This is a genomic window from Geomonas edaphica, from assembly GCF_004917075.1.
Lineage (GTDB): Bacteria > Desulfobacterota > Desulfuromonadia > Geobacterales > Geobacteraceae > Geomonas > Geomonas edaphica.
In genome coordinates this window covers 345,650-576,335 of record NZ_SSYB01000005.1, presented here as the reverse complement: position 1 = coordinate 576,335, position 230,686 = coordinate 345,650, and the positions used below count along the sequence as shown (strand labels likewise).

Annotated in this window: 203 protein-coding genes, 1 tRNA gene and 2 pseudogenes (2 of these 206 cut by a window edge); 99 read left to right on the top strand and 107 right to left on the bottom strand. The window is 59.3% G+C overall.

Features of this window, described 5'->3' with window-relative positions:
* On the top strand, positions 1 to 2,258 hold the 3' portion of the coding sequence (locus tag E8K79_RS18325) for a protease pro-enzyme activation domain-containing protein (RefSeq protein WP_136515971.1). Its footprint begins 7 nt before the window's first position; only the last 2,258 of its 2,265 coding nucleotides appear in the window; its start codon lies beyond the left edge, outside the window; the stop codon is at positions 2,256 to 2,258.
* 597 nt (positions 2,259 to 2,855) lie between these two features.
* Here the strand turns inward: E8K79_RS18325 and E8K79_RS18320 are convergent.
* The gene (locus E8K79_RS18320) at positions 2,856 to 3,527 is read right to left on the bottom strand and encodes a fibronectin type III domain-containing protein (protein WP_136515970.1); all 672 of its coding nucleotides are present in this window, start codon (positions 3,525 to 3,527) and stop codon (positions 2,856 to 2,858) included.
* A 247-nt stretch (positions 3,528 to 3,774) separates the two neighbouring features.
* Here E8K79_RS18320 and E8K79_RS18315 point away from each other — a divergent pair, with 247 nt between their 5' ends.
* The 3 genes from E8K79_RS18315 (at position 3,775) to E8K79_RS18300 (ending at position 6,656) form a co-directional block, all read left to right on the top strand.
* Entirely contained in the window at positions 3,775 to 4,152 is a 378-nt protein-coding gene (locus tag E8K79_RS18315; RefSeq protein WP_162604713.1) for a MarR family winged helix-turn-helix transcriptional regulator, read from the top strand.
* Positions 4,153 to 4,249: 97 nt separating this feature from the next.
* A complete protein-coding gene (locus E8K79_RS18310; protein ID WP_136515968.1) occupies positions 4,250 to 5,083 on the top strand; it encodes a (Fe-S)-binding protein in 834 nt (277 codons plus the stop codon).
* A 598-nt stretch (positions 5,084 to 5,681) separates the two neighbouring features.
* Entirely contained in the window at positions 5,682 to 6,656 is a 975-nt protein-coding gene (locus E8K79_RS18300; RefSeq protein ID WP_136515967.1) for an HNH endonuclease, read from the top strand.
* A 13-nt stretch (positions 6,657 to 6,669) separates the two neighbouring features.
* Here E8K79_RS18300 and E8K79_RS18295 read toward each other — a convergent pair whose 3' ends face one another.
* Both E8K79_RS18295 and E8K79_RS18290 read right to left on the bottom strand, forming a co-directional pair.
* Positions 6,670 to 9,072 carry a DNA/RNA helicase domain-containing protein gene (locus E8K79_RS18295; RefSeq protein WP_136515966.1) on the bottom strand — a complete coding sequence of 801 codons (2,403 nt, stop codon included), beginning with the start codon at positions 9,070 to 9,072 and terminating at the stop codon, positions 6,670 to 6,672.
* A 25-nt stretch (positions 9,073 to 9,097) separates the two neighbouring features.
* Entirely contained in the window at positions 9,098 to 9,454 is a 357-nt protein-coding gene (locus tag E8K79_RS18290) for a nucleotide pyrophosphohydrolase (protein WP_136515965.1), read from the bottom strand.
* A 345-nt stretch (positions 9,455 to 9,799) separates the two neighbouring features.
* Here E8K79_RS18290 and E8K79_RS18285 point away from each other — a divergent pair, with 345 nt between their 5' ends.
* Positions 9,800 to 10,207 carry a transposase gene (locus E8K79_RS18285; RefSeq protein WP_342782562.1) on the top strand — a complete coding sequence of 136 codons (408 nt, stop codon included), beginning with the start codon at positions 9,800 to 9,802 and terminating at the stop codon, positions 10,205 to 10,207.
* Between the two features lie 196 nt (positions 10,208 to 10,403).
* On the opposite strand, the gene E8K79_RS18280 is transcribed toward E8K79_RS18285, so the two are convergent.
* Positions 10,404 to 11,420, bottom strand: a complete 1,017-nt coding sequence (locus E8K79_RS18280; RefSeq protein ID WP_136515964.1) for an alpha/beta fold hydrolase — start codon at positions 11,418 to 11,420, stop codon at positions 10,404 to 10,406.
* A gap of 259 nt (positions 11,421 to 11,679) precedes the next feature.
* Here E8K79_RS18280 and E8K79_RS18275 point away from each other — a divergent pair, with 259 nt between their 5' ends.
* The 3 genes from E8K79_RS18275 (at position 11,680) to E8K79_RS18265 (ending at position 13,759) form a co-directional block, all read left to right on the top strand.
* Complete coding sequence (locus E8K79_RS18275; RefSeq protein ID WP_136515963.1) at positions 11,680 to 12,369, top strand: hypothetical protein; 690 nt, start codon at positions 11,680 to 11,682, stop codon at positions 12,367 to 12,369.
* Positions 12,370 to 12,692: 323 nt separating this feature from the next.
* On the top strand, positions 12,693 to 13,316 hold the full coding sequence (locus tag E8K79_RS21765; RefSeq protein ID WP_407925485.1) for an NlpC/P60 family protein: 624 nt from the start codon (positions 12,693 to 12,695) through the stop codon (positions 13,314 to 13,316).
* Between the two features lie 8 nt (positions 13,317 to 13,324).
* Positions 13,325 to 13,759 carry a hypothetical protein gene (locus tag E8K79_RS18265; RefSeq protein WP_136515962.1) on the top strand — a complete coding sequence of 145 codons (435 nt, stop codon included), beginning with the start codon at positions 13,325 to 13,327 and terminating at the stop codon, positions 13,757 to 13,759.
* Between the two features lie 53 nt (positions 13,760 to 13,812).
* Here E8K79_RS18265 and E8K79_RS18260 read toward each other — a convergent pair whose 3' ends face one another.
* Positions 13,813 to 15,093 carry an Hsp70 family protein gene (locus E8K79_RS18260; RefSeq protein WP_136515961.1) on the bottom strand — a complete coding sequence of 427 codons (1,281 nt, stop codon included), beginning with the start codon at positions 15,091 to 15,093 and terminating at the stop codon, positions 13,813 to 13,815.
* A gap of 692 nt (positions 15,094 to 15,785) precedes the next feature.
* On the opposite strand from E8K79_RS18260, the gene E8K79_RS18255 reads away from it, so the two are divergent.
* Entirely contained in the window at positions 15,786 to 17,099 is a 1,314-nt protein-coding gene (locus tag E8K79_RS18255; protein ID WP_136515960.1) for a tyrosine-type recombinase/integrase, read from the top strand.
* 33 nt (positions 17,100 to 17,132) lie between these two features.
* A complete protein-coding gene (locus E8K79_RS18250) occupies positions 17,133 to 17,444 on the top strand; it encodes a helix-turn-helix domain-containing transcriptional regulator (protein WP_136515959.1) in 312 nt (103 codons plus the stop codon).
* Positions 17,445 to 17,580: 136 nt separating this feature from the next.
* On the opposite strand, the gene E8K79_RS18245 is transcribed toward E8K79_RS18250, so the two are convergent.
* Positions 17,581 to 18,039, bottom strand: a complete 459-nt coding sequence (locus E8K79_RS18245; RefSeq protein ID WP_162604711.1) for a DUF3631 domain-containing protein — start codon at positions 18,037 to 18,039, stop codon at positions 17,581 to 17,583.
* A 664-nt stretch (positions 18,040 to 18,703) separates the two neighbouring features.
* On the opposite strand from E8K79_RS18245, the gene E8K79_RS18240 reads away from it, so the two are divergent.
* Complete coding sequence (locus tag E8K79_RS18240) at positions 18,704 to 19,375, top strand: hypothetical protein (protein ID WP_136515957.1); 672 nt, start codon at positions 18,704 to 18,706, stop codon at positions 19,373 to 19,375.
* 146 nt (positions 19,376 to 19,521) lie between these two features.
* Here E8K79_RS18240 and E8K79_RS18235 read toward each other — a convergent pair whose 3' ends face one another.
* From E8K79_RS18235 to E8K79_RS18215, 5 genes are all read right to left on the bottom strand, one after another.
* Entirely contained in the window at positions 19,522 to 21,021 is a 1,500-nt protein-coding gene (locus tag E8K79_RS18235) for a hypothetical protein (protein ID WP_136515956.1), read from the bottom strand.
* Complete coding sequence (locus E8K79_RS21730; protein WP_136515955.1) at positions 21,011 to 21,250, bottom strand: AlpA family phage regulatory protein; 240 nt, start codon at positions 21,248 to 21,250, stop codon at positions 21,011 to 21,013. Before E8K79_RS21730 ends, E8K79_RS18235 begins: the two co-directional genes overlap by 11 nt.
* Positions 21,251 to 21,578: 328 nt before the next feature.
* Positions 21,579 to 22,379 carry a hypothetical protein gene (locus E8K79_RS18225; RefSeq protein WP_136515954.1) on the bottom strand — a complete coding sequence of 267 codons (801 nt, stop codon included), beginning with the start codon at positions 22,377 to 22,379 and terminating at the stop codon, positions 21,579 to 21,581.
* Positions 22,380 to 22,640: a FitA-like ribbon-helix-helix domain-containing protein gene (locus E8K79_RS21725; protein ID WP_136515953.1), complete on the bottom strand. Its 261-nt coding sequence runs from the start codon at positions 22,638 to 22,640 to the stop codon at positions 22,380 to 22,382.
* Positions 22,641 to 22,703: 63 nt separating this feature from the next.
* Positions 22,704 to 23,129, bottom strand: coding sequence for a ParB N-terminal domain-containing protein (locus E8K79_RS18215; RefSeq protein WP_136515952.1), 426 nt, complete (start codon positions 23,127 to 23,129; stop codon positions 22,704 to 22,706).
* 120 nt (positions 23,130 to 23,249) lie between these two features.
* Here E8K79_RS18215 and E8K79_RS18210 point away from each other — a divergent pair, with 120 nt between their 5' ends.
* A complete protein-coding gene (locus E8K79_RS18210) occupies positions 23,250 to 24,002 on the top strand; it encodes a chromosomal replication initiator protein DnaA (protein ID WP_136515951.1) in 753 nt (250 codons plus the stop codon).
* On the opposite strand, the gene E8K79_RS18205 is transcribed toward E8K79_RS18210, so the two are convergent.
* The 17 genes from E8K79_RS18205 to E8K79_RS18130 form a co-directional block, all read right to left on the bottom strand.
* Entirely contained in the window at positions 23,997 to 24,500 is a 504-nt protein-coding gene (locus tag E8K79_RS18205) for a DUF6933 domain-containing protein (protein WP_136515950.1), read from the bottom strand. The two genes, E8K79_RS18210 and E8K79_RS18205, sit on opposite strands and share 6 nt — an antisense overlap.
* 57 nt (positions 24,501 to 24,557) lie before the next feature.
* Positions 24,558 to 25,109, bottom strand: a complete 552-nt coding sequence (locus E8K79_RS18200) for a hypothetical protein (protein WP_136515949.1) — start codon at positions 25,107 to 25,109, stop codon at positions 24,558 to 24,560.
* The gene (locus E8K79_RS18195) at positions 25,096 to 25,953 is read right to left on the bottom strand and encodes a DUF5677 domain-containing protein (protein ID WP_136515948.1); all 858 of its coding nucleotides are present in this window, start codon (positions 25,951 to 25,953) and stop codon (positions 25,096 to 25,098) included. The genes E8K79_RS18200 and E8K79_RS18195 overlap by 14 nt, the downstream gene beginning before the upstream one ends.
* A gap of 7 nt (positions 25,954 to 25,960) precedes the next feature.
* Positions 25,961 to 26,731 carry a DUF5677 domain-containing protein gene (locus tag E8K79_RS18190; RefSeq protein WP_136515947.1) on the bottom strand — a complete coding sequence of 257 codons (771 nt, stop codon included), beginning with the start codon at positions 26,729 to 26,731 and terminating at the stop codon, positions 25,961 to 25,963.
* Positions 26,721 to 27,242 carry a hypothetical protein gene (locus E8K79_RS18185; protein WP_136515946.1) on the bottom strand — a complete coding sequence of 174 codons (522 nt, stop codon included), beginning with the start codon at positions 27,240 to 27,242 and terminating at the stop codon, positions 26,721 to 26,723. Before E8K79_RS18185 ends, E8K79_RS18190 begins: the two co-directional genes overlap by 11 nt.
* Positions 27,232 to 28,044 (bottom strand): GIY-YIG nuclease family protein, encoded by an 813-nt coding sequence (locus tag E8K79_RS18180; RefSeq protein WP_136515945.1) that lies wholly within the window; start codon positions 28,042 to 28,044, stop codon positions 27,232 to 27,234. The genes E8K79_RS18185 and E8K79_RS18180 overlap by 11 nt, the downstream gene beginning before the upstream one ends.
* Entirely contained in the window at positions 28,041 to 28,826 is a 786-nt protein-coding gene (locus tag E8K79_RS18175) for a hypothetical protein (RefSeq protein WP_136515944.1), read from the bottom strand. Before E8K79_RS18175 ends, E8K79_RS18180 begins: the two co-directional genes overlap by 4 nt.
* A 41-nt stretch (positions 28,827 to 28,867) precedes the next feature.
* The gene (gene gapS1, locus E8K79_RS18170) at positions 28,868 to 30,355 is read right to left on the bottom strand and encodes a GapS1 family protein (protein WP_136515943.1); all 1,488 of its coding nucleotides are present in this window, start codon (positions 30,353 to 30,355) and stop codon (positions 28,868 to 28,870) included.
* Positions 30,356 to 30,385: 30 nt separating this feature from the next.
* Positions 30,386 to 30,541, bottom strand: a complete 156-nt coding sequence (locus E8K79_RS21165) for a hypothetical protein (RefSeq protein ID WP_162604710.1) — start codon at positions 30,539 to 30,541, stop codon at positions 30,386 to 30,388.
* Complete coding sequence (locus E8K79_RS18165; RefSeq protein ID WP_136515942.1) at positions 30,538 to 31,170, bottom strand: hypothetical protein; 633 nt, start codon at positions 31,168 to 31,170, stop codon at positions 30,538 to 30,540. Before E8K79_RS18165 ends, E8K79_RS21165 begins: the two co-directional genes overlap by 4 nt.
* A 10-nt stretch (positions 31,171 to 31,180) precedes the next feature.
* Positions 31,181 to 32,200 (bottom strand): competence protein CoiA family protein, encoded by a 1,020-nt coding sequence (locus tag E8K79_RS18160; RefSeq protein WP_162604709.1) that lies wholly within the window; start codon positions 32,198 to 32,200, stop codon positions 31,181 to 31,183.
* Between the two features lie 2 nt (positions 32,201 to 32,202).
* Positions 32,203 to 32,886 carry a hypothetical protein gene (locus tag E8K79_RS18155; RefSeq protein WP_136515940.1) on the bottom strand — a complete coding sequence of 228 codons (684 nt, stop codon included), beginning with the start codon at positions 32,884 to 32,886 and terminating at the stop codon, positions 32,203 to 32,205.
* Between the two features lie 20 nt (positions 32,887 to 32,906).
* On the bottom strand, positions 32,907 to 37,109 hold the full coding sequence (locus E8K79_RS18150; RefSeq protein ID WP_136515939.1) for an ATP-binding protein: 4,203 nt from the start codon (positions 37,107 to 37,109) through the stop codon (positions 32,907 to 32,909).
* Positions 37,110 to 37,328: 219 nt separating this feature from the next.
* Positions 37,329 to 39,158, bottom strand: coding sequence for an ATP-dependent nuclease (locus E8K79_RS18145; RefSeq protein ID WP_198419846.1), 1,830 nt, complete (start codon positions 39,156 to 39,158; stop codon positions 37,329 to 37,331).
* On the bottom strand, positions 39,122 to 41,725 hold the full coding sequence (locus tag E8K79_RS18140) for a DEAD/DEAH box helicase (protein ID WP_136515938.1): 2,604 nt from the start codon (positions 41,723 to 41,725) through the stop codon (positions 39,122 to 39,124). Before E8K79_RS18140 ends, E8K79_RS18145 begins: the two co-directional genes overlap by 37 nt.
* The gene (locus E8K79_RS18135) at positions 41,722 to 44,202 is read right to left on the bottom strand and encodes a site-specific DNA-methyltransferase (protein ID WP_136515937.1); all 2,481 of its coding nucleotides are present in this window, start codon (positions 44,200 to 44,202) and stop codon (positions 41,722 to 41,724) included. Before E8K79_RS18135 ends, E8K79_RS18140 begins: the two co-directional genes overlap by 4 nt.
* Positions 44,203 to 44,247: 45 nt before the next feature.
* Complete coding sequence (locus E8K79_RS18130; protein ID WP_136515936.1) at positions 44,248 to 45,642, bottom strand: restriction endonuclease FokI C-terminal domain-containing protein; 1,395 nt, start codon at positions 45,640 to 45,642, stop codon at positions 44,248 to 44,250.
* A 520-nt stretch (positions 45,643 to 46,162) separates the two neighbouring features.
* Here E8K79_RS18130 and E8K79_RS18125 point away from each other — a divergent pair.
* The 5 genes and pseudogenes from E8K79_RS18125 to E8K79_RS18105 all read left to right on the top strand — a co-directional run bounded on the left by E8K79_RS18125 (position 46,163) and on the right by E8K79_RS18105 (position 51,070).
* A complete protein-coding gene (locus tag E8K79_RS18125) occupies positions 46,163 to 48,004 on the top strand; it encodes an ATP-binding protein (RefSeq protein WP_136515935.1) in 1,842 nt (613 codons plus the stop codon).
* A 205-nt stretch (positions 48,005 to 48,209) separates the two neighbouring features.
* A complete protein-coding gene (gene bet / locus E8K79_RS18120; RefSeq protein WP_136515934.1) occupies positions 48,210 to 49,205 on the top strand; it encodes a phage recombination protein Bet in 996 nt (331 codons plus the stop codon).
* A 26-nt stretch (positions 49,206 to 49,231) separates the two neighbouring features.
* Positions 49,232 to 50,200 (top strand): PD-(D/E)XK nuclease family protein, encoded by a 969-nt coding sequence (locus E8K79_RS18115; RefSeq protein ID WP_136515933.1) that lies wholly within the window; start codon positions 49,232 to 49,234, stop codon positions 50,198 to 50,200.
* Between the two features lie 214 nt (positions 50,201 to 50,414).
* Positions 50,415 to 50,795 (top strand): annotated as a pseudogene (locus E8K79_RS18110) (JAB domain-containing protein); the annotation flags it as partial.
* Positions 50,792 to 51,070: a hypothetical protein gene (locus tag E8K79_RS18105; RefSeq protein ID WP_136515931.1), complete on the top strand. Its 279-nt coding sequence runs from the start codon at positions 50,792 to 50,794 to the stop codon at positions 51,068 to 51,070. The pseudogene E8K79_RS18110 and the gene E8K79_RS18105, both read left to right, overlap by 4 nt.
* Positions 51,071 to 51,272: 202 nt before the next feature.
* On the opposite strand, the gene E8K79_RS18100 is transcribed toward E8K79_RS18105, so the two are convergent.
* Positions 51,273 to 52,187, bottom strand: coding sequence for a LysR family transcriptional regulator (locus E8K79_RS18100; protein ID WP_136515930.1), 915 nt, complete (start codon positions 52,185 to 52,187; stop codon positions 51,273 to 51,275).
* Positions 52,188 to 52,307: 120 nt separating this feature from the next.
* Here E8K79_RS18100 and dndA point away from each other — a divergent pair, with 120 nt between their 5' ends.
* The 3 genes from dndA to E8K79_RS18085 are packed head-to-tail and all read left to right on the top strand — an operon-like array spanning position 52,308 to position 53,997.
* Positions 52,308 to 53,441, top strand: a complete 1,134-nt coding sequence (gene dndA, locus E8K79_RS18095; protein ID WP_136515929.1) for a cysteine desulfurase DndA — start codon at positions 52,308 to 52,310, stop codon at positions 53,439 to 53,441.
* Positions 53,442 to 53,455: 14 nt separating this feature from the next.
* Complete coding sequence (locus E8K79_RS18090; RefSeq protein WP_136515928.1) at positions 53,456 to 53,707, top strand: GSU3529 family protein; 252 nt, start codon at positions 53,456 to 53,458, stop codon at positions 53,705 to 53,707.
* Between the two features lie 2 nt (positions 53,708 to 53,709).
* Positions 53,710 to 53,997, top strand: coding sequence for a GSU3529 family protein (locus tag E8K79_RS18085; RefSeq protein ID WP_136515927.1), 288 nt, complete (start codon positions 53,710 to 53,712; stop codon positions 53,995 to 53,997).
* A 327-nt stretch (positions 53,998 to 54,324) separates the two neighbouring features.
* Here the strand turns inward: E8K79_RS18085 and E8K79_RS18080 are convergent.
* The 9 genes from E8K79_RS18080 to miaB form a co-directional block, all read right to left on the bottom strand.
* Positions 54,325 to 54,399, bottom strand: a tRNA-Gly gene (locus E8K79_RS18080).
* Between the two features lie 200 nt (positions 54,400 to 54,599).
* On the bottom strand, positions 54,600 to 54,893 hold the full coding sequence (flgM, locus tag E8K79_RS18075) for a flagellar biosynthesis anti-sigma factor FlgM (protein WP_136515926.1): 294 nt from the start codon (positions 54,891 to 54,893) through the stop codon (positions 54,600 to 54,602).
* 85 nt (positions 54,894 to 54,978) lie between these two features.
* Positions 54,979 to 55,638 (bottom strand): HAD family hydrolase, encoded by a 660-nt coding sequence (locus E8K79_RS18070; RefSeq protein WP_136515925.1) that lies wholly within the window; start codon positions 55,636 to 55,638, stop codon positions 54,979 to 54,981.
* 50 nt (positions 55,639 to 55,688) lie between these two features.
* Complete coding sequence (locus tag E8K79_RS18065) at positions 55,689 to 55,841, bottom strand: HAD hydrolase-like protein (protein ID WP_407925484.1); 153 nt, start codon at positions 55,839 to 55,841, stop codon at positions 55,689 to 55,691.
* A gap of 105 nt (positions 55,842 to 55,946) precedes the next feature.
* Positions 55,947 to 57,497 carry a glutamine-hydrolyzing GMP synthase gene (gene guaA / locus E8K79_RS18060; protein ID WP_135868250.1) on the bottom strand — a complete coding sequence of 517 codons (1,551 nt, stop codon included), beginning with the start codon at positions 57,495 to 57,497 and terminating at the stop codon, positions 55,947 to 55,949.
* A 144-nt stretch (positions 57,498 to 57,641) separates the two neighbouring features.
* Entirely contained in the window at positions 57,642 to 59,111 is a 1,470-nt protein-coding gene (gene guaB / locus E8K79_RS18055; RefSeq protein WP_136515924.1) for an IMP dehydrogenase, read from the bottom strand.
* A 270-nt stretch (positions 59,112 to 59,381) separates the two neighbouring features.
* Entirely contained in the window at positions 59,382 to 60,452 is a 1,071-nt protein-coding gene (locus E8K79_RS18050; protein ID WP_136515923.1) for a M42 family metallopeptidase, read from the bottom strand.
* Between the two features lie 248 nt (positions 60,453 to 60,700).
* Positions 60,701 to 61,231, bottom strand: a complete 531-nt coding sequence (locus E8K79_RS18045; protein ID WP_136515922.1) for a bifunctional nuclease domain-containing protein — start codon at positions 61,229 to 61,231, stop codon at positions 60,701 to 60,703.
* On the bottom strand, positions 61,224 to 62,549 hold the full coding sequence (gene miaB / locus E8K79_RS18040; RefSeq protein ID WP_136515921.1) for a tRNA (N6-isopentenyl adenosine(37)-C2)-methylthiotransferase MiaB: 1,326 nt from the start codon (positions 62,547 to 62,549) through the stop codon (positions 61,224 to 61,226). Before miaB ends, E8K79_RS18045 begins: the two co-directional genes overlap by 8 nt.
* Positions 62,550 to 63,003: 454 nt before the next feature.
* Between miaB and E8K79_RS18035 the strand changes: the two genes are divergently transcribed.
* The 4 genes from E8K79_RS18035 to E8K79_RS18020 all read left to right on the top strand — a co-directional run bounded on the left by E8K79_RS18035 (position 63,004) and on the right by E8K79_RS18020 (position 68,366).
* The gene (locus tag E8K79_RS18035) at positions 63,004 to 64,725 is read left to right on the top strand and encodes a DUF3373 domain-containing protein (RefSeq protein ID WP_136515920.1); all 1,722 of its coding nucleotides are present in this window, start codon (positions 63,004 to 63,006) and stop codon (positions 64,723 to 64,725) included.
* A gap of 76 nt (positions 64,726 to 64,801) precedes the next feature.
* On the top strand, positions 64,802 to 65,131 hold the full coding sequence (locus E8K79_RS18030; RefSeq protein ID WP_136515919.1) for a hypothetical protein: 330 nt from the start codon (positions 64,802 to 64,804) through the stop codon (positions 65,129 to 65,131).
* Between the two features lie 142 nt (positions 65,132 to 65,273).
* Entirely contained in the window at positions 65,274 to 66,731 is a 1,458-nt protein-coding gene (locus E8K79_RS18025) for a tetrathionate reductase family octaheme c-type cytochrome (RefSeq protein ID WP_136515918.1), read from the top strand.
* Positions 66,732 to 66,974: 243 nt separating this feature from the next.
* A complete protein-coding gene (locus E8K79_RS18020; protein WP_136515917.1) occupies positions 66,975 to 68,366 on the top strand; it encodes a cytochrome C in 1,392 nt (463 codons plus the stop codon).
* Between the two features lie 103 nt (positions 68,367 to 68,469).
* On the opposite strand, the gene E8K79_RS18015 is transcribed toward E8K79_RS18020, so the two are convergent.
* Positions 68,470 to 69,099, bottom strand: a complete 630-nt coding sequence (locus E8K79_RS18015) for a class I SAM-dependent DNA methyltransferase (RefSeq protein WP_136515916.1) — start codon at positions 69,097 to 69,099, stop codon at positions 68,470 to 68,472.
* 338 nt (positions 69,100 to 69,437) lie between these two features.
* Here E8K79_RS18015 and rpsT point away from each other — a divergent pair, with 338 nt between their 5' ends.
* Positions 69,438 to 69,701, top strand: a complete 264-nt coding sequence (gene rpsT, locus E8K79_RS18010; RefSeq protein WP_135868260.1) for a 30S ribosomal protein S20 — start codon at positions 69,438 to 69,440, stop codon at positions 69,699 to 69,701.
* Positions 69,702 to 69,918: 217 nt separating this feature from the next.
* Here the strand turns inward: rpsT and holA are convergent, their stop codons facing one another.
* From holA to der, 17 genes are all read right to left on the bottom strand, one after another.
* Complete coding sequence (gene holA / locus E8K79_RS18005) at positions 69,919 to 70,923, bottom strand: DNA polymerase III subunit delta (RefSeq protein WP_136515915.1); 1,005 nt, start codon at positions 70,921 to 70,923, stop codon at positions 69,919 to 69,921.
* Positions 70,924 to 71,004: 81 nt separating this feature from the next.
* The gene (lptE, locus tag E8K79_RS18000) at positions 71,005 to 71,526 is read right to left on the bottom strand and encodes an LptE family protein (RefSeq protein WP_136515914.1); all 522 of its coding nucleotides are present in this window, start codon (positions 71,524 to 71,526) and stop codon (positions 71,005 to 71,007) included.
* 18 nt (positions 71,527 to 71,544) lie between these two features.
* A complete protein-coding gene (gene leuS, locus E8K79_RS17995; RefSeq protein ID WP_136515913.1) occupies positions 71,545 to 74,019 on the bottom strand; it encodes a leucine--tRNA ligase in 2,475 nt (824 codons plus the stop codon).
* Positions 74,020 to 74,270: 251 nt separating this feature from the next.
* Positions 74,271 to 74,648: a response regulator gene (locus E8K79_RS17990; RefSeq protein ID WP_129127110.1), complete on the bottom strand. Its 378-nt coding sequence runs from the start codon at positions 74,646 to 74,648 to the stop codon at positions 74,271 to 74,273.
* Positions 74,649 to 74,677: 29 nt separating this feature from the next.
* A complete protein-coding gene (locus tag E8K79_RS17985; RefSeq protein ID WP_136515912.1) occupies positions 74,678 to 75,496 on the bottom strand; it encodes a GAF domain-containing protein in 819 nt (272 codons plus the stop codon).
* A 28-nt stretch (positions 75,497 to 75,524) separates the two neighbouring features.
* Positions 75,525 to 76,592, bottom strand: a complete 1,068-nt coding sequence (locus E8K79_RS17980; RefSeq protein ID WP_136515911.1) for a protein-glutamate methylesterase/protein-glutamine glutaminase — start codon at positions 76,590 to 76,592, stop codon at positions 75,525 to 75,527.
* Complete coding sequence (locus E8K79_RS17975; RefSeq protein WP_136515910.1) at positions 76,589 to 77,455, bottom strand: CheR family methyltransferase; 867 nt, start codon at positions 77,453 to 77,455, stop codon at positions 76,589 to 76,591. The genes E8K79_RS17980 and E8K79_RS17975 overlap by 4 nt, the downstream gene beginning before the upstream one ends.
* Positions 77,455 to 79,443: a HEAT repeat domain-containing protein gene (locus tag E8K79_RS17970; RefSeq protein WP_281276109.1), complete on the bottom strand. Its 1,989-nt coding sequence runs from the start codon at positions 79,441 to 79,443 to the stop codon at positions 77,455 to 77,457. The genes E8K79_RS17975 and E8K79_RS17970 overlap by 1 nt, the downstream gene beginning before the upstream one ends.
* Before the next feature lie 30 nt (positions 79,444 to 79,473).
* On the bottom strand, positions 79,474 to 80,592 hold the full coding sequence (locus E8K79_RS17965; protein WP_136515908.1) for a response regulator: 1,119 nt from the start codon (positions 80,590 to 80,592) through the stop codon (positions 79,474 to 79,476).
* Positions 80,586 to 81,095: a chemotaxis protein CheW gene (locus E8K79_RS17960; RefSeq protein WP_136515907.1), complete on the bottom strand. Its 510-nt coding sequence runs from the start codon at positions 81,093 to 81,095 to the stop codon at positions 80,586 to 80,588. The genes E8K79_RS17965 and E8K79_RS17960 overlap by 7 nt, the downstream gene beginning before the upstream one ends.
* Positions 81,092 to 81,484, bottom strand: a complete 393-nt coding sequence (locus tag E8K79_RS17955; protein WP_136515906.1) for a response regulator transcription factor — start codon at positions 81,482 to 81,484, stop codon at positions 81,092 to 81,094. Before E8K79_RS17955 ends, E8K79_RS17960 begins: the two co-directional genes overlap by 4 nt.
* A 26-nt stretch (positions 81,485 to 81,510) precedes the next feature.
* The gene (locus E8K79_RS17950) at positions 81,511 to 82,275 is read right to left on the bottom strand and encodes a chemotaxis protein CheW (RefSeq protein ID WP_136515905.1); all 765 of its coding nucleotides are present in this window, start codon (positions 82,273 to 82,275) and stop codon (positions 81,511 to 81,513) included.
* Between the two features lie 145 nt (positions 82,276 to 82,420).
* Complete coding sequence (locus E8K79_RS17945) at positions 82,421 to 83,221, bottom strand: ExeA family protein (protein ID WP_136515904.1); 801 nt, start codon at positions 83,219 to 83,221, stop codon at positions 82,421 to 82,423.
* On the bottom strand, positions 83,221 to 85,296 hold the full coding sequence (locus tag E8K79_RS17940) for a chemotaxis protein CheA (RefSeq protein WP_136515903.1): 2,076 nt from the start codon (positions 85,294 to 85,296) through the stop codon (positions 83,221 to 83,223). Before E8K79_RS17940 ends, E8K79_RS17945 begins: the two co-directional genes overlap by 1 nt.
* A 166-nt stretch (positions 85,297 to 85,462) precedes the next feature.
* On the bottom strand, positions 85,463 to 85,828 hold the full coding sequence (locus E8K79_RS17935; RefSeq protein ID WP_129127121.1) for a response regulator: 366 nt from the start codon (positions 85,826 to 85,828) through the stop codon (positions 85,463 to 85,465).
* 1 nt (position 85,829) lies between these two features.
* The gene (locus E8K79_RS17930) at positions 85,830 to 87,578 is read right to left on the bottom strand and encodes a response regulator (RefSeq protein WP_136515902.1); all 1,749 of its coding nucleotides are present in this window, start codon (positions 87,576 to 87,578) and stop codon (positions 85,830 to 85,832) included.
* 78 nt (positions 87,579 to 87,656) lie between these two features.
* Positions 87,657 to 88,979: a ribosome biogenesis GTPase Der gene (gene der / locus E8K79_RS17925; RefSeq protein ID WP_136515901.1), complete on the bottom strand. Its 1,323-nt coding sequence runs from the start codon at positions 88,977 to 88,979 to the stop codon at positions 87,657 to 87,659.
* 444 nt (positions 88,980 to 89,423) lie between these two features.
* Here der and E8K79_RS17920 point away from each other — a divergent pair, with 444 nt between their 5' ends.
* From E8K79_RS17920 to E8K79_RS17910, 3 genes are all read left to right on the top strand, one after another.
* Complete coding sequence (locus E8K79_RS17920) at positions 89,424 to 89,696, top strand: type II toxin-antitoxin system Phd/YefM family antitoxin (protein WP_136515900.1); 273 nt, start codon at positions 89,424 to 89,426, stop codon at positions 89,694 to 89,696.
* A gap of 2 nt (positions 89,697 to 89,698) precedes the next feature.
* Positions 89,699 to 90,001, top strand: coding sequence for a type II toxin-antitoxin system RelE/ParE family toxin (locus E8K79_RS17915; protein ID WP_136515899.1), 303 nt, complete (start codon positions 89,699 to 89,701; stop codon positions 89,999 to 90,001).
* Between the two features lie 182 nt (positions 90,002 to 90,183).
* A complete protein-coding gene (locus E8K79_RS17910; protein ID WP_136515898.1) occupies positions 90,184 to 91,254 on the top strand; it encodes a pyridoxal-phosphate-dependent aminotransferase family protein in 1,071 nt (356 codons plus the stop codon).
* A 46-nt stretch (positions 91,255 to 91,300) separates the two neighbouring features.
* Here the strand turns inward: E8K79_RS17910 and rd are convergent, their stop codons facing one another.
* Positions 91,301 to 91,459: a rubredoxin gene (gene rd, locus E8K79_RS17905; protein ID WP_129127127.1), complete on the bottom strand. Its 159-nt coding sequence runs from the start codon at positions 91,457 to 91,459 to the stop codon at positions 91,301 to 91,303.
* A gap of 444 nt (positions 91,460 to 91,903) precedes the next feature.
* On the opposite strand from rd, the gene E8K79_RS17900 reads away from it, so the two are divergent.
* From E8K79_RS17900 to E8K79_RS17840, 13 genes and pseudogenes are all read left to right on the top strand, one after another.
* The gene (locus tag E8K79_RS17900; protein WP_281276106.1) at positions 91,904 to 93,844 is read left to right on the top strand and encodes a phosphoenolpyruvate carboxykinase (GTP); all 1,941 of its coding nucleotides are present in this window, start codon (positions 91,904 to 91,906) and stop codon (positions 93,842 to 93,844) included.
* Between the two features lie 138 nt (positions 93,845 to 93,982).
* On the top strand, positions 93,983 to 95,572 hold the full coding sequence (pckA, locus tag E8K79_RS17895) for a phosphoenolpyruvate carboxykinase (ATP) (RefSeq protein WP_136515897.1): 1,590 nt from the start codon (positions 93,983 to 93,985) through the stop codon (positions 95,570 to 95,572).
* Positions 95,573 to 95,625: 53 nt separating this feature from the next.
* Entirely contained in the window at positions 95,626 to 95,817 is a 192-nt protein-coding gene (locus E8K79_RS17890) for a hypothetical protein (RefSeq protein WP_135868281.1), read from the top strand.
* 207 nt (positions 95,818 to 96,024) lie between these two features.
* On the top strand, positions 96,025 to 96,999 hold the full coding sequence (locus E8K79_RS17885; protein ID WP_136515896.1) for a quinone oxidoreductase family protein: 975 nt from the start codon (positions 96,025 to 96,027) through the stop codon (positions 96,997 to 96,999).
* A gap of 221 nt (positions 97,000 to 97,220) precedes the next feature.
* Positions 97,221 to 98,882, top strand: a complete 1,662-nt coding sequence (locus E8K79_RS17880; protein WP_136515895.1) for a glycosyltransferase family 39 protein — start codon at positions 97,221 to 97,223, stop codon at positions 98,880 to 98,882.
* A gap of 56 nt (positions 98,883 to 98,938) precedes the next feature.
* Positions 98,939 to 99,979, top strand: coding sequence for a bifunctional UDP-4-keto-pentose/UDP-xylose synthase (locus E8K79_RS17875; protein ID WP_136515894.1), 1,041 nt, complete (start codon positions 98,939 to 98,941; stop codon positions 99,977 to 99,979).
* 13 nt (positions 99,980 to 99,992) lie between these two features.
* Positions 99,993 to 101,156, top strand: a complete 1,164-nt coding sequence (locus E8K79_RS17870) for a DegT/DnrJ/EryC1/StrS family aminotransferase (protein WP_136515893.1) — start codon at positions 99,993 to 99,995, stop codon at positions 101,154 to 101,156.
* Positions 101,153 to 102,091 (top strand): glycosyltransferase, encoded by a 939-nt coding sequence (locus E8K79_RS17865; RefSeq protein WP_136515892.1) that lies wholly within the window; start codon positions 101,153 to 101,155, stop codon positions 102,089 to 102,091. The genes E8K79_RS17870 and E8K79_RS17865 overlap by 4 nt, the downstream gene beginning before the upstream one ends.
* The gene (locus tag E8K79_RS17860; RefSeq protein WP_136515891.1) at positions 102,081 to 102,992 is read left to right on the top strand and encodes a formyltransferase; all 912 of its coding nucleotides are present in this window, start codon (positions 102,081 to 102,083) and stop codon (positions 102,990 to 102,992) included. Before E8K79_RS17865 ends, E8K79_RS17860 begins: the two co-directional genes overlap by 11 nt.
* 19 nt (positions 102,993 to 103,011) lie before the next feature.
* A complete protein-coding gene (locus E8K79_RS17855) occupies positions 103,012 to 103,926 on the top strand; it encodes a polysaccharide deacetylase family protein (RefSeq protein WP_136515890.1) in 915 nt (304 codons plus the stop codon).
* Between the two features lie 82 nt (positions 103,927 to 104,008).
* A complete protein-coding gene (locus E8K79_RS17850; protein ID WP_136515889.1) occupies positions 104,009 to 104,212 on the top strand; it encodes a hypothetical protein in 204 nt (67 codons plus the stop codon).
* Between the two features lie 203 nt (positions 104,213 to 104,415).
* Positions 104,416 to 104,838, top strand: a complete 423-nt coding sequence (locus E8K79_RS17845; RefSeq protein WP_136515888.1) for a hypothetical protein — start codon at positions 104,416 to 104,418, stop codon at positions 104,836 to 104,838.
* 754 nt (positions 104,839 to 105,592) lie between these two features.
* A pseudogene (locus E8K79_RS17840) lies at positions 105,593 to 106,036 on the top strand (helix-turn-helix domain-containing protein); the annotation flags it as partial.
* A gap of 144 nt (positions 106,037 to 106,180) precedes the next feature.
* On the opposite strand, the gene hisG reads toward E8K79_RS17840, so the two are convergent.
* From hisG to E8K79_RS17810, 5 genes are all read right to left on the bottom strand, one after another.
* Positions 106,181 to 107,056, bottom strand: a complete 876-nt coding sequence (gene hisG / locus E8K79_RS17835) for an ATP phosphoribosyltransferase (protein WP_136515887.1) — start codon at positions 107,054 to 107,056, stop codon at positions 106,181 to 106,183.
* Between the two features lie 185 nt (positions 107,057 to 107,241).
* Entirely contained in the window at positions 107,242 to 107,619 is a 378-nt protein-coding gene (hisI, locus tag E8K79_RS17830) for a phosphoribosyl-AMP cyclohydrolase (RefSeq protein ID WP_135868296.1), read from the bottom strand.
* A gap of 408 nt (positions 107,620 to 108,027) precedes the next feature.
* The gene (locus E8K79_RS17820) at positions 108,028 to 108,825 is read right to left on the bottom strand and encodes an ABC transporter ATP-binding protein (protein WP_135868297.1); all 798 of its coding nucleotides are present in this window, start codon (positions 108,823 to 108,825) and stop codon (positions 108,028 to 108,030) included.
* On the bottom strand, positions 108,822 to 109,721 hold the full coding sequence (locus E8K79_RS17815; protein WP_135868298.1) for an ABC transporter permease: 900 nt from the start codon (positions 109,719 to 109,721) through the stop codon (positions 108,822 to 108,824). The genes E8K79_RS17820 and E8K79_RS17815 overlap by 4 nt, the downstream gene beginning before the upstream one ends.
* Before the next feature lie 75 nt (positions 109,722 to 109,796).
* Positions 109,797 to 110,792 carry an ABC transporter substrate-binding protein gene (locus E8K79_RS17810; RefSeq protein ID WP_162604707.1) on the bottom strand — a complete coding sequence of 332 codons (996 nt, stop codon included), beginning with the start codon at positions 110,790 to 110,792 and terminating at the stop codon, positions 109,797 to 109,799.
* Between the two features lie 477 nt (positions 110,793 to 111,269).
* Between E8K79_RS17810 and E8K79_RS17805 the strand changes: the two genes are divergently transcribed.
* On the top strand, positions 111,270 to 112,415 hold the full coding sequence (locus E8K79_RS17805) for a hypothetical protein (protein ID WP_136516026.1): 1,146 nt from the start codon (positions 111,270 to 111,272) through the stop codon (positions 112,413 to 112,415).
* A 134-nt stretch (positions 112,416 to 112,549) separates the two neighbouring features.
* On the opposite strand, the gene E8K79_RS17800 is transcribed toward E8K79_RS17805, so the two are convergent.
* Together E8K79_RS17800 and E8K79_RS17795 are read right to left on the bottom strand one after the other, a co-directional pair.
* On the bottom strand, positions 112,550 to 113,305 hold the full coding sequence (locus tag E8K79_RS17800) for an NRDE family protein (RefSeq protein ID WP_136515885.1): 756 nt from the start codon (positions 113,303 to 113,305) through the stop codon (positions 112,550 to 112,552).
* 12 nt (positions 113,306 to 113,317) lie between these two features.
* Positions 113,318 to 114,001, bottom strand: coding sequence for a PilZ domain-containing protein (locus tag E8K79_RS17795; protein ID WP_136515884.1), 684 nt, complete (start codon positions 113,999 to 114,001; stop codon positions 113,318 to 113,320).
* A gap of 210 nt (positions 114,002 to 114,211) precedes the next feature.
* Here E8K79_RS17795 and E8K79_RS17790 point away from each other — a divergent pair, with 210 nt between their 5' ends.
* Positions 114,212 to 119,047, top strand: a complete 4,836-nt coding sequence (locus E8K79_RS17790; protein ID WP_162604706.1) for an Ig-like domain-containing protein — start codon at positions 114,212 to 114,214, stop codon at positions 119,045 to 119,047.
* Between the two features lie 27 nt (positions 119,048 to 119,074).
* Positions 119,075 to 120,250 (top strand): hypothetical protein, encoded by a 1,176-nt coding sequence (locus E8K79_RS17785; protein ID WP_136515882.1) that lies wholly within the window; start codon positions 119,075 to 119,077, stop codon positions 120,248 to 120,250.
* Between the two features lie 91 nt (positions 120,251 to 120,341).
* Here the strand turns inward: E8K79_RS17785 and E8K79_RS17780 are convergent, their stop codons facing one another.
* The 5 genes from E8K79_RS17780 to E8K79_RS17760 all read right to left on the bottom strand — a co-directional run bounded on the left by E8K79_RS17780 (position 120,342) and on the right by E8K79_RS17760 (position 124,149).
* Positions 120,342 to 120,980 carry an outer membrane beta-barrel protein gene (locus tag E8K79_RS17780; RefSeq protein WP_136515881.1) on the bottom strand — a complete coding sequence of 213 codons (639 nt, stop codon included), beginning with the start codon at positions 120,978 to 120,980 and terminating at the stop codon, positions 120,342 to 120,344.
* A 31-nt stretch (positions 120,981 to 121,011) separates the two neighbouring features.
* Positions 121,012 to 121,548 (bottom strand): FlgO family outer membrane protein, encoded by a 537-nt coding sequence (locus E8K79_RS17775; protein ID WP_136515880.1) that lies wholly within the window; start codon positions 121,546 to 121,548, stop codon positions 121,012 to 121,014.
* Positions 121,545 to 122,207, bottom strand: coding sequence for a hypothetical protein (locus E8K79_RS17770; protein WP_135868305.1), 663 nt, complete (start codon positions 122,205 to 122,207; stop codon positions 121,545 to 121,547). Before E8K79_RS17770 ends, E8K79_RS17775 begins: the two co-directional genes overlap by 4 nt.
* Before the next feature lie 373 nt (positions 122,208 to 122,580).
* Positions 122,581 to 123,054, bottom strand: coding sequence for a GreA/GreB family elongation factor (locus E8K79_RS17765; protein ID WP_136515878.1), 474 nt, complete (start codon positions 123,052 to 123,054; stop codon positions 122,581 to 122,583).
* Between the two features lie 84 nt (positions 123,055 to 123,138).
* Positions 123,139 to 124,149: a PilZ-like domain-containing protein gene (locus E8K79_RS17760; RefSeq protein WP_135868307.1), complete on the bottom strand. Its 1,011-nt coding sequence runs from the start codon at positions 124,147 to 124,149 to the stop codon at positions 123,139 to 123,141.
* Between the two features lie 184 nt (positions 124,150 to 124,333).
* Between E8K79_RS17760 and E8K79_RS17755 the strand changes: the two genes are divergently transcribed.
* From E8K79_RS17755 to E8K79_RS17740, 4 genes are all read left to right on the top strand, one after another.
* Positions 124,334 to 124,642, top strand: a complete 309-nt coding sequence (locus E8K79_RS17755; protein ID WP_129127160.1) for a cytochrome c3 family protein — start codon at positions 124,334 to 124,336, stop codon at positions 124,640 to 124,642.
* A gap of 291 nt (positions 124,643 to 124,933) precedes the next feature.
* A complete protein-coding gene (locus tag E8K79_RS17750) occupies positions 124,934 to 126,940 on the top strand; it encodes a molybdopterin oxidoreductase family protein (RefSeq protein WP_136515877.1) in 2,007 nt (668 codons plus the stop codon).
* Positions 126,941 to 127,063: 123 nt separating this feature from the next.
* A complete protein-coding gene (locus E8K79_RS17745; protein ID WP_136515876.1) occupies positions 127,064 to 128,005 on the top strand; it encodes a chemotaxis protein CheV in 942 nt (313 codons plus the stop codon).
* Positions 127,995 to 129,035, top strand: a complete 1,041-nt coding sequence (locus E8K79_RS17740) for a TIGR04283 family arsenosugar biosynthesis glycosyltransferase (RefSeq protein ID WP_136515875.1) — start codon at positions 127,995 to 127,997, stop codon at positions 129,033 to 129,035. The genes E8K79_RS17745 and E8K79_RS17740 overlap by 11 nt, the downstream gene beginning before the upstream one ends.
* Here the strand turns inward: E8K79_RS17740 and E8K79_RS17735 are convergent.
* The 11 genes from E8K79_RS17735 to E8K79_RS17685 form a co-directional block, all read right to left on the bottom strand.
* Complete coding sequence (locus E8K79_RS17735; RefSeq protein WP_246043868.1) at positions 129,032 to 129,736, bottom strand: response regulator; 705 nt, start codon at positions 129,734 to 129,736, stop codon at positions 129,032 to 129,034. The two genes, E8K79_RS17740 and E8K79_RS17735, sit on opposite strands and share 4 nt — an antisense overlap.
* 103 nt (positions 129,737 to 129,839) lie before the next feature.
* On the bottom strand, positions 129,840 to 130,709 hold the full coding sequence (locus E8K79_RS17730) for a diacylglycerol/lipid kinase family protein (protein ID WP_136515874.1): 870 nt from the start codon (positions 130,707 to 130,709) through the stop codon (positions 129,840 to 129,842).
* 93 nt (positions 130,710 to 130,802) lie between these two features.
* Positions 130,803 to 133,259: a Lon protease family protein gene (locus E8K79_RS17725; protein ID WP_136515873.1), complete on the bottom strand. Its 2,457-nt coding sequence runs from the start codon at positions 133,257 to 133,259 to the stop codon at positions 130,803 to 130,805.
* 30 nt (positions 133,260 to 133,289) lie between these two features.
* Entirely contained in the window at positions 133,290 to 133,907 is a 618-nt protein-coding gene (gene lipB, locus E8K79_RS17720; protein ID WP_136515872.1) for a lipoyl(octanoyl) transferase LipB, read from the bottom strand.
* 1 nt (position 133,908) lies between these two features.
* Entirely contained in the window at positions 133,909 to 135,315 is a 1,407-nt protein-coding gene (lpdA, locus tag E8K79_RS17715) for a dihydrolipoyl dehydrogenase (protein WP_136515871.1), read from the bottom strand.
* A gap of 51 nt (positions 135,316 to 135,366) precedes the next feature.
* Positions 135,367 to 136,635, bottom strand: a complete 1,269-nt coding sequence (gene odhB / locus E8K79_RS17710; RefSeq protein ID WP_136515870.1) for a 2-oxoglutarate dehydrogenase complex dihydrolipoyllysine-residue succinyltransferase — start codon at positions 136,633 to 136,635, stop codon at positions 135,367 to 135,369.
* Between the two features lie 162 nt (positions 136,636 to 136,797).
* On the bottom strand, positions 136,798 to 139,491 hold the full coding sequence (locus E8K79_RS17705; protein ID WP_136515869.1) for a 2-oxoglutarate dehydrogenase E1 component: 2,694 nt from the start codon (positions 139,489 to 139,491) through the stop codon (positions 136,798 to 136,800).
* A 52-nt stretch (positions 139,492 to 139,543) separates the two neighbouring features.
* Positions 139,544 to 139,921 (bottom strand): DUF190 domain-containing protein, encoded by a 378-nt coding sequence (locus tag E8K79_RS17700; protein ID WP_136516024.1) that lies wholly within the window; start codon positions 139,919 to 139,921, stop codon positions 139,544 to 139,546.
* A 69-nt stretch (positions 139,922 to 139,990) separates the two neighbouring features.
* Positions 139,991 to 140,365 (bottom strand): fluoride efflux transporter CrcB, encoded by a 375-nt coding sequence (gene crcB / locus E8K79_RS17695; protein WP_136515868.1) that lies wholly within the window; start codon positions 140,363 to 140,365, stop codon positions 139,991 to 139,993.
* Between the two features lie 16 nt (positions 140,366 to 140,381).
* Positions 140,382 to 141,173 (bottom strand): hypothetical protein, encoded by a 792-nt coding sequence (locus tag E8K79_RS17690; protein ID WP_246043867.1) that lies wholly within the window; start codon positions 141,171 to 141,173, stop codon positions 140,382 to 140,384.
* 16 nt (positions 141,174 to 141,189) lie between these two features.
* Complete coding sequence (locus E8K79_RS17685) at positions 141,190 to 143,997, bottom strand: Rne/Rng family ribonuclease (protein ID WP_136515867.1); 2,808 nt, start codon at positions 143,995 to 143,997, stop codon at positions 141,190 to 141,192.
* 437 nt (positions 143,998 to 144,434) lie between these two features.
* Here E8K79_RS17685 and E8K79_RS17680 point away from each other — a divergent pair, with 437 nt between their 5' ends.
* The 5 genes from E8K79_RS17680 (at position 144,435) to E8K79_RS17660 (ending at position 149,332) form a co-directional block, all read left to right on the top strand.
* Positions 144,435 to 144,923, top strand: coding sequence for a hypothetical protein (locus E8K79_RS17680; protein ID WP_136515866.1), 489 nt, complete (start codon positions 144,435 to 144,437; stop codon positions 144,921 to 144,923).
* A gap of 24 nt (positions 144,924 to 144,947) precedes the next feature.
* Positions 144,948 to 145,403: a DUF2721 domain-containing protein gene (locus E8K79_RS17675; RefSeq protein ID WP_135868321.1), complete on the top strand. Its 456-nt coding sequence runs from the start codon at positions 144,948 to 144,950 to the stop codon at positions 145,401 to 145,403.
* Between the two features lie 36 nt (positions 145,404 to 145,439).
* Entirely contained in the window at positions 145,440 to 146,213 is a 774-nt protein-coding gene (locus E8K79_RS17670; RefSeq protein ID WP_136515865.1) for an amidohydrolase family protein, read from the top strand.
* A gap of 267 nt (positions 146,214 to 146,480) precedes the next feature.
* The gene (locus E8K79_RS17665) at positions 146,481 to 147,719 is read left to right on the top strand and encodes a hypothetical protein (protein WP_162604705.1); all 1,239 of its coding nucleotides are present in this window, start codon (positions 146,481 to 146,483) and stop codon (positions 147,717 to 147,719) included.
* Between the two features lie 80 nt (positions 147,720 to 147,799).
* Positions 147,800 to 149,332: a LysM peptidoglycan-binding domain-containing protein gene (locus E8K79_RS17660; protein ID WP_136515863.1), complete on the top strand. Its 1,533-nt coding sequence runs from the start codon at positions 147,800 to 147,802 to the stop codon at positions 149,330 to 149,332.
* Positions 149,333 to 149,355: 23 nt separating this feature from the next.
* On the opposite strand, the gene E8K79_RS17655 is transcribed toward E8K79_RS17660, so the two are convergent.
* The 3 genes from E8K79_RS17655 to E8K79_RS17645 form a co-directional block, all read right to left on the bottom strand.
* Complete coding sequence (locus E8K79_RS17655) at positions 149,356 to 149,823, bottom strand: rubrerythrin (RefSeq protein WP_136515862.1); 468 nt, start codon at positions 149,821 to 149,823, stop codon at positions 149,356 to 149,358.
* 229 nt (positions 149,824 to 150,052) lie between these two features.
* Positions 150,053 to 150,622, bottom strand: coding sequence for a LysM peptidoglycan-binding domain-containing protein (locus tag E8K79_RS17650; protein WP_136515861.1), 570 nt, complete (start codon positions 150,620 to 150,622; stop codon positions 150,053 to 150,055).
* Between the two features lies 1 nt (position 150,623).
* Positions 150,624 to 152,954, bottom strand: a complete 2,331-nt coding sequence (locus E8K79_RS17645; protein ID WP_136515860.1) for a tetratricopeptide repeat protein — start codon at positions 152,952 to 152,954, stop codon at positions 150,624 to 150,626.
* Between the two features lie 286 nt (positions 152,955 to 153,240).
* Between E8K79_RS17645 and E8K79_RS17640 the strand changes: the two genes are divergently transcribed.
* The 9 genes from E8K79_RS17640 to E8K79_RS17600 all read left to right on the top strand — a co-directional run bounded on the left by E8K79_RS17640 (position 153,241) and on the right by E8K79_RS17600 (position 163,837).
* A complete protein-coding gene (locus E8K79_RS17640; protein WP_136515859.1) occupies positions 153,241 to 154,182 on the top strand; it encodes a DMT family transporter in 942 nt (313 codons plus the stop codon).
* A 52-nt stretch (positions 154,183 to 154,234) separates the two neighbouring features.
* Entirely contained in the window at positions 154,235 to 154,735 is a 501-nt protein-coding gene (locus tag E8K79_RS17635) for a MaoC family dehydratase (RefSeq protein WP_135868329.1), read from the top strand.
* Positions 154,736 to 154,803: 68 nt separating this feature from the next.
* The gene (locus E8K79_RS17630) at positions 154,804 to 155,379 is read left to right on the top strand and encodes an HDIG domain-containing metalloprotein (RefSeq protein ID WP_136515858.1); all 576 of its coding nucleotides are present in this window, start codon (positions 154,804 to 154,806) and stop codon (positions 155,377 to 155,379) included.
* Positions 155,380 to 155,533: 154 nt separating this feature from the next.
* The gene (locus E8K79_RS17625) at positions 155,534 to 155,869 is read left to right on the top strand and encodes a YajD family HNH nuclease (RefSeq protein ID WP_135868331.1); all 336 of its coding nucleotides are present in this window, start codon (positions 155,534 to 155,536) and stop codon (positions 155,867 to 155,869) included.
* 215 nt (positions 155,870 to 156,084) lie between these two features.
* Entirely contained in the window at positions 156,085 to 158,028 is a 1,944-nt protein-coding gene (locus E8K79_RS17620) for an ABC-F family ATP-binding cassette domain-containing protein (protein ID WP_136516022.1), read from the top strand.
* Positions 158,029 to 158,112: 84 nt separating this feature from the next.
* Positions 158,113 to 160,431: an endopeptidase La gene (lon, locus tag E8K79_RS17615; RefSeq protein ID WP_136515857.1), complete on the top strand. Its 2,319-nt coding sequence runs from the start codon at positions 158,113 to 158,115 to the stop codon at positions 160,429 to 160,431.
* Between the two features lie 151 nt (positions 160,432 to 160,582).
* Entirely contained in the window at positions 160,583 to 162,073 is a 1,491-nt protein-coding gene (locus tag E8K79_RS17610) for a M16 family metallopeptidase (protein WP_136515856.1), read from the top strand.
* Positions 162,074 to 162,214: 141 nt separating this feature from the next.
* Entirely contained in the window at positions 162,215 to 163,714 is a 1,500-nt protein-coding gene (locus tag E8K79_RS17605) for a M16 family metallopeptidase (RefSeq protein ID WP_407925483.1), read from the top strand.
* 12 nt (positions 163,715 to 163,726) lie between these two features.
* Positions 163,727 to 163,837 carry an RCKP-type rubredoxin-like domain-containing protein gene (locus E8K79_RS17600; RefSeq protein ID WP_129127189.1) on the top strand — a complete coding sequence of 37 codons (111 nt, stop codon included), beginning with the start codon at positions 163,727 to 163,729 and terminating at the stop codon, positions 163,835 to 163,837.
* 229 nt (positions 163,838 to 164,066) lie between these two features.
* Here E8K79_RS17600 and scpB read toward each other — a convergent pair whose 3' ends face one another.
* Complete coding sequence (gene scpB / locus E8K79_RS17595) at positions 164,067 to 164,846, bottom strand: methylmalonyl-CoA decarboxylase (protein WP_136515855.1); 780 nt, start codon at positions 164,844 to 164,846, stop codon at positions 164,067 to 164,069.
* A 92-nt stretch (positions 164,847 to 164,938) separates the two neighbouring features.
* A complete protein-coding gene (locus E8K79_RS17590; RefSeq protein WP_136515854.1) occupies positions 164,939 to 168,382 on the bottom strand; it encodes an alpha-amylase family glycosyl hydrolase in 3,444 nt (1,147 codons plus the stop codon).
* A gap of 254 nt (positions 168,383 to 168,636) precedes the next feature.
* Between E8K79_RS17590 and mltG the strand changes: the two genes are divergently transcribed.
* The 6 genes from mltG to E8K79_RS17560 all read left to right on the top strand — a co-directional run bounded on the left by mltG (position 168,637) and on the right by E8K79_RS17560 (position 178,536).
* Entirely contained in the window at positions 168,637 to 169,662 is a 1,026-nt protein-coding gene (gene mltG / locus E8K79_RS17585; RefSeq protein ID WP_136515853.1) for an endolytic transglycosylase MltG, read from the top strand.
* Complete coding sequence (locus E8K79_RS17580) at positions 169,659 to 171,575, top strand: response regulator (RefSeq protein WP_136515852.1); 1,917 nt, start codon at positions 169,659 to 169,661, stop codon at positions 171,573 to 171,575. The genes mltG and E8K79_RS17580 overlap by 4 nt, the downstream gene beginning before the upstream one ends.
* Positions 171,576 to 171,864: 289 nt before the next feature.
* Positions 171,865 to 172,998: an ABC transporter substrate-binding protein gene (locus E8K79_RS17575; RefSeq protein WP_136515851.1), complete on the top strand. Its 1,134-nt coding sequence runs from the start codon at positions 171,865 to 171,867 to the stop codon at positions 172,996 to 172,998.
* Positions 172,999 to 173,090: 92 nt separating this feature from the next.
* Positions 173,091 to 175,571: a methyl-accepting chemotaxis protein gene (locus E8K79_RS21720; RefSeq protein WP_136515850.1), complete on the top strand. Its 2,481-nt coding sequence runs from the start codon at positions 173,091 to 173,093 to the stop codon at positions 175,569 to 175,571.
* A gap of 52 nt (positions 175,572 to 175,623) precedes the next feature.
* Positions 175,624 to 177,270, top strand: coding sequence for an aspartate:alanine exchanger family transporter (locus E8K79_RS17565; protein ID WP_136515849.1), 1,647 nt, complete (start codon positions 175,624 to 175,626; stop codon positions 177,268 to 177,270).
* A 270-nt stretch (positions 177,271 to 177,540) separates the two neighbouring features.
* Positions 177,541 to 178,536, top strand: a complete 996-nt coding sequence (locus E8K79_RS17560; RefSeq protein ID WP_136515848.1) for a cytochrome c3 family protein — start codon at positions 177,541 to 177,543, stop codon at positions 178,534 to 178,536.
* Between the two features lie 85 nt (positions 178,537 to 178,621).
* Here the strand turns inward: E8K79_RS17560 and E8K79_RS17555 are convergent, their stop codons facing one another.
* Positions 178,622 to 180,049 carry a sigma-54-dependent transcriptional regulator gene (locus tag E8K79_RS17555; protein WP_136515847.1) on the bottom strand — a complete coding sequence of 476 codons (1,428 nt, stop codon included), beginning with the start codon at positions 180,047 to 180,049 and terminating at the stop codon, positions 178,622 to 178,624.
* 494 nt (positions 180,050 to 180,543) lie between these two features.
* On the opposite strand from E8K79_RS17555, the gene E8K79_RS17550 reads away from it, so the two are divergent.
* The 7 genes from E8K79_RS17550 to E8K79_RS17520 all read left to right on the top strand — a co-directional run bounded on the left by E8K79_RS17550 (position 180,544) and on the right by E8K79_RS17520 (position 185,117).
* Positions 180,544 to 180,789, top strand: a complete 246-nt coding sequence (locus E8K79_RS17550; protein WP_136515846.1) for a hypothetical protein — start codon at positions 180,544 to 180,546, stop codon at positions 180,787 to 180,789.
* A gap of 50 nt (positions 180,790 to 180,839) precedes the next feature.
* Positions 180,840 to 181,103, top strand: coding sequence for a hypothetical protein (locus tag E8K79_RS17545; protein ID WP_135868345.1), 264 nt, complete (start codon positions 180,840 to 180,842; stop codon positions 181,101 to 181,103).
* Positions 181,104 to 181,135: 32 nt separating this feature from the next.
* Positions 181,136 to 181,789 carry a DNA-binding transcriptional response regulator gene (locus E8K79_RS17540; RefSeq protein WP_136515845.1) on the top strand — a complete coding sequence of 218 codons (654 nt, stop codon included), beginning with the start codon at positions 181,136 to 181,138 and terminating at the stop codon, positions 181,787 to 181,789.
* A 22-nt stretch (positions 181,790 to 181,811) separates the two neighbouring features.
* Positions 181,812 to 182,897 carry a cytochrome c3 family protein gene (locus tag E8K79_RS17535; RefSeq protein WP_246043866.1) on the top strand — a complete coding sequence of 362 codons (1,086 nt, stop codon included), beginning with the start codon at positions 181,812 to 181,814 and terminating at the stop codon, positions 182,895 to 182,897.
* Positions 182,894 to 183,628 (top strand): cytochrome b/b6 domain-containing protein, encoded by a 735-nt coding sequence (locus E8K79_RS17530; RefSeq protein ID WP_136515844.1) that lies wholly within the window; start codon positions 182,894 to 182,896, stop codon positions 183,626 to 183,628. The genes E8K79_RS17535 and E8K79_RS17530 overlap by 4 nt, the downstream gene beginning before the upstream one ends.
* Positions 183,629 to 183,694: 66 nt before the next feature.
* The gene (locus tag E8K79_RS17525) at positions 183,695 to 184,531 is read left to right on the top strand and encodes a cytochrome C (RefSeq protein WP_136515843.1); all 837 of its coding nucleotides are present in this window, start codon (positions 183,695 to 183,697) and stop codon (positions 184,529 to 184,531) included.
* Between the two features lie 10 nt (positions 184,532 to 184,541).
* Entirely contained in the window at positions 184,542 to 185,117 is a 576-nt protein-coding gene (locus tag E8K79_RS17520) for a menaquinol oxidoreductase (RefSeq protein ID WP_246043865.1), read from the top strand.
* A gap of 7 nt (positions 185,118 to 185,124) precedes the next feature.
* Here the strand turns inward: E8K79_RS17520 and E8K79_RS17515 are convergent, their stop codons facing one another.
* The 3 genes from E8K79_RS17515 to E8K79_RS17505 form a co-directional block, all read right to left on the bottom strand.
* Positions 185,125 to 185,361: a hypothetical protein gene (locus E8K79_RS17515; RefSeq protein WP_129127204.1), complete on the bottom strand. Its 237-nt coding sequence runs from the start codon at positions 185,359 to 185,361 to the stop codon at positions 185,125 to 185,127.
* A 139-nt stretch (positions 185,362 to 185,500) separates the two neighbouring features.
* On the bottom strand, positions 185,501 to 187,972 hold the full coding sequence (locus tag E8K79_RS17510; protein ID WP_136515842.1) for a molybdopterin-dependent oxidoreductase: 2,472 nt from the start codon (positions 187,970 to 187,972) through the stop codon (positions 185,501 to 185,503).
* A 57-nt stretch (positions 187,973 to 188,029) separates the two neighbouring features.
* Complete coding sequence (locus tag E8K79_RS17505; RefSeq protein ID WP_135868350.1) at positions 188,030 to 190,042, bottom strand: FAD-dependent oxidoreductase; 2,013 nt, start codon at positions 190,040 to 190,042, stop codon at positions 188,030 to 188,032.
* A 379-nt stretch (positions 190,043 to 190,421) separates the two neighbouring features.
* On the opposite strand from E8K79_RS17505, the gene E8K79_RS17500 reads away from it, so the two are divergent.
* The gene (locus E8K79_RS17500) at positions 190,422 to 192,059 is read left to right on the top strand and encodes a FapA family protein (RefSeq protein ID WP_136515841.1); all 1,638 of its coding nucleotides are present in this window, start codon (positions 190,422 to 190,424) and stop codon (positions 192,057 to 192,059) included.
* A gap of 11 nt (positions 192,060 to 192,070) precedes the next feature.
* Positions 192,071 to 192,685: a dephospho-CoA kinase gene (gene coaE, locus E8K79_RS17495; protein ID WP_136515840.1), complete on the top strand. Its 615-nt coding sequence runs from the start codon at positions 192,071 to 192,073 to the stop codon at positions 192,683 to 192,685.
* 71 nt (positions 192,686 to 192,756) lie between these two features.
* Here coaE and E8K79_RS17490 read toward each other — a convergent pair whose 3' ends face one another.
* The gene (locus tag E8K79_RS17490; RefSeq protein ID WP_135868353.1) at positions 192,757 to 193,539 is read right to left on the bottom strand and encodes an IclR family transcriptional regulator; all 783 of its coding nucleotides are present in this window, start codon (positions 193,537 to 193,539) and stop codon (positions 192,757 to 192,759) included.
* 327 nt (positions 193,540 to 193,866) lie between these two features.
* Between E8K79_RS17490 and E8K79_RS17485 the strand changes: the two genes are divergently transcribed.
* The 6 genes from E8K79_RS17485 to E8K79_RS17460 all read left to right on the top strand — a co-directional run bounded on the left by E8K79_RS17485 (position 193,867) and on the right by E8K79_RS17460 (position 199,024).
* Positions 193,867 to 195,483 (top strand): sensor histidine kinase, encoded by a 1,617-nt coding sequence (locus tag E8K79_RS17485; RefSeq protein ID WP_136515839.1) that lies wholly within the window; start codon positions 193,867 to 193,869, stop codon positions 195,481 to 195,483.
* Positions 195,484 to 195,664: 181 nt separating this feature from the next.
* The gene (gene thiS / locus E8K79_RS17480; RefSeq protein WP_136515838.1) at positions 195,665 to 195,874 is read left to right on the top strand and encodes a sulfur carrier protein ThiS; all 210 of its coding nucleotides are present in this window, start codon (positions 195,665 to 195,667) and stop codon (positions 195,872 to 195,874) included.
* Between the two features lie 88 nt (positions 195,875 to 195,962).
* The gene (locus tag E8K79_RS17475; protein WP_135868356.1) at positions 195,963 to 196,745 is read left to right on the top strand and encodes a thiazole synthase; all 783 of its coding nucleotides are present in this window, start codon (positions 195,963 to 195,965) and stop codon (positions 196,743 to 196,745) included.
* A complete protein-coding gene (gene thiE, locus E8K79_RS17470) occupies positions 196,742 to 197,398 on the top strand; it encodes a thiamine phosphate synthase (RefSeq protein WP_135868357.1) in 657 nt (218 codons plus the stop codon). Before E8K79_RS17475 ends, thiE begins: the two co-directional genes overlap by 4 nt.
* Positions 197,399 to 198,352 (top strand): TIGR01212 family radical SAM protein, encoded by a 954-nt coding sequence (locus E8K79_RS17465; RefSeq protein WP_136515837.1) that lies wholly within the window; start codon positions 197,399 to 197,401, stop codon positions 198,350 to 198,352.
* 15 nt (positions 198,353 to 198,367) lie between these two features.
* Positions 198,368 to 199,024, top strand: coding sequence for a fumarylacetoacetate hydrolase family protein (locus E8K79_RS17460; protein ID WP_136515836.1), 657 nt, complete (start codon positions 198,368 to 198,370; stop codon positions 199,022 to 199,024).
* Between the two features lie 228 nt (positions 199,025 to 199,252).
* On the opposite strand, the gene E8K79_RS17455 is transcribed toward E8K79_RS17460, so the two are convergent.
* From E8K79_RS17455 to glyQ, 5 genes are all read right to left on the bottom strand, one after another.
* The gene (locus tag E8K79_RS17455) at positions 199,253 to 199,702 is read right to left on the bottom strand and encodes a YaaR family protein (protein ID WP_135868360.1); all 450 of its coding nucleotides are present in this window, start codon (positions 199,700 to 199,702) and stop codon (positions 199,253 to 199,255) included.
* A 73-nt stretch (positions 199,703 to 199,775) separates the two neighbouring features.
* Positions 199,776 to 199,976, bottom strand: coding sequence for a cold-shock protein (locus E8K79_RS17450; protein ID WP_129127217.1), 201 nt, complete (start codon positions 199,974 to 199,976; stop codon positions 199,776 to 199,778).
* A gap of 156 nt (positions 199,977 to 200,132) precedes the next feature.
* On the bottom strand, positions 200,133 to 202,871 hold the full coding sequence (gene ppdK, locus E8K79_RS17445; RefSeq protein WP_136515835.1) for a pyruvate, phosphate dikinase: 2,739 nt from the start codon (positions 202,869 to 202,871) through the stop codon (positions 200,133 to 200,135).
* 181 nt (positions 202,872 to 203,052) lie between these two features.
* Positions 203,053 to 205,116 carry a glycine--tRNA ligase subunit beta gene (gene glyS / locus E8K79_RS17440; protein WP_136515834.1) on the bottom strand — a complete coding sequence of 688 codons (2,064 nt, stop codon included), beginning with the start codon at positions 205,114 to 205,116 and terminating at the stop codon, positions 203,053 to 203,055.
* A complete protein-coding gene (gene glyQ, locus E8K79_RS17435; RefSeq protein ID WP_135869547.1) occupies positions 205,116 to 205,991 on the bottom strand; it encodes a glycine--tRNA ligase subunit alpha in 876 nt (291 codons plus the stop codon). Before glyQ ends, glyS begins: the two co-directional genes overlap by 1 nt.
* Before the next feature lie 262 nt (positions 205,992 to 206,253).
* On the opposite strand from glyQ, the gene merA reads away from it, so the two are divergent.
* Complete coding sequence (gene merA, locus E8K79_RS17430; RefSeq protein WP_136515833.1) at positions 206,254 to 207,660, top strand: mercury(II) reductase; 1,407 nt, start codon at positions 206,254 to 206,256, stop codon at positions 207,658 to 207,660.
* Positions 207,661 to 207,799: 139 nt separating this feature from the next.
* On the top strand, positions 207,800 to 208,831 hold the full coding sequence (locus E8K79_RS17425) for an HD-GYP domain-containing protein (RefSeq protein ID WP_136515832.1): 1,032 nt from the start codon (positions 207,800 to 207,802) through the stop codon (positions 208,829 to 208,831).
* Here E8K79_RS17425 and E8K79_RS17420 read toward each other — a convergent pair.
* The 5 genes from E8K79_RS17420 to def all read right to left on the bottom strand — a co-directional run bounded on the left by E8K79_RS17420 (position 208,828) and on the right by def (position 212,989).
* Positions 208,828 to 209,697, bottom strand: a complete 870-nt coding sequence (locus E8K79_RS17420) for an NlpC/P60 family protein (RefSeq protein ID WP_136515831.1) — start codon at positions 209,695 to 209,697, stop codon at positions 208,828 to 208,830. The genes E8K79_RS17425 and E8K79_RS17420 overlap by 4 nt on opposite strands.
* 92 nt (positions 209,698 to 209,789) lie before the next feature.
* Entirely contained in the window at positions 209,790 to 210,752 is a 963-nt protein-coding gene (locus E8K79_RS17415) for a polysaccharide deacetylase family protein (protein ID WP_136515830.1), read from the bottom strand.
* 5 nt (positions 210,753 to 210,757) lie between these two features.
* Positions 210,758 to 211,528, bottom strand: a complete 771-nt coding sequence (locus E8K79_RS17410; protein WP_162604703.1) for a DUF116 domain-containing protein — start codon at positions 211,526 to 211,528, stop codon at positions 210,758 to 210,760.
* Positions 211,518 to 212,474 carry a methionyl-tRNA formyltransferase gene (fmt, locus tag E8K79_RS17405; RefSeq protein ID WP_136515828.1) on the bottom strand — a complete coding sequence of 319 codons (957 nt, stop codon included), beginning with the start codon at positions 212,472 to 212,474 and terminating at the stop codon, positions 211,518 to 211,520. The genes E8K79_RS17410 and fmt overlap by 11 nt, the downstream gene beginning before the upstream one ends.
* Entirely contained in the window at positions 212,474 to 212,989 is a 516-nt protein-coding gene (gene def / locus E8K79_RS17400; protein ID WP_135868369.1) for a peptide deformylase, read from the bottom strand. Before def ends, fmt begins: the two co-directional genes overlap by 1 nt.
* A gap of 254 nt (positions 212,990 to 213,243) precedes the next feature.
* Here def and E8K79_RS17395 point away from each other — a divergent pair, with 254 nt between their 5' ends.
* A complete protein-coding gene (locus E8K79_RS17395; protein WP_135868370.1) occupies positions 213,244 to 213,450 on the top strand; it encodes a hypothetical protein in 207 nt (68 codons plus the stop codon).
* 5 nt (positions 213,451 to 213,455) lie between these two features.
* Here the strand turns inward: E8K79_RS17395 and E8K79_RS17390 are convergent, their stop codons facing one another.
* From E8K79_RS17390 to E8K79_RS17385, 3 genes are all read right to left on the bottom strand, one after another.
* Complete coding sequence (locus tag E8K79_RS17390; protein ID WP_136515827.1) at positions 213,456 to 214,067, bottom strand: flavodoxin family protein; 612 nt, start codon at positions 214,065 to 214,067, stop codon at positions 213,456 to 213,458.
* Between the two features lie 30 nt (positions 214,068 to 214,097).
* Complete coding sequence (locus tag E8K79_RS21160) at positions 214,098 to 214,259, bottom strand: hypothetical protein (protein WP_162604692.1); 162 nt, start codon at positions 214,257 to 214,259, stop codon at positions 214,098 to 214,100.
* 89 nt (positions 214,260 to 214,348) lie between these two features.
* On the bottom strand, positions 214,349 to 215,950 hold the full coding sequence (locus E8K79_RS17385) for a thiolase family protein (RefSeq protein WP_136515826.1): 1,602 nt from the start codon (positions 215,948 to 215,950) through the stop codon (positions 214,349 to 214,351).
* A 109-nt stretch (positions 215,951 to 216,059) separates the two neighbouring features.
* Between E8K79_RS17385 and E8K79_RS17380 the strand changes: the two genes are divergently transcribed.
* The 13 genes from E8K79_RS17380 to E8K79_RS17320 all read left to right on the top strand — a co-directional run bounded on the left by E8K79_RS17380 (position 216,060) and on the right by E8K79_RS17320 (position 227,230).
* Positions 216,060 to 216,413, top strand: a complete 354-nt coding sequence (locus E8K79_RS17380; RefSeq protein ID WP_136515825.1) for a VOC family protein — start codon at positions 216,060 to 216,062, stop codon at positions 216,411 to 216,413.
* Complete coding sequence (locus E8K79_RS17375) at positions 216,410 to 216,982, top strand: SH3 domain-containing protein (RefSeq protein ID WP_246043864.1); 573 nt, start codon at positions 216,410 to 216,412, stop codon at positions 216,980 to 216,982. Before E8K79_RS17380 ends, E8K79_RS17375 begins: the two co-directional genes overlap by 4 nt.
* A 238-nt stretch (positions 216,983 to 217,220) precedes the next feature.
* Positions 217,221 to 218,525 (top strand): pyridoxal phosphate-dependent aminotransferase, encoded by a 1,305-nt coding sequence (locus E8K79_RS17370; protein WP_136515824.1) that lies wholly within the window; start codon positions 217,221 to 217,223, stop codon positions 218,523 to 218,525.
* Between the two features lie 213 nt (positions 218,526 to 218,738).
* Positions 218,739 to 219,560, top strand: a complete 822-nt coding sequence (locus tag E8K79_RS17365) for a CheR family methyltransferase (protein WP_136515823.1) — start codon at positions 218,739 to 218,741, stop codon at positions 219,558 to 219,560.
* 35 nt (positions 219,561 to 219,595) lie between these two features.
* Positions 219,596 to 220,882: a methyl-accepting chemotaxis protein gene (locus tag E8K79_RS17360; RefSeq protein WP_135868377.1), complete on the top strand. Its 1,287-nt coding sequence runs from the start codon at positions 219,596 to 219,598 to the stop codon at positions 220,880 to 220,882.
* Complete coding sequence (locus tag E8K79_RS17355) at positions 220,879 to 221,328, top strand: chemotaxis protein CheW (RefSeq protein WP_136515822.1); 450 nt, start codon at positions 220,879 to 220,881, stop codon at positions 221,326 to 221,328. Before E8K79_RS17360 ends, E8K79_RS17355 begins: the two co-directional genes overlap by 4 nt.
* Positions 221,328 to 221,693, top strand: a complete 366-nt coding sequence (locus E8K79_RS17350; RefSeq protein WP_136515821.1) for a response regulator — start codon at positions 221,328 to 221,330, stop codon at positions 221,691 to 221,693. Before E8K79_RS17355 ends, E8K79_RS17350 begins: the two co-directional genes overlap by 1 nt.
* A 9-nt stretch (positions 221,694 to 221,702) precedes the next feature.
* Complete coding sequence (locus E8K79_RS17345) at positions 221,703 to 223,370, top strand: chemotaxis protein CheA (RefSeq protein ID WP_342782560.1); 1,668 nt, start codon at positions 221,703 to 221,705, stop codon at positions 223,368 to 223,370.
* A gap of 48 nt (positions 223,371 to 223,418) precedes the next feature.
* A complete protein-coding gene (locus E8K79_RS17340) occupies positions 223,419 to 224,018 on the top strand; it encodes a chemotaxis protein CheC (protein WP_136515819.1) in 600 nt (199 codons plus the stop codon).
* Positions 224,019 to 224,135: 117 nt separating this feature from the next.
* A complete protein-coding gene (locus E8K79_RS17335) occupies positions 224,136 to 224,846 on the top strand; it encodes a LolA family protein (RefSeq protein ID WP_136515818.1) in 711 nt (236 codons plus the stop codon).
* Between the two features lie 28 nt (positions 224,847 to 224,874).
* On the top strand, positions 224,875 to 225,360 hold the full coding sequence (locus E8K79_RS17330; protein WP_135868383.1) for a YajQ family cyclic di-GMP-binding protein: 486 nt from the start codon (positions 224,875 to 224,877) through the stop codon (positions 225,358 to 225,360).
* Positions 225,361 to 225,379: 19 nt separating this feature from the next.
* On the top strand, positions 225,380 to 226,726 hold the full coding sequence (rimO, locus tag E8K79_RS17325) for a 30S ribosomal protein S12 methylthiotransferase RimO (protein ID WP_135868384.1): 1,347 nt from the start codon (positions 225,380 to 225,382) through the stop codon (positions 226,724 to 226,726).
* 84 nt (positions 226,727 to 226,810) lie between these two features.
* Positions 226,811 to 227,230 (top strand): TraR/DksA family transcriptional regulator, encoded by a 420-nt coding sequence (locus E8K79_RS17320; RefSeq protein WP_135868385.1) that lies wholly within the window; start codon positions 226,811 to 226,813, stop codon positions 227,228 to 227,230.
* A 154-nt stretch (positions 227,231 to 227,384) separates the two neighbouring features.
* On the opposite strand, the gene E8K79_RS17315 is transcribed toward E8K79_RS17320, so the two are convergent.
* The 4 genes from E8K79_RS17315 to E8K79_RS17300 all read right to left on the bottom strand — a co-directional run.
* Positions 227,385 to 228,377 (bottom strand): 4Fe-4S binding protein, encoded by a 993-nt coding sequence (locus tag E8K79_RS17315; RefSeq protein ID WP_136515817.1) that lies wholly within the window; start codon positions 228,375 to 228,377, stop codon positions 227,385 to 227,387.
* Between the two features lie 179 nt (positions 228,378 to 228,556).
* Positions 228,557 to 229,324, bottom strand: coding sequence for a tRNA 2-thiocytidine(32) synthetase TtcA (gene ttcA, locus E8K79_RS17310; protein WP_136515816.1), 768 nt, complete (start codon positions 229,322 to 229,324; stop codon positions 228,557 to 228,559).
* Positions 229,325 to 229,379: 55 nt separating this feature from the next.
* A complete protein-coding gene (locus tag E8K79_RS17305; RefSeq protein ID WP_136516017.1) occupies positions 229,380 to 230,048 on the bottom strand; it encodes a nitrite/sulfite reductase domain-containing protein in 669 nt (222 codons plus the stop codon).
* 45 nt (positions 230,049 to 230,093) lie between these two features.
* A protein-coding gene (locus tag E8K79_RS17300; RefSeq protein ID WP_136515815.1) for a bifunctional homocysteine S-methyltransferase/methylenetetrahydrofolate reductase crosses the window boundary here: on the bottom strand, positions 230,094 to 230,686 show its end. 1,336 nt of this gene lie beyond the right edge of the window; 593 of the gene's 1,929 nt are visible here — the last part of the coding sequence; its start codon lies off the right edge, out of view; it ends in the stop codon at positions 230,094 to 230,096.

Below are 230,686 nucleotides of genomic sequence, written 5' to 3'. Positions count from 1 at the left end.
TCGCGTTGAAGCTGTTTCCCACTTCCGTCATGCTCCTGCTCGTCATGGCAGCAGGGGCCCCGTCCTCTTCCTGGGCCGGCGCCACGGCCAAGGTCAGACTCGCCGGTCACATGCCGGCACGCAGCATCGCCAATGCCAAGATGCTTAACCGATTACCGGCAGCAACTCAGATGAGATTCTCTTTCACCCTTCCCCTGCGCAACCAGGCGGAGCTGAACGATCTGCTGAAACGCATGTACGACCCCGGCGACCCGCAGTACGGTCATTATCTCACCGGACGCCAGTTCACCGACCGTTTTGCACCGAGCACCGCGGACTACGAGACGGTAAAGAAATACGCGAGGGAGATGGGACTCACCATAACCGGCACCCACGCCAACCGCACGGTCCTCGACGTCGCAGGTCCTGCCACGGCAGTTGAGGCGGCCTTCGACCTGCAGATGCACCAGTACCAGGCGCAAAGCGGCCGCAACTTCATCGCCCCGGACCACGACCCGGGCGTTCCGGGCGCCATCGCCGCATGCATAAACGGCGTCATCGGCCTTGACAGCGCCGCCAAGTGGCACACACACAGCCACTCCACCCGTGCCGCCGGCCTCCCCATGGCCTCCCCTTACCAGATCGGGACCGGACCCGGAGGCGGCATGACTCCCAAGGATATCGCGGCCGCCTACAACCTCGCACCAGTAACCGCGACCGGCAACGGGCAGACCCTCGCGCTCTTTCAACTGGACGGCTACACCCCTTCCGACATTACCGCCTACGCCAAATACTTCGGACTTCCCGCGGTACCTCTGCAAAACGTACTGGTGGACGGCTTCTCCGGAACGCCGGGTTCCGGTGCGGGAGAAGTCACCCTAGACATCGAGCTGCAGATGGCGATGGCGCCCGGTGCGAGCCGGATCATCGTCTACCAGGGACCCAACACCACCAAAGGGGTACTCGACACCTACAACCGGATCGCCACCGACAACCTCGCAAAACAGGTGAGTACCTCATGGGGGCTCAGCGAGGGTGATAGTGGCTCCACCTTTCTTAACAGTGAAAACGCCATCTTCCAACAGATGGCGGCCCAGGGGCAGACCATCTATGCCGCAGCCGGTGACAGCGGGGCCTACGACAACGGCTCCACCCTTAGTGTCGACGATCCGGCCTCACAGCCGTACGTCGTCGGCGTAGGAGGGACCAAGCTCTACCTCGACGGCAGCGGCGCGTACAGCCGCGAGTCGACCTGGAACGGCGGCACGGTGGCCGACGGTGCGGGCGGCGGCGGAGTCAGCTACTTCTGGCCGATCCCATCTTGGCAGCAGAAACTTTCCAACGTCGCCTCCTCCGTCATGAGAAACGTCCCCGACGTAGCGCTGAACTCCGATCCTGACACCGGCTACTCGATCTACTTCCAGGGACAGTGGTGGATCTACGGAGGCACAAGCTGCGCAGCACCTCTTTGGGCGGCCTTCACCGCCAGGGTGAACCAGCAGCGCACAACCGGCGGCCTTTCTCCCTTGGGTTTCGCAAACCCGACCCTGTACCAGCTCGGGACCGGATCCGGCTACGACACGAGCTTCCACGACGTCGCCGACAGCACAACGAACCTCTACTACCCGGCCATCACCGGCTACGACAACGCCACCGGCTGGGGCTCCTTCAACGGCGCGAACCTGTTCGCCGCCCTCGCCCCGGCTGGCACCTCCACCACGACCACCACTACGGTCAGCGTCCCGGCCGCCCCGACAGCGCTCAAGGCGACAGCCGGCAACGGCTACGTCGCCCTCAGTTGGAGTGCTAGCAGCGGCGCAACAAGTTACAGCGTGTACCGCGGCACCGCCCCCGGCCAGGAAGGAAGCACCCCGGTGAAGACCGGTCTCACCACGACCTCCTACACCGACAGCGTGTCCAACGGTATCACCTACTATTACAAAGTGTCCGCCGTGAACAGCGCCGGAAGCTCGCCCCTTTCCAACGAGGCGTACGCGACCCCGACCGCGCCGCTAGCCTTCACCAGCGGGCTGTCCGGTTCGATCGGCACGACCACCGCCCAGATCCAGTGGTACACCAACCTGCCGTCCACCTCCGTCATCCGTTACGGCACCTCTTCCGGCAGCCTGAACAAGTCGGTCTCGAGCAGCGCGCTCGTCACCTCGCACGTGATGAAACTCTCCTCCCTCTCCCGGAGAACCACATATTATTTCAACGTATCCTCCAGCGCCGGCGGCAGCACCGTCACCTCGGGGCTGTACTATTTCCGGACGCAGTAGGAGAAGGCTCCCATAAGTGCCGGTTTCCCAGCTCGGGAACCGGCACTCCCACCCCTGCCCCGCCCGGTTTGAAATGGTTGTCATGTCGGACGCCCCCGAAGTTAAAAAGGCCGGACTTGACCTTAAAAACTGGAGGACAAAGTTCACTACTTTAGACTGGATCGTGAAATCCGGAGAGACGAGGTTAACAACTTTGAACCCGATCTTATAATCCGGAGGCCCAAGTTCACCACTGCGGACAAGATCTTAAAATCCGGTGGACAAAGTTAAAAACCTCGGACCCGATCCTGAAATATGGAGGTCGATGTTAACAACTTTGGATTCGATCTTAAAAATGAGCGGGATTGTGTAACAAGATCGGGCTCGGTCTTGAAATCCGGAGGCCGAAGTTAAAAACTTGGGGCTGATCCTAAAAACGGGAGGCCGAAGTTAACAAGATCATGTTTGGCCCTAAAATCTCGAAACCGGCCTTGGTTAAGTTGGCTCCCGTCGTGATATTTGCAGGGTGTGGAGCAGGAAAGATGGGCTAAGGAGAGATAGGTTGCTAAGAAGGCCCTGATCCAGAGGATGAGGGCCTTCAATTTTGGTGGACCAGGATCAAAGGATCCGGAGGCTGATGATTGAGGACCACTCGCTCTGGCCGCTCGGCCCTGAGCAGTAGATCTTGAAATAATACAACTGCCCGGGCTCCAGACCGGTTATTTCCATGTTCTGCGACTTGTGGAACGGCCCGACGGTCGACCAGGACTCTGGCAGAGAAGGATCGCCCTTGCAGATCCCGACGTAGTAGGCCATTGCCCCTGGCACCCTGTTAACGCTGATAAGGGCGACCCCCGACTTGCCGTGCTTCGCCTTCGGGTTTTGCGGGGCAGTCACCTCGATATGGAGCGCCCCCTTGGGTGCCTTCACCTTCGGAGGCAGATTCAATTCGCTGATGAGCGTTGGCTTGTTTTCCGTCACGGACCTATACGCCGCCCAGTTGATCAGCATCACCGTGTGCATTTCGACTATCGGGCGTGAGGCGTCCCGCTCCACCTTTTTGAAACGATTGCCGCTCTCGGCCTCCTTAGTGACGGCGAGATGGCCTACCCCGAGTCCCCTGAGTACGTCGAGTTGGCACAACGACTTCGGAATCGCGTCCTCACCTTGAAAGTCCTTGTGGCGGGCAAAGGCGTCCGCGAGGTTGATGGCGAAGTTGCCCAGTTCGACGTGCGACATGTCCCGGACGTTGACATCGACGATATCGAGTAGCGGGTGAAGTATCGACATGTGTTACCTCCATAGTTTGAGTGGGAGCCATGTTGCGAGTGGATTACCATCCGAATACGGCACAAATTAGGCCACGCCAATCAGGTTGAGTCAAGTGACTTTTTTAACGGGCCAGGGGATCAGCGTCCACCCAACAAAACCGTTGACAATTTCAAAGCGATAATGTTGTATATGCAACATGAGTATTCCAGGTAAGTCAGCAAACGAGATAGCCGAGCTTGTGGCGGCGCAGTGCATAGCAGGGAGGATGCGGCGCTTGAACCGCGTCATCACCGGCCTGTACGACAGGGCACTGCAGCCGCACGGCATCAAGATCAACCAAGCCAGCATCCTCGTGTTCCTGTTGGTCAATGGGGACGCCAGTCCCGGTGAGATCGGCGCACGCCTGCAGATGGAAAAGTCCACCGTGAGTCGCACCGTCGACCGAATGGCGAAAAGCGGCTGGATCCAGGTGTCAGGAAAAGGGCCGGGGCAGACCGTTCGGGTAACCGAGAGCGGCAGGCAGCTCATGGTGGATTGCCATGAACAATGGACGGAAGCCCAGCAGCGCGCATCGGCCCTTTTAGGCGAGGAAGGCGCTTCTTCCCTCAAAGCGATGGCAGATAGGCTCAGAATCAGCAGCTGATTTTTTTGTTCGCAAAGTTGCATATACAACACGGCAAGCCTTTGAGCTTTACCGATTGCGCCGGCGTCTTTTGTTAAGCTAGGAAATGGAGGTGAATATGAAGGAGCTGATACGGGAGGTAATCACGCGGTTGATCATGGGCCACAAGGAAAACTGGTCCGACTCACTGGCGGAGCGCTACTTCGACGCCCCGCTGGTGAACTTCGCCTCCGGCGACGATCCGATCTTCGAGGAGTTCAAGCAGATCATAGGTCCCTGGCACAGGACGCCCCGGGAGGCCTACGAAAGCCTGCACGGCGAAGGTAGCTGGCGCGGCGGCACCGTCGTCAGTTGGGTGATGCCCTGGAGCAAGGCCTTGCGGGACAGCAACCGGCGCTGTACCGATCAGCCGTCCATCGAATGGACCAAGGCCTACGACGTATGCGCCAAGGCCCTTCAAAAGCAAGTACGGTCAGAGCTCTTGCAGGAGATGGAACGGCAGGGCGTACGGGGCGTCGCCCCGACGGATGCGGAGTGGTTCCGCACTATGGACGCCCCCGACGGCAAGACATCCCCCTGGTCCGACCGTCACGTGGCATACGCCGCCGGTCTCGGCACGTTCGGTCTGAACGACGCCTTTCTCAGCGCCAAGGGGACGGCCATCGTGCTTAGTTCCGTCGTGATCGAAGCCGTGCTCGAGCCGGACCCGCGCGCCGCCGAGCATCATCAAGCCGGTTGTCTCCACTTCAAAACCGGCGCCTGCGGTGCCTGCATACGTCGCTGTCCCGCAAAAGCCATCTCCACCGCAGGACACGACAAAATTCGTTGCATGATCTTCGGCTACGGCCCCGACTCCGTCCGTCTTGCCAAAGCACGTGGTGTAGAAGGTCCCGCCGGTTGCGCCCTCTGCCAAGTAGGCGTCCCGTGCGAAGCCCTCAACCCTACAGGTTGAACTCAGCAAGCTTGGCCCCAGATCCCCCAGATCCCCCAGATCCCCCAGATCCCCCAGATCCCCCTGAGCGACAGAAAAAGGTTATCAACCGGCTTCTGGACGCTGGTTCCGAAGGATTCGAGGGAGGATTAACTACGCAGAAATTTGCTTCCATAACGCACAGTAGCCGTGTAACCGCATACAGGGGATTGGATCAACTTTTTGAGATGGGAATATCGCAGCGGAAAGGGCAAGGGAGATCAGTCAGACACCACCTCAAGGCTGTATAGCCGATATTATCGGCTATACAGCTTGCCCCCAAGTCCGGGACTTTGCAACTTTGCAAGCCTGGCACCAGATCCCCCACGGTACGTACGCCGTGATCCGAAGGACGAAGAATGAATACCGGAGGGGTCACATGAACCGAGACAGTTCGAATAGGGACATGGCAGCCAATGTTCTGTCGTCCCTATTCCACGGGAACTTTGCAACTTAGCAAGCCTGGCACCAGATTACCTCACCCCTTTTTCTGCATATCATTAAGCTTGATTCTTTTGCCCCCTTAATTTAAATTGCGTCTAACCTGCATCAAACCAAGATCCCAAAGGCGAGCAGAGCTATGCCAGCCGACTACATAAAGCAGTTCACCACCCTCAACCGCGCTCCAGGTTCCGTCTGGACCGACTCCACCAAGCACCGGGCGCCCCACAAGCCACTACTGCTTTTGGCGGTGATGGACCTCATCCAGCGCGGCGTGATCACCACCCCCTTCATAGACGCCTCCGGGGACCTGGTCGAACTGAATGAACTCTTCAGCCTCTACTGGCGCCGCATCATCCCCCTAGGGCAGACCAGCAGCATCGCCTTCCCCTTCTCACGACTTGACCGTGAACCGTTCTGGCACCTCGTCCCGCAGCCTGGCAAGCAGCTCACTTCCGCCATCATCAACAATACCGCCACGGTGACGTACCTGCGCAAGTACGTACTGGGTGCGGCCCTGGATGACGAACTTTTCCTGCTCATGCAGGCAGAAGCGGGGAGAGAAGGCTTGAGAGAAGCACTGTTGCAATCATGCTTTTCCGAAATGGCCCAGCTTCTGCTGCGCGAGCAGTCGATCATCAACCGTGAAGCCTCCGAGTACAGCCGTGTCCTTGAGGAAAAGTCACACCTGCCACTGGTGAAGCAAATCGTTGAGTCAGAAAGGTACCGCCCTGCCGCGCGAGCCCAAGCCTTCCGAAGACTGGTCGTTAAAGCCTATGACCATCGATGCGCACTGTGTGGCGTTCGCATCATCACCCCCGAGCAGCACACTGCAGTCGACGCCGCCCACATCGTACCCTGGAGCAAGACGCAAAACGACGATATCCGTAACGGCATGGCATTATGCAAGCTTTGCCACTGGGCCTTCGACAAAGGGATGATGGGCGTATCCAAAGAGTACAACGTCCTTACCTCCCGCCAGATCATCGCAGACCCCAACGTCCCTGGTTTCCTTCTTACCCTAAACGGCCGCGCCATGATCCCGCCGCAGGATCAGGACCTTTGGCCAGCACAGGAATACCTTTCAGAGCATCGGAAGGAATGGCGGCTTTAATGACAAGAGGCAATTACCCCAACACCACAACCAACTCCCCGACCACCTGCAAATCATCAGCCTGCTCCTCATTCAGGACAATCGGCTCATACCCAGGCAGGTAGCTGTCCGGCTTCAGAATGATTGAGGAGTGCCGCCACGTTCCATCAGCCAGAGTCTCTTTTGTGCTCTCGTAGATCTTGATGGTGTAGTGACCGCCGGTTTCAGTGTCGGCAATCTCCCGGTGCGATGCAAGAACCACCTTGCCATTTCGCGAGCCGCCCGAAGCGATGCGGAACAGACACCAGGCTCCATTCCTAATACGGAGATTCATTGACTCACCCACTACCTGGGCTACGAACAGCCCCTTCTGCGGCCGGAAGGCTTCCGGTAATTCCACCCACTCGCAACCGTCCATCTGTTGCTCGTCGCTGAAGCCGCCAGCAGCAATCTTGAGGTCGTAAAGCGGCACACAGTTCTCGTACGGCCGTGCTTCCTGTCGCCCCAAACGGCGGAATGGCAGGATTTCTGCGTTTTCCTCTACAGGGATCGTCGCCATGTCTGGGACCACATCTAGGGCCACTCTGGACTGCAGTCGGTCGGCGAAGTAACGGCGGGTTTCGTCGTCAGTAAAGTAAACATAGCACCCCTTTTGACCGCGGGTCATGAGGGTCCGGTAGGTGTTTTTGATAATGGCATCAAGCCGCGTCGAGCCCCTCTCTGGATCGACTTTCAGCTGTTTTTTCCACCCCTGAATCGACTTGTCCATTTTCGACCGCTCCGCCGGCTGAGTCAGCACGCTGCCGTTGCGGACGACGAGATCTGGCCCGACGATGACGCCGATGTAGTCGACCTCTAAGCCCTGACAGGTGTGGATGCAACCCACCTCACTGACGGAGTCTGGCTTGATGATCCAGGCCTGTCCGTCCGCCTCCAAATTCCAGGTCGCCCGATATTCGCCTATTACGATGTCCTTCAGCAGCGGATTCTTCTTGCTGATCCAGTCCCAGCAGTAGCCAGCCACCATCCGCGCTTTGTTACTCTGCTTGTTCCTTTTACGGATAAGGTCATGCAGCTCTGCCGGGGTGTCGAGAATGCGGAAGTCATACTCGCTGGGATCCAAAGAATCGTTCGCCGTCTCTCGGATCTGCATGGTGTTGTCGAGCCAAGCCAGGTATCCGTTGGAGCCATTGCAGCGGAACTGGGACTCCAGATTGGCCTCGACTACCTCGGCACCAAGTTTCTCCGCCCAGATGCGAATCGACTCTTTGTCGCCGATGTCCTTGAGTGTCACCTTCTGGTCTTCGTCGATGAAGAAGACGCTCAACTTGCTCGCGTTGATAATCTCCTTGATCTGGTTCTCCCCCAGATGGCTGAACAAACCGGATTTTTCATTCAGGCGGTGCGCCTCGTCCACGATGAGGCCACCAAACGAGTTTGGCGCGACTGCATGGTATGAGCCGGAACCTGAGAACATGTTGGAAATATGGGTCTTCCTGAAATGGCCGGTGAGCTTGGCCTCGTACACAAGACGTGGTGCTGAGTTGCGGGTGACGTACTGAACGAGGTGATCTTGGCCGGTGAGCGCCACTAGGAGATTGATCGCCAGGACCGACTTGCCGGTGCCCGGCCCGCCTTCAACAATTAGCACCTTCTTGCATTGTTCCGAAGCCTGCTCCGCCAGACGTTTCGCCTTCTCAAAGACCACCTTCTGGTCGTCGATCAGTACGAATTCGCGATTGCCTTTGAGCATCGACGCTAACTCGTCGGCCAGGTTCTTGGAAGGCTTGATCTTGCCGTGTTCGATCCGATACATGATCCGGGTCGTGTCGCCGTACCTGACGTGGGCTTTGATGAACTGCTGCAGCTTAAGGGCATCGGGCTTAAGGAACATCGGAGCCCGTTTTATGTGGTCAGCGTAGAATGGATGGGTGATTACCCCGTCGTCTTCATAGTTGTGCAAGTAGGCACAGGGGTACAGCCCAATGTGTTCTTCCTGAACTGTCTGATTGAAATCTTCGAGGAGGCGCTTATAAGACCAGGCTTGGTAAGATGGGTGGAGGGTTTCAGTAGGGCCTTTTTTGAAGTGTGTTATGACGACGGCGTCACTTTGGGTAAGTTCGGCCTTCTGCCACTGCTTCAGTTCGACAAGAATGGCCGCTTCGCGCCGGTCCTTATCCCTCCCGGTCAGGATAAAGTCGATGCGCTTTGAGGTTTGCGGCAAGTGGTATTCGATGGCAACGCCGGCATCATGGGGGATTTCCAAGTCATTGAGCACCCGGTCCATGTACTGCAACGAGTTCATCCAAGACTGCATCTCTGCTTTGCCAGTAGTTCTTCCCGTGGCAGATTGGAAGGAGTTGAGGATGATGCCGTCAATGTCGTTCGTCATCACATCATCGTGGAATCTTGCTTTGGTGGCAGAATAGACGATCAATGCTGGCCCCTGAGGTTGGGTTAGTCTACAGCTTCGTATACTTCGTGTTTTTCCCTTTTGCCTTCTCTACCGGATATTTCCGTTCGCTTTTCTCAATTTTCCGCATAAGTGCCGTATTGAGGTCGACATTGAACCGTTGCGAAAACCGCAGCACGAAGAACAGTACATCAGCAAGTTCATCCTCGATCTCCTCCCTGGAGTGTGGGTCGCTTAGCAAGGCCAACGCCTGTTCATCCGATTGAAAGCGGAAATGCTCTAAAAGTTCTGCTGCCTCGGTGCTGACCCCAATGGCCAAATCCTTTGGCCCATGGAATTGGTCCCAATCTCGAGCTTCGCAAAACTCTCTAACTTTATCTTTTAAATCATCGATAGTTACTGCCATGAGCTTCCTTTTAGCTAATCCTTCTTTTCTTACAGCTACTCATCGCCGACTCTCAACAACCCTCGACAACATGTGAGTTAAAAGTCGGTGACTGAGCCGAAGTCCGCTCCAGCTTATATCACAAACTCCGCGCCAAGGAAAACAATTCATTAATTTGTAAGGTTTATTTCAATTCATTCGGAAAACAAGAAGCCGTGGATGCGGCAGTGGAAGCGTTCCACGCACTCCTGCAGGAAGAGATAAAGCCTGAACCTGTCTTGTTTGGTGAAAAAGACTTGGGCCACTGCGTTACCACGGATGACATGATATCCAGTGCCTGGGAAATGAAGGTGAGGTTCGCGTGGCATGGATGAGTATTTTGCATTCATTGTCCAAATGCCGAACCCTACTCCCATGAAAAACCATATACATCTCATAGTCCAGGTTGAGGATGTTCCCCTTTCCCTGACCATGCAGAACTTATCCCTTCGTTACACAAAGTGGATCAATTTCTCTCAGAACCGAACCGGGCACGTCTTCCAAGGGCGATACAAGGCCCTTCTGGTCGACGCAGACAGTTATTTGCTAGAGTTGGTCCGCTACGTTCACCTCAATCCGGTCAGGGCCGGCATTGTAAAGAGCCCCGAACTATATCCCTGGAGTGGGCACCACTGTTACCTGGGTGATGAGGCTCTTCCCTGGCTGACTACCAACTTCGTTCTCTCACAGTTTGGGTCAACGACCTTGCGCGGAACGCCTATCGCGAGTTTGTGAGCGCAGGAGTCGAAGAGAAAAGAAGGAGGGGGGACCGAGATGTTTCGGCACTCAGCAAGGCAGCACAAAGGGCGCTTTGTGACGGGAACCTGACGGACGAACTGGCAAGGGCTTAACCCGGTAGTGGCTAAGCCCTTGTTTTCTTGTACAGTGGCAGAAGCGGGGGCTCGGACTATGTCCTGTCGACAAAACCTTGCTATCTGTGAGCGGCCAATTCTGTAAGCAGAGCCTTGTGGAAGACCGCTGGCTCTTCCATCTGCGGCGCATGCCCGAGACCGGGGAACTCTATCAGGCGGCCGTTCGGTATCGTCTTGATGACCTGCTTGCCCAGTTGGTTGTAGCGGCCAATCTTCGTCTTCACCTCCATTGGCGCGATGTCGCTACCGATGGCAGTGGTGTCGGCATCACCGAGCATCAGGGTGGTGGGGACTTTCAAACGGGGGAACTCGTAGACAACCGGCTGGGTGTAGATCATGTCGTAAATGAGGGCCGAATTCCAGGCGACCAGCTTGTGCCCAGCCCCCCGGTTGAGCCCGGCCAGCATGTCCACCCAACGATCATATTCGGGCTTCCAGCGCCCCCCGTAGTAGACGGACTTCTCGTACTGTCTCACCACCTCGGCGGAAAGCTTCAATTCTCTCTCGTACCATTGGTCGACAGTTCGGCTCGGTACACCCAAAGCCTTCCAGTCTTCCAGACCGATAGGGTTGACCATGACCAACTTCTCGACGGCATCCGGATACATCAGGGCAAAGCGGGTCGCCAGCATGCCACCGGTCGAATGCCCGATAAGGGTGACGCGGGAAACGCCCAGTTTCTTCAGCAACGCCATGGTGTTGGAAGCAAGCTGCTGGAAGCTGTACTGGTAAGATGCCGGTTTGGTTGAGGTGCAGAAACCGATCTGGTCAGGGACGACGACGCGATATCCCGCGCCGGCCAGCACCTCGATCGTGGCTTCCCAGGTAGCACCGCAGAAGTTTTTCCCGTGCATCAGCACGACGGTCCGTCCGTTCGGCTGCTTTTTCGGTTTCACGTCCATGTACCCCATCTGGACGTCCTGCCCTTGCGAGGCGAACGCGAACCGCTCGACCGGGTGAGGATAAGGAAAACCTTCCAGTTCCTGCCCGTAACCGGTGTCCTTTCCTTCCGCATAGGCGGTGCCGGAAACTGCGAGGAGCAGAACCGTCAAAAGCATTTGCATTAAGTGTCGCATGTTACCTCCTTTGTATGAACTGCCGAAACAAGTCGCAGCTCTTTTGATTTTTGTACAGCAGGCCGACCGTCATGAAAAGTCAGTCTATCCGATGATCACTACACGGCAAAGGTGCAGCGAATGTGGAAGAATGATTAAAATGACTGAAGGGCGGAGGTGCCGTCTGTGCCATATTCTGTCACAAAGATGCATGTGCGGTCTTGCGGTATAATCAAGAAGCTTACAATAGGACTACAATCTGCGCGAGAGGAGGGACGATATGCCGCACTACTGTCAGAAGGGCTTTCTATCTGCGAAGCGTATGCTGTTATTCATTATGCTTGTGGTGCTACTGCCAGGATGCGTAGCGTCCAGAAGCGAGGTACAGGGCAAGTTCACCAGTCCTGTCACCCAAAACACCGCGGCTGACAAAGTCAGCGTGCTCTTCCAGTTCAAGAACCTGCGACAGCAGCATGGCATGGATACGGTGCCGAAACTTCAGGTTCACAACGTGAGGGACTTCGACAACCTGTTCAGGGATAGTCTCCAGGAACTTGGCAATGTCTCGCAGTACACCACCTACCTTGAATCTCCTAATGACGTGAACAATCCGAAACGGCGCAAAGAGTTGGAAGAGTACCGGGCAAGCCACGACTACACCGTAGAGGTTTCCCTGCTGGAGGAATCCTCCTTCAAGAAGGATTTCTTAAGCGCTACGGTCTCGCTCCTTTCCCTTACCCTTATCCCGATGCGTTACTCGTGGGACTACACGATGACGGCAAATGTCATGAAAAAAGGGGGAGCCCAGGTCGCTTCCTACCAGCGCAAGGCAACGCTCAGCAACTGGGTTCAGGCGGCCCTTATCTTCGCCTACCCCTTCTATCCCCTGGAAGGGAAGCGCGAGGAGATCTACTCTGAATGTCTGCACGACATCTTCAAACAGATCGAGGCGGAAAGGGTCCTGAAATAACCGCTTAAGACTTACACGGCTAGAAAATCTGTTTCCCCCACACGGCAAAAAAGCCGGGCAGTGTATCTGCCCGGCTTTACGCACAGTTATCCTCCTATTGCCCCCTCACGAATAAAGCGGCCCCTCGTTCACGGCACCCTCGATGCCACCCCCACCAGGCAGTCGCTTCATCCCTCGCCGCAACATCCAGTTGCCGAAGTCGACGTTTATGGTTGAATTGACATCTTCTGACGCCCAAACATTAAGCCCCGCATAAAAACGGAGAATACTAATGATCCCACTTCGGCTCGGAAGCACCGGCCCAGAGGTAATGCAGCTGCAGAATCTCCTCAACAAACATCCCCCCCACTTTCTCGCTCAAAGTTGACGGTATATTGGGGCCACGCACAGAAGCAGCAATAAGAAAACTCCAAGAATCAACCGGAATTTCCATAGACGGGACTGTCGGGGCGGAAACCTGGAAAGCGCTCAAACAAGATGTAACCAACACATCGGAGACAACTCTACCTTCTACCAATGCCCATAATGCTCCTTGGCTGAAAATCGCTGCCGCAGAGATCGGACAAAGGGAGATTCCTCGAGCCCCAGCTAACACGAGGATTTTGATGTACCATGCCACCACCTCGCTACGTGCAACGAGCGATGAAGTCCCTTGGTGTTCCGCATTTGTTAATTGGTGCCTAAAACAAGTTGAGATTACCGGGACCAATTCAGCTGCAGCCACGAGTTGGCTGCACTGGGGGCAAGTAACAGGCCCACGCCCCGGTGCAATTGCGGTGATCAGACGGGTTACTGGTGAAAATCATGTCGCCTTCTACATCGCTGAGACCAAAGACTACTATAAGTTATTAGGTGGGAATCAAGGTGATCAAGTGAGGCCATCAAGGTACTATAAATCGCGCTGGGTTGTGCAAAGTTATCGTTGGCCAAACATACGACAGCAATAGGAGGAGAGATGCTACGACGACTCGCAGCCATCGGACTACTATTCTTGCTCGCCATAGCAGGTATTGCCGAAGCAAATAGTGACGTGCAGTCATTTTGGAACACGTTTAGGGAAGCAGCATTAAGCGGTGATAGCGCCAGAGTGGCAGTAATGACAAAGTTGCCTTTATGGGTCCGCGGCCCTGATGATGGCGATCAGGTTGTGTACTATGGTCGGAAAGACTTCGGCAAAATCCTAAAAAAGCTACTGAATCAGGAGGTCTTGTTGGTGAAGGATGAAAAGGTCCTTACGACAAATATGCGGCAAATAATCAATGATAAACGCCGTATAACTACGCGTGATTTGAAAACACCGGAACTATTTTCCGTGGAGCTGTTTACCTTCGAGAAAAAGAATGGGAATTGGCTCTTCACGCGGGGCTATCTGGAAGATGCTCCACCATAGAGAGATCAAAACAGGTCCTAGCAGTGCGCGTGCTCCTGACCGGTATGGTCTCCTTAACGGCCGTCGCTAAAGAGCGGTACACTCGCACCCAGGCCGTGAACGACGCTGGTGAAGGCGTTGCGGTTCTCGAGCTTCTCACTGCCGAAACGATCTTCGAAGAGACGCCGGATCATCGGTATGCGCGAGGTGCCCCCGGTGAGGAACACGGTGTCTATCTGGTCGTTTCGGACTCCCGACCTGCTGATAACTTCGTCGATGGTGCCGGAGATCCGGCTTAGGTTCTCCCGGTTAATCGCTTCGAACTCTTCCCTGGTTATCCCTTCTTCTATGGTCAGGCCGCGCTCCTTGAAGCTGACCTGCGCGAACTCTTGTTGCGACAGCTCGCATTTCGCCTTCTCGATGCACTGGAACAGGAAAAAACCATAGTTGTCACTGATGAGGTGCTCCAGATTCTCGATGGCTTGCCGGTCCGTCGCGGCGTTTTTGATGAGCCGGATCTGCTCCCTGGTCTTTCTCCCCCTCAGAAGCGGAATCCTGTGCCACTGGCACAGCGTGTAGATGATGCTGTGCGGGATATCGAAGAGTTCGTCCTTCCCCATCCCCTTGTATCGGACGCCGCGACCGAAATACTTGGCGATCTTTTCCCACATGATCTGCGAGTCGAATTTGTCGCCCGCCGTATAGACCCCGCCGATGGAGAGGACGTCGGAGCGCCGGTCGGCCCGGTCGAAGGCGCCCCCTTTCACCTTGATCACGGTGAAGTCGGAGGTTCCGCCGCCGAAGTCACCGATGAAGACCAGCTTTTCCGCCCCTGTGGGGAGTGTCTCTTCGAAGGAGAGGGCGGCGGCTACCGGCTCGAACTGGAAATGGATATGGCGAAACCCCGCTTTGCGCGCCGCCTTCTCGAGCCTGAGCTGCGCCAAAGCGTCCTTTTCCGCATCTTCCGAGAAAACGACGGGGCGGCCGAGGACGACGCTGTCCACGGGATGGCCTACGTACGCTTCCCCCTTCGCCTTGATGTTCCGCAAGATAATGGCGACCAGATCGTCGATGCCGTACTTCTTGCCGAACACCTCGGTCCCCTCGAAACTCCTGTTGGGGAGAAAGGTCTTTATGGACTGCATGAAACGCCCCGCCGCTCCGTCGCTGACGTACTGGCCGATGGCCTCCTGGCCGGTGAAGATCTCGTTGTCCTCGTTGAAGTAAAGGACCGAGCGCATGAGGGAGCGGTTGCTGCTTGCCTCGTCGATGTTGACTACTTCGACCTTGCCGTCCCGGTAGACGGAAAGAGCGGAATTGGTGGTCCCGAAATCCAGACCGAATACTGCCTTCATGCAGACTCCCGAAAAAACCAGGGCGGGTTCCAAGGAACCCGCCCTGTGAAATGTGAACGTTCGCGCCGATATCAACTGACGGCAAGGTTGGATGTTTTAGCAGAAACCTGGGGGCTGTGGCAAGCTGTAAACATCAAGGCCGCCACGTTTGCGACGAAGCCGCTTATCGGTTAGACAAGGCCACGGAAGTTGTAAGCAAAGGCCGTCACGGAACGGTGCTCTTGATTTTTCGATCGAGCAGCAATACCGTGTTGTCGTACCACCGCATGGCAATCCTGTTTCTTGACAGTTTGGCTATACGTATACTTCCCCCAGAGGTACAACTGTGTCTCATGTTTCCGTTTGTACCGAGTGGCCCCGGGGTGTCTCGTGGATGAATAATCGGAGCATGAGAATGGATCAAGGGAATTGAAAGCTAGAGGCAGATAAAAGAAAAGCCCCTGCAGCTTACGATGCAGGGGCTTGTTATTTCTTTGGAGCGGGAAACGGGATTCGAACCCGCGACCTTCAGCTTGGGAATATGTAACTACTGTGTTTCAACCTGTTTCATTCGCAACCATACCCACCTTTTTTATCGTTGACTTTCAGACGGTTAGCGATTATTCTTGTTTCAATCAAAATTTTCCGGTTCACCTTATCCCCGATTTTATTACAACATTATTACAACACGGAACCGGAAGGCAGGTTGCGCCATGAGCAGGGCCAAGATAGTTTTTACAGACACGATGATCCGCAAACTTAAACCCGAAGACAGGGAGTACAAGAAAAGCGAGGGGAACGGTTTCACGATCCGCGTCTTGCGTTCTGGGGTCAAATCCTGGCTTTACCTGTATGCCATCGACGGGCAACGGCGCTGCCTCAACCTGGGTCACTACCCGGATGTAACCCTCGAGACGGCAAGGAAAAAGTTCGATGACGCCAGGAAGCACGTTAAGAACGGAATTGATCCGCAGGAAGTTGCCGAGCAAGCTAAAGAAGAGCGTCGCAAGGCTCCAACCGTAAAGGACCTTTTTGACGACTACATGGCCCGTCATGCAAAGCTCAACAAGCGTATGTCGTCATGGCTCGAAGACGAGCGGCTATTCAAGGTTAATGTCGAACCAAGTTGGGGCAAGCGTAAGGCTGCAGATATAAAGAAGCGGGACTGCATTGCTTTACTAGATACTTATGCTAACCGTCCTGCCCTCTGCCACAACGTAATGAAGCTAACGCGCAAACTATTCAACTTTGCCGTCGAAAAAGATATTCTGGAACACACTCCGTTCACCGGCGTGAAAGTTCCGGTAGGGTTGCAATCACGGGAACGCGTATTGGAGGAGGCAGAAATCACCAAGCTGTGGACCACTGAACTGCCTAAGGCTGCCATGAGTGACGAGGTAAAACGAATCATTAAACTGTTACTACTCACGGGTCAACGGGTTGGGGAGGTATGCGGTATCACCCCCAGTGAAGTAGACGGCCACTGGTGGACATTACCGCCAGAGCGGACAAAGAACGGACAGACACACAGGGTTTATCTCACCCATACGGCAATAGCACTCCTCGGTACGCCACGTAACGGATACTACTTCCTATCTCCTGTCGTAAAATTCGATGAAAAAGACGAAAAAAAAGAGAAACCAATCTACAATCATATTGACGAAAATGCCGTGGCCTATGCTATCCGGCGTAACCTCAAGGACTACAAACCACGCCGTCCAATCAAAGGTGAAACAGTCTGCATGGTGAAAGTTGATGACAACAAAAAAATGGAACTACAACATTTCACTCCTCATGACCTTAGGCGCACAGTCGCCACCGGCCTTTCAAGGCTTGGTTACAACAATGAAATCATAGATGCAGTGATCGGACACAAGACGCAAGGCATCATTAAGGTTTACAACCTCCACAAATTCGACGCTGAAAAGCAGCAAGCACTCGAATCCTGGGAACGGAAGTTAAAAAGCATAACCAGTGGAAAAGAAAGCAACGTCATTCCCATAGCTGCCCGGAAACGATCAGCATGATTCAACCCTTCCCCATGAAGAAAGACACGAAGCGTGAGACAACAGACTGACTATCAAACAAATCTGATAGAGGCACTGAAAGACGTACAGGAAGCAGCAGCATATCTTAATGCTGCTATTGGAGGGGGCGACGCAGAAACATTCTTGCTTGGATTACGAAATGTTGTCGAAGCACACGGTGGAAGGAAAGCAGTCGCAGACAAAGCCAACATCAACGAGGAAAGCCTGCATCGCACCCTGTCACACGGTTGTTTTTCTGAGCTCCACACATGGATCACTCTATTACATGGTATGGGTTTACGCCTGAGCGTAGAACCGGACATACCCGAACAGGGTACTGCGTAAATGCGATTATATCCTGTGTCTATTAGTGACTAACTATCAGCTTGGTACCCAACACACCTTACGGATAAAAGGTGCGCCCCCAGATCCTTTATGGCAGGAAAATATCGGTTTTCACCAAAATTTCATATCAGGTAAGTTACTGCTTGTAGCGGGTAACAGCCTCAGTGAACGATTCTTTCCTAAATCCTTTTGCCACACCTTTCACGAACCTGATGTCGCGACTGTGGATGCCAAATTCTTTCAATAAGAATGCAAGCCGTCGTGCGCCTATTTCCTTCCCGTTGCAGAATGATGATTCTGTTAGCTCACTCAATATTGTTCTTGTTCTGAGCTTAGACGCTTTCCTTTCTTTGAAGATACTGAGAATACTCGTGAGCAGTTGGATGTTTGGATGTTGTGTATTCCCGTTATTCCTATTTCTGGACATAGCTGGGTTTTCAGAGTTAGGTATTTCAACAACTGAAAAAACTTTTGTGGGGCTGCCGTGTGCCTGCGATACGACTGATGGTATATTTTTATAGCGCGGAGCGGTGGATGATTTCTTGCTGACTTTGATGACTTTCACTCTTCGACTCAACAGCGGCCTGATTTGCATAGTTTGTCCTCCCATAATGGTAGTGTTGATCTGCGAGGTATGCCCCTCCACTTCTAAATTATTAATCTCCTAAAATCCCTCCGGTAAATTGCCAGTTATTGATCATTGAGGCGTGGTTACGAATTAACGAATTAAACGAAGTAATGCGGATTTATTTCGTTAGATTCGTTTTTTCGTAAGACTACTGTAGATACTCCTCGTTCAGAATTGATTAACGCCAATATCGTATTTCTCCTCTCAAATGTCATAAAGTACCTGTTTTCTCATAACTTGTTTGGGTAGTCTCCCAACCATGTTGCGGAAAAAATTAATCAGCCATGTAAGTTGCTGAAATTTATAGGCTATTTACCTCAGATTTGGGCGTAAAATGTTGCGGATTATCCGTTTTTTATAATTTGTATGTGAATGGATAAAAATATAGGAAAGGAAATATAATAAAAGGAGATATAAAAACATCGTGCAGATTCTTAGGTCATAACCTGTGAGTAGACCTCGCAAGAACTGCTCGATCATAAAAGTAACAAAAAAAGAGGCTATATTTGACGTCTCTCGATGGAGAAGAAGTATCTAAATCAAGAAAATAATCAAGTCCTAAGAGCAGTAGAGGGTAGGTTTAATCATTAATTCGGAAACTGTACACAATTGATATACTAAAGGAGGAGTTATGAGTAAAGTAGGTGTAACTAAACTTAAGTCGGTTGAAATAGTAAAGCTTGAATCTGCTCCCAGTAACCCAATAATAAAACTAGAATCAGTTAGGAGCGGTAGACGTAAATACTTGTCATTGTCTGAGCACAAACCACTAAAAGAACAATCTGATGACGCTAATAAAATAGTACCATTCAACATGAGGAGGTCAGAGGAATATAGAAAATGGGTATGTGATTCTGGTCCATATCGGTTGTCAATCACATTAACATTGGCTGTAAGAACAGGTTTTGAAACACTCTGCAAACATGTGAATAGTTTTCTTCGTAAAGCTAATATCAAGATATTCAAGCCTGGGTACTGGAAAAGAGATTGGTTGCAGGGGTTTGCATTTTTTGAAGATCATCCTATGGAAAACAGTATCAATGAAATGCATGTACACATGCTTATAAAGCCAAACGCCAGGCTAAATGTTTTTAAGTTGGCAGAGCTTGTTGATATTTTTGTAAAAGCAGCCGCAGCAGTTGTCAATGCTGATCGCAGGCGTGTTTTCTTTGAAGAACACATGAAAGTCAAATATGCATATCATAATCGCCATACGTATCTGTTCAAACAGATAGATGATACCCGTCTGAACCGAGTGAAACCCATTGGCGTGAAAGGGTTGTCTGATTCCAGTCTGTATTGAAGCTACTATTCCCTGCTCTGAAGAAACTGAATGACCAGTTGCTGAGCAATTCGGGTCGGACGCAGGAATAAGAAAGACCGTATAGCGGGATCGGATCAGAAACTCGCTATGCGGTCTATTGTAACCTTCCTCAATGGTAATGGGTGCTAGGTCTGATAAGGGCCTGGAAGCGTCAACCTTACCATGGTAGTCAGTCGTCCTCCAGGAACTTCTTTTTTGGGGTTGTACAACGAAACAAGCTTTGACAACTCCAACTCGGTGATTATTTCTCTGATGTCACGAGAGTCAAGGTTGCGATTGAAGACAGCACCGTTGATCTCGGTTAAAGACATTTCCTGATTTGGGGTTGAACGGAGGGCTTGAAGCAATTTCTCCTTTCGCTTATCATGATGCGATCCGTTGAAGAGTTGAAGTACTGTTTCGCTAGAGTAGTTTACAACTGCAATTGCTGCTTTCAAATCCTGAGTCAATATCTTACTACGGCCTTCAGCTAGCGCATAAATCTGTGCCAACCGAAGGGCATGAACCTCGTTACGGTCCAATATGGAACCGGCAAACCCTGAATATTCCATTGTTAGGCCGGGGTATGCCTTATCCCACACCTCACGTGCCTTCTTGGACAGTTCAAGGCCCGTATATATGCTTTTAGCCTTTTCAATGCACTCCTCAATTTTATTGTTGAAGTATTTCATGTTTTCCTCAGGAATCGGCAATGGCAGCGGAATCAAATTCTGCCGGTGAGCAAGTATCCATAAGAAGCGGTTAGCGAATATGTTAGGGATGTCAAGTTTATCCTTCAATTTATCGACTTCGCTTCTTTGAATGTGCGTAACGATAACAACATTGGCTTGAGTTGTTCCCAACCATTTATTGTTATGGAGCTTGATTACTGTATTACCATGGTCAAACAGATCGGTAATAACTTTAGATATTATGTTTAATACGGATGGTTTTGAATTGAGTGTTAATGCGAAATGCTGATCATAGACATATAGACGTTTGCTAGTCGCGCCTGTGTCTATTTTATATCTTGAGCTGGTAATATCACACTCCTCAAATGTCTCATCCCTAACCATATAAACAATCTCATCAACCCGTAAAAGTGGCTCGCACAAGTACCTGGGTGAAGCTTTGAATCCCGAGAAAAGGCGGTCAACGATTATCTCTACGGCACCAATATCAGTTTTTGAGGAGTTCCCAACGATAACGGCATTGGGCCTTGCATATTGGAGCACCTCACCATATTGCACATGGTGAGATGTTTCAAAAGATGAGGCTAAGCGGAGAAGTGACGTGACCAGTATTGCCGGTTTGTCAGCACCTAAGCGATCACCCGCAAGATGTGCAAATTCTCCAGGCCACCCAGCAAATGCATCTTCATGCATTACAGGTCCTACAACCGACCCTGCAGCGTCTAAAGAGAAGTGGTGATCAACAGCGCCATGTTCTAGCCTCACTTCGACTATGCCGTTTTCATTGCGTTCATTGGGTTTGATGTTGCTGAAGCCAGATTTCAGCTTCTTTATCCGCCCATCTTTTTTGCTTCTTTTCCCAGGAGTGGCTTCTGGCTTAAGTTTCTCGGACGCCTCACGTTGGTGTTTCTCAGTTACCTTTTTGAGCAGTTTCTTTCTAAGATCACTTTTCATTGTCCACCCCCACAGTCTGACGGTTATCAAGCCATGCTTGAATATCTGCCATTCTGTAGCCAACAGCACCCACGGATAACCTGATACGTTTTGGAAAGTCACCCGCACGTTCTAGACGCCAGATTGTAGTTCGAGAAAGTCCGGTTAAAGCAGGGAGATCACGGGGGCGAACAATATTCAAGTTATCCCCGCGATTGGTATTACGGCATTTTTCTGCCGAAATGGTCATGGGAAGCGTTCTGGTTATAGTGTCAGGTTCTGGCGCTTTAATTAAGTCACTCAACATAAGTAACCCCTTGGCATTTAGTTGGAGATTTGGTGGCCACCAAACTCGTTTCACGTATGTCCAACCTATTCCATTGGGCTTTTTTTGGACATGTACTCAAAAACTTTTTTGAGTACATATTGGGTAGAATCTATTAGGAGGAGCGGTGAATACAGGGGATAACATCAGGAACCACTTGGAGTCATAAAAATACTGCCCCAAATGTGACTGACGCTAGGACGGTTAGTGCTGAATTAAAGGTATGTAATCTTGAGGTGGGTTGAGTATGAATTTATACAGATTTATCAGGCTCAAGTTTTTCTATTGGTCTGTCAAGCAATGACTTGATTTTTGGGTACCGATTCTTTAAATCGTCTACTACATCATCAGGATATTGTAATAATATTTCTAATAAGATATAAGAACTGTCGGTGCCAAACTCAATTTGAATATCATCATCTTCTTCATAATAATAGTTTTGAAACAATTCGCTATGTAAGTACATCAAGCTTTTATTACGCTGAGACTTGATGCCTTTTGTATATATCTGGTCAATTGTTTCTTCAGATAAATCGCATCCTAAATCCGCATATTTTCGTGTAACTGCTGTTACGGCATCCAAATGGTCTAGGCCAAATCTGAATTTAAGAGTATCTATGTCAATAATAATATCTCTGTTTCTGTAGAACAGTCTATAGTTCTTTTTAATTCTCTTACCTATTCTTAGCGTTTTGTCCAGTGATTCGTCACTGTTCATGTATTTTTTAAATTTGTCATATAAAAAGGCCACAACATCATCAGGAGGATAATAACCCTTTTCAAAACATTCTGTGAAGATAGTAATGGCCGAGTGAGGGTCCTGAGTATTGTCGAACCGGTATCGCTCATCAATAAGAGTTGATTTATATATATGACCCGTTGCTTCATTAGACTTAGAATGTGGTATTACCTTGCACACTCGGTCCCCGACATTAATTTGTTCGACAGTCTCGCCATCTTCATCACTACGAAGTGATAATAGTTTTGCATATTGCCAGCTGGTGTATTTCTTCAATTCATCGCTTGATGGCGATTTGTATTTTCTCTTAGGCATCTATTTATCCTTCTTAATCATCGTGAGGTCTGGCGGATTACGCACAGGCTGCCGAGTGGGGATCGGCAGTGATTCAATCCCGAGTGACTCAAATCGACGATGTATTACTAAGGCAAGGTTTTGCTCAACTCTTGGCTCGCGGAGGGATTCAGCAAGGATAGCTCTAGCCTCGGCCTCCATGGACCGGCCATTTCGGGCAGCCCGTAATCGTAGCTGCGACTTCAGGTTCTCATCGAGCATCCTAATTGTCAGAGATGCCACATCGCCCCCTTCCTACGCCCCCTAGCTTGGTACTCTTACCAAATCTATATGCTCGCCGAAACGTCACCTTCTGGAATCCTTCAATTTACCGTTCCAGTATCCAATATACGCCTGATAGCCTCTTTCGGTAGTCACGAACTGCAGGTGCTGCTCTGGGCTCACCCTAAAAGCCGAAATCTTTTCTAGCCCCAGCCTTCGAGCTCTTTCCATTCTGTGATTGCCGTCGATCACGTTGAAGCGACCAGGTGAAATCTCAGCCACAATGACAGGTCTGGTGACATCAACGGTGGCCAAATACTCTTCCTTGAACTTGGAAGTACCTCGGGGAAAGTCCTTGACCATTACTTCTTCGCAAGGAATGTTGCTGCCCTTGATATACTCCGTCATCTTGGTGATGTTGAAGACGAAGATGCCGTTCGGATAAAGTTCGTCACCATCATCAACGGCACATGGAATGAATTTTCTCTTTCTTCTTAGTTTCCGTTCCAATGCAATTCCTCAAGCCCAAGATTGATTTTCCACGACACGTTTTCACTTGACCTTACAGCATATCTGGACACTGATGAGCACACGCTGAAGGCAACTCAACCATACCCACGAGGTACTTTTATGTCAGGCGAACACAGCCAAGTTACTGAGGGCGTCTCTTTATGCGTCCCCCAATCGAAGTATAGCTTTGACACCTTTATCTGCGGGGAAAGCAACCTACTCGCGTATAAAGCGGCCATTGCCGTAGCCAGCGGTGTCGCAACTTACAACCCACTGTTTCTCATTGGCCGCGACGGTCTCGGCAAAACCCACCTTTTACACGCCATCGCCAACCACTTAACGGCAGATCAGAAGACGAAGAAAGTCGTCTACTGCACTTCTGAGCAATTCATGGCCGAGTTGCTTGCTAACCTCCGTTCCAACAAAATGGCTCAGTTCCGCTGCAAGTTCAGAAACCTTGACGTGCTCCTCCTTGATGACATCCAGTTTCTTGCCGGGAAGGAACGGACCCAGGAGGAGTTGTTTCATACTTTCGATGCTCTCTACGAGTCGAAAAAGCAGATCGTCATGACGTCGGACAGATTACCAAGCAAAATAGCGAATACGGACGCACATCTCAAAGGTCGTTTTCAATGCGGGCTGTCCATCAGGATAGAAGTTCCCGAGCGTGAGACGAGGCTTGAGTTCATCAGGAGAAAAGCCGCCACCTTGAATGTGCAACTGTCCGAATCGGTCGTTCAATTTCTTGCGTCCGGTACTCTGGTAAATTTCAGGGAACTGGAAGGTTCGGTTATCACGGTATCGGCTTTTTCCTCCCTACGTGGCAAGCCTTTAACCGTGGAACTGGCACAGGAGGCTCTTGGCATCCTATAACGAACCAACCAGTTCAAGCATGCTCTTATCCGGCCATAACCATTTACCTCTGGCGGTCAGGGGTCTCTTGTTGAACCATTGTGCGGCTATGATGGGATCAACCTCCAGGATATTGCTGTAATCGGCTATGAAATAATCAAACTCACCACGGGATTGATTCAGGGTCCCGAGCACTGACCGGTCTGTTACCGTATCAAACAGTACTGATCCCAGCGCAAGCTGAACCCGTTTGAGGCTTGCTTCGGAGACTCCCATGGAAATTAATACTGCCAGGTACAACTTCTTATGAAGTTGTCCCAGGTCGTGGAACTGCCCTTTCTTCAGACCTGACTCGAACAACACAAAGCGGGTGCTATCGTGGCAAAACATGACGCACTGCCGCCGGTCGATTATATAGAGATGTGCATGCCAGCTACCGAGAGGGTTAGTATCCGCAAACAGCGTTGGTGACACGAATGGCAGTTTGGCGGCAAGCGCCTTGGTGCAGTGAAAAATCATCTATTTATTTTCCGGTCCAGGTTTTCCTTAAAATCGCTGGTACTCCTCCGCAAACACTTACAATTCCCTGCTCTGCCAGAGAATGAAATCGATTTTCTTCAAGTCGGTAATCTTCTCGTGCAGGGGGACCATGTCCTGGAATACGGTAATCATCAACTGGCCCTGTTCTGATGGCACGAATCGCTCGTACCAGCACTGCAATTCGTGATAGCAATCAATGGAGTCTGCTACCTTTGTGCGGGAATAATAGGGGGGCCTTCGGATTCCAGCATTGGCAAGAACGTATTGGTCCCACACCGGGCAATCGGGGTTTATGGTAGCGACCAATTTGCTCGTAAACGATGCCTCACACCGGTTCAATTCAGAATGAAGATGCCGGAGGGCCACTCCAAATGTTGGCTGTTTGCCCTTTTGGCTTTCCATGTAAGAGTAGTAGGCATCGTACCAGGATTGCTGCTTCTTGTTCACCCTGTAGAATCCATTGAACAACCGCTGGAAGTCCCGGTCCTGCGACACATCTGTCTGCGGAAAACGTTCCATGATTTCCAGGTATCGGGAGATGCCGGGGCGGGCTCTTTCTATAGCCGTTATGATTTCAGACTTGGTCATCGGCAACCTGTTTTCCCTGAGTGTACTCCTCCCATCTGTCAGCAGAAAAATGGTATTCATCCACGAGGTCCCGGTACTCTCTGTTATTATTCAGCACCTCCTGAGATTCCGGGAAGAGGCCGCAATAGTCCAGGATGTACTTGGCCATTATGAAAAGTCCGACGCCTGGTAAAAAGGCCGCACGTCGGCGCTGTTCCTCTACAACTGCCGGTTCGGCCATTTGGATAACGGACAGGTTTCCGGTGTGTGCGTAAGAACAGAAATACGTATAGAGATTACCAAAAAAGGTCCTGTGGATGTCCGCCATCTCAGCCAAACGTCCCCAAGACTTATCGAACCGCCATTGCCCCCTGATAGCCTCGACCTGGCGCTTTGGAGGTAGTTGGTGATACAGCGGGTTTCCTGCTACTTTCTGCTCCAGTTCAGCGACCTGCGGCGCTTCCTTCTGCTGAATAGCGTTGTACTCGGGAACAGAGATAACGAACTTTTGCCGGTCTTTCAAACCTCCCAGTCTCCAGACGTCATAGCGGAACTGTTTCTCCTCGTTCGTTGCGGGTTGCACGAAAATGTAGTTGAACGCCAGGTAATTTTCGAAAGCAGCCCTGGCAAGTATTGTCATGGAAGGAATGTCTATGAACCCGATAGAGACGCCAAGCATGTCAGGGAGTTTCGTTCCATCCTGAAGTGCATACATGCTACCCAGGTGGAACAAACACTTCATCGTTAAGGGCTCGATGTCCTTCTGCCACGAAAGACCAGCCGGGATGGTTTTTCCCGCCACAGCTTGTCCACAATGGAGAAAGACCTCCATCATTCGAAGATAATCGTCATTGCGCTCCTTCATGGCTGGCTCAGGCATCCTCCCCGTATATTTCACGCCGCAATTTATCCATTTCCTCTCGCAACCCCTTCATATCATCCTGTTTAGGAGAGTTGAGCAAGTTATGAATAGCGATTGACGCACGCACCAGAAGTTCGCTGGCAACTCCGAAATGACTTTCCAGTTCAGCATAATCAGCTTCTTTAAACAGGTGGATTTTTACCCCCTCGCCGTGTTTTTCCAGATGTCGCCTTCGAAGTTCCCGTTGGTCATTGTGAGACGCGCAGCATAACCAGTTGTAAATAGTTCTGTACTCGTTTTCGAGCCCCGCTTTCGTGAACCGGTCGAACTTGTTTAGGTCTTTGAATCCACGGTCGAGGAGACGCTTTCTCTCTGCCTTGATGCCAGCAATTCGCTCGTCCAGGTCAGGTGCTTCTGCAATGATGCGCATGTACACATTGTTATCTTTTTTGGCCTCATCCAAGAAAGCCAGTTCTTCCTTCAGGGCCTTTATATCCATGGAGTACCCGTACGTCGGGTCCTTACATATGTTCTCCAAGTCCACGTAGGCTTCGAGTATGCTCCGTAGGACGATGGGAATCGCAGAATAGCTCTCCGAGGTAAGCAGAGGAAGAAGACTGCGACCCAGTTCGAGAATGGACCCATAGAGTGAGACCAACGTTATATGCAATATGTGGGTACCGTCGAAGGTGAACGAGGCGGCGTAGTCGATCAACCGAGGTATCAACTTTTCGTAAAAAGTAATGACCGCCACAAATTTCTCTTTGTATTCATCGTGCATCGTTTTCACCCATAGGAGTCCCGCCAGCAACCGTCAGTCGGAAGTCCTTCCATCGAATCAGTTTCGAATCAGGAAATTCGCGCCGGATCTTCGAACGGTAACTATTTCTGGCCAGCAAAAACGTAATATCCTTCTCGCCAACCTTTATCTCTCGGTCCAGCAGTTTCTGCCTCAGTAGAGGGATAGACTCGATAATGCGCTGTAGCCCTTCATCGTTTTTCCTCACCCGAATGTTTTCGTCATGCAGGTCCACCAGGAACACCCCCATATCCTGGAGTCGGACCAAAAACTTGTGGTACTCGTCGATGTCGCAGGGGCGCTGCTGAAAGTAGTGATGAAAAATCGTGGAGGGCAGGCTGGTGTCTTGGTCTATCGGGATGTGTAGACGAGAAGCGGCGCTCGGCACATAAAAATAGGTCTTCCCTTTAGGGGGTGGTGCCTCTCCGACCAGCAGCGTTTTTATAACTGCAGGGCGGTACTTCTCGGCGGCAGCAAGATAATCAATTGGCATTGTACCCATGCTCCCTGGTGCAAAGAACGTTCTTCCAGTGCGCTTCCCGCTGCAGTATATCCTCGACGCTGGTATGCGTGTCAGCGATTTCCAATATCGAAAAGTGGAAATGATTGCAGTACTCACAGTCAACGTTCAGCAGTTTCTGCAGTTTCAAGTTGCCGCCGTGGCCGGAGTTGGCATAATCCGCCCACCGTTGCCAGATGCCGCCCTCCCCCGTGGCGCTGCCGACGTAGCACTTCCCGGTCGTGGTGTCGGTGATTAGGTAGACGCCGCCGACGTTCGACAGGGCGGCCTTCCAGGACTCGACTTCCTGACCCACAATCAGGTCAAGCTTGCTTTTAGGCACGATGGTGTTGGCGTATCCGGGGAATTGCTCAATCTCGATCCGCTTTGCCTTCATCTCGGAGACAATCAACTGCTCATGCCAGTTCTCGGCGTTGAGATATGATTGCCTGCCGGAACGTGCAAATGAAACGATGAGCCGCCCCGCGTATTCTTCCATCGATGCGACGGACTCAGTGCGGTACTGATAGTACTGCTTTTGTTGATGGTAGGTGCTTTCCAGCGACCGGTAGAGGCCAGCAAAGAGCCATTTATCATCTCCGTTGAATTTGATGAGGGATATGATGTATGGCCGCTCGAAATTCCGTTTACTTTGCCATGACTGCCATTCTTCAAACCACCCCTCCAGATACACATCAAGAGGATCGTCATCCCCATTGTGCACCGCCAGATGAATTTTACATTGGTCAGGAGTGATGTCCTTCTCGATGACGTTGAGAAAATCGAAGAACTTCATTTTCCCTTCCCCTTCGAGCATCTACCACACATGGTGGCTTTAGGCACGCTCACCGGTTTCTTTGTTTGGGGAAGACACTTCGGCGCTGTCTTGATCCCGCTGCTTGTGCGACTCGATTGTTTCTGGCCCTTTGCTGCCGCGCTCCTGCCGGAAAAAGCGAGCTGCTTCAACGCTGCAAAATGTTGAGGTTGTATCGTTGCAGGAATACGCGTATTGGGGGTTTTGCCAAAGATTCCGTGCAGGTCTGACTGCTCCAAAACGGGCGGGTCATGTAGTTCGCAAAACAAGGAGTCGCAGATGATGAACCGGCCTGTCACCTTCACCCTGTCTTGGTACCCCTTGTCCCACGCTTTGATTACGGCAGCGTCTGATACTCCGGGTTCAGAATCGGCAACAGTTCTATCCAGCGTGACAGGAGGATTTCCCGGCACGAGGCAGTTGCTAGGCAGCGGCAACCCCTGCGCCTGGTACCAATTCGCGGCATCGGCGTGCGTCGGCATCACATCCCGTACCTGGAGGATCGCAACGAGCCGCCAATGCGGCGTACTGTGGAAGGGAAAGTTCCCTTTCTTTGTCATGTAGATAATTTTGTCACCCTTGTTGAGCCTGGGGACAAAAATCCTTCCACGGCAGACTGCGGTAATAGATGGGAAGGCGGATTCGAGGTCGGGTTCCCTCCTACATGACCCATCGATGTACGGCGGCAGGTTGTGTTTAAGAACTGCCGCCCGGCCAGCGGGAAATGCAGTCAGGGGGGTGTAGGTATTAAGAAAGTATTTCATTGTTGAATGTCCCCCTCGAATAGAATCCCATGTGGCCATGGCTATACCTGGTGGGATAGTTTTGCCTCTAACTCTTCAGTAACGTTGTCGAATATTTCTTCTAAAAAACGTAGTGGTTGTTGCGGGTAAGAGCCTAAATGCATCTCCAACAAGTACTTTTTTGTTTCGGGAATTGCGTTATCTTCAACCGCTCTTCGTAACACCTGAGATATGATGTTGCCATTAGCAACAACTATCTTCATCAACTGCTCAAAGGCGCTTGCTGATGCGAAAATAATGTTACGGAGCGGAATACAGTCGATATTCATATCTCTAGGAGTTAGATACTGAAGCAATGGTTCTGATATAAACTCCTCCCAGACATCAAGCCCATCGCTTAGATACATTTCTTTGTAGGTAACCACCAACGCGAATATCTCCCGATTATTAAGAAGGGCTCTGCCCTGGTCCGTTGTGGTCAGTAGATTGCCGACCTCATATATTTGCTTGAACGATTTAACGATACTGCTTTCGAGTTCCCGGTTCAATACCGCATTGGTGGGGTTGATTCGTGCATAAGGATGCATTTCAACACCTTTAATTTCTATCAGGACAACTGCGTCATCTAGCTCTATTACTGCATCGCACACCTTTTTGTTCGGAAATATTTCTTTGAGCCGAGCTTCTGGTATGTAAGCTATGTCGTTTTCATCCATAAGCCGGATGATATAACTTTCGAAAAGAACGCCAAACGCCTGCGGGAATCTTCGGGGATAAGCGCCTTTCAAAATGTCATAGATAGCATGCTTGATTTTTTCCTGGAGAACATAGGGTGAATAACAATGGTAGTTTTCGTTGATCTGGAGAAAAGGGTACTGCTTCAAGGGGGTTTGTTCGGTAAGTTGTAACAGTTTATCATCTGTCGTTTCATAGTGGCGCTCGAAGAAATCGAACGTGCACTCCACTGGAAGGCTTACTAGATTGAAAAAAGAGTCGATTACGCCTTCATTGAAACCCAGCGGAGCGAACCATCCCCTGGTAATATGCCTTCTGTCACTGTTGTCGATGAATCCGGACCATGCAGCTATCAGCATTTGAAGAAAGGTATTAATTTCGAGTCCTGTGGTGGTCAGGAATTGGTCATTGAGTTCGGCGGCAGCATCGCCTTCGAAAATAACAAGTTGCCTAGCCAAATCAAAAGATGAAATCTGTCGCTGAAACCAGAATTGCTGAAAGGCTACTGTCCGCAAAAATTTTCTGAGGCTACGTTCGTCTCCCTCCAAGAAACGTGAATCTCTTCCAAGGTGGTTGATGTCGTTTAAGGCATTGTTGACATCGCCCATCGTGGCTCTTTTGTTGCCATTTTTACCGCCTTCCAAAAAAGCGATTTTTATCAGGTACAAAAGATGCCAGGGATAGTAACCTCCATTCTCGTGGACTGCTTTCTTGCTAATCTCATGAAGCTTGTTTATGCACAGCAGGACGATAGAAAGAGTGTCGTATTTTCTCACCCTGTTCCGTAGCACTTTATATTCGTCGAAAGTACTCATCGTTCTCCTTAATGTTTAGGAACGGACCAGCTACTCCAGGCCAGTCCCCAGGTCCAGCGGAATAAACTCGGTATTGGTAGATTTCTTCCCGCACGCCTTACAGACGAAGTACGGTTCGTCGTCCGGAACTTCGTTTGCCTCTTCGCAGCGCGGGCACTTCACCGATTCGGTTCGTTTCGGTATCATAGCTTTAGCATTCCCCTTATCTCCCCAATCTGCCGGTCCAGAATGCCTGATTGCCACCCATAGCATGACAGATGGTACATCTGGTATACCATCTGCCCCCGCCGCCCCCGGAGGATTCCAAGCGCCCCGTTGCTGGGATTTGGCTGCCGGGGGAGCCACCGGAACTGCGGGGCCTGCCGCAGTAGGTTCGTCACGCCGGAAGGCATGAACACGTATTCAGTCGCGCCGTGGTCGATGAAGTCCGCCAGGCGCCGGAGGTGTCCAGGGTCCAGGTCCCCGGCAGTGAGTTTGTTGACGCCCACCGTCGGGAGGTGCAGTGCCTCTATGAACGACACTTGGTTAGCGTGCTGCGGAGAGAAACCGATTTCCGCGAACTTCTGGTGATACTTTCGTCCACTCCCGGTATAGTGTGGCATCAGGAATGGATGATGGACACCGTGCCGTTGCCAGAACACAACTCCGTCAGAGTGGTAGTCGAACACCTCCGGTAGTGTTCTCTCGATGTCAGCGCCGTAATTCGCGTCGAGGCCGATAAAGAGGAACCGGGCGGTGGCGGGATGTGTGCCCTGCCAGGGCTTCTCACGGAATTGGTCTACCAGTTTCTGTGAAGGGTGTAATTGAAATGGCAAGATTCGCCCCCTACGCTGTTATCCCTTGCCGCAGACACTCATTACATTTGCACATCCCCGTCACCCCGTTGTGCGTCCACCAGTCTGCCGTCACGCGACCGCAGAAAATGCAGGTTCCGACCTTCTCAAGGGACTGAACGGCTCCATAGGCGGGCCTTTCCTGAAAAGGAGCAGGGCTTGAAATCGGTCGTGGTATCGAAGTCGCTCGCGGCTCCGCCATCCGTGACAAGACGAATCTCCTGTTATGCTCCTCCGCTTCCCGAAGGCGCTTCTCCATCGCCTCCTGCTCCTCCCGGTACAGTGAAAGGCGCTCCCGTTCTCCGGGGTGCACAAATTCACCGTTCTTGGGAGATACCAAAACATCATCCAGGCAGTTATTCAATGGAACCCCCTCGTACACCTGAGGGGGATGAACCAACCGCAGGGAGCGACAGGTATGTATCCTGCGGGTTGAGGAGTCGAGATAATGTAGTGACTGCCCCTTTCCCAGGTCATAGTCCGACCGCTGCATGAAATCCCTTTCAGTCGTGGTCAGATGTATGCGGTCAGCGTCTTGGGGATCGGCATGTAGCATGTCGGCTGTTAAGAGGAAGGTAGCTCCCACTCCCAAGCGCAGGAAGCCCTCCAGAACCTGCAGGCGTTTATCCGGTTTCATCGTGGCGTCAATGATCCAGTAGGCAAACCTTTTGCTGTCCTTCTCCACCCAGCAGTCGATAGGGCGAAAGAAATCATCGCTCATTTTCTCGATGGTCACACAGTCGCCGAATTTCCCAACAAGCCACTGGTAAAGCACCGCACGCGCTTCCCGCAGTGCAGGCGACTCATCTGAGTAAGTGCAGTTCTGAAGATGCTTATGCGCAAAGTGTTGACGGCGCTGTTCTCCGGCGCGAACGCGCACTGGCTGGCTGCAGCCTTGGCAGAGAAGAAAATTCTGCCGATCAATAGTACGCAGAGACTCAATGGCATCGGCCCATTTCGGATCGATAATCACCACCTCGCTGCTATCTCGGGCATCAATGGCTTTGTACATGACTAGATGCGTCTGCTGCCAGGTCGGATTGAGTCGTCCCATTCCTTATATCGCTTTATCAAGTCTTCTACGTATTCTCGCACAGATACGCACATTCTCAGTGCGCATGGCTCATCGACTAAAATAAAGTTGTAATGGCTGTAAATTCCAATTTCCTGCTTTACAAACTTCTTAATCTTCTTCTGATTTTCTTGTTTAAGCATATCTATACGACCATTCGTGTGCGCAATGGCATTGCGCAATTCCGACAACATACTTATTTGATTCCAGGCTTCGTTTGCATACAATTCAAAACCAAGAATATCGTTATAATACTTTTGTGCTTTTTCTAAAAAGTTGCCTCGCAAATCATTAATGGTTATCTGTAGCCCGCGAGTTCTTTGGATGAGTTGAGCTATCTCGGTAACCGCGGACTCGAATACAGAATACAGCGCCACAAGAAAAGGATTCCGGAACCGGGGAAACAAAAACTCAATCCGGTGGTTACGCATCTGGCTGGCAAAATCCCATTCAGCGTCTTCAGGAGTCAGGTTATGTTCTTCAACCTGATACTGGAATGAGGCATCTTCCTCTTCAATAAGCTGTTTAGTATGCTTCTCAATAAGCTGAAGGTGCTCTTCAAGTGCTCTTAATTCAAGTGAAACGTCCAGAAGTCTAAAATCGAAGGTTAGTGGTAATGACGACATTGTATCCTCTTATTACAAAATCATTTGGATTGAATCGCATCAGCAGCATAGAACAAGCGAATGATCCCTATCAAACTCAGTCCCTCTTTTAACCGCTCTGCCCATTGGTCAAACTCCGACAAATTCAGAGAAACTTCCATATTCATGCCTGCCTCTGGGAAGATATTGTCCTTAAGTTTAGTCATGAGCAAGCCAGCAGCAACTAGATGAGGATGATGTTCTAGTTCCTTTTCAGAAGGATAATTTCCTAGAAGGTCTACAATGCAGTTGCTCATTGTACCAAAAGCATTTGATACTTCGTTGGCCTTACTCTGGAGATATTCTCGGAATAAGGTATTGCCTGCTTCGTCGAGGTCATCGGGAATCTTGCGCAAGTCAGAAATATGATCCACAAGAAGAAACAACTGGCCCATGGCCTCCTGGAATAAACGCATTTTGTCCATTGAGGATAAAGGTATAGTTTCAATATTGAGCTGAGTCAACACCGATGAATCGGGTTCCTTAGGTGCCAGATAACACGTTCGAGCTGCGGTAATGATTTCATCCTCTCCATAAAAAAGATATGAAGGTAAACACCAAATTCCGTCTCCAAAATACCGTCCCGATAAAAAAGGAACGATAAGTATGTGAGTCCAGTTGTGATCCAGAACATACTGTTTGAGGGTGCCAATGTCTAAGGGCCGGATTGCCGCCTTGAGCAACTGAAGAAGGTTTTCTAGCCCCTCAAACATACCAAGGGGTTCATCTGCATCGAGTGCAAGCCAAAGCGCCGAACTCTCCTCCCATGGGACTTCCTCGCTTATAATCCTGTATTTCCAGCCCGGCGATTGGTGTCCCTCCAGTTCCATCCTCAAATTTTTTTGGAGATCTTTTAAGATGCGATCCATGTAGGATAGTGAACGTAAATCGGCAGCGTTAAATTTTAATTCGGGTTTATTAACGAACTGGAACCATAAAGCCCATGTTACTGGAAAAAGCTCCTGCTCTCTTCGCTCAAGCTTCAGGAGTCGGTCATTTCCAATGTAACACCCCAGACGTTTCCTAAAAGCACTTTGTAGCGCGGGGAGAGCTTTCCACGCTTCCGATAGATTGTAAATGCTGAGTCTGACAGCATCAGGGTTGAATCCAAGGGTTTTGGAGCGGTTGATTAACAAATGCCGCTCCTGCATCGAAGTCAACCGACCAATTTGGCCGTTCACTATGAGAATGGCTGCAGTCTGCTCCCCAAAGAAATTACGAAGAGAGGAAAGATAATCATTTAGGGCTTTGAGATATTGGCGGTAAGCCTGAGCTAAGGGGGCAGAAGCTATGGAGATTTGTTGTTTCCCTGTCCGAATCTGACCAGTCTCACCCTGAAAAGGCTCCGCACCTTCGCCGGCAAACCCCCATTCATCCAAGGCAATTTTTGGGAGTTTTAACGTCTGATTTGTCGCATGGACACATTTATCCCACAGTTCTTGTGGAACTCGTTTGCCAAGCACTCCCGGCTTGCTGCCCTCAAAATATCCTGTTAATCCTTTTTTTAGACCGCTAAATGTGTCAACCACCTGTTCACGTATCTCAATGACTGTCTCGGCATACTCTCGCCACGATGCAGGTCGACGCAACCAGTCCCCTAAATTACGGAATATTGCATTGCTAGTCACTGGCCACCGAGGCGGCAGATATTCGGCATCGACCGCGGTCTTGTGAGTCGGATCATAAGGAAGAGGAATCAAACGTGTATTGTGACCGTACCCTTGAAGACCATATGCCTTGCTGTCTGGAAAAAATAACCTCAACAATTCAAGAAGACGGCGCGTTTCGTTGTCGAGAATCCTTCCCGAGCTGTTATTATCAGCAGGTTCTTTCTGATTTCCCTGAAGGAGTTCAACAGGAACAATGAAGTGAGCGCGGGTAGCTTTTTCGTTTTCCTCAACAAAAAACGTCTTCGTTTCGTTACGAAATCTATCTATAATTTTATTCCGGAACGGTTCAATTTTTGATTGAATGACATCTTTTGGACCGAGTGACAAACTCAAAATAACCTCTCCTAGACTGCGAAGCGACAAATGCACAAGCGGCCAGGAAAGATCAATGCCTCGAATGGTATTGTGCAATACATTTTCAATGCTCAAATGAACTGCCCAAAAATAGACTTCGGCAAAACCATCCCAGTCTGAGGCGTTAGCTGGAGGCGCTGGATCTATCTCAGCAGTTTTACCCAAGACATATAAACGATTGAAAGCAGTCGGAGGATCAGTTTGTCTTGCACGGAATGCCCGAGCCAACTCAGGCGAAGAGAGATTGAATGTCTCCAATGCTTCCAGTAGCTTTTCATCTGCACCTGGTGCTACACCCGCAACGTCATACTTCAGAAAAAAGAACCAACCATCGCCAAAGCATTTTTGCGCCTCCGCAATAAGCTCCTGATTGGCAATTACATACTCCCGCATTCCTAGCCACATCAAAGCACGCCAGATTGCAGCAACTCCAGTCCATGTCTTCGGATGATATTGTTCGAGAGCCCCGATTAAAGTGTTAACATCTGCAGGCTTACGGGCAAATGAATATAAAAGGAAAGACTCAAGATCCGATTCCGGAATGTGGGGAATTACCATTAAAGCGGTATCTTGCCATGAAGCGAAAGCTGGATCAGTCAATTCACATGACAGGATTTCTGACCTAATCGGATGAAGAGCCTCGATGTGAAGCTTGTCTTCTGTTGGACGCAGCAGGTATTCCCGCTCTAATAGTTGAAGGGTACGAAAAGGGTCCTGCAACTGTAGCGCTTTTGCTAAAGAAGCAATGTCGATACGTGCTTCGTAGGCTGTCGCGACAGAACAAGCCCGCAGAAAACCTAATTCTTCCTGAGCCAGGGTTCCGGCCCGTACCTCATCACGAAGACGCATCACCTGGTGATGGAGGCGATCTTTCAGTGAATCGACCTGCGTTATACAAAAGACAAATTCGAGGAGAGGGCCCTCGCCTCCAAAACGCAACCATGCATCCTCAAAAGCGGGATAAATTTTCGCAACACCCCGCTCCGAGAGCCTTTCAAAAATAGACCTAGCCTCGTTTTGGTCAAAATCGAGAGCAATTGTCAGGGGGAATCCAAGTTCGGCATCAGAAGAGACCTTCCGAGCAAGGTCCTCTTCACGTATGGTGACAAGGATTCTGATATTTTTTTGATCAAGAAGTTCTCGAACAAGCTCCGGCCATTCATGGTCGCGGGGAGAAACGTCAATGTAGATATACATTGGAGCATCAATAACTCGGAGATGGTCGGCCAGCGCATTGGCCACAAGACTGGCGTGAGTGCGGTCCTGAACATACCGGATCGCAAATCGCCACTCCTCTGGGACAAAATCATGTAAGTAACGCAAAGCGATGGTGGTCTTCCCCTGCCCTGAAGCACCATGAACTACGACAACACGAGTGCCGCCGGAGAAAGCTTTGTCTATTTCATAGAGCTTATTTGAACGAGGAACATCAATATCAGCAAGGATATGTGAGTAACGCGTTGCGACCCCGCAATAAAATTCCTTTGCGAGTTGCTCGCTTTGAGTCGCATTAATCTGAGTGTCCTCAATTGGCACAATTGAGGTAAACCATTCCTGATGATGTGCTGTGCGCTCAGCAATATAGCGACCGACTGCATTGATCTTTGAAATGAGGTCGGTATAGGTAATCCTACGCTGGTTCTCTGAAGCTACATAAAGCCAGGCAACAAGAAGATCGAAGGCGCTCTCCGGGTCACCACCCGCAAGACTGTTACGGAGAAATTCATAGACTTCGTTCTTTAAGTCATCCTCCTTCGCTCGACTCCACTGTACTCCATCAAAAAGTCTGTCGATCTGACCGTCGGTAAATTTGAAGTCACGCAACTTTTTGCGGACTGAGGTTTCGTGGCGTACTTGAGAAGACCAAGCACCCTCTAATTCCGTTCCAATAGGGCCGAAGCTAACAACATCGACTTTAAGGTTTTCGCGTGTGGTAAGGTTGGCGGCTCTGTGGAAAAACGACTGTGGCTTATCTGGAGAAAAGCAGGATAAGGTGAGTGGGTCAGTGTAGGCTTTTATTTGAACAACTCGAATGAGACTATCGCCACGATATACTGCTAAATCCTCATTGCCTTCAGGCTGGAAAACTAAGCCGTGAGAATTTGGATGGAGAATGCATGCGAGCGAATAGAGAGCCTGCAGTCGATAGCCCTGAAGGGCTGCTTTTGCACCAGATGCCATTTATGCTCAGCCCTCACAGTTCTGCTTTAAATGCCTTTCCAAAATCGACGGATTTGACGTCGAAAATCGTTAATTGTGGCGACAAAAGCCATCACATTCCTGTGGCAATACGGTAAAAGGAACTTCCTATGCCATCAGCTTTAAATGGCAGAATCACCTGTTTCCAACTGACCGAGCAAGGGTTTGCAATGGAATCGCTCTACAATTTGTAATTGTCTGTCAGAATAAAGCGTTTATCACACCCTTTAACTCGTCTATCTTAGCTACTGAAATTTCACCTTTATGGTACTTGGATATAATGTTTAAAGGCTTTTGATCATTTCTTGTAGGCTTTCCAATACCTAAAAAACCCTCTATGTCAACATCAAAAGCATATGTTTTTGCAGTAAAATCATTCTTATTATTATCTATAAAAGTGTTGATTACCCCGTGAATATCAGCATCTTTATCGCTATCTATTAATACAGAGTGCGGAATACCCAACCGCCCACAAAGGTTCATATATCTGTGGACATTGAATTTACCCATTGAATCTAAAAAATATATATGGTTATCCTTTAAATCCGTCCAAACCTGATTAATCAAATAGTCAAGAAATATTTTTTCAGTAGCACCTTCGCATATAATCACATGTCTTGCAAAAAACAATGACGACCGCTCAGAATCCAACCAAAGAAAGTATTTGAATGACTCATCATCTAGCTTTTGCGCTTCGTTAGGTGGATCTTCGCCTAAATTTTTGTTTTGTATTTTTTTCTTTAATGCTTCAGGGGTGGTAGCATCTGCTAACAATGAGCTAAAATGTTTATACAGGCCTATATTATTATCTCCTAGTTCATCCAAGCATTCACGTGTTAATTGATAAGCATTGGTCTCTGCTCCTACCTTTCTCAATTTTGTAATGCACGTTAAGTCTTCAATATTTTTACTGACAAAAATAGGTGAATGCGTCGTAACTAAAACTTGATGGTCTTCCTCTTTTGATATGGCTTGCAAACCGATATTCATGTTAATTTGCTGTGTTGGATGCAAGAAAGCTTCTGGCTCCTCAAACAATATCAGAACAAAATCTGGAGAAAATTCTTTTTTCTTCTGTTCTTTCTTGTCAGCATATTTTGATGACAACCTTATCAAGGTATAAATCAAGTGTCTTTGTAGCCCCTGGCCATAAGAACCAACTGAAACTCGTTGTCCACCAAGAGCTTCATCTTCTATATGATGTGCAAGAAGATTTTTGATTATATCTTCTGGCATGATATGGTTTATTTCTACTCCAAATTTTATCTTCCAAGTTTCGATTTCTCTATTAATATCATCCACCAATGCGTTAAGAGAAAAACCATCTTTGGTAGCTTCGTCTTTGAACTTATCGTTAAATCCTTCGAATGCGGTCTTAAGCGTTGAGTAACTTTCGCTATCAGAAACAACCTTTTTCATAACGAAATTTACCATTTCCCTAAAAGGAGACGGCCCTGATAATTTCAAAGTATCATCAGTTTTGCTTATTTCGGGTATATAAATCAAATTACCAAGCTTAGATTGTGAGATATTCTTAGCGCCATAAAATAGGTTTTTGGAAAGTAAGCCATTTTCGTAACTATATATATTACTTTGATTTGCCTGGACTAAACCTTGTTCTGATTTAAAATATTTTCTTACTTTCAGGATACTGTCATCAGATTTATATTCTTCTTTAAGCCCATTTTGCTCATCTGTAGTAGTGATGTATTGTAATTCAATCCAGCTTTCTTGGTCGTCTGTATTAAACTTTGGGAAGTCTACTTTATCAGAGAACTTAATTCCATCTTCATAAAACATTCTAAGAGCATTAATAATAGTAGATTTACCAGAGTTATTTTTGCCGACTAATAGGCTATAATCTTTAACAGCAAGATCAATATCTTTTATAGACCTGAAATTATGCAGGATCAAACGACAAAGCTTCATTATTTCTTCCCCCAATATATTCGCATTAAAAAGACAATCACATTGGTCTACCCAATGCAACAATTCTATTTTGTTAATTCCTGCATTAAAGAGGATTTCCATCCATCAAATTTCCCCTCGCGAATCCGGTCGAAAAACCCTGTATAATCTTCTGGCGAGAGGAAGTAAAAATGATAACGCCACAACTCAGCGGCTTCTTGCAGCACCTCATTCAGCCTTTTAAAATGCACTTTCGCGTCTCGGAACTTGGCCTTGTTCCGGTTATTGTCGTCGCCATCCTGCTTAATCTCCACCACCAGTACATCGTGGGAGTCTTTTAGGCGAATGAAGAAGTCTGGATTGAAGAACTCATTAACAGTGTGGGTCTTGCCCGTTTTGGCTGGCTTGTAGGAGTATGGAAAAGAGTAGCATCCTCGATCAGGCGGCTTGATGAAGGACTCTATCAGAGCACTGTTCTCGAACAGGAGATCGCTGAATTGCCGTTCTGGCTTATGGCTGGCATAGAGTACATTTGTGGGGGTCTTGAATCTCGTAGCGTCAACCTTATGAAGGCGTTTGATGATAGCTTGAGCGTCGTCATGGAGGGAACTCTCATCGATCTCTGCAATCTTACGCCATTTGCAGTACTGATCCCACAAGGGAGTTTCATCCTTGTTAAAAGGTTTATCATCCCCATTTACATGGTACACCGCACCACTTTCTTTGACCCGACTTTCGGAAAATGACTGTCGTATTGAGGTCCGGTAGTCAACGGCAACGATCTGATCTTTTGCCTTTTGAGTCTTACGCGGATGTTCCCTATCCACATCTCGGAAAAGCGGGCCAAATGCCTGCTGCACCAGTGAAAGATTTTCCTTGCTTAAAAAGGTATGGTCATATCCTCCGGCCTGCAGTGCTTCCACAATCAGTTTTCTTATTCTACTCTTTGGCCACTTCTCCCCCAACTTCTTGTCTTTGTCAGCAATGAAGTCATGCAGCATGCAGACAGCATATTCAACCTCCTGGATGTCCTCATGCAGCATTTCAATAGCAAGTTTACCGCTTTCAGAAAAGGTCGAATACTCCGTACTCATGCGGCTTTGCGGCTTCAGCTCCAGCTTAATATCGATCGCCTTTTGCTTCTTCGTCTCGACTGTCTGATCCACCAGTTCATAACTGAGGTTGTAAAGGGGAAAGACAAACTCATCCCTTCGGCTGTCGTAGCCCCAAGAAAGTGTACTTTCCACTTCCAGCACATCCTTCAACAAATTTCCGATTTCGCTCGACCAGGCTTCGTGGTTCGTGACTTTAACCAGCGGAAGTACGTCTAGTGACGGTGGCACCCGCAAGCCACGTCCCAGCACCTGCGCAATCAAAAGTTTAGAGCCAAATGCTCGTGAATCATGTGGAACGATTTGAAAGACATTTTTTACGTCCCAGCCCTCCGTGAGCATGCTAACTGAAACGATCCACTCCACTGGGCTAGACTGGTTGTCAACGCTTTTCAGTGCGGTCAGATTTTCCTTGCGACGCTTGTCAGGGGAATCTTTCCCATCTCGTGGGCAATATGCAGCAGCAACGCGATCTTTGGCAGCTTTGGCAGTGGGTATGCCAGAAGTAACCCAAATTGCCTTTTGCTCTGCCTCCATGCGGCTGATCTTTTCCTTTTTTACCAGGAAATCAACCAAGAGTTTCCACTGCTCCACACACTCCGCGATGTCCTTGGTGACAACAATCGTAAGTGGCCGAACCTTAGTGCCGTACTCCTTCCAATTCTGTTGATGAACTGAATAGATTTTTTCCCAGCTCTGTCTTTTGTAGGTTTCTTCAAGAATATAATCGGGCTTTTTGACGACTTTCGCCTCAACTGCCTGTTTCAGCCCGAACCGGTAGATAACATCAGGGAAATATTCATTACCAGTGTAAGCAGTGCCGGTGGCGTGGATCAAGTATCGAAAACCATACTCAGGGTTTACCAAAAACTGCAGCCACTTCTTCATGGACGCTTCGTCACTGTCGTCTGGGCTGAACAGGTGGTGCGCCTCATCGTTCAACACCAGCGTACGCCCCCCGCGCCCCTTGAAGCTGTCGGCAATGGAAGAACCAGCATTGGTATAAACTGCGTGAATGTTTTCAATGCAAATGTCTCCAGGCTGTATCGTTTCATTCCCTCGCTTAACTCCAGGAATCGCTACCACAGCACCTAGGGATTTCATAATTTCCGCTAGCTGTGGATTGCTGGATAATGCATTGAATTTCTCAAGCAAGCCATCCTCGATGGTCAAGGATGGACACAGCACCAGCACTCGATCCACCAACCCCTCGGCCAGGGCAATGGCTGCTATACCATACATGAGGAAGCTCTTTCCACCACCGGTGGCGATGTCAAGAGTAGCCGATTTCCGGTCACGCAATGGCATCTTACCTAAAAAGACATCAATGCTATCGTCATGTCGCGGAGCCAACACTGGTCTGCTGTTCCAGTTCTCCCGTGCCAGCCGCTCTAAGTCGGGGTACTTTGCAGAAACGAGAAAGCGGAGCGTCTGTCGCGCGGCGTCGCGCAGAAAGGCATGATTGCCGGTATGCAAAAGATTCAGAAAAGCATCGTATTTATGCACTATCGCTTCGGTAGCATCACTGGCATCTTCAACACGGAGGACCTGATCGCTGATGCGGAATTGTACGCTCATTTAAAGTCCCCTTTTCCAAAAACGAGCGTCTTCTCATTCCCGTAGCGGTCGCAGAGAATAACCATCATCTTACCCCCCTTGAACTCCTGTTCTGGGATACAAATTTCAAGTGTTTTAGCCTTTTCCAAACCACCCGCAGCCTTTAGCAAGTCTTCACCCCAGAAGACACGATCGAGGCGGAAGACATCACCGTCATAGTTGAGATCAACCATGGCCATCGAAAACGTCTCGAAATTCGCAAAATCCTCTGGATCAGTTGTCAGTGTCTTGGATCGGAACTCGCTCACCTCCACCAACAATTCAGGAAGAAGCCCTTTCTGATTGCTACGAGCCTTGTACTTAACTACCGGCTGAGAAATAAAATCAAAACCGATGGCGTCGATGACCTCATTCACATCCGCCTCACGCACCGGCTGTTTAAGTGCGCCAGGCTCATGCTCTTGAATTAGGCGCAGAATGATGGAGATCGGAACTTTAAGAAAGACATAGACCGCGCCACCATGTGCAATCTCATCCTCGGCAAAGTCCATTGCCACTGTTGGAGCAATTATATAGAACCGTTCTCCTACCTTCCCACGCAGATTCTGATGTAGATTGCTCACAAAGCCGTAGTCAAGCGTCAGCGTGGGGTGATCCGGATAGTTCCAAACCAATGTGGAGTGGGTACCGATATAGCCGTCCAATTCAATGCCATAGCGGTGGTGTGCCTCTTCGCGCACACCGAAAAGCTTAAGAACAAATGGCCTGTACTCCTGCCATGGCATCCCTCGCAGCGCCCCCATGTCATATAGTCCTGCGCGATACAGGGCAAATTCCTTGGGTGATAGGGGCTTTTCACGCTCCGGCTTTTCTTTCGGCGCAATCAAAGAAATTCGGAACTCTCTCCCATCCACGGTGATGCGCTTCTCGCCGGGGCCGTCACCCGGTTCTATGTCATCCATCCGGTCCGGCAGAATGCACAGGTTTGCTTCTGGACAGGCGATTGAGAGCGGAGTGCCTTTCTTGAGCAGATCATGCTTGTCGATCAGAGCTGTAAGATCGTGCAGCAGGTCCAGCGTAATGTTACATTCGCCTTTTCTGGCTTTTTCAGTGATAAGGAGAAGAGTGGCATTTTTCTTAACATGCTCATCCCACTCTCCAAGGCGCTCTGTTTCTAGACGTTCATCTTTTTTTGCTGATCCTATAGTAGTAGTAAGTGAAAATAGCCGCTTCTGTAATGTGTAAACTGCCAGCTTTCCGCAGTCCATTGCTATCCATCTACGACCAGTTTTTTCAGCTGCAGCTATAGTTGTCCCACTACCTGAAAAACAGTCGAGGACAATGTCTCCTTCGTTCGATGAAGCTTTAAGGATTCGTTCGAGGAGGTCTTCTGGTTTTTGAGTAGGGTAGTCAACACGCTCCTCAGCCTGTGAATTAACCGGTGAAATGTCAGTTATGATGTCTTGAATTGCTACACCAGCACCAAGATATTTTTTGAATCGAGGACGCCCAGTTTCGCCAGCCTTTGTCTTAGCAGGCCAGTAGATATAGCCATTGGCATCCAACAGATCCAATTTTTGTTGAGTGTTCATTGAAGCAGCAACTTCATGTCCAACTAATGCTTCTACAGCCGCGCGATTAACTTTCCAGTGTCCGCCAAACTCAGCTGGATCAAGTCCCCGCCAAGGTTTACCAGAAAATCCATTCCTTAATCCTGCAGCAGTAAGATTGTCAGTTGTGTACCTTCCTCGCTCGTCATAGCCGGTATACTTCGATTTGAGGTACTTAGCATCATAATCCTGAAAACATTTGTTCCAGATGTAACTTTCTGACTTACTGTAAAATAAAATGGTATCGTGTATCGGCCCCCAGGAGACTGCGTCACTTCTGGCACTCGTTCTTTTCCAGACAATTTCGTTCTTAAAGTTTTCCTCTCCAAAAACCTCATCAAGAATAGCCTTCAAGTAATGGCTCTTTTTTGTATCAAGATGAACATAAATACTTCCGTCAGATGCAAGTATTTCTTTTAACAAGATGAGCCTACGGCGCAAAAATTCTATGAACTGTGCCCCGAGAACCTTGTCCCGATACGCCTTCTCCTTATCCTTCATAAAATCTTGCTTGGTGGCAAACGGGGGATCAATATAGATAAGCTTGATCTTCTCTCGTGTACCGAAACGATCTGGACCTTGCTGGTCGGCAAGGAGTTCGCGTAACGCCAGGAGATTGTCTCCCCAGACAAGCAGATTACGCCATCCGTCACCATGTGGCCGCTCCTCGGCAAAATGCCTAACCAGCTGCCACGGCGCCGCAGGAGTCTCCGCCAGAACCTGCTCACGCTTCATCTTCCCGGCATATTCCAGGCGGTACTCCTTACCTATCTCTACGCTCTGCATCCCACTGGGGAATAGCTTTGCGCGCCAATGCGCAGGTATCGCCTCCCCTGCCTGCAGTAGACGAATTAATTCCATACGTTCATTTTCAGTTATTTGGGACATAGCCTAAGCTCTCACCTGTTTAAGCAACCATAATTTTTTCATCATCTACAGCATGTCTTGGACATTTCTCGATGTCAAAATACCGCTACAACTAAAAAGCCTCTGCAACGCATCTGGACCGATTGTAATTTGTAAAGGGTCTCTGAGTTTTGCCTCAACCATTGCTACTAGCGCTTCAATCTCAAGAAAAATTACTTCATTCACATCGGTATCCATTTTTATTGATCGAACAAGATCATCGTAATCATCAGCAAAACAGCTTGAAATTACAAAGTAATAAATATTCCTATAGGTCCTTTTCCTCTTCATTTCTCTGCTTTGGGTCGTAATGTAATCTTTAATAGTCCGATCATCAGTCCCAATTTTGTAGCCATCAGCTCTAATCTTTCCATCCCAAATGATGGCATAATTATAATCATCCGCGTATGCAAGGCCGTCGGGGACTCGACCGCTTCCCTGTCCGAGTAGCTTCGTTTCATACCCCAAGATAGAAAAAGCAGCATTTATATATTTCTCAAAAGCCCTATCTAAAGATATGCCCGACCGACCGGCCGCCTCTATCATTGCTGGCTCGTTACGTGACATTGCGGGGAGAACTGAAATAATGGGAGGAAGGTAACTATCAGGTAACGTTTCAAGATTGGGTGGGGGAGAGGGTCGTGCATCATCCTGTGCAGCGGGAACAGGAATAGCGGGTTTGGCAATAACTGCTTTATTCAGATTACCTTTGTACCATAACACATGCTCAACCCGGTACAAGTCGAACAAGGAGCCTGATTTATCTGAAAAAAGTTCAGCTAGTTCCTCATGCAGTTTTTTGAATGCAACATAGTCTGAAGCAATATCGTCAGTCGGCTGCCAAAGATTCAAATCGGTTAAAGCCTGGACACTTGTGGTGTAGTACGTAGGCCATAATTGACGATTTTGAACCTGCCAGAAATAGGAAAGAAAAAATGGAATGCTACCGATCTTAGGTGCCCCATATTTTGTATTACCAGCACTGACCCATGCCTCGCCTAAGCGTTTCACATAGCTAGCAAATGTTTTAATCCGACTTGATGCAAGCGTATCATTGTCTGGAGCAGCGAGCGCACTGATCATTTCCTGTTTACATTCTTCTAGATCATCTGCAGCTACGTTTACAACCATATTGAAAAACATTTGCCCTTTTATGCCCTTGAAACCCCACAGCTCATTTTTTTTGTTAATGCTGTCTACTTTAGACTTAAAATCCTGAACCGAGATTTGTCCATCGAGGAAGCTTGAGAGAAGAGGATGCAGCAGAGTCTGAATTACCTCTACACGCTTTGCATCTAATTCAGCATCGTCTTCCACTGGTGTTTTACCACCGGCGTAACCACCGATACCTGCAGGGGCATGTAAGTATTCTTCCATAACTTCGACAGCTCTTTGACGCTGCTTCTCATCAAGAATAGACATTTCCCCTCCCAAAAAAGAAAAGCCACATGTCAGCAGTAACTAGACAATGCGGCTTAAGTATGAGCAAGACCTTTGAAGGGCACCGAACCCATCTCTTTACCCTCCATAACTACATGAAATTACGCAATGTTAATACACTGTTTCCCCTCCAAAGTCAACCGTTTACCCATGGCGACAAATTCTAATTAATATGCAACTTCCAATCATCATTCTGATTATCAAGAAAGTTATCAGAATTTGTAAAGCTCAAACCAACTCTATGTTTTTGACTTTATTGATTTTTTTTGCTACAGTACACACAAGATGATCAATTGGGCACTCCCCCCCCCAGCCTCCTAACGCCCCAGAAAGTTGTCAGATTCCTCACCCCGAGACCGCACCGGTCGTATATTCCTCACAACCATTCCGATCAGCAATTTTTGTGCAACGCTGAAATGCACTGTGCCCATCTGCGTTCATTTTCAGATTTCATCTAGTCGTAACGAAACCAGCATCACCAATCATCTTAAGGGAGGAGCCTATGGAGCTTGTCCAGTACCTCATTTGTGTCGCATCTCGACATGAGCAGGCGAAAGAAAACCATGAGGAGGAAATGAAGGAGCTATGGGTAAGGCAGAAGAAGAAGAGCCGGCAAAAATTCGTGCCGACGTACGATGATGAATCAGCACTGCTCAAGGGAGTCATCGGTTCTGTACGCGGAAAGCCCTCCTGCCTCAAAAAGCTTTCCGATCCGGCAATAGGAGCACTTGCCTATATTGTGAGTGCGAAGGTAGGTGATGACACTTTCACATTAGGGGAAGAGATCGTCACCAAGTTGGTCTACGATCCGGAAAGCACGGTTGTTTACTTGAAAGGGATTGCGGAATTGAAAGAAAGAGGGTGGCTAAGGGTCATCGTTAGGCCGGGTGTAGCATTCACCGACCAGCCACCGTTCTGCTATCTCCAAGCAAGTTTGGAATTGGGCGAAACCTTCCACCGGGCTATGGGAGTAAGTCCCGACTATAGCCGTTCCTTCGCCTCCAATGATTGTTACCTTGATGCAGTGTTCTCCTATTTATTTGCCATAATTCACGACGAGAGCGACCTGTACCGGGTGACTGATCCCGATGTTGATCTGGTGAACCTTCAACCGGAAGGATGGTACCGAAGGATCGTTCAGCGAGTAGAGATTTCAACTTGCCCCCTTCCAGCTGCTACAGCTCAGCAAAAGTATTACCTGAGTGTACTTCAACTTTTGGCCCTGTGTGGACTATTAGCAAGGCGGGATGGCAATCTGAAATTCGACTTCAGTGATCCTTCAGATGTAACTGGATTGTTTGCCCGTGGCCGGATTTGCCGGAAGCAAGTGAGGGAACATCTTTTCGGCGAGAAAAGCCCTTTGTTGGAAAAGAAACTTGTGGAAGGCACGCGTGGTGAATTTGGCGAGTCCATCAGGTTGACTCAGTTAGGCATCAAGGCTCTTCTCGGCAAACAATCTGATTTGTGCTCCTCACAGGAACTGAAAAGTCGGGTCAGGAAGAATACTCTCTTCGATCTTGAGGAGCCTAATATCAGAAAGGACTCAGTCATGCTTCCGCCCAAGGTCATGGAAGCCATCCAATCCATTATATTCAGTGAGTCTCAGCAAGGGCAGGAAATCCGAAGGAGTTGGCACTCATCACTTCCGACAGCATGGGGCTCACCGACAGGCAGTACGGTTTTGCTCTTTGGTCCCCCTGGTACAGGAAAAACGTTAACGGCACAGATGATCGCGTCTGAACTTCGTCTGCCACTTCTCAAGATCGACGCATCACGGGTATTGAGCTGTTGGGTGGGTGAGTCAGAGCAGAATGTCCGGCGCGTCTTTGACGATTATGCCACCCTTCAGAGGGAACTGGGTAAATCGCCAGTACTGCTTTTCAATGAGGCTGATCAGCTTTTAGGTACTCGTGACGCTGGAACCAGTTCAGTCGATAGGATGAATAACAATCTCCAGAATCTGTTCCTCGAAGGACTGGAAAAATTCACAGGAATAATAGTCGGCACAACAAACCGAAGGGACCTGCTCGATGCAGCATTTTCGCGGCGTTTCATCTTTAAATTGGAGCTGCCCGCCCCAGACAGAAATCTACGTATGGAGCTATGGAGAAGCCATCTCCCCCTGGAGCGGTTGGCGGGAGATGTCGATATTGGACGACTTGCAGACCTGGCACTTTCCGGTGGAGAAATTCGGCTTGTAGTTGACAGGGCAGTGCGATTACTTGCCTACCGTGGTATCACAATCATCGACAGCAATACACTCATAGAGATCGCCAAAGAGGAAATCGCGAGCCGAATGAAGCGCAACGGCTCCACCGGCAGGATAGGATTCGGAGCAGTATAGCCCCGCAGTAGTTCTTCGCAGTTCAGCACTTTTCCGGCAGTACCAATCATCCATCACAAATCGAGCATTGCCATTCCGGTTCATCCCGAAGAGCGCATTCGTCTGTTCAGACGCATTGACGAAGGAGGTGACTCTCAACCAACCGATTAGTCGCGTTTTAGCAGCAGGTAACGTAACCAGAAATCATCAACAAAAGGAGTTCACAATGAGTAACGCAGTCGCAAAACTGGATTTCGACAGGGAGCAAATGGCGGTCATCGAATCGCAGTTCTTTCCCCAGGGAGCAACCAAGGCGGAGCAGGCGTACTGCTTCTCTGTAGCCAGAGAGCTTTGCCTGAATCCTATAACCAGAGAGATTTTCTTCGTGAAGCGTCGTCAGAAAATCGGCGACCAGTGGATCAACAAAGTCGAACCGATGGTAGGACGTGACGGGTTCCTTTCCATTGCCCATAGAACCAACCAGCTTGCCGGTATCGAGACTACCGTCTGCATCCATGATGTACCGCAACTGCAAAATGGCAAATGGGTCACAACGCAGCAACTCGTTGCCGAATGCACTGTCTGGCGCAAAGACAGTAACAAGCCTTTTACCGCACAGGTCTCCTACAACGAGTACTGCCAGAAGACCGACAAAGGGCAACCAACCAGGTTTTGGGCAGAAAAGCCGGAGACCATGCTGAAGAAAGTTGCGGAAAGCCAGGCGCTGCGCAAGGCGTTCAACATTCATGGTGTCTACTCGCCGGAAGAGTTGGGAGCAGGCTTCGAGCTTACTAACGGCGACATCGTCACCCCCGCCATTGAAGCGGAATACTCACGGACCGACCCTGAGAAATCCCATCTCTCCTCGGTCAAAAAAGTGGATGGAGAGAAACCAAAAGAATCAGCGAAAGAAACAAAGCTGAGACCAGTACCGCAACCGCAACAACGCGCCACACCACCCGCAACCTCGAAGCGTCCTCAGGTAGCGGCAACTGCCGATCAACCAGCACCAAAGCATGAAGAGGTTATTGATCCAGTCGCGCTGGAGGTTATCGCCCTGTTGGACGCAAAGCGCATCTCCTACGACATCAGCTTCAACGGTACTGACGGGGTCATCACCGCCAACTCGTATAACGAGAAAGCAGTTCTGAAATCTTCCGGCTTCCGCTGGTCGCCGGATCAGAAGCGATGGATTTTCCCATTCAAGAACGAACCTTTTTAAGTTAGGCGTCAGGAAAGGAGTCAACAATGAATCTCTCTTCGTTTTTCGAGACTGCAGTACCAGCATTGAGCCGCAACAAAAGCGCCGAGTTGGGGGACCGTACTCAGTACATCGGTTCCAGTGATGTTGCTAGTTGCGCCAGGAAGTTTTACCTGCAGAGGAAACAGCCAGCAACGCCGAATCTGAGTACCCTGCTGAAATTCAGCCGTGGTCACGTTGCGGAAACTTTGATCGAAAACATCTTTGTTGCGGGAGGCGTGAAACCTCTCTTCGATACCCAGGTAGAGTTGCAGCATCCCGAGTATCCGCTCAAGGCGCACATTGATTTTCTGTTCTACGCTGATTTTGACGGTACACCGGAACTGCATGTGGTCGAGGTAAAATCAGTCAACGGCATTCCCGATGAGCCGTATCCGCAATGGATCGACCAGCTTGCGTACCAGTTGGGTCTGTTGCGGATTCACCACCCGGAAGGAAAGTTGGGCGGTTCCATTCTCGCCATTGATCTGAATGCCGGTCAGGTGCACCAGTTCAATGGATTCGAGTACAACGACGCTCTGTTCAACTATCTCTACTGCCGGGCTCTGTATCTTCTTGATTGCTTGGAAGGAAGGGAAGAAGCGCAACCGTCAGTCTCGCAAACCTGTGCCTTTTGCGCGTACCGTTATGACTGCCCCGCCATGACTCTTCCGAAAGTGGAACTGCCACCGGAAATAGAAATGCTTGCTTGCAAGTATGCGAAGCTGAACAGTACAAAGAACCGCGCAGATAAGGAGATGAAGAGTATCCGTCAAGAGTTGCTGGATTTTACCGGTCCCAACTTCAAGGGGAGATCGACCAAAGTTGACCTGGTGGTATCGTCGGTTGCGCCAACGATGGCAGTTGATCCAGAGATGCTGAAGACGCAGTACCCTGATGTTTATCCGGGAGTGCTGAAAGGACGGGCCGGGTATACGAAACTGGAATGCAGACCGGTCAAAGGAGCAACAGTCTGAATACCCATCGCCTGTTGCGGTTGTTCCCGTATCCGCAACACGCATTACAACATAACGCCCTTGCACCAATCAAGGTTCAAGGGCGTTTTCTTTTGGAGGCGTCATGAACACGAAATCTTTCTTTGACGAAACCAGCAACACCAAAACGTTGCGGATGCGAGTCATGAGACCGGTCTTCAGCAGGGAGGTTATCAGGGAGGATATGCCAGTCTACATCGCGACTAACCGGTTCAACTCACCCTCTCAGGTCTTCGAGATGTTCCGCAACCTGATTTGCGAGACTAAGGAGCATTTTCTTTGCCTCCACCTGGATGGCAAAAACAGGATCGTCTGCCTGGATCGGGTATCCGTAGGCAGTCTCAACCAGAGTATAGTCCATGTCAGGGAAGTCATGAAAGCTGCTCTTCTCAGTTCCGCAGCGGCTATGCTCCTGGTCCACAATCATCCGAGTGGAGACCCCAGTCCCAGCACTGAAGACCTGAATATTACCAGACGGCTCAAAGAGGCTGGCGACTTGATCGGTATTCCGGTCCTTGACCACATCATTATTGGCGATGATCAGTTCGTCTCGTTTGTCGAAAGGGGGCTGCTATGAAATTCAGTCCTGGAAGGTTGCTCATGACGAGAGGCGTAAATGATCTGGTTGCGGATAACACTGAATTTGCGAAGCACGTTCATCTGTCGCTGAAACGGCACTTGGCTGGAGACTGGGGGGATGTCTGCGACGATGACAGAGTTGCCAACGAGTTTGCGCTGCAGAATGGTGAGCGTCTATTTTCGGTTTACATCAAGGAGGGATTACCCAAGATATGGATCATCACAGAATGGGACCGCTCAACGACGACTGTGTTGTTGCCGGATGAGTATTGAACTTAACTGGCAAAACTCGGATGAAACCGAAGCTTCGGTTTTGGGTTCATCCGAGCTTTTTATATCAAGAGCCATGTATGAATCGACAGTTGCGTATATATATCAGCGTCATCATCGGTGGCAACTAGAATGCCTGGAGCTTGCCCGAGTCTTCGGCGACAAGTTGTTCCTGTTTATGCTTTTATGAGAATTGGGATTGTGATTAGGGCAATGGAAATGTTCCCGCAGCCTGCGTAAGCATGTAATACTCGTCCAGTTCCTGGATGAGAAAATCAACAAAGGCGCGGTTTGCCCGAGAAAGATATGAATTTCTCTTCCACGCTATGTATAGATTTAAAAAAACCGGCGGATCGCAGGATATGGCTGCTACTTCCGCATCACGTGCAACCACCATCTTGAGAAAAAATGCCAGCCCCAACTTCTCCTTGACCAGGCTCCGGATCAGCGAGAACATATTAGACTCTGCCGCCACCGATGGAGTAATGCCTTCCCTGGCACATAGTTCATCAATCAATTCGCGCAGGTGGTACCCTTCCTTGTAGTGAATCAACGTTTCCCTGAGCAGTTCATGCAGTGCAACCTTTTTACGTCCGGCAAAAGGATGTCCAGGGTACACACACGCAACAATCTCCTCCCGTAACAAGTGATGAGAGTCCAGGCCCTCTGGCACTTCTCCAGCAATAACTCCGACATCCAACTCACCGGACTCGATTTTGCGCTGGATGCTCCAGGCGCTGTCACCGGAGATGGAAATCTTGAGGCCCGGATGTCTCAATTTGAATGATGAGATTATCCTCGGGAAGAAAAAGCTGCTTAACATTGGGGTGAGACCAACACGCACGTCTCCCTTGAGCAGTCCTCGAAGATCGTCAATCTCATGCTTCGCGTTGGTAACCCCTTGTAGTATGCCTTGAGCATGGAGCAAGAGGGCTTCACCTTCGGCTGTTAAAGAAATTTTTCTGTCCCTGCGGTTGAACAGAAGAACATCCAACTCTTCCTCCAGCTTTTTTATGGCTATGCTGAGAGCAGGTTGGGCTATGTGCAGTTGCTCAGCAGCCTTAGTAAAACTTTCGCATGCCGCCACACCCACAAAGAATTTCAATTGTCGCAAATCCATGGCTTTGCACCTCACCACCACATTATTCGATAAATATATTGAAACAATAAAAACAATATATTTTTCATATATACATGTGTTGCGTATACTTGGCAATAATTTCAGGTGAGGGGGGAATGGATGGCTATTTATCTGGACTGCAATGCGACAACGCCGGTGGAACCGTCTGTAGCATCGGCTGTGGTGCGTTTTCTGGAAAAGGATTTTGGCAATGCTGCCAGCCCCATTCATGACTATGGCGTGTTTGCGCTTACAGCTGTGGAACATGCCAGAGGCCAGGTAGCCGAGGTGGTTAAAGCGAACCGTGACGAAGTAATTTTTACCAGCGGCGCCACGGAGAGCAACAATCTAGCAATACTGGGGCTTGCCGATGCGGGAATGCGTAATGGACGCTGCCATATAATTAGCACTGCCATCGAACACAAGTCGGTGCTTGAACCGTTTGAAGAGATGGCACGGTTGGGGTTCGAGGTACAAATTCTGCCGGTACAGTCAGACGGCCGCATTGACCCTCAGCGATTGTCGGATGCGATTCGTCCAGACACACTTCTTGTTTCGACCATGCAGGTAAACAATGAGACTGGAGTACTCCAACCACTGACGGAGGTTGCAGATATTTTAGCGGACCGTGAAATCTGGTGGCATGTTGATGCCGCCCAGGGATTCGGCAAGGAGTTGGAGCAACTCCGGCACCCGCGCATCAATTTTATCTCGATAAGCGGCCACAAAATATATGGACCGAAAGGTATTGGCGCCCTCGTTGTACGTAAGCAGAACCGCCAGTTTCCACCGATTCATCCGTTGATGTTCGGAGGTGGACAGGAGCAGGGACTGCGTCCCGGTACTCTGCCGGTTTCCCTCATTGCAGGTTTTGGGGAGGCGGCAAAGCTTGCAGTACGAAACAACGGCGACCGAATGAAAAAATGTCAAACATTCCGCGAAAAGGCACTGGCAACGTTGTCGGCACTTGGTGCGGAACAGAACGGCGCTGAAAAATATACGCTACCCCATGTGCTCAACATTTCAATTCCAGGGATTAATTCAGAAGTGGCAATCAAAGCTCTCAAGAACGTAATAGCAGTATCCAGCACCTCCGCATGCACCTCACACACCCATACTCCAAGTCATGTGCTGACGGCAATGGGGCTATCGTTTGAAAAGGTTGAGCAATCAATTCGATTATCGTGGTGTCACATGACCCCTGAAGTGGACTGGTCTGAAGTGGAAAATATTCTCCGTGCGCTGCGCGGATAGGAAGGTGGTGCTAAATGAACGACATATTCAGTGAGTTGGAAGAGGTTACCGTTGAGCAGTATGACCACCATGATTTGCCAAAATGGCTTGCCGATCCTGTGCTCATGGTGGCGAGAAACCCTGAAGCGTATCAGGGGAAGGAGTATCTGATTGAAATCCTCGTAGCCCAGGTCCGGGAGTACGACGTCTACGCCGAAGCGGGCTGCTGTAAATGGGCGTACGACCATGAGGACATCAAGCGGACACTGCGCTGGCTGGAGGAATAGCGATGACTCTGTTCGAAAAACTACAAGCAGTTACGGAAATGGCCCAACGTGAACAAGAACTACCTGATTTTCTGGCGGAGCGTATCTTTTGGATCATCCAAAACCAGGACAGATTCAGCACTAGGACAGCAGAGATAGACGATCTGGCGGAAAAAGTAGCGAACTACGACACATACGGCCAAACAGGTTATCTCGGCATGGGGGTGAACAATGTCATTCTGGAGAAGACCTTGAATCGTCTCGACGAATATGCTGCAACCACCACTGTTATTCCTGTTGCCTCCGTATAGCCTATCGTTTGTTTTGAACTTCGGGGAACATGCGGCCCTCAATCCGATCATTTTTCAATAGTCGCGGTGATCAGTAACCAGAAGGCGGGAGGCACTATCGGACTACAACAAGGTGGGGTTGCCGAAGATATAGATCATCACGGAATGGGATCGGTCGGCCACGACTGTGTTGTTTCCAGATGAGTATTAATTGGAGACACGCGACCGGGGCAAGGTTCGTTCATTCAATTTCATGCGATTTCAGAATTTATTACAACATCTACTACAACACGAGCCACCCACATAATCAAAAAGGGCTAGGCAAATCGCCTAACCCTTTGTTTTCTTTGGAGCGGGAAACGGGATTCGAACCCGCGACCTTCAGCTTGGGAAGCTGACACTCTACCACTGAGTTATTCCCGCCTAAGTGAGAAGAACCTTTTACCTTATCCGTAACTCGTTGTCAACGATTTTCCCGAAGCGACGATGTTCTTACGGCTGGTCAGCTATTCTTCCGAACGCCCAAGGGACGGGTACGTTTGGGGGCCGAAGCCCTCACCCTCCCCTCTCCCAAAGGGAGAGGGTGCATAGCACCGGCAGCGGATGACGCGGGGAATGGGACTTTACTTCATGACGAGCTTTGAAAGCATCTTCTGGGCGAGATCCTGGCTGGATACCTCGTAGGTGCCGCTCTTGATCTGTGAACGCAACTCTTCTACCTTTTCCACCCGGATGTCTTCCCTCCTCTGCTTCGAGGTGGGAACCACGGGCATGTAGCTCGACAGCTCGACCTTGTCGGACGCCGCCTGCTGCCTGGCCGCGGTCTCGGCGTGTGCGTCGCCCGTCTCGGGCTTCTCGTTACGCACGACGGCAAGATGGGTTGCGGCCGGGTTGGTATTGAGCTCTTCAAGTTTCATCTGATTACGCCCCCAGTAGGTTGGTTGAAGATCTACTTCCGTTTCGACACACGGACGAATAACTTTAGCTAATTTTCAACAGACATCATTTTTTCTTGTCGATGAAGGGAAGCTGCAACAGCGAGGGGAAGTCCCCGACCCGGTAGCTCGCGCCCTCCAGTTCACTCATCTCGCCGTAGCCGTAGCTGCACCCGACGGTCCATACACCTGCTCCGCCTCCTGCGGCTATGTCGTTGATGCTGTCCCCCACCATGACGCACTCGGCGGCGGGGACCCCGAACCCCTTCAGGACGGCCAGAACGGGCTCGGGAGAGGGTTTCCGGTACGGAAAGGAATCGGCGCCGAAGATGTCGGTGAAGTGCCGCTCAAGGCCCAGTTTCCCGAGCACCTCGCGGCAAAGGGCCACGTTCTTGTTGGAGAGGACCACCATCGGGATGCCAAGACCGGAGAGATCGGAGAGCGTCTCGGGAACACCGGGATACGGCCGGGTCTTGTCGGCTATGTGCGCCAGGTTGAACTCGATGAAGACTTCGGTGGCGCGGTCCAGCTCCTCCGGGCCCACCCCGGGCAGGGCCCGCTCCACGAGGTTGCGCACCCCGCGGCCGACAAGCTTGCGCACGTCGCTGATGCCGATCCGCGGCAGACCGTATCTCTCGCGGATCAGGTTGGTGGCATCGGTCAGGTCGGGCAGCGAGTCGATGAGCGTGCCGTCCAGGTCGAAGATTAGCAGCCGGATTGGACCCATTTTTCACTCTCCAGATACGAAAGAACCGCGGTGACCGGCCTTGCCGGCGGTCACCGCGGTGTATNAAGCTTGCGCACGTCGCTGATGCCGATCCGCGGCAGACCGTATCTCTCGCGGATCAGGTTGGTGGCATCGGTCAGGTCGGGCAGCGAGTCGATGAGCGTGCCGTCCAGGTCGAAGATTAGCAGCCGGATTGGACCCATTTTTCACTCTCCAGATACGAAAGAACCGCGGTGACCGGCCTTGCCGGCGGTCACCGCGGTGTATTTGTGCAAAAAGCGGACCTCAAGGGATGAGGCCGGCCCGGTTTATTCCCACTCGATGGTTGCGGGGGGCTTCTGGCTGATGTCGTAAACCACGCGGTTGACACCCTTCACTTCGTTTATGATACGGGAGGATATGCTCCCCAAAAGCTCATACGGGAGCTTGACCCAGTCGGCGGTCATGCCGTCCAGGGAGTTCACCGCGCGGAGGGCAACGGTGTACTCGTAGGTGCGGGCGTCCCCCATTACGCCGACGGTTTTCACCGGCAGCAGCACGGCAAATGACTGCCAGATGTCGCGATATAACCCAGCTTTGCGGATTTCTTCGATGACGATGGCGTCGGCTTCGCGCAGGATGTCGAGCTTCTCGCCGGAGAGTTCGCCAATGCAGCGGATGGCGAGGCCCGGTCCCGGGAAGGGCTGACGGTACACCACCTCGTCGGGCATGCCGAGTTCCTTGCCGAGAAGCCGCACCTCGTCCTTGAAGAGTTCGCGCACCGGCTCGAGGAGCTTCAGGTTCATCTTCTCGGGAAGCCCACCCACGTTGTGGTGGCTCTTGATGACGGCGGAGGGCCCTTTCGTGGAGACGGATTCGATGACGTCGGGGTAGAGGGTTCCCTGGGCCAGGTAGTCCACCTGCCCGAGCTTTTTGGCCTCTTCCTCGAAGAGGTAGATGAACTCGTTGCCGATGATCTTCCTTTTCTTCTCGGGGTCGGAAACGCCGGAGAGCACGCCCAAGAAGCGGTCGGCGGCATCAACGTAGTCGAGGTTGATCTTGAAGTGCTTGGTGAAGAGGTTCACCACCTTCTCGGCCTCCCCTTTCCTCAAGAGGCCGTTGTTGACGAAGACGCACTGGAGTTGGTCGCCGATCGCCTTGTGGATGAGGACCGCGACGACGGAGGAGTCGACCCCGCCGGAGAGGGCGCAGAGCACCTTGCCGGTGCCGACCTTCCTGCGGATGTCCTCGATCTCGGTCTCGATGAAGTTCGCCATGGTCCAGGTCGGCTGGGAACCGCAGACGTTGAACAGGAAGTTGCCGATCATCTCGTCGCCGCGCGGGGTGTGCACCACCTCGGGGTGGAACTGCACGCCGTAGAAGCGGCGCTTGTCGTCCTTCATGGCGGCAACCGGGCAGGTCTGGGTGTGGGCCATCTTGACGAAGCCGGCAGGGATCTCCTCGATGCGGTCGCCGTGGGACATCCAGACCTCGGCGCCGCCGTCGAAACCGGCGAAGATTTCGCTCGCGCCGTCAAGGGAGAGGGTGGCGCGGCCGAACTCGCGCTTGTCGCAGCGCTCGACGCGCCCGCCAAGCTGCTGGGTCATGAGCTGCATGCCGTAGCAAATCCCGAGGATCGGGATGCCCAGGTCATAGATGCCGAGGTCGGAGTGCGGGGCATCCTTGTCGTAGACGCTGGAGGGGCCGCCGGAGAGGATGATCCCCTTCGGTGCGAACGCCTTTATCTTCTCGAGCGCCATGTTGTAGGGGTGAATCTCGCAGTAGACGCTCTGCTCCCTCACGCGGCGCGCGATGAGCTGGGTCACCTGGGAGCCGAAGTCGAGGATCAGCACCTTCTCTGAGTGGATATCTACGGTCATTTTGAGGTTCCTTATCTATTGAAAGTCAAAGGCTGTAACGCAAAGACGCAAAGTCGCAAAGCCGCGGGGTAAAAGAGAGGCCAGAAGAAAAGGATTTCTTTAGCGTCTCCGCGCCTCCGCGGCTTTGCGTTAACGGGTTAAAGGTTATTTCTCAACGCGGTAGTTCGGGGCCTCTTTGGTGATCATGACGTCATGGACGTGGGATTCCTTGAGACCTGCGCCGGTGATCCTGACGAAGCGGCCGTTTTCCTGAAGGTCGACGATGCTGCGGCTGCCGGTGTAGCCCATGCCGGCCCTAAGGCCGCCCATCAACTGGTGCACGTTGGCGGAGAGCGGTCCCCTGAGCGGCACCATCCCCTCGATCCCTTCCGGGACGAGCTTCACGTCGGAATCGACGTCGCTCTGGAAGTAGCGGTCCTTGCTCCCCTCTTTCATGGCGCCGATGGAGCCCATGCCGCGGTAGCTCTTGTAGGCGCGCCCCTGGTACAGGATGGTGTCGCCCGGGGACTCCTCGGTACCGGCGAAGAGGGAACCGATCATGACGACGTCGGCGCCGGCGGCGATAGCCTTGGTGAGATCGCCCGAGTACTTGATGCCGCCGTCGGCGATGAGCGGGATGTTGTATTTCTTGGCGACGCGGGAGCACTCGGCGATGGCGGTGATCTGCGGTACGCCGATACCGGCGACGACGCGGGTGGTGCAGATGGAGCCCGGCCCGATGCCGACCTTGATGGCGTCGACGCCGACCTTGATGAGCGCCTCGGCGGCAGCCGCGGTGGCGATGTTGCCGGCGATGAGCTCAAGGCCCGGGTAGGTCTTCTTGATGCGCGCTATGGCGTCGATGACCCCCTGGGAGTGGCCGTGGGCGGTGTCGATGACGACGACGTCGACACCGGCCTTCATGAGCGCCTCGATGCGCTGGTCCACGTCCGGGGTGGGGCCAACGGCGGCGCCGACCCGAAGGCGACCGAGGGAGTCCTTGCAGGCGTTCGGGTACTTCTTGATCTTCTCGATGTCCTTGATGGTGATGAGCCCCTTAAGGTTCTTCTCCTCGTCGACGACGAGAAGCTTCTCGACTCTCGTGTGCTTCAGGTGCTCTTTCGCCTGCTCCAGGGTGGTCCCGACCGGCACGGTGACCAGGTTGCGTTTGGTCATCCTGGCGGAGATCGGGAGATCGAGGTCAGTCTCGAAACGGAGGTCCCTGTTGGTCAGAATGCCGACCAGCTTCCCGTTGGCCTTCGTGATCGGCACCCCGGAGATGCGGTACTTGGCCATCATCTCGAGCGCTTCCCGGATGCGCTGGTTCGGGCGCATGGTGATCGGGTCGACGATCATCCCGGACTCACTCTTTTTCACCTTGTCCACCTCCATCGCCTGCTCGGCGACGGTGAGGTTCTTGTGGATGAAACCGATGCCCCCTTCCCGGGCCATGCAGATCGCGGCCCTGGACTCGGTGACGGTGTCCATGGCGGCGCTCACCAGCGGGATGTTCAGCTGGATGTTGTTGGTCAGACGGGTGGAAAGGTCGGTATCGCGGGGGAGGATAAGCGAGTGGGCTGGGAGAAGCAGGACGTCGTCAAACGTGAGACCTTCGGGAAGGCTGCTTTCTAACATTAGGGGGCTCCTTTTGTTGTTTGGGCGCAGGTTTTAACCGGAAAACCTATTACAAGGGGGAAGGCAAGTCAACTAAAATTAGGCTAATGACAAAGGGAAAAGCATAGGATTTCCCAACCTTAGCGTCTACACTACCACTGCTAATGGGTATGGGGAAATCCCGGTGCGGCGCATCCGCTCCGCGCGGCGGCGTGGCTGCACTGCAGGAGCGCCGCCGTCTGCCGCGCTACGAAAAACCCCCTCGCGTTTTTGCCGCGAGGGGGTTTTTTCTCACATCGGGATGAAGGCGTCCCGTTTACCCATCTTCGAGAGGGAGGCGACGATCAGGTCGACCGCGTGGTCCAGGTCAGAGAGGGACATGGTCTCGACCGGGGTGTGCATGTAACGCAGCGGAAGCTTGACGAGGGCGGTCGCGACGCCGCCGCGCGAGATCTGCATCGGGTTCGCGTCGGTGCCGGTGGCTCGGGCGATGCCGGTGTACTGCACGGCGATGCCGTTATCCTGCGCGGTGTCGGAGAGGAGATCGAAGAGCACCGGATTTATGTTCGCGCCGCGCGGCAGGATCGGCCCCTTGCCGAGCCCAACCTCGCCGTTGTGCTTTTTGTCCACGTCGGGCTGGTCGGTGGCGAAGTCCACCTCGACGCAGATGCCCACGTCGGGGTTCACCGAGTAGGAGCTCGTGGTGCCCCCCCTGAGACCGACCTCTTCCTGAACCGAGGAGACGCCGTAGAGATCGACCGGGAGCCCGTCCGGCAGTTCGGAGACGCGGCGCAGCACCTCTGCGACCACGAAGCTTCCCGCCTTGTCGTCGAGGCCGCGCGAGCTTACGCGGTCCCCGAAGAGACGCTCGAGGTTGCTCGCAAAGGTGATCGGGTCGCCGACCCGGACCCACTCGAGGGCCTCCTTCTTGCTCGCGGCGCCGATATCGATGTACTGGGCGTCCAGCTTGATCACCTGGTCGCGCTCCTTGGGCTCGATCAGGTGGATGGGACGCTTCCCGATGACGCCGTTTATCGCGCCGCGGGAGGTGTGCACGTGCACGCGCATCCCCGGTGTGATGTGCGGGTCGACGCCGCCGACTGCCGAGAAGTAGATGAAACCGTTGTCGTCCAGGTAGCGCACCTGCAGGCCGATCTCGTCGGAGTGCCCCACCACCATGACGCGCGGACGGTCCTTCCCCTCGCCCTGGATCATGCCGAACACGTTGCCCATGACGTCGGTGGCAACCTGGCAGAAAGGTTCTATGTAGGAGCGGAAAACGCGCTGGGCCGGTTGCTCATACCCCGAGGGGCTGGGCGCGGCCAGAAGCTGCTGCAGAAATTGAAATGATGCGTCGCGCATGTCTTTCCTCCGGATTGACGCTGTAGTTAATTAAGAAAGGGCAGGGCCCACCCTCACCCTACCCTTTATGACTTCTTTTTTCAATACGGTGCGGGACGCCACCGGCCGCTTGATGTCCCTCTTCGTTAGGACGGCGCCCTCACACCAGCACCGTTGCATCTTTCTCAGCGCTAGGCGACGCCCCTCACCCCGACCCTCTCCCGGGGGGAGAGGGGGCATGGACGCCGCGACGGCAAAGGACGGTAGGGCTACATGGGGTATTTGCCCATGGCAGAGGGGTCCATGTGGTCCAGAAAGTCGACGAAGCGGCGGGCGTTGTTTTCGCGGACAAACCCCTCTTCGTTCATGTCAAGCTTCGACGCCTGGCCCAGCACCTCATCGCTCACCCATACAGGGAGGCGGTATTTCAGTGAAAAGAGCATCGCCTCGGCCACGTGCACCTCGAGTCGGATCTCTTCGGCCGCACCGTCCACTACCCGCACCGAGGCGGTGAAGATGCCGTCGCGCAGGCTCTCGACGTAGATGCCGACTACCGTCATGCCGAGATGCTCGATGAGTGCAGTGAAGACGTCACGGCGGGCGTTGCGGGCGCTCATCTCCCGCCCCACGAACTGCGCGGCGAAAGAAACCGACTCGGAGGCGTTGATCCAGACCGGCACGGCCAACTTCTCATCGGGATCTTTCAGGATGATGACCGGCATCTGTGCGATGGCGTCCATGGCGAAGCCAAATACCTTCATCTCGACGTACATCGGTCCCTTCTCCCCCTTCTCAGGCATGCACGATCTCCCCTTTGAGCAGGGTCTGCAGCCCTTCGGTGATGCGCACATCGACGATACGCCCGGCCAGGGCCAGGTCTCCATGCAGGACCGTCCCCCTGTTGCCGCCGGTTCTGCCGAAGAGGGAGTCGCCGCTGCTGCTCGCCCCCTCCACCAACACCCGCTGCACGCTACCCACCAGGCTCTGGTTCCGCTCCAAAGTGATCCGCTTTTGCGCAGCCTGCAGGAGTTCCAGGCGTCCCTGTTTCTCCTTCCTGGTCACCTCGTCGGGAAAATCTGCGGCCTTCGTGCCCGGACGGGGGGAATAGATAAAGGAGAAGAGGTCGGCGTAGCGCACCTCCTCGATGAGCTCCATGGTCTTTCGGAAGGCCGCTTCGTCCTCGCCGGGAAAGCCTACGATCATGTCGCCGGTGATCTGGATCCCGGGGCAGGCCTCTTCGAGCGCGCGCACCTTGGCGAGGTAGTCGGCGCTGGTGTAGCCGCGGTTCATCCTCTTCAGCACCTCATCGCTGCCGGACTGGGCCGGGAGATGGATGTGCGGGGCGAGTTTCGGAATCTGCGCGAAGCAGTCGATGAGCCTTGCCGAGATATCTTTGGGATGCGAGGTGGTGAAGCGAAGCCTTTCGATGCCGTCCACCTCGGCCACCCGGAAGAGGAGCTCGGCGAAGTCAGGCGCCGCATCCTCCTTGAAACCGTAAGAGTTTACGTTCTGCCCGAGCAGGGTCACCTCGGTGACGCCTGCCGCGGCAAGTGCCGTCACCTCCTCGACCACCTTGTCGGCGCTCCTGCTGATTTCGCGCCCGCGCACATGCGGCACGATGCAGTAGGCGCAGAAGTTGTCGCACCCCTGCATGACGGTCACGAAACGGGTGACGCCACCCTCGGTCTCGGCGTGGGGAAAGAGGTCGAAGCGCTTTTCGTCGTCGAGAAAGTCGGTGGCGACGCTTTTTTTCCCCGCCTCGGCCCCGGCGACCATCTTCTGCAGCAGGTGCAGGTTGTGCGTGCCGAAGACCAAGTCGACGAAGGGAGCCTTTTTCATGAGCTCCTCCCCTTCCTGCTGGGCGACACATCCGCCGACGCCGATGATGAGTTCAGGCCGCTTCTTCTTCATCGACTTGAACTTGCCGAGATGTCCGTACATGCGCTGCTCGGCGGTAGCCCGGATGCTGCAGGTGTTAAGAAGAACCAGGTCGGCCTCCCCGGGTTCCTGCGTCTGCCCGTAGCCCATCCCCTTCATCAGGGTCACGATCTTTTCGGAATCGCTCACGTTCATCTGGCAACCGAACGTTTCCAGGTAAAGCTTTTTTGCCTTAATCACGCCCACATCCTGTCAGTTAAATTGGTGAATAGTACGAGAATTCGCGGCTTGCCGTCAACCCCTATTAGCGCCCCCCACCACGTCCACCGCCCCGTCAGTGAATACATTATTAATGTATATAAACCATGAACCTAGCGATATATTCGAGAAAAAATATATTGACATATCACGCGAGCTGGATTTATAAGACTCATTAGGAGTCCCGGCAATCGCCCCGCTCCAAAATCCCACTTACGCACAACCCTTCTAATCCAGATTCTATTAATGACTGGATGACTCTGGAACCATTATAAATCTCCAAAATTACACATTTCCCCTAAATCTACCGGTCAATGCGCCGATTAGGGCAGTAGCGTCCAGCGTTTAATGAGTTACCTCGGCACGGCAACGTGCATCTGCAATACTCTCTGAATAAAGTTGGTTCAACACCAGCGAACAGAAAAAGGAGAAGTACATGAAAAAACTGGAAAAGCTGTTGGTAGGCGCAGCCCTCTGCGCACTGGCTGTTCCGGCGGCCGCGCAGGCGGACGACCAGGAAATGCAGAAGAAGATCGACGACCTCACCAAGAAAGTTCAGAAACTCGAAGAGCAGCAGAAGGGTTCTGACCACAAGAAGATCGAAGATCTGACCCGCAAGGTTGACAAGATCGAGGAAAAATCCCTCGGCAAGTGGCTCACCATCGGCGGCGACTACCGCTTCAGGGTCGACAATCTGAACGGCCGTACCGTTGGGTACACCGACGCGAACGCTACCTTCACCAACGCTGCCAATGCGATGCAGAACGGGTTTTTCGCTGACCCGACACCTGCTAATGGCCAAGCCTTGGCGGGACTTATGGCTTTCTCCAACGCCATGTCCGGGGTAAGGACTTACGCGCAGACCGGCACCTTCTTCAACCAGTACGGCCAATTGCTTCAGAACATGGGGCCGTTCATGCAGCAGGCTTACGTACCTGCCTACAAGCCGAACAACGACACCATTTACACCAACCGTCTCGGCATCAACATGCACGCCAAAGCGACCAAGGACGTGACCGTCAACGTACGCTTGCTCGCTTACAAGGTGTTCGGCGCCCAGGACGACAACGCCGTGACCAACTACGGCGGCACCCCGTTCTTCGCCGACCGCGTCGGGACCTTCGACGGCACGCTGGGACACGTCCCCTCCTCGAGCCTGCTGAACGTCGACCGTGCCTACGCCACCTGGAGCAATATCGCCGACCAGCCGATCTGGTTCTCCGTCGGTCGCCGTCCCTCCACCGAGGGGGCTCCGAGCAACCTGCGCCTGAACAACGAGCGCCCGGGCAACGGCGGCACCCCGGCCCTTCTCGTCGACTACGCCTTTGACGGCATGACCATCGGCTGGGCACCGGACATCGAAGGCCTCCCCGGCGCTTACGCTAAGATCTGTTACGGCCGCGGTTTCGAAGGCGGTTTTGAGACCACCAAGAACAACCTGAGAGACACCGACATGCTCGGTCTCGCCATCATCCCGGTCGACACTGATCCGCTGCGCGTCTGGCTGCAGTACAACCGCGGCTTTAACATCTTTGACTTCCCGGCGATGAAGAACACCGCGTTCGGCAACACCTACCCGTCCACCGACCTCGGCGCCATCGACTGGTACGGCGCGGGCGCGATGAGCACCCTCAAAAACATCGGCCCGGGCAACCTGAACTTCTTTGCCGACGCAGGCCTCAGCGTAACCCACCCGAACGACAACGTCTCCGCTCAGGCAGGTTTCCAGGGCCTCATGACCGGCGGCTTCTTCGATCCGGAAAAACCGAGCAGCAAGACTGGCTGGGCCGCATACGCCGGTGCCCGCTACGACTACACCCCGACGAAGACCAAGGTCGGTGTCGAGTACAACCACGGCTCCAAAAACTGGATCACCTTCGCTCCTGCAGCTGACGACATGTGGACCACCAAGCTCGGGACCCGCGGTAACGTCTACGAAGGCTACCTGATTCAGGAGCTCAACTCCAAGCCGGTTTCCTCCTACCTCTCCAAAGCCTTCTTCAGGGTCGGCTTCCAGTGGTACGACTTCGACTACACCGGCAGCAACAACTGGGTAGGCGCTCCGGTGAAGATTTCCGAAGTGAACAACAGGATGATGATGCTGACCCCGGTAAAATACGCTCGTGACATCTACGCTACCTTCGAGGTCAAGTTCTAGGACGTAGCAGCACCAGATGAAGCACCATGCACAGGGGCGGCGACTGAGTCGCCGCCCCCATAAAAGGAGAACGAAGATGAAAAAAGCAGTTTCGGTAATGGTCCTGGTAGCAGTTGCAGCGCTCAGCATCCTCTGCTTCGGCAACGTGGCAAGCGCAGGTGAGGAAATCAAGATGGTAGGCGTGATCACCAAGATCGAGATCGCCGGCGCCGACGCAAAAACCGCCACCGCCACCTTGAAGGACAACAAAACCGAGCAGCCCGTGGTCATCACCGTGAACGACGACCTTACCCTGGACAAGTTCAAGGACCACAGGATCGTCGAAGGGGACGAGATCCGCTGCAAGTACGAGGTTATCGACGGCAAGAACGTCTCCAAACTGTTCAGGAAAACAGCCGGCTGTTAGTCCGACCGGGTTCCTCGTAGACGGCGCTGTAGTTTTCGAATTGCAGCGCTTCTTTTTGGCCAAATGTATATCAAATTTAATATATATAAGGCCTTAGATAGTGTTTCAGGCGGCGCCTAGCCGCTTCATCACGGGAGGTTATATGAAAGGTATTCTGGGAGTTCTGGCGGGGATCGCGATGCTTGCGGCAGCCGCCCAAGGGATGGCGGCGGTCGACCATTCCGAGTTCGTTAAGGGGCCGTTCAAAAGCGGCACCGAAGTAACCAAGGTCTGCCTTGAGTGCCACGAACAGCAGGCAGCTGACTTCATGAAAACTACCCACTGGACCTGGGCCGGAACCCCGAACATGGTCAAGGGGATGGAGAAGAGCACCAAGAAGTACGGCAAGTCCAACATGATCAACTCCTTCTGCACCTCGATCCAGGGGGGCAAGGAAGGGGTGGTACACGAGTCCTGCGGCAAGTGCCACGCAGGTTACGGCTGGACCCGTACCAACTTCGACTTCACCGACAAGACCAAGGTCGACTGCCTTATCTGCCACGCGCAGAAAGGTAACTACACCAGGGCCACCGTCGGCTGCGACATCGACAGCAAGAGCATCGACAAGAAGAGCATGGACCTGAACGTTGCCGCACAGAGCGTAGGCCTCCCGGGCCGTAAGAACTGCGGCTCCTGCCACTTCTACGGCGGCGGCGGCGACGCGGTGAAAAACGCGGGGCTCGACTCCACCCTCGAAAAACCGAAGAAGTCCCAGGATGTCCACATGGGCACCAAGGAAAGCGGCGGCCAGGACATGGCGTGCCAGGCATGCCACGTCACCAAGCAGCACAAGATCGGCGGCGCCTCGAGCATGATGGCGCACTACGACGCCCGCGTGAACTGTGAGCAGTGTCACTCCGGCGCAAAGGCCCCGCACAAAAAGGCCAAAAATGGCGCGATCATCAACAAACACCTCGCAACCGTCGCCTGCCAGACCTGCCATATCCCGTTCTTCGCAAAAGGCCAGGCAACCAAAATGGCATGGCACTGGTCCGATGTGGGCAAGAACATCACCGCGGAAGAGCAGTTCGACAAGGAGACCTTCGCCAAGCACAAGGGAACCTTCATCTGGGGCATGAACGTGAAGCCGGTCTACGCCTGGAGCAACGGCATGGTTGAGCGCTACATGGTGGGTGACAAGGTCAAGGATCCGAAGAAGCCGGTGATGATGATGCGCCCGGTTGGCGACATCAAGGACCAGAAGGCCAAGATCTACCCTTACAAGCTCTACAAGGGCGACCAGCCGATGGACGCAAAGTACAAGAACCTGATCATCTTCCAGCAGTACAAGTCCCTGTGGGTCGACTACAACTGGGATAAGGCGTGCCGTCTGGGCGCCGAAGGTTCCGGCCTCCCCTACAGCGGAAAATACCAGTTCGTGAACACCGAGGCGTACATCGCGGCACAGCACGAGGTGTCCCCCAAGGAAGAGGCGCTGCAGTGCGGTGAGTGCCACATGGGCGGCAACCGCCTCGACTGGAAGGCGCTCGGATACAAGGCCGACCCGATGCAGACCGGCGGCAGGTTCGCCAAGGCTGCAAAGAAGGTAGCGAAGAAGTAGTTAAAAAGAGCAGATACGATGTAACAGGGGGCGGAGCAATCCGCCCCTTTTTCCGTTGGGACCGCGTTTCGTTCCGGTGCCACCTCTCGCACTGACTGACAGAAGGGGGATCGACCTTTGTCACGAAGCAGGCGGGAAATAGTGTCAGCGAAAGACTCGACATACCTCGGAAGAATACTAAACTATTAGCGCCATCTGCCGATAACATCACTGATTGCGATCAAACACACGAGGAGGGCCTTTATGAGTAAGAAAAGCGTGACGGCGGTCGTGCTTTGTCTTGCCTTGGCAGCGACGGCTGCCCTGGCAGCAAGCGAACATCCCGGGAAAGAATCCATCGAGAAGAACGGCTACAAGGGGCCCGAGACCTGCGAGGAGTGCCACCCCGGCACCGCCAAGGCCTTTCTGGACACGGTGCACTGGAAGCATGCATCCAAGGTGACCAACGTGGACAACCTCAACCCGAAGCTTGAGTACGGGATGAAAAACCGCATCTACGTCATGTGCAACGGAAACGACATCGTCAACAACCTGAAAGAGATCCCGAAGAGCCCGATCACCGGTAAGAGCAAGTTCTCCGGGTGCAACACCTGTCATCCCGGCAACCACCTCTCCGACGTCGGCAGCACCGGCCCCGCCGCGGCGGCCGCCGTCGACTGCCTCGTGTGCCACTCCACGGACTACGACTTCCGGCAGAGAAAGCCGTTCAAGAACGAAAAGGGGGAAGTGGTCATGGGGCAGGATCGCAGCGTCAAGGCGGCCCTGGCGATCGGCAAGCCCACCGTCAAGAACTGCATGGTCTGTCATGAGGCGGCAGGGGGCGGGGTCATCGTGAAGCGCGGCTTCACCTTCACCAAGGACACCGATGCCCACGCCGCTAAAGGTATGGTCTGCGTGGACTGCCACAAGGCGAAGAACCACAAGATGCCAAGCGGTCACGATCCCAACAACTGGGCAAACGACGGGGTGTTCGTCTCCTGCGCCGACACCTCCTGCCATGGTGTGAAACCGCACAAGGATGCCGACCTTAACCGCCACAGTGCGAAGATCGCCTGCCAGACCTGCCATATTCCGCGCACCGGCGGAGCCTTCGCCAAGGACTTCACCGTGTGGGAACAGACCGCGGATAAGTTCTACGAGCCGACCACGCTGAAAAAAGAGGCGAACGAAACGACGCCGGTGTACGCCTGGTACAACGGTACGGTGAAGAACACGCCGCATTTCATCGGGCCCAAGGGGAGCAGGAAGGACGGTAAGAGCAAAATCACCCCGTTCAAGATTTTCCAGGGTAGGGCCTACTACAACAAGCAGACCGGCCAGCTTCTTTCCATGGACTTCGCGCAGCCGATGTCGAGTGGCGACACCCGCGCCGGAGTCCTCTCAGCTGCGAAGACCCTTGGCCTCAAGAACCCGGAGAAGATAGCCAAGGAGGCGGTGCCGGGCTGGCAGACCGTCTACTTCGGCAGCAACCACCTGGTCACCAAGACGAAGGCGCTTTACTGTGCGAACTGCCACGCTCCCAACGGCGTGCTCAACTTCAAGGATCTCGGCTACAGCGACAAGGAGATCGTAAAGCTGACAAGTCCCGAGCTCTACATGGAGAAGGTTGCCAAGAAACAGAAGGAAGAGTGGTAGGCATTCTCTCTGCAGTAACGAATGGAAAAGGCCCTCCTGAAAAGGAGGGCCTTTTTTAGTTCCTGGTTATGAGTGCACAGCCTAGAGCGTGTAGACAAGCAGGCTATTTGCGTCCCAGGCAGAGCAGCACCGGATAGGGGACTACCGCTCCGTTTTCACGTTTTTTGTCTACCGTGGTGGCGGTCACCACCCGGACGTCGGTAAGGCCGCATCGAGAGAATGCCTCGGCGAGAAACTCCCTGGAGAAACCGTGGTGCAGCACTCCCTTCGGGTCGTCGTGAAAGGTACCGTCCTCGCTCTCGAGATCGGCCAGGGCGAGCCATCCGCCAGGGTTTAGGGATTGGGCGAGAGAGTTGATCAGGCTCGCTGCGTCCTGTACGTGGTGCAGTGTCATGCTGCTCACGATCAGATCGTAGCTTTGCTCCAGTTCCTGGTGTTCCAGATCCAGCAGCATGGTGGCAACGTTGGAGAGCCCCCGCTCTTTGATCTTCCGCTGCAGAACCTCCAGCATCCCCTTGGAGCTGTCGGCGCCGGTGATCCGGCCTACCGAGGGCTGCAGCCCCAGCGTGACCAGCCCGCTGCCGCAACCGTAGTCAAGGGCTTGCATGGAGGAAGTGAGGGGAAGTTCCCGGCGCATGGCCGCCACCACCTCTTGGGCGAGCTTCAGACGGCGGGGTTCCTCGTCCCATTTTTCAGCTACGGCATCGAAATCCCGCTTGTTGTCGTTTTGCATGGCTTTGCCTCCGGGGTCGTTAGTTCTTTGGCTGACGCAGCATAATATTCAAGAAGGTGAATGTCAAGTAGAGGTGGGCTCGCAGCGAACATGGTGGCGCCGCGGGCCGCGGGTTGCGGGAATCGGGAATGGGAAGGATGGGGGTGCAACAAAATGTTGCCATCGGTTCTTTTTGCTGGCGTTGCAGCTGAAACAATGGTAGTGTGCCCTGTTCGCGCTGAGGATCTTTTTTCCCACAGCGGGCGGTTTTGTGCTTGACACACTGCGCCCTCGGTGCTATAAAATTCCTCTTTCCAAAAATCAAAAAGCTACATTTTTTAAAATACTGGAGGTGCAGTTTGGCAAATCATAAATCGGCAATCAAGAGGATCAAGCAGACGGCTAAGAGGACCGAGCGCAACAAGCACGAGCGTTCTACTCTCCGTACTTTCATAAAGCGCGTCCGCGAAGCGGTTGCTACCAAGGATCAGGATGCGGCAAAGGCTGCTCTGGCTGCGGCTATCCCGGTCATCGACGGCGCTGCAACCAAGGGGATCATCCACTCCTCCAACGCTTCCAGGAACGTCTCCCGTCTCACCAAACTGGTCAACACCCTGGCCTAACCGGTAAGGGATCGATAAAAGCAAAAAGGGAATGCCCATTCGGGTATTCCCTTTTCTAGTTTGTACTACCGGCGGCGACGGGCCCTCCGGCTCGACCTCTACGAGATCACCACACCAAGGGGCCGGTTAGATTTCCCCCTCCCCTACCCTCCCCCTCCAGGGGAGGGAGCTAAAACGCCTCTGCCTTCATCTGCCTTTCTTTCCTGCAACTGACTTCTTAGCGCCTGCCTTCCGGCCGCCGGCATGCTTCCATTACGAAACGCTCGAAAAGCGGCTCTTCAAGTCCGCCTGACTTGAAGGCTACATCCAGCTCCAACATCTTCTCGAAAATCCGCTTCAGCTCAGCGGCCGTGTAGTTCTTCGCCTGCGCGGTCACCTTGCCGAGAAAATATGGGTTGATCCCGGAGGCCTTGGCCAGCTCGGACTGCGGCACCTTCCGATCCATGAGCTCGCGCACCTGCCAGAGCTGGCGGTAATGCCGTGCAACGGCACCCAGGACGCGCAACGGCGCCTCGCCATCCTGGAAAAGGGAGGTCAGCAGCTTGAGCGCACGGGGAAGCTCCTTGGAGCCCAGCGCATCTGTGAACTCGAAGACGCTCTCGACCTTGGTGTCCGAGACGATGGTTCTCACGTCGGCCACGGTCACCGTCTCGTTCTTGCCGCAGTAGATGCAGAGCTTCTCGATCTGGGAGACAAGTTCCTGCAGGTTGTTTCCTACGAGGTAGGCGAGAAGTTCGGCGGCTGCGGGCTCGATCTTCTTGCCGGCGGCACGCACCTCGTCGCGCACGTAGGGGCCCAACTGGTTCTCGTAGGGGCGCTTGAATTCCACAGCCTCACCGCGCTTCTTGAACTCGGCGTAGAACTTCTTGCGGCCGTCGACCTTCTCAGCCTGCAGGATGAGACAGGTGCCGGGTGACGGGTCCTGCAAATAGGGGAGCAGTACCTCCATGGCAGCGGCGGAGAGATCTCCCCCCTTCTTCACCAGGACGACGCGTCGTTCGGCGAACATCGGCAGGGTCTGTGCCGCGCTGAACACCTCATCCCCCTTGCATTCGTTGCCGTAGAAGACGTTCAGGTTGAAGTCGCGGAACCCAGGATCTACGGCGCGATCCATGAGTTTCTTCACGGCACGCTCGACCAGGTACGGCTCGTCGCCGTACAAAAGGTACAGGGAAGCGAGCTCCCCTTTCTCCACGGCCCTGTTGAACTCTTCCGGTTTCATGAACACCTCATGCGAAAAAAGCCGCCCACCAGCCTTATGCTGAATGGGCGGCGTTGTGGTTTGCGAACCGCGCTGAACAGACTAGAAACGCTGGCTGATCTGCTGCCAGACCCGCTCGGAGAGACGACGGCACACCTTTTCTATCGCGGCATCCTCGGCATTTTGCTGCAGTGCGATATCCGCGTTCACCGGGTAGACCTGCTGTTCGGAGAGATCCCCCTTCCAGAGCACCTTTTGCGAGCGTTGCTCACGCAGCACGGCCTGCACGGTAAGGACCGCCCGATACTCCTTTATCGCGTCCGCCGCGGTGTAGGAGACGGGCGTCGTGCCGTAGGAGACTACGGTGCCGGTGAGTTCGAAATCGGCACGGTCGGCGGGGAGGACGCGCCCGCCGGTACGAAGCGCGAATTCATTGATCATGTGACGACCAAGAACCGCTTCCACACCGGCACGGTAGCTCTTGTTGGCGAAGAGGACGACGTTGACGCCGCCCCCCTGCGCCAGCGGGCCGTGTTGGACAACGGGGCGGTAGCCGCAGCCGCTGAGGGCAGCGACCACGAGAAGCGCCGCGCCGATGCGGCAAAGTAGTCTGCGCGATGACATGATACTTTTCCCCGCGCCCTAGGCGACCACCACGCTGACCAGTTTGCCCGGAACGTAGACGACTTTCTTGATCTCCTTCCCTTCCAGGTACGGTTTGATCTTCTCGTCGGCGAGGGCGGCGGTGCGCACGTCCTCTTCCTTGGCGTCCGGGGCGACGGTCAGCTTGCTTCTTAGCTTGCCGTTCACCTGGACGACTACGGTGATCTCCTCGTCCACGACGGCATCGGCGTCATAGCTGGGCCAGCCGGACGCTTCGAGCCCGACCTCGTGGCCGAGTTCAGCCCAGAGTTCTTCGGCGAAATGCGGCACGAAGGGGGCGAGCAGACGGATAACCGACTCGGCGGCCTCGCGCACCACGGCGACGTTCTCCGGGGCGTCTTTGGCGCCGAAGCCCTGGATGGAGTTCACCAGCTCCATGACCGCAGCGATGGCGGTGTTGAAGTGGAAACGCTCCTCGATGTCCTCGGAGACCTTCTTGATGGTCTTGTGCACCGCACGGCGCAGCTTCTTCCCTTCTGCGGAAAGTGCGTCTGCCTTGACGGCACCGGCCCCTTTGATCGCCGGCAGGACGTCGAAGACCAGGCGCCAGACGCGGTTCAGGAAGCGGTAGCTGCCGTCCACCCCCTGGTCGCTCCAGTCGAGGTCCTTCTCCGGCGGTGCCGCGAAGAGAGAGAAAAGGCGCGCCGTGTCGGCCCCGTAGCGCTCGATGAGGGCGTTCGGGTCGACGACGTTCCCTTTGGATTTGGACATCTTGGCGCCGTCCTTGATCACCATCCCCTGGGTCAAAAGGTTGGAGAACGGCTCGTCCACGTTGCAGTAGCCAAGGTCCCTCAGCACCTTGGTGAAGAAGCGGGCGTAGAGCAGGTGCAAAACGGCGTGCTCGATCCCGCCGATGTACTGGTCCACCGGCATCCAGTGCTCGACCTTCTCGCGGTCCAGCGGACCTGCGGTGAATTTCGGCGAGCAGTAACGCAGGAAGTACCAGGAGGACTGCACGAAGGTGTCCATGGTGTCGGTTTCGCGGCGGGCCGCCTCGCCGCACTGCGGGCAGGTGCAGTTGGTGAAGCTCTCGACGCGCGCGAGCGGGTTCCCCCCCTCGCCGGTGAACTCGGCATCCATCGGGAGCACGACCGGCAGGTCCGTCTCCGGGACCGGCACCACGCCGCAGAGGTCGCAGTTGATCACCGGGATCGGGTTCCCCCAGTAACGCTGGCGGGAGATGCCCCAGTCGCGCAGGCGGTAGTTGACCGTCTTCTTGCCGATACTTTCCTTCTCGAGGAAGTCGGCGATGGCCTCCTTGGCGTCGCCGTTGCCCATGCCGTCGAAGCGCCCCGAGTTGACCATGGTCCCCTCGTCGGTGTACGCCTCGGTCATGGTCGCGGCGTCAAGGGTCTCCCCTTCCGGCTGGATCACCACCTTGAGCGGCAGGTCGTATTTCTTGGCGAACTCGAAGTCGCGCTGGTCGTGGGTCGGCACCGCCATGACCGCGCCGGTACCGTAGCCCATGAGGACGAAGTTGGCGAGGTAGATCGGCATTTTCACGTTGGTGAGCGGGTTCACGCAGTAAGATCCGGTGAAGACGCCTTCCTTCTCCTGGTCCTCGTCGGAGCGCTTGATGCGGTCGATCTTCTTCACCTTGTCGATGAACGCCTCGACTGCGGAACGCTGCGCGTCGCTTGTGAGCTCAAGCGCCATGGGGTGCTCGGCGGCAAGCGACATGAAGGTGGCACCGAAGAGGGTGTCCGGCCTGGTGGTGAAGACCTTGATCTTGGAGAGTCCACTCTCGAGCGGGAACTCGATCTCGCAGCCTACCGAGCGGCCGATCCAGTTCCTCTGCATGGTGAGGACGCGCTCGGGCCAGCCGGAGAGCTTGTAGGTATCGTCCAGAAGTTCCTGGGCGTAGTTAGTGATCCTGAAGGACCACTGCTCCAGTTCCTTCTGTTCGACCAGCGAGTCGCAGCGCCAGCAGCAGCCGTCCTCGACCTGCTCGTTGGCGAGCACGGTCTCGCATTTAGGGCACCAGTTGACGGCGGAGGACTTCTTGTAGGCGAGCCCCTTCTTGTACATCTCGAGGAAGATCTTCTGCTCCCACTTGTAGTAGTCGACGTCGCAGGTCGCGAGTTCGCGCTCCCAGTCGTAGGAGAGCCCCAGGCGCTTTAGCTGCCCGCGCATGTAGGCGATGTTCTCGTAGGTCCACTTGGCGGGATGGCTCTTGTTCTGGATGGCCGCGTTCTCGGCCGGCATGCCGAAGGCATCCCAACCCATCGGGTGCAGCACGTTGTAACCCTGCATGCGCTTGAAGCGCGCGATGACGTCGCCGATCGAGTAGTTCCTCACGTGACCCATGTGGATCTTACCGGAGGGATAAGGGAACATCTCCAGGAGGTAGTACTTCTTGCGGCTCGCGTCTTCGGTCGCCTCGAAGCTGTTGTGCGTTGCCCAGAACTGCTGCCATTTGCCCTCGACCGCCGAGGGGACGTATTTCTCTTCCATTTGAAGCCCACCTTCGAGCGCCCCCCTCAAGGGGACGCGCAATTTATTTAGTATGCAGCGATGATGGCTGCGGGGAATTTTGAAAAAAGGAGCCTTTAAGGCTCATGGGGACCATGGTAGGACTCATGGGAGCCATGGGAATAATGGGAGTCCTTGGAATCATGGGTATCACAGAACCCGAGGCCTGCTAAACCTAAAGGACGACCGGCACCGGGGCACGCCTCTCCGGACGCCCCCGGTTCGAGCACTTCCTAGACGATCCTGAGCAGCCCCTTGGCGACGTCGAGGATCTTCGTCGGCTGGATCGGCTTGGTGATGTAGTCGTTCGCACCGAGGGCCAGGGCGCGCTCGCGGTCTTCCTGGGCTCCTTCGGTGGTGATGACCACGATCGGGATCGCCTTGTAGTTGGCGTCGTTACGCACCAGGCTCACCAGCTTAAGCCCGTCCATGATGGGCATGTTGATGTCGGTGAGAATCAGGTCGAAACGCTCCGAGGAAAGCTTCTTCAGACCGTCGACCCCGTCGTTGGCCTCGACGATGCGCACCCCCCTGATACGCTTCAGCGCAAAGGCGATCAGCTGCCTCATGGTGGGTGAATCTTCGACTATCAATACGTTGTAATCTGACATCTGAACTTTATCCCCCATTACAACATCTGTTATTTCGTCAAGAGATCAATGAACCCCTGAATGGTCGACAACTTCCGCTCCGAGTCGTTGTAAAGACGCGAACTGAAGATCGCGGTCGCGGCATGCCCGGCGAGCAGGGTGAAGAGCTCGTAATCGACCGCGGCGAACTCCGTTTTCTGCATCAACAGCTTGTAGATCGCAAGAACGCCGATGACGTGCTCCTTGATCTTGAGCGGGATGCAGACCATCGGGGCGTTGAAGTCGCGCTCGTAGGCGTCGCAGTCGGCGGCGAAGTGACTCTCACCGGACTGTGCCACCCCGCCGATGATCCCCTTACCTAGGCGCACCACCGGGATTTCGCTCCGGTCCACCCCCTCGGTGGAGACCGCCTGCAGTTCGTCGCTCTTCTCGTCCAGAAGAAGGATGGCGAACTCCTCGGCACCGATCAGGTTGATGATGATCTCGGTGATGATCTGGAGCACTTCCTTGAAGTCGAGCGTGGAGTGGAGCTGGTAGCTCGCGATGTAGAGGTTGGCGAGGTTGTTGTTCTCGTCCTCTATCTCGATGTAGCGCGCGGCGAAGTCCTGGTTCTCCTCCTCGACCTGCTTGATCCGGTCCAGGATCTCCTGCTTCTCCCTTTCCAGGTCCGCGATCCGCTCGCTAAGCTTGGTGAGCTCGGCAGCCGGCGCGGCTTCGCCCGAAGACTGGCCATTCTCCAGCTCCAGCAGCCGGAACCTCAGGCGCTCGTTCTCCCGAAGCAGATCCTGGGTGAACTCCGCTCCCTTCTTGAAAACCTGCAGGAACTCTTCGCCCCTGCTATGAACCAAACGTTCATCGTCCTTTTGCATGCGCACCCCGGCTTACATCGTCTTTTGATCAACCAAATCGCGGCACGAGGCCGCAACGAAGCACTATCTCCCGCACCATGGCATCCATGGGCACCACCCTGTCCACGACTCCCGTCGCTATCGCCTCGCGCGGCATACCGAAGACCACGGCGGACTCCTCGGATTCCGCGATGACCTGGGCGCCTGCCGTCTTGGCCTCGCGCACCCCGGCGGCGCCGTCGTTCCCCATCCCGGTAAGCACGACGGCGAGCATCCGGTTGCGGTAGAGTTCGGCACAGGAGCGGAACATCACGTCCACCGACGGTACGTACCTGTCCTTGAGCCCGGGAGGAACGACCCTGGCGACGACCTTGTCCCCCGACCTCTCGAAAATGAGGTTTCGCCCGCCCGGCGCGATGAGCGCACGCCCGGGGAGCACCTCGTCGCCGTCCTTCGCCTCGCGCACATCGAAGCCGCTGCTGCGGTTCAGTCTCTCGGCGAAGGCGGTGGTGAAACCGGCCGGCATGTGCTGAGAGACGACCATGGCGAAGGGAGGCGCCTCCCTGAACGATGCGAAGATACGCTGCAGCGCCGGCGGACCTCCGGTGGAGGAGCCGATGGCAACGATATCTACGCTGCTGTTCGCCCCGGCGGCTACCGCGGGAACGGTTACCTCGGGAGCGGGAGGGGCCGGTTCGACCCGCTTCTGCACCCGCGCCATGTTCAGCTTGAAGACCGCCTGGACCTTCTGGTGCAGGTCCTGCTGGATCTTCAAAAGTTCGTCCGAGATGACACTGGTCGGCTTGGCGATGAAATCCACGGCGCCAAGCTCGAGCGCCTTGAAGACCTTCTCGTCACCGGAGGTGGAACTGATCACGATCACCGGGACCGGCGTACTCGCCATAAGGATGCGGAGCATGGTGAAACCGTCCATGCGCGGCATCTCGAGGTCCAGCGTCACCAGGTCCGGGGTGAGGTCGATGACCCTGCGAATCCCCTCCTCGCCGTTTGTGGCGTATCCCACCACCTGGACGCCCGGGAGTTCCTCCAGCATCCTGGTGATAGCGCGGCGATTATAGGCCGAATCGTCGACGACTACTACACGTATCTTTTTCACGAGGCCACTCCGACGCTGATCGTATCCGTCTTCTGATAGACCATGTCATTTTTCAAGTGCTTCAGTGCAAATGCGGTCGATATGTTCATGAGCGACTCCGAGTGCCCCAGCAGGAGGTACCCGCCGCCGCGCAACGTATTGTAAAAAGATTCGATCACCCGTTTCTTGGAACTCTGGTCGAAGTAGATGATCACGTTACGACAGAAAATCACGTCCATCTTCCCCAGAAGCGCCAGACGGTTGGCGTCAAAGAGGTTCATCTGGCTGATGGTGACCAGCTCCCGGACCTCGTCACAGATGCGGTACCCCTCGTCGGTCTCCGTGAAGAAGCGTTTCAGGTAGTGCTCCTCGGTCGCACGGAACGATGACTTCGTGTAGACCCCCTTGCGGGCCTGCTGTACCACGCGGTGGCTTATGTCCGAGCCGACGATCTCGATGCGCCACCCATGAAGCCCCATCTCGAGGAGGAGCATCGCGATGGTGTAGGGTTCCTCTCCGGTGGAGCAGCCGGCACTCCAGATGCGCAAAGTGCGCTCGCGCTGCTTCAGCTTCAAAAGCTCAGGCACGATCTCGTCGGTGAAGGCGCTTAGCTGGAAGGCCTCACGGAAGAAGTAGGTCTCGTTCGTGGTAAGGAGATCCATGATATCGGCGATCTCCTCTTCCTTCCTGCGATCGTACTTCAGGAACTGGTAGTACTCGCGGAAGCCGGACAGGTTGTGATGGAACACCCTCTGCGACAGACGACGGTCGAGCAGGTACTTGCTGTCGTCGTCGAAAAAGAGGCCGCAGTGGTTGTAGATCAGGTCCCTGATCAGGCGGAATTCCTCTTCCGTCAGTTGCAGTTCCGGTTCGAAATATGGCATTAGCGCAGCCTGTCGATGAGTTCGGCGATCTCGCTCTTCACCAGCGGGTCCGATTCACGGGCAAGCGCCTGATCCAGAACGGCCAGGGACTCAGCCCCCTTAAGCTGCGCCACGGCGCGCACGAAGGAGCGCCGCACCATCCAGTGCGGGTGCCCCAAAAGCTCCTCGCGATGCTCGCCGATCCACTCGGTGCCGAAGCCGGAGAGGATCCCGATGGCGGCCTCGACCACTTCCTCGTCGCTGTGACTGAGCGCCTTTTGCACCGGGGCGAGCGCCTTGGCTCCGCCAAGTACCGCAACCGTGTTGAGCGCCGCGATCAGCACCTGTCCCTGAGCCTTATCCAAAAGCGCCATGACGCCTGGAAGCGCCTCGGCGTCCCCAAGCCCGGCGAGCCCCTTGAGCGCCGCGGTCTGCACCCAGGGGTCCGGGTCGTTCAGCGCAAGGCAAAGGGGGGCCAGAACGTCGCGGCCGCCGCGTTCCGCAAGGGCCTGGGCGGCGGCGATGCGCACCTCCGGTTCCTCATCGGAGAGAGAAAGGACAAGCGCCGCAGGCGCCTGCGGCGATTCCACCCGCGCAAGCGAGGCGACTGCGGCGCGGCGCACCGTGGCGTCCTCGTCCTTCACGAGCAGGGCGAGCCGCTCCCCATCGGAGAGCGCGCCGAGGATGACCGCGGCGTCCCGCCTTTTGCGCTCGTCGCGGCTGCGCAGAAGCTTGGAGCAGATGGCGCAGACCCCGTCGCGGTCGGCGGCGGCCAGACGCTGTACCGCATCGAGCGCACCCTCCCGCACCTGTGGGTCGTCATCATCAAGAAGCGCTGCCACGCGCGGTGCCGCGCCCGCAGGCGCGAGACGTCCCACAGCGAGGGCGGCGCAGCGACGGACCTCCGCGCCTTCGTCCTCGAGGGCAGAGAGAAGCAGTGCGTCACTACCGCGGTGCTCCGTTTCCGCGATCAGTTGCACGATCACCGCCCGTTCGTTGGAGCCGGCAACCGGGAAGTGCTCGAGAAGCAGCGGCAGGACCGGTTCCCCTATGCAGCGCAGCGCCTCCAGGCACCCAGCGCGCAGCCTCTCGGCACGGGCGGCCCGCACCAGAGGGAGCGCCGCGCGCTCGTCGCGCATGATGCCGCAAAGCTGCGCCAGCAGGGCGATCAGCACCGGGTCCTCGCCGTGCAGCGAGTCGATGAGCTTTTTCGCCGCCAGGGTGCCGGCAAGCTCCCTGAGTTGCAGGTCGATCAGCGTCTCCCGCTCCTGAACCGGCAGGCGCCCCCTGATCCGCATGAGGGCTACGGCGGCCGCCTCGCGGGCGTTCTTCGCCTTCTCGTGCATCCCCTGCAAAAGCAGCGGGACGCATTTTGCGTCGCCGATCACGGCAAGACAGTCGTAGGTCGCCCGCCGCAAGAGACCTTCCTGCAAAAGCGGCTCGAGCTTCGCAAGCGGCACCGGGATACCTATCGAGGAAAGCGCATCGAGAACGGTGAACTTGAACCAGATCTCGCCGCCGTCAAGCACCTTGAGGAGGTGCGGCAGGGCGCGTCGGTCACCGATCTTTCCGAGATTCTCGGCGGCGGCTACCCTGACGTTCATGTCCTCGTCGTCCAGCGCCCGCACCAGAAGCGGCACGCAGGCAGCGCAGCGGATGTTACCGAGGATATCGATGATGAACTTGCGCAGGTCGTGGTCCGGGTCCTCAAGGTGAGCACAGAGCTTTTCAACAGCGGGCTCCCCGATCCGCTCCAGCGACTCCACCGCCGAGTTACGCAACCCCGCGTTGTCCGAGGCCCGCAAGAGGTCTATGAGAGCCTCGAGCGCCCCGGCGGAAAGAGGTTGTGCCTGCAGCACCACGCTCACCGCCTCTTTACGCACGCGCCAGCTGTCGTCCGCCATGGCGCGGAACAGCAGTTCCATCGCCTCCGGGAAGGGACGCCCGCGCAGTGCCATGACGGCAAACCGTCTTTGCTCCTCGTCAGGGGCTGCGAGTCTCTCGTTGATTTCTTGCAGATCGGTAGACAGGGTGATCTCCTAGACGTTCAGTTCGGCTCGTTTTTTTGCGATCAGTTCCTCGAAGGCGTCCTTCAGGAAGCTGGTGGTGTCGCGCACCTGTTGGGAAACACGCTGCTGGTACAGGTACTCCCCTTCGCGGATGTCGTCGGCTAAAAGCTCGTAAAAGCTCCCTTCGCGCACCCCCTGCTCCACCTTAGCCTGGTTGTAGAGGACGATATCGGAAACGATGATCCTCGCCAGACGCCGCGCCTTCACCTGTTCCTCCGGCAGTTGCTGCGCCGGGGCCGGGGAAGCTGCGGGTGCCGCGGGAGCAACCGGGGGCGCCGGCACTTCACGGGCAGCTTCGAGTACCGGCGCTTCAACGGGAGTCGGCGCCTCGACCGGTGCGGCCTCAACCGGTTCGGGGACCTCAACCGGGGCAGGTACTTCCACCGGAATCGGTGCGGCCGCGGGAACCGGGACTTCCTCGGGAGCGGGGACGGCTGCGGGGGCCGGGGCCGCTTCGGAAGCGGGCGGCACGGCCATGGAGGTCGCCTCGACCTCACACTGCCTGATCTCGCTGCGGCTTTGCTCCTGCGCGGCAAGTTCGCTCTCGGTCGGACGCACGACAGGAGGCATCCCGCCGGAGGTGAGCCGGTAGATCATGGAGACCAGCGAGTCCGGGATATGGTGCTTCTCGATGTAGTCGTCGGCGCCGTAAAGGGAGTTCGGCGAACGCTTATAGCGGGTCTTGTCGTAAATCGAGGCGATGAGTACGATCTTCACGCCGGAAAGTGCGGGGTCCTGGCGCACACGCTCGCAGACCTCGAATCCGAACATGGTGGGAAGCGCCACGTCGAGAAGAAGCACCGCCGGTTTCTCCCGCTGCACCGTCTCCAGCGCCTCCTTGCCGTCAGTGCAGAGAAAGAGCTTGAAAGGCTCGGCGGCCAGAACCTTCTCGACCGCCTTGCAGAAGGCGGCACTTTCGTTTGCTACCACCACCTTCAGCCCGGCCGTCGGCGGTGCAGCACTCCGCTCACCCTTGCGCACCAGGCGAAACACCGCCTTGCAACTGGAGCAGCGCAGCTTCTTCGCCTCTTCCGGACCGGTAACGGTAACATCGAATCTCTTCTTGCAGTTTGGGCAGACTATCAGCATGCTTGGCTCTTTTTCGTCGTGGAAGTGGTCCCCGCCTGGGGGGTGAAGCAGCCCAGTTGGGCCTTCTCCTGGAAGGTGAGCAGGGCGTCTATGTTCAAGAGCATCACCGGCACTTCCTGCACCAGGCAAAGCCCCACCATGTACTCGCTCCCCACGATCCTCACGCCGCGCGGCGGCGCCTTCAGCTCCCGCATCGGGATGGTGATCATCTCGGTGACCTCATCCACCATAAGGGCCAGCGGCTGCCCGGAGATGGAGAGGATCAAAAGACGCGCGGTCTCATTGTTTTCCGCGGGGGGAAGCCCGAAGCGCTTCCTCAGATCGACGACCGGGATCACCGAACCGCGCAGGTTGATCACCCCCTCTACGAACGGGAGCGCCCTCGGCAGCGGCGCGAGCTTCGGAACCCTGATGATCTCCCTGATGCGCATGATGTCGACGGCGTAGAGCCCGTCGTCCATACGCAGGCAGGCGACCTGGATTTCCTGCAGTTCCTCAGTCATCGCCCCTCCTTCTCCTGCTGGTTGCCGAGCAGTTCCTCGATCACCTCGAGCACCTTGATCGATTTGAAAGGCTTGGTGATGTAGGCGTCGGCGCCGACCTGCTTGCCGTGCTCCAGGTCGCGGCTGCTCTTTTTGGCGGTCAGCATCACCACCGGGATGGCGCGCGTCGCCTCGTTTTCCTTTATGTGCCGGCAGACCTCGAAGCCGTCCATGTCCGGGAGCATGAGGTCCAGGACGATTAAATCCGGCGCCTGCTCCGCGATCGAGGCCAGGGCCTCCTTGCCGCCACGTACGCCGGTCACCTGATACCCTTTAGAGGTGAAGAGGATGCTCTCAAGCTTCAGCAGACTCTCTTCATCCTCGACCACGAGGATCCTGTTCTTCTCCATGCTTCCCCCCTGCCGCCCCGTGGCTCTTACAAAAGCCCTACGTCCAGTACCTTTTCCATGTCGAGCAGGATGAGCATCCTGCCGCTCACCCGGCCGATGCCGAGCACGAACTCGCGGTCGATCCCCTCGAGGACCACCGGCGGAGGTTCGATACCACCTTCGGCGATGCGCACGACCTGCACCACCTCGTCCACGAGGACGCCTGCGTAGCCGTTTTCCCGCTTGACCACCACGATGCGCTCGCGCTCGGAGACCGCACCGTCGGCGAGGCCTAGGCGCGCCTTTATGTCGAAGACGGGTATGATGTTGCCGCGCAGGGAGAGGATGCCGCGGACGAAACTCGGTACCCTTGGGACCTCGGTCACCTCGCGCGGTTTGATGATCTCCTTTATGTCCATGATGCTGATGGCGTACTCCTCGCTTGCCACCCTGAAGCAGAGAAGCTCCACGCTGGCCGCGTCCAGTACCTCCTGCTGCGAGACCTCGAGTTCGAAGGAGGCCGACTCGCGCCCCTTAAGGATCACCGCGGCCGGGTCGAAGACCTCGGGCTCTTCCTCGAAGGCGTCGAAAGTCTGCGTCTCCGCCTGCCATGGGCGGGACGCCAGCGGCAACGGATCAGGGTCGACGACGGCCGGTTCGAAATCGAGTTCGTCGAACGCGTCCGCCTCGCGCTCCGCCGGAGCATCCTGCGCCGGTTGCGGCGCGGGCTCAGCCTGAGGCGCCGCCCATTCCTGAGCCGTCCTCGGCGCCTCCCCGCGGGAAGCCTTTTTTCTGATCTCTGCAAGATTCATAGGACCTCGTAAACCCGTTCAGCGTTCAGCGTTCAACGTTCGGGGCATCAGCTTCAACGCAGGCCGCGCCTTCCATCAACGCAGCGGCAGATCGAACCCATCTTGCTTTAAACGTCGAACGCTGAACGTTGAACGTCTGTTCGGTTCAAGCAAGCAGCTCCGCCGCGGTCTCCTCGATGATCGCGGCGTCGATCCAGGCGGCATCCCTGCCGTAGCCGATCAAGAGCGCGTTGGTGGCGACGGCGTTGATGCGCCGCGGCACCCCGCCGGAAAGCTCGTAAATCCTCTGCACTGCATCGGGCGAGAAAAGCCCGGGCTCCCCGCCGGCCGCCACGATCCTGAAATCCAGGTACTCAAGCGTCTCCTCGAGCCCAAGCGGCGCCAGGTGGAAAGTGAGCGATATGCGCTGACGAAACGGCTCGTAGACCGGCGAGGCGAGCATCTCGCGCAGCTCGGGCTGCCCCATGATGATCACGCTCAAAAGGTTCCGGTCGTCGAGCTGGAAATTGGTAAGCAGGCGCAGCTCGTCGAAAAGGTCCCGGTCCGGAATCATCTGCGCCTCGTCGATCACCACCACGGGGATGCGCCCTTCGCCGTGCAGACGGTAGAGCGCCGTGGTGATCTCCTTCAATAGCTGGTCCTTCTGCGAGGAGGGGGTATCCACCTGCAGGCCGGAGGCGATCACGCGCAAAAGCTCGTCCGCGGTAAGGCGCGGGTTGAAGACGAACAGGAAGTGGTACCTGTCCCCCATGCGGTCCATGAGCGCCCGCGAGATCGTGGTCTTGCCGCAGCCGATGTCGCCGGTCAGAAGGGCGATCTCGGTCTCCTCCACCGCGTACTCGAGCCGCGCCAGGGCCTCCTGATGGCCGGAACTCATGTAAAGGAACCGGGGATCAGGGGTCTTGCTGAAAGGCTTCTCGATGAGACCGTAAAACTCCTTGTACATCAGGCGCTCCCCCGGGTGGCCTCGCTGATCACGCCCCCGACGTCAAGCACCAGGATGGTGCGCTGATCTCCAAGGTCCGCCGCACCGGAGATGCCGCGGAAGCCGGCGAAGGTCTCGCCGATGGACTTGATGACGATGTCCTGCTGCCCCAAAAGATCGTCGACCACGAGCCCGAGCCTTTTCTCAGCGACCCCCACCACGACCACGTAGCAGCTCTCCGGCGCCGGCGTTCCCCCTTTGAGCTCGAAGAACTCGGAGAGGCGCAAAAGCGGCAGCGTCGTCTCGCGCAGCTGGATCACCTCCTTGCGCTCGACGGTCCTGATCTCCTTCTGTTCAACGATGATGCTTTCGAGAACCGAGGTGATGGGGAGGGCGTAGGTGCGTCCCGCGGTGGAGATGATGAGCGCTTTGATGATGGCGAGGGTGATGGGGAGGGTGATCACGAAACGGGCCCCCTGCCCCGGGAAGTTCTCCACGTCAATCAGGCCGGAGAGGGCGGCGATGTTGGTGCGCACCACGTCCATGCCGACGCCGCGACCGGAGATCTCACTCACCGTGTCGGTGGTGGAGAAACCGGGGCGGAAGATGAAGTCGAGCGCCTCGCGGTCGTTCACCTCGTCCATGCGGTCGATGATGCCGAGCGCGATAGCCTTCTTCTTCACCCGCGACACATCGATGCCGCCGCCGTCGTCATCGACCTGGATCACGACGTGATTCCCCTTCTGGTAGGAGGAGAGGGTGATGGTTCCCTTTTCGTCCTTGCCCGCGGCGAGCCGTTCTTCGGGGGTCTCGATGCCGTGGTCGATGGAGTTTCTCACGATGTGCATGACCGGGTCGGAGATGTCCTCGATGATGAGCTTGTCGAGCTCGGTGTCCGCGCCGTAGAGCTTCAGGTCGACCTTCTTCCCCTGCTCGCGGGAGATCTTCCTGATGATGCGTGACATCTTGTCGAAGAGCTGCCCCACCGGGATCATCCTGATCTCCATGACCCCCTTCTGCAGCTCGGAGAGCTTCTTCTCGAGCCCCTTGGCGGCCTTGTTGAGATCCTGCGAAGGGACGATGAGGCCGTCGCGGCGCATGCGGGCGGCGACGTCGGCGATCATGGAGTGGGAGAGGACCAGTTCGCCCACGATGTTCATGAGCAGGTCGAGCTTCCCGATGTCGACGCGCACGGTGCGGCTCATGCTCTTCGCGCTGAGCGCCGTCTCCGCCGGCACCGGAGGCTGGAACTCCCCTTCCTCGTGCCCAGGTGCTGCTTCCGCCTCGACCTCGGCCTCGGCTTCCGCAAGGGTCTGCGCGCGGCGCGGGGCCTGGCTTTTACCCGCGTCGCCGAAGGCGGTGATGCTCAGGTGCTCGCGGTCGATGAGCGGGGTGAGTGCGTCAGCGGAGAGCTCCGAGCCGAAGAGGATCTCGAAGTCGATGCCTGAGTCGAGCCCGCTGGAGGCGGAGGGGAGCGTACTGATGACCTCGCCCGCCTGCTTCAGCGTCTCGGTAAGCTCCATGAGCTCGGAGTCAAAGGACGCAAGAAGGAGCGACACCCGGATCGAGTAGATGTTGCGTCCCTTCTTCACGTTCTCCAAGAGCCGGTGTTCCTCGTACTCGGTCATCGAGGAGAGGACCCGCTCGGGGATGTTGAGACGGGCAAGCGGCGAATCCTGGTTCCCTTTCGGGCCGCGGGTGAGGCAGTCGTTGATGCGCTTCATCGCCCCCGAGAGGTCGGCCCCCTCGCCACCCGACTCGCCGGCGCCGCGCACGAGCTGCGCCAAAAGTTCGGTCGACTCGAAGAGGGTGCTCACCACCGCCTGGTCCAGGTCCACCTTGCCGAGCCTCAGGGCGTCGAGGAGGTTTTCCAGGTGGTGGCCTAGTTCCGCGATGTCCGAGAGGCCGAACATCCCCGCGAGCCCCTTAAGGGAGTGCGCGCCGCGGAACACCGAGTTCACCAGGTCCGGATTGCAGTCGCCGGTATCCGCACAGTCGCTCAGCGAAACCAGGTCAAGACTCAACTGGTCGAGGATCTCCTCAGCCTCCGCGAGAAAATCCTTCAAAGCCTTCCCTATGTTGTCCTCAACGCTCATAGCCTCTTTCTCTCAACTGACGTTCAACGTTCAACGTTCAACGTTCAACGTTCGATTTGGCCTTCTGTTCTGTCTAAGACTGTCGTGTCTGCGTATTACTCCTGAAGCCGTCGCCGCTCCCTTTGCCACGGGCAAGTCGATGCGGAACGTTGAACGTAGAACGGCCTTATCCGAGATACTTCTGCACCAGTTCCTGCAGCTTCACCGGGTCAAACGGCTTCACTAGGTACTCGTTCGCCCCGAGCGCGCGCCCCTTCTCCAGGTCCTTCTCGCCGCTTTCGGTGGAGACGATGAAGAGCGGGATGGACTGGTAGTTCGGGTTGTTGCGCACGTAGCTGATCAGCTCCAGCCCGTTGATGTCGGGCATGTTGATGTCAGTGATGATCAGGTCCACCTGCTCGCGCGGCAAAAGCCGCAACGCCTCGAACCCGCTCGCCGCCTCAACGATGGTGTATTTCTCGAGTTCGTCTATGGTGGAGACCAGCATGGAACGCATGGTATTGGAATCTTCCGCTATGAGTATCCTCTTCACGTCACATTTCTCCTCGTCCCTGTTCCTGCAGCCTGCGCTGCAGGAGGGCCTTCTCCATCGCTATGCCCGCCTGACTCAGGAATATCTCCAGCGAGTCGGTGTCGCCAACGGGCTTGTCCTCCGGCAGATTGTCACCGTAGAGGACCGCTACGACCTTCCCTTCACTCACGATCGGCCCCACGAAATACTCCGCAGGGCGCCCGCCTCCAAGCTGTTCAAGGAAGTGATGGCTCCAGACGGAGGCGTCCACTCCCCCTTTCACGGGGAAACGGGTCTCGAGCACCTGGGTAAAGAGGGACTGCTCCCCCCTCGGTATTGAAAGTGACCTGACCCTGGCATCGGCGCTCCCGTCCCTGTCCTGCAGGCCGAACTGCCCGAGCCCCTGGATGGTCTCCTTCTTGACCAGAAGCACCACGGCGCGGTTCACGAACTCCGCCGCGAAACGAAGCACGAGCAGGATGATCCCGCCGCCGAGCTGCGGGTTGTTGAGCTCCTCGAGCATGCCGCGCAACTGCGAGATGCCGGTGCTCTGGCTCACCTGCGGCGCAGAAAGCGCCGGCTCTTCCCCCATCTCGAGCCTCAGCTCGTCGCCGATGTTGACGCTGGTGAAGGCGGTATCCTCCCCGGCGGCCAGACTTTCCAGCGCCTTTTGCAGCCTGGGCGCGAAGATGTCCAGCGCGTCGTCAAGGTCGCCCTTCGACGGCTTCATAAGCAGCGGTATGCCGAGGGTGCGCATCTTGCGCTGCGCCTCGTCGTTGGGGAAGTCTGAGAATCCCAGAAGCGGCAGCTCCGGGAAGTTGTTGCGCACGAGCTCCAAAAGCTCCAGCCCGCCCAGGATGCCGGTGCCGTCCATGCGGGGCATGATCAGGTCCACGAGCACCGTCGGGCGCACGCCGTCACGGTACAGCGAGTCGACACGGATGAGGGCATCCTCGCCCCGGTCCATCCCCTCCACCCGAAAACCCTGTGCGGTGAGCAGGTCGGTGAGCGCGGCGAGAGTCGCAGGGTCGTCGTCCACGAGCACGAGCGGCTTTCCCGCCGAGGTGGCGGTTATCTGCTCGCGGGGTGCCGCGTGAATAGGCGCTGCGGGCGGTTCCTCTTGGAAGGCGGGTACGTCAGGGGGGGGTAAAGGGGACGCGGGGGGGCTCGGTTCGGGCTCCTGGAGCAGGTCGAAGGCGAAGTCCACCGACTCGTCGTGCACCACGGCCTCATCGTGCTCCTCGCCGGACTCGCCGCGGTGGCGCTGCTCGTCGATGATGCGCGACCCTTCCATGGCGAGGTATTGCGGGTTGAGCCCCTGCTGCAGCATGAACTGCACCGGGTCGAGCCGGGTACTGTCCCCCTCGCCGATCTCCTGCAGTTCGAACTCGAAGGTCCCCTCGGCCCACGCGAAGAGCGAATAGACCACGTTCTCGATCTGCTCGCGCACCACCGTCTCGATGGCGTCCGCGCTGACGTTGAAGCGGTCCACCATGATGGCGCCGAGCAGTTGCGTGTATCCTTCGTCGGCCTGGATGCTGAGCGCGCGCTTCAAGGTGCCGAGGTCGATTACCCCCTGCTGGATCAGCACCTCGCCAATGTTCTGCTGGAAGGTCGACGAGATGGCGCGGATAACCTGCCCGCTGCGGAAAAGCACCCGGGCTTCCCGTCCCCTGCTTTGCAGGGTGAGAACGCCGGACCTTCTGCTCAGGCTGACTATCTGCAGGATCTCGCCAAGTCCGAGATCTTCCAAATTGCCGACTAGACTCATTGATGCCGCTCGCTGTGCGTGGGTAGATTAAAAATAGGCATCATACTAAACCATCGTATCGGCCAAGTAAAGAATGATTTAGGTATCTTTCTTGTCTCTGCCACGGAAAATGAGTTTCAATGGAGTCCCGTCGAAACAGAAAGCCTCTCTAAAACGGTTCATGATGTACCGCTCATAGGAAAAATGAATCCCCTCCGGGCGGTTGGTGAAGATGACAAAGGAAGGAGGTTTCACCCCTACCTGGGTCGCATAGTAAAACTTCACCCTTCTGCCGCCGTCAAGCGGTGCGTGATTCTCGTCCACGGCCTGGTTGAAGATCCGGTTCAGCTCGCCGGTCGGGACCCTCTTGCAGTACTGCTCCATGACCCGGTCCACCTCGGTGATGATCTTGCCGGTGCGCTGACCGGTTTCCGCCGAGATGAAAAGGATCGGTGCGAAGGGTAGATACTTGAAATGACGGCGGATGTCGTCGGTGAACTTCACTATGCTGGAGTTGTCCTTTTGCAGGGTGTCCCACTTGTTGACGACGAAGATGCAGCCGCGTCCCGCCTCGTAGGCATAACCGGCGATCTTCGTGTCCTGCTCGGTAACCCCTTCCTCGGCGTTCAGCACGATGAGCACCACGTCCGCCCGCTCGATGGAGCGCAAGGCGTCCATGACCGAGTACTTCTCCACCTTCTCGACCGTCTTCCCCTTGCGGCGGATGCCGGCGGTGTCGATCAAGAGGTACGGCTTCTTGTTAACGGTGAAGCGGGTGTCGACCGCGTCCCTCGTGGTGCCGGCGGTGGGGTTCGCCACAACGCGCTCGTATCCCAGGAGACGATTCACCAGGGTGGACTTCCCGACGTTCGGGCGCCCCACCACGGCGATCCTCGTGATCTCCTCGTCCTCATCCTTCTCCCGGTTGTAGGGAAGAGCGGCCAGCACCTCGTCCATCAGGTCGCCCACGCCGCGGTTATGTTCGGCGGAGATGGTGTGGACGTGGTCGACGCCGAGGGAGTAAAAGTCGCCTGCGTTCGCCTCCTGCTTCTCGCCGTCCACCTTGTTGATGATGTGGAAGACCGGCTTGTTGATGCGCCGCAGCATGTCCACGACGTCCCGGTCCGCAGGGGTGAGCCCGTCGCGGGCGTCCATAATGAAGAGGATCAGGTCCGCCTCTTCCATGGCGAAGCGGGACTGCTCCCGCATCTGCTGCAAAAGCTTGTCAGAGGTCTCCGGCTCGAAACCGCCGGTGTCGACCAGTATGAAGGGGATGTCGAAGCGGTTCACTTCGGCGTAGTTACGATCCCGGGTGACCCCGGGCATGTCGTCGACCATCGCCTTACGGCGCCCGACCAGCCTGTTGAAGAGGGTGGACTTCCCGACGTTCGGGCGTCCGACGATGGCAATAATAGGTTTCATGTTTTTCCGGCTGAAAGCGGGCCAATTCATAAGGTGCTAAAAAAACGCGCGCTTTCGGTTTTAATGTATTAAACAGCTAACCGGTATGTTTAACATTTTGCCGACCAATAAGCAACATATACAATTTGCTCTCAAAAGGCCGTCGGCAACGGGCTTACGCGGCAAACGGCACGCCCCACTGCGGGGGCATATCCCTTGACCACCATATCTCTGGAAGCATAAGCTGGAGGCGCCGCGACTGACTACCACTGAGGAGGCTTAGCGATGAACACGAGAGATTTCCCCCGATACACCCCGGCGAGATCCTTCTTGCCGAGTTCTTGCAACCGATGGGGATCACCCAGTACCGACTTGCCAAAGACATCGGCGTCACCCCCCGCCGCTTGAACGAAGCTACGGCAGATGCTATTATCGGCACCAGTGTTGAGGCAGATGGAGGAGAACATGGCAAAAGTGGAATTATCGCAGGACGTAGTGGCACTAAGCGACCTGAAAGCAAGTCCGGGGAAGGTGGTAAGTCGCATGGACAAAACACATCGCCCCGTTCTGCTCACCAGCAGGGGACGTGCTGTGGCCGTCGTTCAGTCCCTTGAGGATTACGAAGCCGACACCGAGGAGCGTGCCTTCCTTCGGAGTGTGGTTCATGGACTGATGGACCTGGAACAAGGGCGTGAGTTGGATCTGGCCGAAGTTAAGAAGCGCCTGGGAATTGCCTGATCGTGCCGGCGAAATACGCCATCACCTTCGCTGCATCAGCGGTTGAAGACCTCGAAGAAATCCGCGAGTGGTACCGCGATCGGAAGGTGCCGGAAATTGCTGACAAGATCATTAATCAGTTAATGGCATCCATAGAACGGATTTCATCCTTTCCTCAAAGCGGACGCGTCGTCCCCGAATTCAATCTGCCCTATCTAAGAGAAATCATCTCTTCTCCTTTTCGTATCGTGTACCGCATCGACAGCAACCACATCCGCGTTGTCATGGTATGGCGCAGCGAGAGACTGCTTAAAATAGGACGTTGACCTCACCCAAAACAGCCTCCTTTTCCCGTGCGCGAGAATTGACATTGCAAGCGGAATCTGCTAGGTTGGCGATCCGCCTGCAGCAGGACTGAACCCCGTTGTGTCGGTCGTTCACGCCCTACCCCGCCCTCCCGCCGCACGCTGCCGGCAAGATCTCTAAAACTTCAGGAACGGAGCCCTACATGCACAAGAAGCTGTATATCCCCGGACCGATCGAGGTGAGCCCGGAGATCCTCCAGGCCATGGCAACCCCGATGATCGGCCACCGCATGCCGGAGTACGCCCGCCTGCACAAGGGCGTCACCGATAAGCTGAAGCGGCTCATGTCCACCTCCGACAAAGTGTTCCTCTCCACCTCGAGCGCCTTCGGCGCCATGGAAGGTGCGGTACGCAACCTCGTCGGCAGGCGCTGCGCGAACTTCTGCAACGGCGCCTTCTCCGACAAGTGGCACAAGGTCACCCTTTCCTGCGGCAAGGAGGCGGACGCCTTCAAGGCCGAGTGGGGACAGCCGATCACCCCCGAGATGGTCGACGCAGCACTTGCCACCGGCAAGTACGACGCCATCACCCTCATCCACAACGAAACGTCCACCGGCACCATGAGCCCGCTCTTCGAGATCGGCGAGGTGCTCAAGAAGTACCCGGACGTCGTCTCCATCGTCGACACGGTATCCTCGATGAGCGCACTCAACATCCCCATCGACGAGATCGGGATAGACTGCTGCGTCTTCGGGGTGCAAAAGGCCTTCGCCCTACCGCCGGGCCTCGCCGTCTTCACCGCAAGCGAGAAGGCGCTGGAGCGCGCGAAGAACGTCCCGGGGCGCGGCTACTACTTCGACTTCCTGGAATTCCTCGCCGCCGACGAGAAGGACAACACCCCGTCCACCCCGTGCATCTCGCTCATTTACGCCATGGACCTGCAGCTGGAGAGGATCTTCGCCGAAGGACTGGAGAAACGCTGGCAGCGTCACCAGGATATGGCCGACTTCATGCGCGCCTGGGTTGGGGAGAAGGGCTTCGGCATCCTTCCAGCCGAAGGGTACCGCTCCGTCACCCTCACCTGCGCGACCAACGACCGCGGCGTGGACCTGGGCCTTGTGAAGAAACAGTTGGGTGAGCGCGGCATTGCGTTCGACGACGGCTACGGGAAACTGAAAGGGAAGACCTTCCGCGTGGCCCACATGGGCGACATGCAGTTGGAAGATCTCAAACAGATTACAACCGAATTGGAGGGGATCCTGCAGGGTCTCTAACAGACGAAGGGGGGGAGCAGTTCAGCTCCCCCCCTTTTTAAATGCTTTACTCAGGCTCGAAGGCCTCCTTGCCGACGCCGCAGATGGGACATACCCAGTCGTCCGGCAGGTCCGCGAAGGGTGTTCCCGGCGGCACGCCGTTGTCGGGGTCGCCGACGTAAGGGTCATAGACATACTGGCATACGGTGCAGATGTAAGGCTCCATTAAACACCCCCTCGGTATCTGTTCTGGGACCGCAAAAGTCTAACAGACCGCCTCAGCCTGTCAATTGGGGCGCCGAGCCGTTTAGAACTTGCTTTCATTGTACGCTGTGTTACAGTGCGATAATTAAAACTACAAAACGAGGAGGTGAAAAGACAGACGTTCGATGCAGCAAAGGCATAAGGTTCCCCGGCAATAACGGGCGACTCGCAGCAGCAAGGCACAGTGAAGAAGACGGAAGAACAAGACACAGGGCGAGGACTCACTGCAACATCCCCCGCACCAGAGGTCCCTGCAATCCCGCAGTTCTCAGTCATCACAGTCCCGAAAATCGAACGCAGTAAAGAACATCAAACAGCAGACCGACCGGAAATTCCGGCAGCGGATACGTTTGCACCCCGCCGTCTCCTCTCGGTCTTCCGCCACTTAGGCGAAGGAGGGTGACCCATGGAAACGATGATCAGCAACACCCAAGAGACATTAGCGTCACGTGTTATCGCGTCGAAATACCCAAAGGAGGGAATAGGCATGAGTTACGAAGTAAAGAACAAGCAACTGCTGGCCTGGGTGAAGGAAGTGGCAGAGATGTGCCAGCCGGACCAGATCCACTGGTGTGACGGCAGCGAGGCGGAGTACGACAGCCTCTGCGAGCAGCTCGTCAAGGGGGGCACCTTCAAGAAGCTGAACCCGGAGAAGCGTCCGAACAGCTACCTCGCTTGGTCCGACCCCGGCGACGTCGCACGCGTCGAAGACCGCACCTTCATCTGCTCCATCGCGAAACAGGACGCAGGCCCGACCAACAACTGGACGCCCCCGAAAGAGATGAAGAAGACCCTGACCGGCCTCTTCACCGGCTGCATGAAGGGTCGCACCATGTACGTCATCCCCTTCTCCATGGGTCCCTTGGGCTCCAACATCGCCAAGATCGGCGTTGAGATCTCCGACTCCGCCTACGTCGCGGTCAACATGAAGATCATGACCCGCATGGGCAAGAAGGTCATCGACATCCTGGGTGAGAACGGCGAGTTCGTCCCCTGCCTCCACTCCGTCGGCGCACCGCTCGCCGCGGGCCAGAAAGACGTGCCCTGGCCGTGCAACAAAGAGAAGTACATCGTTCACTTCCCGGAGGAGCGCTCCATCTGGTCCTTCGGTTCCGGCTACGGCGGCAACGCCCTTCTCGGCAAGAAATGCCTTGCCCTGAGGATCGCCTCCAAGATCGCCAAGGACGAAGGGTGGCTCGCGGAGCACATGCTGATCCTCGGCATCGAGACCCCGGAAGGGGAGAAGACCTACCTGGGCGCCGCCTTCCCGAGCGCCTGCGGCAAGACCAACCTCTCCATGCTGGTCCCGCCCGACCACTTCAAGCAGAGCGGCTACAAGATCTCCACCGTCGGCGACGACATCGCCTGGATCAAGCCCGGCCCCGACGGCCAGCTCTACGCCATCAACCCGGAAGCGGGCTTCTTCGGCGTGGCCCCGGGCACCTCGTTCAAGTCCAACCCGAACGCGATGCACTCCTGCGCGAAGAACACCATCTTCACCAACGTCGCACTCACCGAAGACGGCGACGTCTGGTGGGAAGGGATGACCGACGAGGCCCCCGCGAAGCTCACCGACTGGCAGGGCAACGCGTGGACCGCAGGGTGCGGCAGGAACGCCGCGCACCCGAACTCCCGCTTCACCTCCCCGGCTTCCCAGTGCCCCTCCATCGACCCCGCGTGGGAAGACCCGAAGGGCGTGCCGATGAAGGCGTTCGTGTTCGGCGGCCGCCGCAACAACGTGATCCCGCTCGTGTACCAGGCCTTCAACTGGAGCTACGGCGTGTACTTGGCCGCCACCATGGGTAGCGAGACCACCGCTGCCGCGGTCGGCGCCATCGGCAACGTGCGCCGCGACCCGTTCGCGATGCTGCCGTTCACCGGCTACCACGTGGCGGACTACTTCAACCACTGGCTGCAGGTCGGTCGCACCACCCCGAACCCGCCGCGCATCTTCTCCGTCAACTGGTTCAGAAAAGACGCCAACGGCAAGTTCCTCTGGCCGGGCTTCGGCGAGAACATGCGCGTTTTGAAGTGGATCGCCGACCGCGCCAACGGCCGCGGCGCCTCCGTTGAGAGCCCGCTCGGCTGGATGCCGCGCTACGAGGACATCGACTGGACCGGCCTGAACGACGTCTCCCGCGAGCAGTACCACGAGCTCATGTCCATCGACCGTGACGTCTGGAAGGAGGAGATCCTCTCCCACGAGGAGCTCTTCGTGAAGATGTACGACCGCCTCCCGAAGGAGTTCCTCCACATCCGCGAGATGATCCTTTCCGGCCTGTGGCGCTCCCCGGAGCACTGGGAGCAGTTCAACCCGCTGACCCCGGAGGAAGGCTTCAACGACTAACGCGTTGAAAAACCGATGCAACAACGAAGGGCCCCGGTCGAAAGACCGGGGCCCTTTCTCATTGCCGCCCAGGTTGCAAACAGACCTGCCCCTGTTATCTTTTAATCTTGTCGCAGATCCAATGAGAAGGAGGGAGCAGTGAGATTAAACGACATAACCAGAGGCAATGGACTGGAAGAACACGGCATCACCAACGCGAACCTCATCTACTGGACCTCCCCCACCTCAGTTCTCTACGAACAGGTGGTCCGGCGCGGCGAGGGACTCATCTCCCACCTGGGAGCCCTCACCGTAAAGACCGGCCACTACACCGGGCGCGCGGCTAACGACAAGTTCATCGTCGAGGAGCCATCGAGCAGCCACCTCGTCAACTGGGGCAAGGTAAACCGCCCCTTCGAAGCGGAACGCTTCGATGCGCTCTACAAGAAGATGTGCAACTACATGCAGGGGCGCGACCTCTTCGTGCAGGACTGCTTCGCCGGCGCAAGCCCCGCGCACCGCATCCCGGTGCGCATCATAAGCGAGCGCGCCTGGCACTCGCTGTTCGCACGCAACATGTTCCTGCGCGCCACCCAGGAAGAGCTTCTCACCCACAGATCCGAGTTCACCGTCATCGACCTTCCCGCCTTCCACGCCCAACCAAAGATCGACGGCACGAACTCCGAGGCCTTCATCATCATCAACTTCGCGAGGAAGCTCGTCATCATCGGCGGCACGAGCTACGCAGGGGAGATCAAGAAATCGATCTTCACCGTGCTCAACTACCTGTTGCCGCAAAAGAACGTGATGTCGATGCACTGCTCGGCCAACACCGGCCCGCAGGGGGACGTCGCCGTCTTCTTCGGTCTCTCCGGCACCGGGAAGACGACGCTCTCCGCGGCACCGAACCGGCTCCTGATCGGCGACGACGAACACGGCTGGGACGAGAACGGCGTCTTCAACTTCGAGGGGGGGTGTTACGCCAAGGTGATCAACCTCTCCGCCGAGAGCGAGCCTGAGATCTACCAGTGCACCAGGCGGTTCGGCACCATCCTCGAGAACGTCGCCATAGACACCATCTCGCGCCGTATCGACCTGGACGACGCCTCCTTCACCGAGAACACCCGGGCCTCCTATCCCATCACCCACATCCCCAACATCGTCCCCTCCGGGGCGGGAGGGCACCCGAACAACATCATCATGCTCACCTGCGATGCCTTCGGGGTACTCCCGCCGATCGCGAAGCTCTCCGCCGAGCAGGCGATGTACCACTTCCTCTCCGGCTACACGGCCAAGGTCGCCGGCACCGAGGCGGGTGTCACCGAGCCGCAGGCCACCTTCTCCGCCTGCTTCGGCGCTCCCTTCATGGCGCTCAAACCCTCGCTCTACGCCGACCTCTTGGGCAAGAAGATCGCATCGAGGAAGGTGGACTGCTGGCTCGTCAACACGGGCTGGAGCGGCGGCGGTCCGGGCGTCGGAGGCAGGATGAAGATCGCCTACTCCCGCGCCCTCGTGAACGCGGCGCTCGACGGCACGCTCGCCAAGGGGAGCTTCGTGAAGGACCCCATCTTCGGACTCGACATTCCCGTCTCCTGCCCCGGGTTGCCTAACGAGATCCTGAACCCGAGAAATGCATGGAGCGACAAGGCGGCCTACGACGCGATGGCACAAAAGCTCGTCGAGATGTTCCGTCACAACTTCGAGCAGTTCAAGGAAACCGCCGCACCGGAGGTTGCCGCAGTTCTCTAGTTGCATAGCGCTTCGACGTTGCTATCATTAGAACAACGACTCAGGAGGCTACCATGAAACGGGTACATTCGGAGATTTGTGATACCACGGAAAGAAAGGAGCAGCGGGTACAGGTGCGTAACAAGAAGACCGGCGAAACCGGTCTGAGCTACGGCTGCACCATCGAGGGGGACACCGTCCAGGTGGAACTTTCCGACGGCAGCCTCGACAGCTGGCCTGAGGACGACTGCGAAATGGTTTCGTAACCCATTGTCACGGGGGCGACCGGCAGCAACACGAGCTTTCGCGCCTCCGGCCGCCTCCGTGGCAGCAAGCATAAAGATAAAAGGCCACCCTTCCGCGGGGCGGCCTTTTTGCGTGGACCGAGTCCCTCGACGGCAACGGTCGGAGGCTTTTCTGATGGCGGGGTCATCATTGACGCACTAGACATCGCATATCAAAAGGAGGCAATGATGCCCAAAGCTATATGCTTTGAACAGTTCGGAGGTCCTGAGGTGATGAAGTGGATGGATGTCGAGGTGCCGGAGCCGGGACCTGGAGAGGCGCGCATCCGCCACAAGGCCGTCGGGGTGAACTTCGTGGACGTCTACCAGCGCAGCGGTCTTTACAAGGTGCCTCTGCCGTCCATAGCCGGCAACGAAGGCGCCGGCATCGTCGAGGCCGTCGGGGCCGGGGTGACGCTCGTCAAACCCGGTGACCGCGTCGCCTACGCAGGCGTTATGGGGGCGTACTGCGAGGTGCGCAACATGAAGGCGGAGCGGCTTTGCCTCCTTCCTGACAACATATCTTTTGAGCAGGCGGCAGCCATGATGCTCAAGGGGCTCACCGTCCAGTACCTGATCCGCAGGACCTACCGTGTAGAGGCCGGTGACACGGTGGTATTCCACGCAGCAGCAGGCGGCGTCGGGACCATCGCCTGCCAATGGCTGAGGATGCTGGGGGCGAAGGTGATCGGCACGGCCGGGTCGGAAGCGAAGTGCGAGCTCGCGCGGCAAAACGGCGCCGATTTCTGCATCGACTACCGGAGAGAAAACATCCTCGAGCGCATGCAGGCGATCACGGGCGGCGCAGGCGCCGCGGTCGTGTATGACTCCGTCGGCAAGGACACCTTCGAGACCTCACTCAAGTCACTGCGCCCCCGCGGGCTGATGGTCTCTTTCGGCAACGCCTCGGGGCCCGTTCCGCCGCTTGACCTGCTGCTGCTCTCCCAGTTGGGCTCACTCTACGTCACCCGCCCTACCCTCGCCACCTACATCGCACAGCGCTCGGACCTCGAAGAAGCCGCCGCTGAGCTCTTCGGCGTAGTGACCTCCGGCGCCGTAAAGATTGAGATCAACCAACAGTACCCCCTGTACGACGCGCCGCGGGCACACCAGGACCTGGAGAGCCGCAGAACCACCGGCTCAACCATACTACTTACAGAGTGACCCGTGAACACAGACAGCGCCGCGCCGCCGACACCTCAAGCGAGCGGCGCGATGCCGCTCTGTTCTACTGTCCCCCTGGCAAGCGGACGACGCACCGCCCTAGATGACGGGATTGTAATGTTGATGTCATTTTCAGGTAATAGAAACTTTCCTATATTGACATGCTCGGGGATGCCACGCGTGGTCACCGTGAATGACTGTATTCATTGGAGTTGTACCACATGCAGATTCCGCTGGACTTCGTGACCCGCCCCCACGCATCGCGCCGCCGCGACCTCCTGATACTTACCCTTCTTTTCGGTGTACTGTTCCTGCAGTTACTCGGCCATTTTCCGCTCGTAGACCCCGACGAGGCCCGCTACGCGGAGATTCCACGGGAGATGCTCGAGCGTGGCGACCTGATCACGCCGCTACTGAACTACGTCAAGTACTTCGAAAAGCCGGTGCTTCTTTACTGGCTGAACGCCCTTTCCTTCAGTTTGTTCGGCATCAACGAATTCGCCGCCCGTCTTGCCTGCGCACTGAGCGGGCTCGGCACTGTGCTTTTCAGCTATCATCTCGGACGTGAGCTCTTCGGGCGCCGTATCGGAATGCTGAGCGCGCTGATCCTCGGGGGCTGCACCGGCTTCCTGATCCAGAGTCGGGTGAACATAACCGACATCCCGCTCACTTTCACCATGACCGTGGCCCTTGGCAGCTACATCCTTGCCGCCAGGGATGCCGACCGCCCAAGGCCGGGCTACTACTACCTCTTCTATCTTTTCGCCGCACTGGCCGTCCTGGCGAAGGGACTGATCGGCATTGTACTCCCCGGCGCGGTGATCTTCTGGCACATCGCGCTGACCCGGCGCTGGCGCATCCTGAAGGAGATGCGCCTTCCCACCGGCATCCTACTTTTCCTGGCGGTCGCCGCCCCGTGGTTCGTGATGGTGTGCCAGCGCAACCCGGAATTCTTCCATTTCTTCTTCATCCACGAGCATTTCGAACGCTTCCTGACCAAGGTGCACCACCGCTACGAGCCGTTCTGGTACTTCATACCGATCCTGTTCGGCTTCATGATCCCGTGGTCCTTCTTCATTCCGTCCGCGCTGCGCGGCTTCTGGCGCGATCGTTCCCTCCCGGGCGGCGAATCCCGTCTGTACCTCGCGCTGTGGGCCATCATCATCTTCGTGTTCTTTTCCAAGTCGAACTCGAAACTGCCGGCCTACATCCTGCCGGTCTACCCGGCGCTTGCCATACTGATCGCCGCGCTGTTCGACAAGGCGCTGAGCGGCGAGTTCCGCCCCCTGCGCCGCCCCGCGCTCGTCTTCGGCTGGCTCCTTGTCCTGCTCGGCTTAGGCGCCATGATTTACCCACTGGTCGCCCACAGGCCGCTCGTCGCCCCGGTTGGCGGGATCGTCATTGGCTCGATCCTCCTCCTGCAGGGGGCCTTTTCCGTCGGTGCCGCTCTTCGCCAGGACCCGCGCGGACTTTTCAGTGCTCTGCTGCTCGGCTCGATCCTCCTTTTCCTTACCGCGCCCCACTTCGTCTACCCGCTCTTCGTGGAGCGCAAATCATATTGGGAGCCGGGTGAAATCGTGAAAAGGGTAGCCGGCCCCGATGCGGTGGTCGTCAGCCAGGGACTGCGCCAAGGACTCTCCTTCTACTCCGCACGCCGCGTGGTGATCTTCGGCGGCCCGGGCGAAATCGAATTCGGCAGTAAGATCGGCGACCAGTCCGCCTGGTTCCTTGATAAGCCGCAGTTCCTTGCACTGTGGAGCGGAACACGGCCGGTGTACGCGATGGTACTGCAGCAGTATATCCCCGAGCTTGCCCAAGCCGGCACGCCCCCCCCGCGCATCCTCTGGCAAAGCTCTAAGCATTGCCTTATAACCAATAGATGAACCAGCAGGCCGCTGAAACGGTTGTTTGAGCGTTATCAGCAGCAAAGGAGAAAGATATGAAGGTACTGATCCTCGGAGTGAACGGCTTCATCGGCAACGCCCTCACCCACCGTATTCTCACCACCACGGACTGGGAGGTTTACGGCCTCGACATGGCATGCGACAAACTTGAGCGTTCCATGGGGCACCCGCGCTTCCATTTCTTAGAAGGCGACATCACCATCAATAAGGAGTGGATCGAGTACAACATCAAGAAGTGCGACGTGGTGCTGCCGTTGGTCGCCATCGCCACACCCGTCACCTACGTGAAGGACCCGCTGCGGGTCTTCGAACTCGACTTCGAGGAGAACCTCAAGGTGATCCGTCAGTGCGCGAAGTACAACAAGCGCATCATCTTCCCCTCCACCTCGGAGGTCTACGGCATGAGCCCGGACCGCGAGTTCGACGAGGAAACTTCCCCGCTCATGCTGGGGCCGATCAACAAGGAACGCTGGATCTACTCCTGCGCGAAACAGATGCTCGACCGCGTCATCTACGCCTACGGCGCCCACGAGGGGCTGCGCTACACCCTGTTCCGTCCCTTCAACTGGATCGGCCCGAAGCTCGACTCGATCAGCACCGCGAAGGAAGGGAGCTCCCGCGTCCTGACCCAATTCCTCTACAACATCCTGGCCGGCGAGCCGATCCAGCTCGTTGACGGCGGCGAACAGCGCCGCTCCTTCACCTACCTCGAGGACGGGATCGACTGCCTCATGCGCATCATCGAGAACCGCGACGGCTGTGCCGATGCCGGTATCTTCAACATCGGTAACCCTGACAACGACCTGTCCGTCAAGGAACTGGCCGAAAAGCTGCTCGAACTGGTAGGGCAGTATCCCGGTTACGAGGAGAGGGCGAAAGCGTGCCGCATCATCGAGGTGACCTCCGCCGAGTTCTACGGCAAGGGATACCAGGACATGCTGAACAGGGTCCCCTCGGTGAAGAACGCGAAGCAGCGCCTTGGATGGGAGCCGTCCACCTCCGTGGAAGACGCCTTGAGACAAACCCTCGACTTCTACCTGATCGAGCAGCGGGAAACCATCCAGCACCTTTTGTAATTCCGGAGGCCACGTGCGCAGCGAGTTTCTGCCCTTTTCCACTCCGACCATCGACGACGCAGAGATCGCCGAGGTGGTCGATTCCCTAAAATCCGGCTGGATCACCACCGGCCCGAAAGTAAAACGCTTCGAGGAGCAGTTCCGCTCCTATGTCGGCGCGCCGTTCGCGGTCCCCCTCTCGTCTGCCACGGCGGGGCTTCACCTCGCCCTGCTGGCACTCAAGTTCCAGGAGGGGGACGAGGTCATCACGACGCCGATGACATTCGCCTCCACGGTGAGCATCTGCGTGCTGTGCGGTCTGAAGCCGGTCCTCGTGGACATCGAGCCGGGGACCCTCAACCTGGACGTGACAAAGGTGCGCGAGAAGATCACCCCCCGCACCAGGGCCATCATCCCGGTGCACTTCGCCGGGCAGCCCTGCGACATGGACCCGATCTTCGAGCTCGCCCGCGAGTTCGATCTCACCGTCATCGAGGACGCGGCCCACGCCGCCGGGACCGAGTACAAGGGGCGCAGGATCGGCTCCCTGGACAGCATCTCCATCTTCTCCTTCCACCCGAACAAGAACATCACCACCGGCGAAGGCGGCATGGTCTGCACTCCTGACGAGGCTCTTGCCGAAGAGGTGTCGCTGCTCAAGTTCCACGGCATGAGCCGCGAGGCGTGGAAGCGTTTCGCCGCGAGCGGGACGCCGAACTACGACATCGTGCTCCCGGGCTTCAAGTACAACATGATGGACATCCAGGCCGCCATCGGCATCCACCAGCTTCCCAAACTCGACGGCTTCATCGACCGGCGCACCGAGATCGCCCATTTCTACAACGCGGCCTTCGCCGACGTGGCCGAGCTCTGCCTTCCGGCGTACGCCCCGTATCAGCAGCGCCATGCCTGGCATCTCTACACGCCGCTCGTCAAGATCGAGTACCTGTCCATCGACCGCGACGGCTTCATGGCGAAACTGAAGGAGCTCAACATCGGCAGCGGGCTGCACTACAAGGCGGTACACCAGCATACCTGGTACCATACCAACCTGCCCCAGCCGGAAGGTTCACTCCCGAACGCCGACTACGCCTCGGACCGCATCCTGTCGCTGCCGCTCTTCCCGAAGATGACCGACGCGGACGCAAGCGACGTGGTCGAGGCGGTGAAGACCGTGATAGCAAGGAACCGCAAATGATCCCGTACCTCTCCATAGTGGTTCCCGTCTACAACGAGGAAGGGAACCTGGAAAACCTGATGGGGCGCCTCTACCCCGTGCTCAAGGGAATGGGACGTCCTTTCGAGATCATCTTCACCGACGACGGTAGCCGTGACCGTTCTCTGGAGATACTCAAGCGCCTGGCGGGGAACCATCCCGAGGTGCGCGTGGTCGAGTTCAACGGCAACTTCGGTCAGCACATGGCCATCCTCGCGGCCTTCGAGATCAGCCGCGGCGAAATCGTGGTCACCCTGGACGCCGACCTGCAGAACCCGCCGGAGGAGATCCCCAAGCTCGTGGCCGAGATGGAAAAAGGGCACGACGTGGTGGGAACCATTCGGATGAAGCGCCAGGACACCTTCTTCCGCAAAGGCGCTTCGCGCCTGGTCAACATGACCACGCGCAAGATGACCGGCATGAAGATGACCGACTACGGCTGCATGCTGAGGGCCTACCACCGTAACGTGGTCGACAACATCAACCGCTGCGGCGAGGCGAGCACCTTCATCCCCGCCCTCGCCCAGACCTTCGCCTCCAGCCCAAGCGAGATCAGCGTGGCGCACGCGGAACGCAGCGAAGGGGAGAGCAAGTACTCGCTCTACAAGCTGGTGCGTCTGAACTTCGACCTCATGACCGGGTTCTCGGTGGTGCCTCTGCAGCTTTTCGCCCTCACCGGGATCGTCACCTCGCTCGGCGCCGTCGCCTTCGCCGCCTTCCTTATCCTCAGGCGCTTACTGGTCGGTGCGGAGGTCGAGGGTGTCTTCACCCTTTTCGCCATCCTGTTCTTCTTCCTAGGCATCACCATCTTCGGGATAGGTATCGTCGGTGAGTATGTGGGAAGGATCTACCAGGAGGTGCGGCGCAGGCCGCGCTACGTGGTGCGCAGGATACACGGAGGAAGCGATGAAGGATAAGGTCGTCGTCTGCGCCTACCATAACGTGGGCTACCGCTGCCTCGAGGAGCTGATCCGGCAGGGAGCCGACATCCGTCTCGTCTTCAGCCACGAGGACTCGGCGAACGAGGAGATCTGGTTTGACAGCGTGCGGGAGCTCGCGGCGCGCCACGGCATCCCCTGCGTGACCGGCAGCATCAACACCGTAGAGAACCGCGAGAGGGTCGCGGCACTCGCCCCCGACTTCCTGCTTTCCTTCTACTACCGCAACATGATCGAGCCGGAGGTGCTCTCCCTTGCGCGGCGTGGCGCCCTCAACCTGCACGGCTCCTACCTCCCGAAGTACCGCGGGCGCGTACCGATCAACTGGGCCGTGATAAACGGCGAGAAGCAAACCGGTGCCACCCTGCATTACATGGTGGAGAAGCCCGACGCAGGCGAGATCGTCGACCAGGAAGCGGTGGAGATAGCCTTCGAGGATACCGCCTTCGACGTCTTCAAAAAGGTCACCGAGGCCGCGGTAACCGTGCTGCGCCGGACGTGGCCGCAGCTTGTCGCCGGGACCGCGCCCCGCATCCCCATGGATCTCAAGGCGGGGAACTACTGCGGCGGCCGCCGTCCCGAAGACGGCCGCATAGACTGGAGACTCACTGCGGAACGCATCTACAACCTGGTGCGCGGCGTAACCCACCCGTATCCCGGCGCCTTCACCACGTTATCCGGACGCAGGGTCTTCATCTGGCAGGCGCTTCCGGTGGAAGGGGCGGCTGAACCGGGTCGCGTAGTATCTACAGAGCCGCTGCGTGTCGGCACCGGCGCGGGGCTGCTGGAAATTCGGCGCCTGCAGATGGAAGGAGAGGCTGAGCTTTCCGCCGAAGCGTTCGTGGAGAAGACCCCCTGCGTAGGCGAGCTCCTCGCCTGATTACGCTAACGGAGACGACATGCCTGAAAACAGCAACGAAACTGTTGCCCTGAAAGTCGACGTCGATACCTTTTGCGGCACCCGCGACGGCATTCCGAACCTGCTGCGCATCCTGGACGAGTTCGGGGTGCGCGCCACCTTCTATTTCTCCTTCGGCCCCGACAACTCCGGCAAGGCGGTGCGTCGCCTGCTGCACAAGGGTTTTCTCGCCAAGATGCTGCGGACCAAGGCGCCCGCTATGTACGGGGTGAAGACCATGCTCTACGGCACCCTGCTCCCCGCCCCGATGATCGGCCAAGGACTGCCGGACGTCATCAGGAGCGTAAGGGATGCGGGACACGAGGTGGGAATCCACTGCTGGGACCACGTCGACTGGCACGATCATCTGCACCGCTTCACACCGGAGCAGGTTGAAGCAGCTCTGGAACGCGCCGCGTCCACCTTCGAGACGATCTTTAGCTGCCGCGCCCGGACCTGTGCCGCGCCAGGGTGGACAGTAAGCTCCGCTTCCCTGAAGGTCCAGGACGCCATGGGCTTCGCCTATTGCAGCGATACGAGGGGAGACGCCCCCTTCTATCCAGTGCTCGCCGGAAAGCGGTTCCAGACGCTGCAGATCCCTTCAACCTGGCCCACCATGGATGAACTCATCGGAGAAAACGGCGTCACCGCCGCGACGGTGAACGACGTTTACCTTGCCCGCCTGCGTCCCGGGCTCAACGTTCACACCATCCACGCAGAACTCGAGGGGAACGCCATGATCGACACCTTCCGGGATCTCCTCACGGCGCTTTCGAAGCGACGGGTGCGTTTCATAACGCTGCGGGAGGCTGCAAACGAGTACGGAGCAAGCGCCCCCCTATGCAACGTCGAGATGGGGACCATCGCCGGAAGGGCCATGCCGGTCGCCCTGCAAAGATCGACGCCTCGCACCTGACGCAGCGGTTGTGGTTGCTTTAGAAGGATGCTCTGGTCTAGGATGTACTGCCAATTTTACAAACCTTAAGCGAGCCTGCCTCATGACTACGCAACACAACGATCCCGCCGCAATGGACAAGGCCATGGCGAAGGTATGCGAGCTCTGCCCGGTATGCCTGCATGCGCGTTACCACCAAAAAGGCATGGTCTATGATTTCGTGACCAAGGTGGAAGAGGACATCTGCCCCTTCTGCCGCGCCTATGAGCGGGTGCACGGCCAAAAGGCGCACGAGAAGAGAAGGTAGCACTCACCACATCATCGCCTCCTCCACTAGCCGCACTTCCCTCCATCACGAACTGCATCACTGAAAGCCGCGCCTGTCAGCCTCCAGATTTCTGCTTGCATTCCTTTCGTCAGGCTCTAATATCTACGGGGCGCGCCGCAATATTAAAAAAACTCAACCATCCACAATCTGCCGTTGCCACGAGCGAACGAAGGGAGGTGTACATGGGAAGTCACCGAATACAACGGAATTTCAGGAATCTCGGACCGTCAAGATTCCATGCGTTCAACCAGAAGGTGAAGACCGCCCTAATCGACAAGGCCAGGTTCCCTGACTCTTTCTGGGGGGCGATTCTGGCGACGCTGCTCACGCCGTATGTCGAAACATCGGACAAGCACGATGCGGTGTATCACGAGTCAATGCTCGGCAGCAAGTTGTTGATATCCGAGCGCGAGGTTCTCCAGCAGCAGCTCGTCGAGTACCTGGACCAGATCGCTTCATTCCTGGAGATGGCCGCGGTGCGTACCCCGGAGATTCTCCTCGCTTCTGGGTTCGATCTCTCCAGGGACAGAAGGGGTCGTCCCAAGGCAAGCGCAGCAAATCACTCCGCGGCGCCCGCCAAGGACGATGAAGGCGAACCGGCTTGATCTCGAAAAAGCAGAGGGGGTGCCTGCAGACACCCCCTCAGTTTTCTCCATCTCTCCTCCTACAGGCTGCTACCCATTCGCAGAGCCACGATCCTCCCCGGTATAAAAGTCTTCGAACGCCGTACACGTGTTATCTATTGCGATAAACGTGTTATCTATTGCGATAAACGTGTTATCCATCGCGGTGCATGACTTTTCCATCGCGTTAGATTAATCATCCATCGCAGTACACGACTTATCCATCACGTTGGATTAATCATCCATTGCCGTACACGACTTTTCCATCACGTTGGATTAATCATCCATCGCGGTACACGACTTTTCCATTGCGTTAGATTAATCATCCATCGCGGTATACGACTTATCCATCGTGTTAGATTAATCATCCATCGCGGTACACGACTTATACATCGCCTTAGATTAATCATCCATCGAGGTACACGACTTATACATCGCCTTAGATTAATCATCCATCGCGGTACACGACTTTTCCATCGCGTTATATTAATCATCTATCGCGGTATACGACTTATCCATCGCGTTAGATTAATCATCCATCGCAGTGCACAACTTATCCATCGCGTTAGATTAATCATCGAGCCTGCTGGGCGTGTAATGGATTTTGCGACGGGGCGCCGGCAGTCGAGCGCAGCAAACCGGTGAACCGCCTTCTTTGACTTCCTTGCTCACCTGTGTGAAAATCGCTTGCTTTGATTCGGCATTCACATGACGGACACTTAGCAACAGGCAAGACCATGAAGGTCTCGATGGAAGGACTACTCGCGGAGTCGTCATCACAGGAATGGTTCATCGAGAAAAACAGAGAAGCCGCCCAAACAGGAAAGAGAGAAGGCACGGGGACGGCAGAAGGAGGTCCATGGAAATGAGCTATAAGCCGGTGTCCTATAACCCTGAAAAGACGTTGGCAAAAGAACTTGAGGCTCCCGAGTTCAAAGAGGCTTGGGATGCGTTGGAGGATGAGTTTGCAACTTTGGATGCGCTTTTAGCGGCTCGAAAGCAGGCGGGATTAACTCAGGAAGAAGTGGCGACGAGAATGGGGATTTCGCAGCCATCGCTGGCCAGAGTAGAAGGTTCTCTCGGCTCTCACCGCCATTCCCCCTCTCTGGAGATGCTCCGCAAATATGCTGCCGCCGTGGGCTGCAAGCTGGAAATCAGGCTTGTGCCCAATCATTCCTAATGGGCACATCGAGTACGGGGATCCTCTTTGGAAGGTATGGAAAGCGTGGTCCTACCGGTAGGCGCGTCAGGCATCTTTCTGCATTTTAAAAGCCGGTCCACCTCAAGGTGGCCGGCTTTAGGTTTTATATGCGGGGTGCCGCGGCTAGATGATCTTATTGAGTGAATATTCGACTATCCCTTCCGCGCCGAGCTTGATGAGCTCGGGGACGATGCGGCGGACTTCCTGCTCGGGCATGATGCTCTCGATGGAAACCCAGTCGGAATTGTAGTGATTGGCGACGGTCGGGCTCTTAAGGCTCGGGATGACGGCGGTGATGGCGGCCACCTTGTCCTGGGGGGCGTTCATCTTGAGACCGACCATACCCTCCGCTCTCAACGCGGACTGCAGCAGCGTCGCTATCTGCTGGATCTTCTCGCGCTTCCAAGGGTCTTCCCAGGTGGCCTTGTTGGCAACCATGACGGGGACCGACTCCATGAGCTCGGTCACGATCCTAAGGCCGTTGGCCTTGATGGTGGAGCCGGTCTCGGTGACTTCGACGATGGCGTCGCAAAGACCTTCGACGACCTTGGCTTCGGTGGCGCCCCAGGAGAACTCGACGTTGACGGAGATGTTACGCTCGGCGAAGTAGCGCTTGGTGAAGCCGACGAGTTCGGTGGAGATGGTGCCGCCATGCAGGTCTTCGGGGCCCTTGATCTTGGAGTCGCCGTTCACGACGAGCACCCAGCGGGCGGGACGGCGCGAGACCTTGGAGTAGACCATTTCGCAGACTTCCACTACGTCGGAGTCGTTCTCGCGGATCCAGTCACGACCGGCGATGCCGACGTCGATGGTGCCGCGCTCGACGTATTTCCCCATCTCCTGCGGACGGATCAGGGAGCACTTGATCTCCTTATCGTCGATGCCGGGGAAGTAACTGCGCGATGAAATCGATATCTGCCAACCGGCTTTCTTGAACAGCTCTACGGTGGCATTCTCCAGGCTCCCTTTGGGTACGCCGAGCTTCAGTAGGTTTTCCATGAATCATCCTCCTTGAATGAAATTGAATTGAATAAAGATCAAATCCCCCCTGTCCCCCCTTCGCAAAGGGGGGGACGCTGGGTCACATGCAGCGCGTCGTGGGAAAGCTGTACCAGCCTCCCCCGGACTCCCGTATGAACATAAAAAAAAGCCACCAAGCGGGGACTTGGTGGCTTCAAAATTTCCTATTTCTTGTAAACCGTGTTGGGATCAAAGAGCGGGTTGGAGTGCTCGACCCAGGTACCGTTTTCGTACTTCACGTAGAAGCAGCTCCGGTTCCCGGTGTGGCAGGCGGCGGGACCGTTCTGCTTCACCTTGATCACTACGGTGTCGGCGTCGCAGTCGGTGAGCACCTCGATCACTTCCTGGGTGTTGCCGGACTCTTCGCCCTTCATCCAGTACTTGTTCCTGGTGCGGCTAAAGAACCAGGTCTTGCCCGTCTCCAGGGTCAGGTTCAGGGTCTTCTCGTCCATGAACGCAACCATCAACACTTCGCCACTTTCGTTGTCCTGAATTACGGCAGGAATCAGGCCGCCCATCTTCTCAAAATCGATCTTTATCATGGCTTCTCTCAGTCCTTCTCCGACGTATTTTGGGTAAAAAAGTATCTTTTAATACACCGCAGGGGCGAGATGTGTCAATGATTATGTAGACGGGACAACACCCCAATACAGAGACATTAACGCAAAGACGCAAAGAGGACTTCGAGAGAAGCAAAGACTTGAAGTCTCCAGGCACTTTCTCTTGATTTGCCAACCAGAGCACATTGTCCTTTGGTTTTCCTTGCGCCTTTGCGTCTTTGCGTCTTTGCGTCTTTGCGTCTTTGCGTCTTTGCGTCTTTGCGTCTTTGCGTCTTTGCGTCTTTGCGTCTTTGCGTCTTTGCGTTAAAGCCTCTTTTCTCTTTAAAAATAAACAAGGCCCGGCGGAACGATATCCGCCGGGCCTCATTTTTTGCTGCCGTTGCGCTGTCTCTAGTCTTCGGCGAGCAGGGTCCTGTCGTTCTCGAAGGTCTTGTGACGCAGTTCGTGGAACTTCTGGATCAGCTTTTCCACGGTGAGCGCCTTCTTCTCTTCCCCCTCGATGTCGAAGATGATCTCGCCGCCGTCCATCATGAGCAGGCGGTTGCCGAATTCGATGGCGTGGCTCATGTTGTGGGTGATCATCATGGCGGTGAGGTTGTACTCGCTGATGAACTTGTTGGTCAGTTCCAGCACGATCTCGGCGTTCTTCGGGTCGAGCGCCGCGGTGTGCTCGTCTAGAAGAATCAGGCTCGGCTTGGAGAGGACCATCATGAGCAGGGTGAGCGCCTGGCGCTGCCCGCCGGAGAACATAACCAGGTTCTCTTTCATGCGGTGCTCAAGGCCCATCCGCAACTGCACCAGTTCCTTCCTGAAAAGCTCGCGGGTCTTGTTGTTCAGACTGCGGCGCAGCCACTTCATTCCCTTTTTATGGGTGATGGTCATATTGTCTTCCAGGCTCATGTTCCCGGCGGTGCCGAGCAGCGGATTCTGGAAGATCCTGCCGATGTACTTCGCCCTCTTGTACTCGGGATCCCTGGTCACGTTCCTGCCGTTGGCCAAGATCTGGCCGTCGGTGGGGGTGTAGGTCCCGGCTATGGTGTTGAAAAGGGTCGACTTGCCGGCGCCGTTGGAGCCGATGATGGTGATGAAGTCGCCCTCTTTCACCTTCAGATTGATGTTGTTCAGGGCCTTGTTTTCGTTGACGGTCCCCTGCCCGAATACGATGGAAACGTTTTTGAGCTCTATCATTTTGCCACCTTGAACGGGACCTTCAGTTTCTTCGCCTGGGTCATGATCAGCAGGATGATGATCAGCACGCCCTTTATGAGGTTCAGGTCGCTCGGGGTCATGTGGATCAGGTAACCGTAGAAGCGCCCGACGTACATGACGGCGTAGAAGCAGACGGAACCGGCGAGGGCGCAGAGGGTGAGGACGCCGATCCTGTTGCTCTTCAGCACGAGGAACTCACCGATCATGACCGAGGCGAGGCCGGAGACGATGATCCCCTGGCCAAGGCCTACGTCGGCGAAGCCCAGGTACTGCGCCGCGAAGGCGCCGGAGACCGCGACGAGGCCGTTGGAAAGGCCGACGCCGATGGTCTTCAGGGTCTTCGGGTTCACCCCCTGCGAGATGACCATCTGCTCGTTGTTCCCCATGGCGCCGAGCGTCATGCCGAGGTCGGTGCGGAAGAAGAGGTCGAGGAGCACCTTCACCACCAGGGCGACGATCAGGAAGAAGACGAGCAGTATGTACTCGTCCGGGATGATACCGGTGAACTTCTCGGTCACCTGGGTGAGGATGGTCGGCTGGTTCAGCACGGGGACGTTGGCGCGGTTACCGAGGATCCGGATGTTGACCGAGTAGAGCATGGTCATGGTGAGGATACCGGCCAAGAGGTTCGGCACCCGCAGGTGGTTGTGGATGAGCGCGGTGACGACGCCGGCCAGGACGCCGCCGGCGAAGGCGACGAGAAGTGCAAGCCACCCGTTCATGCCGAGAAGGAGGCACTGCACCATGAGCGCCGCGCCAAGGGGAAAGGACCCGTCAACCGTCAGGTCCGGAAAATCAAGAATCCTGAACGAGATGAACACGCCCAGGACCATGATGCCATAGATCAGCCCTTCGACAAAAATACCTTCGATCATAGTGAACCGTTTACCCTTCTGCTTGATTAAAAACTCCCCCCTCCGTTTATACGAAGGGGGGAGAGGCGTTTGCCGTTACTTCTTGGTCACCTTGCCGTTCTGACGCACGGTCTTCGCGGCCTTCACGATGTCGGCCGGGACGGTCAGGCCGAGCTTCTTCGCAACGTCGAGGTTGATGAGGAGGTCGACGTCGGATGCCTTGGTCATGAAGCGGGTAGGCATCTGCTCCGGCTTCTTCCCTTTGAGGATCTCGATGATCATCTTGCCGGTGGCGCGACCCATCTTGTAGTAGTCGAAGCCCCAGGCGGCGAGGACGTCGTAGGTCTCGGAGGAGCTCGGGTCGGCGGACATGACCGGGATCTTCGCCTTGGCGGCGACGTCGGCCACGGCGCTCATGGCGGAGACGACGGTGTTGTCGGTGGAGATGTAGATGGCGTCGACGCGGTTGGCGATGGTCTGGGCGGCCTGCTTAACCTCGGCGGACTTGGTGACGGTGGTCTCTACGAACTCGAGGTGCTTCTCCTTGCAGACCTGCTTGACCATGCCGGCAAGCACCACTGCGTTCTCTTCGGAGCTCGTGTAGATGTGGCCGATGCGCTTGGTCTTCGGCTTGATCTTGAGGAGCATCTCGATCTGCTGCTTCACCGGGGTCATATCGGAAACGCCGGTTACGTTCTTGCCGCCCTTGGTGAGGGAGGGGACGAGACCCGCCTTGACCGGATCGGTGACTGCGGAGTAGACGATCGGGATACCTTTGAGGGTGTTGACCAGCGCCTGGGCGGTCGGGGTGGCGACGCCTACGGCGAGGTTCACCTTCTCGCTCTGGAACTTGTTGGCGATCGAGGCCGCGGTGTTGATGTCGCCGTTGGCGTTTTGCACGTCAAAGGTGACCTTCATCTTCGAGGCGTTCAACTCGTCCTGGATGCCTTTGACAACCGCATCCAGTGCCGGGTGGGAAACGATCTTGGAGATACCGATCGTAACCTGCTTGGCAGGGGCCGCCGCGAAGGCGGTTGCCGCACACATAAGTGTTACCGCGAGAACCAACAGAATACTGATCTTCTTGCTCACCAGACACCTCCAGTTACATTGAAATAGATTTCACCTGCGACTGCTTCAGGGGGAAACTGGGACTAATGGAGCTGCATCTACGATCGGAACACCGGAAGGCGGTACCTGCGAAGAGGTCGGACCTTTTTCCGGTCGCCGAGCATACCACTCGGAAAGAGCCATCGTCAACGCCATAGTGGCCTAAACATGCCGACTTCACCGGGAAAATGCTAAAAAAACGTCCCCGTACCGGCTCCGGAGGAGAAAAATTAGATTTATCTATTCAAAAACACCCATCGTTGTTGACACCGCAAACGCAAAAAGGGTAAAGTACGGCAGCTTGTCGGTTTTGTCATAGGTGCCAGGCATCAAAGCCCGCCCGCATACCTCCCCAGCAGCCGCCAGAACCAGACTCCGATGATCACAGCTTCAAAGATCCCACGCCGGCAGGGCCGTTCCATGTCCGGCTGGACCAACATAAAGGAGAAGATTCGACGTATGCACCTCTACCCCACCAACCGCCCCGCCCTTTTGATGATCGCCATGCTGGCGCTGCCGCTGGCACTGGCGGGATGCAAGGACAACAAGCCGACGGCCTCCACGGCTGCGGCCCAGACGGTACCGCAGGGACAGCCTTCCTCGGCTAAGGCCGCACCGGCTCCGACACAGACAACCGAAGCGCCCGCTGCCGCGCCGCAGCCCACGTCTCCCGCCTTCGATGCGCACTCGAGCGCCAAGAAAGCCAAGGGAGCGAAGGGAAAGGCCGCGACCGCTCCGAAGACGTCTTACCGCGCCGGTGAGGACCCGGACTTCGCCGCTGCCAAGGGATGGCCGGTCAAGTATCCGGCGCCGCTTCCCGGTTCGATCCTGCCGCAGAAGAGGATCGTCGCCTACTACGGCAACCCGCTCTCCAAGAGGATGGGGGCGCTGGGGGAATACCAGAAGGACGACATGCTGCAGCGGCTTAAGCGCGAGGTGGGCAAGTGGCAGGCGGCCGACCCGTCGCACCCGGTACAACCGGCGCTGCACCTGATCGCGGTGGTCGCCCAGGGGGACCCGGGCAAGGCGGGGCTTTACCGGATGATCATGCCGGACAAGATCATCAATGACGTCTACAGCTGGGCCAAGTCGATCAACGCCATTATGTTCATCGACATCCAGACCGGGCACGACAACATCCGCAACGTGCTGCCGCGCTTCGAGTGGATCCTGAAGAACCCCGACGTGCACCTGGGCATCGATCCGGAATTCAACCTGATCAAGAGCGGCAAGAAGCCGGGGACCAAGATCGGCACCTACGACGCGGCGGACATAAACTACGCCTCGGGGTACCTGAAGGAGCTGGTGAAGAAGTACAACATCCCCCCGAAGGTGTTCATCGTGCACCGCTTCACCAGAAACGGCGTGACCAACGCGAAGAACATCCAGCTGCGCCCGGAGGTGCAGATCGTGATGAACATGGACGGCTGGGGCGCCCCTTGGCTGAAGCGCGACTCCTACAAGGATTACGTCGTGGCTGAGCCGGTGCAGTTCACCGGGTTCAAGCTCTTTTACCACAACGACACCAAGAAGGGGGACGCGCTGCTCACCCCGAAAGAGGTGCTCTTGCTGCAGCCGAAACCGCTCTACATCCAGTACCAGTAGGTCCTTCCAAGAGCCCCCCTTCCCCTTCGGGAAGGGGGGCTCTTCAAGGCAAATCCCCCCTGTCCCCCCTTCGCAAAGGGGGGGACGTCAGGCATCGAGACAGTTATCGCCATCCCCTCCTGACAGCCGCCCTCTCACCAGTTGAATTCCGCCCGTCTATCCTGCACCGCGCCACCCTCGAAACTACGCTCGATGAAGGTCGCCTTCCCCTCGTGATCCACCAGTAAGACGGTCGAACAGCGGGTGCCGTACTCCGCACTCTTGACGAAGACCGGGGAGAGAAGCCGCTCGAGGTCGATCCCCACGCCCGTGTCGGGAAGCTCTGCGTCGGAAGGATGGGTCTCGTCGGCAAGCAGCGCGAAAAGGTCCTCGGGGACGACACTCTTCCCGGCGAGGATGCGGGCGAGCCCTTCCTTGCCGCAGCGCACCTTCGGCCATGGGGTGTCCAGGAGATGGTTGGAAAGCCCGTGGATGCCGGGCTCGATGCGGACCGTCTGGTCGCTTTTGTTGGAATAACAGAGGAGGTCTTCGCCGTCATACAAAAGAAGGTTGAAACCGCCGTAGGCGAGGCTGGAGGCGCGCAGGCTGGCCACGTAGGCTTCGGCCGCGGCATCCTCCTCGAGAAAGCCGCTCACGAGCCTGCCGCGGGAGGGGCCGTGACGGTGCAGATCGCTTGGATCGCGGTAGTTGGTGAGCGCGGCGATGCGTCCGGTGGTGGTGACGCCAAGCCAGGTGCCGCCATGGACCAGGTCGCGGCCGGCATAGATGTGCGGTGCGTCCTTCCAGAACTGCGCCGGCGCGGTGGGACGACGGTAGTATTCGTCACGGTTGGCGGCGATGACGAGCCGGTACTGCGGGTGGGCCTGGTAGGCAAGTAGCAGCGTGCACATGTGGAGTTCCGGTCAGGGGGTGATGATACGGGTGAGTTCGGTTCGCTGCATCTCGGTGAGCGTCTCGAACTGCAGCCCCGCTCCCGGGACGCAGCGCCCCTCTCCCCAGTGCTGGGTCCAGCGCACGGTTGCGGCGATGGGAGTCGGGTCGATATCGAGAAGGCGCAGCCAGACCGTTGCACCGCACGCAAGCTCTTCCATGGTGTGGAGAAAGAGGCCGCCCATGCTGAGGTTCACCGCAAAGGAGCGGTGCGTCGCAGCTTCGGGGAAGGAGGGATCGCTACTGTACCAGAGGTTCAGATGGATCGGTTTGCGGGTGTGCCGGCGCAGCGAACGGGCCGGGAAGAGTCTGCAGCGGCTTTCGATGAAAAAACGCAGCGCGGCGTCGCTGTCGGGTGAGAAAGTCTGTTCGAGCGGGCTCAGCTTTATCTTCTTTCCGCGCGGGTCCCACTTCACCCGCAATACCGGGAAGAGGTTGATGCTCTCATAGGCGATGACCTTCGCCTCCTTGCTGCAACGCACCAGGGTGAGGATGTCGATCAGGAAACCGTTGTAAGAGCGCTCCTTGGCCATCTCGGCCATCTGTTCAAATGAGTGTGCCAGCTCTCCCTGCGCCCCCGCTCTGGCAATGGCATCAAGGTACGCGCTTCCAGCATCGGGATCATTGGCGACTATGAGTATTCTGGGATCGTGCATCCGGCGGTGTTTTCCTTTTAGTAGCAATGAGGACGCATGCGGTCTTTAAGCCACAATGTTAAGCGGTGTCGGAAAAGTTAAAACAGGGATGAGTAAATTGCAACTCTTTCCTCTCATGTTTTTCCTGCTTCTCCCGAAATGTCTAACAGTACCGGTCGCTTCTTTAAGAAGCGCAACGGGCGTGCAGAAACCAAGACTGGAGAGGTCCTCATGAAACTTGCAGCTGCATTGGCGCGCCGCGTCCGGCTCATCGTGCTCACGGCCCTGACGGCGGCCCTGTTGCCCTGCGCAGGCGCCGACGCCGCGGTGGTCTTCAACAACTGGTCGAGCAACGGGCCGGCCCCTATCCCCAACAAGGGGACGCTCACCGCCCTCGCGGTGGCCCCAACGACTCCGGCCACGATTTACGTCGGCGCCGACGGCGGCGGCGTGTACGGCATGAGCGACGGGGGGAGCATCTGGTCGGCGCTGAACGGAGGTCTCTCCAACCGGCGTGTGGCGGCACTGGCGGTGCACCCGGTCGACCCGAAGGTGATCTTCGTGGCCACGGCACAGGGTATCTTCAAAAGCGCCGACGGCGGCCTCTCCTGGAACGACTCCTCGACGGGTGCTTCCGGGGTGCCGGTACGCGCCATCGCCATCGATCCACTCTCCACCGCAACCGTTTACGCGGCAACCGGCTCCGGCGTGTACAAAAGCACGACGGGGGGCTCGTCATGGAGCACCGCGAACACAGGTCTTTTGAGCCTGGACGTACGCGCACTCTTAGTCGATCCGTCGACACCGGGCGTACTCTACGCGGCGACCGCTGGCGGGGTCTACAAAAGCGCGGACGGCGCCGCCACCTGGAACGCGGCGAACACCTCGCTAGCCGACACCGACGTCCTCTCCCTCGCCTACGCCGCGACGACCCCGGTCACGCTCTTCGTGGGAACGGCCACCGGGATGTATCTCTCCACCGACGGCGCGGCGACCTGGGCGCAGGACGGCGCCGCCTCACTGGGGAGCCAGGCGGTTGCCAGCATCCTCGTCGACAACCCCTCGGCACCGACGGTGCTCTACGCTGGAACGGCGAACGGGATATACCGCCAGAGCTACACCTCGGGTAACTGGGGGAACTGGAGCGCCTTCGCCTCCGGGCTCACCCCGGGTGCGGCGGTGCACGCGCTCGCTAACATCCCGACGAGCCGCACCACGCTCTACGCGGCGACCACCCTGGGCGCCTTCAAAAGCACCGGTGCTGCCTGGTCCTCTCTCTCCTCGGGGCTGCGACAGGGGCGGGCGGTGACCGTGAAGCCTACCGATCCGACCGTCGTGGTGGCGGGGTTCGCCGGCGGAGGGATCTATCGTTCCACCGACAGCGGAAGCAGCTGGAGCGCCACCATCGACAACGCGGCCGGAGGGATGTTCGCCACAGCGCTTCTCTACGACGCGACCGGAACGGCGCTTTACGCCGCTTCCGGCAACGGCGTCTTCAGGTCGACGAACGACGGCGGCGGTTGGACCGACATCAGCGCCACCCTTCCGACCAGCGACGTCCGCGCCCTCGCCCTCGACGCAGGTGCCACGCTCCACGCAGCCACCTCGCTCGGGGTCTTCGTCTGGAACGGCGTCGACACCTGGAGCGCCTACGGAGCCGGGCAGCCGTCCAACAGCGACGTCACCACGCTCACCTTCAAGGGGGGCTACCTCTTCGCCGGAACCAACGGCGGCGGGGTGTTCCGCTCGGACGGGACGAGCTGGACCCAGGTGAACTCAGGGCTCACCAACACCGTGGTGTACACGGTCGCCTCGGACGGCGTAAGCCTCTACCTTGGGACCGGTGCGGGACTCTTCAAGTCCGGCGACAACGGGACGACCTGGGTGGCAAGCAGCAGCGGTCTCACCAATATCGTGGTGAAGTCGATCGCCCTCTCCGGCGGGGTGCCGAACTTCATCACCGCCGGGACCGCCGGCGGCGGGGTCTTCTTCTCGACCAACGGCGGCGACATCTGGACCGCGATGAACACCGGCCTCACCGACAAGAACGTGAACGCCCTGAGCGCGAACGCGGCGACGAAGAAGGTGTACGCCGCCACCGCGACCGGCAGGGTCTTCAACCTGAACCTGAGCGCGGTCTCCGCGGTCACCCCCGCCGCGCCGCTTGCATCCGCCCCGTACAGCTTCGGCCAGGTGAACATAGGGGACACCAAACAGGTGAGCTTCTCCCTCCAGAACACGGGAACGCTGCAGCTTAAGATCTCGTCGCTCTCGCTTGCCGGAACCGACGCCGCGCTCTACGGCATCACCCAGGGGGGCGCGCGCGAGTGCAACCTCGCCCTGCTCCCGAACCTGACCGTGGAGGCCGGGGACTACTGCACCGTCACCGTCGGCTTTCTCCCGGTCGCCCCCGGCAACAAGACCGCCTCGCTCACCGTGCACTCCGACGCGGTGAACCAGCCGGTGACCACGTTCCTCATCGGCACCGGGGGGTATCCCCCCCAGGCGACCATCACCTCCCCGGTGAGTGGCGATACGAGGAAGAGCCCGGTGCTGATCGCGGGGAGCGCCATCGACCGAAACCAAAGCGACGGTTCCGCCGGCACCGGTGCAACCCTCGCCAAGGTGGAGGTATCCACCGACGGCGGTACCACCTGGCAGAGCGCCACCAAGAGCCCGACCCTCAACTCGTGGACCCAGTGGAGCTACAGCTGGACCGCCTCGCCGCTGCCGCCCAACGGCCCCTACGTGATCAAGGCGCGCGCCACCGACACAAACGGTTTCGTGCAGAGCGCCCTCTCCAGCATCAACCTGACCCTGGACAACACGCCGCCGGTCACCACCATCACGTCCTTCCCGCCGCTTCTGGACAGCACCGCGTCGGGCTCCTTCGGCTTCACCGTCGACAAGGCGGGCTCCACCTCGGTCTGCCGGATCGACAGCGGGATCAGTAACGCCTGCAGCTCCCCCTTCTCCTTCGCGGCGCTTCCCGACGGCAGCCACACCTTCAGCGTCCTCTCCACCGACACGGTGGGGAACGTGGAGACCACCGCCAAGACCTACACCTGGACCATAGACACGACCCCGCCCGCGACCACCATCACGACGGTACCGGCGGCCTACACCCAGCTGACCTCGGCGAGCTTCACCTTCTCGGCCAACGAAACGTCAACCTTCGCCTGCAGCCTGGACGGCGTGACCACCTCCTGCACCAGTCCCAAAAGCTACACGGGACTTGCCGACGGCCCCCACCTCTTCACGGTCCAGGGGACCGACCTCGCCGGCAACACCAGCACCGGCGCTCCGACCACGAGGAGCTACGGCTGGATCGTGGACGCGAACAACAAGCCGACCTCCAGCGTGAACGTCCCGCTCGCCCCGCTCTCCGGGATCAGCTACCAGATCACCGGGAGCGCCGCCGACACCGTCTCGGGCGTGAGCGGCGTGAACATCTCCGTGAACGGCGGCGGCGCGAACGCGGCCACCGACACGAGTGTCGCACCGGCTGCTCCCTGGTCGAGCTGGGGGTACCTCTGGAGCCTGCCGGTGAACGGCACCTACACGGTGCAGGCCCAGGCGGTGGACAACGCAGGCAACGTGCAGGCCGCGACGACCGGGAGCAGCTTCATCGTCAACAACCCGCTTCCCGAAGTCGCCCTCGGGGGACCTACCGACGGCGCGCTCCTCGGGAGCGGCTCCCCGCACCTCATCACCGGCACGGCGCAGGCCGCAACCGGCGGGCTTCCGCTGCAAAAGGTCCAGGTGGCCATCTTCCCGAGCGCGACACCTCCCGCAACCGTCTCCTGGCAGGATGCCGCCGGCTCCACCGCCTGGAGCTACAACTGGCAGTTCCCTGCGGACGGCAACTACACCATCCAGGCGCGCGCCCTCGACGTGGCCCCGAACCTGTCCGGCGCCGTCACCGGCAACCCGTCCCAGGTGGTCAGCCGGAGCGTGACCATCGACACCACCCCGCCCACCTCGACCATCACGCCGCTTGTGACCCCCTACCTGACCGGGCAGCAGATCACGGTGAGCGGCACCGCCGACGACCCGGCCCCGGGAACCGGCGTGAAGCAGATCACCATCGCCATCGTGAACGCCCTCGGCCAGTCGGTGACCGGCACCCCCTTCTACAACAGCGGCAACAAGAGCTGGAGCTACACAAGCGGCGCCCTCCCCGACGGCAGCTACACGGTGCAGGCGACGGTGACCGACAACGCCGGGAACCAGCAGTCGCCCCCCGCCTCGGTGAACGTGGTGATCGACAACGTCGCGCCGGTAACCACCATAACTGCGAAGCCGTCGCTGCTGTCGAACCTCTCCAGTGCGACCTTCAGCTTCAGCGCGAACGAGCCCGCCACTTTCATCTGCAGCCTGGACGGGGTCTCTGCCCCCTGCAACTGCAGCGCGTCGACGACGACCTCCTGCACGGTGAGTTACAGCGCACTTTCGACGGCGCAGCACACTTTCGCGGTGTCGGCAAAGGACGTCGCGGGCAACGTTGAGACACCGGCCAAGGCATATTCCTGGACCGTCGACCTGGTCCCCCCCGTGGTAAGCTCCACCACACCGGCAGACGGCGCCGTGCGGCTCTCGGTCGCCACCCACACGGTGAGCGTCGTTTTCAGCAAGGACGTCGATCCGGCCACGGTGAACGGCAACACCTTCTACCTGACCCCGGCGGTTCCCGGAGCGATCAGCTACGACCAGGCGACCCACACCGCCACCCTCACCCTTAGCGCTCCGCTCGCCTACGCCACCACCTACACGGCGACCCTGACCGGTGCCATCACGGACCCGGCGGGAAATCGCCTGCTGCAAAACTACACCTGGAGCTTCGCCACCGACCCGGACGGAGACATGAACCTGGACGGCAAGGTCGACCTCGCCGATGCCCAGCTCTGCCTGAAGGCCGCGGTCGGCAAGATCACGCCTACGGCGCAGCAGTTGCGCCATGCCGACCTCGCCCCGTTCAGAAACGGCAAGCCGCTCCCCGACGGGAGACTCGACGCAAGCGACGCGCTCATCATCCTCGCCAGGATGGTCGGCGCGGTGACATGGTAACCATCAAACTTTCATAAGGGAACGGACATGCGTACAACTCTTCTACTCGCCAAAATCTTTACCCTCTTCGCCCTCATCGCCGGATGCGGCGGAGGGGGGAGCACCTCCGGGACAGGCCCGAGCGGCCCTCCCCATACCACCGTGTCCGGCGTGGTTTCCAAGGGCCCCATCCAGGGAGAGGTGAAGCTCTACACACCGGGGGCGAACGGGGACACGGCAACCAAGATCTTCCTCACCAGCGCCTTAACCGACAGCACCGGCTACTACACGGCCGATCTCGGTTCCTACAAGGGGATCGTTATTGTTGAGGCCACCGGCAGCTACACCGACGAAGCGACCGGCGCGACGCTCGCCATCGGCACCTCCGCGCCGCTGCGTGCCGTGGCTGTGATCGCCAACGCGGGCAACACGGTGCAGGCAAGCGTCACCCCGCTCACCGAGCTCGCAACGAGGAAGGCACTCGCCGCCGGAAGCGGCAGCGTCCTCACCGAGACCGCCATCGCCTCGGCGAACGCCCTGCTCTCGAACCTCTTCCCGTTCGACATCCTCGCCACCCGCCCGGTGGCGCCGACCGTGATCGCGATGAGCGGCGCGACCCAGCAGCAGCGAGACTACACCATCGCGCTCGCTGCCCTCTCCAAGCTCTCGGCGGCCTCCTCGCTCTCCACCGTTCTCAACAGCTTTGCCGCTGACCTCACCCTGAACGGCCGGCTCTCAGCCGCGACGGTCGCCAACTTTGAGACGGCGGCCGGCGCCTTTCTCGCCGACGGCACCCACAACAGGACCGGGGTAACCACGATCTCGGCGGGGATCGCGGCGGTCGGGTACTACACCGGCACCCTCTACCTCGCCACGACGGGAACCGCCTCCGCGCCGGTCACCTCGATCCAGATGACGCTCAAGCTTCCCGCCGGCGTGACGCTTAAGACCGGAAACAACGGCGAAGCGCTCGTCTCGCTCTACGGGGTCGCCGGACAGGCGGCCGCGCCGGGGATCAATTACATCGCGCCGGACACCCTCATCCTCGCCATCATCAGCTCACCCGGCTTCGCGGTGGGAGAGTTCGCCGCCGTCACGTACGTGGCCGAGCCCGGCGTGATCCCGGTCGCCTCCAGCTTCACCGTTCCGTACAGCAGGGTGACCGGCTTCGACGGGACGAACGACTTCGAGCTCCCGCTGTTGGTGGTGCCGATGCTCCACTAGCGTCCCTCCCGCGGGGGAAGGTCCAGTAAAACGCAAAGAGGGGATGCGCTAAGGCGCATCCCCTCTTCTTTTTATCCGATCCGGCTCCCGGTCAGTACAGGTACTTGAAGCCCAGACTCACCGTGGTCCCGCCGAGGTCCCAGCTCGAGCTTTTCTTCACGTTCTGGGCATCGGTGAGCTCCAGGTCCGGTTTCACCGAGAACCACTTGAAATCTGCCCCAAGCCGGAAGTTCTCGCTGAGCTTCAGATCCCCCCCCGCCACCAGGTGGTAACCCAGGGCGCTGCCGTGGCTGCTCTCGTCCACCGGCGGGATGCCTCCGTTGGTGAAGGAGAGCTTCTGATCGATGAAGGTGAAGTAGTACCCGGCACCGGCACCGGCGAAGAGTTCCAACTTTTCCAGCTCGAGAATCGCCTTGGCGGTCAGGGTGACCGGGACGCCGTAGAGGGTCTTCTCGCTGCGGGCCACCGAATCGGTCACCGTACCCGATGCGCTGTAGACCCCGGTGCCGAGCTCGAGCGCCGCGTACGACTCGGGGCGATAGCCGAAGGCAACCTCCGCCGCGTACCCGGTATCGAAACTCTTCAGACTGTTGGCGGTGCCGTGTTCCTTGCCGCTGGGCAGAAACGCCCCCCCCTTGACCGAAAAATAGGCGCTGTCGGCAGCGGCGGTCGATACCGCCAGCAGGGTGATCACCCCCGACAAGGCCATGCGCATTCCAGCACTTCGCATAGTTTCTCCGTTTCTTTTTGAGTTGTACCGACTATCGATTCGAGGTGACCCAGAGAAGGGACCTCACGTTGCTGTCCATCGGCAGGACGTAGTCCTCGGCGGCGATGGCCGTGTTGTCCTTCATCCCCACCAGCTTCACCGTGATGTACACCCGCCCGTTGGCGATGGCGTAGGTCCCGACGAGGACCGCCTGGGCCTGGTGCGTCAGGGTGATGTCCTTGATCTCGCGGGAAAGGAGCAGCTCCCCCTGCGACTGCTTGACAAAGATGCTGTCACGCATCTTCAGTTCCACCACCTGGTAGCCGTTCTGGGTCAGGCGGGTGGCGAGCTGCTCGGAAAGCATCCTGCCGAGGCGCGAGCTGTTCAGGTCGTCGATGTTCACGAGCGACGCGACCACGATCGGCCTGCGCTTGTTGAGCGTCTGGCCCACGGCGGGCGCCTGCAGCATCCGGTCGACGGCCCGGTAATTGGACCGCACTATGGGATCGGCGAAGTCTTCCACGCGCGTCTGGAAGAGGGCACAACCGGCGCAAAGAAGCGCAAGGCATAGAAGAAAGAGTCTTGTCATCGTCCCACCACCCCCAGTTGCTTGACCGGTCCCTCGGAAACCTCGGCGAAGAGGTCCACGTCATCGTCCTCGATGTAGTAGATGTCCGTCTTCCTGAAGAGGTACCTGGACTGGTCCATGATGGTAGTGGTGACCACCAGCTCGGTATGCGTGGCCTCCCCCGCGTAGAGCCCGAGGGCATAGTCGGCAAGCCCGGCGATCCCGATGGTGGCGGGAATGGCCGAGGAGGCGTCCCCCGCGATGTCCCGCACCACCCAGATCCCGGCGGTGAGCGCTGTCAGGGTGCCGGGAACGTGGGTATAGCGGCTGCTTTCGTGCCGCACCAGTTGGGTCTCGTAGCTCACCCCTTTCCCCTTGGCCGCGTCGGAGGTGACCGCGACACCCCGGTTCACGAGCCGGGTGATGAGGAAGTTTCTGAAGGCGTGGTCGAAGGCGGTCTTTCCACCGGGCTGGATGTAGAGCTCCTGGTCCTTCAGAGCGTTTCCGGGACGGGAGACGGCGACCTGGGTCTGGCGCGCGATGTCGTCGGCTAAGACATCCCAGTGATGGGCGGCCTTGGCCTTTTTCTGGGTGGTCAGCGGATGGTTAACCGCGACGGGGACCCGCGAGGCGCAGCCTGCCATGAGCACCACGGTTAACAACAACACCACTCGCAACATATCTGAAGACCTCCATGTCAAATTAGGCGCCGGACGCGGCTTGAGTGTCAAAATTCCGACCGGCTTTACGAACCGTCGCACCGCATCGCTCCACGTGATATCGGCCGGTTACAGTCCGCACCGGCGCCGCGGATTCCATGCCCGGTTTACACCGCTTCGTTGTGCAATGTTTCGGCCAAAAGAAGGATCGGTCGATATTTTCACTCTTCGGCGCGGGGGCCCTCTTCTTGAGCCTTTACGGAATTGTGTGGGAGAAAAGCGGTCACGGCAGCCGCCGGGGTGCCGGTGCGCAGCAGGGGATGGCAAGGAAAGAAACGGGGGGGAACCAGGGGGGAAAAGCAGCGGCGCTCCGCATCAGGGAGCGCCGCGGGGACTACTGCGGTCTTTTCGAGGCGATGGCGGTTATCGTCACGGTGAGGTCTCCGGCCGGGCGCCTTATCAGCACCTCGTCGTCGACCTTCCTGCCGAGCAGCGCCTTACCCACGGGGGAGTCCACGCTGATCTTTCCCAGGCTCACGTCGAACTCGTCCGGTCCCACGAGCTGGTAGCTGCGCGCCTCCCCCTCCTCGTCCTCGTAGGTCACCCAGCAGCCGAAACTGACCAAGGCGGGGTTCAAAGGAGGGTAGACCACCTTCAGCACCTTGAGACGGTCCCCCAGGTGCCTGAGCTCGCGGTCGATCTCGCGCAGCCTTTTCTTCGAGTAGATGTATTCCGCGTTCTCGGAGCGGTCCCCTTCGGCCGCCGCGTCCGCCATATTCTTCACCATGCGCGGGCGCTCGGTCTCCCAGAGGAAATCGTAACGGTCCTGAAGTCTCTTGCGCCCTTCGGCGCTGATCATGTTGGTCATGCTGATCCCCTCGTTGAACGGCAGTTGGCAAAGGGGGGCATCATAATAGACTTTCCGCCCCAAGGCAATACGGTACCGGAGGTTTCAGGGGTTGTCGAGGTGGCGGTACTTCCGAATAGACTGTTCGTAGGTCTTCTCGATCTGGTTGTCGGAGGGAGCCTTGCTGTAGGCGATGAGATAGCGGGCCGCGGCCCAGAGAAGGATGAGGAAGAGAAGCGTCCAGCCGCACCGGGCGATGATCTGGCGCCTGCCGAGCGGGGCGCGCGGTGTATCGGGGATTTCGTCCATCTCCCGTTTGTCGGCGACCTTGCGCATATGTGCGATCTGGACGGCGGAGATCTGCTTGAAGATGAGGTCGCGGTCGCGCTCGTCCAGAAAGAGGAACTGCATGCCGACGTCGTAGCGGGAGGAGCCGTCGCGCAGGGTCATGGGGGGCTTCACGTGGACCACTTGTCCCACGGCATGCACGAGCCGGGGCGGATCGAGGGGGAGGTGCAGTTCCAGGTTCAAAAGCTGGTCGGGACGCGCGGTCACCGGCATGCGCAGGCAGACCCCGCCGCCTCCCAGGTTCAACTGGGCCCGGAGCAGGTCGCACCAGTTGATCGGCTTGGCCGGCGCGAAGCGCGCCATGTGGGCGGCGATGACGAACTCGTCGTACCCCTGGAACTTCATCTGCTCCCGTTCCTTGCGCACCTCCCAGTCCCGCTCCACTTCCTTGCGGCCCGACTCGTCGGCGATGTCGTAGCGCACCCTGAGCGCCATCTCGGTCCTGAAAAACTGGCGCCGCTCGCGCAGGGTGAAGCTGCCGAAGAGCCGGATCTGCAGCACCCTCGCGCCAAGCTTGTCGGTGACGATGCCGTTGCAGGTGTAGCTGTCCTTGCCGCGCCAGACGCAAACGTCGAGGATGAACCCGATGTCGACCCGCACGTTGGCCGGCAGGACATCGCGGGATATCTGCACGAGGAGCATGTCACCGCCGGACTCGCTGATGACGCCCCAGTCCCGGAATACGCCTCCGCCGGAGAGCGGTATGCCGATCTCGATACGCATGCCGGACGCGAGCGCGTCCCGGTATTCGGCGTATTCGTCGTTCATGATGACCCTTTTTAATAAGAAAAAAACTAGCCCATCACATTAAACTGCAACTATGCCAAAATGCAAGGGGACAACCGGCCACACTCGTGTTTGCAACCTATCGGGAACAGAGGCCGTCTTGACATCGCGGTGGGGTGTGTTATCAACTTAAAGGCTTTTTTTACTAATGAACGAAGGGAGAACTATGAAAAAGATAACGATGATGGCGGCAGCCCTGGTGGTTGTCATGGCGGCGGCACAGGCGATGGCGGTACCGGCGGGCAAGAGTGTGGAGTGGAACACGGCGATGGGGAAAGTGACCTTCAAGGGTGACGACCATGCCGGCAAAGGGCTCAAGTGCAACGAGTGCCACAGCAAGATCTTCAAGATGAAGAAGGGTGCCGCCCAGATGAAGATGGCGGACATCAACGCGGGCAAGTACTGCGGCGAGTGCCACAACGGCAAGAAGGCGTTCAAGCCGGCCGGCAACTGCGCAAAATGTCACAAGAAGTAACCCTTCCCACTCTGCGCGTCCCCGGCCTGCCGGGGCGCGCACCCGTTTCATCCCCCTCTTAGAACTGAGCCCCCCACTTCGTACACGGTAAGCGGAGTACAACTCCCCACTATTGCACGTGCCCCGGCGTCCCCCCTTTGCGAAGGGGGGACAGGGGGGATTTGCCTTGACCGGGCCATACAAGCTCCAAGCTGGGAGGCACATGAACAGCTTTTGTGTTGATCTGCAGCCGCAAAACACATAAAAAGGGACAGCCAGTTTCCGAAGCCGTTTCACCCCAGGAGAAAAGAGATGAGCGTTGTTACCAAGAGATCGGTCTGCCCCTTCGACTGCCCAGACACCTGCGGCATGCTGGTGCAGGTGGAAAACGGCCGCGCGGTCGCGGTGAAGGGGGATCCGGAACATCCCTTCAGCCGCGGCACCCTCTGCCCGAAGATGCGCCACTACGAAAAGACGGTCCACTCGCCGCTGAGGCTCACCACGCCGCTTAAGCGCACCGGCGCGAAGGGAAGCGGCAGCTTCGCCTCCATCTCGTGGGAAGAGGCGATCGCGGAGGTGACCGCGCGCTGGCAAGGGATCATCAAGGAGCACGGGGCGGAGGCGATCCTCCCCTACTCCTACGCCGGGACCATGGGGATCGTGCAGAGAAACTCCGGGCATCCCTTCTTCCACCGCATGGGGGCCTCCCGCCTCGACCGCACCATCTGCTCTCCCGCAAAGGGAGAGGGATGGAAGGCGGTCATGGGACAGACGGCGACGCCGCCGCCGGAGAGCGCGGGGAAGAGCGATCTCCTCATCCTCTGGGGGATCAACGCCGCGGCGACCAGCATCCACTTCCTGAACCAGGCGGGCGAGGTGCGCAAAAACGGGGGCGAGGTCTGGCTCATCGACACCTACGAGACCCCCACCGCCTCGGCCGCAGACCGCACCTTTCTGGTCCGCCCCGGAAGCGACGGGGCGCTCGCCCTCGGCATGATGCACGTCATCGCACGCGACGGGCTCACCGACGCCTCCTTCATCGCGGAGCACGTGCTCGGCTTCGAGGAACTCGCGGCCCAGGTGCTCCCCGAATTCACCCCGGAGCGCGCCGCGGCACTTACCGGGCTCGCCGCCGAAGACATCGTCGCCATGGCGCACCGCTACGCAAAGGCAAAGGCCCCCTTCATCAGGCTCGGGAGCGCGCTTTCGCGCTACGGAAACGGCGCCATGACGGTGCGCTGCGTCTGCTGCCTCCCCGCGCTCGTCGGGGCCTACGGCAAGGAGGGGGGAGGATGCTTCCCGGACACCTCCACCGGCGCCGCCTTCCCGATGGAGCTACTCACCCGCGAGGACCTGATCCCCGGGACGACGAGGCTCGTCAACATGAACCGGCTCGGGCACGCCCTGAACGAACTCGACGCCCCCCCCATCATGGGGCTCTACGTGTACCACTCGAACCCGGCCGCCGTCACGCCGGACCAGAACCAGGTGCTTAAGGGGCTCTCCCGCGAGGACCTTTTCACCGTGGTGCACGAGCGCTTCATGACCGACACGGCGCGCTACGCCGACATCGTCCTTCCGGCGACCTCGTCGCTCGAGCACAGCGACATCTACCGCTCCTACGGCACCTACTGCATCCAGCGGGCGCAGGCTGCGGTCGCCCCGGTGGGAGAAAGCAAGTCGAACTGGGAGGTGTTCTCCCTGCTCGCAAAAGGCATGGGCTTCACCGAGGAGATCTTCACCCTGAGCGCGGATGAGATGATCGACCGGCTCCTCGCCGTCCCGAGACCGCTCAGGGAGGGGATCGACGAGGAGGCGCTTGCCCAGGGACGTCCGGTGACCCTCGCCGCGCGGAAGGGGGGGATCCTCACCCCGTCCGGGCGGATCGAGATCCTGAACGAGCGGCTCGAGGAGAAGCTACCGCGCTACCTGCCGACGCACGAGGAAGCGGCACGCCTCCCCTTCCGGCTCATGACCGCACCGACGCCGTACGCGCTGAACGCGAGTTTCTACGAGCAGGAGGAGTTGCGCGAGAAGCAGGGGGGGATGCGCCTCAAGATGAACCCAGAGGACGCGGCCGGCAAGGGGCTCGCCGACGGGGAGCAGGTCGTCGCATGGAACGAACTCGGGGAGGTCGACTTCACACTCGAGGTGACGCCGAAGGTGCCGTCCGGTGTCGTGGTCGCCGAGGGGGTCTTCTGGCTCGCCTTCGCGACGGGCAGCCGGTCGGTGAACGCCCTCACCTCGCAGCGCCTCACCGACCAGGGCGGGGGGAGCACCTTCTACGACAACCGCGTCGATGTGCGCAGAGGCAATTGACGATTGACAACGGGGCGGGGCGCCTTACGGAGATTGCCGAGCATTTAGTGCAGATTTGCCTCATGCTTTGGCGCGTGCTGCCGATGTAGTCAGGAAAAGCGGCACGAAAAAAGCGGGGGGCGTATGGAACCGAACAGCAAGATACTTCTGGAAAGCGGCACCAACGAGCTGGAAATAGTCGAGTTCAGGATCGATGAGATGGACGCCAAGGGTAACGTCATTCCCTGCTACTTCGGCGTCAACGTGGCGAAGGTACGCGAGATCATCCGCCTCCCGGAAATCCGCAGGGTGGTGAACGCGAACGCCTCGGTAAGCGGCATGATCAAGCTGCGCGACCAGGTGATCACCCTGATCGACCTGTCCCGCGCGCTCAACAAGAATACCGAGGGGATCCCGGCGGACCGGGTCATCGTCCTCGAGTTCAACCGGATCGTGGTGGGCATACAGGTGCATTCGGTCTCCCGCATCTACCGCATCTCGTGGGAGAACGTGGAGCCCCCGGTCAAGGCGATCCACGATGCGAACATAACGGGCGTCGTGAAGATGGAGGACCGCATCATCCTGATCCTCGACTTCGAGAAGATCATAGGGGAGCTCTCCTCGACCATGGCGCTCGCCGCCCCGGGAGAGGACCTGATGCTCGCGCACTCGACCGCGAACCGCGGCGCGAAGACCATCCTGGTCGCCGACGACTCGGCCTTCATCAGGAGGACCATGTGCGGCTCGCTCAGGGAGGCAGGTTACCGGGTGGTGGAAGCGGAGAACGGCGAGGAGGCGTGGGAGCACTTGCAGGCGGTACGGGAGAAATGCAAGGCGAGCGGGGAGCCCTTCAGCAACCAGTTGAGCCTCGTCATCACGGACATCGAGATGCCCCGCATGGACGGTCTGCACCTGACGGCGCTGATCCGCAAGGAGGCGGACCTTGAGTATCTGCCCGTGGTCATCTTCTCTTCGCTTGCCAGCGAGGACAACAAGATGAAATGGCGCAACCTGGGCGCGAGCGACATCCTTACCAAGCCGGACCTGCCGAACCTGGTGCAAAAGGCGGACACCCTTGTCCTTTGAGCCGTGCCCCGAGCTGTCGATCATCGTGCCGTTTTACAATGAGGCGGGGAACGTGGTTCACTTCCTCACGGCGCTCTCCCGGCAGCAGGGGGTACACCTGGAGGTGATCCTTTCGGACGGCGCCTCCAGCGACCTGGGCAGGGATGAGGCGGAACGGTTATCTAGCAAGCTTCCCTTCCCGGTCAGGGTGATCGGGGGGGAGAAGGGGCGCGCGGGACAGTTGAACCGCGGCGCCCTCGCGGCACGGGGGGCGACGCTCCTCTTCCTGCACATCGATTCTCACTTCGAGGACCCGCTCGCCCTGCGCAGCGGGCTCGACGCGCTTACGGCGGCGGGAGCGGCACACGTTGCCGGCCGCTTCGCCCTCAGCTTCGACTTTGGCGGACCGACCCCGCTCCCCTACCGTTTCTACGGACAAAAAGCGACCCTGGACCGCCCGGGATGCACCCACGGCGACCAGGGTTTTCTTATCGGCCGCGCCTTCTTCGAGGAGGCGGGTCCCTTCGACGCTGACCTACCGCTCATGGAAGACACCTTTTTCGCTGAGCGCGTGCGAAAGATGGGGCGCTGGCTCCTCTTGCCACCCCGCATCAGCACCTCGCCGCGCCGCTTTTTAGCCGAGGGGCTCCTCCCCCGGCAGTCGCTGAACGCGGTCCTGATGAGCCTCGCCCACACCGGCCATCTGCAGTTGATCCGCGACCTGAAGAGAAGTTACCGCAGCCAGGACACGACGGGGAAGCTGAGACTCAGGCCGGTTCTCACGCCGCTCGCCGATGCAATCCGTGCGCTGCCGCGTGCCGAGAGGCGCCGCCTGTGGCGCGAAACCGGCGCCTACGTGAGGGGGAACGCCTGGCAGCTCGCTCTTTTCCTGGACGTTCTCACCGGTGACGTAGAGGCGGGCAAAGGGGGAAGGTTTCTGCTTCTTTACGACCGCATCGTGGCGCGATTCATCGCCAACCGTGCCGGGGACCTGTGTGCGGCACTCCTCACCAGGCTCTGGTTCCGACTCACCCTCGCGGCCCTACCCTAGCGTATCCCCTCAACGAACCCCTTCAGCTCGTCGGTCTGCCACGGCTCCAGTTCGAGCAGTTCCACACCGAACCCCGCAGGAAGCCCCTTGTGTACCCGGCTCCCCTCCTCGTTCACCCAGGCCACCCGTCCCTGCACTTCTAAGAGAGGGAGCCGCTCCGTCTCCAGGTAGAAGGCGAGGCGCAGCTTCTGGTGCAGAAGGACCGTTTCGCGGCTCGCCACGAAGAGTCCGCCGTCGCCGATGTCGAGGGCGTGGGCGCCGACCGGGGTGCCGTCCAGGAGGAAAAGAAGCGGGACCTGGCAGGGGACCCTCTGCTCGCGTCGCTCAACGCCGGCGGTGTACTTGTGGGCCATCTCGAGGAAGAGGCGACGGTCGACCGGCTTGGTGAGGAAGTCGTCACACCCGGCCTGGGCGGCGCGCGCCCGGTCCTGCTCGTTGCCCGCGGTGGTCAGCATGACGACGGGGACGCCGCAGAGGAAGGGATCGGCCTTGAGAAGTGCACAGCAGGAGATGCCGTCCATGACCGGCATGTTGAAGTCCATGAAGACCAGGTCGGGGGGATCCTTGCGGATCAACTCGAGCGCCTCCAGGCCGTTGCCGGCCGTGACGACGTCCACGTGGGAACACTTGAGGAAGCTCTTCTCCAGTTCCAGGATCAGCTTCGTGTCGTCAACCAGCATGATCTTCGCTTTGGTACTCACGCCTATTCCCTCCCGGTCAGTTCATATCAGCGGGAAGCCGATGCAGCCGGCCACCCGTTCATTAATCAATATCATGGCAGGTTTGTCAAGATGACAGCAGTTATTAGACCACGAGACGTACAAGTTCCGGAATGGTCCGGATGGTAAGAGGTGTCGGGCAGACGTAATCGCCGTCCAACTGTACCGCCTTCGCCCCGGAGAGTTCGAGCTGCGCCGCGCTGAAAGAGGTGACGTTCCGGCTGTAGACGGCCGTGCCGTTTAAAAGCCCCATGGCGAGCCCCAAGTAGGCGAGGCGCCCCCCGCTGATGCAGAGCACCTGGAAGCCCGGGGTGAAGAGGTCCGCCTCGGGGGCGAGGAGAAAGTCCCCACCGTACTTCGCGGCGTTGCAGACGATGACGCCGTGACAGGTGACGTTTTTTCCTCCCCCGGTGACGGTGAGCTGCGAGGCGTCCCAGTCCATAAAGTTGCGCAGGGCGGAGAGAAGGTAGGCCCCCTTGCCGATGGCGCGTTTCTCGGAGAGGCGCACGTCGCGCACCACGGCGCCGTCGAAACCGGCGCCCGCCATGAGCACGAAGCGCCTCTTTTCGCCGTCGCGCTCCACCTCTCCCACGGAGATGGGGCGCGACTCGCCGCGCCCCAGGCGATCGAGGGCTTCGTCGATGGAGGAGATGTCGAGTTCGCGCGCGAGCACGTTCGAGGTGCCGAGCGGGATCACGCCAAGGGTCGCCACCCCCGGGACGAGCCCGTTCAGGACGCCGTTGATGGTGCCGTCCCCCCCTGCCACCACGATGAGCGGTTCGCTCTCCTCGGTGCAGATGCGGGAGGCGAAGAGGGCCGGATCGGCGGCGCTTTGCGTCGGCATGAGTATGGGCTCGAGCCCGCGCCCCTTGAGCCCGGCCATGATCAGGTCGACCTTTTGCTGCGAAAAGGTCCCCGAGGTGGGGTTTACGATGAGGAAACAGCGTCTGGACAAAAAAACACCTCCACGAAAAAGGGGCCGCAGTAGCGGCCCCCGGAAGGTAGCAAAAACAGTGTCTGATTACAAGGGGTTTGCAGGGGCTTACCGTTACGGATGCTCCGGTTCTTTGACCTGCTCGGGAAGTCGCGCCGGCTCGTCCTTTTCCCTTTCGGGCTGCTGGAATTTGCGCATGTTCTCGAGCATGGTCTTAAGCCTCTTCTGCACCAGGAAGTTGACACTCCCCTCGGGATAGCTGCCGTCCTCGGCGGGCCTGCCGGCAGGAACGCCGGTGAGGATCTCGATCCCCTCCTCGACCTCGGAAACGCTCCATACGTGGAACATGCCGTCGGTCACCGCCTGCACGACCTCGTCGCTCAGCATCAGGTTCTGCTCGTTGATCTTCGGGATAACGACCCCCTGCTCGCCTGTCAACCCCTTCGCCTTGCAGACGTTGAAGAACCCCTCGATCTTGTAGTTCACCCCGCCGATGGGCTGGATCTGCCCGTGCTGGTTGACGCTCCCGGTGACCGCGATCCCTTGCTTGACCGGCAGCCCCGAGAAGGCGGAGAGAAGGCCATAGAGCTCGGCCGAGGAGGCGCTGTCCCCCTCGATCCCCTCGTAGGACTGCTCGAAGCAGATGTGCGCCGAGAAGGAGAGCGGCTGTTCCTGCCCGAACTTCCCGGCCAGGTAGCCGGTGAGGATCAGCACCCCCTTGTCGTGGATCGGGCCGGAAAGCTTCACCTCGCGCTCGATGTTCACCATCCCGGCGCGCCCCTGAGAGACGCGTATGGTGAGGCGCGAGGGACGCCCGAAGGTGTAGTCCCCCATGGTGATCACGGAGAGTCCGTTCACCTGCCCGACGACGCCACCCTTCGTGTCGCAGAGGATCACCCCCTGGGCGAGGAGTTCCTGGATGCGCTCCTCGATCCGGTTCGAGCGGTAGGTGCTCTCCTGGATCGCCCGCTTCACCCAGCTGCGGTCCACCACCTGGGCGCCGTCGCGCTTTGCCCAATAGCTCGACTCCCGGATCAGGTCGGAGAGCTCCATGAAGTGGGAGGAAAGGCGCGTCTGGTCCTCGACCATGCGCGAGGCGTGCTCCAGTAGGGCGGCGACGCCGGTCGGGTCGAAGGGGAGGAGCCCCTCGTTGCAGCAGTGAGCCGCGACGAAGAGGGCGTAGTCCTGCATGACGTCCGGGGTGCGGCTGATGCGGCTGTCGAAATCGGCCTTCACCTTGAAGAACTTCCGGTAGTCCGGCTCGAGGTAGAAGAGGAGGTAGTAGACCCAGAGCGACCCGATCATGATGATCTTCGCATCCAACGGGATCGGCTCGGGTTTCAGGGACACCACGGTCATGAAGCGGTACTGCTCGAGGACGTCCTCGATCTTTATCTCCATGTTCCTGATGCATCGCTTGAGCGACTCCCAGGCGAAGGGGTTGATGAGCACCTCACGTGCGTCGAGGACGAGGTAGCCGCCGTTGGCGCGGTGCAGGGCGCCCGGCTTGATGAGGGTGAAGTTGGTGGTCGCCACCCCCCCCATCTGCATCACGTTCTCGATGCGCCCGAAGAGGTTGTTGTAGGTCGGGTTCGACTCGAAGACCACGGGGGCGCCGAGGTCCGGGTTGTTCTCGACGAGGACGTTCACCTCGTAGCGCTCGAAGGTCGGCTCCTGTTTGGGGAGCTTCAAGCCCGGTATCTGCGGCGGCGCGGCCTGGGGCTTGAAATCCTCCAGGTTCAAAAGGAGGTCCTCCTGCACGCTCTCCAGGTACTCTTGGACCTTGGCGAACCCCTGGTACTTCTCCTTGAGCGGGTTCAGGTGATGCCCGACCGCGGCGAGCCCGAGCTCGCGGTCCAAAAGTGCCAGGGCGTCGCGCAGCGCCTTCTCGTTCTCGCGCACCTGGCGCAGGGCGTCGTTCAACTTCTCGGTCAGCTCGCGCCCCACCGTGTCGAGCTTCTCCCGCTCGTCCTTTTCGAGCGCCTCGTACTCCTCCTGGGTGAAGTTGCGCCCCTCTTTTTGCGGCACGATGACGAGCCCGGAGACGGTGCGCTGCAGGGCGAAGCCCCGCTCGCCCGCCTCCGCCTCGAGCTCGGAGAAGATCTCGCCGTTTCGCTCCTGGAACTGCTCTATGATGCCGACCCGGTTGGTCTCGTACTCCTTGCTCTCGAGCGCGGTCGGGACGTTGGCACGCATGTAGTCGAGGAGTTCGCGCATATCGGCGGCGAAGCCACGTCCCATGCCCGCCGGAAGGGCGATGGCTATGGGCGCGTCCGGGGTGTGGAAGTTGTTCACGTAGCACCAGTCGCTTGGGGGGCAGGTGTCCTTGACGAACTTCTTCAGCATCTGCCGTATGGTGGAGGTCCGTCCCGTGCCGGGCTCGCCGGCTAAGAAGATGTTGAAGCCGTTGCTGGGCATGCCCAGACCGAACTCGATAGCGGCAATGGCGCGGTCCTGGCTGATGTTGCGTTCGATGTTCGCGATCTCTTCGGTGGTCTTGAAATTGAAAAGGGCGGGGTCGCATACCCAGCGTAGCTTCTCTACGGGGACTCTGTTAGCGGTTTCGGACATGTGAGCCTCCTTGCAAGCGTTCGTGTGGGATTACAGGGACGGCAGGTGCGTGTTCAAAAGCGTCTCAAAGCGGGCTGTCGCGAGTCTCTTGAGCTCCCCTACCGCCACGGTCTCCCCGCATTCCAGGGATATCGAGGTGATGCGGCAGTCGCGCATACCGCAGGGGTTGATGCTTTTAAAAGGAGAGATGTCGGGGGCGACGTTCAGACAGAAGCCGTGCATGGATACCCAGCGCCGTACGCCGACGCCGATGGCGGCGATCTTCCCCCCCGCGGTCCAGACCCCGGTCTTCCCCGGGATGGTGAAACCCGCGACGCCAAAATCGCCGCACATCCCGATGAGAAAGAGCTCGAGGAAACGGAGGTAGCGATGCAGGTCGCGCCCGCGCCGCCCGAGATCCAGGATGGGGTAACCGACCAGTTGGCCGGGGCCGTGGTAGGTGACGTCGCCACCCCGGTTGACCCGGCGCGCCGTTATGGCGGGATCAAGCAGGTTTCCGCTGTCGCCTCCCGCGCCGATGGTGTAGACGGGGGTGTGTTCGAGAAGGATGAGCGCCTCCTCCCCCCCCTGCTGCACCTCGGCGACCAGGCGCTCCTGCAAGGCGAGAGCCTCCGGGTAACCGATCACCGCTGCGTCGTGAACGACCATGTCAGCCGTGGATGGCGCGCTTGTCTAGGTCGAGCGCCGCCTCCTTCATCGCCTCGGAGAGGGTGGGATGGCCGTGCACGGTGAGGGCGATGTCCTCGCCGCTGCCGCCGAAACTCATCACGGTGACCGCCTCGGCGATCATGTCCGAGGCGCGGGGACCGAGGATATGCACGCCGAGAAGCCTCCCCCCCTTCTCCTCGGTGAGGAGCTTCACGAACCCTTCGGTCTCGTCCATGCATTTGGCGCGGCCGTTGGCCATGAAGTTGAACTTGCCCACCTTGTAGGCGATACCCTCTTCCTTGAGCGCCTCTTCTGTCTTGCCGACCGAGGCCGCCTCGGGCCAGGTGTAGCAGACGCCAGGGATGCAGCCGTAATCGACCTGGCTCGGCTCGCCTTGCATCCGCTCGACGCAGACCGCACCCTCCTCCATCGCCTTGTGGGCGAGCATGGGACCGGCGATCAAGTCGCCGATGGCGTAGATCCCGGCGACGTTCGTCGCGTAGTCGGCGTCGACCTTGATGCGGCTGCCGTCCATCGCGACGCCGAGCCCTTCCAGGTTAAGCCCGCCGGTAAGCGGCCTGCGCCCGACCGCTACGAGGACCTTGTCGCAGAGGATCTCCTGCGTCTCTTCCTCCCCCTCGATGCGCGCGGCGAGACGTCCCTCCTTCTTCTCGACGCCGGCCACCTTGGCACCCAGCATGAACTGCATCCCCTGCTTCTTGAGCGAGCGCAGGAGCGCCTCGGCCACCTGACCGTCGCTCCCCGCGACGAGACGCGGCAACAGCTCGACCACGGTCACCTTGGCGCCAAGCCTAAGCCACACCGAGCCGAGCTCGAGGCCGATGTATCCTCCGCCCACGACGAGCAGGTGCTCAGGCAACGAGGTGAAGCTGAGCGCCTCGCGGGCGGAGACGACACCTTCACCGTCAAAGGGGAGCGACGGGAGTTGCACGGCGTCGCTGCCGGTGGCGATGATCACCTTCTTGCCGGAGATGACGGCGTTCTGCTCCCCCTTCACCTCGACCCGGTGCGTGCCGTTTTCGGGCGAAAGCATGGTCGCCGTGCCGAGAAAGCTCGTGATGCCGTTCTTCTTGAAGAGATAGGCGATGCCGTCGGTGAGTTTCTTCACGACGTCTTCCTTGCGCGCCATCATGCGGGAAAGGTTGAGGGTGGGAGGCTGCACCTCGATGCCGTGGCCGGCGAAGCGGTGCAGCGCCAGGTGGTAGAGTTCGCTCGAGTCGAGGAGCGCCTTGCTCGGGATGCACCCCTCGTTCAGGCAGACGCCCCCCAGGGAGCCACGCTTTTCTACGACGGCGACCTTCATGCCGAGCTGGGCGCCCCTGATGGCGGCGACGTACCCGCCGGGGCCGGCGCCGATTACTATGAGATCGAAGGTTTCTTCGGACATGGTTTCCCTCCAGCTTGCAACGATTTCAGTTCCAGGTTGACTCTCTTTTTCCTAGCACTCCAGCAGCATCTCCTCCGGGTCCTCGATGTACTCCTTGACCAGCTTCAGGAAGCCGACCGCCCCCTTGCCGTCCACGATCCTGTGGTCGTAGGAGAGGGCCAGGTACATCATGGGGCGCACGACGATCTGCCCTTCCACCACCACGGCGCGCTCCTGGATGTTGTGCATCCCGAGCACTCCTGACTGGGGCGGGTTCAGGATCGGGGTGGAGAGCATGGAGCCGTAGATGCCGCCGTTGGAGATGGTGAAGGTCCCCCCCTCGAGGTCGGAAAGGGCGATGCGGTTGGTACGTACCTTTTCGGCGAACTCGGCGATGGCGAGCTCGATCTGGGCGAGCCCCATCTTCTGCGCATCTCTCAGCACCGGCACCACCAGGCCGCGTTCGCCGCCGACCGCCACGCCGATGTCGCAGAAGTTATGGTAGACGATGTCGTCCCCCTCGATGCTCGCGTTCACGTCAGGGAACTCGGCAAGCGCGGCGCAGCAGGCGCGCACGAAGAGGGACATGAAGCCGAGCTTCACGCCGTGGCGCTTCTGGAAGTGCTCGCCGTGCTTCTTGCGCAGCCTGATCACCTCGGTCATGTCCGCCTCGTTGAAGGTGGTGAGCATGGCGGTGTGCTGGCGTACGGAGACAAGGCGTTCGGCGATGCGCTTCCTGATCTGGGTCATCGGCTTGCGTACGATGCGCCCCTCTTCGGCCGCCTCCTTGGGGGCGGTTTTCGGTTGCGGAGGAACAGGTGCTGCAGGGGGGGGCGTAACGGGCTGGCTGGGGGTAGCCGGCGGCGGCTGGATCGGGGCGGGCTTAACCGCGGCAGGCTGAGCCGCTTCGCCCTTCGCCGCCTGCGCCTTCATCAGGTCGTCGTTGGTGACCCGGCCGCCCCGGCCGCTTCCCTGAACCTCGCCCGGCTCTACGCCGAGCTCACGGGCGAGCTTGCGACCCGAGGGGGACATAGGGGGGGCGGCGCCTTGTGCTGCAGCTTTCTGCGGCGCCTGCGCGGCCGTGGGTTTAGCGGCCCCCTCCGCCTGCGCGCTACGAGCGTCAATCGTCGCGATCACCGCGCCGATTTTCACCGTCTCCCCTTCGCCGGATAGCACGGTCAGTACGCCGTCCGCTTCGCTGGTCACCTCCAGGGTCACCTTGTCCGTCTCGATCTCGCACAGCGGCTCGTCTTTGGCCACCACGTCGCCCGTCTTCTTGAGCCACCTGGCGATGACCGCCTCGTACACCGACTCGCCAACTGCCGGAACCTTGATATCCATGTGCATCTCCCTTTAACTGCCGTTCTACGTTCTAGGTTCTACGTTACAGGCTTCAGAGTTCACGATCGTTTCACCTTAGACACGGTGCATCCGTCCCGGTGTCAGCCCAATTAAGGTCTTAAGGGGTAACGTAGAACGTAGAACACAGAACGTAGAACGCCTCTAGATTTTTAAAGCTTCGTCAACGATGCGCTCCTGCTCGACACGGTCCAGCCGGTGCGAGCCGGAGGCGGGGGCGGCCGCGTCGGGACGCCCTACGTACCTGGGAACGCCTCCCAAAAGCTCGCTCAGCGGCTCGTGGATGAAGCGCCAGGCTCCCATGTTACGCGGCTCTTCCTGAACCCAGGTATAACGGACGCCGGCGGGGAAACGCTGTAGCTCGTCGCGCAACTGCTCGATGGGGAGCGGATAGAGCTGCTCGATGCGCAGAAGGGCACTCCCCTGCAACTGCTCTTTCCTGATGCGTCCCAAAAGGTCGTAGTAGATCTTGCCGCTGCAGATGATCACCTGGCACACAGCTTCACCGGCCGCGGGTTCGGCAATCACCTCGCGGAAACCGCCGGAGCTCAGTTCCTCGAGCCTGGAGACGCAGTCCGGGTGGCGCAGAAGACTCTTCGGGGTGAAGAGGATGAGCGGCTTTCTGAAGGGCTGCAGCATCTGCCGGCGTAGAACGTGGAAAAGTTGGGCCGGTGTGGTGGGATATACCGCCTGGATGTTGCCAGCGGCGGCAAGTTCCAGGAAGCGCTCGATGCGGGCGCTGGAATGCTCCGCCCCCTGCCCTTCATAGCCGTGCGGGAGCATGAGGACGAGGCCGCTGGAACGCTCCCATTTCGCCTCGCCGCTCACGAGGAACTGGTCGATGATCACCTGGGCGCCGTTGACGAAGTCGCCGTACTGGGCCTCCCAGATGGTAAGGGCCTCGGGAGCCTCGAGGGAATAGCCATACTCGAAACCTAGCACCGAGAATTCGGCCAGCATGCTGTCGAAGGCGCAGAAGTGGGTCCCCTCCGGTACTACCGCGCAGAGCGGCAGGTAGGTGGCGCCGCTTTCCTGGTCGAAGAGGGTGCTGTGGCGGTGGCTGAAGGTGCCACGCCGCACGTCCTGGCCCGACAGGCGCACGGAGACACCAGAGGAGAGGAGCGAGGCATAGGCAAGGGTCTCGACGTTGCCCCAATCGAGCGGTCCCCCCTTCACCACGGCATCCCTGCGCTTTTGCAGCACCGCGGCTACCTTGGGATGGGGGGTGAAACCGTCGGGGATGCGTGCGAGCCGCTCGGAAAGCTCAAGGAGCGTGGCGGAGGGAACCGAGGTCGGCACGGCAACTTTGGCGACGCCCGGTTTCATCCCGCTCCAGTGGGCGAGGAAGGCCGACTCCACCGGAGCCGCCTGGCGTTCGCCGGCCTGGGTCAGCCGCTGCACCACCTCGGTTTCAATCTCTTTAAGCACATCTTCTTCGAATCCCTCCGCCAAAAGCTCCATCTCGTAAAGCGAGTGCAACTGGGGGCGGAGCTTGATCTGCTGGTACATGAGCGGCTGGGTGAAGTAGGGCTCGTCACCTTCGTTGTGGCCATGCCTTCTGTAGCAGATCACCTCGACCACCACGTCCTTGCGGTAACGGTCGCGATAGGCTACGGCGAGCTCCGTCACGTGCACCACGGCCTCGGCGTCGTCACCGTAGACGTGGAACACCGGGGCCTGCACCATCTTCGCGACGTCGGTCGCGTAGTGGCTGGAGCGCGCATCTACGGCGCTCGTCGTGAAGCCGATCTGGTTGTTGAGGACGATGTGGAGGGTGCCGCCGGTGCGATAGCCGGCAAGCTGGGAGAGGTTCAGCGTCTCGGCCACCACCCCCTGGCCGGAGAAGGCGGCATCGCCGTGGATCAAAAGCGGGAGCACGCGGGTTTCCCCGTCGCTGCCGATGCGGTCCTGGCGAGCGCGGCATTTGCCCTGCACTACCGGGTCGATCGCCTCGAGGTGGCTCGGGTTGGAGGTGAGGGTCAGGTGGACGGTACCGCCGTCGGCACCCGGGGCGTTCACCGAGAACCCCTTGTGGTATTTAACGTCCCCTTCACCGACCACGCCGTACTCGAAGTTGTCGGCGAACTCGGCGAACATATTCTCATACGGCATGCCGAAGATGTTGCAGAGCACGTTCAGGCGGCCTCGGTGCGGCATGCCGAAGACGACGTCGGTGACGCCCATAGAGGCCGCCTTGGTGACGGCGGCGTCCAGCATCGGGATGAGGACGTCCCCCCCCTCGAGCGAAAAGCGTGTCTGGCCGGGGAACCTCTTGTGCAGCTCGCGCTCGAAGAGGGCGGCTTCCTTGAGCTTTTTCAGCAAAAGGAGTCGCTTTTCCTTGGTGAAAACGCCGCGGTTGCCCACCGGTTCCATCCGGTCGATGAGCCACTGCCGCTCGTCCGGGTCCTGAAGGTGCATGAACTCAACGCCGACCGACCCGCAGTAGGTGCTGCGCAGCACCTGCAGGATATCCTTCAGCGTGGCGCTTTTTTTCATGAAGCGCCTGGTGTGGAAGATCTTGTTAAGGTCGGACGGGTCCAGCCCGAAGGTCGAGAGCGAGAGGAGAGGATGCTCTATCCGGCAGGGTGAAAGGGGATCGGTGCACGCCAGCAGGTGACCGATGTCGCGGTAGCGGTAGATGAGGGACTGTACCGAGGACTGTTTCAGAGCTTCCTCGGATCCCGGCGCCGGGGGTGTGCCAGGCGCCGGGGCGGCGGCCCCCAGGTCAAAACCGGTGAAGAATGCCCGCCATTCCTCGGAAAGCTGCTCGGGCTCACGTTTCCAAAGTTCGTACTGGTTCTCAATCCACTGGGGGGTCAGGTTGTCTAATATACCCATCGATCTGCTCCTTTTCATGAACACGGAGAGTGTAGCAGATGAGGGTTTCGTTTCAAGCGGAGCGTTTTTTCGCGTACCGCCAAACTTGAACTTTTTCAAGGGTGATCATGCCGCCGTCCATCATCTCCTCCACGGCGGGAAGGATCGCCTCGACACGCACCCGCTCGTCGACCACCTCGATCACCATGGGTAGGTCGGTTGACAGGCGCAGCAGCCTATCGGTGTGGTACATGCTGTGCGCGCCGAAGCCGGCCACCCCGCGCAGCACCGTGGCACCGGCGAATCCCTCCTTGCGGAACAGTTCGACGAGCGCCTCGTAGAGCGGGATGTGCTTGTACTTGTCGCGCTCCCCGATGTAGATCCTCAGGAGAACCTGCTCGCCGAGCATCCCCGTCCTGTCACTTTCCAGGCTCATGTCCCTCACCTTCATAGGCACGCTTCCCTCCATGTGTATTTATAGATGCAAAGGCGCAGGCCGCCGGTGGCGGCAGGCGCGGGGCTACAGCCAGCGGGCCGTCTGTATCCCGAGCCAGGTGCAGGCAAGGCAGGCGATTACGCTGATCAAGATATTGGTAAAGGCAAGGAGCAGCGCTCCCTCCTCGATGAGGCGGAAAGTTTCCAGGCTGAAGGTGGAAAAGGTGGTGAGTCCCCCCAGAAAGCCGATGGTGATGGCAAAACGCAGGGTAGGCGGGATGAGCGCGCTCCTGATGGAGAACTCCATGACAAGGCCGATCAGAAACGCCCCGATGATGTTGACCGCAAACGTGCCGTAGGGGAAGCCGGTACCGCAGATCCGGTACACGAAGCCGGAAAGGAAATACCGGGTCAGACAACCGGCCGCCCCGAGAAGGGCTATGAGAAAAATCTGCTCCATGTAAAAACCAGCCGTTTTAGAAGTTCCAGCCGAGCCTCAGGCCGAAGCTGTCGGAAGAGGAGTCAGGCTGGAAGTAGTAGGTTCCCTGGACAGGCTTCAGGTCGGACCGGGCGAAACGCAGGGCATCAAAGACGAGCGACGCCCGGAAGTTGCCGTACCCGGCGCCCAGTTCGGCGAAGCCGCTCATCCTTCCCTTGGGGTGGAAGGTGGTCTTGCCGCTGCCGCTGAAGTCGATGGTGTTACCCACGTAGAAGGGGTACTTGGCACCCGCTTCGGCAGATACCCTCACCTGGCCCAGCGGAGCGTCAGCGCGTGCGCCGATCCGTGCGTAACCGACCTGCCACCCCTCGGTGTAGCCGGAGACGCTGGTCCCGTCGGAAGCGGTCGAGTCCTGCAGGTCCCGGAACCACCCCTGGTAACCGACACCGGCAAATGGCTCCAGACGCGCGGGGAGGGGCTCGAGCCGGTAGCCTAGGTCGAGCTCCCCTTTCGCGCCGTAATAGCTTACGTGAGTATCAACCGGCACCGACTCAGGGGCCTGGGTCTGCCCCTCGTAGGAAACTTCGCCGCCGAAGACTTCGGCCCTGCCGCGGACGGCAATAGAAGAGGAAGTGACGGAACCAAGGCGCACGCCAACGCAAAAAAGAGGGCCCTGCTCCTTGAGCAGCGTCTTGCCGCCGTTGCGCTCCTTCCAGGTGAAGTACTGGGGCCCGAAATACGGGGTGAGCTCTTCCAGCCCTGCCGCAGTCGCAGCCGCAGGAGCGGCGCAGCTTAGGAGTAAGGCCGCGACCGCGAGGTATTTCATCATCTCATCCCCCGCGCCGTCAGACAGCTTTCTCTTCTTTTTTCTTGCGCGGTGCGCGAGGCTTCTTAGGCTCCTCCTCGGACGCTGCAGCGGGCTCCGCGGCCTTAGCGGCGCTGCGCTTCGCGGGGACCTTGGCCTTTGCGGCGGGCGTCTTTTCGGGGGCCGGCTCGGCGTTGGCTGCCTTGGCTGCCTTGGCTGCCTTGGCTGCCTTGGCTGCCTTGGCTGCCTTGGCCGGCTTCGCAGCCTTGTCGGACTTGTCGGACTTGTCGGACTTGTCGGACTTGTCGGACTGGTCCGACGGGGTGACCGCCTTCTTGGCCTTCGCGGCTTTTGCAGGCTTGGCGGGTTTTGCTTGCTCGACCGCAGCAGGTTCGGCGGTGGCTACCGGGGCCACGGCGGCGGGCTCGGTAACCTTTGCCTTCCTGGGGCGGGCCGGCTTTTTCTTTGCGGCAACCTCGGCCTTGCCGGCTTCGGCGGCGGGTGCTGCCGCCGACTCTGCCGCTCCGCTTTGCGACGCGGGGGCCGGTGCCGAGGCCTGGCTCTGTACTGCAGGTGCTGCTGCCTCGACGGCAACGGCAGCAGCCTTCGGCTTGCGCGCAGGGCGCGCCTTCTTGGCCGGTTTCTCCGGCACGGCGGCGGGCTCGGCTACCGGGGCAGGTGCACCGGACTCGGCAACGGGGACAGCTACACCGGCTACCACTGCTTCAAGGACGGCCTCGACGGCTCCACCCTTGCCGCGGCTTCTCTTCTTGCGTGCAGGCTTCTTCTCCGCGGGCGCCTCACCCGGGGCAGCGGCCTCAACCACGGGCGCCGCTTCGGCGGCAACGGCCACGGGTAGGGCTGTTTCGGACTCGTCGCCTACCTGCTGCCCTTCACCCGCTGCGACGGCCTCGTGACCGCCCTTGCCGCGCCGTCTCTTCCGGCGACGTTTCTTCTTGACCTCTTCAACAGGCTCGCCCGATGCCGACAGCTCGGCCCCGGCCTCCTCGGCCTGCTCGGAAACGGCGCCACCCGCGGCAAGCTCCCCGGCGTCGCCGGGCAACTCGACTTCGGCCTCGGCCGGGTGGGCATCGGCGCCTCCCCCCTTGCCCCGCTTACGCTTTCTGCGTCGCTTCTTCTTGTGTTCCTCCGGCTCGCCATCTACGGTCACCACGAGCTCCGCACCGGACGGCTCCTCGACCACAGCGACCGGCACCGCCTCGGCATGCACCTCGGGCTCGGCTGCCTTCTTCCCCTTTTTCTTCTTCTTGCGCCCATCGGCGGCGACCTCGGCGGGTGCCTCCTCTTTGGCAACGGGACGCGCCGGCTGCACCTTCTCCTGGGGCTGTTCCTCGACCTTCTCCCGCTTGACGAGCTCCAGGTCCATCTGGTTCAAGAGATAAGAGGGTTTCCCCTTGACGGTCACCTCTATGTCGTAGTCGTTCTCGATCCGGGAGAGTTCGTGACGCTTGCGGTTCAGAAGGTAGTAGGCGATCTCGAGGGGCAGGCTTCCCACCACCTCGCCGATGGTCCCTTTGGCGGCGGCCGCGTGCACCTTCCTAAGGAAGGAGAGCGCCATCGCCTCGACCGACTTCACCTTGCCGCGCCCGTCACAGTGCGGGCACTCTAGGGTGCTCGCCTGGTTCAGGGTCTGGCGGATGCGCTGCCGGGACATCTCCAGAAGGCCGAACTCGGAGATGCGGGAGACGTTCACGCGCGCCTTGTCCGCCTTGAGCGCGCTCTTGAGGGTCTTCTCGACCTCGGCGTTGTGCTTTCTGTCACGCATGTCGATGAAGTCGATGACGATCAGCCCGCCCAGGTCGCGCAGCCTCAGCTGGCGCGCCGCCTCCTCGGCAGCCTCCATGTTGGTCTTGAACGCGGTGTCCTCGACCCCCTTCTCGCCGGTGGACTTGCCGGAGTTGACGTCGATGGAGACGAGCGCCTCGGTCGGCTCGATGAAGATGGAGCCCCCCGATTTCAGCGGCACCTTCTTCTCGTAGATAAGGTCGATCTGCTCCTCGAGCTGGTAGCGCGAGAAGAGGGGACGCTTTTCCTGGTGCATCTTCACGAGCTTCTCGAAGGTGGGATCGATCTCCTTGAGCGCCTCGCGCACGTCCTGGTAGACGTCCTTGCTGTCGACGAGCACCTCGTCTATGTCGGCGGAGAAGTAATCCCGGATGGTCCTAATGATCAGGGCGGACTCCTGGTAGATCATCCCCGCCCCTTTCATGGACATCCCTTTTTCGCGGATCCCCTGGTACAGCGCCACCAGACTGTCGAAGTCCTTCTGCAGCTCCTCGCGGGTGCGCCCCATCGCCTCGGTGCGGATGATGTAGCCGTACCCCTCGGGGATGGTCATCTCGGAGATCATCTCCTTGAGCTTCTTGCGCTCCCCCTCGCTCTCCACCTTGCGGGAGATCCCGGCGGAGTCGCTCCCAGGCATCACCACCATGTAGCGGCCCGGCAGTGAAACGTACGTGGTGAGGGCGGCTCCCTTGTTGTCGCGCTCCCCCTTCTCCACCTGGACGATCAGCTCCTGCCCCCTTCTCAGCACCTCCTGGATGCGGGGACGACGGTGGCGCTGGTCCTCGGGGATATCGTCACGCCACTTCCAGTTCTCGGGGTGCAGCTCTCCCATCTGCAGAAAGCCTAGCTTCTTGAGCCCGATGTCGACAAAGGCGGCCTGCAGCCCCTGCTCAACGCGGACCACGACTCCCTTGTAGATGTTGCCGCGCGTCTGCTCGTTGCCGGCGATCTCAACATCGAGATCCACCAGACGTCCATCCTCCACGATTGCCACGCGCGCCTCTTCCGAGTGCAGCGCATTGATCAGCATTTTTTTTGCCATAGATTGCTTGTTCCCTTTCCTTTTGGGGCCGCGGGCTCCCGGCGGCAGTGCCGGCCGGTGCCTCTCGCGCCCAGGTTTGTTGTCTCGCCGGCAGTGCCGGCCAGTTTCTTCTCGTATATGCAGCCCCGAATGAAGATTCGGGGCGGACAAGATTAATGAAAACCGAGTGATTATAGCAGAGTTTCTTTCTCACGCACTATAAAAAAACAGAGTGTACACGCGGCATTAAGGCATTCAAAGCAGCGTTTGCATCGCCTGTGATGCTCCACATGAGGGACGGCAGGATGAGATCCACATGAATATGGCTGCAAATTCAGCAGCTTACCAGGAGCACCCATGCAAGCCTGCCCCCGGCGCCCCCTGCCATTAAATTAGCTGTTTATTGCGCCCCGGAAGTATGCTATTGGATTTCGTCAAACCACGCCCGAAGGTGCGCCATGCCCGGTATCAAAATAGACACCACGCCGCTTAACCCGATCTACCTGGAAATGGGGGCGGCGGTCCAGGACTGCCAGAGGATCGAGCTTTATATCTCGTTCATCGTGACGCTCCTTATCGAACTCTCCGACGGAGCGCTCACCGAAGAGGAGTTCAGCGGGTCGATGGAGATCCTCGGTTCCCAGACCATGGGACGGCTGATGGAGGAGATCAAGGAGAAGGTCGGCTTCAACGACCAGGCGGTGCACGCGCTGCGCCTGGCACTTAAGGCAAGGAACTTCCTGATCCACCGCTTCTACAACGAGCGTTCAGACCTGCTGTTGACCGGCGAGGGGCGCGAGAAGGCACTGCGTGAGGTTCGCTCCAAGAGGGCGACGCTGAACACCGCAAACGCGGTGCTCGATTCGGTCATGAAGGATCTGGTGCGCCTGAAAGGGATCGACCTGGAACAGTTCAAGACGGAGCTGGAAGAAAGATTCGAGTCCTGAAGAGGACCCAAGGAGAAAAGCTGCATGCTGCGAGATTCCCAAACCATAGGTACCATGGCCCACGTCATACAGCTCTCGGTCGCCCCCGTCTTCCTTTTGACCGCCATCGGGACTATGCTGAGCGTCATGATCAACCGGCTCGGACGCATCATCGACCGCGCCCGCTACCACGAGGGGAGGCTCGAGACAGTCTCCCCCGACGGGCTGCCGAAACTGCACGCCGCGCTCGCCACCCTCAAACGCCGCGCCGACTTAATCGGTCACGCCATCTTCCTGTGTACGGCCACCGCGGTCCTCGTCTGCACTGTGATCGCGCTGCTCTTCATCGGCGATTACCTGCGCTACGACGTCTCGGTCCCGGTCGCGGTGCTCTTCATCGTCGCCATGCTGCTCATGGTGGCGGGACTCATCAACTTCCTGCGCGAGATCTTCATCGCCAAGGAAAGCCTGCAGATCGGCCCGCACACGGTAGTCAAATGATCCGGCGCCCCGAAAGGGGCCCGCAGGAGGCACTTTATGGATCTCCGCGACCTTGCCCTCCCCGTCTTCGACAGCCACTTCCACATCATCGACCGCCGTTTCCCACTCGTTGAAAACCAGGGCTTTCTCCCTGACGATTTCACCTGCCGCGATTACCTCGAGCGGTGCTCCGGCATGAACCTGGCCGGTGGCGCCATCGTCTCCGGGTCGTTCCAGGCCCTGGACCAGTCCTACCTGGAGGACGCGCTCGCCACCCTGGGGCCGCGCTTTGTGGGAGTGACGCAGCTCCCCGCCTCGGTCAGCGACGAGGAGGTCTTGCGCCTCAACCGGCTCGGGGTGCGCGCCGTACGCTTCAACATAAAGCGGGGCGGCTCCGAAAATGTGGCGCACCTGGAAGCGATGGCCCGGCGGGTTCACGAACTGGCAGGGTGGCACGTGGAGCTCTACGTCGACTCCCGCGAGCTCCCCCCACTCAAGAGCACCCTCCTCCGGCTCCCCGCAGTCAGCATTGACCACCTTGGACTTTCCCGCGAGGGTCTGCCGATTCTCCTTGCGCTCGCCGAGCGCGGGGTGCGGGTAAAAGCAACCGGCTTCGGACGCGTCGATTTCGACGTGCCGGCCGCCCTGCGCGACTTCTGCAGCGCCAACCCCGAAGCCCTCATGTTCGGCACCGACCTCCCTTCCACGCGCGCCCCGCGCCCCTACCGCGACGACGACCTGCGGCTTGTCGTCGACACGCTCCCCACCAAATTATCCCAGAAGGTTCTCTGTCAAAACGCGCTCAACTTCTATCGCCCAATGGCTGTATAGTCAAAGAGTTTACTCAATGAAAGAAATCAAGATTAATTATTTTAAAATAATTTGACTTTATTCCATTTTATATTAAAAACATAGGTCACTTCTGCGAACAGATATAGGCTTTTCTCAGGATTTTTACTTACAATAGTCCCTGAGACTATTCTTACGAAAGCAGGTAAGATGGCAGAGATCTTTTTCATAGCCAGTGACGAACGAGCACTCGATCTTGTGGAGAGCTTGCGCATTCAGTCGCCAAGAAGTCTTACTTTCGAGACTGACTTGGCTAGCGCAGTGAAGAGACTTCACAAAGAGAATCCGCGTTTCGTGTTCATCCAGTCCAGCCTGGATGGTATTCCGTGCGACGAGATAGCCACACAGGCCAGGATGCTCGTGGACAACGCGGCCCTGCAGCTCATCCTGCTGGGGGATGACGACGCGCCCCCCGGCTTCCCGCCGCCAGGCTTCGCCGCGTCACTCAACCTCACCTTACCTACCGCGCAATTGACGTCCGACGTGCTGCAGCTCCTTTCCGAGGATATTGCCCAGACCACTGCAGCGCCGTCCGCATTGATCCTCGACGATCTCCCGGACTTTGAAATCCCCAGCTTTGACAGCATAGTAGAGCCGCACCCGGCACCACAGTGGCCGTCCGAACCTCCCGAGCCGCTGATTTTCGACGCAGAAGCATTGCAGGAGCCGCCGGCAGAAAAGGCCCCGGAGATCACGGGTTCCGACGAGATCGTCTTCTTCGTCGCCGCCCAGCCCCAGCAACAGGAGCCCACGGAAGAGCCGGCCGAACCCGCGGTGCAGGCCGCAGCACAGGTTGCCGCCCCCCAGCGCAAGGAAAAGGGACATGGCACCCAGCCGAAGTCCTTGTACCCGAGCCCGAACCAGATCTACCGCAAGCCCCCGGAGCTGTGCGGCGTGCCGGAGGAAGAGGACGAACCAGCGGTTGCCGAGGGGCCGGAAACCAAACGCCTGTCACGCCCGCTTTACGTCGGCATCGCCCTGCTCTTCGCAGGCCTGCTCTTCTGGCGTCTTTTTGCACACCAGCCCGAACCGCAGTCGACGCAGAAACCTGAAGCGGTTCCGGCCGCTCCGCCCGGCAAGACTGCCGCTCAACCGCAACAAACACCGACAGCCTCCGGTGAGCAGCAGGCGTTGCCCCTGTTCATCCCGAGGGTCCCCGCCGACGCAGCCTATGCCGCGGCCCATCCGGGTTGGGAGCGCTACGAGAATGATAAGGTTGAGTTCCGGGTCTTCCGCGAAGGGGGACGGATCATCGCGATCCAGGCCCTTCCCATGGGTGACGCAGGGATCGGCGAACGCCAGGTGCCGGCCTGGTTCCGGGAAGCGGTGGGTGCCGAGATGCCCGCAAAAGGGAAGGTCAAAGAGGCTGATGGCGTCAAGGTCGAAACAAGGCGTGCCCCTGACGGTGCCGAGGTCGCCATCTACCGCAGTCCGCAAAGCCGCATCCTGGGTGTGGTGCTTCAGCTCGCCGCCCCGCGGCCAAAATAGACGCCAATCCAGGGTGACGCTCCCGCAGCAGCAGTCAGCCTTCGTGTAGCGCAGCAGCCATTCTTTTTCAGGGAGTTTGCATGCCGGTTCAACTCGAAACGAAGCACCTGGGCCTAGCCCTTATGTTACTAGCCGCCTTCCCGCTGACCTCTTACAGCATCGAAAAGAAGTTCGAGTTGGAACCTGCCACCCTGGCACGGAAATACCCCATGCCCGCCCCGGCCCCCAAGGCCAAGCAGCCCGCGCCGCAGAAGGCAACGGGGACGCAGACCTACAAGGTCAAGCGCGGCGACTTCATCTACAAGGTGCTGGCCCGGGAGTACGGGCTCACCGGCGAGCGCGCCGTGGCGGTCGCACGCAGGGTGAAAAGCGCCAACCACCTTTCCGATATCAAGAGGCTGAAGGTCGGCTCTACCCTCGTAATCCCCATTGATCCCCCCGCACACGGTACGGCCAAGGTCAGGTCGCACCGCGCCGCAAAGGTCGCAGCGGCGAAAGCACCGCGCGGCGGCGCGAACACGATGATGGTCCTGCAGGCCCCGTCAGGGCAACAGGCACCGTCGCGTGCTTCACTGGTCGGTACAGACGCGGTCCAGCAAGCCTCCCACGTCTGGCCGCAGTTGATTCCCAATGCACCTTCCGTGAAGGCACAGCTCGACTACCTCTCCGGCGCCTTCTCCCTCTCGCTTGATCCTGAGAAGTACCCATTACTGGCGACCCAGGACGACGGTGCCATCCTCGTCGACGCCGACGGAACACTCCCGCCGCTCGTCAAAAACCTGCTGCAGGAGAAGAACCCGCATCTCTCCATCGTCTCCGAGCGTGCCGACAACCCGCGCGCCTTCTACCGCGCCCTTCTGGGAGCGGCGCGCTTCTACTCTTTCGAGGAGGACTTCCTAGTCGACTTCGGCTCCGAGTGCAAGGTGACGGTGCAGGCTGACTTCAAGATCGAGAAGAACCAGGACAGCCTGCTGCACCAGGACATCACGCTTTTAAAGATCCCGGGGAAACGCCCCGCAACGCCGCAGGCGCTGGTCCGCCTCCTCGCGGCCAACGGCTTCAAGCTGGTGGAGACGCCCTCCAGCGCCCCGATCATCACGGGGAGGCCCGACGACAACGTGCTGTACCAGATCCCGGAGAAGGACCCGAGAACCATAGCCGATGCGCTGCTTGGCGCCCTCGGAATCAGGTACCAGGCCGACAAGAACATCGACCTCTACGCCGGCGACAACAACGGCGTCCGCCTAGAGATCCCGGCGTACCGCTACTTCGAGAAGAACGGCAACCGCTACGTGCTGGCGCGTTTCCAGGGGGACCCGATGGGTGACTCGCTGACTAACCTCCTGGAGGCGAAGGGATACCGGGTGATCCAGGTGCAAGACCAGGACGACCTAGAAAGCCTGTCGGACAAGCTTTTGAACCGGCTTGACATCTCCGGCCGCTACGGCGAACAGGACCTGTGGTCGGTATGGGAGCAGGGGTACGGGGTGAGGATGCCGGGCGTCATGATCAACGACCCGCGTGGGGGAAGGATTTTCATCACGGATCGCAAGGTCGATCCGCTGGTGCAGGAACTGGCCAAACTGAACGGCTACCGGCAGGAGGTCCGGTAACCGCTCAGGAAGTCTTTGAAAGTCTATTTGCCGAACTGCTGGTAGGCGTTCTGAAGCAGTTCCATCTGGTCCCGGTTCATGATGGCCAGGAACCACTTCTGGTAGGACTCGGTAAACTGGACCACCCTCTCCATCGAGATGGCGTCGAGCATCTGTTCGAGTTCCATCGCCAATTCGAGAGCCTCCCGCACCGTGGGTGGCTCTTCTTTTACCTTCTTCTCCAACTCGCGCACCTTCTTAAGGATTTCCTCGGCCTGTGCCAGATCGAGCCGCGCCGCCTCGACCACATCGTCCAGCCTTAGTTTCCCGACAAGGGCGAAAAGCCTAGCGCGGTTTTCCCGCTCGAGGGCGCTCTTAAGCCAGATGTAGAAGATCTCGCGCTCCTCCTTGAACAGGTTCGCAAAATAGTGGTAGATATCGGCGCACGCGAACTCCGTTTTCTCACAGACGGTCAAGACCTGGGCCACCGCGATATCCATTTTGTACGCCATTTTCCCCTCCATCAGCAGGCTTCTCTGGGGACTGGCTCCGCCGGTGCCCGTCCCGCTGCCTACCTTTTAAAAACTTCTCTAATTCAAAAAACCAAATAACTACATATCCTTACACCACAATTTACCCTTATCCGTCCAAAGCCGCAACTGTAACGGCAGGCTTCGCCCCTAAAACTGGTGCGATCCTGCGACTGTTTCTTTGGCTGTGGCGGGTGGAAAAGGCGGCTGGTTACTCCCCGGACAAGTGCAGGTAGCAGTCCGCGCGGTAGAGGGAGGCGTCCGCGGCGAACGAGGAACGGGGGAAGGTGCGTAAAAACTTGGTGAAGCCGTTCAGCGCATCGCGGTAGTCGTGCGCCAGGTAGGCGCGCTCGGCGCGCTGGAAGAGCTCGCGCTCGCCGGACTTAACCTGTCCCTCGGATGCAGGCGCAGACGCCTGCTTCTTCGCGATGGCGGAAGCCGGACGCCGGGAGGCTCTGCTCTTGACGCTCTTTCCGGGACGTACCGGAACCAGGAGCTTGTCGCCTGGATGGATCAGGTCAGGGTTTCTTATGCTGTTGAAGACCAGCATCTGCGGGAAGTAGTCGGCTACCCCGATGTGTTTCCTCGACAGTTTGGCGAGCGTGTCCCCCCGCTTCACCGTTACGGTGCGCACGAGGACCCCGTCCCTTGGCGAGGCAGGCGCCACGCCCGAGGTCTCCGGCTTCGGGGTGTACATAAGCATCTCGTCGGCATGGCCTACGGTGACGCCGGCGCCGAGCAGGATGAGGCTGCCGATGGTGACGAGGGTCTGTTTTGCCATCTCAGTACCTGTTGCCGAGGAGATCCTGGTAATTGAGCGAGTTCTTCATCTGCACGCTGGTGCCGACGGCCACGCCCGGCTTCACGCGATAGGTTACCTTGATGCTGCGTCTCTCGCCAGCGCCGAGTTCGTCGAGGCGCCAGAGGTAGACGCCGTTGTCGTACCTGCTGAAGGCGGGCTCGGCTGCCACCAGTTCGAGCTGGGCAGGCAGGGCGCTCTGCAGGATCACCTGTTTTGCCAGACTTGATCCGCGGTTCACGCAGTTCAGGTCAAGCGAGGAGACTTCGCCGGGCTTCAGCTTGCCACCCCTTGCCGCCAAGGTGAGTTCCACGATGGGGCGGGAGTAGGTGAGCTGGAGATTGACCGCAGCGGCGCGGTCCGCAGCCTCGGGCTCGAAGCGCACCGATGCGGCGGCAACGGCACCGTCGAGGGCGCTCGCGGGCGTTTCCATTTCCATGATCACGTACGCCTCTTCCTTCGGGGAGAGAGGACCGACGTGGTTGATGATCGGCTCGCTGCTCTGGCGTTTGCCGTCGCGGTTCACGTCGTCGTAGAAGGTGTATGTCGCGTTCGCCGGTACGCTGGCCTTGATGGCGAACACCTCCCGCACGTTGCCGGTGTTGGTGACGACAAGCGGCACGGAAACGGTCTGGCCGGGGATCGCGACGATTTTACCCGCGCCGGTGCGCGCCGTGACGCCGCTCACCCGCTGCACGAAGCTCGTGGCGGAGACGAAGGACTCTTTCTTGCCCAGCGCGCCGTTGACGATGTCGGCCCTGACGATGAGTTCTTGGTCGGCGAGCGCTTCGTCCTTCAAGCGGAAGGTGAGGTTGTGGTCCTGGCTCTCGCCGGACTTAAGCCGCATACCGTCGAGCACGAGGGCGCCGTTCTCCTTCTTGAAGCCGGCAGGCGTACCGGAAGGCTCGTACTGGGGCGGATAGCTGACCCTGAGGGTGACGTCCCGGGCCGCCGCGCTGCCGATGTTGAGCAGGGAAACGCGGTAGGAGACCTTCTCGCCGGGGAGAAGCTTCGTCTTGTCGCTCTTCACCACCGCCCTCAAAAGCGGCGCCGAGGTGCGCAGCGCGATCTCTTTGGTCTGGGAAGCCTCCCTGGCGAAAGCGGAGACCACCTTAACGGGATAGCTGCTCTTCTGGCCGTCTATGTTGCCGCGCGGAATGGTCCCGACGGCCAAGCCCCTGAACTTCTCCCCCACCTCGAGGGTCAGGGTGCTCTTGATGGCGACATCCGGGGTATCGGCCGCGGCGAAATGGAAGTCGTACTCAGGCGGGAAGCCCGATTCAAGCAGGAAGCTGTCGCTGCCGTTGCCGGAGTTGACGATGTCCATCGGGATCACGAAACGTTTCCCCGCCTCCTGGGTCTCGCCGGCGGCCCCGAGCCTGACGTCGAGGTCGGCGTACTGGGCCACCTCAATGTTGAAGACCTGGGTCACTTCGCCCTGCGGCGCGGGCGCCCCACCCTTCTTCACGGTCGGGTATTCGATCCCCATCTGCAGGAGCTTAGCCGTGGCGTTGGCGGCGGCGGGAGTGCCGGGGTAGCGGTCGATCACGTCCTTGTAACCGGCGATCGCCTTTTTACGCAGCGCGGAGGATTTTCCCTTCTCCTTGCCGTGCTTGGCGACGCTGATCTTTTTGTCTTTCACTTCTCGGGAGGCAGCAGCTTTCTCAGCGGCAGCTTTCTCAGCGGCAGCCTTCTCAACTGCGGCCTTCTCGGCAGTGGCTTTCTGCGCGGCAGCGGCCCTTTCTGCAGCGGCATCGATGGCAGCCTTGTCGATGGCAGCCTTGTCGGCGGCAGCTTTCTCAGCGGCGGCCTTTTCGGCAGAAGCCTTGACTGCGGCGGCCCTTTCTGCGGCTGCGCGCTCGGTAGCAGCCTTTTCTGCGGCTGCCACGCCGGGAGCCGGTTGTGCTGCAGTCTTCGGCGTGGCGGGAATGGCCTCACCCTTCTCGTAGCGCTCGGCGAGCTGGATGAGTTCGTCCTCTACCGTCGCCTTGAGCGGGCTCTCCGGGTAGTCCCGGAGGAACTGCGCCATGTATTTGCCCGCCTCCTGGTTGTTGCCGACTTTGTAGTTGGCCCGCGCCAGCCAGAAAACGGCCATGTCTTTCAAAGGGGTGTCCGGGTACTTTTTGAGGAGGGTGGACATGCTCTCAACCGCGGCAGGGTAATCTTTTTTCTGGTAGGAATTGAACCCGGAAATAAAGATCTGCGAATCTTCGGAATCGAGAGAGAAAGCAGGCGCGGGAACTAGAAGCGCAACAAAGAGCAAGACTGTCAGGATTTTCAAGAATGAGGCACGGAAAATCTTATAAAGATGCACGTGATGAACCTTTCCGGGCTTAAGGTATAAGGCGTTGAACCTGTCGGAAAGTATCACTATAGACAACTATTGTCAACGCAGAATGGGGTTATATGGATGAGTCGCGAGCCCTGTGTTTGCGCGCCTTTCCGTCATGTCTTGCCCCCTCATAAGCCCGCGGTCAAACGAGTGCCTCAATGTGATGTTCCCGGTGAGGAAAGCATCGTTTTCGCTTTACCTCAAATGACTTTTCAGTTACAGAGATTTAGCCGTCGCGACAGGCACATCCATCACCCAGAAGGTAGCAATGACACGTCTGATTCTCCTCGGCACATGCTCCGCCCTTTTCTTCAGCAGCACCTTCGTCCTCAACCGCGCCATGAGTCTGCAGGGGGGGCACTGGATCTGGACTGCGAGCCTGCGCTACTTCTACATGTTCTTCATGCTGGGGCTGTGGCTCGCCCTCACCGGCAAGTCGCACCTCCTTAAGGAAGTCTTCAAGGCCTTTCGCAGTAACTGGTGTTTCTGGACCGTGGCGGGAAGCACCGGCTTCGGCGTCTTCTACGCTCTGCTCACCTTCAGTGCTTCCTTCGCACCCGGCTGGGTCGTGGCGACCACATGGCAGTCGACCATCCTCGCCACGCCGCTCGTGCTCCTTCTCTTCGGAAAACGCGTGCCGATGCGCGGCGTCTTCTACACCGTCCTTATCTTCATCGGTATCGTCCTGGTCACCCTGGAACAAGCCGCGGCGGCCTCAGTGCGGGAAACCGTGCTGGGCATACTCCCCGTTCTTATTGCGGCTTTCGCGTACCCCCTCGGCAACCAGTTGATCTGGGAGGCGCGTCACGGCAAGACCGTCAGGCTTCCCAAGGCAAGCACCGCGGTGCTCGACGACAGCGCGGCACGCGTACTCATCATGGTGTTAGGCTCGCTTCCGCTTTGGGCCGTGCTGATCCTCTTCGTGCACCCTCCCGCCCCGTCGGCGGGACAGCTCGTCAACACCGCGATGGTGGCGGTCTTCTCGGGAGTGCTTGCCACCACGCTCTTTTACAAGGCGCGCCACCTGGCGAGGACGCCGTTCGAGCTCTCGGCCGTGGACGCCACCCAGTCCATGGAGGTGGTCTTCTCCGTGCTAGGAGAGATCGCGTTCCTTGGGGGCGCCTGGCCCGGTGCGGCGGGAGGTGTCGGCATCGTGCTCTCGCTGCTAGGCCTCGTACTCTACGTGAGGTCGCAGACCCTCGCAGAGTGAGATATTAATGTGCGGCCCAGCGCCGCCCCCACCCAAAAAACTGGAGGTCGACATGGCAATCAAGGAAGGCTGGCGCGGCAGGTTCTTCGAGGATTTCGAGGTAGGCGACGTCTACCCCCACCCGCTGGGACGCACCATCACGAAGACCGACAACATCTGGTTCACCCTCCTCACCCAGAACACAGCGCCGGTCCACTTCGACGCGCACTACTCCGCCCAGACCGAGTTCGGAAAGCCACTGGTCGACTCGACCCTCACCCTCGCCATCGTCACCGGGCAGAGCGTCACCGACATCTCGCAGAACGTCTTTGCGAACCTGGGGTGGGACGAGGTCACCCTCCCGAACCCGCTCTTCGAGGGGGACACCCTCTACTCGCAGTCCGAGGTGCTCGCGAAACGCGAATCGAAGTCACGCCCGAACCTCGGCATCGTGACGGTGAAGACCACCGGCTTCACCCAAAACGGCGACATCGTCATCAACTTCAAAAGGACCCTGATGGTGTACAAAAAGGGGCACGAGCCGAAGATCGCCCGTCTGGAGCCGAAGGGTTAGCCAATTGACATCGTTAGCGTTTTTGGCTACGATCCCTGCCTGACAAAAACAAGAGGGAGGCACTTTTTATGAGTAGCGCACCGACCAGGGAAGCGACCTGGAAACTGATCGAGGAATACCTGCCGAGCGACCAGATGAGAAGACACTCCCTCGCTGTGGAAGCGGTGATGCGCCACATGGCGCGCAAGTACGGCGAAGACGAGGAGATGTGGGGCATCATAGGGCTTGCCCACGACATCGACTACGAGCGCCACCCCGAAGAGCACTGCCACAAGGCGCCCGAGATCCTGCGTAGCGCAGGCTGGCCCGATGATTACATCCGCGCCGTGGTATCGCACGGCTGGGGGATCTGCAGCGATGTGGAACCGGTCACGAAGCTGGAAAAGACCCTGTTCACCATCGACGAACTGACCGGGCTCGTCTCTGCGAGCGCGCTCGTGCGTCCCTCGAAGAGCATCCTCGACCTGCCGGTTAAGAGCGTCACCAAGAAGTGGAAGGACAAGGCGTTTGCCGCCGGTGCGGACCGTTCCGTCATCGAGAAGGGCGCCGCCATGATGGGAGTCGAGCTGAACGAACTGATCGCGGACACCATCGAGGGGATGAAGCCCGCGGCCGAGGCGATCGGGCTCAAGGGGAACCTATAAGCATAAGCAGCATGGACCGCAGCCCTAAAGTCCCCTCTCCCGGTGGGGGAGGGACAGGGAGGGGGCGCACAGCGTCCAGTTTAGACTTCCCCCCTCCCGACCTCTCCCCTCAGGGGGAAGGAGTGGTGCACCAACAGGCAAAGGAGGCCAATCCATGTCCCCATCGTTTCGCCCGCGTGGTCCGAAGAACGTCCCTCCGAAGAGCGCCGAGGAGATCGACGAACTGGTGCGCAAGCTGAGAGGTGAGCAGCAGCGCCCGGAAAACTACCGGGAGAAATCGCTGAAGCTGCACGGCTGGATCTGCGCCAAGTGCGGCCGCGAATTCGAGCTCTCCAACCTGCACCTGCTCACCGTGCACCACAAGGACGGCAACCACAACTACAACCCACCCGACGGTAGCAACTGGGAAAACCTCTGCGTCTACTGCCACGACGACGAGCACAGCCGTACCATCCTCGCCGACTACCTCGCGGAGAAGGACAAGAAATAAAAACAAGGCGTTTAACAGGGATGAAGGGGATAAAAGGGATAACTGCAAAGGCAAAAACAAGAACCTTTATTTGGTTTAAAAGCCTTTATTCGCTTTATCCCCTTTATCCCTGTTAGTTTGCCTTTTGCTTTTGACAAACTCCCGCCGCTTTACCTACAATGTCCCGTTGTTCCGGGCTCCCCGGCCTCAATAGTCCCCCCAGGAAGGAAACCTCGATGCTGCACCTGAAGAAACTCTCCAAGGATTTCGCGGGAAAACCGCTTTTCGTAGACATCAGCTGGCATCTGAAAAAAGGCGAGCGCGTCGGCCTCGTCGGTGAGAACGGCGCCGGCAAGTCGACCCTCATGCGCATCATCGCGGGCGAGGTGGAAAGTACTAGCGGCGACATCCAGATCACCCGCGGCGGCACGGTAGGCTACCTCCCGCAGGACGGCATCGTCGCGAAAGGCCAGCCGCTCTTCGCTGAAGTGATGACGGCGCTCTCCGAACTGCAGGAGATCGAGCGTGAGATCGCACAACTGACCGCGCGCCTTGAGCACGAGCCGCACGACGCGCCGGGACACGACCAGCTCCTGGACCGCTTCGGCCACCTCCAGGAGGAGTTCCGCCTGAAGGGCGGCTACGCCATGGAGAGCGAGGTGGGGAACGTCCTCACCGGTCTCGGCTTCTCCCCCGCCGACTGGGAAAAGGAGTGCGGCGAGTTCTCCGGCGGCTGGCAGATGCGCATCGCGCTCGCGAAGCTCCTCCTCAAGAAGCCGAACGTCCTCCTTTTGGACGAGCCGACCAACCACCTCGACATCGAGGCGCGTAACTGGCTCGAGGGTTACCTGCAAAACTACCCCTACTCCGTGATGCTGGTCTCGCACGACCGCTTCTTCCTGGACCAGGTCTGTTCGAGGATCGCCGAGGTCTGGAACCACGCCATCACCGATTACCACTGCAACTACAGTAATTATCTCGTGCAGCGCGAGGAGCGGGTCTCCGCCCTCCGGGAGGCCAAGAAGCGCCAGGACGAGGAGGTGGAAAAGATGGAAGACTTCATCTCCCGCTTCCGCTACAAGGCGGACAAGGCCGCCATGGTGCAGTCGCGCATCAAGCAGCTCGAGAAGATCGAGCGCATCGTCCTCCCCCCCGAGCGCAGGAAGATCCATTTCCGCTTCCCGACCCCTCCAAAGAGCGGCAAGACCGTCATCGAACTGACCGGCGTCACCAAGGCATACGGCAGCAACGTCGTGCTTGAAAACGTTGATCTGACCGTGGAGAGCGGAGAGCGGGTCGCGCTGGTCGGCCACAACGGCGCCGGTAAATCGACCCTGATGCGGGTGCTCGCAAACGCCGACGTCACCTCCGGGGCGGTGAAGGACGGCCACAACGTCATCAAGGACTACTTCGCCCAGGACCAGGCCCAGGAGCTGGACGCCACGCGCAGCGTCTACGACGAGATCCTCGCCGAGTCCCCCTACGACATGGTGCCGCAGCTGCGCGACATCCTCGGGGCCTTCCTCTTCTCCGGCGACGACATCCATAAGAAAGTAGGGGTGCTCTCCGGCGGCGAAAGAAACCGCCTCGCCCTCGCAAAGCTTCTTTTGCGCCCCGCCAACCTGCTCCTCATGGACGAACCGACGAACCACCTGGACCTCTTCAGCAAGGACGTACTCCTGGAGGCCCTCAAACACTTCGGCGGCACCGTCGTCTTCGTCTCCCACGACCGCCACTTCATCGACGGTCTCGCAACCCGCGTCGTCGAGGTCGGTGGCGGCAAACTCGAGAACTTCTACGGCGACTACGAGTACTACCTGGAAAAGACCGCCGGCACCGCCGTTGCGGCTCCTGGCCAGGACGGCCTCGGGCGCCTCACCCCGGTCAAGGGGGAGGAAAATACCGCGGCCGTCGAGGAGTCCTCCGATCCGCGCCTGTCGCGCCAGCAGCAGCGCGAACTGGACAAGCAGCGCCAGAAGGAGGAGCGGGCACGGGAGCGGAAACTCTCGGAAATCGAGGACAAGATCGGCGTGAAGGAAGGTGAGCTCGCAAAACTCGAGGAGGAGATGGCGCAGCCCGATTTCTTCAACGACCACGAGGCCGCCCGTATCGCCGGGGAGCGGCACGCCTCGCTTTCATCCGAAATCGCCGCCCTGTACGAGGCGTGGGAGGCAATCTAAACGGCGGTTCCAGTTGACAGGGGGAGCATCTCCAGTACTCTTTTACAGTTCGCGCCCCCCAACCAAGTATCTGGAAATACTGCCATGACAGAAAACATCACCATAAACATGCCGGAGATCGTCCCGCTGTATCCGCTGCGGGAGATCATTGCCTTCCCTTACATGGTCTTCACCATCTTCCTGAAGCAGGAAGATATGCCCCCCTTTGAGGAGGCGGTGCTCTTCAACAACCTCGTGGCACTGGTGAAGCTGAGACAGGAACCGGAAGGCGAACTACTTCCAGCCCTGCACGAGATCGGCACCCTTTGTAAGGTGGTGCAGCTCAATAAGCTCGCCGGAGGCGGCGCCAAGGTGGTCCTCGAAGGGGTGATCCGGGTCCGGCTGCTCGCCATCGTGCAGCAGACCCCGGTGGCGCTCTCCCGACTGGAGCCGGTGCGCGAGTTCGCCGAGAAGTCGATGGTCTCCGAAGCGCTGGTGGGAAGCCTGAACGCGCTTTTGAAGATCGCCCTCTCCTACGGCCGCCCCCTCCCCGACGACGTCATGAAGATGATCGACTTCATCGACAACCCAGCGCGCCTCTCCGACCTCGTCGCGCTCTACCTGAACCTCCCCATTGACGAACTGCAGAAGCTGCTGGAGACCCTCGATCCCTTGGAGCGTCTCAAGAAGGTCTACATGCACCTGACGACTGAGGTGCAGCGGCTGCAGATCAAGGGAGAGGTCCAGGCCGAGGTCACCAAGAAGGTCGGCAAGAGCCAGAAGGAATTCTTACTGCGCGAGCAGATGAAGCAGATCCAAGAGGAGCTTGGCGAGGAAGATTCCCGCATGGGCGAGACCAACGAGCTAAGAAGCAAGATCGAAAGCGCGAAGATGCCAGACGACGTCCGCAAGATCGCGGAAAAGGAGATGAGGCGGCTCGAGCGCATCAACCCCGCCTCCCCCGAGTACACCGTCTCGCGCACCTACCTCGACTACCTGACCACGATCCCGTGGCAGACGAGCACCCCGGACAACAAGGACATCAACCAGGCCGAGGTGATCCTCAACGAGGACCACTACGACCTCAAGAAGGTGAAGGAAAGGATCCTCGAGTACCTGGCAGTCCGGACGCTGAAGGACAAGATGAAGGGCCCGATCCTCTGCTTCGTCGGCCCCCCGGGGGTCGGCAAGACGAGCCTCGGCAAGTCGATCGCCCGGACGCTCGGCCGCAAGTTCATCAGGATCTCCCTGGGGGGGATGCGCGACGAGGCGGAGATCCGCGGCCACCGCCGCACCTACATCGGCGCCCTTCCCGGCCGGATCATCCAGGAGATCAACCGCGCCGGCTCCAACAACCCGGTCTTCATGCTGGACGAGGTGGACAAGATCGGCGCCGACTTCCGCGGTGACCCGGCGAGCGCACTTTTGGAGGTGCTCGACCCGGAGCAGAACTTCTCCTTCACCGACCATTACCTCGACGTGCCGTTCGACCTGACCAACGTGATGTTCATCACAACGGCGAACCAGCTCGACCCGATCCCGGCGCCCCTGAAGGACCGCATGGAGGTGATCACCCTCTCCGGCTACACCGACGAGGAGAAGCTGAACATCGCCAAGAAGTACCTGATCGCGCGGGAAGTGGAGGAAAACGGCCTCAGCAGTATGGTCCCGAAGTTCACTGACGAGGCGGTCTACCGCATCACCCACGACTACACCCGCGAGGCAGGGGTCAGGAACCTGCAAAGGAGCATCGCCTCGGTCTGCCGCAAGATCGCGAAAGAAGTGGCACAGGAGAAACCGCTGCGCACCCTGGTCGACCCGGAAACGGTGGCCGAGCTTCTGGGCCCGCCGAAGTTCTTCGACGAGGTCGCCTCCGAGAAGGACCGGATCGGCGTTGCCACCGGGCTCGCTTGGACCGAAAGCGGCGGCGACATCATCTTCGTCGAGGCAACCAAGATGAAGGGGAAGGAGGACTTGATCCTCACCGGGTCACTGGGCGAGGTGATGAAGGAATCGGCCCGCGCCGCCCTCTCCTTCGTCAAGGCGAACTGCTCCGAGCTCGGCATCGAGAAAAAATCCTTCGACGACACAACACTGCACATCCACGTGCCGGCCGGGAGCATCCCGAAAGACGGTCCCTCCGCCGGGATCACCATGGCCACCACAATCGTCTCCCTCTTCTCGGGGCGGCCCGCGAAGAGGGACGTCGCCATGACCGGCGAGATGAGCCTGACCGGCCGCGTGCTCGCCATCGGCGGCCTGAAGGAAAAGGTGCTCGCGGCCCGTCGCGCTGGAGTGAAGAAGGTGCTGGCACCCGCGAAGAACAAGAAAGACCTCGAGGATATCCCGGAAAACGTCAGGGAGGAGCTCGAATTCGTCTTCGTCGACGACATCCGCGAGGTCTTGTCCCAGGCCCTCAAGTAGCCCTGCAAGCAACGCCTCCATCACGATCCACTCAATCCCGCAGGAGCGCATCTCCTGCGGGATTTTCCTGTCTTTTAACCCCTTGCGCTTCAAAAGGACAAATGTTATCTTTTTTCACACTTCACATTAAAACCACCGAACCGAGGTAGTCATGAAGATAGTTTCCAGATGGGTTGTTGCCCTCGTCATCCTCGTCAACGCGTCCGTATGCTTTGGGCAGGGGCTTGCCGAGCGGGTGCAGGAGCACACCCTCAAAAACGGCATGAAGCTCCTGATGGTGGAGCGCCACAACTCACCCACCGTGGCAGCTTGGATCCGTTTCAAGGTTGGGAGCGTGGATGAGAGAAGCGACGAGCGCGGGCTTGCCCACCTCCTGGAGCACATGCTCTTCAAGGGAACCAAGACGCTCGGGACCAGAGATTATAAGGCGGAGAAGCCGCTTCTGGACAAGATCGAAGCGACCGCGCAAGAGCTGCTGGCGGAAAAGAATAAGCGCGACGAAGCCGATCCGAAGGTGATCGAGAAACTGACCGCGGAGCTTAAGCGCCTTGAGAAGGAGGCGGAGCAGTACGTCGTGAAGGAGGAGTTCGCCGACATCTACTCCCGAAACGGCGGCGCAGGCTACAACGCCTTCACCAGCAAGGACGGCACCACCTACCTCATCAACATCCCGGCCAACAAGCTTGAGCTGTGGGCCGCCATCGAATCGGACCGGATGCAGAACGCGGTGCTGAGGGAGTTCTACACCGAGCGCTCCGTCGTGATGGAGGAGCGGCGCCGCTCCTACGACGCGGAGCCGGAGGGGAAACTATGGGAGACCTTCCTCGCCGACGCCTTCAACGCGCACCCGAACGGGCAGCCGACCATCGGCTGGATGTCCGACATCGAGAACCTCACCCGTACCAAGGCGGAGAACTTCCTGCACAAGTACTACGCCCCCAATAACGCCATCGTCGCCATCGTCGGTGACATCGATCCGAAGCAGACTATCGCCCTGGTCGAGCGCTATTTCGGCGGCATCAAGCCGGGTACCCCGGTCCCGCCCGTAGCGGTCCAGGAGCCGGAGCAGTCGGGCGAGAAGCGCACCGAGGTGATCGGCGACGCCGAGCCCGAGGTGATGATCGGCTTCCACAAGCCGACCCTGCCGGCGCCCGACGACTACGTCTTCGACGTCATCGACATGCTGCTCACCAGCGGCCGCACCTCGCGCCTCTACAAGAAACTCGTCCTCGAGAAGCAGCTCGTCACCTCCGTCTCCTCGTTCGGAGCACCTGGGAGCCGGTATCCGAACCTCTTCATCATCAGCGCGACGCCGCGCGCGCCGCACAGCGTCGCCGAAGTGGAAGCCGCGATCTACCAGGAGGTCGACCGCCTGAAGACCGAGCCGATGACGCACGAGGAGCTGCAGCAGATCCTGAACCAGCTCGAGTTCGAGGAGTCGCGCCAAATGGCCTCCAACGGCGGCCTCGCGCGCAACCTCACCGAGTACGAGGCAATAGCCGGGACTTGGCGCTACCTCATCGAGCATCGTCAGAAGGTGGCAAAGATCACGCCTGAAGACGTCATGCGCGTTGCCAAACAGTACTTCACGCGCCAGAACCGCAACGTCGGTTTCATCACCAAGGCGGACGCCGCGCAGTAAGACAAGCCCCTCCCCCCAGAGGGGGAGGTCGGGAGGGGGGAAGGCTGCATCAAGCCGCTGCGCGCCCCCTCCCCACCCCTCCCCCTCCAGGGGAGGGAGACGCGATAGATTCCAAATAAGTCCAGAACAAGGGGACCTTGAATGATTCGAAAAAACCTTTCCCGTTTAGTGCTGCTGAGCGCCCTCGCCCTTTGCACCGCAGTATCCTGGGTTTCCGAGGCGGGCGCGGCACGCAACAGCGCCATGGCCGAGGCGAAGTTACAGCTGGTGACACAGGCACCAACTCAGGCGCAGCCCCCGGCGAACCCGCGCAACATGACCTTCCCGCCGCTCAAGTTCCAGCTCCCGAGAAGCGAAAGGGTGCAGCTCAAAAACGGCATGATCGTCTACCTGCTGCAGGACCACGAGCTCCCCATCGTGAACCTCACCGCGTACCTGAACGCCGGGAGCGTCTACGAGCAGGAAGCGAAGACCGGCCTTGCCTCTTTGACCGGCGCGGTGTTGAGAAGCGGCGGGACCTTGAAGACCCCGGCCGACAAACTCGACCGCGAGCTGGAATTCATGGCCTCGTCCATCGAATCCGGCATCAACTCCGACAACGCGAGCGTCTCGTTGGCCACCCTCTCGAAGAACCTCGACCGCACCCTCACCCTCTTCGCCGAAGTGGTCCGGGAGCCGGCCTTTGATCCGGAGCGCGTCGAGCTCGCCAAAAGCCATGCTCTCGAGGGGATCCGGCGCCAGAACGACGATCCCAAGGGAATCGCCGGGAGGGAACTTGCCCGGGCCATCTACGCCGGCCACCCGCTCGGACGGATCCCCACCATAGCGACTGTGAACGCCATCACCCGTCAGGACATGATCGACTACCACCGTCGCTTCTTCTACCCGGCCAACATGATCGTGGCGGTCTCCGGCGATTTCGACCGGGAGGAGCTTCTGAAGAGGCTCGAGCGCCTCTTCGGCGACTGGCCCAACCAGACCGCGCCCTTCCCGGCGGTCCCCGCTCCCGGCGAGGAAATGACACCGGCGGTGCTGCACGTGCAGAAAGAGGTGAATCAGTCGGTGATCCGCATGGGGCACCTGGGGATCGACAAAAACAACCCGGACCTCTACGCCCTCAAGGTGATGGAATACATCTTGGGGGGGGGCTTCACCTCGCGTCTCACCCAGGAGATCCGCTCCAACCAGGGGCTCGCCTACAACGTCGACGCCTACTTCGAGGTCGGGCGCCGGTTCAAAGGCCCCTTCATCGCCGAGACCGAGACCAAGGTGGATTCTACGGCGCGGACCATCAAGCTGCTCGAATCGATCATCACCGGCATGACGCAGAGCGAGGTGTCCGAGGCGGAGCTCAAGCTCGCCAAGGATTCCATCATCAACTCCTTCATCTTCGCCTTCGAGAAGAGTAGTTCCGTGGTGACCCAGCAGGCGCGCCTCGAGTTCTACGGCTATCCCAAGGGGTACCTCGAGAACTACCGCGACAACATAGCCCGCGTCACCCGCGCCGACGTGCTGCGTGTGGCGAAAAAATACCTCGCCCCGGAGAACATGAAGCTCGTGGTGGTTGGGGACCAGAAGAAATTCGACCAACCTCTTTCCACCTTCGGGAAGGTGCAGGAAATCAAGCTGAACAACAACTAACAGGAGGCAATTATGGCAACGTGGAAATGCAAGAGCTGTGGATTCACCAAGGAAGGTCGCTGCAAACCGCAGAAGTGCCCCCAGTGCCAGGAGAAGGGGAACTTCGAGAAGGCGGAGGAATAAACTCTTTCGCTGATCGTGCATAGAACAACGAAGGCCCGACCGCGAAGATGCGGCCGGGCCTTTTTCTTGTCCCCTCTCCCTCCGGGAGAGGGTGGCCGTAGGCCGGGCCTGCGCGCCGTAGCGCTACGGTCCGCGAAGGCGGGTGAGGGACTCGCCACAGGGAAAGGGTTTGCCGATGCAACGCCCTCACCCCGGCCCTCTCCCGTGGGGAGAGGGAGAATGGTCGATTCTATTCGCCGGTGAAGACCGGCGCCCTTTTCTCCAGAAACGCCTTGATCCCCTCCGCGTAGTCCTTGCTGTCGTAGACGGTCCGCCTGAGCCCCTGCACCCGTTCGAAGGTGAGCGGCGAGAGGGGGTGGGCGCTCGCTAAAAGCCGGATCTGCTCCTTGATCACCCCGATGCTGAGCGGACTGTTCCTGGTGATCTGCTGCGCCATGGAGTAGGTGAAGGCCTCGAGCTCAGCGGCCTCCACGATGTGGTTCAGAAGCCCCGCCCGGTTCGCCTGCTCCGCCGAGAGCGGCTCCGCGGTGAAGAACATCTCCTTGGCGAAGTTCACCCCCATGATGTTCATGAAGTGCAGGATGCCGGAGACGTTGTAGGGAACGCCGATCTTCGCCGGCGTCATGCAGAACGACGTGGTGGGGCAGCCGATCAGGATGTCGCAGGAAAGGGCGAGATCGCAGGCACCGCCCCAGACGCTCCCCTCGATCATGGCGATCACCGGGATCGGGAGGCTCTGGATCGAGCGGAGCACGGTCACCAGGGGATCGTGATACGAGAGCGGATCGCGCCCGGGAAGCGGCAGCTCGTGCACGTCGTGTCCGGCCGACCAGACCTTGGATCCCGCCGGGGCCCGGATCACCAGCACCCGCATCTTCCCCTTCTGCAGTGCGCCGATCGACTGCAGCATCTCGTCGATCATGGTGCTGCTCAGGATGTTGCGATGTTCCGGGTCGTTGAAGGTGATGGTCCCGATGTTGTCCTTTAGCTGCGTGTTGATGACCGCCATGGCTTTCCCCCTCTGTCCGATGCCGTCCATAGACAAGGGCGCTGCGGATGCTCAAGCGCCAGCTACTGATTCTAACAGGTAACGCTGGAAAATCAGAACGCGCTATGCAGCAAATTCATTAGCTGGTCGAGCCGGTAGCCCGCGGCAGCGGCGCTCTCCTTCAGGAGGACGACAAGCGCCTCCCCGCTAAGCTCCTTGCCCAAAGGTTCCTTGCCGCCTTCCGACTTCTCCTTTGCAGCCTCTGCTTTTCCCTGCGCAGCTTCCACCCTGCCCGCGAACGGCTCCACCTTCAGCAGCCACGACAGCAGGAGCTCGAAGCGCTCCTTGTTGAACCACTGGGCACCGTCGCTTTCGTGCAGGTACAGGAAACGGGCCGCCACAGGATCGGAGAAGAGCGCGGCGCAGCAGCGCACGGCGCCCGACTCACGGCACTGTGCCAGGAAGATGTCGTGCCGCAGCATGAGCCCTAGGAGCTTTCCGAAGCTCTTCGGCGGCAAGTCGATCAACTGCTCAGGATCGGCCGGCGGCAGCGACTGGAAGGCCTGCACCACGGGATGCACCAGGCCGAGCTCTTCGAAGAGCCCGTCCGTCTCGGTCCCGGCAAGGTCTCCGGTTCGGTGCAGTGCAAGATAGGCGCATAACAGGACCCACTCGGCGGGGAGAAGCTCCCCTCCCGCCTTCGCGGTGAGCGCCTCGGCCAGTTCGGTACCGAAGGCGGCGAGGAGCGCGCGATGCGACTTATCAGGGGCCTGAGGCGCCAGTGCCTTGTAGAAGCCGGCAAGAAGCGGCTCCAGCGGGCCAAGGCGCACCGGCGGCGCTACGCCAGGCTCCTGGAGCACCACGGCGGCCTTGGCGAGAAACGCCCTGAGCGCCTCGTGCAGCGAAGCGTAGCGAACCTTCTTCACCTCGTCGTCCAGGTTCTCGACCCCGGCTCCGTTCAGACGGTAGCAGAGCGCCCCCCAGGTCCCGTAATCGTCGTCGTAGATCTCACGGAAATCCAGGAAGGCGTGGTACTCGTAGCCGCCCATCTCGACGTAGAGCCCCCGGTCGCACAAGTCCCGCCCGTTTCTCAGGTAGCTAAGCCCCGATGCATAGTCGCGGAAGCTGTAGTAGTGGCGACCGTCCCCCTTGAAGCCGAGCGACTCGCCAAGCGTGGTCTGCGCGAGCGAGGTCCCCCCCTCGGCGTTTTTCCTCAAGACGGCGCAGGAGGTGCGAATCCACCCGGAGGTAGTGGCGTAGGCGTTGTGATAGAGGATGAGGCCGCGGTCGCCGTCGCTTCGGTTGGAATAGGCGAACACGTTCTCGTTCACGCCGTGACCGGAATAGAAATCGTACAGGGTGAACTGTTCGCTCCCCGAGAAGATGTGACGCCGCCGCATGAGCGGGAAGATGTCGCTTTCGTGGCGCGCCACGAAGTGCTGGTCCACCGGCTCATCCCAGTAGGCCCGGCGGTACTCCATGCCGTACTTCTCGTGGAACCCCTCGATCTGGCCGTGGCCGAACATGGGAAGACCGGGCATGGTGACGAGAAGCACGGTCGCCCCGAAATACTTCCCTTCTTTGCCGAACTGCTCGACCGCGGTCCTCTCGTCCGGATTGTTCATGAAGTTCACGAAGCGCTTCAGGATCTCAGGCTCGAACTCCAGTACGTTCTTCAAAGTCTGACGGTACTTGGCGTTCTCCTCCATCTTCAGCATGTTCATGAAGGCGGAGTTGTAGACCCGGTGCATCCCGAGCGTCCTCACGAAATAACCTTCCATGAGCCAGAAGGCCTCGGCGAGGAGCAGGGTGTCCGGCGCCTCGGCCGCGACCCGGTCCACCACCTCGCGCCAGAATTCCTCCGGGAAGACCTGGTCGAAGCTCGCGCGGTCCATGCCGTGCTCGGCGCGGGAAGGAACACCGGAGCCGTGACCCGGCAGCGGATACCAAAGTCGCTGATAATGCTTCTTGGCAAGCGTCATGGCGGCATCGAAACGGATGATGGGGGTCTGGCGCGCCACGTGGAGGATGGTGTTGATCACCGCCTCACGCACCTCCGGGATCAGGTAGTTCAACTGCGCGGTGTCGTTCCAGGGGGTCGAGGTCCCGTCGTTGCCGTGGTAGATGTAGCGCACGCGCCCGTTGCCGCGGTCCAGGTGCTTGAAGACGACGGCGGCGTCGCGCTTGTCCCAGTAACCGTCCTCGATGAAGAGTCCGATGCGCCCGTCCGGTGAGAGGTCGGGGCCGTTGAACTGGTAGTCGGGGTACGGCGGGTAATCGAGCTGGATGAACCAGTCCGGGTGCTCCACGGTCCATTTGGAGTAGAGTCCGGTGTGGTTCGGGACCATGTCGCTCGCAAGGCGGATGCCGCGGGCGGCGCAGCGCTGCCTCAGGTTGTCTAGGGCCCCTTCCCCGCCGAGGTCATGGGCGATGATGTAATCGTAGAGGGAGTACGCCGAGCTGATCGCCTCCTGGTTCCCGGCGATGCGCTTGATGGTCTGCGAGGAGGGAGAGCGCTCCCAGATGCCGATCAGCCAGAGCGCGGTGAACCCGTAACGGGCGAGACGGTCGAGCTCCGCGTCCGGGATCTGGTCCAGCGTGTTCACCTCGATACGGTAGGTCTTCGAGAGCTGCCCGAGCCAGACGTAGACCATCTTGGCGATCATGACCACGTTGGACATCCAGTCGGCGTCGCGCGAGAAGCGCTCGTACTCGGGGTACTCCTCGGCGCCGTGCGCTCCCTTGCCGAAGCGGAGCACCATGGGTTCGCCCGGACCGCCGAAGAAGGCGCGTCCCTCCTGGGAGACGATGTCGAGGGCGGTGACGAGCTCGGTCAAAAGCTCCGAGGGGAGGATGGCGCCCCAGTGCTCCCTGATGTAGGCGATCTGGCCGGCGAGGGAGTCTGGAGAGGCCTTCATCGGGGCGCGCAAAAGCTCCGGAAGGGGGACCCCCATCGGCTCGAAGGGAGGGGCCTTGGAAAGGCCGCGGTCGATGTCGGTGGCTACCTTAAGATACGGTGAGGAGCCGGCGAGTTCCGAGGCGTCGAAGAGACGGCGGAACTGGTCCAGGGCCCGGTTCTCGCCGTTTAACAGCATGAGGAGGAGCTCCGCCGAGAGGGCCTGGCGGCGCCCCTGCTCCTCGTCGTCGCCGGAGATAAAGCCGTCGGGGGTTTCCGTCCCGAGCACCATGCGCTGTGAGGGGAAGAGTTCCATGAAACGCCGTAGGGTCGTCTCCGCGTCGCCGGTGAACCCCGGGTATCCCGCCCGGGCCGCCGTCGCTGCGAGCACCCCCGGCTGCTGCTTTACGCAGTACTGCCCGGCGACATAGCGATAGACGCGGCTCAGCGTGGAGTAGAGATGCAAAAGCCCCGGCTGGATCGGCGTTTCGTGCGCCTGCAGCCGCTTGTTCAGCTTTCCGGCCACCCGCCGCGCGTAAATTACGCCCGGCACCTCACCCAGCTCCTCGAGCGTGCCGCGCAGGTCGATGCGGTCGCCGCAGGCGGCCGAGATCTGTATCTGAAAGGGGAAATAGTCCGAGTTAATAAACCTCTGCTTCATCAAGCACCTCGTCTGCCCTACTGTAGTGATGTTCCGGTCCCGGTCGGGCGGCACGGTCAGATATCATACCGTGGAATACCACCACTGTCTTTAAAAATTTTATTATTAACACCCCGTAAACATAAAATCGTCCGCTGCAGGCTCAGGCATTTAGCCTTGACACAGTTTGCGATTTCACCTAAACCTAGTGCTGAGTTAGCAAAAGCCCTGTTTTCACCTAGGATAGTGCCATCATCGCTTCCAGCCTCAAAGACATGTTCCGTAAGCAGCGCAGACTCTGCATCGTACTGCTTCTGATAGTCATCCTGGTTCCCATCACCCGTTTCACCAGGTTTCTCCTGTTTCCCGCCGGCGACGGCAAGCGCGTGGAAATAGTGGAACTGAGCAGAGGGCGCTCGCTGCGCGCCTTCGCCGCCGACCTCGAGGCGCGGCGCATCATCACCAGCGCCCGACTCTTCGTATTTTACGCCCGCATGAAAGGTGGCGACGCGCGTCTCAAGGCAGGTCCGTACCAACTCGACGACGGGTTGCGGCCGGGACAGATCCTCGCCAAGATGATCGCCGGCGACGTATATCTGCGGCTTTTCGCGCTCCCGCAAGGGTACTCGAGCTACCAAGCTGCCGAGATGCTCGAAAAGCGTGGGATCTTCACCAGGGAGAGCTTCCTTGCCGCGTGCAGCGACCGGACGCTGCTGAAGGAGATGGGGATCGACGCACCTAGCGCCGAAGGGTACCTCTTCCCGGGCAGCTACAACATCCTACCCGGCAGAAGCGAGCACGACGTCGTGCGCGAGATGATAAAGCGGCAAAAAGAGGTGCTTTCCGGATCGATCGACGGACGGGCCAGGGCGAAGGGGTTATCGATGCGGGAATTGCTCGTCCTTGCCTCGATGGTGGAAAAGGAAGCCGTGCTGCCGCAGGAGAAGCCGCTCATCGCCGCCGTGTTCCGCAACCGTCTTAAGATCGGCATGAGACTGCAGAGCGATCCCACGGCACTCTACGGCGTGCGTGCCTTCGCCGGCAAGGTGAGCCGCGACGACATCCTGAAGCCGACCCCTTACAACACCTATCTGATCCCGGGGCTTCCCCCCGGCCCGATCGGCAACCCGGGCAAGGATGCCATGGAAGCTGTGCTGAACCCCGCCGCGGTCCCTTACCTCTACTTCGTCGCGCGCGGCGACGGCAGCCACCACTTCTCGAACGACCTCGCGTCCCACAACGACGCGGTCAACAGGTACCTTAAGGCGCCGAGCACGGCGCCCCGGGGAGGAGCCAGATGACGGGAAGGGTCCTGCTGGTTGAGGACAACGAACGGCTTTGCACCATGCTGCGCGGCGTCCTCGAGGCGCGCGGGCACGAGGTGCGCTGCGCGACCAGCGGTGAGGCCGCCCTCGCCCTTTTGCAGGGTGAGCGCTTCGACCTCCTCGTCCTAGACCTGAAGCTTCCCGGCATGAACGGGGTGGACCTCCTGCGGCACGTACGGCGCAGCGCGGCACTCAAGGAACTCCCGGTCGTCATCATGACCGGAGTTTTCCGTGGCGCTGGTTACGCCCAGGCGGCGGCAAAGCTAGGCGTCTCGGAGTACCTCGAGAAGCCCTTCGGCAGGGACGACTTCCTGAAGGCCGTTGACGGAGCCCTCGAGCAGGGCCCGGGAGGAAAGGAGCTGAGCCGCCTCCTTCTGGAGCTTTTCCGCGACGGCAAGAGCGGCACGCTGGAGCTTCGCGGCGGCACCAGGGTATTCGTCATCGGGGGTGAACCGGCGAGCTTCTCGTCGCCCAGGTTCGTCCCCTTTCTCGTCCTGGGAAGCCATCTGCAGCGCGCGGACCTGGAGCGCTTCCCCCCCTCCCGTCCAGGACGGCTCCCGCTCGTGGAGGCGGGGCTTCTAAGTTACGAGGAGCTCTTGGAGCAGTCGAGGCTGTTCCTCTCCCGCACCCTCATCGAGGCGCTCGCGCAAAAGCAGGCACCGCGCTTTGACCCTGAGCTTGCCGCGGTCGAACTTCCGCTCACCCCCCTTTGCCTGCCGCGTCTTCTGCACCAGGCCGCCGATGCCGCCCCCTTCGACCTCGCCGCCTACCTGGCCCGCGCGGGAGAGCTGTTCCCGATGCTGACCCAGGCCTACTTCCGCCTGGCGAACCTACTCAACATGGGGCAGGAGGAAATCGAGCTCCTGCAGCAGCTCGGGCAGGGAAACACGGTACGGACCATCCTTTCCGGACTGGATAGACCCGCCCGGGGCGGCGCATTCCTGGACATGCTGGCCGGCATGGGCATGCTCTCCTTGAACAGCGCGCAGGCCGCGCACCAGGCGCCCGACTTCCCGCAGAAACGACTCTTCAACCGCCCCATCGAGGAGGTTGCCGAATTGCAGGCGGCCACCATGAGCTTCGAGGATCTTGTAGACGAGGTGTCGGACTCCATCGAGCTGGTGGTGGGGGAAACCGGGATGGCGGCGCCGCTCTCCTCAAGCGACATCGACTTCGAACAGGAAGTGCAGCGCGACTACGCCACGATCCAGGACAAGAATTACTACGAGATCTTCGGCATGACTCCCGGCTCCTTCAGTTTCGACGCCCTTAAGGAGGCCTACTTCGCCAAAACGCGCCAGTATTCACCTGAGAAGTTCATGCAGCTCTCCGGCGCTATCCTGGGCCGCGCCCAGGACGTCCTTTCCCATTACGCCAACGCCTACAACACCCTCTCCAGCGTCATCGCCAAGGAACGCTACGACGAGATGCTGAACGCGAACACCATAGGGCTTGGCGGAAAGCGCGACGACGAGTTGCAGGCCCGCATCCAGTTCCAGTCCGGCAAGGTCTTTCTAGAGATGGAGGACTTCGGCAACGCCGAACGGGCCCTGCAGGACGCGTACACCCTCGCCCCGGACGACGCACGCACGAGCGCCTACCTCGCCTGGTCCATCTACAAGAACCCGGGCAACCAGCGCTCTGCTGGCGCCCTGGAGAAGTGCCGCATGCTCCTCACCAAGAGCCTGCAGGCCGAGCGCACCGCCGAGGCCTTCGCCTTCCGGGGCTGGATGCTCCTCGACGAGGGACGCGACGGGCTCGCCGAGGGGGAATTCCAGAAGGCACTGAAGCTGAACACGCACGACGCCCATGCGCTTGCAGGGATGCGCCTGATCACGGAACGGCGCGAGGCCGAGAAAAAGGGGCTTTTCAAGCGTATCTTCGGCTGACGCTCCCCGCCACCGCATACAACCTGCTGCCACAACGAAGCCTGCCTGCGAGCAGGCTTTTCTTTTTCCTGCCCCCCCTTCCCGATGCACCGAACCGCCATGAAAACATTCTAAGAAGAAGCCTTTGCCAACCAATCATTAGTGGTTTATTATTGTCGGGTTTTTAAAATCTACCATCCTCTGGATGGAGCCTGTTCGCAACAGCCCGGGATCATTGTGCTTCTAACCAGGACGCAGGCTGTCCCCCAGTGGCCCCTGCGCGAGCCTACCCAGAGAAAAGGAGGTTGTCATGAGAAAGATGATTTTCCTCACCGTGGTGCTGATGATGATCGCTCCGACGGCCCAAGCTGCCGGGGCGGCAGGCGACGTCATCAAGATCGGCATGGTGAACGACCAAAGCGGGGCCAACAAAGGCTCAGGAAGAGGGATGAAGGTGGGCGTCGACGCCTACTTCAAGGCGATCAACGCGAAAGGTGGTGTTAACGGCAGGAAGCTGGAACTCGTCGCCATGGACGACCAGATGACGACGGATAAGACCATAGACTGCCTGCTGAAGCTGGCCGACGAACAGAAGGTGTTCGCGGTGGTCGGCTCGGTTGGCACCTCGAACTGCGTCGCAAGCCTGCCGGTGGTCAAGGAATACAAGCTCCCGTACATAAACCCGAGGACCGGCGCCACGGAACTGCGCACCCCGGTGGTCCGGGAGGTCTTCCACGTTCGGGCCAGCTACCAGCAGGAGGTGGACAGGATCGTGGACCAGTTGGTGAAGCAAGGGGCGAAGCGCTTCGCGGTCTTCTACCAGAACGACGGGCTCGGCACCGACATCCTCGCCTCCACGGAGAAGGCGGTGAAACGTCACGGGCTCTCCGTCGTTTCCAAGGGCTCCTTCGAGCGGAACACGGTGGCGGTGACGGCAGGGCTTGCCAGCATCATGGAGGGTAAGCCGGACGCCATCATCGTCGGCGCGGTGTACAAGCCGGGTGCCGAGTTCATAAAACTCGCGCGCAAGGAAGGGGTGACCGCACGCCTCGCCTCCGGCTCCTTCGCAGGCGGCATGAACCTCGTCAAAGCGGTGGGCCCCGAGGCGGCCGAGGGTGTCATCATGAGCCAGGTGGTGCCCGAGCTGGACGACTTAAGCCTCCCCATCACCAAAGAGTGCAAGGAGGCGATCGAGAAGAGCCCCGAAGAGGTCGGCTTCAACTCGGTCAGCATGGAAGGATGCATGGCGGCCAAGTCCATCGTCATGGCGCTGGAGAAGGCGGGCAATCCCCCTACGCAGGCCGGCTTCATCCAGGCCTACGAGGCGATGAAGGACGCCGACATGGGTGGCATCAAGCTCACCTTCACGCCGCAGGACCACCAGGGGCAGGACAACGTCTACCTGCAGATCGTGAAGGGTAACCAGTTGGTATCCATGAAGTAGCGCAGGAGTATGACGACAGGTCGGGGACCGGCGCCGCGACTGCCTGCGGCCCGGTTCCCTCGGCACGGCATCTTATTTCCGGGGGCGTGGCAATGACCGTCAAAAGCAAGCTCTGGGGCAACATCGCGCTGACAATCGTGGGGATCTCGGTACTGGCCGGGATCGGTCTTTTCTCCATAGCGAAGGTGAAGTCGAGCATCGAGATCCTGACGGGAAAGTCGACGCCGTTGCACCTTAAGATGCTGGAGCTGCAGCAGACGGTGGAAAAGGTCTCCGCCGATTTCATGCGTCTCGAGATGACGACCGAACCTGCCGAGGTAACACGCCTCTCCGAGTCGATAACGACGCGCATCAAGAGGATGGAGACCCTGAACGACGATATCGTCAAGGGGGGCGCCTCCTCCAGCGGCGTCGACACAGCGGTGCTGCGCGACATCGAAAAGACCGTGGTGCAGGTCGCCTCACAAAGGCTCAGCGACATGTCCCTTTTCAAGAGTGAGATCGCTTCGGTCAACGCGGAACTCATGAAAGCCGAGGGGAGTGTCAGCGCCATGCGCCGGCAGATCAGCCAGATGGGAAACAGCGCCCTCTCCAACATCAACTCCTCCCAGGCAGCAAACCTCCAGGTGAACAGCTCCATCAAGAAACTCCTCACCCTGCAAAGCCGGCTGAAGGATATCAACATCTTCATGGCGGACCTCGAACTGGTGAAGAGCAAGTTCAAGATCGCCCCCCTAAAGGAGAGGCTGAAGAACACCGTCGAGCTCACCCGCAACATCGAGGTGGATCCAGGGGACAACCCGGCCATCAAGGAGGTGAAGGGGGTGGCAACCGAGATCCTGAACCGGATCGGCGCCGAGGAAGGGGGTCTTCTGGCCCTCAGGCAGGAGATGCTGAACAACCCGGAGAAGGCTGACGCGGAGCAATACGCGACCAAGGCGCGTGAGATCATGAAGCCGCTCGAGGAAAACAGCAAGAAGATCTTCAACACCATCGACACCCTCGAACTGCAGATCGTTAAGGACCGCAACAAGGTGGTGTCGTCGCTAGGCTTTCAGAACGCCGCCAACGGCGTCATGGAGGCCGGCAGCAACATCAGCGTGGACGTGAAGGAGCTGAACGCCGGGGTGCGCCAGATCATGCTGAGCGGCACAGAGGCCGAGGTAGGCAAGCTGTCGGGACAGCTCGCCCAATCACAGAAGCGGATCGAGGCGAACATTGCCGCGGCTAGAAAACTCCTGCTCGACTCCGGGCAGAAGGACCTCGCGCGGAACATCACCGACGTCTCCGGCATCATCCGCAAAGCAGGCGCCTCGATCCGGAAGATAGAGTCGACCAAGCTCGGGGTGATGCGCAGCAACCTCGCCATGCAGAAGGCGCTGGAATCGGCGCAGGGAATCTCGCGCGAACAGGCGCAAAGAAGCGAGGAGCAGGTAAAGAGCATCGGCGAGAACCAGCAGCAGATCCTGACCGGCGTGCGCCGCGCGGTTGACAACGCCACCCTGCTCTCCTACGTCATGATTGCGGTCTCGGCGGCCGTGATCCTCATCTCCTTCGTGATCAGCCTGCGCATCATCGCCTCCATCACGAGGCCGCTCGCCCACGCGAAGCTCGTGACCGCGGAGATCGCCGCCGGCAACCTGACCAGGCGCATCCAGGCCGGCTCGCGCGACGAGATCGGCGACATCTGCGACAGCATCAACAACATCGTCGTGAACCTGCACGAGGTGCTCTCGCGGGTTTCGCAGAACACGGCCCAGGTCGCCTCGGCCTCAACGGAGCTCTCCTGCGCCGCCGAGCAGATGGCCGCCGGCGCGGCCCAGGTCGCAGGACAGGCAGCCACGGTGGCCACAGCCAGCGAGGAGATGGCGGCGACCTCCAACGAGATCGCCCTTAGCTGCACGCAGGCCGCCGAGGGATCGAAGCAGGCCAACAACGCCGCGGAGGCGGGCGCCGACGTGGTGAAGGAAACGGTCCAGGGGATGAACCAAATCGCCGAACAGGTCCGTGCCTCAGCGGTGACGGTGGGCGACCTCGGCAAGAAATCGGAGCAGATCGGCGCCATCGTCAACACCATCAACGACATCGCCGACCAGACAAACCTCCTGGCGTTGAACGCCGCCATCGAGGCGGCACGCGCCGGAGAGCAGGGACGCGGCTTCGCCGTCGTCGCGGACGAAGTGCGCGCCCTGGCGCAGCGGACTTCAAGTGCGACACGCGAGATCGGTGAGATGATCAAGGCCGTGCAGCAGCAGACGAGAGGTGCGATCGGCGCTATGCAATCCGGCGTCACCCGGGTCGAGGCGGGCACCGTCGAGGCGGCAAAATCGGGTGCCGCACTGGAGGAGATCCTCCAGCAGATCGGCTCCGTCACCGTCCAGGTGAACCAGATCGCCACCGCAGCTGAAGAGCAGACCGCGACCACGGTGGAGATAAGCAACAACATCCAGAACATAAACGAGGTGGTGCAGGACACCGCGAAGAACGCCCAAGAGTCGGCGGCGTCCGCGGCGCTTCTGTCACGGCTCGCCGAGGAACAGCAGAAACTGGTCGGGCAGTTCAAGCTGAGCTAGCAGATCGCTGGGCGCACGACGCCCGGCCATGGCAGCGAGATGAGGTGCGATCATGATCAAGATTCTCCTCGAGAACCCGTTGATGCTTCTGCTCATGGTGGCTGCGCTTGGGTACCCGCTCGGGCGCATCAAGTGCTACGGCATCACCTTGGGTGTCGGCGCCGTCCTCTTCGTGGGGCTTGGCTTTGGTATGCTCCACCCCGACATGAAGGCTCCCGCCATCGTGTACATCATGGGGCAGGCGCTCTTCGTCTACACCGTCGGGCTCTCGGCCGGTCCTTCCTTCGTCTCGACCTTCCGCAGAAACGGCGTCATGAACAACGCCGTCGCCGGCGGCGTGCTCTGCGTGTCGGCGGCGGTATGCATAGCACTGCAGCGCTACCTGGAGCTGAAGCCGGGGATCGCCGCCGGGATTTTCTGCGGCAGCCTCACAGCTTCCCCGGCGCTCGGTGGCGCGCTCGAATCGATCCGTCAGACCGCGCCGGAGAACCTCCTCGAGCAGCTTTTGGCCGAGCCCGTAGTTGGTTTCTCGGTCGCCTACCCCATCGGCGTCATCGGCCTCATGCTGACGATAAACGTCTGCCAGAAGCTCTGGAAGGTGGACTACCAGGCCGAGTACCAGGTCCTGCACAAGCCCGAGGACCGCAAGTCGCTGGTGCACTGCACCATCAAGGTGCAGACGGTGAAGCCGCCGGACACGACCGTTCAGAGGCTGAACGAGTCGAACAACTGCGAGGTGATCTTCAGCCGGGTCAAGCGCTCCGGCGAGTTCTTCTACGCCGGTCCCGCCACCGTGCTGCAGCCGGGAGACCTGGTCATGGTGGCCGGCCTGCCGCAGGAGATCGAAAAGCTCGCGGCGGTGCTCGGGGAACGTAGGAGCAAGGAGCGCCTCGGGCTGGACCGCACCGAGTACGAGTACCGTCGCATCTTCGTATCGAGCCCGCAGGCGATCGGGCGCACCATAGGCGAGCTGCACCACGACCAGCGTTTCGGTGAGGTGATCACGCTCGTGCGCCGCGGCGACAGCGAGATCCTTCCCGACGGGGAGATGGTGCTGGAATTGGGAGACGTGATCCGGGTACTTGCGCACAAAAGCGACATGGATGCGGTGACCGCCTTCTTCGGCAACTCGTATCGCAAGGTAAGCGAGGTGGACGTGATGACCTTCAGCCTGGGCCTCGTCATCGGTCTCATCCTCGGTCTCATCCCCTTCCCCTTCCCGGGGGGCGGGAGCATGCAACTAGGTTTCGCCGGCGGCCCCCTCATCGTCGGCATCCTCCTCGGCACCTTCGGCAGGACCGGGAAGATGGTCTGGAGCCTTCCCTACAGCGCGAGCATGACGCTGAAGCAGGTTGGCCTAGTACTTTTTCTCGCCGGGATCGGCACCCGCTCCGGCTACAGTCTGCTCACCACGCTGACCGAGGGTGGGGGCGGCGCCATCGTCATCGCAGGGGTCTGCCTCACCGCGGTCACCGCCTTCCTTGGCCTCTTCATTGCGCACAAGGTCATGAAGCTTCCGATGACGCTCGCCGTCGGCATCGTCGCGGGGATGCACACCTCCACGCCGGGCCTCGGATACATCAAGGAACAGACCGGCAACGACCTCTCCGACCAGGGGTACGCCTGCGTCTTTCCATTCGCCACGATAGGGAAGATCATCCTGGTGCACATCATCCTTGCCACGGTCGGCCCCCACTGACACCGGCGGGCCAGGCCCGCCTCCCCCACCCGCTACCCGGACCGCAGCTGAATGTCATCAGCGTGTATAGCGTCGTTATACAGCGTCCCCTCCGCGGTGCGCCGTCCACCCGTGCGGACACCGGCAAAAACCTTCATTTTCCAAAGAGTTACCATATCCCAGCGCATGAACGGCTATTCCGGCACGCGTAATGCAAAAGATCCTCTGAAAACAATCTGCTCGAGAAACGGCAGTACGGTACATCAATCCACAAACCGGGAGGGACAGACCATGGGACGCAGATCCGCATTCGCCGTGTTGGCCGCATTGGCACTGGCAGCATCCGGGGCGATGGCACTGGAGCTGAAGAACGTAGTGTACGAGACTGACGGGGCAGGCAAGGTGGTCTTCAGCCACGCGGCCCATCTGAAGGCGAAAAACGCCCAGGGGGGGAAAACGACCTGCAAAACCTGCCACGAGAACCCGGACGCCCCGAAAATCAAGGCCACCATGGCGGACATGGAGAAGGGAAAATCGTGCGGCAAGTGCCACGACGGCAAGCGCGCCTTCGCCGTCGCACGATGCACCGGATGCCACAAGGTGAAAAACATCACCTATAAGATCAAGCAGACCGGACCCGTGCACTTCAGCCACGCCAATCACCTGAAGAGCATGCAGTGCACCGCCTGCCATGACGCCATTTTTACCACCGGCCACAACCCGCCGACAACCATGGCGGAGATGAAGAAGGGGAAATCGTGCGGGGCTTGCCACAACGGCAGCAAAGCCTTCAGCATCGACCGGTGCGAGGCCTGCCACCCCTCGCCCAAGCAGGTGGTCTTCAAGGTCAAGCAGACCGGCCCTACCGTCTTCGACCACGGCAAACACGCCGGACTCTACAGCTGCGGCAAGTGCCACTCCGCCATCTACTCGCTCTCCCCTAATCACAAGCCGGTCTCCATGGCGGCCATGCAGAAGGGGAAATCCTGTGGCGCCTGCCACAACGCGAAAGAGGCCTTTGCCTTGGCCAAGTGCGAAAAATGCCATCCGGTTCGGGAGATCAACTTCAAGGTGGCCAAGGCCGGCAACGTAAAATTCAGCCATACCTCACACCTGCAGATGTACAAATGCCAGGACTGCCATCCGCGCACCTTCCCGACCAGAAGCGGCAACAAGCCGGTCTCGATGTCCGAGATGAAGAAGGCCAGGTCGTGCGGGGCATGCCACGACGGCAAGGGCGCCTTCACGGTCAACGGCAACTGTGACTCCTGCCACGTCCGCGGCTGAGAGAAGGGCCTTAAAACGCAACGCGGGCCGTCGCTTCACGAAGAAGCGGCGGCCCGCGTTTTTTTTCATGCGGCGAGCGCAAAGGTTACGTCTTGCCGAAGTAATCCTTCACCGAGATCCCGAGCCGCTTCAGCATGGTCTGGAAGTTCGGGCGCAGCATTCCGGTCTCCTCGGCGGCCCGCGAGATGTTCCCCTGGGTCTTCTTGAGCGCGTTGATCACGAAGGCCTTTTCCACGCCCTCCACCGACTTGTCGCGGATCTGTCGCTTCATCTCCTTCAGGTCTTCTACGTTTTGCGGCACCAACCCGCCGAACTCGTCGTCCCCCTCCGTATCATCCCTACCGGAAGCAACCGTGTCGCCAAGTTCCAGGTCTTCCAACTGGACCAGTTCCCCCGGGGTGAGTACGACGGCCCGCTCGATGCAGTTCACCAACTCACGCACGTTCCCCGGGAACGGGTAGCGCTCGAGAAACTGCATCGCCTCCTGGGAGATGCCTCGGATGTCCTTCCCCATCTCGCCCACGAATTTTTCGAGGTAGTGCCGCGCGAGAAGCGGGACGTCCCCCTTGCGTTCACGCAGGGGGGGGAGGTCCAGCGGGATGATGTTCAGACGGAAGAAGAGGTCCTCGCGGAAGGTCCCCTCGGCGACCATGGTCTTCAGGTTTTTGTTGCTCGCGGCGACCAGGTGTACGTCGAAGGGGACGGGCTGAGTCCCCCCGATCGGGGTTACCTTCCGCTCCTGCAGTACGCGCAAAAGCTTCGCCTGCGTGGAAAGGCTGATGTTGGACACCTCGTCGAGAAAAAGGGTGCCACCGTCGGCTACCTTGAAGAGGCCGGTTTTTGTCTGCACCGCGCCGGTGAAGGCGCCGCGTACGTGGCCGAAAAGCTCGCTCTCCAGAAGGGTTTCCGCGAGTGCCGTGCAATCGACGGCCACGAAGGGACGGTCCCTGCGGGGACTATTGTTGTGAATGGCGCGCGCCGCGAGCTCCTTACCGGTGCCGCTTTCACCGTAGACGAGGACCGTGCTCGCCGTGGGTGCGACCTGCAGGATGCGCCGGTAAACCTTCTGCATCTCCGGGCTCTGCCCAACGAAGAGGTCGAAGCCCTGGTGGCACTGCAATTCGTTCTTGAGGAAGAGGTCTTCGGGGGGGAGCTTGCGCTGTTCCAGGGCGAGCTTAACTTTTTCGAGAATCTGGTCCGGAGCGAACGGCTTTACGAGGTAATCGACGGTGCCCCGGCGCATCGCCTCGACGGCGGTCTCCACCGTGGCGAACCCGGTGATCATGATGACCGGAACTCCAGGCTGCAGCGTCTTCACCGTGTCCAGCACCTCGAAACCGCTCATGCCCGGCATCTTGAGATCGGTGATGATGAGATCGAATTCCTGCTTTTGCAGCAACGGGATGGCTACGATACCGCTCTTGGCGGTTTCCACCTGGTAACCGCTCCCCTCCAGAATCCGTGAAAGCCCCTCCCGAATTACAGCCTCATCATCTACAACCAGGATGTTCATAGGCTCACCATACCTCATTCAAGGTTACAGGCTCGATCACCACGCCGGTTGACGGAAACAAAAGATGTCATTCATGTGCTGCTATTCAATAGCCCACAAACATCATCGTGTCAACAGCAAGCATTGTAAACGGCAACTTCCTCACTGCAACCTTCCATGCACGCGCAGATAAAGAAGCAAAAAGCTCGAGACAGTAAAGCCGCACGGTAACTCGTAGAGTGTATCCCGCCTTTATACACCGTGCCGGACACGGATAACCTGTTGAAATTGCGTCACCTGCCTTTAGCGACAGGGGGTTTGCGCTTCTTCTCGCGACAGGGGGCTGTATTAAAGAGTTATACAGATTCGTGAAGGCGTTCTTCCCACGCCGAACGCACCCACTATTTTTATCCTATAATTTCAATGAGTTACAACTTTATAAAAAGTGGCATGGTCGATGCTAATAGGAAAGCAAGATCCGGGCATGACTATCTGCCCGCGACAGGGAGGAAATCATGAAAGCGCTCGCCACCTTGATCGTAGCCCTGCTCGCCTCCGTACCCCAGGCCCTTGCAGCCCAGGATTCGGCTCCCGCCTGGAACGGTTTCGCTGCCACCTTCTTCATTACTTTCGCGGCCACCGTGTTCATTTTTCAACTCTTCCCCGGCGCAGCGCTCTTCATAGGCCTCATCAAGGGGCTTTTCGGCACCCACGCCAAACGGGAACCGGCCGCGAAGAGCCGCCGCGCCAGAATCGGCTAGAGCACCCTGAACCGCCAACAAGCACAATTCCCCAAACCAAGGAGGATGCCATGAAAAAGCTAGCCAATCAAAAAGCGAAAATCGTCACCTGCTCCATCATCGGTCTGGTCCTGGCCGGTGCCGCCATGATCTCCGGCGTCGTCGATCTATCCGGTAAGGAAGGGAGCATGTCCAAGGTGTTCTTCCTCTTCCTCGGTGCGGTGATCGTGGTCCAGGTGATCCCGGGGCTCATGCTTCTTGGTGCCATGCTCAAGGGGGTCTACTCCCTGGTCAGCAAAAAATCCCGCGTTCCCGTAGAAACCGATACCAAGTAATCGGTGCTGGCTAAGGCCAGTCGAGGTGGGCCATGAAAGAGCTCAGAGTCATAGTAGCAGAACACGACGCAGCGCGGCGCGACCGGATGGCGGGCAGTTTCAGAGCCTTGGGGTACTCGGTGACAACCATGGATTCAGCCGCCGAGTTGTTGCAGGGGGTCTTCGAGATGCAGGGTGGCGTACTGCTGCTGGACGGGGAGTTCGATCCCCATATCGCATCGGCTGACCTGCTCCACCTGCTCAAACGGGGCAATCCGAACCTCCAGGTGATTCTGGTATGCGACGACGTCCCCGCCGCGCTTGCCCGCCGCGTCCATAACGAGGGGATTTTCTACTGCGCCCTGAAACCTGCCGATCCGTGCGACACCGAGGAACTCGAGGCGGCGGTAGCATGTGCCTTCAGAAAGAACAGCGAAAACGGCCGCAAAGGCGTTATCGGCCGGGAACGCGCCAGGCTTGCGACACCCGCCAGGCACGTCGCCTGCCTCATGACGCTTCTGGCCGTGGTCATCGGCGCGGCCCTCACCCTTGCCATTCAGGGTGCCGGATTTGCCACTGCAGGGCTGACCTACCTATTCCTCGGTTTCTGCGCCGTCATCATCACCACTCAGCTCCTGCCGATTTTCCGCATCCGGCTGACGCAGAGGGTGGCACAGACCGCGGTTAACGAATTGTCCAAGAGATAACTGCCGTAAAAAGGAGGCCAACGTGAACCGTCACACGAACCAGAACCGGATACCCCTTTTCCTGATGGCACTGCTCATCTTGGCAAGCGCGGCCGTCTGCAGGGCGGAAGGCTTTTCCTTCGGCGGCACCGAGGGGAAAAGCGGCACCTGCCTTTCCTGCCACGCGAACCCCGCCGCCGTAAGCGAGAAGATGCTCATCGATCCCACGCGCTACACGCGGACCACGCACGCCAAGATAGGCTGCCCGTCGTGCCACGACTCCGTGCCGGCGGCCCATCCGCAAGGTGGAGTGCCAGCCAGGGCCGAGTGCGCCGAGTGTCATTCGGAGATTGCCCAACAGTACGGCTCCAGCATCCATGCCGGCAAGACCAGATGTGCCGGCTGCCACAACCCGCACAAGGTGAAGTCTCCCGCGGAGATCTCCGGCCAAGAGATCAACACCATGTGTTCCAGCTGCCATGACGTCTTAAAGATGACCGCGACGCACGGGCAGTGGCTGCCCCAGGCGGACCTCCACATCAGGATGCTGCCGTGCATCACCTGCCATACCGGCGCGAAGAGCTACTACATCAGCATGTACATCGTTAAAGGACAAAACGGCTCGCGCTTCGGAAAACAGGAGATGGCAAGCTACGACGAGCTGAAAAGTCTCGCCGGGGGCGCGGAGATCGTCGCCTTGGTCGACAAGAACCACGACAACTACATCTCCATCCAGGAACTGCGCAATTTCAACAACGACCCGGCGCACAAGAACCTGCACCTGCAGGGGATGATGACCCCGGAAACGGTCACACATAACTTCGAGATCCTCGACAACCGCCGCAACTGCTCTTTCTGCCACACCTCCGGCTCCACGGTCATGCAGACGAGCTACCTCACCTTCCCGGGCAGGGACGGCACCTACCAGCGGGTGGCGGTAGAGAAGGGGGCCATTTTCGACGCCCTGTACGGCACCCCTGACTTCTACCTCATGGGATCGACGAAAAACCAGAACCTGAACCGCATCGGCCTCGCCATCATCTGCGGCGGCCTGATCATGCCTGTCGGGCATGGCTTCCTCCGCTTCCTTACCCGCAAAAACAGAGAAAAAAAGGAGCATGAGTCATGAGCGAGAAAACGAAAATATACCTGCAGCCCATCCCGATCAGGGTCTGGCACTGGCTGAACGCCTTCGGCATCATCACGCTCGCAGTAACGGGCACCCAGATCCGCTTCCCCGAAACGCTCAGTTTTCTCGGGAGCTACCAGACCGCAATCTGGGTCCATAACACCGCCGGCTTGATCGTATCGTTCTCCTTTCTGATCTGGTTCTTCTACTACGCGACGGTGAAGAGCAACCTGGACGACATCTACATCCCGAACCAGGAAGACATCAAGCACGGCATAGTAAGACAGCTTCTTTACTACTGCTTCTGGTACTTCCTCGGGCGCCCGAGCCCCTTCCACGCGACACCCAAGGTGAAGTTCAACCCGATGCAGAAGGCGGCGTACCTGGTGGTCATGTTCATGCTGGAGCCGTTCGTCATCTTCAGCGGGCTGCTGCTCATGAACGTCACCCCGCTCAGGGTGCTGGTGCTCATGACCGGAGGGATCAAGTTCATCGTCGCGCTGCACTTTCTCCTTGCCTGCTCCCTCGTGGCCTTCCTCTGCACCCACGTGTACCTGGCGACCCTCGGCGCCACCCCGCTTTCCTACCTGAAGCCGATGATCTTCGGTTGGGAGGAAGTGGAGGAGCACCACGAGGTGGCCGAAGAGCAGCAGGGCGCACCAAGGGGGTACCGTCCCGTGCGGCATTATCCGGAGTGCATGCAGCACATACCTGACAACCAGCATAGCTGAGGCAGCAGCCACCCCGGCGCCGGAGTAAACCGCGTCGCCGGGGATACGTGAAAACGGAGGTGCACAATGTTCGAGCGAATCGCAGGGAGGGCTTTGGTCCCGGTCGGGATCGTGGTAACCGGTTTCCTCGTGGTCTGCTTCGTGCTCCTGTACGCGGCGATCAAGAACGTGGTGCTGCGGGACTCGGTGGAACACGCGAACAACCTGGCGGGAATCGTGCTGAAGTCCACGCGACATGCCATGCTCAAATCGGACCGCGAGCTCAATCGGGCGATCATCAGGAACATAAGCGAGCAAAAGGGCGTACAGCACGTGCGTATCTTCAACAAGAAAGGGACCGTGGTGGTCTCGTCGCATCCGGAAGAAGTGAACCGCCAGCTCGACAAGAAAGCGGAAGGGTGCGTCATCTGCCACGAAAAAGCGCAGCCGATCACAACGCTCGGCAGCATGCAGAAGGCCCGCAGCTTCAAGAACAACCTCGGCGCCGACGTGATAGCGATAACCGCGCCGATCTACAATGACCCAGAATGCGCCAACGCCGCCTGCCACTTCCACCCGGCCGACCAGAAGGTGCTGGGGACCCTGGATATCGGCCTTTCGCAGGAAGCTACTCTTGCCTCGCTGGCTTCAATCCGCCTGCAGATGATCATCTTCTCGATACTGACGCTGGTACTGACAATGGCGGGTGTGATCGCACTGCTTAAGATGATCGTGCTTGTGCCTATGAGGAAGCTGCAGGATTTTGCGGAAAGAAACGAGGAGGGAGGTACTGCGCTGCACCCGCCAAAACTCCCCTATGAGCTTGACAGGATCGCACAGTCTTTCTACTGTATCAGGAAAAGGCTGGACAAAGTCGAACCGAACCGGGTGAATCCTTCCCCGAATGCAGATCCGAACCGGTAGCAGGCCAGTCATGAAAGCGGACGGGTGCTCCATGGAAGCGGCGGGTAAAGACAAGATGGCGACGGGTAGCGCCGCTCGGGACGCGAAAAGCGTGCTGCGGCAGGGGCTCGTGGATGACATGGCGCGGCTGCGGCGCTTCTCAAACCGCGGGCTCTTCGCGCTGTCGCTCTTCATAGTCACCAGTACCGTTGCGTGGCGGGGCTTCACCTTCCTCCCCACTCCGCAGCAGCTCGTGGCGGCCATGGGGACGCCCCCCACCCCGTTCATGATCAGCATGGTGCTGGTGCTTTACACCTTTTCCGCCATCATCCTGAGCCTGTCGCGCATGATGGCCGGTGTGTACCACAAAAGCAGCTTCTGTCATGTCGGCTACGCGCTCGGGTTCTACCTTTTCTACTACGTGGCCGACGCGCTCGCCGACAACTACTGGGCCGTTTTCGGCGCCGGTTTCACCGTCCTCTGCCTGGAAAGCTACCGGATCTGGACTTTCTGCAGCGACCAGCTCGGAAGGAAACAGGAGCAACTGGACTTTCTGGAACGAAACGGCAGGATGCCCCCCGAGGAAGAAGACTCCCTCTACAGCTGATCCCCCATCAGTTCTCAGCCGCCTGGTGCTTCTCGTAGCTGTTGCAGGGCTGACCCGTCTTCATGCGCGGCACGTCCAGCACCGTGTAGATGGTGCAGCGCCCCTTGAGGTGGAGCTTGCAGTCTTCGTAGCTGCAGACCACGTAGGCACGGTCGTTGGGGCCGGAGAGCATCTGCTCCAGCTTGTCAGCGATCTTGTCGTTTTTCCCCGCCATCGCGGCGATCTGCGTCAGCTTGTCTTCCATCGGTTGCCACCTCCACAGTGATCTCGCTGCAGTTGGACCGGCAGATTATCATCACACGTCCGGGACCGCCACAAAAAAAGGCCCCCGAGCGCTTGCTTCGGGGGCCTTTTCGTTTTTCATGCCGTGCGCGGCATCCTTCCTATCCCTTTTCCACTTTCACTTCGACGAGGTTGCAGTTCCCCTTGAGAAGGGCGTTCGCGTTCAGCTCTTTGAAGTGCGACGGGGCGAAGAGCAGGCCGGGCTGCACCTTGTCGCTGATGCGCGCCTGGGCGGTCATGGCACCGTTACCGGAGGAGAGTTTGACGCTCGCTCCTTCCGCGACGCCCAGAGAAGCGGCATCGGAGGGATGCAGCTCAACGAACCCGGTCGGGCAGACCTCGAGGTTCGCAGAGGAGCGTGTGGTGGAGGTACCGTTGTGGTAACCGACCGGTCCGACCAGGAGCTGGAACCGCGCCTTGGCGGCGTTTGCCGGTTTGGCGATCGGCGCGAGCGGCGCATCGCCCCTGGCAGCGGTAGCACCCTTTGTCACGCCGTCACGGGAACCGTCAAACGCCTCGTACGCCTTGACCTTGGTCTTGATTTCGGCCATGACGCTTGCCGGGGTGATGTGCTGGTTGCTGGAGGTGAGACGGCTCCAGAGGTCGGCCAGGATGGCCCAGTCTTCCCTGGCATGGCCGGGGGCGTCGACCGCCTTGAAGATGGCCTGCACCCTGTTGTCCAGCGAGGTGAACGAGCCGCTCTTCTCGGCAGCGGCACCGGCCGGAAGCACTGCGTGGGCGTACTGGAGGGAGTCCCCCTCGAAGACGTCCTGCACCACCAGGAGCTCAAGTTTCGCGAGGGCCTTCCTGATGCGCTGGTTGTCCGGGAAGCCAGCCAGGTCGCACCCCATGAGGTAGAGCGCCTTGATGTTCCCAGCCTCGATCCCCTCGACGATGCCCCAGATATCCTTGCCGTCCGCCCCGGGGACCACCCCCATGTCGAGGAGGCCTACGCTGTTGTTCTTCGCGTCGATCGGGAAGATGCCCCCCCCTTGCGCGTCGGGGGCCCCGGTGAGCACGGCGAGGTCGGCAAGTGCTGCGATCTTGACGGACGCATCGGCGCTCCTGATCAGATCGGCGCCGAAGACGATGGCCACGCGGCTCATCCCGGCCAGCTGCTGCACCGCGTTCTCGACGGCCGCCTCGGTGATACCGGCCTGCTCGCAGAGCTCGGCCATGGAAAGCTGGGCGAGCCCTTCCTTGACGCTCTCGGCCCCGGCGGGGACGGCGACACCTGCCGCGATGAGACCCTTCATCAGGGCGTAGATCACCTGCAGCTCGGCACCGGGTGCGTTCTTCAGGTGCACGTTGGAGAACTTCTTCAGCTTGACGTCGCGCATGTTCACGAGGACCAGGCGCGCATCCTTCTTCGTTGCCGCCTTGATAACGCGGTACTCGGCGTTGGTCGCTTCGGCGTTCAGGTCGCAGCCAAAGACCAGGATGGCCTGGGCCTCATCGAGCGCGTCGAGCTGCTTGCTCGCGCCGGTGAAACCGAAACGTCTCTGCATCTGGGCCTGCGCCTGGGCGAAGCCAAGCCCCGCTTCCGAATCGACGTTGCCGCTTCCGAGCGCCTCGCGGAAGATCTTCTGGAAGAGGAAGCTCTCCTCGTTGGTCACCCTCGGGGAGCCGAGGCCGGCCACCGCCTTGCCCCCTTCGCGCGCCACGATCTCCTTAAGCTTCGCCGCCACGGTGTTTAGGGCGGTGTTCCAGTCGGTCTTGCCGAGGGCCCCTGCATCGTTTCTCAGCATCGGCTCGGAAAGTCTCTGGTCGGAATCGAGGTAGCGGTAGCCGAAGCGGCCGTTGATGCAGAGGTTGCCGTTGTTGTAGCCGTCGTCCTCGCTGGTCACCCGCTCGACGCGCCCCTCCTTCGCGTGATACTCGATCTGGCAGCCGGTACCGCAGAAGGCGCAGACGCTCGGGATCCGGTTGAAGGTCCAGGGGCGCCCCTTGAACTTGAACGGCCTGGAGATGAGGGCGCCGGTCGGGCAGGCCGCGACGCAGTTGCCGCAGAACTCGCAGTTAAGCGGTTTGCCGTCGACGGTGTCGATGATGGCGTCCTCCCCCTTGTTCGCCACCTTGATCGCGTCGCACCCGACGATCTCGTGGTCCACCTTGACGCACTTCTCACAGAGAATGCAGCGGTTGGGGTCGCTTTCGATGAGGGGCCAGTCGTAGCGGATCAGGCGGCGCTCCAGGATCGCCGAGTAGTCCTGCTTGGTCGCGTTCAGCGCGTAGCAGGAGTCCTGCAGGTCGCACTCGCCGCCTGCGTCGCAGACCGGGCAGTCCAGCGGGTGGTTCACCAGCATGAGCTCCATGATCTTGCGCCGCGCCTCCCTGAGGGCCGGCGTGTCCGTGGTGACCTGGATCCCCTCCTTGACCGGCGTGTTGCAGGCGGTCATGGTACGCTCCACCCCGGCCACCTCTACCGCGCAGACGCGGCAGGCGCCGGTGGGGGAGACCTTCTTCAGCCAGCAAAGGGTCGGGATCCTGATCCCGACCGTGGCCGCGGCCTCCAGTATGGTGGTACCTTCTTCGACCTGCACGCTCTTGCCATCAATGGTTAAGCTGACCATATAAAAACCTCAGTATTCGGTGTAATGAATTCAACTAGGTCGGGGCCGGCGTGTCGCCTAGACGGCCACCATGGCGACTCGGTAGCAGCGCAGGCACCTTTCGGCCTCCCGCACCGCCTGGCTGTTGGCGTAGCCGAGTTCCACCTCGCAGTAGTTCTTGTAGCTCGCCCTCTGCGCCCCGTGCACCTCCTTCTGGTGCGCACGGGAAGCCGAATCGAGCCACTGCACGTCCTCGTTCTTGTCGTAGACGCCGAAGTAGGTAAGGATATCCTCCATCCTCTCGTCGTCGGTGAGTTCTACCCCTTTACCTTCGAGGTAGCGCTGGATCACCTTGGCGGCGCGGTGACCGGAGCCGATGCAGGCCACGACGGTGAGCGGGCCGATCTCGGCGTCGCCCCCGGCGAAGACGCCGCCGCAGTCGGTGATGAGGGTCCTGGAAAGCATGTTCCCCATGCCGTCTTTGAGGTCCTTGCCGTCGTGCCCCTTGAGCGGAACGTATTGGGTGACGATGGTGCTCCACTTGGTGGTGTCGATCCCCGCGTCGGCCGGGATGAAGGAGAGGTCGGCATCCTGGCCGATGGCCGGGATGATGGTGTCGCACTCGATGACGAACTCGGAACCGGGAACCGGCTCGGGACGGCGACGGCCCGAGGCGTCCGGCTCGCCTAGCGCCATCCTGATCAGCTCGACGCCGGTGACCTCGTTCTGTTCGTTGGCGATGACCTTGGTCGGGAGCACCTGGAACTCGAAACGCACCCCTTCCTCGTCCGCCCCGTCGACCTCCCAGACGTCCGCCGGCATCTCTTTACGGGAGCGGCGGTAGACGAGCACCGACTCCTCGGCACCTTCGCGCAGCGCCACCCTGACGCAGTCGATGGCGGTGTTGCCGCCGCCGACCACGAAGACCTTCTTGCCCATCCCGGTGGGAAGGCCCAGGTAGACGTTTCTCAGGAAGTCGATACCGCCGGTCAAGAAGCCTTTGTAACCCTTGTCCTCGCCCTCGACCCCCATCGGCTTCGAGCGGTGCGCGCCCGGCGCCAGGAAAACGGCGTCGAACTTCTGCCTCAGCTCATCGAGGGTGACGTCCTTGCCTACCCGCGTGTTGTAGACGATCTCGACGCCGAGGCTCGCGATGATATCGATGTCGCGCTGCAAAAGGTGACGCGGCTGCCGGTACGGCGGGATGCCGACGGCGACCATCCCCCCACCGAGCGGGAGTGCCTCGTAGATAGTGACCGGGTACCCTTCAAGCGCGAGATAGTAGGCGGCGGCGAGACCGGCAGGGCCGGCGCCCACGACGGCGATCTTCTTGGACTTCTTCTCCGCCGGCACCATGGGGGGGAGATGGCCATGCTGCCATTCGTAGTCGGAGGCGCTGCGTTTGAGGACCATGATGTTGATCGGCTCGTCGACGTTTTTCCTGCGGCAGGCGGTCTCGCACGGGTGCGGACAGACGCGCCCGCAGACCGAAGGCAGCGGCATCGATTCGCGGATCGTGGAGAGCGATTCGCCGAAGCGGTAGTCCTTCACCGCTTCGATGTAGGTCGGGATGTCGATGTGGGCCGGGCACTTGTCCATGCAGGGGGCGGTGTACTTCTCGATGTAACGGAATTCGGAGGAGAGGCTCTTCGCGCCGCGGATGTAGTTGATGAAGGCGTCGCGGAAGTGGGTGACCGCGTCGATGACCGGCACCGACGAACTCGGGCAGAGGGTGCACTTGCAATGGGCGAGCACGCTCCCGACGTCGAGGATGGTGTCGAGGTCCTCTTCGCTGCCGCGCCCCTCGAGGATGCCGGCGAGGGCGTCCATGATGACGCGGGTGCCCTTCTTACCAGGGGTGCACTTGCCGCAGACGTACTTCGTCTGCACCCGCTTCATGTACTCGGTTACCATGGCCGGAATGTCGACATCCTTGTTGTACAGGATGATCCCGTCCCACCCGATGAAAGCCGAAAGGGGGCGCTCGCCATCGTAGGTGGCAGGCAGCTTGAAGGACAGGTCCTTCTTCTCGCCACCCTTGCGGTTGTCAACTATGTTTCTGCCCCAGCTGGAAAAAACCACCTCTGCCACTTAGGCCTCCGAAATAGCTGTAAAATCTGCCGCTTTATCGGCTAAATATTTACATTTATTAAGTAAATTTTGCCGGTCACATTGTATACAGTATCCAGTTTTTACCACATCACTCAGCTCTAATCAAGCGAAAAATCATTCGGATTATCGCCGCTGTACGTCGTATACAAAGCGGTGCCCCACCCCCAGAGGGTGCGCGCATGCATGGCTGCAATTAATGGTTGTTTTTATCTCCGTTCCCCCCTAACATCGCCCCGTCCGCGTCCGGCACCCCGCGCTGCCGGACGCCGCATCAAGAAGACTCAACTTTTGCCGGGCGGCGCCGATAATAATGGCAAAGCGCCCATGAATACCCACTGGGCGTCTTCGGGAGGCGTTCATGGAGAAGAACCATTTGCTCGACGGCACCGGCCTGGCCCTCCAGCTCACCCCGGACGGGCAGTCGCTCCAGGCGCAGTTCACCCCGCTCGTCCAGCGTCGCACCCTCGAGGTAGGCCAGCTGCAGGAGGCGCTCTTAGAGCTCGGCTTCGGGGAGCTCTTCGTCCCTCCCGAGGCGCTAGAACAGCTGCTGCAGAAATGCGCCGTGACACCGCTTGGCTTCACGCAGCGCATAGGCGAGAGGCGCGACGCGACGCTTGCGGTCCAGCTTTCCGACGACGCCATGACGACGACGATGACTATACAGCCCGCCTGCGGCGGCCGCACCGTCACTCTAGAAGAGGTCGAGAAGGAACTGGCGCGGCTCGGGGTGGTCTGCGGCATCCTCTACGACGAGATCAGGGAAGCCCTGGCGGCCGGCAAGGCATCCCGGCTCGTGATCGCCCAGGGAACCCCGCCCGCCCCCGGCGAAGACAGCCAGTTCATCAGCCTCATTCCGGAGATGGCCGCGCAGATACCGCAGTTCTCAGAGAACGAGACGGCGGATTACCGCAACCTGGGGGACATCGTCAGTGTTGGCCTGGGCGATCCCCTGATGCGGAGAACGCGCCCCACCCAGGGGATACCCGGGGTGAACCTGCTGGGGGTGGACCTTCCCGCCACCGACGGCGTCGATATCCCCTTCGCCGAAAACCTGACCGGCATCGCCTGCGACCTTGAAGACGGCGACCTCCTCGTCGCGGCGATCTCCGGATACCCGCTCATCGTGCCGCGCGGGGTCATCGTGGACCCGGTTTTCAAGCTGAAACGCGTCGATCTCTCCACGGGAAATCTCCACTTCAAGGGGTCCCTGGAGATCTCCGGCGACGTCTGCGACGGGATGGAGGTTGCCGCCACGGAAAACATCACGGTGGGGGGGCTCGTCGAAGCGGCAAGACTCAAGGCCGGCGGGGACATCGTGGTGCTTGGCGGGGTCATCGGGCACGGCCATGCCGTTCAGGGGAGGATGGTCAGCAGGCAGGAAATGGCCCAGCTCGAGGCGGGGGGGGCGGTGACGGTGCAGTTCGCCGAGAACGCCGCCATCACCGCCGGCGGCGACATCACCATCGGCGAGCTCGCTATGCAGAGCGATCTCACCTCCGGCGGAAGCATCCTGGTCGGCGAGCGTGGGGGGCGCAAGGGACACATCATCGGCGGGCTTTGCCGCGCAGCCACCCTCGTCCACGCCGTGGTAATCGGTTCGCACGCGGGAGTGCCTACCGTGATAGAGGTCGGCGTCGACCCGGCCCTCAACCGCAAACTGGAAATGGTGCAGGAAACCCTGGCGGAAAAACAGCGCCAGATGGATGAACTGACGAAGACGATAGCCTACGTCCAGGAAAATCCGGGGAGCATGGAACCGGGGCTTTTCAATCTGAAACAGCGGATCTATACGAAGTACCAGGGGGAGATCGCCGAGCTGACCGGCGAAAAAAAGCGTTTGCAGAAACGGATGGAGATCAACGCACAGGCGCGTGTGGAGGTGGAGCGGGATGCCTTCCTCGGCGCGCAGATCAGGATCGGCTCGAGCGTCACCCAGATCGAAGAGGACCTCACCTCCCCGACCTTCACCCTCGGGGAGGAAGGGATCACCTACTGAAAAGGAGCAGCATGCGTATCATAGGACTCACCGGGGGGATCGCCTCTGGCAAGACCACCGTCGCCCGTCTCTTCGAAAAACTGGGGGTGCCGGTGATCGACGCGGACCAACTGGCGCGGGAAGTGGTGGAACCGGGGACGCAAGGGCTAGCCCGCATCGTCGACGCCTTTGGCGCAAAGGTCCTGAACCCGGACGGCAGCCTGAACCGGGCCGAGCTGGGGGCGGTGGTGTTCGCAGACCCTGCAGCCCGCCGCATTCTGGAGGGGATCACCCACCCCGCGATAAGAGGGCTCGCCGAGGAGAAGCTGCAAAGGCTCAGGGAGGCGGGAACGGGGACCGCGTTCTACGTCGCCCCGCTTCTCATAGAGGCTGGGATCACCTCCCGAGTGCACGAGGTCTGGGTGGTATACCTCGACCGTGAGACCCAGCTGGAGCGGCTAATGGCGCGGGACGGCCTTTCCCGCGAGGCGGCACTCGCACGCATTGCGTCGCAGATGCCCATGGATGAGAAGAAGAGACTCGGCAGGATCGTCATCGACAACTGTGGGAGCAGGAAAGAATTGGAGGCCCAGGTGCTCAGGCTCTGGGAAGAAGAGATAGCACATCGGGAAGCGGAGCGCCGCTAGGGCTCCGGCGCCCTGAAATGAAAAAGGCCCCATGGTGACGGGGCCTTTTTTTCGTTCGGGATACGGTGCGACTACTTGTGGTAGCCGAGCTTGTGGGAGATCTCCTCACCGGCCTTGATCACAAGCGGGATGAGCTCCTTCTCCATGCGCTCGTCGGTGAAGCGCATCGAGGGACCGGAGATGCTGACCGCGCCGATGATACGGCGGGTGTAGTCGCGGATCGGTGCGCCCACGCACTTGACCCCGACATCCATCTCCTCGTCGTCGATGGCATACCCCTGGTCGGCAATCACCTTCAGGTGCTTCTTGAGCTCCTCGCGGTCGGTGACCGTCTTCTGGGTGTAGCGCTTCATCTCCTTGGTCGGTAGGTAATTCTCAAGCTCCTCGTCGGCCATGTAGGCGATCTGGACCTTGCCGGCCGCGGTGCAGTAGGCCGGGAGACGGGCGCCGACGCGCGGGACGACACGGACCGTCAGGTCGGTCTCGACCACGTCGAGGTAGACGATGTGGAACTCTTTCAGGATGGCGACGTAGGTGGTCTCGTTGCACTCCTTCACCAGCGCCTCGAGCACCGGGCGGGACTGGCGCAAAAGCCCCATCTGCTTGATGAAGGTCTGCCCGAGTTCGAGCGTCTTCAGCCCCAGCCGGTAGTTCTCCGTTACCCTGTTCTGCTCTATATAGTTCCTAGACTCAAGGGTCGCCAGGAGTCTGAAAACGTTGTTTTTGTGGAGTTTCAGCCGTTTGGAGAGCTCGGTCACCCCCAGCTCGTCCACCTCGTCGTGAAACTGCTCCAGGAGATCAAGGGCATGCGAGACGGCCTGGATGATGTATTCTGATTTCTCTTTTTTCGCCATTGGCTGCACCTATTCTTATGTCAAAAAAATTTCAAACAATAGTAACTAGGCCATTTGACCAGCCGTGTCAAGAAAATTAATCGCTTGATAAACCCTTTTAATGTGTTTAAACTCGCCGTATCCCAAACCGCGCATCATGGATGGTATGACGCTGGGTTAAAACAAGCAGTCCCGTCATATAGGGGAAAATGCGCCCCTCAGAGATAGTTTGTAGCCAAAATATAGAATTATGTTCTAAAGAAGTCAAGCCCCAAAAAACTAACGTCGTACTGGCATCTTGACTACCCGGCGCCCCCCTGGACGCCGTCACGCCGGCGGAGGGCGAACGTGCGCCTCAACCTCATTTCCAAGCTTGCTCTCGCTTCCGGCCTCGTGCTCCTTTGCACCATCGCCCTCTTCGCCTATCTTAATCTGAGAAGTCTTAAGGGCCTCTTGCTGCAGGAGGCCATCGCCGAAGCGGATCGCGTCTCCGAAACCATCATCCGGACCACGCACAACCAGATGCTAAGGGATGACCGGCCGCTGTTCTACAAGACGATACAGGAACTGGGCGCTCAGCAGGGGGTGGAGAGGATCCGCCTCATCAACAAGACCGGCCGCATTATCTTTTCCACCGACGACGCCGAGATCGGCACCGTGCTCAGCAAGTACTCGGAGGTCTGCGGCGTTTGCCACGGCGGACCGCAGCTTTTGCTCACCGCTTCCTCCATGCACCGCAGCCGCCGCTTCTTCGCCCCTTCCGGCGAGGAGTTCCTGGGCATCACCAACGCCATCTACAACGAGGAGAGCTGCTACACGGCAAGCTGCCACTTCCACCCCGAAAAGCTCAAGGTCCTCGGGGTGCTCGACGTGGTGGTGCCCCTTGACCGGATGCACTCCCTTATCGTCGCCTACCGCGACCGCATGCTGTTCCTCACCCTGCTCCTCATCACCCTCACCTCGATCAGCCTCACCTTCTTCACCCAGAAGCTGGTGAACCGTCCGGTGCGCGAGCTCCTAAAACACACCCACATGCTCTCCCGGGGGGAGCTGGACGGCTCGGTCCCGAGCTTCGCCAACGACGAACTTGGCGAGCTCGCCGACTCCTTCAACGCGATGACGCTCAACCTGAAGAAGGCGCGTGAGGAGCTCGAGGGGTGGGGGCGCGACCTGGAGCAGATGGTGCAGCAGCGCACCCTCGAGGTGACCCGCATGCAGGCACAGCTGATCCGCTCGGAAAAGCTCGCCTCGTTGGGGGAGCTGGTGGCGGGGATCGCGCACGAGATCAACAACCCGCTCACCGGGATCATGGTGTTCTCCTCCCTGATCCAGAGCGCGCCGACCCTCGACCCCGCACTCAAGCGCGACATCGAGACGGTCCTGCGGGAGACCAAGCGCTGCGCCGAGATCGTGAAGGGGCTCCTCGAGTTCGCCCGCTGCGCGCCGCCGCAGAAGGCCCCCTGCTCCCTGAACGAGATATCCGACGCGGCGCTCGAGCTGGTCCGGCACCAGATCCTGTTCCAGGACGTCACCATCGTACGGCAATACGCGGGGAGACTCCCCGCGCTGCACCTCGACTCGAACCAGATCGAACAGGTCCTCGTCAACATGTTCGTCAACGCGGGGCACGCCATGATGGGAGAAGGGATGCTCATCGTGGTGACCGGGCTCGACCAGAAAACGGCGACCGCCTTCGTGAAGATCACCGACAACGGCTGCGGCATCCCGGAGGCGAACCTGGACAAGATCTTCGACCCCTTCTTCAGCACCAAGTCGAGCAAGGGAACCGGGCTCGGCCTCTCCGTCTCTTACGGCATCGTCCAGGAGCACGGGGGAAGGATCGAAGTGGAGAGCCAGGAGGGGGTGGGGACCACCTTCACCGTGCTGCTGCCGCTGCACCCTGCGCCGAGCGCTTCCCTGCCGGCTCCCGATGACGCTGGCGCCGAATCCTCCGCCCCGGCCTAAGCCGTATACAAATCCGCTACATCCCCCGCAAAACGCCCCCTTCCGGCCGCAACTGCGCGGAAGAAAACGATTGACAGGGAGGGGCCGTATTGCTAGTTTACGGTCGGGGCATCCCCGAACCCGGCTTTTTGCCCCGACCGCACCGGCAGCATCGAACCCCACGCTTAAAGACGGAGCAGCAGTGAACATCACCACCAACGGCGAAGCCGTATCGATTAACCCCCTTACCATTAAGGAGTACCTGGTATCCCTCGGCATCGACCCGCGCCGGGTTGCGGTGGAGCTGAACCTCGAGATCCTCCCGAAGGCGCAGTACGAGACCACGCAGCTGAAAGACGGGGACGCCCTGGAGATAGTCCACTTCGTAGGCGGCGGGGCCGCGCGCGCCTGATCCAGCCACACGGACTCTTTCCTCCGCGCTCAGCCTGGCGGCGAGCGACCGGAGCCGACCAACGCGACACACCGATTGGAGAACAGTGATGCCCGAATCAAACGACAAGCTCGTCATCGCAGGACGTGAATTCGACTCCCGCCTCATGGTGGGGACCGGCAAGTACGCCGACTTCCAGCAGATGGTGCGCGCCATCGAGGTCTCAGGCGCCCAGATCATCACCGTCGCGGTGAGACGCGTGAACATCACGGACCGGACCAAGGAGTCCCTCCTTGACCATATCGATCTTAAGAAATACACCCTCTTGCCGAACACCGCGGGGTGCTACACCGCCGAGGACGCCATCAGGACCTGCCGGCTCGCCCGCGAGGCCGGCCTTTCCGATTTCGTGAAACTCGAGGTGCTCGGGGACGAGAAGACCCTTTACCCGAACAACGAGGAACTCCTGAAGGCGGCGAAGGTTCTCATCGCCGAAGGGTTCACCGTACTCCCCTACACGAGCGACGACCCCATCATCTGCAAGCGCCTCGAGGACATGGGTTGCGCCGCCGTCATGCCGCTGGGCGCTCCGATCGGCTCGGGGCTCGGCATACGGAACCCTTACAACATCCAGATCATCCTGGAGACGGTGAAGGTCCCGGTTATCGTCGACGCCGGCGTCGGCACCGCCTCCGACGCGGCCATCGCCATGGAGCTTGGCTGCGACGGCGTTCTCATGAATACCGCGATCGCCGGTGCCCAAGACCCGGTCGCCATGGCGCTGGCGATGAACCTCGCCGTCCGCTCCGGGCGCCTCGCCTACAAGGCGGGCCGCATCCCGAGGAAGCTCTACGCGAGCGCCTCGTCACCGCTTGCGGGCCTCATCTCGTGAGAGAGTTCCACTCCCCCTGGATCGACTTCAACCTGTACCTGATCACCGGGCGCGGGGAAACCCTCGGGCGCAACCTCGAGTTCGTCGTCGAGGAAGCGCTGCGCGGCGGCGTGCGCGCCGTGCAGTTAAGGGACAAGGGGGCCAGCAGCAAGGAGCTGTACGAGACGGCGCATGAACTGAGGCGTCTCACCTCGCGCTACGGCGCGAAGCTTTTCATCAATGACCGCACCGATGTGGCGCTGGCCGTCGACGCCGACGGGGTCCACATAGGGAGCTCGAGCCTGCCGCTTTACAAGGTGCGGCGGCTTATAGGGGAGCGCCGGCTGATCGGCGTCTCCTGCCACAACCAGACCCAGGCGATCACCGCGCAGGAGATGGGGGCCGACTTCATCACCTTCGGCCCGGTCTTCTACACGCCGAGCAAGGCGGAGTACGGCGACCCGGTCGGGGTGCAAAAGCTGGCACACGTGGCCGAACTCCTGCAGATCCCGGTCTTCGCCCTCGGGGGGGTGAACCAGGAGAACTGCGCCGAGGCGGTGGCCTGCGGCGTCCACGGCATCGCCCTCATCTCCGCGATCCTGTCGGCACCCGAACCGCGCGACGCCGCGAAGAAATTGCTGGCACAGCTCCCCGCACTGGAGCACAACGACTAGATGACCACGAGCGAACTGATCCATAGCGACCTGCGCATAAACTCCTACGGCTCTTACCTTAGACGCCGCTTTTCCTGTCGCGTCAGCAAGGTGAACGTGGACGGCGGCTTCACCTGTCCCAACCGGGACGGCAGCCGCGGCACCGGCGGGTGCATCTACTGCGACAACAGCTCCTTCTCACCGAAGGAGACGGTCGCCGTGATCCCGATCGAGGAGCAGATGGCTGCGGGGATGGCGTACCACCGGGAGCGCCTTGGAAGCGAGAAGTTCATCGTCTACTTCCAGAAGTTCACCAACACCTACGCCCCGGTGGAGCGGCTGGCCGACCTCTATCGGCGCGCCCTCGACCACCCGGACGTGCTCGGCATCTCGGTCGGGACGCGGCCCGACTCGCTGGCACCGGGGGCGATCGACCTTTTGACCGAGATCGCCCGCGACCGCTACGTCTGCGTGGAACTGGGGCTGCAGTCGATGGATGACGCCATCCTCGCGCGCATCAACCGGGGGCACACCCTGGCCGAGTACCTGAACGCGGTGGAGCGCCTCTCCGGCCGCGGCATGGAGATATGCACCCACCTGATCCACGGCTTTCCGGGGGAGACCCGGGAGGGGTTCCTGAAGACGGCGCGGCTCATCGCCGGGCTCCCGGTCACCTCGGTGAAGCTGCACCAGCTCCATGCCGTCGAGAACACGCGCCTCGCGCAGATGTACCGCGACGGGAGCTGGCAGCCGATCGGGGTCGACGAGTACATCGCCGCCGCCTGCGATTTCCTGGAGGAGCTCCCGGCGCGGGTCTCGGTGCAGCGCCTCTACGGGTCGGCGCCGCTTTCCATCCGGGTGGCACCGAACTGGAACCTCAAGAACAACCAGATGTGGTATGCCGTGCTGAACGAGCTGAAGCGGCGGGGGAGCTGGCAGGGATGCCGGCTGGACCGCGCGGTCCGGGCGGCCTAGGGCAACGGGAGAGTCATGAAAAGCGTACAAGTGAAGGGAAGCGCGGAGCCGGTCAGGATCGGCAAGATCCTCTGCATCGGGCGCAATTACGCGGATCACATAAAGGAGCTCGGGAACGAGACGCCGGAACGCCCAGTCATCTTCACCAAGCCCGCCTCCAGCGTCATCGGCGAGGGTGAGAAGATCGTCATCCCCCCCTACTCCGGCGACTGCCACCACGAGGCGGAGCTGGCACTCCTCATCGGGAAAAAGGGGAAGGATATCGCTTCCGCGGACGCGCTCTCGCACGTGGCGGGCTACGGCGTCGCCATCGACCTGACCCTCAGGGACGTGCAGGCCGAGCTCAAGAAGAAGGGGCTTCCCTGGGACATCGCCAAGGGGTTCGACACCGCCTGCCCCCTCTCCTCCTTCGTCCCGGCCGGCGAGGTGCCCGACCCGCAGGCCCTGCGCATCACCCTCACCGTGAACGGCGAGAAGCGCCAGGACGGCGGCACCGACCTCATGATCCACCGCATCCCGGAGCTTCTTTGCTACCTCTCCTCGGTCTTCACCCTGGAGCCGGGGGACCTCGTGCTTACCGGCACGCCGGCGGGAGTCGGCCCGGTGAAAAGCGGGGACCGCGTGGTCGCCGAGATCAGCGGCGTCGGGCGGATCGAGGTATCGGTCCGCTGACAGTTATGTTCAAAGAAAAGGAGGGTCAAGAGATGACCAACGAGAAGAGCTGCCCCGACTGCCAGGGGCTCATGATCCTGATTCCCGGCTGAGGGGGCCTCTTCTGGCGGTGCCAGAAGTGCGGCAAGAGAATGCCGGCAAGCCCCGACGGCTCCAAGGGATGCGGGTGCAAATGACGAAAAGGGGGACCGGGTAACCGGTCCCCCTTTTTAATTCGGAAAGCCCCCGCTAGAGGAGGAAGTCGACGACGAGCCCCTTGATCTTCACGATCTGGGCGACGATGCGGATGTGGTCTTTCTGCTCGCGCATGACCAGGTGATAGAGGAGGTCGGCCTCCTTGTCGATCACGGTGATCACCTCGTGGCTGCGCCCGGCAACGCCGCCCCCGAGCAACTCCATCCGGTACGCCTCGGCGGAAACCTTGCGCGCCATGGTGCCAAGAAGCTCGCGAAAGGCCTTGAAGTTCGCGATGGTCGGTTCCTGCTCGAGGATGTCCCCGGCCCGGTCGATCTCCTCCTTCAGGCGCTGCAACTCGCCGGAGTAGTCGGAGCTCGCCTTGGTGACCGCGGCGAGCCGGCCGGCAAACAGGGGGGCGCCCGGGGCCGCCACCCCCTTCGCGGGGGTCCCTTTTTCCTTCTTTGCTATGGAGCGGGAGTCAGATTTTTCGTTGATACGCATGTAGCACCGTCCTCACGGACACTAAAAAGGCCCCGACGAGATCGTCGGGGCCCGATCAAGGACAAAGGCGAGCCTAGTTCCTGACCACGTTGGCGGCCTGGGGCCCTTTGGCGCCCTGGACCACGTCGAAGGTCACCGAGTCACCTTCGGCGAGGGACTTGAAGCCGTCCCCCTGGATGGACGAGAAATGCACGAACACGTCCCCCCCGTTTTCCTGCTCGATGAACCCAAAACCCTTCGCGTCGTTGAACCACTTCACTACACCTTTTGCCATTCTCTTTCTCCTGGTACTGCCTTCGTTTTTGTCGGCGGCCGTTGCCGACCGCCCCCGTCTCGCGTCATGGACGCGTTATCGGCTATTACACGTTTACCTTCAGCATGTCAAGGTTTCCGGCACTGTTGCGACGTCCCCGCCGTGGTGCCTGCCGGACTAGGCGCCTGCCACGGGCTGTTGCTGGGCGTCACTCCCCTTTCCCGCTGCGGCACCCTTGGCGGCGGGAGCGGCCGCCTGCGCGTTCAGCGTGGCGTGGGCTGCGGCCAGGCGCGCGATGGGCACCCGGAACGGCGAGCAGGAGACGTAGTCGAGACCTACCGAGTCGCAGAAGATGACCGAGGCGGGGTCGCCGCCGTGTTCGCCGCAGATGCCGAGCTTGATGTTCGGGCGCGTCAAGCGTCCCTTCTCGCAACCCATGCGCACTAGCGCGCCTACGCCGTTTTGGTCGAGGGTGACGAACGGGTCGTCCTCGAGGATGCCGTTCTCCACGTAGAAGGGGAGGAACTTGCCGGCGTCGTCGCGGGAAAGGCCGAAGGTGGTCTGGGTCAGGTCGTTGGTACCGAAGGAGAAGAAGTCAGCCTCGGTTGCGATGCTGTCCGCGGTGATGGCGGCGCGCGGCAGCTCGATCATGGTCCCGATCAGGTAGTCGACCTTGACGCCGTAGCGCTTCTGCACGTCCTCGCAGACGGCGACCGCGTTGGCGCGCATGATGGAGAGTTCCTTCGTCACCGCGACGAGCGGGATCATGATCTCGGGCACGATCTGGAAACCTTCGTCCTTCACCAGCTCGCAGGCCGCCTCCATGATCGCCTGTACCTGCATGTCGTAGATCTCGGGGAAGGTGACCCCGAGGCGGCAGCCGCGGTGGCCGAGCATCGGGTTGAACTCGTGCAGGAACTCGACCTTGTGCTTCAGGGTCTGCGCCGACACGCCCATGGTGGCGGAGAGCGCGTCGATGTCCTTGTCCTCCTGGGGGAGGAACTCGTGCAGCGGCGGGTCGAGGAGGCGGATGGTGACCGGGAGCCCCTTCATCTCGCGGAAGAGTCCCTTGAAGTCACCCTTCTGCATCGGGAGGATCTTGGCGAGCGCCTTTTTCCTACCCTCGAGGTCGGCGGAAAGGATCATCTCGCGCACCGCGGCGATGCGGTCCGCCTCGAAGAACATATGCTCGGTACGGCAAAGGCCGATACCTTCGGCGCCGAAGTCGCGCGCGGTCTTCGCGTCGTGCGGGGTGTCGGCGTTCGCGCGTACCTTCATCCTGCGGAACTTGTCCACCCAGGCCATAACAGTGGCGAAGTCGCCCCCGACCCCGGCCGCTACCATGGGAACCGAACCCTTCATCACCTCGCCGGTGGAGCCGTCCAGGGTAATCACGTCACCCTTCTTGATGACGGTGCCGTCCTTCGCGACGAACTGGCCGGCGTGGTAGTCGACCTTGATGTCGCCGCAGCCGGCGACGCAGCACTTGCCCATGCCGCGGGCGACCACCGCCGCGTGCGAGGTCATGCCGCCGCGGGCGGTGAGGATACCCTGCGCCGCGTGCATGCCGTGGATGTCCTCGGGGGAGGTCTCGACGCGCACCAGGATCACCTTGTGACCGAGCTTCGCCGCGCTCTCCGCCTCGTCGGCGGTGAAGACCACCTCGCCGGCGGCAGCACCCGGGGAGGCCGGGAGCCCCTTGGCGATCACCTTCTTCTCGGCTTTGGGGTCGAGGGAGGGGTGCAGGAGCTGATCGAGCTGGGAGGGGGCCACGCGCAGCACGGCGGTCTTCTCGTCGATGAGCCCCTCAGCCACCATGTCCACCGCGATCTTGATGGCGGCCTTCGCCGTCCTCTTGCCGCTTCTGCACTGCAGCATGTAGAGGATCCCCTTCTCGATGGTGAACTCGATGTCCTGCATGTCCTTGTAGTGGCGCTCCAGGATGTCGCGGATCTGCACGAGCTGCTCATAGCACTCGGGGAGCACCTCCTCCATGGAGGGGAGGTCGCCCGGCTTGTACTTGGCGCGGTTGATCGGCTGCGGGGTGCGGATGCCGGCAACGACGTCCTCGCCCTGCGCGTTCACCAGGTACTCGCCGTAGAAGTAGTTCTCGCCGGTAGAGGGGTCGCGGGTGAAGGCGACGCCGGTTGCGCAGTCATCCCCCATGTTGCCGAAGACCATGGACTGCACGTTGACAGCGGTCCCCCACTCGGCGGGGATGTTGTTCAGTTTCCGGTAGGTGATGGCGCGCTGATTCATCCAGGAGCCGAACACGGCGCCGATGGCACCCCAGAGCTGCTCCTTCGGGTCCTCGGGGAAATCCACACCCAGGGTCGCCTTGATCTTCGCCTTGAACTCGGCGACGAGCTCCTTCCAGTCGGAGGCGGCCAGTTCGGTATCGAGGTGCGCGCCGCGCGCATCCTTCTTGCGCTCGAGGAGGTGCTCCAGCTCGTCCTTGTGCATCCCCATGACGACGTCGGAGTACATCTGCACGAAACGGCGGTAGGCGTCATAGGCGAAACGCTCGTCGCCGGACTGGGCGATGATCCCCTGCACCGTGGTGTCGTTCAACCCGAGGTTCAGGATGGTGTCCATCATCCCCGGCATGGAGGCGCGTGCGCCGGAGCGGACCGAGACGAGGAGCGGGTTCTTGGCGTCGCCGAACTTCTTACCCATGAGCGCTTCCACACGAGCGAGGTTCGCTTCGACATCGGCGGCGAGCGGGGCCGGGTACTGCTGGTTGTTCTTGTAGTACTCGGTGCAGACCTCCGTGGTGATGGTGAAGCCGGCCGGGACGGGGAGTCCGATCGCGGTCATCTCGGCCAGGTTCGCCCCCTTGCCCCCCAGGAGCTCTTTCATTTTGGCGTTGCCGTCAGCCTTGCCCGCGCCGAAGAAGTAAACGTACTGCGTTCCCATGTGCACCCTCCTTACAGTTTGTTAATTAATTTGGAGCTTAAAGTATACACATAAACCGAAAAAGGCAAACAGCCGCCGGGAGTTCCACCCGGACGGCTGTTTACGTGAGCGTCAGATCGTTTTGCTGCTGCGACCGCCTCCCCAAGGATCATGCACCCCGGTTCAGGCTGTCGCAGTCTCATCATGCCGATAACCTCGCGAAGTCGGCGAGGCGACCGAAGAGCCTCGCGATCGAGGTGAGCAGGGCCAGGCGGTTTTGCCGTACCCGCTCGTCCTCGGCCATGACCATCACCTTATCGAAGAAGAGGTCGACGGCGGGCTTCAAGGTGGCGATCTCGGTGAGGGCGGAGAGGTAGTCGGCGCGCTCCACGGCGCCCTCCACCTTCCCTTTCACAGCCTGCTGCGCCTGGAAGAGACCGCCTTCGGCATCCTCCTGGAAGAGTGACGCGTCCACCGGGGTGTCCACCCCGTCCTTCACGATGTTGCAGACGCGCTTGAAGGCGACGGCGAGCGCGCCGAAGTCTTCGCGCTTTCTGAAGCCGGCAAGGGCCTCGATCTTGGCGGCTGCCTCGACCAGGTCGTCGAAGGAGACCGAGACCACCGCGTCCACCACGTCGGAGGGGTAGCGGTCCGCCATGAGGTTCACGAAACGGCCGCGGAAGAACTCCAGCACGTCGCGGTAGACGTCCTCGACCGGGCGGGTCGCCTTGGCAGCGAGGAGGTCCAGGGATGCACGGACCAGGCCGGAGAGCGGCTCGCGGTACTGCTTCTCCAGGATGATGTTGATGATCCCGAGCGCGGAGCGGCGCAGCGCGTAGGGGTCGGCGGAGCCTGTCGGGATGAGACCGACGCTGAAGCAGCCGCAGATGGTGTCGACCTTGTCGGCAAGGGAAACGAAGGCGCCGATGTCGGAGGCGGGAAGCTCGCCGCCCGCCTGGGTCGGGAGGTAGTGTTCGGCGATGGCGTTGGCTACCGCCGCGTCCTCGCCATCATACAGGGCGTACTCGCGCCCCATGATCCCCTGCACCTCGGGGAACTCGCCGACCATGCCGGAGACGAGGTCCGCCTTGCAAAGCGTGGCGGCGCGGGCGGCCTTGTCGGCGACGGCGGGGTTGTGACGTCCAGCGAGCCCCTTGGCCAGTTCGCGGAAGCGCTCCATTTTCTCGTAGGAGGTACCGAGTTTCGCCTGGTACACGACGCTTTTCAGCGACTCCACGCGGGACTCGAGTTTAACCTTGTGGTCCTCGTCGAAGAAGAAGCGGGCGTCGGAGAGACGGGCGCGAAGGACGCGCTCGTTCCCCTTGACCACCACGGAGGGATCCTCGGTGAGGGTGTTGTTGATGGTGATGAAGCCGGGCAAGAGTTTCCCCTGGTCGTCGACCAGCGAGAAGTAGCGCTGGTGCTCGCGCATCGAGGTGATGAGCACCTCGCGCGGCACGACGAGGAAGTCCGGCGAGAAGGTGCCGTGCACCGCGGAGGGGTACTCGACCAGGAAGGCGACCTGCTCGAGGAGCGCCTCGTCGGCGAGGACGTTCCCTTTCGCCTGGCGCGCCACGCGCTCGATCTCCTGGCGGATAATCGCCTTTCTCTTCTCGGGGTCCGGGATCACGAAATGGCGCTCGCACTCCTCGAGATAGCTCGCGAGGTCGCGCACCGGGAAGGTGGTGTTGGCCATGAAGCGGTGCCCGCGCGAGGCGCTGCCGCTTTCGATGTTGCCGAAGGAGAAGGGAACGACGACGCCGTCGAAGAGCGCCACGATCCAGTGGATCGGACGGGCGAAGCGGACGTCGAAATCGGCCCAGCGCATCGACTTCTTGAACGGGATGGCACCGATCAGGCGCGGGAGCATCTCGGGGAGGAGCTCGGCGGTGTCACGCCCCACCTCGCTTTTCACCGCGGCGAGGTACTCGCCCTTGGGTGTCATGACCACCTTAAGATCGGCAACGTCCACGCCCTGGCCGCGGGCGAAGCCCTGGGCCGCCTTGGTCGGGTTGCCGTCTGCGTCGTAGGCGGCACTTTTGGCCGGCCCCATCGCGGTCAGCTCGGCGTCGGGCTGGCGCTCGGCCATCCCCTTCACCGCGAGCACCAGGCGGCGCGGGGTACCAAGCGTCACGATCTCGCCGTACTCGATGCGGGCCGTCTCCAGCTCGCGCTTCATGAGGGCTTCCATGTCGGCCATCGCCTTGGGGACAAAGCCGGCGGGAACCTCCTCGCATCCTATCTCGAGGAACAGATCCTTTGCCATTAGCGACCTCCTTTCAGGAGCGGGAAGCCGAGCCGCTCGCGCATCTGCAGGTAACCTTCGGCGCAAAGACGCGCGACGTTCCTCACCTTGCCGATGTAGGAGGCGCGCTCGGTGACCGAGATGGCGCCGCGGGCATCCAGGAGGTTGAAGGTGTGGGAGCACTTCATGACGTAGTCGTAGGCCGGGAGCACGAGCCCCTTCTCAACCAGGCGGATGCACTCCTTCTCGTACATCTTGAACAGGGAGAGGAGCATGTCGACGTCGGCCTCTTCGAAGTTGTAGGTGGAGAACTCGACCTCGCTTTCGTGGTGGATATCGCCGTACTTGACACCCTTGACCCACTCGAGGTCATAGACGTTGTCCACCCCCTGCAGGTACATGGCGATCCTCTCGCAGCCGTAGGTGATCTCGGAGGAGACCGGTTTCAGGTCGATGCCGCCTGCCTGCTGGAAGTAGGTGAACTGGGTGATCTCCATGCCGTCGAGCCAAACCTCCCAGCCAAGGCCCCAGGCGCCCAGGGTCGGCGACTCCCAGTCGTCCTCGACGAAGCGGATGTCGTGCTTGTTCGGGTCGATGCCGAAGGCGCGCAGCGAGTCGAGGTAGAGGTCCAGGATGTTCATGGGGGAGGGCTTCATGATCACCTGGAACTGGTAGTAGTGCTGCAGACGGTTCGGGTTCTCGCCGTAGCGCCCGTCGGTGGGGCGACGGGAAGGCTCCACGTAGGCGACCTTCCACGGCTCGGGCCCGAGCACGCGCAGGAAGGTGGCCGGGTTGAAGGTCCCCGCCCCCTTCTCGGTATCATAGGGTTGCTGGATTACGCACCCCTGCCCTGCCCAGTACCCCTGCAGGGAGAGGATCAGATCCTGAAATGTCAACACGCCGCCTCCGATCTAATCAATATTTTCAAGTGGTGCAGCTTTTGGCAGAAAAAAGTTTACTGTATCCAAACAGTTAGGCTCGCCAGATTACAACAGCGGCGAGCGCCCTGTCAAGGGAATATCACCGGGAAAAGGGCGGAAAACCGGGCTGCGGCGCACGCGCGACGGAGGGCGGGGAAAGGGAGCCGGAAAAAAACCGGTGAATTCTTCTGTTTACCGGCCACCCCTTTACGGTAAACTCATCGGGGGGGATCTTCACATGAGAGACAGCGATACCATCGTCATAGTCGGCTCGGGTTCCACCGCGTTCGCCGCGGCGCTGAGAGCGAAGGAGCACGGGGTCAAATCGATCATGATCGAGCGGAGCATCCTTGGGGGCACCTGCATAAATTGGGGGTGCATCCCCTCGAAGACCCTCATCCACTGCGCCCTGTTCCGGCACGAGGCGCAGCTTGGCGAGCGGCTCGGCCTCGGCGTGCGCCGGGACGGCGTGGAGTACCAGATCCTCGACGGACACAAGTTCGCCGTGGTGCAAAGGCTTCGGGAAGAGAAGTACCTGGACGTACTCGAGCGGCTGCCGGAGCTCTCCCTCGTGAAGGGAAAGGCCGTTTTCACCGCCCCGGGGACCATACAGGTGGGGGACCGGGTCATCGAAAGCGACCGCATCCTCATCGCCACCGGCGGGCATCCGCGCGTCCCGAAGATCCCCGGCCTCGAGAAGACCCCGTATCTCACCAGCAAGAGCGCCCTGTTGCTGAAATCGCTCCCGGAGAGCCTCACCATCGTCGGGGGCGGCGTCATCGCCCTCGAGCTTGGGCAGATGTTCCTGCGCCTGGGCGTTCCGGTCACCATACTGGAGCACGGCGCCCGGGTCCTCCCGGCCGTCGAGGCCGAGCCTGCGCTTGCCCTGCAAAGGGCGCTGGAAAACGAGGGGATGCAGGTGGTGGTCGGGGCCGCGGTCTGCTCGGTGGCAAAGGAAGGAGCAGGCGTCAGGGTGGAGGCGCTCGTTGACGGGGAGCCGCGCGAGTTCCGCTCGCAGCAGCTTCTGATCGCGGTAGGGACCGCCCCCGCCACCGAGGGGATCGGTCTCGAAGAGGCCGGGGTGGAACTGGACGCGCGCGGCTTCATCAAGGTGGACCGCGAGATGCGCACCACCGCCCCCGGCGTCTGGGCCGCCGGCGACGTGACCGGCGGGATGCAGATCGCCACGGTCGGGGCCCGCGAGGGGATCGCCGCCGTCGAAAACATGTTGCAGGCCGGGTGCCACTGCGCCCTCGACTACGAAAGCCTCCCCATGGCCATCTTCACCGACCCGGAAGTCGCCATGGTCGGTCACGGCGAGGAGTCCGCGAAAAAAGCGGGCTTCGACGTCGAGTGCCAGACCATCCCCGCCTCGGCAATCCCCAAGGCCCACGTCACCGGTTCGCTCGACGGCGCAGTCAAGATCGTCGCCGACCGCGCGACCGACCGCATCATAGGCGTCCACCTCTGCCTGCACCGCGGCGCCGACATCATCAACGAGGCGGCGCTCGCCATACGCTGCCGCATGACCGTGGCCGAGCTCGCCGACACCCTGCACGTCTACCCCTCGATGGGGGAAGGGTTGCGCCTTTGCGCCCAGGCCTTCAAGAGGGATCTGGGCCAGCTCTCCTGCTGCGCAGAATGACCGCTTCCTGCGCGTTCTTCCTACATTAGATTAAAATTGACAAGTAATTCATGAAGGCATACCATGCAGCGCGAACGACCTCCGGGTCGGAACTGCATCTGCGCGGATATGCGCGTGTTGTGAGCGAGGGGAAGCACCGATGGCGGCTGAAATTCTGTTCGTGGACGACAACAAATTGATCCTGCAGGCATCCGTAGATCTCTTCAAGCCGAAGGGGATCGACCTGCTCACCGCCGGCAACGCGGAGGAGGCGCTGGAGCTGTTCCGGCACCACGAGATCGCGGTGGTGGTATCGGACAATCAGATGCCCGGGATGTCGGGGCTCGATTTTCTCACCGAACTGCGCCACGTCTCGCCGGACACCGTGAAGGTGCTCATCTCCTCCTACGTCGACCTCGCCACCGCGCTCGCCGCCATCAACAACTCCGAGGTGTACCGCTACCTTTTAAAGCCCTGGAAGGAACAGGAGATCCTGGACGTGGTGCAGGAGGGACTTAAGCGCTACCGCACCGTGCGCTCCATGCGGCGCGAGGACGAGGCGGTGCTCCGCTCCCTCGCCCAGACCATCGAGCTCAAGGACCCGAGCACCAAGGGGCACTGCGACCGGGTCGCCGTGTACGCCCTCCTGATCGCCGATGCCATGGGACTGTCCAAGGAGACCCAGCGACAGATCAAGTACGGCAGCTGGCTGCACGACTGCGGCAAGATCGGCGTCTCCGAGGTGATCCTGAACGGCAGCGGCAGCCTGAACGCCGCTGAGTTTGCCACCATGAAGATGCACACCGACTGGGGTGCCGACCTGGCGGACAAGGCGAAGCTCTCCGAGGCCGCCCGCAACATCATCCGCCACCACCACGAGAAATACGACGGCACCGGCTACCCCCTGGGGCTCGCCGGCGAGGCGATCCCGCTGGAGGCACGCATCGTCTCGGTCGCCGACGTCTACGACGCCCTCACCATGGATCGCTCCTACCGCAAGCGCTACCCCCTCGCCAAGGCGCGCGAGATGGTGGCCGCCATGAGCGGCGAGGCGCTCGACCCCGGGGTCGTGGAGGTCTTCCTCACCGTGGTGCCGGAAGGCTCCCTCCCTGCCTCCGAGGATCTGCAGGGTGAGATCCCGCCTCTCGCCAGAAAGGGCGTCCCCTTAAGCCTCAAGAGCGCCCACGCCTAAACGCCCCCACCCGCGCGGGGAAACCACCGGCGCACCACGAAGGCCCGGTCCCCGGCGCTTCCTTCCGGGAAACGGTCCGCTGGCCTGCGCGTCTTCATGATCCCCTTCAAGAGTTCCAGCTTCGGCGTCATCATGACGCCGCTTTGCTTCCCTCCGCACCCCATCCTGCTCTCGATCACCGAATCATCATCGAGCACGATCATCACGTGCCCCTTCCACACAAAAAGGTCGAGCGGTTCGAGCTTTCTCGCGATCACCTCAGCGGAAAGCCCCGCCACCGCAACCGCATTGCCGTAGGAGGTCAGCGTCGAGGTGTTGCGCGGCGTGAAGCCGTCGGTCGCCTCGTACAAAAGCCCCGAGCAGTCCACCCCGGAGAGCGGGTCCCCCTGCGGGTAGTACTTTCTCAAAAGCGGCACACCGTCCTTCACGTTCCCGCCCCATACGTACGGCTTGCCCAGAGCGGATAATAGCCGTTTCTGGATCTCTGCGAGCGCCGGAAGACGGCGGGTGCGCTCCGTGACGGGACCGCTCGCCTGCTTCACGAAGCGCTCGTCCACGAAGAGCCCGGTCTTCGTGGGGTACGGGTAGTCGTTGGTGGTGACGCGCAGGACTTTCACACCGGAGCGCGTAAGCTCGCCGTGCACGGTGAAGAGGGTTCCCGGCAGGGCGATGAACTCGACGGGACGCACACCGCAGCAGGGGTCGAGACGGACGGCACCGCCGAAGCTCCCTGCGAAGTCGGGGGTGTTCAGAACAGGGGCATAAGAGACGGCAAGGACGTGTCGCTCGGCCGCCCAGGCGTGCCCGGGGACGGTGACGGCAAAAGTCGCGACAAGGGTGAGGATGACGAGAAAGAAAGGCTTCATGACGCACCTCGGCAAAAATGCTGCGGCACGCGGCCGGCAGCCGGTGGAACGCGGCGAGCGCCGCGCGGGGTAAATGGGAAAAGAGCGGGTTTTCAGCGGGCGAAGGCCTCGGGAAGCGGCAGCAGGCGCGGCTTTGTCTCCCTCAAAAGCGGCAGCGCGAGCCTGATCCCCTTCGGCTCGTTGCCGTTGCCGTGCACGAGGATGAAGCTGCCGCGGTGCGGCTCCTCACCCTTGGCGAGCCAGGCGTCGGCACCGATCGGCACCAGGGAGAGCTCGCCCAAGCGCTCCATGACGGCGCGGTCCGACACGAGGCCGGGAAAACGGAAGAAGGGGGACGGGACGAGGTCCCGGGCGAGGAGGAGCTCCTCCAGGTGGAGCACCTCGGCGGTCAGGTCCGTGCCGGGCGCAAGGAGGAAGTTTTCGGCCAGCGGCGCCTTCGCATCGTAGTGATGGTGCCAGGAATGGTTCACCCAGGTGACGGCGAGCCGCCCCGCCGCGACCTCCCCTTTCAGGTAGGCGACCTCTTCCGGGTGGCTTGCAAGCCACAGCCCCGAGACCATGACCGAGACCGGGACCGGTGCCCCCTTCCCAAGCGCCTCCGCCGCCTCGAAAAGCTCGCGCTCGAAGGGACGCTTTGAGGGGCAAAGGTCGACGGTGAGAAACAGGCCGTCCGCGCCGCTCTCGGCGCGCGTGGCGCCGCCGTTTTGCAGCCGGTAGGGGGGAGCGGTGTAACGGGACACCGTCCGGCCAAGCCGCGTGCGCCGGAAGGAGTCGGCCGGGGCGTCCTTAACGGGAAAAAGCTGGGCGGCCGGAAGGTCATAGCTTACGAAGCTCTCCGCATCGACCGCGAGCCGGTGCTCCACGCCGTCCTTCTTGAACCCCCGAACCGCCCAGAGCGCACGCCCGGCGCGGTCGGTGACCGCTTCGCGCATCGCGCGGTAGCCGGTGATTTCCGAGGCGGTCGCGCAGGCGGCGGCGAGCATCATGAGCGTAAAGCAAAGCGCCGCTACACGTAGCGGCGCAAAACGGCATGGTGTTGTCTTGCGGGTCGACATGGGGGCTAGGCCAGCACGGAGCGGAGCGCAGCGTCGATCTTCTCGACATCGACGCGGGTGTTGAAGCAGGGCCCGAAGGGGCGGTCGTTTAGCACCCCGATCACGGGAAGGGGGTAGCAGTCCTTGATGCCGGAGGTGAGGTCGCGTTCGCAGGCGACGGCGAGTACTAACTTCGGGCGTTTCTCGATGATCACCTTGCGGGCGAGCGTACCGCCGGTTGCCACCGAGATATCCACCTGGTAACGCTGCGCCAGGTCGGCAAGCCCCATGATGTCGCAGCGGCCGCAGCGCATGCACTTGTTGATCTCGCCGGTCACCTTGATCTCGCACTCGGCAAGCTGCAGGCAATGCGGCAGCAGGATGAGGATCCGGTCCGGCTTCACCTTGAGGCGCTGCGAGATGACCAGCGAGTTGTTCATCGCCACGAAGGACTGCCTTATGGTGTCCTTCGATATGCCGCAGAGCTTCCCCATCTGCTCGATGAGCGGGAGGAGGAACTTGATCACCACGCCGCGCATGAACTTCGTGCCGAGGATGTCCTTGCCGAACGCGGTGGTGAGCACAAGAAGCGCCGTGCCGAGCACCGCGATACCGGAGAGGACGGCGAACACCATGCCGACGATACGGGGGAGATCCGGATGGATGTTGGCAAGCCCCATGGTGGGGATGTACCACCCGAGGTAGATGAGTCCCACCACGAGCAGGCACGTAACCCCCATGAGGGCGACGAAGAGCCGCTTCTGGGGCGGCTTCTGATAGGTTCCTTTAGACGCCAACGGCGGCATCCTTTCTACCTAGGGCAAGGCCTGCCTGCACCTTGTAGCCGGCCAGGAAGTCGCCGGCGGCCATCCTCTTTTTCCCCTCGAGCTGCAGCTCGCTGATCAGGAGGCTCCCCTCGCCGCAGGCCACCTCGATGCCGTCGCGCGAGGCGGCGAGCACGGTGCCGGGAACGCCGGTTCCGGTTGCGGTCTGCACCTTGTAGACCTTGAGGAGCTTGTCGTCCAGGTAGCTGAACGCGCCGGGCCACGGCGTCATGCCGCGTACCTGGTTCTTGATGTCGCGGGCGCTTTTCTGCCAGTCGATCAGCCCGTCCTCTTTCTTCATGATCGGGGCGTAGCAGGTGAGGGAGTCGTCCTGCTTCTCCGGGACGAGTTCGCCCGCGACCAGGCGGTCCAGGGTCTCGGCCAGAAGTTCCGCGCCGAGCTTGGACATCCGGTCGTGCAGGCTCTGGGTGTCCTCGTCCAGATCGATGGGGGTGGCGCTTTTCAGGAGCATGTCGCCCGTGTCGAGACCCACGTCCATCATCATGGTGGTGACCCCGGTCTCACTCTCGCCGTTTATGATGCACCAGTTAAGCGGCGCGGCGCCGCGGTAGCGCGGCAGGAGCGAGGCGTGCACGTTGATGCAGCCGTATTTCGGGATGTCGAGGAGCGCCTTCGGAAGGATCTGCCCGAAGGCGATCACCACGATGAGGTCCGGCTCGAGGGCGCGGATCTCTTCGATCGACTCGGGAAGGCGCACCTTCACCGGCTGCAAGACCTTGATGCCGTGCTCCTCGGCCAACACCTTCACCGGAGGGGGGAGGGTCTGCTGGCCGCGCCCCTTGGGACGGTCCGGCTGGGTGACAACGGCCACCACGTTCTCACCGCGGTCTATGAGGGTGCGCAGGGTCGGGCAGGCGAATTCGGGGGTTCCCATGAAGATGATGCGCAAACCGGTCATCAATGCTGCTCCTTTGCTTCCTCCAGGGCGCGCTGGTAGCGCTTCCTGAAGATCCCCTTCTTGAGCGGGGAGAGGTGGTCTATGAAGAGGACGCCGTCCAGGTGGTCGATCTCGTGCTGGAAGGCGATGGCGAGGAGATCATCGGCGCGGATCACCACTTCCTCCCCCTCCAGGTTGAGCATCTTCACCACGACGCGGGCATGGCGGCGCACGTTGGCGGAGAACTTAGGCACCGAGAGGCACCCCTCCTCCTCGAACGCCTCACCCTCGGCGTGGATGATCTCGGGGTTGATGGCGACGATCAGCTCGGGCTTTTCGTCCTTGCACGAGACGTCGATGACGACGATGCGCTGGTGCACGCCGATCTGCGGCGCGGCGAGCCCCACGCCCGGGGCGTCGTACATGGTCTCGGCCATGTCGCGCACGAGTTCGCGGGTCTTGTCGGTGATCACGGTGACCGGCAGGGAGCGCTGCTTCAGCTCCGGGTCCGGATAGGTCAGTATTCTTCGTACCATAAGTCCTTCCTTTGGCTTTGGGCTATCCGGGTCAATATACTAAAGTTGTCGATGAAAAATCAACGGGATACTCATGAGTGGGGAAAGCCCGCCACGCGTCAAATTCCCGTCACAAAAAGGGCGAAAGTCAAAAAAACCTCCGTCAAAAGCGGTGCGTCCGGGAGGCGTAACCAAGCGATACCGGGTATTTACATCAGGGGAACGCCTCTTGCTTGTCTCGATCCCCGATGCAGCTTTTGAACCACGGAGGGAGCATGACGCACGAAACGATGACCATATTGAAGAGCTTTGCGGAAGCGGGCACGACCGCCGCCCCGGTGGCGCTCCTGGCCGCTGCCGCCGCCCTGCCGCACCTGCTCACCCTGGGACATGCCGCGACGCCGGTCCGCGTACCGGCAAGGCGTGCGCGCCGCATCTGGGGGCGCGAGGACGGCTTCACGACCTCCTCACCCCGCAGGTAGCGCCGCTACCGCTCCCGCACCAGCTTCTCGCCCAGAAGACGCGCCCTTATGAGGGTGCGTTTGCCCGCCCCCTGGCGCTCCTGCCGCGCCGCGAAACCGACGAAAACAGTCCCCACGCAACGAGCCCCCAAAAGATCCGCGCTTTGCCGGAGCGTCTTCAGCACCGGGGTGAAAAGCCGCGCCATGAAGGCGGGGGCCGCACTGGAGGCGACGAGGACGGCGCGCCGCGGCCTTTCCTGCGAGCGCGTCTTAGGGGCCGGCGTTCCCCAGGGCCAGTAGGCGTAGCAGACGAGCCGCTCCACGAAGCGCTTCGTAACGGCGGTCACCGAACCGAAGTTGGTGGGAGAGGCAAGGACGAGCGCCTGGCACCCCTCCACCAGGTCGAGCACCCGCGACATCTCGTCGGCTATCGGGCAGATGCCGCGCGCCCTCCCGGGCTCTTGGGTGCAGAGGCGGCAGTTGGTGCAAAATTCCACGTGGGTGTCGAGCAGGTAAAGCTTCTCGGCGCGACCGCCCGCTGCGACCACGCCGGCAAGGACCTCGTCCACCACCTGGTCAATGACGCCCCCCCTCACGTAGCTCCCAACGATCGCGACGACCTTCACCGCGCCATCCATGAAGCCCCCTACCCGGCCGACCGCCGGTCCCTAGCCCCTCTCGACGCCACGCGCCTCGGCCTCGGTGCGCGCCTTGCGCTCGAGCCGCCTCCTGCGGCGTCCCCCGAGGAAAGACTCCTCGATCACGATGGCGACGAACAAAACGACGAAAAGGGCGAAGATCACGCCCAGGATCTTGAACAGCATGGTCATCCTTCCTGCTCCTTCACTGCTTGCTTGCCCGGGGAGCCCGGACCGGCGGCTAATATACCGATCCGGCACGCCCTGTCAAGGCAAACCCTCTAGCCGTTGCCGGTGAGTTTCTTCCAGCCGCTGCCGGCAAGCTCCAGCACCCCGTCCATGGTGCGCCGGTAGAACTTGCGCACCGGGATCCGGTTCACGAGGATCTCCTCGCCCGCGCGCTCGAGGCTCACCGGATCACCGGTTTTGAGCTGCGCGATCTCCGCGTAGTGCTCGCCGGCGACACCGAAGAGGAAGGAGTAGCGCTTCCCTTCCGCGAAGCAGGAGACGATGATGATGATCCCCTCCGGCTCGCCGTTTTTGAAGTTGAAGCGGGTGGTGGCGGCAACGAAGCGCGCGGCTACCGGGGTGCCGTTCACGAGTTCGTTCACGGTGAGGTTCTTGGGCTTCATGCGCCCGAGGGGGGGAAGCCCCCAGGGGGCGAGCTCGGGACGGGGGCGCTGCCGGTAGTGCGAGGTCTGCTCCAAAAGGGTCACCACGTTGTTGTTGATCGGGCCGCCGATGGAGTGGGCAAGCCCCGCCTTGAAGCGCCCCTGCGTGATGAGACGGTGGTTCTCGACGATCTGGATCATCCCGGTGGCGCCAAGCGGATGGCCGCGCCCCTTGAGCCCGCCGGTCACGTTGGTGGGGAAAGCCCCGTTTTCCCCGGTGAGCTCGTCGTCCAAAAGCCCGTCAAGGATGCGGCGCCGGTGCACGAAGCCGAGATCCACCATGTTGATCGGGCCGAAGCCGTTGAAGGGGTCGTGCATGTTGACGTGGATCTTGCCGGAAAAGTCGGTGATCTTTCTTATCCCGGCCATGGCGTACGCCTCGGCAGCTGCGCGCACCGTGGCGGGGAAGCTGTGGAAGTAGGGGCGGTCCGCGATGGTGGGGATGTCGGTGGCGCTCCCGACGCCGGAGACGATCACCTCGTGCGGCGTGGCCGACAAAAGGACCGCGGCGACCCCGTCGGACATGGGGCAGAAGTCGTGGTAGCGAAGCGGCCACCAGTAGCGGTAGTTCTTCCCGGTGACGATCTGGCGGTAGTAATCCTCGAGCGGGATCTCGAAATTTAGGTGCGCTTCCGGGTTCCTCGCGGCGAAGCGGTGCGCCCTCTGCGTCAAAAGCGCCGAGAATGCGGTCCACTCCTCGGTGGAGAGCTTCAGCCGCTCGATCAGGGAACGCGCGACGAGGGCACCGCAGGCGGGCATGGAGAGGCCGAACTCCGCCTCGTCGCGGTCGATCACCCCGGCCACGATGCGGGTCGCCTGCCCGGTGGCGACGTCGCTCATCTTCTGGATGCCGATGGCGAGGACGTGGTCGCAGCGCCCGGAGGCGATCTGCAGGTAGGCGTATTCGAGCGCCGAGGCCCCCGACGAAGATGCGGTGTCGATCAGTACCGACTTCGCCCCGGAGATGCCGAGCACGCCGGCGATCTTGGCCGCGGTGTTGTCCACCCCGGAGAAGGCGACCGGGTTCTGGCAGCCGACCACGACCGCGCCGACGTCGGTGCGCCGGATGCGGCTCCCGGCGAAGACCTCACCCGCCTTTTCCGCCATCTGCAGGAAGGTGAGCGCCTCGCGCTCGCGGCCGTTGTAGCGCCCCACCGGGGCCATGTACGAGGAGGCGACGTAGACCTCCCTGGGCTTGAAATGCTGCGTCACGTATCCCTCCCGCGGACGAAAAGTCGGCGGCTGATTAACCTTGCCAGCGCCCGCTCACTCTGCTATGTAGTTAAAACGCTGTCACAACATACCATTCAAGGTGGTTTCCATGGTAGAGAAAATTAAGAATGTTGTTGTATTTGTCAAGGACATCAAGGCCGCACGCCGCTTTTATCGCGAGCAGTTGGGGCTGCCCCCCGGCCAGGAGACCGAGTACATGATGGAGTTCCTCCCCGGCGAGGGAACCGCACTCGGCGTATCGCTTGCCATGCACGATGCGGCGATAAAGCTCGTGGGACGCCACACCGGCATCACCCTGACCGTGAAGGGGCTCGAGGAGCTCTACGCGAAGCTCGTGAGCGAGGGGGTGCGCTTCACCGAGCCCCTGGAGAAGAGTCAGTGGGGCAAAATGGCGGTTGTCGCCGACCCGGACGGCAACGAGTTCGCCCTGGTGGAGATGTGAGACACCTTTTGCTGGGAGCCTTGCTTCTGGCCCTAACCGCCGGCGCTGCAGCGGGTGCCCCGCCGGCGCTGCGCCCCTACAGCGGCAGCGGTGTCCTCATGGTGCAGGACGCCCCGGGGCGTGAGCCGGGAACGGTCCCGCTCTACCGCGAGCCGGGCGTGGAGCGGCTCACCGAGCTCGCCCCGTTTTCCCTGCCCCACCTTTTCGGGGCACCCGACAGCGCGCTCGTCGCGGTGTACGAGAGGCGGCGCGGCTGGTCCCGGGTCGCCTTGGACGATGCAGGGCGCCAGGGGTGGGTGCAGGACGACCGGAGCTGGCGCTACATAGCCTGGCGCGAGTTTCTGCCGGGACGGAGCGTCCGCGTGCTCCCCGGCATGAAGAAGGAGTGGTACCAGGTGAAAAGCGCCCCGGGTGCTGCGGGTAGCGCGGCGGGAGCCGTCGCGCGCGACCAGCGCGTGCGCATCCTCGAGGTGGAGGAAGCCTGGGCGCGGCTTGAGAACCCTGCCGGCTGGATGCGCTGGCGCGACCCGGATGGCAGGCTCACCGTGGCGACGGAACTTGCCCGGTAGACAGAAAAAACGTTGACATTGACATTTCCGCATGATATCAGAGGCGTCATGTATACTAACAGCGTTACATCACGTGGCGTCGTCCACGCAGCAGCAGCGGCCAGAAACTTCCAGAGCCGCCACTGCTGATTAGAAAACAAAAGATTTCTACTAAAGGCCGTGGGGGACCCCCACGGCCTTTTTTTATACAAAATCCGCTCGAACAACAGCTGCATACATACCATCAGGGGGAAAAAAGATGCGCAACGAAATAGTTACTCCCGGCGCGGGAGAACTGACCTACGAAATCCGAAACATCGTCACTGTGGCCGAGAAGGTGCAGCGCCTCGGCGTGAAGGTCAATTGGGAGAACATCGGTGACCCCATCGTCAAGGGCGAGATCATCCCCCTCTGGATGAAGGAGATCGTAGCGGCAGAGGCGATGAACGACGACAGCTACGCCTATTGCCCGACGCGCGGCGTCCTGGAGACCCGCGAGTTCATATGCAGCATCACCAACAGCCGCGGCGGCGCACAGATCACCCCGGACGACATCATCTTCTTCAACGGTCTCGGCGACGCCATCGCCAAGGTGTACGGGAACCTGAGGGCGGAGAGCCGCGTGCTCATGCCCTCCCCCACCTACACGACGCACTCCATCGGCGAGGCGGCCCACGCGAACGCCGTCCCGGTCTGCTACCGCCTCAAACCCGAGGACAACTGGTACCCCGACATGGATGACCTCGAGTGCCACGTGAAGTACAACCCGCAGATCTCCGGCATCATGCTCATCAACCCGGACAACCCGACCGGGATGGTGTACCCCCCCGAGGTGTTAAAGCAGATCGTGGCGATCGCTAAGAAGTACGACCTGTTCCTGATCGCCGATGAGGTGTACAGCAACATCGTCTACAACGGCGAGCACACCGTCCCCATCTCGGACGTGATCGGCGAGGTCCCGGCCATCGCCATGAAGGGGATCTCCAAGGAGCTGCCGTGGCCCGGCTCGCGCTGCGGCTGGATCGAGGTTTACAACGGCGAGCGCGACGCGCGCTTCAAGAAGTTCGTCAACTCGATCCTCTCCACCAAGATGAACGAGGTCTGCTCCACGACGCTGCCGCAGCGCTGCCTCCCCGCCGTGATGAAGCACCCGGAGTACCATAACTACCTGAAGGAGCGCATCACACGCTACGAGAAGATGAGCAACATCATGTACGAGGCGCTCGCGAAGGTGCCCGAGCTCTCGGTGAACCGTACCAACGGCGCGTTCTACATGGCGGTCCCCTTCAAGAAGGGGGTGCTGAACGACACCCAGAGCCTTCCCATCGCGAACCCCGAGATCCGCGCCCTCGTGGAGGGGATCGTGAACCAGCCCGGAGTGGCCCCGGACAAGCGCTTCGTCTACTACATCCTCGCCCACACCGGGATCTGCGTCGTGCCGCTCTCCTCCTTCAACACCGAACTTTTGGGCTTCCGCGTGACGCTCCTTGAGCGCGACGAGGTGGAGTGTCGCAAGATATACCGCACCCTCACCGAGAACATCGCCGCCTACCTCGCATCCTAGGGTCACCCCTTCGCGCGTGAAGGGTAAAAAGCCCCGTCCGGACAAGGCGGGGCTTTTTTCGTGCAAGTAGACGTCCTCATTGACTTTTGAGCCGCAGTTGTGCTATCTGATTTGCTGTTTGAACGGCATCTCCAATCACCAGCTCACAGGGGCTTTTCATGACCTCGGTTGCACCAGGCAAGGAAGCGGCGACAAACGCCCGCGGCGCGGCAGATGCTTGACGGCGTAAGCGGCGCCGAGCCGGATATCGCCCCGGAAACCTTCGAGGCCATCGGGCGCATCCTGAAGACACGCTCCGGGTTCACCCTGGACGGGTACAAGGACAAATGCGTCAAAAGGCGCATCCATATCCGGGTGCGCGCCACCCAGTCCCCCTCCCCGGAGGCCTACGGTGAACTCCTGGGCCAAAGCACCACCGAGCAGGACCACCTGCTGCGCGTCCTCACCATCCACGTCTCCCATTTTTTCAGGAACCCGTCCGTCTTCGAGAAGCTCGCCACCACGGTCCTGCCCGAACTCTTAGCCTCCCGCGAGCGGCTGAGGCTCATGAGCATCGGGTGCGCAGGGGGTGAAGAGCCCTATACCCTGGCGATGATCCTGAAGGAGCGCTTCGCCGAGTACGCCGAGAGGGTCGAGATCCGCGGCGTGGACGTCGATGCGGCGACACTCGAGCAGGCGCGCGAGGCGATCTACCACCCGGACCGGCTGGGCGAGCTCGCCCCCGGCCAGTTGGAGCGCTGGTTCGAGCCGGAGGGGGTGCGCTTTCGCCTGCGCCCCGAGCTCTCCGGCAAGGTCGCCTTCTCCCAGGCCGACCTGAACCACCAGAGGGAGTGGGAGCCGTGTGACCTGATCCTTTGCCGCAACGTTCTCATCTACTTCGAAAGGGAGCGGCAGGAAACCATCCTGAACGCCTTCGCCGACGCCCTCGCCCCCGACGGTTACCTCGTGCTCGGCAAGTCCGAGACCCTCTTCGGCACGTCCCGCAGGCGTTTTCGGACCGTCTGCCCGGTGGAACGCATCTACCGGGCCGTGTAGCGCACCGATTCTTGCAGCAAAAAGGAGCTCGCTTCATGTACATCCAAATCGGCTACAAGTTCATCCTAGGCTTTCTGGCCGTCGTCGCCGCCGTGGTCTTCGTACCTTCCGGTGTGAAGCTTTTGGACTACTCCCCCGAGATGACCAGCGTCATCTCCTACGTGGTGGCGCTCACCATCGGACTCATCCTAGGCTCCTTCTTCTCCAAGAGCTTCACCAAGAACATCTCGATCCTGACCGGTGCGACCGAATCGATCAGCCGGGGGGACCTCTCGAGCGACGTCGACTTCCCTGAGCCGAGGTTCCCGGATGAGACCCACTCCATGGCGCAGTCCATCAACACCATGCTGGAGAGCCTGAGAGCTTTGGTGCGCCAGATCCGCGACACCTCGGAGCGGGTCTCCGAATCGGCGCGCACCCTCTCCTCCACCGCGCTGCAGATAAACGCCTCCACCGAGGAGGTGGCCCAGGCGATCGAGACCATCTCCGGCGGAGCGGAGAACCAGGCCGAGATGCTGACCAAGGGGGCCAAGGTGATCCACGAGATGGCGATCTCCATCGACCTCGTGGCGCGGCGCGCCAAGGAGACCGCGAAGGCGGCGCGCGAGACGAGCCAGACCGCGCAGAAAGGTGGCGAGCTCGCCACCGACTCGGTGGAACGGATGAAGAGCTTCTTCGACTCCGTCGAACTCATCTCGATGCAGTTCATGGACCTGAACGGGAAGCTGCAGCAGGTGGGTAAGATCGCCGACTTCATCGTAGAGATGGCGCGCCAGACGAACCTCCTCGCCCTGAACGCCTCGATCGAGGCGGCCCGCGCCGGCGAGTCCGGCAAGGGATTCGGCGTGGTGGCCGAGGAGGTGAGAAAGCTCGCCGACGGGAGTGCGAAGAGTGCCACCGAGATCGTCGAGCTGATCGACATCGTCAAGGTGGAGAGCCGCCGGGTGCAGGAGACCATCACCGACAGCTCGCGGGGCATCATCGGCGGCAAGAAGAACCTGGACACCACCGCCGAGGCCTTCAGGGAGATCCTCGCCACCGTCGTGGATACCGAGAGGAAGGCGAACTCCATCGCCGATCTCTCGCAGATGCAGACCACCGGTGCCGCCAAGATGGTGACCATGGTGGACGAGATCGCCAAGGTGGCCGAGGACAACGCGGCCTCCACCGAGGAGGTCTCCGCGGCAACCGAAGAGCAGCACGCCGCGATGCAGGAGATGGTGTACCAGACCCAGGAGCTCGCGAAACTGGCCGACGAGCTGCTCCATTCGGTGGAGCGCTTCCAGGTCGACCCGGGAACCGCGCCGGAGCCCCAAGCGTGATTGCGGAGCGCCTGCTCGTTTTCAGCGTGGGGCGCGAGCTCTTCGCCCTGAACTTGACCGAGGTCTGCGAGGTCATGGAGCCGCAGCAAAGCTACCCCTTTGCCGGCGCCCCTCCCTACTACATGGGGCTCATCAACTTTCACGGCAACCTGACCGCCCTCCTCGACTTCGCCCAGTACCTGGGAGCGGGAAGCCGCCCGCTTCCCGGCAAGCTCCTCGTGATCGACACGAAGCTCGCCCACCTCGCCCTGAAGGTGGACGCCGTCGGCTCCATCATCGATGCGCAGGGGATCACCGGGGCGACCCGGTCCGACGATCCCCTTATCGAGGCGCTCCTCGAGACCCCGCAGGGGCACCTGCGCCTGGTGAGACTCGAGACGCTCCTTTCCTCCCTGGAGGAGGATCTGCGCGCGGCCGCACCCAAATCCGCCCCAGGAGGTAACTGATGGCCATCAAGGTCATGATAGTAGACGACTCCATGTTCATGAGGAAAATGCTGCGCGACATCCTCACCGAAGAAGGTTACGAGATAACCGCCGAGGCGTCCGACGGCGAGGAGGCGGTCGCCAAGTACCGCGAATCCCTCCCTGACCTGGTCACCCTGGACATCGTCATGCCGAACAAGGGAGGCATCGAGGCGCTCCAGGAGATCATGGCGTACGACGCCGCCGCCCGCGTGGTGATGTGCTCCGCCATAGGCCAGGAGGCCCTCACCACCGCCGCCACCGAGGCGGGGGCCAAGGCATTCATCCTCAAACCGTTCAACCCGGAGCTCGTCACCCGGGTGCTCAGGGAAGTGGTCCAGGGGTAACCGATGGACATGTCGCAGTACAAAGCCCTCTTCCTCTCGGAATCGCGGGAGTACTTGAGATCCATCGCGGAGCAGGTGGTGGCGCTCGAGCAGTCCCCGGCCGAGCGAGGCGCCATCGACGCGCTGTTTCGCGGCGCGCACTCCCTGAAGGGGATGGCGGCCTCGATGGAGTACGGCGACGTGGTCGTGGTGGCCCACAGTATGGAAGACCTGATGGCGCGGGTGCGCGACGGCGCCCTCCCCTTCGGGGCCGGGGTGGCCGACCTCTTGCTCGAAGGGGTCGACCTGATCGACGCGCTTTTGAAGGACGTCGAGGAGGAGCGCCCCTCGAGCGTCCCGACCGACGGCTACCCCGCGCGGCTCGCGGCCTACGTCCCCCCACCGGAGAAAAAGGCTAAGAAAACGGACGAAGCGCCCGAGGTCTCCTCTCCGGCTGCCGAGCCCGCGCCGGCTGTCGAGTCCGCGCAGGCTGCCGAGTCCGTCCCCACCCCCTCCGCCGAAACGGAACGGGCGAAGGAAAGTGCGCCCGAACTGGGGGGCACGGTGCGGGTGAAGACCGAGCTCCTCGACCACCTGATCAACCTGACCGGCGAGCTCGTCACCAACAAGCAGCGCCTTTTAAGCATCGGCCGCGACCTCGCGTCCCCCGCCTTGAACGACGCGGTATCCGAGACCTCAAAGCTGTTGCGCGCCCTGCACGACGAGGTGATGAAGGTGCGCCTGATGCCCTTCGAGGCGATCAGCGACCGCTTCCAGCGCTCAGTGCGCGCCGTCGCCAAGAAAAGCGGCAAGGAGATCCACTTCGAGCTCACGGGGCGCGAGATCGGCCTCGACCGCGGCGTCCTGGAGCAGCTCGTCGATCCCCTGAACCACATCCTGAGAAACGCCGTGGACCACGGCATCGAGGACGGGGAGGAACGGGAGCGGGCCGGGAAGCCGGCGCGCGGGCTCGTCAAGCTGTCGGTGTCGCGGGACCGGGACCGGATCCACATCACGGTGCGCGACGACGGGCGCGGCATGGAGCCGCAGGCGATGATCGATGCCGCGGTGCGCAAGGGGCTCATCACCCCCGAAGAGGGGGAGCTCCTCTCCCCCCGCCAGGCGCTCATGCTCTCCTGCATCCCCGGCTTCTCCACCGCCAAAGAGGTGACCGACATCTCCGGGCGCGGCGTCGGCATGGACGCGGTGAACGCCGCCATCGCGAAGCTGGGGGGGACCCTCGGGATCGAGTCCGAGCCGGGACAGGGAACCGTCATCACCCTCAAGCTGCCGCTCACCATCGCCATCATCCACGCGCTTTTGGTGCAGTGCGGCCCGATCAAGACCGCCATCCCGGTGAACGCGGTGCAGCGCACCGTGGAGCTCTCCCGGCGCCAGATCGAGACGGTGGGAAAAAGGCAGATGTTCCAGCTCGACGACGAGTCGATCCCGCTATTATCCCTGAACCGGGTGCTGGGGCTCCCCCTCGGGCGCTTCCCCGACGGGATCCTCCCGCTCTTCGTCACCGAGGCCAAGGGGCGCCGGGTGGGCATGGTGGTGGACCGCCTCCTGGGGCAGCACGAACTGTTCGTAAAAAGGCTGGGAAGACCGCTAGACGGGGTGACGGGGCTCGCCGGCGGGGCGACGCTCGGCGACGGCGAGATCGTCACCATCCTCGATATTTCCGAACTTCTATAAGACGCATCGCGGTTACCCGCTTCAGCGCGGGAACCACCGGAGACTGACATGGCTGACCAGGCAAAATACGAAGCGGAACTGAAGACGCTGACCAAGGTGTGCAGCCTCGGCATGGAGCACGCAGCCATCGCCCTGTCGCAGCTCATGGGTAAAGGGGTGCACATCCAGGTGCCGCGCCTGCAGGTGCTCGACGGCCCGGGGATGACCGGCCTGATGGAGGCGCACGAGGTCACCGCGCTGCAGTTGCAGATCCTCGGCAACGTGCGCGGCAGCATCCTGATCATGCTTCTCGAGGAGAACGCGCACCGGATCCTCGAGCTCCTCCTCGGGGCGGTCCCGCAGCCCGGGACGCCGCTTTCCGAGATGGAAAGGGCCACCCTCATGGAGGTCGGCAACATCCTCGCCTCGGCCTGCCTGAACGCCCTAGGCAACTCGCTAAAGATGACGTTGCTCCCCTCGGTCCCGGCATTTTGCTCCGGCAACGGACGAGAGATCCTGGAGCGCGCCATGGAGCCCGGGGCCGACGGGGAAAAGGTGGTCATGATCGACACGGTCTTCGACGTTTCCGACTCGCGCTGCGGGGGGAGCATATTCCTCATGCCCTCCCCCACGTCGCTGGGCGCCATGCTCGCCTCCCTCGATCAATGAAACAGTTGCACGATATCCGGTTGTATGTCAGAATGCCCGGTCAAACCGCCGCTTATGCGGCGCCACGAGGGTCCCGGGTCCACACCCGAGACCTTCACTAATTTTCAGAGGTCGATCATGAAAATTGCCAGAACCGTCGTCCTGTGTCTCGCCCTGATCACCCTTTCCGTCAGTTCCGCCCTCTGCGCCGAGCTCTCCCAGGTGGTACGCACCCTGGAGCAGGGTTACGCCTCCCTGAACGACCTGCAGGCGGACTTCAGCCAGAAAAGCCACGTCAAAGCGCTCAGGCGCGACGAGAAGGGGGGGGGCGAGCTCTTCATCAAGAAGGGTGGGAGCAAGGACTCCATGTTCCGCTTCAACTACACCAAGCCGAAGCAGCAGATCGTTTCCAACGGCAAGACGGTCTGGTACTACATCCCGGATCAGAAGCAGGTCATGGTGATGGACCTCGCGCAGATGTTCGAGGCGGGCAACGGCATCGCCATGAACTATCTGACCGGCCTCGGGCAGGTCTCCAAGGACTTCGCCATCGCCTTCGCCGACAACGCGAAGGACAAAAACGGCAACTACCAGCTGGAGCTCACCCCGCACAAGAAGAGCGCCGCCATGGCGAAGCTGCAGCTCACCATCTCCGGTGACGCGGTCGAGAGCTTCATCGCCAAGGGGAAGCCCTCCACCCCCTTCCCGGTGGTCTCCTCCACGGTGGTCGACCAGATCGGGAACACGACCCGGATGGACTTCAGCAACGTAAGGACGAACCGCGGCATCTCCAGCGGCAAGTTCAGCTTCAAGATCCCTTCGGGGGTGCAGGTCATCAAGAACAGATAGCAGCAGCTTGAATTTAATAGGGGGTTCTATGCCGTCATTCGACATCGTTTCCAAGGTCGACATGCAGGAAGTCGACAACGCCATCAACCAGACCGTGAAGGAGATCAGCCAGCGCTACGACTTCAAGGGGAGCAAGAGCGAGGTGACCCTGGAGAAGGAAAGCATCAAGGTCCTTTCCGAGGACGACTTCAAGCTGAAGGCGGTCATCGACATCCTGCAATCCAAGTTCGTGAAGCGCAACATCTCGCCCAAGGCGCTGCAGTACGGCAAGGTCGAGCAGGCCTCCGGAGGCATGGTGCGCCAGATCATCACCTTGCAGGTGGGGATCTCCAAGGAGAAGGCGAAAGAGATCGGCCAGGTGATCAAGGATACCAAGCTGAAGGTGCAGAGCCAGATCCAGGACGACCAGCTCCGCGTCACCGGCAAAAACATCGACGACCTGCAGGATGTCATCAAGACCCTCAAGGGTAAGGACCTCGACATCGACATGCAGTTCGTCAACTTCAGAAGCTAATCAAGAAGAGGGGATTTTTTTGAACCAGAAGATTAAGGAAAAAGTGAGCCTGGTGAGCCTGGGCTGCCCGAAGAACCTGGTGGACGCCGAGGTTATGCTGGGCTACCTCTCCAAGGACGAGTACGAAGTCACCACCGATGAGATGCAGGCCGACATCATCGTGGTGAACACCTGCTCCTTCATAAAAGAGGCGAAGCAGGAGAGCATCGACACCATCCTCGACCTGGCGGACCGAAAGCACGACGCGCGCTGCAAGCTCCTGATCGTGACCGGCTGCCTGCCGCAGCGCTACCAGGAGGAGCTCGCGAAAGAGCTTCCGGAAGTGGACATCTTCATCGGCACCGGCGACTACCCGCGCATCGCGGAAATCATCGCGGAGAAGAAGGGGACCGACACCCAGCTCTGCTACACCGGCGACCCGAACTTCGTCTACAACGACGAGCTGCCGCGCCTGCAGTCCTCGCCGCACTACACCGCGTACCTGAAGATCGCGGAAGGGTGCTCGAACAACTGCTCCTACTGCGTCATACCCTCGCTGCGCGGCGCACACCGCTCCCGCCCCTTCGCGACGCTCATGGCGGAGGCCAAATCGCTCGTGGCGGCAGGGGTGAAGGAGCTGAACCTGATCGCCCAGGACATCACCGCCTACGGCCGTGATCTCCCCGAAAAGCCGAGCCTCGAGCAGTTGGTCCAGGAGCTCGCGAAGCTCGAGGGGCTCAAGTGGATCAGGCTCCTGTACGCCTACCCGGACGGGGTGAGGGACTCACTCATCGAGCTCATAAAGAACGAGCCCAAGGTCTGCAAGTACTTGGACCTCCCGATCCAGCACATAGCCGATCCGGTCCTTAAGAACATGAAGCGCAGAAGCGGCGAGGACGACATCCGCACCCTGATCAAGAAGCTGCGCCGCGAGATCCCGGACATCGCCATCCGCACCTCGCTCATCGTCGGTTTCCCGGGCGAGACCAACGAGGACTTCAAGAAGCTCCTGCAGTTCGTGGAAGAGACCCGCTTCGACCGCCTCGGCGTCTTCTGCTACTCGCGCGAGGAGGGAACCCCGGCCGCCGAGATGGCGGACCAGGTTTCTGAGCGCGTGAAGCGCGAACGTCACAAGAAGCTGATGCGCACCCAGGCGCGCGTCTCCTTCAAGCACAACCGGACCCTGGTGGACAGCGAGGAGGACGTGCTGGTCGAGGGGTACAGTGAGGAAACCGAGCTGCTTCTGAAGGGGCGTTCCTCTCGTCAGGCACCCGATGTGGACGGTCAGGTTTACATCACCGCAGGCAATGCCAATGTCGGTGACATAGTCAGATTGAAGATAACTGATTCTTCAGACTATGACCTGATTGGGGAGATCATAGAGTAGGCTTTTAACTTGACATGAACCTCTATTGCTGTATTATTGCGTCGCTTTTTGAGGGTATTAAGAAACAACGGAGATAGTTTATACATGACTGAAAAACCTGAAGAAATGAAAGCGATGCTCCTCAAAATGAAAGAGGAGACGCTTAAAGAGATTAACAAGACTGTCAAGTCCGGTTCTGATGCACCGATCAACGAGCCGAGCGGCGACATCTACGACCAGGCTTCCAGCGAGCGCGACCGCGAGCTCGGCCTTTTGCTGGGTGACCGGGAGCGCGAGAAATTGCGCAATATAGACGAGGCGTTACTTCGCCTCGAAGAAGGCGAGTACGGCATCTGCGAGGAGTGCGAGGAAGAGATCCCGATGGGGAGGCTTAAGATCGTTCCCTTCGCCCGCCACTGCGTGAAGTGCAAGGCGGACCTCGAGAAGCAGCAGGCGCAGACCAAACGCTTCGAAGAGGACCGCGCCTACCGCGAGATCGCACTCGGCGAGGAAGAGGAAGGGTAAGTAGAGAGAATCAGGCGGGAAAAGGGGCGAAACGGCACGATCCATTTTCACCCTCGCCATTCTGAAAATAACAAGAGGGGACGGTAGCGATACCGTCCCCTCTTTTCGTTTTTACTGCAGTTGTCACTCCGCCCTCCGGGGGAGGGGGCATGGACTACGGGTGCTCCAACGGCGGTGCGGCGATGAGCCTCTGGTAATCACTCTTCGTGATGGAGCTGTGCCAGTGTCCGGTGGCGCGGCCGATGAGGGTCCCGCCGATGAAGACCGCCACGACGAGGGCCGCGTACACCATCCCCGGAATCACCTTGCCGTTCTTCGCCTTCATCTGCAGCGCCTCCGGCTTCGGGCAGGCGCTCACGCAGCGCAGGCAGCCGACGCACTCCTCGGAGCAGACCCGCCCCTGGTGCATCACGTCGATGTAAGAGGGGCAGGCCCTTGTGCAGCCGCCGCAGGAGATGCAGGCGCTCTCGTTACGCTGCACCTTGACCGGCGACAGACGGGAGACGAGCCCCAGGAGCGCGCCGTAAGGGCAGAGGAAACGGCAGAACGGGTTCTTGAAGAAAAACGACAGGGCGAGCAGGATCCCGATCACCACGAGCGGCGTCCCCGAGAGGTGCACGAAGAAGTCCAGCATCTTGATGTCGGCCATCTTGTTGTAGTCGCCTGCGATGAAGTCGCTCACGCTGTCAGGCGCCATGAACCCCAGGATGGAGACCACGAAAAAGGCGAGCAGCAGGTACTTGATGGGACGCAGCAGCCAGTCGAGCCAGAGCCAGATCTTGAAGTTTTTCCCGAAGATCTTGTACCCCACCTTCCAGCAGACCTCCGTGATCGTAGAGACCGGGCAGACCCACGAGCAGAAGGAGCGCTTCAGAAGAAGCGACATCGCGATCACACTCAGAAAGACCACGAGCGCTGCGGGGTGCACGTCGTTGATGGTCCCGGAAACGATCCACCCCTTGAGGCTCACCAGAGCGGAGATGGGGAGAAAGGCCTCGACGCCGTTTGGACGCTCCACGAACGGCGTGGCGCCGCCGCTTTGGAAGTGCAGCACGAAGCGGTAGAAGGTTACTCCCAGGTATAGGGAGAAGAGAAGGAAGCCCCACTGGACGGCCAAGCGAACCTTTTGCACTTTTTTTTCTGCCATGAACCTCACCTTGTTTTGCCTAGCTTATATAGTTGCGACTTTTTCTGTCGCCACCACCTGCTACCGTCGTATCATCACACGAAGCGGAGGTAGCACATGGAACCGATGGTCATAGGAGCCGTGGGAATCGTCATCTACTGCGGGCACATCACCGTGAAGGACATCATCGCCGACCTGCGTCAGGAGGGCTTTCTCGTCAACCCCTTGTCCAGCAAATGGCGCGGGTGGACGTTGGACAAGGCCTTCAGGAGGCTGTTTTTCACGAAGGGGTTGTCCCGCTCCAAGGTGGAGAGGAGTTCCTTCATCCTCTTGCGCTGCAGGTCCGCGGTCCCGCAGACGGGACAGCAGCAGCAGACCACGGGAAAACGGTTGTTGCGCGAGAACGGGATAATATCCTTCTCCGGAACGTAGACCAGCGGCCTGATGACCGTAGTGACGCCGTTGTCCGCCAGCATGCTCGGGGCCATCGCCTTCAGTGAGCCGACGAAGAACTGGTTTAAAAGCAGCGTCTCGACGAAATCATCCATGTGGTGCCCGAGCGCGAGCTTGTTGCACCCCATCTGCTGCGCGAGGGTGTACAGGGTGCCGCGCTTTAGCCTCGCGCAGATCGAGCAGTAGGAGGAGTTCGGGCGCCGCTTCTCGGAGATGATGTCGTAGTGCTCGGTCTTCTCCATGTGATAGGTGAAGCCGTGCTCCTTCAGGTGCTCCTCGATGATGTCGGCGCGGTACCCCCGGTAGCCGGAATCGATGTTGATGGCGACCAGTTCGTAGCGCACCGGAGCGCGCCGACGCAGGGTCTCCAGCACGTGCAGCATCGCGTAGGAATCCTTCCCCCCTGAAACCGCGACCGCGACGCGGTCCCCTTCCGAGATAAGGTCAAACTCCGAAATTGCCCTGCCGACCCTATTCTTGATGCGCGTGAAGAGCGCGTCCTCAATAAGCGCCACGTGTCCCTCCCGCGCGTAGATCTTTTCTTGTCATCGTTGCCGCTCTCACCCTGACCTACTGCTGCGTGCCGAGGACGCGGGCACGGAAAGCCTCGATGCCGATCTCCTCTATCAGCCTACCCAATCGCCCCTGCTGCGGGTCGTTCTTGTAGACCTCTACCACCTTTGCTACCACCTCGAGCACTTCTTCTTCGGTCTGGATGTTGTCCACGAGCATCTCGCCCAGGCGCGGACGGGGACCCGCATTCCCCCCGACGAGGACGCGCCACCCCTTGTTGTGGCCAACGATGCCGATGTCCTTCACGCCGGACTCGGCGCAGGCGAGCAGGCAGCCGGAGACCCCCATCTTCATCTTGTTGGGGAGTTCCATGGCGTGGTAGATCTTGTCCAGCTTGAGGCCGAGCGACGCGGAGTCGAGCACCGCACGCTTGCACTGTTGGGTGCCGGGGCAGATCCGGATGCTTCTCACGCACAGGCCGATGGCGGCACCCGGCTCCTCGGCGAGGTCGGTCCAGACCGCGTCCAGTTCTTCTTCCTTCACGCCGAACATGGCGATGCGCTGCGCCGAGGTGATCTTCAGGGTGAGCCCGTACTTGTCGGCCACGTCACAGATCTTTCTCAGCGTGGCGGTGTCGGTGAAGCCCCCGGGGATATGCGGCGCGATGGCGTAGGTCTCACGGTCGCGCTGCAGGATGGCGCCTTTTTGCAGGATGTCTTTCTTCATCTCGGTCATCATCTGCTCCTTAGTCTCGATTGAAATTGATGCAGGTCAAAATAAGTTAAAAGCCGCTTTTCGGGTTTTCTCTTTTATGAATCTAACCAGTTCCACAGCGATCTCGTATTTGCCGAAGGGGGGGATGAGGTAAAACCCGCCCGCCTTGGCGCCTGCCGCCTCGATGAATTCCCTGGCTATGGCAAGCCCCTCGGCGACTCCTTCCTCGCCGGTCTTCCCGGCCATGCGCTTCCGGATCTCCTCGGGGATGACGATGCCAGGGACCTCGTTGTGCAGAAACTCGGCGTTACGCCCGGATACCAGCGGCAACACGCCGGGTAGGATGGGGATACCAAGACCGGCGGTGCGCTCCATCATCTCCTCGAAACGGGCGATGTCGTAGATCGGCTGGGTCTGGACGAAGCGGGCGCCGTTGGCGACCTTCTTCTCGAGGCGCCCCACCTGCACGTCCATCCGCTGCGTGTTCGGGTTGAAGGCGGCCCCCAAGGTGAAGCCGGTACCGGCGCCGATCGGGTTGCCGAGCGCGTTCACCCCGCGGTTCAGATCGCTCAAAAGCTTAAGGAGAGTGAACGAGTTGAGGTCGAAGACCGAGGAGGCCCCGGCCTCGTCGCCAAGGCTCGCGGGATCGC

Bases quoted from the DNA above. Each gene is read 5' to 3' on its own strand.
- E8K79_RS18320 (WP_136515970.1), bottom strand. From the start codon at position 3,527: ATGTCGATACTTCACCCGCTACTCGATATCGTCGATGTCAACGTCCGG.
- E8K79_RS18315 (WP_162604713.1), top strand. From the start codon at position 3,775: ATGCGGCGCTTGAACCGCGTCATCACCGGCCTGTACGACAGGGCACTG.
- E8K79_RS18310 (WP_136515968.1), top strand. From the start codon at position 4,250: ATGAAGGAGCTGATACGGGAGGTAATCACGCGGTTGATCATGGGCCAC.
- E8K79_RS18300 (WP_136515967.1), top strand. From the start codon at position 5,682: ATGCCAGCCGACTACATAAAGCAGTTCACCACCCTCAACCGCGCTCCA.
- E8K79_RS18290 (WP_136515965.1), bottom strand. From the start codon at position 9,454: ATGGCAGTAACTATCGATGATTTAAAAGATAAAGTTAGAGAGTTTTGC.
- E8K79_RS18285 (WP_342782562.1), top strand. From the start codon at position 9,800: ATGGATGAGTATTTTGCATTCATTGTCCAAATGCCGAACCCTACTCCC.
- E8K79_RS18280 (WP_136515964.1), bottom strand. From the start codon at position 11,420: ATGCGACACTTAATGCAAATGCTTTTGACGGTTCTGCTCCTCGCAGTT.
- E8K79_RS18275 (WP_136515963.1), top strand. From the start codon at position 11,680: ATGCCGCACTACTGTCAGAAGGGCTTTCTATCTGCGAAGCGTATGCTG.
- E8K79_RS18265 (WP_136515962.1), top strand. From the start codon at position 13,325: ATGCTACGACGACTCGCAGCCATCGGACTACTATTCTTGCTCGCCATA.
- E8K79_RS18260 (WP_136515961.1), bottom strand. From the start codon at position 15,093: ATGAAGGCAGTATTCGGTCTGGATTTCGGGACCACCAATTCCGCTCTT.
- E8K79_RS18255 (WP_136515960.1), top strand. From the start codon at position 15,786: ATGAGCAGGGCCAAGATAGTTTTTACAGACACGATGATCCGCAAACTT.
- E8K79_RS18245 (WP_162604711.1), bottom strand. From the start codon at position 18,039: ATGCAAATCAGGCCGCTGTTGAGTCGAAGAGTGAAAGTCATCAAAGTC.
- E8K79_RS18240 (WP_136515957.1), top strand. From the start codon at position 18,704: ATGAGTAAAGTAGGTGTAACTAAACTTAAGTCGGTTGAAATAGTAAAG.
- E8K79_RS18235 (WP_136515956.1), bottom strand. From the start codon at position 21,021: ATGAAAAGTGATCTTAGAAAGAAACTGCTCAAAAAGGTAACTGAGAAA.
- E8K79_RS21730 (WP_136515955.1), bottom strand. From the start codon at position 21,250: ATGACCATTTCGGCAGAAAAATGCCGTAATACCAATCGCGGGGATAAC.
- E8K79_RS18225 (WP_136515954.1), bottom strand. From the start codon at position 22,379: ATGCCTAAGAGAAAATACAAATCGCCATCAAGCGATGAATTGAAGAAA.
- E8K79_RS18210 (WP_136515951.1), top strand. From the start codon at position 23,250: ATGTCAGGCGAACACAGCCAAGTTACTGAGGGCGTCTCTTTATGCGTC.
- E8K79_RS18205 (WP_136515950.1), bottom strand. From the start codon at position 24,500: ATGATTTTTCACTGCACCAAGGCGCTTGCCGCCAAACTGCCATTCGTG.
- E8K79_RS18200 (WP_136515949.1), bottom strand. From the start codon at position 25,109: ATGACCAAGTCTGAAATCATAACGGCTATAGAAAGAGCCCGCCCCGGC.
- E8K79_RS18195 (WP_136515948.1), bottom strand. From the start codon at position 25,953: ATGAAGGAGCGCAATGACGATTATCTTCGAATGATGGAGGTCTTTCTC.
- E8K79_RS18190 (WP_136515947.1), bottom strand. From the start codon at position 26,731: ATGCACGATGAATACAAAGAGAAATTTGTGGCGGTCATTACTTTTTAC.
- E8K79_RS18185 (WP_136515946.1), bottom strand. From the start codon at position 27,242: ATGCCAATTGATTATCTTGCTGCCGCCGAGAAGTACCGCCCTGCAGTT.
- E8K79_RS18180 (WP_136515945.1), bottom strand. From the start codon at position 28,044: ATGAAGTTCTTCGATTTTCTCAACGTCATCGAGAAGGACATCACTCCT.
- E8K79_RS18175 (WP_136515944.1), bottom strand. From the start codon at position 28,826: ATGAAATACTTTCTTAATACCTACACCCCCCTGACTGCATTTCCCGCT.
- gapS1 (WP_136515943.1), bottom strand. From the start codon at position 30,355: ATGAGTACTTTCGACGAATATAAAGTGCTACGGAACAGGGTGAGAAAA.
- E8K79_RS21165 (WP_162604710.1), bottom strand. From the start codon at position 30,541: ATGATACCGAAACGAACCGAATCGGTGAAGTGCCCGCGCTGCGAAGAG.
- E8K79_RS18160 (WP_162604709.1), bottom strand. From the start codon at position 32,200: ATGTACAAAGCCATTGATGCCCGAGATAGCAGCGAGGTGGTGATTATC.
- E8K79_RS18155 (WP_136515940.1), bottom strand. From the start codon at position 32,886: ATGTCGTCATTACCACTAACCTTCGATTTTAGACTTCTGGACGTTTCA.
- E8K79_RS18150 (WP_136515939.1), bottom strand. From the start codon at position 37,109: ATGGCATCTGGTGCAAAAGCAGCCCTTCAGGGCTATCGACTGCAGGCT.
- E8K79_RS18145 (WP_198419846.1), bottom strand. From the start codon at position 39,158: ATGGAAATCCTCTTTAATGCAGGAATTAACAAAATAGAATTGTTGCAT.
- E8K79_RS18140 (WP_136515938.1), bottom strand. From the start codon at position 41,725: ATGAGCGTACAATTCCGCATCAGCGATCAGGTCCTCCGTGTTGAAGAT.
- E8K79_RS18135 (WP_136515937.1), bottom strand. From the start codon at position 44,202: ATGTCCCAAATAACTGAAAATGAACGTATGGAATTAATTCGTCTACTG.
- E8K79_RS18130 (WP_136515936.1), bottom strand. From the start codon at position 45,642: ATGTCTATTCTTGATGAGAAGCAGCGTCAAAGAGCTGTCGAAGTTATG.
- E8K79_RS18125 (WP_136515935.1), top strand. From the start codon at position 46,163: ATGGAGCTTGTCCAGTACCTCATTTGTGTCGCATCTCGACATGAGCAG.
- bet (WP_136515934.1), top strand. From the start codon at position 48,210: ATGAGTAACGCAGTCGCAAAACTGGATTTCGACAGGGAGCAAATGGCG.
- E8K79_RS18115 (WP_136515933.1), top strand. From the start codon at position 49,232: ATGAATCTCTCTTCGTTTTTCGAGACTGCAGTACCAGCATTGAGCCGC.
- E8K79_RS18105 (WP_136515931.1), top strand. From the start codon at position 50,792: ATGAAATTCAGTCCTGGAAGGTTGCTCATGACGAGAGGCGTAAATGAT.
- E8K79_RS18100 (WP_136515930.1), bottom strand. From the start codon at position 52,187: ATGGATTTGCGACAATTGAAATTCTTTGTGGGTGTGGCGGCATGCGAA.
- dndA (WP_136515929.1), top strand. From the start codon at position 52,308: ATGGCTATTTATCTGGACTGCAATGCGACAACGCCGGTGGAACCGTCT.
- E8K79_RS18090 (WP_136515928.1), top strand. From the start codon at position 53,456: ATGAACGACATATTCAGTGAGTTGGAAGAGGTTACCGTTGAGCAGTAT.
- E8K79_RS18085 (WP_136515927.1), top strand. From the start codon at position 53,710: ATGACTCTGTTCGAAAAACTACAAGCAGTTACGGAAATGGCCCAACGT.
- flgM (WP_136515926.1), bottom strand. From the start codon at position 54,893: ATGAAACTTGAAGAGCTCAATACCAACCCGGCCGCAACCCATCTTGCC.
- E8K79_RS18070 (WP_136515925.1), bottom strand. From the start codon at position 55,638: ATGGGTCCAATCCGGCTGCTAATCTTCGACCTGGACGGCACGCTCATC.
- guaA (WP_135868250.1), bottom strand. From the start codon at position 57,497: ATGACCGTAGATATCCACTCAGAGAAGGTGCTGATCCTCGACTTCGGC.
- guaB (WP_136515924.1), bottom strand. From the start codon at position 59,111: ATGTTAGAAAGCAGCCTTCCCGAAGGTCTCACGTTTGACGACGTCCTG.
- E8K79_RS18050 (WP_136515923.1), bottom strand. From the start codon at position 60,452: ATGCGCGACGCATCATTTCAATTTCTGCAGCAGCTTCTGGCCGCGCCC.
- E8K79_RS18045 (WP_136515922.1), bottom strand. From the start codon at position 61,231: ATGCCTGAGAAGGGGGAGAAGGGACCGATGTACGTCGAGATGAAGGTA.
- E8K79_RS18035 (WP_136515920.1), top strand. From the start codon at position 63,004: ATGAAAAAACTGGAAAAGCTGTTGGTAGGCGCAGCCCTCTGCGCACTG.
- E8K79_RS18030 (WP_136515919.1), top strand. From the start codon at position 64,802: ATGAAAAAAGCAGTTTCGGTAATGGTCCTGGTAGCAGTTGCAGCGCTC.
- E8K79_RS18025 (WP_136515918.1), top strand. From the start codon at position 65,274: ATGAAAGGTATTCTGGGAGTTCTGGCGGGGATCGCGATGCTTGCGGCA.
- E8K79_RS18020 (WP_136515917.1), top strand. From the start codon at position 66,975: ATGAGTAAGAAAAGCGTGACGGCGGTCGTGCTTTGTCTTGCCTTGGCA.
- E8K79_RS18015 (WP_136515916.1), bottom strand. From the start codon at position 69,099: ATGCAAAACGACAACAAGCGGGATTTCGATGCCGTAGCTGAAAAATGG.
- holA (WP_136515915.1), bottom strand. From the start codon at position 70,923: ATGAAACCGGAAGAGTTCAACAGGGCCGTGGAGAAAGGGGAGCTCGCT.
- lptE (WP_136515914.1), bottom strand. From the start codon at position 71,526: ATGTCATCGCGCAGACTACTTTGCCGCATCGGCGCGGCGCTTCTCGTG.
- leuS (WP_136515913.1), bottom strand. From the start codon at position 74,019: ATGGAAGAGAAATACGTCCCCTCGGCGGTCGAGGGCAAATGGCAGCAG.
- E8K79_RS17990 (WP_129127110.1), bottom strand. From the start codon at position 74,648: ATGTCAGATTACAACGTATTGATAGTCGAAGATTCACCCACCATGAGG.
- E8K79_RS17985 (WP_136515912.1), bottom strand. From the start codon at position 75,496: ATGCAAAAGGACGATGAACGTTTGGTTCATAGCAGGGGCGAAGAGTTC.
- E8K79_RS17975 (WP_136515910.1), bottom strand. From the start codon at position 77,455: ATGCCATATTTCGAACCGGAACTGCAACTGACGGAAGAGGAATTCCGC.
- E8K79_RS17965 (WP_136515908.1), bottom strand. From the start codon at position 80,592: ATGCTGATAGTCTGCCCAAACTGCAAGAAGAGATTCGATGTTACCGTT.
- E8K79_RS17960 (WP_136515907.1), bottom strand. From the start codon at position 81,095: ATGACTGAGGAACTGCAGGAAATCCAGGTCGCCTGCCTGCGTATGGAC.
- E8K79_RS17955 (WP_136515906.1), bottom strand. From the start codon at position 81,484: ATGGAGAAGAACAGGATCCTCGTGGTCGAGGATGAAGAGAGTCTGCTG.
- E8K79_RS17950 (WP_136515905.1), bottom strand. From the start codon at position 82,275: ATGAATCTTGCAGAGATCAGAAAAAAGGCTTCCCGCGGGGAGGCGCCG.
- E8K79_RS17945 (WP_136515904.1), bottom strand. From the start codon at position 83,221: ATGTACAAGGAGTTTTACGGTCTCATCGAGAAGCCTTTCAGCAAGACC.
- E8K79_RS17940 (WP_136515903.1), bottom strand. From the start codon at position 85,296: ATGAGCGTTGAGGACAACATAGGGAAGGCTTTGAAGGATTTTCTCGCG.
- E8K79_RS17930 (WP_136515902.1), bottom strand. From the start codon at position 87,578: ATGAGTCTAGTCGGCAATTTGGAAGATCTCGGACTTGGCGAGATCCTG.
- der (WP_136515901.1), bottom strand. From the start codon at position 88,979: ATGAAACCTATTATTGCCATCGTCGGACGCCCGAACGTCGGGAAGTCC.
- E8K79_RS17920 (WP_136515900.1), top strand. From the start codon at position 89,424: ATGGCAAAAGTGGAATTATCGCAGGACGTAGTGGCACTAAGCGACCTG.
- E8K79_RS17910 (WP_136515898.1), top strand. From the start codon at position 90,184: ATGCACAAGAAGCTGTATATCCCCGGACCGATCGAGGTGAGCCCGGAG.
- rd (WP_129127127.1), bottom strand. From the start codon at position 91,459: ATGGAGCCTTACATCTGCACCGTATGCCAGTATGTCTATGACCCTTAC.
- E8K79_RS17900 (WP_281276106.1), top strand. From the start codon at position 91,904: ATGGAAACGATGATCAGCAACACCCAAGAGACATTAGCGTCACGTGTT.
- E8K79_RS17890 (WP_135868281.1), top strand. From the start codon at position 95,626: ATGAAACGGGTACATTCGGAGATTTGTGATACCACGGAAAGAAAGGAG.
- E8K79_RS17885 (WP_136515896.1), top strand. From the start codon at position 96,025: ATGCCCAAAGCTATATGCTTTGAACAGTTCGGAGGTCCTGAGGTGATG.
- E8K79_RS17880 (WP_136515895.1), top strand. From the start codon at position 97,221: ATGCAGATTCCGCTGGACTTCGTGACCCGCCCCCACGCATCGCGCCGC.
- E8K79_RS17875 (WP_136515894.1), top strand. From the start codon at position 98,939: ATGAAGGTACTGATCCTCGGAGTGAACGGCTTCATCGGCAACGCCCTC.
- E8K79_RS17865 (WP_136515892.1), top strand. From the start codon at position 101,153: ATGATCCCGTACCTCTCCATAGTGGTTCCCGTCTACAACGAGGAAGGG.
- E8K79_RS17860 (WP_136515891.1), top strand. From the start codon at position 102,081: ATGAAGGATAAGGTCGTCGTCTGCGCCTACCATAACGTGGGCTACCGC.
- E8K79_RS17855 (WP_136515890.1), top strand. From the start codon at position 103,012: ATGCCTGAAAACAGCAACGAAACTGTTGCCCTGAAAGTCGACGTCGAT.
- E8K79_RS17850 (WP_136515889.1), top strand. From the start codon at position 104,009: ATGACTACGCAACACAACGATCCCGCCGCAATGGACAAGGCCATGGCG.
- E8K79_RS17845 (WP_136515888.1), top strand. From the start codon at position 104,416: ATGGGAAGTCACCGAATACAACGGAATTTCAGGAATCTCGGACCGTCA.
- hisG (WP_136515887.1), bottom strand. From the start codon at position 107,056: ATGGAAAACCTACTGAAGCTCGGCGTACCCAAAGGGAGCCTGGAGAAT.
- hisI (WP_135868296.1), bottom strand. From the start codon at position 107,619: ATGATAAAGATCGATTTTGAGAAGATGGGCGGCCTGATTCCTGCCGTA.
- E8K79_RS17820 (WP_135868297.1), bottom strand. From the start codon at position 108,825: ATGATAGAGCTCAAAAACGTTTCCATCGTATTCGGGCAGGGGACCGTC.
- E8K79_RS17815 (WP_135868298.1), bottom strand. From the start codon at position 109,721: ATGATCGAAGGTATTTTTGTCGAAGGGCTGATCTATGGCATCATGGTC.
- E8K79_RS17805 (WP_136516026.1), top strand. From the start codon at position 111,270: ATGCACCTCTACCCCACCAACCGCCCCGCCCTTTTGATGATCGCCATG.
- E8K79_RS17800 (WP_136515885.1), bottom strand. From the start codon at position 113,305: ATGTGCACGCTGCTACTTGCCTACCAGGCCCACCCGCAGTACCGGCTC.
- E8K79_RS17795 (WP_136515884.1), bottom strand. From the start codon at position 114,001: ATGCACGATCCCAGAATACTCATAGTCGCCAATGATCCCGATGCTGGA.
- E8K79_RS17790 (WP_162604706.1), top strand. From the start codon at position 114,212: ATGAAACTTGCAGCTGCATTGGCGCGCCGCGTCCGGCTCATCGTGCTC.
- E8K79_RS17785 (WP_136515882.1), top strand. From the start codon at position 119,075: ATGCGTACAACTCTTCTACTCGCCAAAATCTTTACCCTCTTCGCCCTC.
- E8K79_RS17780 (WP_136515881.1), bottom strand. From the start codon at position 120,980: ATGCGAAGTGCTGGAATGCGCATGGCCTTGTCGGGGGTGATCACCCTG.
- E8K79_RS17775 (WP_136515880.1), bottom strand. From the start codon at position 121,548: ATGACAAGACTCTTTCTTCTATGCCTTGCGCTTCTTTGCGCCGGTTGT.
- E8K79_RS17770 (WP_135868305.1), bottom strand. From the start codon at position 122,207: ATGTTGCGAGTGGTGTTGTTGTTAACCGTGGTGCTCATGGCAGGCTGC.
- E8K79_RS17765 (WP_136515878.1), bottom strand. From the start codon at position 123,054: ATGACCAACATGATCAGCGCCGAAGGGCGCAAGAGACTTCAGGACCGT.
- E8K79_RS17760 (WP_135868307.1), bottom strand. From the start codon at position 124,149: ATGAACGACGAATACGCCGAATACCGGGACGCGCTCGCGTCCGGCATG.
- E8K79_RS17755 (WP_129127160.1), top strand. From the start codon at position 124,334: ATGAAAAAGATAACGATGATGGCGGCAGCCCTGGTGGTTGTCATGGCG.
- E8K79_RS17750 (WP_136515877.1), top strand. From the start codon at position 124,934: ATGAGCGTTGTTACCAAGAGATCGGTCTGCCCCTTCGACTGCCCAGAC.
- E8K79_RS17745 (WP_136515876.1), top strand. From the start codon at position 127,064: ATGGAACCGAACAGCAAGATACTTCTGGAAAGCGGCACCAACGAGCTG.
- E8K79_RS17725 (WP_136515873.1), bottom strand. From the start codon at position 133,259: ATGTCCGAAACCGCTAACAGAGTCCCCGTAGAGAAGCTACGCTGGGTA.
- lipB (WP_136515872.1), bottom strand. From the start codon at position 133,907: ATGGTCGTTCACGACGCAGCGGTGATCGGTTACCCGGAGGCTCTCGCC.
- lpdA (WP_136515871.1), bottom strand. From the start codon at position 135,315: ATGTCCGAAGAAACCTTCGATCTCATAGTAATCGGCGCCGGCCCCGGC.
- odhB (WP_136515870.1), bottom strand. From the start codon at position 136,635: ATGGATATCAAGGTTCCGGCAGTTGGCGAGTCGGTGTACGAGGCGGTC.
- E8K79_RS17705 (WP_136515869.1), bottom strand. From the start codon at position 139,491: ATGGGTATATTAGACAACCTGACCCCCCAGTGGATTGAGAACCAGTAC.
- E8K79_RS17700 (WP_136516024.1), bottom strand. From the start codon at position 139,921: ATGAAGGTGAGGGACATGAGCCTGGAAAGTGACAGGACGGGGATGCTC.
- crcB (WP_136515868.1), bottom strand. From the start codon at position 140,365: ATGGAGCAGATTTTTCTCATAGCCCTTCTCGGGGCGGCCGGTTGTCTG.
- E8K79_RS17690 (WP_246043867.1), bottom strand. From the start codon at position 141,173: ATGATGAAATACCTCGCGGTCGCGGCCTTACTCCTAAGCTGCGCCGCT.
- E8K79_RS17685 (WP_136515867.1), bottom strand. From the start codon at position 143,997: ATGGCAAAAAAAATGCTGATCAATGCGCTGCACTCGGAAGAGGCGCGC.
- E8K79_RS17680 (WP_136515866.1), top strand. From the start codon at position 144,435: ATGCCCGGTATCAAAATAGACACCACGCCGCTTAACCCGATCTACCTG.
- E8K79_RS17675 (WP_135868321.1), top strand. From the start codon at position 144,948: ATGCTGCGAGATTCCCAAACCATAGGTACCATGGCCCACGTCATACAG.
- E8K79_RS17670 (WP_136515865.1), top strand. From the start codon at position 145,440: ATGGATCTCCGCGACCTTGCCCTCCCCGTCTTCGACAGCCACTTCCAC.
- E8K79_RS17660 (WP_136515863.1), top strand. From the start codon at position 147,800: ATGCCGGTTCAACTCGAAACGAAGCACCTGGGCCTAGCCCTTATGTTA.
- E8K79_RS17655 (WP_136515862.1), bottom strand. From the start codon at position 149,823: ATGGCGTACAAAATGGATATCGCGGTGGCCCAGGTCTTGACCGTCTGT.
- E8K79_RS17650 (WP_136515861.1), bottom strand. From the start codon at position 150,622: ATGGCAAAACAGACCCTCGTCACCATCGGCAGCCTCATCCTGCTCGGC.
- E8K79_RS17640 (WP_136515859.1), top strand. From the start codon at position 153,241: ATGACACGTCTGATTCTCCTCGGCACATGCTCCGCCCTTTTCTTCAGC.
- E8K79_RS17635 (WP_135868329.1), top strand. From the start codon at position 154,235: ATGGCAATCAAGGAAGGCTGGCGCGGCAGGTTCTTCGAGGATTTCGAG.
- E8K79_RS17630 (WP_136515858.1), top strand. From the start codon at position 154,804: ATGAGTAGCGCACCGACCAGGGAAGCGACCTGGAAACTGATCGAGGAA.
- E8K79_RS17625 (WP_135868331.1), top strand. From the start codon at position 155,534: ATGTCCCCATCGTTTCGCCCGCGTGGTCCGAAGAACGTCCCTCCGAAG.
- E8K79_RS17620 (WP_136516022.1), top strand. From the start codon at position 156,085: ATGCTGCACCTGAAGAAACTCTCCAAGGATTTCGCGGGAAAACCGCTT.
- lon (WP_136515857.1), top strand. From the start codon at position 158,113: ATGACAGAAAACATCACCATAAACATGCCGGAGATCGTCCCGCTGTAT.
- E8K79_RS17610 (WP_136515856.1), top strand. From the start codon at position 160,583: ATGAAGATAGTTTCCAGATGGGTTGTTGCCCTCGTCATCCTCGTCAAC.
- E8K79_RS17605 (WP_407925483.1), top strand. From the start codon at position 162,215: ATGATTCGAAAAAACCTTTCCCGTTTAGTGCTGCTGAGCGCCCTCGCC.
- E8K79_RS17600 (WP_129127189.1), top strand. From the start codon at position 163,727: ATGGCAACGTGGAAATGCAAGAGCTGTGGATTCACCAAGGAAGGTCGC.
- scpB (WP_136515855.1), bottom strand. From the start codon at position 164,846: ATGGCGGTCATCAACACGCAGCTAAAGGACAACATCGGGACCATCACC.
- E8K79_RS17590 (WP_136515854.1), bottom strand. From the start codon at position 168,382: ATGAAGCAGAGGTTTATTAACTCGGACTATTTCCCCTTTCAGATACAG.
- mltG (WP_136515853.1), top strand. From the start codon at position 168,637: ATGTTCCGTAAGCAGCGCAGACTCTGCATCGTACTGCTTCTGATAGTC.
- E8K79_RS17580 (WP_136515852.1), top strand. From the start codon at position 169,659: ATGACGGGAAGGGTCCTGCTGGTTGAGGACAACGAACGGCTTTGCACC.
- E8K79_RS17575 (WP_136515851.1), top strand. From the start codon at position 171,865: ATGAGAAAGATGATTTTCCTCACCGTGGTGCTGATGATGATCGCTCCG.
- E8K79_RS21720 (WP_136515850.1), top strand. From the start codon at position 173,091: ATGACCGTCAAAAGCAAGCTCTGGGGCAACATCGCGCTGACAATCGTG.
- E8K79_RS17565 (WP_136515849.1), top strand. From the start codon at position 175,624: ATGATCAAGATTCTCCTCGAGAACCCGTTGATGCTTCTGCTCATGGTG.
- E8K79_RS17560 (WP_136515848.1), top strand. From the start codon at position 177,541: ATGGGACGCAGATCCGCATTCGCCGTGTTGGCCGCATTGGCACTGGCA.
- E8K79_RS17555 (WP_136515847.1), bottom strand. From the start codon at position 180,049: ATGAACATCCTGGTTGTAGATGATGAGGCTGTAATTCGGGAGGGGCTT.
- E8K79_RS17550 (WP_136515846.1), top strand. From the start codon at position 180,544: ATGAAAGCGCTCGCCACCTTGATCGTAGCCCTGCTCGCCTCCGTACCC.
- E8K79_RS17545 (WP_135868345.1), top strand. From the start codon at position 180,840: ATGAAAAAGCTAGCCAATCAAAAAGCGAAAATCGTCACCTGCTCCATC.
- E8K79_RS17540 (WP_136515845.1), top strand. From the start codon at position 181,136: ATGAAAGAGCTCAGAGTCATAGTAGCAGAACACGACGCAGCGCGGCGC.
- E8K79_RS17530 (WP_136515844.1), top strand. From the start codon at position 182,894: ATGAGCGAGAAAACGAAAATATACCTGCAGCCCATCCCGATCAGGGTC.
- E8K79_RS17525 (WP_136515843.1), top strand. From the start codon at position 183,695: ATGTTCGAGCGAATCGCAGGGAGGGCTTTGGTCCCGGTCGGGATCGTG.
- E8K79_RS17520 (WP_246043865.1), top strand. From the start codon at position 184,542: ATGAAAGCGGACGGGTGCTCCATGGAAGCGGCGGGTAAAGACAAGATG.
- E8K79_RS17515 (WP_129127204.1), bottom strand. From the start codon at position 185,361: ATGGAAGACAAGCTGACGCAGATCGCCGCGATGGCGGGGAAAAACGAC.
- E8K79_RS17510 (WP_136515842.1), bottom strand. From the start codon at position 187,972: ATGGTCAGCTTAACCATTGATGGCAAGAGCGTGCAGGTCGAAGAAGGT.
- E8K79_RS17500 (WP_136515841.1), top strand. From the start codon at position 190,422: ATGGAGAAGAACCATTTGCTCGACGGCACCGGCCTGGCCCTCCAGCTC.
- coaE (WP_136515840.1), top strand. From the start codon at position 192,071: ATGCGTATCATAGGACTCACCGGGGGGATCGCCTCTGGCAAGACCACC.
- E8K79_RS17490 (WP_135868353.1), bottom strand. From the start codon at position 193,539: ATGGCGAAAAAAGAGAAATCAGAATACATCATCCAGGCCGTCTCGCAT.
- E8K79_RS17475 (WP_135868356.1), top strand. From the start codon at position 195,963: ATGCCCGAATCAAACGACAAGCTCGTCATCGCAGGACGTGAATTCGAC.
- E8K79_RS17465 (WP_136515837.1), top strand. From the start codon at position 197,399: ATGACCACGAGCGAACTGATCCATAGCGACCTGCGCATAAACTCCTAC.
- E8K79_RS17460 (WP_136515836.1), top strand. From the start codon at position 198,368: ATGAAAAGCGTACAAGTGAAGGGAAGCGCGGAGCCGGTCAGGATCGGC.
- E8K79_RS17455 (WP_135868360.1), bottom strand. From the start codon at position 199,702: ATGCGTATCAACGAAAAATCTGACTCCCGCTCCATAGCAAAGAAGGAA.
- E8K79_RS17450 (WP_129127217.1), bottom strand. From the start codon at position 199,976: ATGGCAAAAGGTGTAGTGAAGTGGTTCAACGACGCGAAGGGTTTTGGG.
- ppdK (WP_136515835.1), bottom strand. From the start codon at position 202,871: ATGGGAACGCAGTACGTTTACTTCTTCGGCGCGGGCAAGGCTGACGGC.
- glyS (WP_136515834.1), bottom strand. From the start codon at position 205,116: ATGGCAAAGGATCTGTTCCTCGAGATAGGATGCGAGGAGGTTCCCGCC.
- merA (WP_136515833.1), top strand. From the start codon at position 206,254: ATGAGAGACAGCGATACCATCGTCATAGTCGGCTCGGGTTCCACCGCG.
- E8K79_RS17425 (WP_136515832.1), top strand. From the start codon at position 207,800: ATGGCGGCTGAAATTCTGTTCGTGGACGACAACAAATTGATCCTGCAG.
- E8K79_RS17420 (WP_136515831.1), bottom strand. From the start codon at position 209,697: ATGAAGCCTTTCTTTCTCGTCATCCTCACCCTTGTCGCGACTTTTGCC.
- E8K79_RS17415 (WP_136515830.1), bottom strand. From the start codon at position 210,752: ATGTCGACCCGCAAGACAACACCATGCCGTTTTGCGCCGCTACGTGTA.
- fmt (WP_136515828.1), bottom strand. From the start codon at position 212,474: ATGACCGGTTTGCGCATCATCTTCATGGGAACCCCCGAATTCGCCTGC.
- def (WP_135868369.1), bottom strand. From the start codon at position 212,989: ATGGTACGAAGAATACTGACCTATCCGGACCCGGAGCTGAAGCAGCGC.
- E8K79_RS17395 (WP_135868370.1), top strand. From the start codon at position 213,244: ATGACGCACGAAACGATGACCATATTGAAGAGCTTTGCGGAAGCGGGC.
- E8K79_RS17390 (WP_136515827.1), bottom strand. From the start codon at position 214,067: ATGGATGGCGCGGTGAAGGTCGTCGCGATCGTTGGGAGCTACGTGAGG.
- E8K79_RS21160 (WP_162604692.1), bottom strand. From the start codon at position 214,259: ATGACCATGCTGTTCAAGATCCTGGGCGTGATCTTCGCCCTTTTCGTC.
- E8K79_RS17380 (WP_136515825.1), top strand. From the start codon at position 216,060: ATGGTAGAGAAAATTAAGAATGTTGTTGTATTTGTCAAGGACATCAAG.
- E8K79_RS17370 (WP_136515824.1), top strand. From the start codon at position 217,221: ATGCGCAACGAAATAGTTACTCCCGGCGCGGGAGAACTGACCTACGAA.
- E8K79_RS17365 (WP_136515823.1), top strand. From the start codon at position 218,739: ATGCTTGACGGCGTAAGCGGCGCCGAGCCGGATATCGCCCCGGAAACC.
- E8K79_RS17360 (WP_135868377.1), top strand. From the start codon at position 219,596: ATGTACATCCAAATCGGCTACAAGTTCATCCTAGGCTTTCTGGCCGTC.
- E8K79_RS17350 (WP_136515821.1), top strand. From the start codon at position 221,328: ATGGCCATCAAGGTCATGATAGTAGACGACTCCATGTTCATGAGGAAA.
- E8K79_RS17345 (WP_342782560.1), top strand. From the start codon at position 221,703: ATGTCGCAGTACAAAGCCCTCTTCCTCTCGGAATCGCGGGAGTACTTG.
- E8K79_RS17340 (WP_136515819.1), top strand. From the start codon at position 223,419: ATGGCTGACCAGGCAAAATACGAAGCGGAACTGAAGACGCTGACCAAG.
- E8K79_RS17335 (WP_136515818.1), top strand. From the start codon at position 224,136: ATGAAAATTGCCAGAACCGTCGTCCTGTGTCTCGCCCTGATCACCCTT.
- E8K79_RS17330 (WP_135868383.1), top strand. From the start codon at position 224,875: ATGCCGTCATTCGACATCGTTTCCAAGGTCGACATGCAGGAAGTCGAC.
- E8K79_RS17320 (WP_135868385.1), top strand. From the start codon at position 226,811: ATGACTGAAAAACCTGAAGAAATGAAAGCGATGCTCCTCAAAATGAAA.
- E8K79_RS17315 (WP_136515817.1), bottom strand. From the start codon at position 228,377: ATGGCAGAAAAAAAAGTGCAAAAGGTTCGCTTGGCCGTCCAGTGGGGC.
- E8K79_RS17305 (WP_136516017.1), bottom strand. From the start codon at position 230,048: ATGAAGAAAGACATCCTGCAAAAAGGCGCCATCCTGCAGCGCGACCGT.